202 protein-coding genes, 8 tRNA genes, 2 pseudogenes and 1 riboswitch (2 of these 213 running past the window's edge) are annotated in these 230,686 nt (G+C 69.7%); of the genes and pseudogenes, 116 read left to right on the forward strand and 96 right to left on the reverse strand.

Features of this window, described 5'->3' with window-relative positions:
• Both OG538_RS17340 and OG538_RS17345 read left to right on the forward strand, forming a co-directional pair.
• Positions 1-379 carry the 3' portion of an RNA polymerase sigma factor gene (locus OG538_RS17340; protein ID WP_406094576.1) on the forward strand. Its footprint begins 869 nt before the window's first position, so only the last 379 of its 1,248 coding nucleotides appear in the window; its start codon lies beyond the left edge, outside the window; it ends in the stop codon at positions 377-379.
• A 134-nt stretch (positions 380-513) separates the two neighbouring features.
• Positions 514-1,134 carry an HhH-GPD-type base excision DNA repair protein gene (locus OG538_RS17345; RefSeq protein WP_406094578.1) on the forward strand — a complete coding sequence of 207 codons (621 nt, stop codon included), beginning with the start codon at positions 514-516 and terminating at the stop codon, positions 1,132-1,134.
• A 36-nt stretch (positions 1,135-1,170) separates the two neighbouring features.
• On the opposite strand, the gene OG538_RS17350 is transcribed toward OG538_RS17345, so the two are convergent.
• Entirely contained in the window at positions 1,171-2,706 is a 1,536-nt protein-coding gene (locus OG538_RS17350; RefSeq protein WP_406100186.1) for a helicase HerA-like domain-containing protein, read from the reverse strand.
• A 226-nt stretch (positions 2,707-2,932) separates the two neighbouring features.
• On the opposite strand from OG538_RS17350, the gene OG538_RS17355 reads away from it, so the two are divergent.
• On the forward strand, positions 2,933-3,229 hold the full coding sequence (locus OG538_RS17355; protein WP_073736427.1) for a type II toxin-antitoxin system VapB family antitoxin: 297 nt from the start codon (positions 2,933-2,935) through the stop codon (positions 3,227-3,229).
• Between the two features lie 145 nt (positions 3,230-3,374).
• Positions 3,375-3,971 carry a LytR C-terminal domain-containing protein gene (locus OG538_RS17360; protein ID WP_406100188.1) on the forward strand — a complete coding sequence of 199 codons (597 nt, stop codon included), beginning with the start codon at positions 3,375-3,377 and terminating at the stop codon, positions 3,969-3,971.
• Positions 3,972-4,108: 137 nt separating this feature from the next.
• Here the strand turns inward: OG538_RS17360 and upp are convergent, their stop codons facing one another.
• Positions 4,109-4,744 (reverse strand): uracil phosphoribosyltransferase, encoded by a 636-nt coding sequence (gene upp / locus OG538_RS17365; protein WP_406094580.1) that lies wholly within the window; start codon positions 4,742-4,744, stop codon positions 4,109-4,111.
• Positions 4,745-4,847: 103 nt separating this feature from the next.
• Here upp and OG538_RS17370 point away from each other — a divergent pair, with 103 nt between their 5' ends.
• The 9 genes from OG538_RS17370 (at position 4,848) to OG538_RS17410 (ending at position 10,693) form a co-directional block, all read left to right on the forward strand.
• Complete coding sequence (locus tag OG538_RS17370) at positions 4,848-5,048, forward strand: hypothetical protein (protein WP_406094582.1); 201 nt, start codon at positions 4,848-4,850, stop codon at positions 5,046-5,048.
• A gap of 248 nt (positions 5,049-5,296) precedes the next feature.
• The gene (locus OG538_RS17375) at positions 5,297-5,854 is read left to right on the forward strand and encodes a hypothetical protein (RefSeq protein WP_406094584.1); all 558 of its coding nucleotides are present in this window, start codon (positions 5,297-5,299) and stop codon (positions 5,852-5,854) included.
• A gap of 93 nt (positions 5,855-5,947) precedes the next feature.
• Positions 5,948-6,376 (forward strand): tRNA adenosine(34) deaminase TadA, encoded by a 429-nt coding sequence (tadA, locus tag OG538_RS17380; protein ID WP_406100189.1) that lies wholly within the window; start codon positions 5,948-5,950, stop codon positions 6,374-6,376.
• 78 nt (positions 6,377-6,454) lie between these two features.
• A tRNA-Ser gene (locus OG538_RS17385) sits at positions 6,455-6,539 on the forward strand.
• 544 nt (positions 6,540-7,083) lie between these two features.
• Positions 7,084-7,248, forward strand: a complete 165-nt coding sequence (locus OG538_RS17390; RefSeq protein ID WP_187285206.1) for a hypothetical protein — start codon at positions 7,084-7,086, stop codon at positions 7,246-7,248.
• Positions 7,249-7,257: 9 nt separating this feature from the next.
• Positions 7,258-7,551 (forward strand): Dabb family protein, encoded by a 294-nt coding sequence (locus tag OG538_RS17395; protein ID WP_326737522.1) that lies wholly within the window; start codon positions 7,258-7,260, stop codon positions 7,549-7,551.
• 334 nt (positions 7,552-7,885) lie between these two features.
• Complete coding sequence (locus OG538_RS17400) at positions 7,886-8,710, forward strand: RNA polymerase sigma factor SigF (protein ID WP_406100190.1); 825 nt, start codon at positions 7,886-7,888, stop codon at positions 8,708-8,710.
• Positions 8,711-8,944: 234 nt separating this feature from the next.
• Complete coding sequence (locus tag OG538_RS17405) at positions 8,945-9,811, forward strand: RNA polymerase sigma factor SigF (protein WP_350988172.1); 867 nt, start codon at positions 8,945-8,947, stop codon at positions 9,809-9,811.
• A 57-nt stretch (positions 9,812-9,868) separates the two neighbouring features.
• Positions 9,869-10,693, forward strand: coding sequence for a hypothetical protein (locus tag OG538_RS17410; RefSeq protein ID WP_406094586.1), 825 nt, complete (start codon positions 9,869-9,871; stop codon positions 10,691-10,693).
• A 31-nt stretch (positions 10,694-10,724) separates the two neighbouring features.
• On the opposite strand, the gene OG538_RS17415 is transcribed toward OG538_RS17410, so the two are convergent.
• The gene (locus OG538_RS17415) at positions 10,725-10,937 is read right to left on the reverse strand and encodes a hypothetical protein (RefSeq protein WP_326737519.1); all 213 of its coding nucleotides are present in this window, start codon (positions 10,935-10,937) and stop codon (positions 10,725-10,727) included.
• Positions 10,938-11,428: 491 nt separating this feature from the next.
• On the opposite strand from OG538_RS17415, the gene OG538_RS17420 reads away from it, so the two are divergent.
• The 5 genes from OG538_RS17420 (at position 11,429) to OG538_RS17440 (ending at position 16,928) form a co-directional block, all read left to right on the forward strand.
• Positions 11,429-11,950: a MarR family winged helix-turn-helix transcriptional regulator gene (locus tag OG538_RS17420; RefSeq protein ID WP_406094588.1), complete on the forward strand. Its 522-nt coding sequence runs from the start codon at positions 11,429-11,431 to the stop codon at positions 11,948-11,950.
• A 23-nt stretch (positions 11,951-11,973) separates the two neighbouring features.
• Positions 11,974-14,466 (forward strand): MFS transporter, encoded by a 2,493-nt coding sequence (locus OG538_RS17425; RefSeq protein WP_406094590.1) that lies wholly within the window; start codon positions 11,974-11,976, stop codon positions 14,464-14,466.
• 210 nt (positions 14,467-14,676) lie between these two features.
• Entirely contained in the window at positions 14,677-15,495 is an 819-nt protein-coding gene (locus OG538_RS17430) for a YceI family protein (protein ID WP_406094592.1), read from the forward strand.
• A gap of 24 nt (positions 15,496-15,519) precedes the next feature.
• Positions 15,520-15,990, forward strand: a complete 471-nt coding sequence (locus OG538_RS17435) for a PPOX class F420-dependent oxidoreductase (RefSeq protein WP_406094594.1) — start codon at positions 15,520-15,522, stop codon at positions 15,988-15,990.
• A gap of 5 nt (positions 15,991-15,995) precedes the next feature.
• A complete protein-coding gene (locus OG538_RS17440) occupies positions 15,996-16,928 on the forward strand; it encodes an NAD(P)-dependent oxidoreductase (RefSeq protein ID WP_406094596.1) in 933 nt (310 codons plus the stop codon).
• Positions 16,929-16,936: 8 nt separating this feature from the next.
• Here the strand turns inward: OG538_RS17440 and OG538_RS17445 are convergent, their stop codons facing one another.
• The 3 genes from OG538_RS17445 to OG538_RS17455 all read right to left on the reverse strand — a co-directional run bounded on the left by OG538_RS17445 (position 16,937) and on the right by OG538_RS17455 (position 21,138).
• The gene (locus OG538_RS17445; protein WP_406093517.1) at positions 16,937-18,394 is read right to left on the reverse strand and encodes an NF041680 family putative transposase; all 1,458 of its coding nucleotides are present in this window, start codon (positions 18,392-18,394) and stop codon (positions 16,937-16,939) included.
• Between the two features lie 321 nt (positions 18,395-18,715).
• Positions 18,716-19,519: a TetR/AcrR family transcriptional regulator gene (locus tag OG538_RS17450; protein ID WP_406094598.1), complete on the reverse strand. Its 804-nt coding sequence runs from the start codon at positions 19,517-19,519 to the stop codon at positions 18,716-18,718.
• Between the two features lie 95 nt (positions 19,520-19,614).
• Positions 19,615-21,138 carry an MFS transporter gene (locus OG538_RS17455; protein WP_406094600.1) on the reverse strand — a complete coding sequence of 508 codons (1,524 nt, stop codon included), beginning with the start codon at positions 21,136-21,138 and terminating at the stop codon, positions 19,615-19,617.
• A gap of 138 nt (positions 21,139-21,276) precedes the next feature.
• Between OG538_RS17455 and OG538_RS17460 the strand changes: the two genes are divergently transcribed.
• Complete coding sequence (locus OG538_RS17460; RefSeq protein ID WP_406094602.1) at positions 21,277-22,140, forward strand: endonuclease/exonuclease/phosphatase family protein; 864 nt, start codon at positions 21,277-21,279, stop codon at positions 22,138-22,140.
• Positions 22,141-22,151: 11 nt separating this feature from the next.
• Here OG538_RS17460 and OG538_RS17465 read toward each other — a convergent pair whose 3' ends face one another.
• The 6 genes from OG538_RS17465 to OG538_RS17490 form a co-directional block, all read right to left on the reverse strand.
• On the reverse strand, positions 22,152-24,332 hold the full coding sequence (locus tag OG538_RS17465; RefSeq protein WP_406094604.1) for an ArnT family glycosyltransferase: 2,181 nt from the start codon (positions 24,330-24,332) through the stop codon (positions 22,152-22,154).
• Positions 24,329-25,675: a glycosyltransferase gene (locus tag OG538_RS17470; RefSeq protein ID WP_406094606.1), complete on the reverse strand. Its 1,347-nt coding sequence runs from the start codon at positions 25,673-25,675 to the stop codon at positions 24,329-24,331. Before OG538_RS17470 ends, OG538_RS17465 begins: the two co-directional genes overlap by 4 nt.
• A gap of 26 nt (positions 25,676-25,701) precedes the next feature.
• Complete coding sequence (locus OG538_RS17475; RefSeq protein WP_406094608.1) at positions 25,702-27,294, reverse strand: ATP-binding protein; 1,593 nt, start codon at positions 27,292-27,294, stop codon at positions 25,702-25,704.
• Entirely contained in the window at positions 27,287-28,027 is a 741-nt protein-coding gene (locus OG538_RS17480) for a response regulator transcription factor (protein ID WP_136329682.1), read from the reverse strand. Before OG538_RS17480 ends, OG538_RS17475 begins: the two co-directional genes overlap by 8 nt.
• A gap of 93 nt (positions 28,028-28,120) precedes the next feature.
• Entirely contained in the window at positions 28,121-28,996 is an 876-nt protein-coding gene (locus OG538_RS17485; protein WP_406094611.1) for an amidohydrolase family protein, read from the reverse strand.
• A 35-nt stretch (positions 28,997-29,031) separates the two neighbouring features.
• Complete coding sequence (locus tag OG538_RS17490; RefSeq protein WP_406094613.1) at positions 29,032-29,931, reverse strand: DUF2797 domain-containing protein; 900 nt, start codon at positions 29,929-29,931, stop codon at positions 29,032-29,034.
• A gap of 140 nt (positions 29,932-30,071) precedes the next feature.
• On the opposite strand from OG538_RS17490, the gene OG538_RS17495 reads away from it, so the two are divergent.
• From OG538_RS17495 to OG538_RS17510, 4 genes are all read left to right on the forward strand, one after another.
• Positions 30,072-31,469 (forward strand): FAD-binding oxidoreductase, encoded by a 1,398-nt coding sequence (locus OG538_RS17495; RefSeq protein ID WP_406094615.1) that lies wholly within the window; start codon positions 30,072-30,074, stop codon positions 31,467-31,469.
• 65 nt (positions 31,470-31,534) lie between these two features.
• The gene (locus tag OG538_RS17500; protein ID WP_406094616.1) at positions 31,535-32,527 is read left to right on the forward strand and encodes a tetratricopeptide repeat protein; all 993 of its coding nucleotides are present in this window, start codon (positions 31,535-31,537) and stop codon (positions 32,525-32,527) included.
• A gap of 115 nt (positions 32,528-32,642) precedes the next feature.
• Positions 32,643-33,587 carry an RNA polymerase sigma-70 factor gene (locus OG538_RS17505; RefSeq protein WP_406094618.1) on the forward strand — a complete coding sequence of 315 codons (945 nt, stop codon included), beginning with the start codon at positions 32,643-32,645 and terminating at the stop codon, positions 33,585-33,587.
• A gap of 93 nt (positions 33,588-33,680) precedes the next feature.
• On the forward strand, positions 33,681-34,907 hold the full coding sequence (locus OG538_RS17510; RefSeq protein WP_406094620.1) for an NAD(P)/FAD-dependent oxidoreductase: 1,227 nt from the start codon (positions 33,681-33,683) through the stop codon (positions 34,905-34,907).
• A 152-nt stretch (positions 34,908-35,059) separates the two neighbouring features.
• Here the strand turns inward: OG538_RS17510 and OG538_RS17515 are convergent, their stop codons facing one another.
• Both OG538_RS17515 and OG538_RS17520 read right to left on the reverse strand, forming a co-directional pair.
• On the reverse strand, positions 35,060-35,479 hold the full coding sequence (locus OG538_RS17515) for a hypothetical protein (RefSeq protein ID WP_406094621.1): 420 nt from the start codon (positions 35,477-35,479) through the stop codon (positions 35,060-35,062).
• 581 nt (positions 35,480-36,060) lie between these two features.
• Positions 36,061-36,477, reverse strand: a complete 417-nt coding sequence (locus OG538_RS17520) for a hypothetical protein (protein WP_406094623.1) — start codon at positions 36,475-36,477, stop codon at positions 36,061-36,063.
• A 697-nt stretch (positions 36,478-37,174) separates the two neighbouring features.
• On the opposite strand from OG538_RS17520, the gene OG538_RS17525 reads away from it, so the two are divergent.
• From OG538_RS17525 to OG538_RS17535, 3 genes and pseudogenes are all read left to right on the forward strand, one after another.
• On the forward strand, positions 37,175-37,357 hold the full coding sequence (locus tag OG538_RS17525; RefSeq protein WP_406094625.1) for a hypothetical protein: 183 nt from the start codon (positions 37,175-37,177) through the stop codon (positions 37,355-37,357).
• A gap of 5 nt (positions 37,358-37,362) precedes the next feature.
• Positions 37,363-37,734 (forward strand): annotated as a pseudogene (locus OG538_RS17530) (DUF2637 domain-containing protein); the annotation flags it as partial.
• A gap of 56 nt (positions 37,735-37,790) precedes the next feature.
• A pseudogene (locus tag OG538_RS17535) lies at positions 37,791-38,024 on the forward strand (site-specific integrase); the annotation flags it as partial.
• A 78-nt stretch (positions 38,025-38,102) separates the two neighbouring features.
• On the opposite strand, the gene OG538_RS17540 reads toward OG538_RS17535, so the two are convergent.
• A tRNA-Arg gene (locus tag OG538_RS17540) sits at positions 38,103-38,175 on the reverse strand.
• A gap of 219 nt (positions 38,176-38,394) precedes the next feature.
• Positions 38,395-38,485 (reverse strand) — tRNA-Ser (locus OG538_RS17545).
• 224 nt (positions 38,486-38,709) lie between these two features.
• On the opposite strand from OG538_RS17545, the gene OG538_RS17550 reads away from it, so the two are divergent.
• A complete protein-coding gene (locus tag OG538_RS17550; RefSeq protein WP_406094627.1) occupies positions 38,710-39,168 on the forward strand; it encodes an SSI family serine proteinase inhibitor in 459 nt (152 codons plus the stop codon).
• A 213-nt stretch (positions 39,169-39,381) separates the two neighbouring features.
• Entirely contained in the window at positions 39,382-43,656 is a 4,275-nt protein-coding gene (locus OG538_RS17555; protein WP_406094629.1) for a PAS domain-containing protein, read from the forward strand.
• A 92-nt stretch (positions 43,657-43,748) separates the two neighbouring features.
• Here the strand turns inward: OG538_RS17555 and OG538_RS17560 are convergent, their stop codons facing one another.
• The 8 genes from OG538_RS17560 to OG538_RS17595 form a co-directional block, all read right to left on the reverse strand.
• Positions 43,749-45,398 (reverse strand): long-chain fatty acid--CoA ligase, encoded by a 1,650-nt coding sequence (locus OG538_RS17560; protein ID WP_406094631.1) that lies wholly within the window; start codon positions 45,396-45,398, stop codon positions 43,749-43,751.
• Positions 45,399-45,596: 198 nt separating this feature from the next.
• Positions 45,597-46,292, reverse strand: a complete 696-nt coding sequence (locus tag OG538_RS17565) for a SigE family RNA polymerase sigma factor (RefSeq protein ID WP_406094633.1) — start codon at positions 46,290-46,292, stop codon at positions 45,597-45,599.
• A gap of 191 nt (positions 46,293-46,483) precedes the next feature.
• Complete coding sequence (locus OG538_RS17570) at positions 46,484-47,650, reverse strand: lipid-transfer protein (RefSeq protein ID WP_406094635.1); 1,167 nt, start codon at positions 47,648-47,650, stop codon at positions 46,484-46,486.
• The gene (locus OG538_RS17575; RefSeq protein ID WP_406094636.1) at positions 47,647-48,042 is read right to left on the reverse strand and encodes a MaoC family dehydratase; all 396 of its coding nucleotides are present in this window, start codon (positions 48,040-48,042) and stop codon (positions 47,647-47,649) included. The genes OG538_RS17570 and OG538_RS17575 overlap by 4 nt, the downstream gene beginning before the upstream one ends.
• Positions 48,039-49,217, reverse strand: a complete 1,179-nt coding sequence (locus tag OG538_RS17580) for an acyl-CoA dehydrogenase family protein (RefSeq protein ID WP_406094638.1) — start codon at positions 49,215-49,217, stop codon at positions 48,039-48,041. The genes OG538_RS17575 and OG538_RS17580 overlap by 4 nt, the downstream gene beginning before the upstream one ends.
• A 1-nt stretch (position 49,218) precedes the next feature.
• Entirely contained in the window at positions 49,219-50,190 is a 972-nt protein-coding gene (locus tag OG538_RS17585) for a bifunctional MaoC family dehydratase N-terminal/OB-fold nucleic acid binding domain-containing protein (protein ID WP_406094640.1), read from the reverse strand.
• On the reverse strand, positions 50,187-51,362 hold the full coding sequence (locus tag OG538_RS17590; RefSeq protein ID WP_406094642.1) for an acyl-CoA dehydrogenase family protein: 1,176 nt from the start codon (positions 51,360-51,362) through the stop codon (positions 50,187-50,189). The genes OG538_RS17585 and OG538_RS17590 overlap by 4 nt, the downstream gene beginning before the upstream one ends.
• 219 nt (positions 51,363-51,581) lie before the next feature.
• On the reverse strand, positions 51,582-51,893 hold the full coding sequence (locus OG538_RS17595; RefSeq protein WP_406094644.1) for a hypothetical protein: 312 nt from the start codon (positions 51,891-51,893) through the stop codon (positions 51,582-51,584).
• Positions 51,894-52,204: 311 nt separating this feature from the next.
• Between OG538_RS17595 and OG538_RS17600 the strand changes: the two genes are divergently transcribed.
• Positions 52,205-53,083, forward strand: a complete 879-nt coding sequence (locus OG538_RS17600; RefSeq protein WP_406094646.1) for a bifunctional DNA primase/polymerase — start codon at positions 52,205-52,207, stop codon at positions 53,081-53,083.
• Positions 53,084-53,313: 230 nt separating this feature from the next.
• On the opposite strand, the gene OG538_RS17605 is transcribed toward OG538_RS17600, so the two are convergent.
• Together OG538_RS17605 and OG538_RS17610 are read right to left on the reverse strand one after the other, a co-directional pair.
• Positions 53,314-53,400: transfer RNA gene (locus tag OG538_RS17605), tRNA-Ser, on the reverse strand.
• 53 nt (positions 53,401-53,453) lie between these two features.
• Complete coding sequence (locus OG538_RS17610) at positions 53,454-54,944, reverse strand: S1C family serine protease (RefSeq protein ID WP_406094648.1); 1,491 nt, start codon at positions 54,942-54,944, stop codon at positions 53,454-53,456.
• A gap of 189 nt (positions 54,945-55,133) precedes the next feature.
• Between OG538_RS17610 and OG538_RS17615 the strand changes: the two genes are divergently transcribed.
• From OG538_RS17615 to OG538_RS17625, 3 genes are all read left to right on the forward strand, one after another.
• Positions 55,134-55,979, forward strand: a complete 846-nt coding sequence (locus tag OG538_RS17615) for a glycerophosphodiester phosphodiesterase (RefSeq protein ID WP_406094650.1) — start codon at positions 55,134-55,136, stop codon at positions 55,977-55,979.
• Positions 55,980-56,321: 342 nt separating this feature from the next.
• Entirely contained in the window at positions 56,322-57,005 is a 684-nt protein-coding gene (locus OG538_RS17620; protein WP_406094652.1) for an ATP-binding protein, read from the forward strand.
• Positions 57,006-57,146: 141 nt separating this feature from the next.
• Entirely contained in the window at positions 57,147-58,112 is a 966-nt protein-coding gene (locus tag OG538_RS17625; protein WP_406094654.1) for a DUF5926 family protein, read from the forward strand.
• A gap of 715 nt (positions 58,113-58,827) precedes the next feature.
• Here the strand turns inward: OG538_RS17625 and OG538_RS17630 are convergent.
• A complete protein-coding gene (locus tag OG538_RS17630) occupies positions 58,828-59,547 on the reverse strand; it encodes a bifunctional DNA primase/polymerase (protein WP_406094656.1) in 720 nt (239 codons plus the stop codon).
• Positions 59,548-60,028: 481 nt separating this feature from the next.
• On the opposite strand from OG538_RS17630, the gene OG538_RS17635 reads away from it, so the two are divergent.
• Positions 60,029-61,516 carry a PP2C family protein-serine/threonine phosphatase gene (locus OG538_RS17635; RefSeq protein WP_406094658.1) on the forward strand — a complete coding sequence of 496 codons (1,488 nt, stop codon included), beginning with the start codon at positions 60,029-60,031 and terminating at the stop codon, positions 61,514-61,516.
• A 122-nt stretch (positions 61,517-61,638) separates the two neighbouring features.
• Positions 61,639-63,102: an aminopeptidase P family protein gene (locus OG538_RS17640; RefSeq protein WP_406094661.1), complete on the forward strand. Its 1,464-nt coding sequence runs from the start codon at positions 61,639-61,641 to the stop codon at positions 63,100-63,102.
• 44 nt (positions 63,103-63,146) lie between these two features.
• On the opposite strand, the gene OG538_RS17645 is transcribed toward OG538_RS17640, so the two are convergent.
• Positions 63,147-63,713: an ATP-binding protein gene (locus tag OG538_RS17645; RefSeq protein WP_406094663.1), complete on the reverse strand. Its 567-nt coding sequence runs from the start codon at positions 63,711-63,713 to the stop codon at positions 63,147-63,149.
• A 257-nt stretch (positions 63,714-63,970) separates the two neighbouring features.
• On the opposite strand from OG538_RS17645, the gene OG538_RS17650 reads away from it, so the two are divergent.
• From OG538_RS17650 to OG538_RS17690, 9 genes are all read left to right on the forward strand, one after another.
• Positions 63,971-64,774, forward strand: coding sequence for a hypothetical protein (locus OG538_RS17650; RefSeq protein WP_406094665.1), 804 nt, complete (start codon positions 63,971-63,973; stop codon positions 64,772-64,774).
• Between the two features lie 168 nt (positions 64,775-64,942).
• Entirely contained in the window at positions 64,943-65,680 is a 738-nt protein-coding gene (locus tag OG538_RS17655; protein WP_406094667.1) for a YcnI family protein, read from the forward strand.
• 49 nt (positions 65,681-65,729) lie between these two features.
• A complete protein-coding gene (locus OG538_RS17660) occupies positions 65,730-66,383 on the forward strand; it encodes an SCO family protein (protein WP_406094669.1) in 654 nt (217 codons plus the stop codon).
• Positions 66,380-66,829: a copper chaperone PCu(A)C gene (locus OG538_RS17665; RefSeq protein WP_406094671.1), complete on the forward strand. Its 450-nt coding sequence runs from the start codon at positions 66,380-66,382 to the stop codon at positions 66,827-66,829. The genes OG538_RS17660 and OG538_RS17665 overlap by 4 nt, the downstream gene beginning before the upstream one ends.
• A 14-nt stretch (positions 66,830-66,843) precedes the next feature.
• On the forward strand, positions 66,844-68,808 hold the full coding sequence (locus OG538_RS17670; protein ID WP_406094673.1) for a copper resistance CopC/CopD family protein: 1,965 nt from the start codon (positions 66,844-66,846) through the stop codon (positions 68,806-68,808).
• Positions 68,809-68,831: 23 nt separating this feature from the next.
• A complete protein-coding gene (gene efeB, locus OG538_RS17675) occupies positions 68,832-70,157 on the forward strand; it encodes an iron uptake transporter deferrochelatase/peroxidase subunit (protein ID WP_406100191.1) in 1,326 nt (441 codons plus the stop codon).
• Positions 70,158-70,360: 203 nt separating this feature from the next.
• Positions 70,361-71,296, forward strand: coding sequence for a prephenate dehydratase (gene pheA / locus OG538_RS17680; protein ID WP_406094675.1), 936 nt, complete (start codon positions 70,361-70,363; stop codon positions 71,294-71,296).
• A gap of 666 nt (positions 71,297-71,962) precedes the next feature.
• Positions 71,963-73,252, forward strand: coding sequence for a serine--tRNA ligase (gene serS, locus OG538_RS17685; protein WP_406094677.1), 1,290 nt, complete (start codon positions 71,963-71,965; stop codon positions 73,250-73,252).
• Positions 73,249-74,046 carry an HAD family hydrolase gene (locus OG538_RS17690; protein ID WP_406094679.1) on the forward strand — a complete coding sequence of 266 codons (798 nt, stop codon included), beginning with the start codon at positions 73,249-73,251 and terminating at the stop codon, positions 74,044-74,046. Before serS ends, OG538_RS17690 begins: the two co-directional genes overlap by 4 nt.
• A gap of 57 nt (positions 74,047-74,103) precedes the next feature.
• On the opposite strand, the gene OG538_RS17695 is transcribed toward OG538_RS17690, so the two are convergent.
• From OG538_RS17695 to OG538_RS17720, 6 genes are all read right to left on the reverse strand, one after another.
• Positions 74,104-74,191, reverse strand: a tRNA-Ser gene (locus OG538_RS17695).
• 263 nt (positions 74,192-74,454) lie between these two features.
• Positions 74,455-75,150: a hypothetical protein gene (locus OG538_RS17700; RefSeq protein ID WP_406100192.1), complete on the reverse strand. Its 696-nt coding sequence runs from the start codon at positions 75,148-75,150 to the stop codon at positions 74,455-74,457.
• A gap of 291 nt (positions 75,151-75,441) precedes the next feature.
• Positions 75,442-76,161 (reverse strand): ABC transporter permease, encoded by a 720-nt coding sequence (locus tag OG538_RS17705; protein ID WP_406094681.1) that lies wholly within the window; start codon positions 76,159-76,161, stop codon positions 75,442-75,444.
• A 28-nt stretch (positions 76,162-76,189) separates the two neighbouring features.
• On the reverse strand, positions 76,190-77,101 hold the full coding sequence (locus OG538_RS17710) for an ABC transporter ATP-binding protein (protein WP_406094683.1): 912 nt from the start codon (positions 77,099-77,101) through the stop codon (positions 76,190-76,192).
• Entirely contained in the window at positions 77,098-78,006 is a 909-nt protein-coding gene (locus OG538_RS17715; protein WP_406094685.1) for an ABC transporter permease, read from the reverse strand. The genes OG538_RS17710 and OG538_RS17715 overlap by 4 nt, the downstream gene beginning before the upstream one ends.
• A complete protein-coding gene (locus tag OG538_RS17720; protein ID WP_406094687.1) occupies positions 77,996-79,030 on the reverse strand; it encodes an ABC transporter ATP-binding protein in 1,035 nt (344 codons plus the stop codon). Before OG538_RS17720 ends, OG538_RS17715 begins: the two co-directional genes overlap by 11 nt.
• 254 nt (positions 79,031-79,284) lie before the next feature.
• Between OG538_RS17720 and OG538_RS17725 the strand changes: the two genes are divergently transcribed.
• The 4 genes from OG538_RS17725 (at position 79,285) to OG538_RS17740 (ending at position 83,574) form a co-directional block, all read left to right on the forward strand.
• Complete coding sequence (locus tag OG538_RS17725) at positions 79,285-80,136, forward strand: M24 family metallopeptidase (RefSeq protein ID WP_406094689.1); 852 nt, start codon at positions 79,285-79,287, stop codon at positions 80,134-80,136.
• On the forward strand, positions 80,133-81,914 hold the full coding sequence (locus OG538_RS17730) for an SDR family oxidoreductase (protein WP_406094691.1): 1,782 nt from the start codon (positions 80,133-80,135) through the stop codon (positions 81,912-81,914). The genes OG538_RS17725 and OG538_RS17730 overlap by 4 nt, the downstream gene beginning before the upstream one ends.
• A complete protein-coding gene (locus tag OG538_RS17735) occupies positions 81,911-82,861 on the forward strand; it encodes a MerR family transcriptional regulator (RefSeq protein WP_406094693.1) in 951 nt (316 codons plus the stop codon). Before OG538_RS17730 ends, OG538_RS17735 begins: the two co-directional genes overlap by 4 nt.
• A gap of 170 nt (positions 82,862-83,031) precedes the next feature.
• Positions 83,032-83,574: an RNA 2'-phosphotransferase gene (locus tag OG538_RS17740; protein ID WP_406094695.1), complete on the forward strand. Its 543-nt coding sequence runs from the start codon at positions 83,032-83,034 to the stop codon at positions 83,572-83,574.
• A 72-nt stretch (positions 83,575-83,646) separates the two neighbouring features.
• Here the strand turns inward: OG538_RS17740 and OG538_RS17745 are convergent, their stop codons facing one another.
• Positions 83,647-84,609, reverse strand: coding sequence for an LLM class flavin-dependent oxidoreductase (locus OG538_RS17745; RefSeq protein ID WP_406094697.1), 963 nt, complete (start codon positions 84,607-84,609; stop codon positions 83,647-83,649).
• Between the two features lie 194 nt (positions 84,610-84,803).
• Here OG538_RS17745 and OG538_RS17750 point away from each other — a divergent pair, with 194 nt between their 5' ends.
• Entirely contained in the window at positions 84,804-85,670 is an 867-nt protein-coding gene (locus OG538_RS17750; RefSeq protein ID WP_406094699.1) for a Cof-type HAD-IIB family hydrolase, read from the forward strand.
• Positions 85,671-85,698: 28 nt separating this feature from the next.
• Here OG538_RS17750 and OG538_RS17755 read toward each other — a convergent pair whose 3' ends face one another.
• From OG538_RS17755 to hisC, 5 genes are all read right to left on the reverse strand, one after another.
• On the reverse strand, positions 85,699-87,558 hold the full coding sequence (locus OG538_RS17755) for a GAF domain-containing sensor histidine kinase (protein WP_406094701.1): 1,860 nt from the start codon (positions 87,556-87,558) through the stop codon (positions 85,699-85,701).
• Between the two features lie 63 nt (positions 87,559-87,621).
• Positions 87,622-91,170: a thiol reductant ABC exporter subunit CydD gene (gene cydD, locus OG538_RS17760; protein ID WP_406094703.1), complete on the reverse strand. Its 3,549-nt coding sequence runs from the start codon at positions 91,168-91,170 to the stop codon at positions 87,622-87,624.
• Between the two features lie 46 nt (positions 91,171-91,216).
• A complete protein-coding gene (gene cydB, locus OG538_RS17765) occupies positions 91,217-92,218 on the reverse strand; it encodes a cytochrome d ubiquinol oxidase subunit II (RefSeq protein ID WP_406094705.1) in 1,002 nt (333 codons plus the stop codon).
• 19 nt (positions 92,219-92,237) lie between these two features.
• Positions 92,238-93,746 carry a cytochrome ubiquinol oxidase subunit I gene (locus OG538_RS17770; protein WP_406094707.1) on the reverse strand — a complete coding sequence of 503 codons (1,509 nt, stop codon included), beginning with the start codon at positions 93,744-93,746 and terminating at the stop codon, positions 92,238-92,240.
• A 280-nt stretch (positions 93,747-94,026) separates the two neighbouring features.
• On the reverse strand, positions 94,027-95,106 hold the full coding sequence (gene hisC, locus OG538_RS17775) for a histidinol-phosphate transaminase (RefSeq protein WP_406094709.1): 1,080 nt from the start codon (positions 95,104-95,106) through the stop codon (positions 94,027-94,029).
• Positions 95,107-95,477: 371 nt separating this feature from the next.
• Between hisC and OG538_RS17780 the strand changes: the two genes are divergently transcribed.
• The 3 genes from OG538_RS17780 to OG538_RS17790 all read left to right on the forward strand — a co-directional run bounded on the left by OG538_RS17780 (position 95,478) and on the right by OG538_RS17790 (position 98,822).
• Positions 95,478-96,587 carry a LacI family DNA-binding transcriptional regulator gene (locus OG538_RS17780; protein ID WP_406094711.1) on the forward strand — a complete coding sequence of 370 codons (1,110 nt, stop codon included), beginning with the start codon at positions 95,478-95,480 and terminating at the stop codon, positions 96,585-96,587.
• 173 nt (positions 96,588-96,760) lie between these two features.
• Positions 96,761-97,819 carry a metallophosphoesterase gene (locus OG538_RS17785; RefSeq protein WP_406094713.1) on the forward strand — a complete coding sequence of 353 codons (1,059 nt, stop codon included), beginning with the start codon at positions 96,761-96,763 and terminating at the stop codon, positions 97,817-97,819.
• A gap of 181 nt (positions 97,820-98,000) precedes the next feature.
• The gene (locus OG538_RS17790; protein ID WP_406094715.1) at positions 98,001-98,822 is read left to right on the forward strand and encodes a hypothetical protein; all 822 of its coding nucleotides are present in this window, start codon (positions 98,001-98,003) and stop codon (positions 98,820-98,822) included.
• Positions 98,823-98,873: 51 nt separating this feature from the next.
• Here OG538_RS17790 and thiC read toward each other — a convergent pair whose 3' ends face one another.
• The gene (gene thiC / locus OG538_RS17795) at positions 98,874-100,649 is read right to left on the reverse strand and encodes a phosphomethylpyrimidine synthase ThiC (protein ID WP_406094717.1); all 1,776 of its coding nucleotides are present in this window, start codon (positions 100,647-100,649) and stop codon (positions 98,874-98,876) included.
• Positions 100,642-100,775: riboswitch (TPP riboswitch) on the reverse strand. It overlaps the preceding gene by 8 nt.
• 70 nt (positions 100,776-100,845) lie before the next feature.
• Here thiC and OG538_RS17800 point away from each other — a divergent pair.
• Positions 100,846-102,177, forward strand: coding sequence for a YibE/F family protein (locus tag OG538_RS17800; RefSeq protein WP_406094718.1), 1,332 nt, complete (start codon positions 100,846-100,848; stop codon positions 102,175-102,177).
• Positions 102,178-102,257: 80 nt separating this feature from the next.
• Here the strand turns inward: OG538_RS17800 and OG538_RS17805 are convergent, their stop codons facing one another.
• The 4 genes from OG538_RS17805 to OG538_RS17820 all read right to left on the reverse strand — a co-directional run bounded on the left by OG538_RS17805 (position 102,258) and on the right by OG538_RS17820 (position 104,486).
• Positions 102,258-102,695 carry an SsgA family sporulation/cell division regulator gene (locus tag OG538_RS17805; RefSeq protein ID WP_114245561.1) on the reverse strand — a complete coding sequence of 146 codons (438 nt, stop codon included), beginning with the start codon at positions 102,693-102,695 and terminating at the stop codon, positions 102,258-102,260.
• A 101-nt stretch (positions 102,696-102,796) separates the two neighbouring features.
• Positions 102,797-103,567: an IclR family transcriptional regulator gene (locus OG538_RS17810; RefSeq protein ID WP_406094721.1), complete on the reverse strand. Its 771-nt coding sequence runs from the start codon at positions 103,565-103,567 to the stop codon at positions 102,797-102,799.
• A gap of 241 nt (positions 103,568-103,808) precedes the next feature.
• Entirely contained in the window at positions 103,809-104,021 is a 213-nt protein-coding gene (locus OG538_RS17815; RefSeq protein ID WP_406094723.1) for a DUF5326 family protein, read from the reverse strand.
• Between the two features lie 147 nt (positions 104,022-104,168).
• Positions 104,169-104,486 (reverse strand): cupin domain-containing protein, encoded by a 318-nt coding sequence (locus OG538_RS17820; RefSeq protein WP_350988316.1) that lies wholly within the window; start codon positions 104,484-104,486, stop codon positions 104,169-104,171.
• Between the two features lie 68 nt (positions 104,487-104,554).
• On the opposite strand from OG538_RS17820, the gene OG538_RS17825 reads away from it, so the two are divergent.
• The 5 genes from OG538_RS17825 (at position 104,555) to OG538_RS17845 (ending at position 109,024) form a co-directional block, all read left to right on the forward strand.
• Positions 104,555-104,932 carry a phage holin family protein gene (locus tag OG538_RS17825; RefSeq protein ID WP_219567033.1) on the forward strand — a complete coding sequence of 126 codons (378 nt, stop codon included), beginning with the start codon at positions 104,555-104,557 and terminating at the stop codon, positions 104,930-104,932.
• 67 nt (positions 104,933-104,999) lie between these two features.
• Positions 105,000-106,130: a cystathionine gamma-lyase gene (locus OG538_RS17830; protein ID WP_406094725.1), complete on the forward strand. Its 1,131-nt coding sequence runs from the start codon at positions 105,000-105,002 to the stop codon at positions 106,128-106,130.
• A 206-nt stretch (positions 106,131-106,336) separates the two neighbouring features.
• Positions 106,337-107,233 (forward strand): LysR family transcriptional regulator, encoded by an 897-nt coding sequence (locus OG538_RS17835; protein ID WP_406094727.1) that lies wholly within the window; start codon positions 106,337-106,339, stop codon positions 107,231-107,233.
• Positions 107,234-107,296: 63 nt separating this feature from the next.
• A complete protein-coding gene (locus tag OG538_RS17840; protein ID WP_148019625.1) occupies positions 107,297-107,776 on the forward strand; it encodes an NUDIX domain-containing protein in 480 nt (159 codons plus the stop codon).
• 342 nt (positions 107,777-108,118) lie between these two features.
• A complete protein-coding gene (locus OG538_RS17845; protein WP_406094729.1) occupies positions 108,119-109,024 on the forward strand; it encodes a GNAT family N-acetyltransferase in 906 nt (301 codons plus the stop codon).
• 185 nt (positions 109,025-109,209) lie between these two features.
• Here OG538_RS17845 and OG538_RS17850 read toward each other — a convergent pair whose 3' ends face one another.
• Complete coding sequence (locus OG538_RS17850; protein WP_406094731.1) at positions 109,210-109,635, reverse strand: heme-binding protein; 426 nt, start codon at positions 109,633-109,635, stop codon at positions 109,210-109,212.
• A gap of 48 nt (positions 109,636-109,683) precedes the next feature.
• Complete coding sequence (locus OG538_RS17855; RefSeq protein WP_406094733.1) at positions 109,684-110,898, reverse strand: MFS transporter; 1,215 nt, start codon at positions 110,896-110,898, stop codon at positions 109,684-109,686.
• A gap of 140 nt (positions 110,899-111,038) precedes the next feature.
• Here OG538_RS17855 and OG538_RS17860 point away from each other — a divergent pair, with 140 nt between their 5' ends.
• Genes OG538_RS17860 through OG538_RS17870 form a run of 3 tightly spaced genes read left to right on the forward strand, consistent with a single transcriptional unit; the run spans position 111,039 to position 113,178 of the window.
• Positions 111,039-111,497 (forward strand): MarR family winged helix-turn-helix transcriptional regulator, encoded by a 459-nt coding sequence (locus OG538_RS17860; protein ID WP_406094735.1) that lies wholly within the window; start codon positions 111,039-111,041, stop codon positions 111,495-111,497.
• Positions 111,498-111,534: 37 nt separating this feature from the next.
• Positions 111,535-111,987, forward strand: a complete 453-nt coding sequence (locus tag OG538_RS17865; RefSeq protein WP_406094737.1) for a GNAT family N-acetyltransferase — start codon at positions 111,535-111,537, stop codon at positions 111,985-111,987.
• 27 nt (positions 111,988-112,014) lie between these two features.
• Positions 112,015-113,178 carry a winged helix DNA-binding domain-containing protein gene (locus tag OG538_RS17870; protein ID WP_406094739.1) on the forward strand — a complete coding sequence of 388 codons (1,164 nt, stop codon included), beginning with the start codon at positions 112,015-112,017 and terminating at the stop codon, positions 113,176-113,178.
• A 53-nt stretch (positions 113,179-113,231) separates the two neighbouring features.
• On the opposite strand, the gene OG538_RS17875 is transcribed toward OG538_RS17870, so the two are convergent.
• Both OG538_RS17875 and dnaB read right to left on the reverse strand, forming a co-directional pair.
• Entirely contained in the window at positions 113,232-114,614 is a 1,383-nt protein-coding gene (locus tag OG538_RS17875; protein WP_406094741.1) for a serine hydrolase domain-containing protein, read from the reverse strand.
• 74 nt (positions 114,615-114,688) lie between these two features.
• A complete protein-coding gene (gene dnaB / locus OG538_RS17880; protein WP_406094743.1) occupies positions 114,689-116,167 on the reverse strand; it encodes a replicative DNA helicase in 1,479 nt (492 codons plus the stop codon).
• A gap of 459 nt (positions 116,168-116,626) precedes the next feature.
• On the opposite strand from dnaB, the gene OG538_RS17885 reads away from it, so the two are divergent.
• A complete protein-coding gene (locus tag OG538_RS17885; protein ID WP_406094745.1) occupies positions 116,627-117,964 on the forward strand; it encodes an MATE family efflux transporter in 1,338 nt (445 codons plus the stop codon).
• A gap of 106 nt (positions 117,965-118,070) precedes the next feature.
• Here the strand turns inward: OG538_RS17885 and rplI are convergent, their stop codons facing one another.
• From rplI to rpsF, 4 genes are all read right to left on the reverse strand, one after another.
• Positions 118,071-118,517 carry a 50S ribosomal protein L9 gene (gene rplI, locus OG538_RS17890; protein ID WP_406094747.1) on the reverse strand — a complete coding sequence of 149 codons (447 nt, stop codon included), beginning with the start codon at positions 118,515-118,517 and terminating at the stop codon, positions 118,071-118,073.
• A gap of 18 nt (positions 118,518-118,535) precedes the next feature.
• The gene (rpsR, locus tag OG538_RS17895) at positions 118,536-118,772 is read right to left on the reverse strand and encodes a 30S ribosomal protein S18 (protein ID WP_003967857.1); all 237 of its coding nucleotides are present in this window, start codon (positions 118,770-118,772) and stop codon (positions 118,536-118,538) included.
• Between the two features lie 43 nt (positions 118,773-118,815).
• Positions 118,816-119,439, reverse strand: a complete 624-nt coding sequence (locus tag OG538_RS17900) for a single-stranded DNA-binding protein (RefSeq protein WP_406094749.1) — start codon at positions 119,437-119,439, stop codon at positions 118,816-118,818.
• A 74-nt stretch (positions 119,440-119,513) separates the two neighbouring features.
• Positions 119,514-119,804, reverse strand: coding sequence for a 30S ribosomal protein S6 (rpsF, locus tag OG538_RS17905; protein WP_018101872.1), 291 nt, complete (start codon positions 119,802-119,804; stop codon positions 119,514-119,516).
• A 279-nt stretch (positions 119,805-120,083) separates the two neighbouring features.
• Here rpsF and OG538_RS17910 point away from each other — a divergent pair, with 279 nt between their 5' ends.
• The 3 genes from OG538_RS17910 (at position 120,084) to OG538_RS17920 (ending at position 122,872) form a co-directional block, all read left to right on the forward strand.
• Complete coding sequence (locus OG538_RS17910; RefSeq protein ID WP_406094751.1) at positions 120,084-120,404, forward strand: hypothetical protein; 321 nt, start codon at positions 120,084-120,086, stop codon at positions 120,402-120,404.
• A 186-nt stretch (positions 120,405-120,590) separates the two neighbouring features.
• Entirely contained in the window at positions 120,591-121,709 is a 1,119-nt protein-coding gene (locus OG538_RS17915) for a lipid II:glycine glycyltransferase FemX (RefSeq protein WP_406094753.1), read from the forward strand.
• Between the two features lie 131 nt (positions 121,710-121,840).
• Positions 121,841-122,872 carry an alanine racemase gene (locus OG538_RS17920; RefSeq protein ID WP_406094755.1) on the forward strand — a complete coding sequence of 344 codons (1,032 nt, stop codon included), beginning with the start codon at positions 121,841-121,843 and terminating at the stop codon, positions 122,870-122,872.
• 20 nt (positions 122,873-122,892) lie between these two features.
• Here the strand turns inward: OG538_RS17920 and OG538_RS17925 are convergent, their stop codons facing one another.
• Positions 122,893-124,389, reverse strand: coding sequence for a glycosyltransferase family 87 protein (locus tag OG538_RS17925; RefSeq protein WP_406094757.1), 1,497 nt, complete (start codon positions 124,387-124,389; stop codon positions 122,893-122,895).
• A gap of 135 nt (positions 124,390-124,524) precedes the next feature.
• Entirely contained in the window at positions 124,525-127,263 is a 2,739-nt protein-coding gene (locus tag OG538_RS17930) for a transglycosylase domain-containing protein (protein ID WP_406094759.1), read from the reverse strand.
• Between the two features lie 404 nt (positions 127,264-127,667).
• Between OG538_RS17930 and OG538_RS17935 the strand changes: the two genes are divergently transcribed.
• The 3 genes from OG538_RS17935 to OG538_RS17945 all read left to right on the forward strand — a co-directional run bounded on the left by OG538_RS17935 (position 127,668) and on the right by OG538_RS17945 (position 130,900).
• Positions 127,668-128,372, forward strand: coding sequence for a PadR family transcriptional regulator (locus OG538_RS17935; RefSeq protein ID WP_406094761.1), 705 nt, complete (start codon positions 127,668-127,670; stop codon positions 128,370-128,372).
• Positions 128,373-128,434: 62 nt separating this feature from the next.
• Positions 128,435-129,517, forward strand: coding sequence for an inositol-3-phosphate synthase (locus OG538_RS17940; RefSeq protein WP_385277598.1), 1,083 nt, complete (start codon positions 128,435-128,437; stop codon positions 129,515-129,517).
• Positions 129,518-129,640: 123 nt separating this feature from the next.
• Complete coding sequence (locus OG538_RS17945; protein ID WP_406094763.1) at positions 129,641-130,900, forward strand: MFS transporter; 1,260 nt, start codon at positions 129,641-129,643, stop codon at positions 130,898-130,900.
• Positions 130,901-130,995: 95 nt separating this feature from the next.
• On the opposite strand, the gene OG538_RS17950 is transcribed toward OG538_RS17945, so the two are convergent.
• A complete protein-coding gene (locus OG538_RS17950; protein WP_406094765.1) occupies positions 130,996-132,438 on the reverse strand; it encodes a CCA tRNA nucleotidyltransferase in 1,443 nt (480 codons plus the stop codon).
• A 181-nt stretch (positions 132,439-132,619) separates the two neighbouring features.
• On the opposite strand from OG538_RS17950, the gene OG538_RS17955 reads away from it, so the two are divergent.
• From OG538_RS17955 to trxA, 7 genes are all read left to right on the forward strand, one after another.
• Positions 132,620-134,917, forward strand: a complete 2,298-nt coding sequence (locus OG538_RS17955) for a DUF6049 family protein (RefSeq protein ID WP_406100193.1) — start codon at positions 132,620-132,622, stop codon at positions 134,915-134,917.
• A gap of 49 nt (positions 134,918-134,966) precedes the next feature.
• Positions 134,967-137,126 carry a murein biosynthesis integral membrane protein MurJ gene (murJ, locus tag OG538_RS17960; protein WP_406094767.1) on the forward strand — a complete coding sequence of 720 codons (2,160 nt, stop codon included), beginning with the start codon at positions 134,967-134,969 and terminating at the stop codon, positions 137,124-137,126.
• Positions 137,127-137,254: 128 nt separating this feature from the next.
• The gene (locus tag OG538_RS17965) at positions 137,255-138,970 is read left to right on the forward strand and encodes a protein kinase family protein (RefSeq protein ID WP_406094769.1); all 1,716 of its coding nucleotides are present in this window, start codon (positions 137,255-137,257) and stop codon (positions 138,968-138,970) included.
• A 76-nt stretch (positions 138,971-139,046) separates the two neighbouring features.
• Positions 139,047-139,751, forward strand: coding sequence for an RNA polymerase sigma factor SigM (gene sigM, locus OG538_RS17970; RefSeq protein ID WP_406094771.1), 705 nt, complete (start codon positions 139,047-139,049; stop codon positions 139,749-139,751).
• Complete coding sequence (locus tag OG538_RS17975) at positions 139,748-140,668, forward strand: anti-sigma factor family protein (RefSeq protein WP_406094773.1); 921 nt, start codon at positions 139,748-139,750, stop codon at positions 140,666-140,668. Before sigM ends, OG538_RS17975 begins: the two co-directional genes overlap by 4 nt.
• A gap of 133 nt (positions 140,669-140,801) precedes the next feature.
• Positions 140,802-141,764, forward strand: coding sequence for a thioredoxin-disulfide reductase (gene trxB, locus OG538_RS17980; RefSeq protein WP_406094775.1), 963 nt, complete (start codon positions 140,802-140,804; stop codon positions 141,762-141,764).
• Between the two features lie 42 nt (positions 141,765-141,806).
• Positions 141,807-142,136: a thioredoxin gene (gene trxA, locus OG538_RS17985; protein WP_219569130.1), complete on the forward strand. Its 330-nt coding sequence runs from the start codon at positions 141,807-141,809 to the stop codon at positions 142,134-142,136.
• An 86-nt stretch (positions 142,137-142,222) separates the two neighbouring features.
• Here trxA and OG538_RS17990 read toward each other — a convergent pair whose 3' ends face one another.
• The 9 genes from OG538_RS17990 to rpmH form a co-directional block, all read right to left on the reverse strand.
• Entirely contained in the window at positions 142,223-142,840 is a 618-nt protein-coding gene (locus tag OG538_RS17990; protein WP_406094777.1) for a GNAT family N-acetyltransferase, read from the reverse strand.
• Between the two features lie 226 nt (positions 142,841-143,066).
• Positions 143,067-144,209, reverse strand: coding sequence for a ParB/RepB/Spo0J family partition protein (locus OG538_RS17995; RefSeq protein WP_406094779.1), 1,143 nt, complete (start codon positions 144,207-144,209; stop codon positions 143,067-143,069).
• On the reverse strand, positions 144,206-145,282 hold the full coding sequence (locus OG538_RS18000) for a ParA family protein (protein ID WP_406100194.1): 1,077 nt from the start codon (positions 145,280-145,282) through the stop codon (positions 144,206-144,208). The genes OG538_RS17995 and OG538_RS18000 overlap by 4 nt, the downstream gene beginning before the upstream one ends.
• A gap of 223 nt (positions 145,283-145,505) precedes the next feature.
• Positions 145,506-146,222, reverse strand: coding sequence for a 16S rRNA (guanine(527)-N(7))-methyltransferase RsmG (rsmG, locus tag OG538_RS18005; RefSeq protein ID WP_406094781.1), 717 nt, complete (start codon positions 146,220-146,222; stop codon positions 145,506-145,508).
• 108 nt (positions 146,223-146,330) lie between these two features.
• Entirely contained in the window at positions 146,331-146,840 is a 510-nt protein-coding gene (locus OG538_RS18010; RefSeq protein ID WP_326737415.1) for a R3H domain-containing nucleic acid-binding protein, read from the reverse strand.
• Between the two features lie 14 nt (positions 146,841-146,854).
• Positions 146,855-148,117 (reverse strand): membrane protein insertase YidC, encoded by a 1,263-nt coding sequence (yidC, locus tag OG538_RS18015; protein ID WP_406094784.1) that lies wholly within the window; start codon positions 148,115-148,117, stop codon positions 146,855-146,857.
• Positions 148,118-148,120: 3 nt separating this feature from the next.
• Positions 148,121-148,480 carry a membrane protein insertion efficiency factor YidD gene (gene yidD / locus OG538_RS18020; protein WP_399303755.1) on the reverse strand — a complete coding sequence of 120 codons (360 nt, stop codon included), beginning with the start codon at positions 148,478-148,480 and terminating at the stop codon, positions 148,121-148,123.
• Positions 148,477-148,848: a ribonuclease P protein component gene (rnpA, locus tag OG538_RS18025; protein WP_406094786.1), complete on the reverse strand. Its 372-nt coding sequence runs from the start codon at positions 148,846-148,848 to the stop codon at positions 148,477-148,479. Before rnpA ends, yidD begins: the two co-directional genes overlap by 4 nt.
• A 21-nt stretch (positions 148,849-148,869) precedes the next feature.
• On the reverse strand, positions 148,870-149,007 hold the full coding sequence (gene rpmH, locus OG538_RS18030) for a 50S ribosomal protein L34 (protein ID WP_010985740.1): 138 nt from the start codon (positions 149,005-149,007) through the stop codon (positions 148,870-148,872).
• 380 nt (positions 149,008-149,387) lie between these two features.
• Between rpmH and dnaA the strand changes: the two genes are divergently transcribed.
• From dnaA to OG538_RS18075, 9 genes are all read left to right on the forward strand, one after another.
• Complete coding sequence (gene dnaA / locus OG538_RS18035) at positions 149,388-151,181, forward strand: chromosomal replication initiator protein DnaA (RefSeq protein WP_406094789.1); 1,794 nt, start codon at positions 149,388-149,390, stop codon at positions 151,179-151,181.
• A gap of 1,004 nt (positions 151,182-152,185) precedes the next feature.
• Complete coding sequence (gene dnaN, locus OG538_RS18040; protein WP_148022051.1) at positions 152,186-153,316, forward strand: DNA polymerase III subunit beta; 1,131 nt, start codon at positions 152,186-152,188, stop codon at positions 153,314-153,316.
• 147 nt (positions 153,317-153,463) lie between these two features.
• Positions 153,464-154,342, forward strand: coding sequence for a phosphogluconate dehydrogenase (NAD(+)-dependent, decarboxylating) (gene gnd, locus OG538_RS18045; RefSeq protein WP_406094791.1), 879 nt, complete (start codon positions 153,464-153,466; stop codon positions 154,340-154,342).
• 104 nt (positions 154,343-154,446) lie between these two features.
• Positions 154,447-155,577 (forward strand): DNA replication/repair protein RecF, encoded by a 1,131-nt coding sequence (recF, locus tag OG538_RS18050; protein WP_406094793.1) that lies wholly within the window; start codon positions 154,447-154,449, stop codon positions 155,575-155,577.
• A complete protein-coding gene (locus OG538_RS18055; RefSeq protein ID WP_406094795.1) occupies positions 155,574-156,152 on the forward strand; it encodes a DUF721 domain-containing protein in 579 nt (192 codons plus the stop codon). The genes recF and OG538_RS18055 overlap by 4 nt, the downstream gene beginning before the upstream one ends.
• A gap of 403 nt (positions 156,153-156,555) precedes the next feature.
• Complete coding sequence (gyrB, locus tag OG538_RS18060; RefSeq protein WP_406094797.1) at positions 156,556-158,643, forward strand: DNA topoisomerase (ATP-hydrolyzing) subunit B; 2,088 nt, start codon at positions 156,556-156,558, stop codon at positions 158,641-158,643.
• 62 nt (positions 158,644-158,705) lie between these two features.
• Entirely contained in the window at positions 158,706-161,369 is a 2,664-nt protein-coding gene (gene gyrA / locus OG538_RS18065; RefSeq protein WP_406094799.1) for a DNA gyrase subunit A, read from the forward strand.
• Between the two features lie 93 nt (positions 161,370-161,462).
• On the forward strand, positions 161,463-162,071 hold the full coding sequence (locus OG538_RS18070; RefSeq protein ID WP_406094801.1) for a DUF3566 domain-containing protein: 609 nt from the start codon (positions 161,463-161,465) through the stop codon (positions 162,069-162,071).
• Positions 162,072-162,148: 77 nt separating this feature from the next.
• Positions 162,149-162,222 (forward strand) — tRNA-Ile (locus tag OG538_RS18075).
• Positions 162,223-162,616: 394 nt separating this feature from the next.
• On the opposite strand, the gene OG538_RS18080 is transcribed toward OG538_RS18075, so the two are convergent.
• Entirely contained in the window at positions 162,617-162,991 is a 375-nt protein-coding gene (locus OG538_RS18080) for a DUF6344 domain-containing protein (protein WP_406094803.1), read from the reverse strand.
• Between the two features lie 329 nt (positions 162,992-163,320).
• Between OG538_RS18080 and OG538_RS18085 the strand changes: the two genes are divergently transcribed.
• From OG538_RS18085 to OG538_RS18095, 3 genes are all read left to right on the forward strand, one after another.
• Positions 163,321-163,455, forward strand: a complete 135-nt coding sequence (locus tag OG538_RS18085; RefSeq protein WP_003958712.1) for a DLW-39 family protein — start codon at positions 163,321-163,323, stop codon at positions 163,453-163,455.
• A gap of 193 nt (positions 163,456-163,648) precedes the next feature.
• On the forward strand, positions 163,649-165,556 hold the full coding sequence (locus OG538_RS18090) for a vWA domain-containing protein (RefSeq protein ID WP_406100195.1): 1,908 nt from the start codon (positions 163,649-163,651) through the stop codon (positions 165,554-165,556).
• Complete coding sequence (locus OG538_RS18095; protein ID WP_406094805.1) at positions 165,556-166,890, forward strand: hypothetical protein; 1,335 nt, start codon at positions 165,556-165,558, stop codon at positions 166,888-166,890. Before OG538_RS18090 ends, OG538_RS18095 begins: the two co-directional genes overlap by 1 nt.
• Before the next feature lie 36 nt (positions 166,891-166,926).
• On the opposite strand, the gene OG538_RS18100 is transcribed toward OG538_RS18095, so the two are convergent.
• Positions 166,927-168,297, reverse strand: coding sequence for a protein kinase domain-containing protein (locus OG538_RS18100; protein WP_406094807.1), 1,371 nt, complete (start codon positions 168,295-168,297; stop codon positions 166,927-166,929).
• A gap of 103 nt (positions 168,298-168,400) precedes the next feature.
• Positions 168,401-168,949: a helix-turn-helix domain-containing protein gene (locus OG538_RS18105; RefSeq protein ID WP_406094809.1), complete on the reverse strand. Its 549-nt coding sequence runs from the start codon at positions 168,947-168,949 to the stop codon at positions 168,401-168,403.
• 169 nt (positions 168,950-169,118) lie between these two features.
• Between OG538_RS18105 and OG538_RS18110 the strand changes: the two genes are divergently transcribed.
• Positions 169,119-169,191: transfer RNA gene (locus tag OG538_RS18110), tRNA-Ala, on the forward strand.
• 69 nt (positions 169,192-169,260) lie between these two features.
• On the opposite strand, the gene OG538_RS18115 is transcribed toward OG538_RS18110, so the two are convergent.
• Positions 169,261-169,986 carry a DUF5324 family protein gene (locus tag OG538_RS18115; RefSeq protein ID WP_406094811.1) on the reverse strand — a complete coding sequence of 242 codons (726 nt, stop codon included), beginning with the start codon at positions 169,984-169,986 and terminating at the stop codon, positions 169,261-169,263.
• A gap of 379 nt (positions 169,987-170,365) precedes the next feature.
• Here OG538_RS18115 and OG538_RS18120 point away from each other — a divergent pair, with 379 nt between their 5' ends.
• Entirely contained in the window at positions 170,366-170,893 is a 528-nt protein-coding gene (locus OG538_RS18120) for a peptidylprolyl isomerase (protein ID WP_406094813.1), read from the forward strand.
• A 154-nt stretch (positions 170,894-171,047) separates the two neighbouring features.
• Positions 171,048-171,947, forward strand: coding sequence for a rhomboid family intramembrane serine protease (locus tag OG538_RS18125; protein WP_406094815.1), 900 nt, complete (start codon positions 171,048-171,050; stop codon positions 171,945-171,947).
• A 321-nt stretch (positions 171,948-172,268) separates the two neighbouring features.
• On the opposite strand, the gene crgA is transcribed toward OG538_RS18125, so the two are convergent.
• Positions 172,269-172,523, reverse strand: coding sequence for a cell division protein CrgA (gene crgA / locus OG538_RS18130; RefSeq protein ID WP_018522107.1), 255 nt, complete (start codon positions 172,521-172,523; stop codon positions 172,269-172,271).
• 141 nt (positions 172,524-172,664) lie between these two features.
• On the opposite strand from crgA, the gene OG538_RS18135 reads away from it, so the two are divergent.
• Genes OG538_RS18135 through OG538_RS18160 form a run of 6 tightly spaced genes read left to right on the forward strand, consistent with a single transcriptional unit; the run spans position 172,665 to position 177,232 of the window.
• Positions 172,665-173,432: a DUF881 domain-containing protein gene (locus tag OG538_RS18135; RefSeq protein WP_406094817.1), complete on the forward strand. Its 768-nt coding sequence runs from the start codon at positions 172,665-172,667 to the stop codon at positions 173,430-173,432.
• A gap of 25 nt (positions 173,433-173,457) precedes the next feature.
• Positions 173,458-174,177 (forward strand): class E sortase, encoded by a 720-nt coding sequence (locus OG538_RS18140; protein ID WP_406094819.1) that lies wholly within the window; start codon positions 173,458-173,460, stop codon positions 174,175-174,177.
• Between the two features lie 56 nt (positions 174,178-174,233).
• On the forward strand, positions 174,234-174,422 hold the full coding sequence (locus OG538_RS18145) for a hypothetical protein (RefSeq protein WP_406094821.1): 189 nt from the start codon (positions 174,234-174,236) through the stop codon (positions 174,420-174,422).
• Positions 174,419-175,057: an aminodeoxychorismate/anthranilate synthase component II gene (locus tag OG538_RS18150; protein WP_406094823.1), complete on the forward strand. Its 639-nt coding sequence runs from the start codon at positions 174,419-174,421 to the stop codon at positions 175,055-175,057. Before OG538_RS18145 ends, OG538_RS18150 begins: the two co-directional genes overlap by 4 nt.
• Positions 175,054-176,469 carry a class E sortase gene (locus tag OG538_RS18155; protein ID WP_406094825.1) on the forward strand — a complete coding sequence of 472 codons (1,416 nt, stop codon included), beginning with the start codon at positions 175,054-175,056 and terminating at the stop codon, positions 176,467-176,469. The genes OG538_RS18150 and OG538_RS18155 overlap by 4 nt, the downstream gene beginning before the upstream one ends.
• Positions 176,470-176,503: 34 nt before the next feature.
• Positions 176,504-177,232 (forward strand): class E sortase, encoded by a 729-nt coding sequence (locus OG538_RS18160; RefSeq protein ID WP_406094827.1) that lies wholly within the window; start codon positions 176,504-176,506, stop codon positions 177,230-177,232.
• Positions 177,233-177,369: 137 nt separating this feature from the next.
• Here OG538_RS18160 and pknB read toward each other — a convergent pair whose 3' ends face one another.
• The 6 genes from pknB to OG538_RS18190 form a co-directional block, all read right to left on the reverse strand.
• A complete protein-coding gene (gene pknB / locus OG538_RS18165; RefSeq protein ID WP_406094829.1) occupies positions 177,370-179,358 on the reverse strand; it encodes a Stk1 family PASTA domain-containing Ser/Thr kinase in 1,989 nt (662 codons plus the stop codon).
• A gap of 167 nt (positions 179,359-179,525) precedes the next feature.
• Positions 179,526-180,986 (reverse strand): peptidoglycan D,D-transpeptidase FtsI family protein, encoded by a 1,461-nt coding sequence (locus OG538_RS18170; RefSeq protein ID WP_406094831.1) that lies wholly within the window; start codon positions 180,984-180,986, stop codon positions 179,526-179,528.
• Complete coding sequence (locus OG538_RS18175; protein WP_406094833.1) at positions 180,983-182,401, reverse strand: FtsW/RodA/SpoVE family cell cycle protein; 1,419 nt, start codon at positions 182,399-182,401, stop codon at positions 180,983-180,985. Before OG538_RS18175 ends, OG538_RS18170 begins: the two co-directional genes overlap by 4 nt.
• Positions 182,402-182,424: 23 nt before the next feature.
• Positions 182,425-183,918 carry a Stp1/IreP family PP2C-type Ser/Thr phosphatase gene (locus tag OG538_RS18180; RefSeq protein ID WP_406094835.1) on the reverse strand — a complete coding sequence of 498 codons (1,494 nt, stop codon included), beginning with the start codon at positions 183,916-183,918 and terminating at the stop codon, positions 182,425-182,427.
• Between the two features lie 129 nt (positions 183,919-184,047).
• Positions 184,048-184,563, reverse strand: a complete 516-nt coding sequence (locus OG538_RS18185; RefSeq protein WP_266780367.1) for an FHA domain-containing protein — start codon at positions 184,561-184,563, stop codon at positions 184,048-184,050.
• A gap of 10 nt (positions 184,564-184,573) precedes the next feature.
• Positions 184,574-185,461 (reverse strand): FhaA domain-containing protein, encoded by an 888-nt coding sequence (locus OG538_RS18190; protein WP_406094837.1) that lies wholly within the window; start codon positions 185,459-185,461, stop codon positions 184,574-184,576.
• A 314-nt stretch (positions 185,462-185,775) separates the two neighbouring features.
• On the opposite strand from OG538_RS18190, the gene OG538_RS18195 reads away from it, so the two are divergent.
• Positions 185,776-185,858, forward strand: a tRNA-Leu gene (locus OG538_RS18195).
• A 264-nt stretch (positions 185,859-186,122) separates the two neighbouring features.
• On the opposite strand, the gene OG538_RS18200 is transcribed toward OG538_RS18195, so the two are convergent.
• On the reverse strand, positions 186,123-186,734 hold the full coding sequence (locus OG538_RS18200) for an FMN-dependent NADH-azoreductase (RefSeq protein WP_406094839.1): 612 nt from the start codon (positions 186,732-186,734) through the stop codon (positions 186,123-186,125).
• Positions 186,735-186,857: 123 nt separating this feature from the next.
• On the opposite strand from OG538_RS18200, the gene OG538_RS18205 reads away from it, so the two are divergent.
• The 4 genes from OG538_RS18205 (at position 186,858) to OG538_RS18220 (ending at position 190,510) form a co-directional block, all read left to right on the forward strand.
• Entirely contained in the window at positions 186,858-187,205 is a 348-nt protein-coding gene (locus tag OG538_RS18205; protein ID WP_406094841.1) for a winged helix-turn-helix transcriptional regulator, read from the forward strand.
• A gap of 176 nt (positions 187,206-187,381) precedes the next feature.
• A complete protein-coding gene (locus OG538_RS18210; protein WP_406094843.1) occupies positions 187,382-188,833 on the forward strand; it encodes a DUF2252 domain-containing protein in 1,452 nt (483 codons plus the stop codon).
• A 438-nt stretch (positions 188,834-189,271) separates the two neighbouring features.
• Positions 189,272-190,087, forward strand: a complete 816-nt coding sequence (locus OG538_RS18215) for a J domain-containing protein (protein WP_406100196.1) — start codon at positions 189,272-189,274, stop codon at positions 190,085-190,087.
• 78 nt (positions 190,088-190,165) lie between these two features.
• A complete protein-coding gene (locus tag OG538_RS18220; RefSeq protein ID WP_406094845.1) occupies positions 190,166-190,510 on the forward strand; it encodes a rhodanese-like domain-containing protein in 345 nt (114 codons plus the stop codon).
• A gap of 165 nt (positions 190,511-190,675) precedes the next feature.
• Here the strand turns inward: OG538_RS18220 and OG538_RS18225 are convergent, their stop codons facing one another.
• The 6 genes from OG538_RS18225 to paaA form a co-directional block, all read right to left on the reverse strand.
• Positions 190,676-191,896 carry an acyl-CoA dehydrogenase family protein gene (locus OG538_RS18225; RefSeq protein ID WP_406094847.1) on the reverse strand — a complete coding sequence of 407 codons (1,221 nt, stop codon included), beginning with the start codon at positions 191,894-191,896 and terminating at the stop codon, positions 190,676-190,678.
• 145 nt (positions 191,897-192,041) lie between these two features.
• Positions 192,042-193,100 carry a 2Fe-2S iron-sulfur cluster-binding protein gene (locus OG538_RS18230; RefSeq protein WP_406094849.1) on the reverse strand — a complete coding sequence of 353 codons (1,059 nt, stop codon included), beginning with the start codon at positions 193,098-193,100 and terminating at the stop codon, positions 192,042-192,044.
• Complete coding sequence (gene paaD, locus OG538_RS18235; protein WP_406094851.1) at positions 193,101-193,607, reverse strand: 1,2-phenylacetyl-CoA epoxidase subunit PaaD; 507 nt, start codon at positions 193,605-193,607, stop codon at positions 193,101-193,103. It lies immediately after the preceding gene.
• Positions 193,601-194,302 carry a 1,2-phenylacetyl-CoA epoxidase subunit PaaC gene (gene paaC / locus OG538_RS18240; protein ID WP_406094853.1) on the reverse strand — a complete coding sequence of 234 codons (702 nt, stop codon included), beginning with the start codon at positions 194,300-194,302 and terminating at the stop codon, positions 193,601-193,603. The genes paaD and paaC overlap by 7 nt, the downstream gene beginning before the upstream one ends.
• On the reverse strand, positions 194,299-194,589 hold the full coding sequence (gene paaB, locus OG538_RS18245) for a 1,2-phenylacetyl-CoA epoxidase subunit PaaB (RefSeq protein WP_219572877.1): 291 nt from the start codon (positions 194,587-194,589) through the stop codon (positions 194,299-194,301). Before paaB ends, paaC begins: the two co-directional genes overlap by 4 nt.
• Positions 194,586-195,620, reverse strand: coding sequence for a 1,2-phenylacetyl-CoA epoxidase subunit PaaA (paaA, locus tag OG538_RS18250; RefSeq protein ID WP_406094855.1), 1,035 nt, complete (start codon positions 195,618-195,620; stop codon positions 194,586-194,588). The genes paaB and paaA overlap by 4 nt, the downstream gene beginning before the upstream one ends.
• A 114-nt stretch (positions 195,621-195,734) precedes the next feature.
• Between paaA and OG538_RS18255 the strand changes: the two genes are divergently transcribed.
• From OG538_RS18255 to OG538_RS18265, 3 genes are read left to right on the forward strand one after another with little or no spacing between them, the layout of a single operon-like run.
• Positions 195,735-196,709 carry a DUF5819 family protein gene (locus OG538_RS18255; protein ID WP_406094857.1) on the forward strand — a complete coding sequence of 325 codons (975 nt, stop codon included), beginning with the start codon at positions 195,735-195,737 and terminating at the stop codon, positions 196,707-196,709.
• Positions 196,706-197,959, forward strand: coding sequence for an HTTM domain-containing protein (locus OG538_RS18260; RefSeq protein WP_406094859.1), 1,254 nt, complete (start codon positions 196,706-196,708; stop codon positions 197,957-197,959). The genes OG538_RS18255 and OG538_RS18260 overlap by 4 nt, the downstream gene beginning before the upstream one ends.
• Positions 197,956-198,690, forward strand: a complete 735-nt coding sequence (locus OG538_RS18265) for a TrmH family RNA methyltransferase (RefSeq protein ID WP_406094861.1) — start codon at positions 197,956-197,958, stop codon at positions 198,688-198,690. Before OG538_RS18260 ends, OG538_RS18265 begins: the two co-directional genes overlap by 4 nt.
• Before the next feature lie 150 nt (positions 198,691-198,840).
• On the opposite strand, the gene paaN is transcribed toward OG538_RS18265, so the two are convergent.
• Positions 198,841-200,541 (reverse strand): phenylacetic acid degradation protein PaaN, encoded by a 1,701-nt coding sequence (gene paaN, locus OG538_RS18270; protein WP_406094863.1) that lies wholly within the window; start codon positions 200,539-200,541, stop codon positions 198,841-198,843.
• Between the two features lie 123 nt (positions 200,542-200,664).
• Here paaN and OG538_RS18275 point away from each other — a divergent pair, with 123 nt between their 5' ends.
• Positions 200,665-201,258 carry a TetR/AcrR family transcriptional regulator gene (locus tag OG538_RS18275; protein WP_406094865.1) on the forward strand — a complete coding sequence of 198 codons (594 nt, stop codon included), beginning with the start codon at positions 200,665-200,667 and terminating at the stop codon, positions 201,256-201,258.
• Positions 201,259-201,288: 30 nt separating this feature from the next.
• Here the strand turns inward: OG538_RS18275 and OG538_RS18280 are convergent, their stop codons facing one another.
• Entirely contained in the window at positions 201,289-201,795 is a 507-nt protein-coding gene (locus OG538_RS18280; protein WP_406100197.1) for an Lrp/AsnC family transcriptional regulator, read from the reverse strand.
• Between the two features lie 262 nt (positions 201,796-202,057).
• Here OG538_RS18280 and pdhA (OG538_RS18285) point away from each other — a divergent pair, with 262 nt between their 5' ends.
• From pdhA (OG538_RS18285) to OG538_RS18315, 7 genes are all read left to right on the forward strand, one after another.
• Positions 202,058-203,221: a pyruvate dehydrogenase (acetyl-transferring) E1 component subunit alpha gene (gene pdhA / locus OG538_RS18285; protein ID WP_406094867.1), complete on the forward strand. Its 1,164-nt coding sequence runs from the start codon at positions 202,058-202,060 to the stop codon at positions 203,219-203,221.
• Positions 203,218-204,249, forward strand: coding sequence for an alpha-ketoacid dehydrogenase subunit beta (locus tag OG538_RS18290; RefSeq protein WP_406094869.1), 1,032 nt, complete (start codon positions 203,218-203,220; stop codon positions 204,247-204,249). Before pdhA (OG538_RS18285) ends, OG538_RS18290 begins: the two co-directional genes overlap by 4 nt.
• Positions 204,249-205,679, forward strand: a complete 1,431-nt coding sequence (locus tag OG538_RS18295; protein ID WP_406094871.1) for a dihydrolipoamide acetyltransferase family protein — start codon at positions 204,249-204,251, stop codon at positions 205,677-205,679. Before OG538_RS18290 ends, OG538_RS18295 begins: the two co-directional genes overlap by 1 nt.
• A 274-nt stretch (positions 205,680-205,953) precedes the next feature.
• Positions 205,954-206,802, forward strand: a complete 849-nt coding sequence (locus OG538_RS18300; RefSeq protein WP_406094873.1) for an NTP transferase domain-containing protein — start codon at positions 205,954-205,956, stop codon at positions 206,800-206,802.
• On the forward strand, positions 206,799-208,553 hold the full coding sequence (locus tag OG538_RS18305; RefSeq protein WP_406094875.1) for a molybdopterin molybdotransferase MoeA: 1,755 nt from the start codon (positions 206,799-206,801) through the stop codon (positions 208,551-208,553). Before OG538_RS18300 ends, OG538_RS18305 begins: the two co-directional genes overlap by 4 nt.
• A gap of 20 nt (positions 208,554-208,573) precedes the next feature.
• Positions 208,574-209,647, forward strand: coding sequence for a potassium channel family protein (locus OG538_RS18310; protein WP_406100198.1), 1,074 nt, complete (start codon positions 208,574-208,576; stop codon positions 209,645-209,647).
• A gap of 164 nt (positions 209,648-209,811) precedes the next feature.
• On the forward strand, positions 209,812-210,801 hold the full coding sequence (locus OG538_RS18315) for an NAD(P)H-quinone oxidoreductase (protein ID WP_406094877.1): 990 nt from the start codon (positions 209,812-209,814) through the stop codon (positions 210,799-210,801).
• Between the two features lie 99 nt (positions 210,802-210,900).
• Here the strand turns inward: OG538_RS18315 and OG538_RS18320 are convergent, their stop codons facing one another.
• From OG538_RS18320 to OG538_RS18350, 7 genes are all read right to left on the reverse strand, one after another.
• On the reverse strand, positions 210,901-211,941 hold the full coding sequence (locus OG538_RS18320; protein WP_406100199.1) for an IS30 family transposase: 1,041 nt from the start codon (positions 211,939-211,941) through the stop codon (positions 210,901-210,903).
• 477 nt (positions 211,942-212,418) lie between these two features.
• Complete coding sequence (locus OG538_RS18325; protein WP_406094879.1) at positions 212,419-212,970, reverse strand: bacterial proteasome activator family protein; 552 nt, start codon at positions 212,968-212,970, stop codon at positions 212,419-212,421.
• 131 nt (positions 212,971-213,101) lie between these two features.
• Positions 213,102-215,945, reverse strand: coding sequence for an FtsX-like permease family protein (locus tag OG538_RS18330; protein WP_406094881.1), 2,844 nt, complete (start codon positions 215,943-215,945; stop codon positions 213,102-213,104).
• Positions 215,942-216,709 (reverse strand): ABC transporter ATP-binding protein, encoded by a 768-nt coding sequence (locus OG538_RS18335; protein WP_406094883.1) that lies wholly within the window; start codon positions 216,707-216,709, stop codon positions 215,942-215,944. Before OG538_RS18335 ends, OG538_RS18330 begins: the two co-directional genes overlap by 4 nt.
• A gap of 147 nt (positions 216,710-216,856) precedes the next feature.
• Positions 216,857-217,468 carry a PadR family transcriptional regulator gene (locus OG538_RS18340; RefSeq protein ID WP_406094885.1) on the reverse strand — a complete coding sequence of 204 codons (612 nt, stop codon included), beginning with the start codon at positions 217,466-217,468 and terminating at the stop codon, positions 216,857-216,859.
• Between the two features lie 84 nt (positions 217,469-217,552).
• On the reverse strand, positions 217,553-218,089 hold the full coding sequence (locus OG538_RS18345; protein WP_406094887.1) for a hypothetical protein: 537 nt from the start codon (positions 218,087-218,089) through the stop codon (positions 217,553-217,555).
• A gap of 575 nt (positions 218,090-218,664) precedes the next feature.
• A complete protein-coding gene (locus OG538_RS18350) occupies positions 218,665-220,320 on the reverse strand; it encodes a protein kinase domain-containing protein (protein WP_406094889.1) in 1,656 nt (551 codons plus the stop codon).
• Positions 220,321-220,638: 318 nt separating this feature from the next.
• On the opposite strand from OG538_RS18350, the gene OG538_RS18355 reads away from it, so the two are divergent.
• Entirely contained in the window at positions 220,639-222,285 is a 1,647-nt protein-coding gene (locus OG538_RS18355) for a protein kinase domain-containing protein (RefSeq protein WP_406094891.1), read from the forward strand.
• A 3-nt stretch (positions 222,286-222,288) separates the two neighbouring features.
• On the opposite strand, the gene OG538_RS18360 is transcribed toward OG538_RS18355, so the two are convergent.
• The 3 genes from OG538_RS18360 to OG538_RS18370 all read right to left on the reverse strand — a co-directional run bounded on the left by OG538_RS18360 (position 222,289) and on the right by OG538_RS18370 (position 224,560).
• A complete protein-coding gene (locus OG538_RS18360) occupies positions 222,289-223,284 on the reverse strand; it encodes a phosphotransferase (protein WP_406100200.1) in 996 nt (331 codons plus the stop codon).
• 63 nt (positions 223,285-223,347) lie between these two features.
• Entirely contained in the window at positions 223,348-223,776 is a 429-nt protein-coding gene (locus tag OG538_RS18365) for a pyridoxamine 5'-phosphate oxidase family protein (protein WP_406094893.1), read from the reverse strand.
• A gap of 124 nt (positions 223,777-223,900) precedes the next feature.
• Positions 223,901-224,560, reverse strand: a complete 660-nt coding sequence (locus OG538_RS18370) for a response regulator (RefSeq protein ID WP_406094895.1) — start codon at positions 224,558-224,560, stop codon at positions 223,901-223,903.
• Between the two features lie 339 nt (positions 224,561-224,899).
• On the opposite strand from OG538_RS18370, the gene pdhA (OG538_RS18375) reads away from it, so the two are divergent.
• From pdhA (OG538_RS18375) to OG538_RS18385, 3 genes are read left to right on the forward strand one after another with little or no spacing between them, the layout of a single operon-like run.
• The gene (gene pdhA / locus OG538_RS18375; protein ID WP_406094897.1) at positions 224,900-226,063 is read left to right on the forward strand and encodes a pyruvate dehydrogenase (acetyl-transferring) E1 component subunit alpha; all 1,164 of its coding nucleotides are present in this window, start codon (positions 224,900-224,902) and stop codon (positions 226,061-226,063) included.
• A 2-nt stretch (positions 226,064-226,065) separates the two neighbouring features.
• Positions 226,066-227,046, forward strand: coding sequence for an alpha-ketoacid dehydrogenase subunit beta (locus OG538_RS18380; RefSeq protein ID WP_406094899.1), 981 nt, complete (start codon positions 226,066-226,068; stop codon positions 227,044-227,046).
• A gap of 10 nt (positions 227,047-227,056) precedes the next feature.
• Entirely contained in the window at positions 227,057-228,475 is a 1,419-nt protein-coding gene (locus OG538_RS18385; protein ID WP_406094901.1) for a dihydrolipoamide acetyltransferase family protein, read from the forward strand.
• A gap of 307 nt (positions 228,476-228,782) precedes the next feature.
• On the opposite strand, the gene OG538_RS18390 is transcribed toward OG538_RS18385, so the two are convergent.
• Complete coding sequence (locus OG538_RS18390; protein ID WP_406094903.1) at positions 228,783-229,778, reverse strand: peptidoglycan-binding protein; 996 nt, start codon at positions 229,776-229,778, stop codon at positions 228,783-228,785.
• 258 nt (positions 229,779-230,036) lie between these two features.
• On the opposite strand from OG538_RS18390, the gene OG538_RS18395 reads away from it, so the two are divergent.
• A protein-coding gene (locus OG538_RS18395; RefSeq protein ID WP_406094905.1) for a glycoside hydrolase family 25 protein crosses the window boundary here: on the forward strand, positions 230,037-230,686 show its 5' portion. It continues 181 nt past the right edge of the window; the window shows 650 of its 831 coding nt (coding positions 1-650); the start codon lies at positions 230,037-230,039; its stop codon lies beyond the right edge, outside the window.

Below are 230,686 nucleotides of genomic sequence, written 5' to 3' on the forward strand. Positions count from 1 at the left end.
GCCCGCCGGGCCCTACCAGGTGCAGGCGGCCATCGCGGCGCTGCACGACGAGGCCGCCCGTGCCGACGACACCGACTGGCCGCAGATCCTGGCGCTGTACGACGTCCTCGTACGTATCGCCCCCGGCCCCATGGGCGAACTGAGCCGGGCCGTCGCCGTCGCCATGGTGCACGGGCCGCGGGCCGGGCTGGCCGAGATCGACGCACTCACGGACCGGCTGGCGGGCCACCACCGGCTGGACGCCGTCCGCGCCCACCTGCTGGAACGGGCCGGCGACACCGAAGGCGCCCGCGCCGCCTATCGTTCGGCAGCCTCCGCGACACTGAGCATCCCGGAGGCCCGGTACCTGTACGGACGCGCGGACCGCCTCGACGGCTGACGGGGCCGCGACGGGCCCCGACCCCGCCCTTCGCGCCCGGGAAGCAGCGGAGAACAGCGGCAAACGGCTGCAAACCACAGCACCGGCGGTGGTTTCACTGGCCGTCGCCGCCCCGGCTCGCAATCATCGGCTCCATGACCAACAGCAACAAGGGCCAGGACCTCACCCTCCGGATCGCTCAGCAGCCGGAGGCGGACGAGCTTCTCGCGCGCAGCCCGCTCGCCGCACTCGTGGGCATGCTGCTGGACCAGCAGGTGCCGATGGAGTGGGCGTTCTCCGGTCCGTACGCACTGGCGCAGCGGATGGGCGGGGCCGACCTGGACGCCCATGAGATCGCAACATACGACCCCGAGGCCTTCATCGAACTCTTCACCGACAAACCCGCTCTGCACCGCTATCCGGGGTCGATGGCCAAGCGCGTACAGCAGCTGTGCCAGTACCTGGTGGCGCAGTACGACGGCGAGGCGAGCATGGTGTGGAGCGAGGCCACCACGGGGGCGGAGCTGCGGAAACGGCTCAACGCCCTGCCCGGCTTCGGCACCCAGAAGGCGCAGATCTTCCTGGCGCTGCTGGGCAAGCAGTTCGGCGTCCGGCCGCCGGGCTGGCGGGAGGCCGCGGGGGCGTACGGGGAGGCGGACTCCCGCCGTTCGGTCGCCGACATCACCGGGCCCGAGTCACTCGCCGAGGTCCGCGCCTTCAAGCAGGAGGCCAAGCAGGCGGCGAAGGCCGCGAAGGCGGCCGCCAAGGCCAGGTGAGCCCGCCCCGGGCTCCGCGCCCCCCGGCGCTGCGCTCTACCGTCGGCGGCGGGCCGTCCCGAAGAGCGAGCGCGAGATCTCCCGGCCCAGCTGCGTCCCCGCGGACCGTGCCAGCGACTTGAACATGCCGCTGCCGACCACCTGCCGCACCAGCGAGGCGTCTTCACCGGGGCCTTCCGGGGAGGAACGCCGTGCGGACGGCTCGCCGGACGCGACCGCCTCGTCCACCGCGGCCCGGTCGGCGGCCTCGGCGGCGGACCGGTCTTCCGCATCCGGGGCCGCACTCAGCTTCTCGTACGCCGACTCCCTGTCCACAGCCTGCGCATAACGTCCGTACAGCGAGGAGCTCTTCACCGCCGCGTCCAGCTCCGCCGCCGGGCACGGGCCCATCAGCGACTGCGGGGCGCGCAGCCGGGTCGCGGCCACCGGCGTCGGCGCGCCCCGCTCGCTCAGCACGGTGATCACCGCCTCGCCGGTGCCGAGACCCGTCAGCAGCTCCTCCAGGTCGTACGGCGAGTGCGGGAAGGTCTTCACCGTCGCCCGGAGCGCCTTCGCGTCGTCCGGGGTGAAGGCCCGCAGCGCATGCTGCACCCGGTTGCCGAGCTGTCCCAGGACGTCGGCGGGGACATCGCGCGGCGTCTGCGTGACGAAGAAGATGCCCACGCCCTTGGACCGGATCAGCCGCACGGTCTGCGTGATCGACTCAAGGAACGCCGGGGAGGCCCCGTTGAACAGCAGATGCGCCTCGTCGAAGAAGAAGACGAGCTTGGGCCGGTCCGCATCGCCGACCTCCGGAAGGTCGTGGAAGAGGTCCGCGAGCAGCCACATCAGGAAGGTCGAGAAGAGCTGCGGTTTGTCCTGCACCGCGGCCAGTTCCAGCACGGAGACGAGGCCCCGCCCGTCGGGCGCCTGCCGCAGCAACTCGGCCGTGTCGAATTCCGGTTCGCCGAAGAAGTCGGCCGCACCCTGTTGTTCGAACGCGGTGACCGAGCGCAGGATCACCCCGGCCGTGGCCGTGGAGAGCCCGCCGATGCCCTTGAGTTCGGAGCAGCCGGTGTCCGAGACGAGGAAGGCGACCACCGACCGCAGGTCCTTGAGGTCCACCAGGTCGAGCCCCTTGGCATCGGCGTAGTGGAAGATCAGGCCGAGCGACTGCTCCTGCGTCCGGTTGAGCCGGAGCACCTTGGCGAGCAGGACGGGACCGAAGCTGGTGACGGTCGCCCGCAGCGGAATGCCGGGGCCGATGCCGCCCAGCGCGTAGAACTCGGTGGGGAAGGCGGTGGCCGTCCACTCCTGCCCGACCTGGCCGGCCCGTTCGGCGACCTTGTCGCCCTCGGCGCCCGGTGACGCGATCCCGGAGACGTCGCCCTTGATGTCGGCGAGGAAGACCGGCACCCCGTTCGCCGACAACTGCTCCGCGATCAGCTGGAGGGTCTTGGTCTTGCCGGTGCCCGTGGCCCCCGCGACGAGACCGTGCCGGTTGAGCATGCCGAGCGGGATGCGGATCTGTGCGCCGGGCAGGCACGCGCCGTCCCAGAGCAGCGCGCCGAGGTCGAGGGCGGGTCCCGCCATGTCGTATCCGGCCGCGATCTCCCGCGCCTGCGGCGGAAGTGCGCCGTCCACGCCGGTACCGCCGCTCGCACCACCCTGTGCGCGCCCGGCTGCGCCCCGGCCCGCGCTGTCGCTCTCGTTCACCACGGCCTCAATTCCGGAATGGACGCTTATATGCCTCCTCGGACAGCATCGCAGTCCGGCCCGTTGGCTGCGCCTGGAGGCTCTTGACCGGTAGGCTTTCCGTGTGATCTTCAAGCGCATCGGAAATGGGCAGCCCTATCCCGACCACGGCCGGGAAAGCACCCGGCAGTGGGCGGATGTCGCGCCGCGCCCGGTCCGCCTCGACCAGCTCGTGACCACCAAGGGCCAGCTGGACCTCGAAACGCTTCTGGCCGAGGACTCCACGTTCTACGGCGACCTGTTCGCGCACGTCGTGAAGTGGCAGGGCGACCTCTATCTGGAGGACGGACTGCACCGCGCGGTCCGCGCCGCGCTCCAGCAGCGCCAGGTGCTGCACGCCCGCGTGCTCGAACTCGGCTGAGCGCCTCCCGCCCGTTGCGTTCGACTCCGGCGGGGTTCGTTCGGGTGCTTTCGCACCCGGACGGGTGCGATCCGTCGATCATCAAATAGTCATCATCACCGGGTCGCACTACGCTGCGCCCATGAGCATGCTCACTCCCCCCGGCATGGGCGGAAAGTACCGCATCACGGGTGACAAGTACCCGCGCATGCGGCGTCCCCGCCGCCGCGGCAAACTCGTCCTCACGACCATCGCCTCCGTGGTCGCCCTCGGGCTGGCCGGATGGGGCACGCTGCAGCTCATCGATGTCTTCACGGGCGGCGACAAACAGGCCAGCGCCGCCGACCGCAAGGCGGACTGTCCGACCGCCAAGCCGTCCGCGCCCGCGAAGGTCCTGCCGAAGCCCGCGAAGATCACGGTCAACGTCTACAACGCGACCCCGCGCGGCGGACTGGCCAAGGCCGCGGCCGACGAGCTGAAGAAGCGCGGCTTCACCATCGGCAAGGTGGGCAACGCCACCGCCGCGTACGACAAGAAGGTCGCCGGGACCGCCCTGCTGCTGGGGGCTCCGGGCGCGGTCAACGGCACGTTCCCGGTGCTCGGCACGCAGCTGCCGGGCGCGGCGACGAAGACCGACGCGCGCAAGGGCACGGACATCGATCTGATCATCGGTACGAAGTTCAAGGCGTTCAGCACGCCGCAGGCGGCGGCCACCGCGCTGACCGCCCTGACCAAGCCGGCCCCGGCGCCTTCCTCCTGCTGAGGAACGGACGGGGGGCGCGGGGCGCCCGGCCGGCCCCCGGAACGCGACGGCCGGGGCGCTCACGAGGAGCGCCCCGGCCGTTCACCGTCCCGGCTTCGGATTCCTGACACCCGTTACCGGGGAGGGCTGGACAGCCCTCAGCCGGCGGTGCCGTACATGCGGTCCCCGGCGTCGCCGAGGCCCGGCACGATGTAGCCGTTCTCGTTGAGCCGCTCGTCGACCGACGCGGTGACCACGGTGACCGGCGTCCCCGCCAGCTCGCGCTCCATCACCTCGACGCCCTCGGGCGCCGCCAGCAGCACGACCGCGGTGACGTCGTCCGCGCCGCGCTTGATCAGCTCCTGAATGGCCGCGACCAGCGTGCCGCCGGTGGCGAGCATCGGGTCCAGAACGTACACCTGGCGGCCCGAGAGGTCCTCCGGCATGCGCGTCGCGTACGTGGAGGCCTGGAGCGTCTCCTCGTCGCGGATCATGCCCAGGAAGCCCACCTCGGCGGTCGGCAGCAGCCGCACCATGCCGTCGAGCATGCCGAGGCCGGCCCGCAGGATCGGCACGACCAGGGGCCGCGGGTACGACAGCTTCACGCCGGTGGTGGATGTCACCGGGGTCTCGATGTCGACCTGTTCGGTGCGCACATCGCGGGTGGCCTCGTACGCGAGCAGGGTGACCAGCTCGTCGGCGAGGCGCCGGAAGGTCGGGGAGTCGGTGCGCTTGTCGCGCAGGGTGGTGAGTTTGTGCGCGACCAGCGGGTGGTCGACGACGTGGATCCGCATGCCACCAACAGTAACCGCGCCTCCCGTACCCGTGCGCTGGCATCAACCGCACGTTCGGAGGGAAGGTGGGGGCATACGGACCCAGCCTTGGGGGTGACGAGCGATGCCGGACGGGGCGAGGCAGGAGCAGGACGCACCGGACACGCAGGACGCGCCGGAGACCGACGCGCAGCGGCGCAGGCGCCGCGCCCAGTTCCTCCGCGAGCTTCACGAGGCCAAGGCGCTCCGCGACCGGGTCCAGCCGCGCAGGGTCAAGGCCGCCAGAATGCGCCAGGCCATGCGGATGCGGACGTTCCGCTGGTAGCCGCCCAGCCGTCGGAGAAACGCCCAGGTGGCGGCGTCGGAGAGAACTGATGGCCGACGCAACGGCGGAACTGCTCTCGCGAGGCCCTCGTTTCTGCCACGATTCCGATGGGCGGGACGCAGGGCAGCCGGACCACCGGCCGGTCCCCCGCCGGACCGACACACCAGGGCCATTCGTTGGGTTCGGATCCCGCTTGCTGATCCGGTCCGATCCGAACGAGGGGCTCTCAGACCAGTGGGAGAGTCACGGTGTACTTCGCCGCACTGCTCGCGCGCACCGAAGACGGGTGGGAAGCGAGCGACACGGAGCTCGACGATGTGGAGACCCTGTCGGACCTGACGGACCTGGCCCGTGACGCCTCGGTGGACGAGGACACGGTGCTCGTCTTCATCGAGCAGGAGGACGCCTGGTTCGGCGTCGTCCGGGTGGACGGTGAGGAGGACCCGCGTATCTACGTCTCGAACGCCTCCGCCGCCGCCCGCTCCTCGTACGGGGAGATCCTCCTCACCGATGAACTGCTCGGCCGCGAACCCGGGGCCGAGGACTCGATTGCCGCCCTCGAAGAGCTCGTCGGCCTCGACGGTACGGAGGACGGGGAGCCGGAAGCGCCCGACAACGCCAACGACAACACCGACGATGACGACGCGCCGGACCCGGACGCCGTACCGGCGGGTCCGCTCGGTGACACCGGGGTGCTGTCCGACCTCGGGCTCCCCGAGGCGGAGCTGCTGATACTGCGGACGGACGCACTGGCGGAGATCGCCGACGCACTGGGAGCGGCCGAGGTCCTGGAGACCGTCCGCTAGGGTCCGCGGGTGACCGAACCACCGCACCCGCACGATGCGTCCGCAGCGCAGCACCCGCAGCACGACCCCGTACGGGACCCGTGGCGGGAGTCCATGCGCCGCGCCCTGGACGAGGCGGGCGAGGCGGCGGCGGCCGGCGATGTGCCGGTCGGCGCCGTCGTCCTCGCTCCGGACGGCACCGTGCTCGCCACGGGCCACAACGAACGTGAGGCGACCGGCGACCCGACCGCGCACGCCGAGATCCTCGCGCTGCGCCGGGCCGCCGCCGCACTGGGCGAGTGGCGGCTGTCGGGCTGCACCCTCGTCGTCACCCTGGAGCCCTGCACCATGTGCGCGGGCGCCCTGGTGCAGTCCCGCGTGGGCCGGGTCGTCTACGGCGCCCGGGACACGAAGGCCGGAGCGGCCGGCTCGCTCTGGGACGTCGTACGGGACCGCCGGCTCAACCACCGCCCCGAGGTGATCCACGGCGTCCTGGAGACGGCCTGCGCCTCCCTCCTGACGGCCTTCTTCCGCGACCGCTGACCTGGGTTCCCCGCGCGTTCGCGGGCGTGCCGGGAATCGGATTTCGACGGACGGCCGAGATGGTCTAAGCTCTCTCTCGGTAGCGTGTCCGAGCGGCCGAAGGAGCTCGCCTCGAAAGCGAGTGTGGGGAAACTCACCGAGGGTTCAAATCCCTCCGCTACCGCTCTTGTGAAGGGCCCGGCGCACAGCGTCGGGCCCTTCGAGTTTTCCGCCCGGGCCCTGTTCCGTCGGCGATGCTCCAGCGGGGACGGCAGTGGCCCGGGCCCGACGACGGTCGGACCCGGGGCCACTGGCGCGCTCAGGGGATTTCGTTCGGGCCGGACGCTGCGCGTCACGGCGGACCCGGCTAGCCCGGCTTGATCCGGACGAGGGGTTCGGGTCGGGGGAAGCGGCATCGGGGGGACAAGCCGCTCCCCCCGATGAGAACAGGCCCAACAAGCCCTCGCCGCGATCGGGGGGGAAGGCCGCGGCGAGAACCCCACAGAGGAGGTCCCGTTCCTCGCCCCCCGGATTCCTGCCAGGTGTCCGAGAGGCTCGTTCACCATCCTGCCGCTCCACAGAAGCCGCGTGGGCGGGCAAAGGACCCCGATCGCCGGGTCCTTGGTCCTTAAAGGCCGAATGAGTGATCGGAAACAGCAGGCCGATACGGCCATGTGTGCGGATAGACTCGCCCGACTGCGCAGGGATCGAAGGGGAGTCAGGGGCTGATGGTGCAAGCAAAGAAGATCGCTCTCTACTTGATAGTCGTCTTCGTGCTCTACACGATCATCACGTCTCCCGCCCGGGCCGCGGATCTCGTCCAGGTAGGGTTCGAGGGCGTTTCGGACGCCGCTCAGGGCGTCGGCGACTTCATGTCCGAGCTCGTGAAGTAGGAGTACCCGATGATCCGCCACCTGGTCCTGTTCAAGCTGAACGACGGCGTCGAGCGGGACGACCCGCGGGTCGTCGCGGGCGCCGAAGCCTTCCGGGGGCTGGCGGACAAGGTGCCCGGGCTGGAGTTCTGGGAGTGCGCCTGGAACATCACGGACCGGCCGATCGCGTACGACTTCGCCATCAACTCCGCGGTCGCCGACGAGGCCGCGCTGAAGAGCTACATCGAGCATCCGGCCCACCAGGCGGCTGCCGGGCAGTGGCGCGAATTCGCCACCTGGGTGATCGCCGACTACCCGTTCTGACGCCTTCGGCCCTGCGAGCCCCTCACCACGACGGTGAGGGGCTTTCTTTGTTTTTAAACCGGTTCGAGCTCAACACGGCGCTATGGGGTGCTTGCACATAGTGGACATGTCTTGTGATGCTATGACCGCTTTTGACGAACGAGTTGACCGAAGTTGACCGCAAAGGGGTGGCGTCATCGTGCCGGCCAGTACAGCGCCTCAAGTGCCTCCCCAGACCGTCCAGGTCGCCCAGCCGGCCCGGACGACACCGGCGGCACAGGCGCCCCCTGCGTCCCAGACGCCCCCAGCGATCCAGGCCCCCCAAGCCTCCCAGGCGCCCCCCGCGTCGCAGGCAGTGCAGGCGTCGCAGACGATCCAGACCGAGACACCCGACGACACCGTCACGCCCGCCAGGACGCGGGGCGCCGACACCAGGGCACTCACCCAGGTGCTCTTCGGCCGCCTCCAGGGTCTGGAGCCGGGCACCGCGGAGCACGGCCGCGTCCGGGCAGCACTGATCGAGGCGAACCTGCCCCTCGTGCGGTACGCAGCCGCCCGGTTCCGCAGCCGCAACGAGCCCATGGAGGATGTCGTCCAGGTCGGCACCATCGGCCTGATCAACGCCATCGACCGGTTCGACCCCGAGCGCGGGGTCCAGTTCCCCACCTTCGCGATGCCGACCGTCGTCGGTGAGATCAAGCGGTACTTCCGGGACAACGTGCGGACCGTCCACGTTCCGCGGCGACTGCACGAGCTCTGGGTCCAGGTCACCGGCGCCACCGAGGACCTGACGACCGCTCACGGCCGCTCCCCCACCACCGCCGAGATCGCCGAACGGCTGAAGATCTCCGAGGACGAGGTCCTGGCCTGCATCGAGGCCGGCCGCTCGTACCACGCGACCTCTCTCGAAGCAGCCCAGGAAGGCGACGGGCTGCCCGGCCTGCTGGACCGGCTCGGCTACGAGGACCCCGCGCTGGCCGGCGTCGAGCACCGCGACCTGGTCCGGCACCTGCTCGTACAACTGCCCGAACGCGAACAGCGGATCCTGATGCTCCGCTACTACAGCAACCTGACACAGTCCCAGATCAGCGCGGAACTGGGAGTCTCACAGATGCATGTGTCAAGGCTCCTGGCCCGAAGTTTTGCCCGACTTCGATCCGCAAACAGGATCGAGGCGTAACCGGATCGGGTAGACCGATCCCGGGGCGTTGACCGCGGACCAAAAGCCGCACACCCCTTGTTAACTGCGCAGACTCCCCCGGAACTTGTCGACAAGTCACTACAGCGTGTTGCCGACATGTGACATTCTGCGGGAACCGCGTTTGCCGCTGCCTCCCCTCCGGTATTCAGGTGGAGGCTGCGTTCCTCCGATGGTCGTGGCCACCGCGACCGTCCGCGACCTCAAGGGGGTGGCATGTCCGCAGAACAGGGCAGCTCGAAGGTGCTCACGCTCACCAAGAGCGCACCCGCACCCGTTGTGCTCACCAGCTCGCCGGAAGCCATCGACACCCGCACGCTGTCCCGCTCCCTGTTCCTGCGGCTCGCCGCACTGGGCCCCGCGCCGGGCCCGGACGGAACGGACACTCCGGAGCGCGCCTATGTGCGGGACACACTCATCGAGCTCAACCTGCCGCTGGTGCGTTACGCCGCGGCACGGTTCCGGAGCCGTAACGAACCCATGGAGGACATCGTCCAGGTCGGCACGATCGGCCTGATCAAGGCGATCGACCGGTTCGACTGCGAACGCGGCGTGGAGTTCCCGACGTTCGCGATGCCCACCGTCGTCGGCGAGATCAAGCGCTTCTTCCGCGACACCTCGTGGTCGGTGCGGGTGCCACGTCGGCTCCAGGAACTGCGGCTCGCTCTCACCAAGACCAGCGACGAGCTCGCCCAGAAGCTCGACCGCTCGCCGACCGTCCCGGAGCTGGCCAAGGCGCTCGGGGTCTCGGAGGAGGACGTCGTCGACGGCCTGGCTGTCGGCAACGCCTACACCGCCTCCTCGCTGGACTCGCCCTCCCCCGAGGACGACGGCGGCGAGGGCTCGCTGGCCGACCGGCTGGGGTACGAGGACGCGGCACTGGAGGGCGTCGAGTACCGCGAGTCGCTCAAGCCGCTGCTGGCCAAACTCCCGCCGCGCGAACGCCAGATCATCATGCTCCGGTTCTTCGCCAACATGACCCAGTCGCAGATCGGCGAGGAGGTCGGCATCTCGCAGATGCACGTCTCGCGGCTGCTGACCCGCACGCTCGCCCAGCTCAGGGAAGGGCTCATCGCCGACTGACCCGGAAGCCCGATCCCGAGGGTTCCGATTTGACGGCCCGTCAGACACACTGTCGCGATGCGACGTCAGACATGCGGCCGGCCCGGCCGCCGAGGCACAGCGATCGTCGCCTCGGCGGCCGTGCTGTGTCTGGGCGGGGCCCTCGCAGGTTGTGGGGACCGAGCGGGCGGCGACGGATACACGGCCGTCGGTGCGGCCTCGGCAGGCCCGGGGAGGGCGCCCTCGGGGGCGGTGGCACCTTCGGGCAAGGTCACGCTGGTCCCGCTGGACGGGGCCGGTGGTTCGAGCGGGAGCGGCCCTCGGGGCCCCTCGGGCGCCTCGCCCTCCCCCGGAACCCCGGATGCGGCGGACGGCGCCGGCGGCACGGGCACCGCGGGCGGCTCCGGCCCGGCCACGAGGCGTCCCGGCGCGTCCGGGAGCCCGGCAGGAACCTCGGCGGGGCCGGGCGGCACGGTGACGAGCGGCGCCCCGCCGGAGGGGTCCGGCCCGGGCTCGGCGGGCGGCTCCACAGGAACCGCGGGACCCTCGGGTCCCACGGGCCCCGCGTCCCCGCCCGGCTCCACCGCCCCCGCCGGGCCCCCCGTCGTCGAGGTCGGTGCCCCTGTGCGCGCGGCGGCGGACGAGCGCTGGTGCGAGAAGGTGACCGTGGAGTTCCGCAACAGTGGGGGCTCACCCGCGCGCTCGGGCACCGTCACCTTCGCCACGCACATCATCGGCGGGCTGGGGATCGACTGGGCGACCCGGGAATCGACAGCGCCGCTGCCCGTGCCGATCGGCGCGGGAGCGGCGCGGAAGATGACGTTCACCGTCTGTGTGGACGCCTGGCGGGTGCCCCTGGGCATGCATGTCGAGACCCGGGACGTGACCGCCGTCTGGAAGTGACGGGGGGACTACGCGACGGCCGGAGGGCCGGTCAGCCGAGGGCGAGCCAGGCGACCGCGCCGAGCACGACGATCACCGCGACCACGGCCGCGATCAGCCCGGTCCTCGGCCCGGAGGACACGGCGGCCGGCTGCTGCCGGCGCTGCGGCTCGCCCTCGTCGACGAAGGCGCGGAACATCTGGGTGTTGCCTGCCGGGTCGCTGTTGCCCTCGGGACCCTGCGGAGCGTGGGGATTGTGTGCCATGTCGCAGGACCCTAGCGAACTCGGCCGAACGGCCCAACCCCCGGGCGGTGAAGGCGCGAGGCCATAACCGGGGAACCGGTGAAGGACGCGTGGGGAAGGGGCCCGGACCGCTGCACGCCGCACCGGGCCCGCGACGACGAGTGCGACTCAATCCCCTTGTCTGTCGGGCCACTTGAGAATCGTCTCGCCCCGCCCCTCGCAGCACATCCGTATATATGCGCGAAGGGCGACCGCCCGCCCCCGCCGGAGGCCCCGGGGGCAGGCGGGAACGTCCCGGGTGCCGCGCCCGAGCACCCCCGCTGCCACCTCGGGAGTGGCACACGCCACAGCAGGCGCTCGCACACCGCACACGCTGCGGGTTTGACCCGTGGCCTACGCAGCCTTTTGCGTTCCTTTACTTCTGCAAGGGCCTTTTCGTTTGCCTGCAGCAACCAACGGCTTCTATGGTTGCCCTAAGCAACAAGATGACCGGTGAGATGTTTGGGGGTCGCGTGGCCGCGCGGAGTCAGTACGAAGAACTGGCCCGGCAGCTCAGCGCCGTCGGCGCCGTCAAACGGGGCCTGGCCCGCATACTGCCCGCCGAGTGCCCCGCAGGCTCGGCGGCCGTACTGGCCCTGCTGAGTCAGCACGGCGAGATACGGATCAGCAGACTGGCCGAGCTCCTCTCCGTCGACATGTCGGTGACCAGCCGACACGTCGCTCACGTGGCGGAACGCGGCTGGATCGAACGGTCGCCGGACCCCGCGGACAAGCGCTCCCGCATCCTGCGGCTGACTCCCGCGGGCAAGGGTGTGCTCAAGGATCTGAACTGCCGGACAACCGAAATGTTCGCGCACAACCTTCAGGATTGGTCCGACGACGAGGTCGGACAGCTCAACACGTTGCTGGCCCGGCTGCGCGACAGCTTCTCCTGTCGCGGCTCCGGCGGGTGCGCCCCCGGAAAGCACAGCGGCGACTGCCGCTCCCGGCCCACCGACGGCCACGACGGCTCGTACACCCGTACACCCGTGTAACAGAAGCAAAGAGAAGGATTTAAATGGCTACGACCACACCAACCGGTGTGCGGGGCGGCCACGCCAAGCACGGAGGGAACGAACCCTCCGCCGGCGTGCCGATGACACACCGGCAGATCATGGAAGCGCTCGCTGGGCTGATGCTCGGCATGTTCGTGGCGATCCTGTCGTCCACCGTCGTCACCAACGCCCTGCCGGAGATCATCTCCGACCTCGGCGGCGGCCAGAGCGCCTACACCTGGGTCGTCACGGCCTCACTGCTGGCCATGACGGCGACCACCCCCCTGTGGGGCAAGCTCTCCGACCTGTTCAGCAAGAAGCTGCTGGTCCAGATAGCGCTCGTCATCTACGTCGCGGGCTCGGTCGTCGCAGGTCTCTCGACCAGCAGCGGCATGCTGATCGTCTGCCGTGTGGTGCAGGGCATCGGCGTCGGCGGTCTCTCCGCCCTCGCCCAGATCGTGATGGCCGCGATGATCTCCCCGCGTGAGCGCGGCCGCTACAGCGGCTACCTCGGCGCGGTCTTCGCCGTCGCCACCGTCGGCGGCCCGCTGCTCGGCGGTGTCATCACCGACACCAGCTGGATGGGCTGGCGCTGGTGCTTCTACGTCGGCGTGCCGTTCGCGGCCGTCGCCCTCGTGGTGCTGCAGAAGACCCTGAAGCTCCCCGTCGTCAAGCGCGAGGTCAAGGTCGACTGGACCGGCGCCTTCTTCATCAGCTCCGCCGTCTCGGTGCTGCTCCTCTGGGTGACCTTCGCGGGCGACAAGTACGACTGGATGTCCTGGCAGACTGCCGCGATGCTCGCGGGTTCCGTGGTGCTCGGGCTGCTCTTCGTCTTCACCGAGTCCCGCGCCAGTGAGCCGATCATCCCGCTGCGGCTGTTCCGCAACCGGACCATCACGCTCGCCTCGCTCGCCTCGCTGTTCGTCGGTGTCGCGATGTTCGCCGGCACCGTCTTCTTCAGCCAGTACTTCCAGCTGGCACGCGGCAAGTCGCCGACGATGTCCGGTGTGATGACGATCCCGATGATCACGGGTCTGTTCCTCTCCTCGACCATCTCGGGCCAGGTCATCACCAAGACGGGCCGCTGGAAGGCATGGCTGGTCTCCGGTGGCTTCCTGGTCACGGCCGGCCTCGGACTGCTCGGCACCATCCGGTACGACACTGCCTACTGGCACATCGCGATCTTCATGTTCCTGATGGGTCTCGGCGTCGGCATGATGATGCAGAACCTCGTGCTCGCCACGCAGAACCAGGTCGACCCCAAGGACCTCGGTTCGGCCAGCTCCGTCGTCACCTTCTTCCGTTCGCTCGGTGGTGCGATCGGTGTCTCGGCACTGGGCGCCGTCATGGCGAACCGCGTCACGCACTACGTGAAGGACGGTCTGGCGGACCTCGGTCCCCAGGGCGCGGCCCTGGGTCACGGCGGTACCGGCGGCGGGGGCATCCCCGACCTGGACAAGCTGCCCGCCCCGTTCCGCACGGTCGTGGAGTCCGCCTACGGGCACGGCGTCGGTGACGTCTTCCTCTACGCCGCTCCGGCCGCGCTGATCGCCTTCCTGATCACGATCTTCATCAAGGAGGTCGCGCTGAAGACGAACGCGGCCAACGACGCGCCGGTCCCGGCCCAGGCCGTGGAACTCTCCGAGGCCCCGGACGGTACGGCCGCGCTGGTCTCCGAGGCAGCCGCCGGCATCACCGCCGTCGACACCCCGGTGGACGCTCCCGTAGCCGCTCCGCCGGCGACCGTGCAGGGCATCGCGATCCGCGGTGTGGTGCGCGGCGCCGAGGGCACGCCCGTCGACCGGGCCGCCGTCACCCTGATCTCGCTGGGCGGCCGGCAGCTGGGCATCTCGGTCGCCCAGTCCGACGGCAGCTACGTTCTGGACGCCCCGGGCGCCGGTTCGTACGTGCTGATCGCGTCGGCCGACGGCTTCCAGCCGCAGGCCTCCACCGTGGTCGTCGGCGACGAGCCGCTCGCGTACGACATCCTGCTCGCCGGTACGAGCGGCCTGGCCGGGGCCGTGCGGGCCGCCGAGGGCGGTGCGCCGGTCGAGGGCGCCATGGTCATCGTGACCGATGTGCGCGGCGACGTGCTGGCCACCGGCAAGTCCGGCGACGCGGGCGAGTTCACCTTCGGTGAGCTGGTCCCCGGCGCAGTGACCGTCGCCGTCAACGCGGCCGGCTTCCGTCCGCTGGCGCTGCCGGTGGAGATCGGCGGCCATGGCGTCACCCGGGTCGACGCGGCGCTGCAGTCCGGCGCGCTGGTGCAGGGCGTCGTGCGGGCCGGCTCCGGCCGGCGACCGCTGCCCGACGCCCGCGTCACGCTGGTCGACGCGGCCGGCAACGTGATCGCCACCGCGACGACCGGGGAGGACGGGGCGTACGCCTTCGCCGACCTGGACGCGGGCGAGTACTCGGTCATCGCGACCGGTTACCCGCCGGTGGCCGGCGCCCTGACCGTGGCCGGCCGCGGGGTCGACGGGCACGACATCGAGCTCGCCCACCCGGGCGAGTAACCCGTCCGGGAGAACCCGGATACGCAAGACCCCTGGCGGGATGGCACTTCGAGCGGAGAGTCTGTCCCGGCCGGCGGAAAAATGGGCCCCGGCGGTGGGGACGGCAGGCAGGGGACGGCCTGCCGTCCCCGCCCCGGGGCCCGACTCATCGAGTGACCCGTTCCGGGAGCGGATGGGCCATTGAGCAAGGACGCAAGGAGAGAAAACGGGATGGGACTTCGCGCACAGGTACGCACGCGGGACGGCTGGGCCGTCCAGCACGCGGTCGTGACGGTCACCGACATGACCGGTACGCAGGTGCTGCGGGCCGCCGCCGACGAGGACGGGACGGTGCGCACCGACACCCGGCTGTCCGCCGGCGCGTACACCGTGATCGTGACGGCGGTCGGGTACGCCCCCGCCGCCTCCACCGCCCTCGTCACGGCGAGCGGCCGGGTCGAGGCCGGCACGGTGGTGCTGGCCCGCCAGGGCGGCGTGGAGCTGCCGCCGCCGGGTGCCTGGTCGCTGGACCCGGCGCACTCCTCGGTGGCCGCGGTCGCGCAGCACCTGGGGATCTCCAGCGTGCACGGGCGGTTCACCGACTTCGGCGGCCGGATCGAGATCGCCGAGGACGTCCAGTTCTCCCGCGTGGACGCGGTCATCAATGCGGCGAGCATCGACACCGGCAACGGCATGCGGGACAAGCACCTGCGGTCGCCCGACTTCCTCGACACCGAGCGGTTCCCCGAGATCACCTACCGCTCCGCCGGGCTGACTCCGACCGGACCCGACCGCTGGACCGTGCACGGCGAGCTGTCGCTGCACGGCGTGGAGCGGCCGGTCGATCTGGACCTGAGCTACCTGGGCTCCGGCCCCGACCCGTGGGGCGGCGTGCGCGCGGCGTTCCGTGCCACGGCCGAGCTGCGCCGCGACGACTTCGCCATGAACTACAACCAGGTGGTCCAGGCGGGCATCTCGGCGATCGGCACGACGCTGCGGGTCAAGCTCGACATCCAGGCCGTGCAGGGCGATTCCCTGCCGGCTGCCTGACCGCACGGTCGTAGGGTCGGTTCCATGGCATCGAACATCGCGACCAACACCGCTGTGCAACTCGACGACTTGCTGGCCTTCGTACGGCCCCGGCACCGGGCGATCCTGCTGACCACCCGGGCCGACGGCCGCCCCCAGGGCTCGCCGCTCACCTGCGGCGTCGACGACGCGGGCCGGATCGTCGTCTCGACGTACCCCGAACGGGCCAAGACCCGCAACGCGAAGCGCGACGAGCGGGTGAGCGTGATCGTCCTGTCGGACGAGTGGAACGGACCCTGGGTGCAGATCGACGGCTCGGCCGAGGTGATCGACTCACCGGACTCGGTCGAGCCGCTCGTCGAGTACTTCCGGAACATCTCGGGGGAGCACCCCGACTGGGACGAGTACCGGGCGGCGATGGTGAAGCAGGGCAAGTCCATCATCAGGATCACCCCCGAGCGGTGGGGCCCGATCGCCACGGGCGGCTTCCCGGCCCACCTGGCCCCGGGCAGCTGACCGCGGTGACCCTCCCGATCCCCCGGCCCGAACGGCTCGCCCGGGCACGGCTGCTGGCCGGGCCCGAGGTCGGCTCCGCGGTGGCGGAGGCCCTGGCGAGGGCCACCGGTCGCCCCGTGGAGCGCGGCGGATCCGTCGAAGGCGGTCCCTATGTGTACGTGGGGGCCGCGCTGCCGGACGCCCTGCGCGGGGAAGGCCTGGTGTGGTTCCACAGCGTGAACGCCGGCACGGACGCCCTGCTGGGCGCCGGGCCGTGGCCGGACGGGGCGCTGCTCACCCGGACCGTGGGCCGGATGGGCGAGCGGATCGCGCAGTACGTGCTGGCCTGGGTGCTGGCCGAGTGCCAGTCCGTCCCGGAGTTCGCCGCGCAGCACGCCCGGGCCGAGTGGCGCCGCATCCCCTCGGAGCTCGCGGCCGGGCAGACGGCCGTGGTGCACGGCACGGGCCGGATCGGCTCGGCCGTCGCCGGGCTGCTCCGGGCGTGCGGCATCCGGACGGTGGGCGTGGTCCGCACCCCGCGCGAAGTGCCGCCCGGCTTCGACGCGGTGGCCGCGGCGGACGAAGCGGTGGCCGCCCGCTGGGTGATCGCCGCGCTTCCGCTGACCGGGGCGACGGCCGGGCACTTCGGGGCGGACCGGTTCGCGGGCATGGGCGGTGCCACCTTCGTCAACGTCGGGCGGGGCGCGACGGTGGACCTGGTGGCGCTGGAGGCGGCGCTGCGCGCGGGATCGGTGGGGCGCGCGGTGCTCGACGTGCTGCCCGACGAGCCGGCCGCGCCCGGCGACCCGTGCTGGCGGCTGCCGCGCACGGTGATCACCTCGCACTCCGCGGGCATCACGGCGGACGATGATGTCGTCACGGACTTCGCGGCGTGCCTGCGGGCACTCACGGGGGGACGGATTCCGCCCCTCGCCGTGGACCCGACGCGCGGCTACTAGCTTGATCTTTAACCTGTGCGGCGTGGACGTGGAGTCGTTGACTTTTTCGTTCGTCGCTTGGCGGAACCTGGTTTGCCGACTGTGTGCACGTCATAGCGGGCAGTGGGCTGGTCGTTCTTGCGGCCGGGTGGGCGTCCTGGACCGGGCCGGGCGGTTTTCGGTGCTCCGGCTGGGCAGGCGGCCTTCGTGCGGAGGTGCCGAAAGTCGCGGCGGACTCGGGCGGGGGTGAGTCTGTCGGGCGGGGCCGGCTTCTCCCACGGCCGTCGGAGGTCTGCCGCCAGTGGGCGTGCGAGCCGGAGCTGAGTGAACGCGGCGACGATCAGCCAGGTCCAGCGATCGGCGGCTTCGGGGCTGCGGATCTTCGGGCAGGTCCAGCCCAGGGTCTGTTTGAAGAGCCGGAAGGTGTGTTCGATGTCGAAGCGTCGCAGGAATGCCTGCCAGAGCAGGTCGACGTCGGCCGTTGTGGCGTCGGTGCCTGACCACCACAGCCAGACCGGCTTCGGTGTCGCGCCGCTGGGCAGGTGCTCGACCCGCAGCCGGATCACGGTGCCCTCGATGACCGGCAGGGCACCCAGCTCGGCGGTCCAGGCCGAGCGGTGGGTCAGTCTCGGGTGGAGCCGGTCCCAGGCCCGTGCGACGGCAGTGCCGTAAAGGCGTGTCGCAGTCACCGTCTGCGCGTCGGGGGCGCCCCAGGTGGCCGGGTCACCGAACACGAACTCGCCGCCGTGACGGGGCGGCCGCCCTCGGAGACGGGGCTCACGGGGTGGTACCGCGCGTCGAAGTACGCGGTCCGAGCGCATCCGGCCCAGCACCTGCACCGGCAGGTCCTTCAGCAGGAAGGCCAGACGTGGCACGTCGTATCCGGCGTCCACCACGATCAGGATCTCCGGGTCGCCGTCTTTCCACTGCCCGGCTGTGATGAGCCGTTCGATGAGCTCGCGCATCTGCCTGGCGGTGACGGTGGCAGCGTCGTCGCCCGGTGCCAGACGTAGTGCGTCCAGTGGTGCGGTCCAGGAACTGCGGCCCGTCTCAAGCGCGCAGATCACCGAGTACGGCCAGCCGGGAACTGGGATGTGCTGGTCCTTGCCCCGGCCGTAGGTATGGCACAGGATTCGCTGCGGTGAGGTGTGGGCGCTGGGCCGCAGCCAGCAGGTGAGGTCGGCGGCAAGGACGAGGCGGCCGTCCGACGCGCGCGGCAGCGGCATCGTGGCGAGGGCCCGTCGCAGCCGGGTGACATCGACCCGGCCTGCGGCCAGGGCGTCGTAGAGCCCGCCGTGTCCCCGCCGGTGTTCGCCGACCAATGACAGTTCCACCAGGGAACGGACCGGCCCGTCCGCGCACAACACCGCGTCCACGAGTTCGAACAGTCCATCCGCACGCCTGGTCAGACAGGAGTAGAACTCACCCCGGAAGCGTGACAGTCCCGCAATCGGATCCTGTCGGACGACGTGATGCGACAGACTCATCCCCACGGCCTTCGTGCTGAGCGTTGTGTGTTCCTTGGTCGGATCACATGCTCAGCCGAAGGCCGCCCGCATGTACCGCAGTTACCAGTCCGAGTGATCAAGTACGAGGACTCGTTCGGGCCCCGAGGTTAAAGATCAAGCTAGGGCCTGTTTCGAAAGGAGCGCCGTCCGCCCGGAGGGCGGGCTCGTCGGCGTCCGGTGCGTGCCATCGCAAGGCGGAGGGTCGCCCCGATACCGGGTGTATCGGGGCGATCCCGACAACGCGGCGAGCGTGCGCGCGTGCCAGGCGTCGCCGAGCAGGCGGGACTTTCGAAACACGCCCTACCGGGGGCCGGACTGCTCGGCCTCCGGGGACCGCTCCCGCTCGGCCCGCTCGCGCATCGCGTCGATGCCCGCGATCAGCAGGTCGAGCGCGAACGCGAAGTCCCTCTCGTGCATCTCGTGCACGGTGTCGGCACCCCGCGCCGCGATGAGATTCTGCGAGTTCTCCACGATCGGGCCCAGCTGCGGCTGCCCCTGGATGGCCGACATCGCCTGCTGGAAGTACTCGTCCTGGGTGAGCCCCGCCTCGGCGCTGCGCTGGGCGAACTGGCCCTCGACCGTGCCGAATCCGTACACGAACTGGAAGACCGCGGAGAGCGCGCCGGTCTGCTGTCGCAGTGGCAGACCGGTCGCGCGGATCACGTCCTGGATGGCGTACGCCATGAGCATCGCGTGCGGCCCCATGTTGAGGAACTTCCCGACGAGCGGGGACACCCAGACGTGCCGGACCAGCAGCTCCCGGTACGTGGTCGCCAGGGCGCGCAGCCGGGTCTCCCAGGGCGCGTCCTCCCGTGGCGGGGCGATCTCGCTGTAGACCGAGTCGAGGGCCAGTTCCAGCAGGTCGTCCTTGGTGTCGACGTACCAGTAGAGGGACATCGCCGTCACGTTCAGTTCGGCGGCGAGCCGGCGCATGGAGAACTTCGCGAGACCCTCGGCGTCCAGCAGCCGGACCGTGGCCGCGGTGATCCGGTCGCGGTCGAGCCCCGCCGGCTGGTCCGATTTACGGGCGCGCGAGGGTGGCCGGTGGTTCAGCCACACACTGGTCCGGGCAGGGTCCTTCGCGCGGTCGGCCGCGGACACCATGGCGCACTCCCTCGTCTTGCCGGCGGGACTGACCGGATGCCCCACCTCCGTGCCCCGAAAACGGAGCTGTACGGTCCGGTACGTCCCGCCTGATGCTATGCCGCTGCCGCGGCCGGGTCAGCCTCAGCCGATTCTCCTCGCTCCGCCCGGCGCAGCAGCACCGCGGCCAGCAAGCCGCCTGCGAGAACGGACACCGCTCCGGCCAGCATGCTGGTCTGGAGGCCCGAGGAGAACGCGTCCGTGATCTGCTGCCGCTCCCCGTCGCCGCCGGCGGCGGCCAGGGCGGCGGGCAGCGAGGCCGCGCCGACGGCCGACGGAACGAGCGCGGCGAACCGGGAGTTCAGGACCGCGCCGAGGACGGCGACCCCGAGGCCGTTGCCGCACTCGGCGAGGGTGCCGTTGACCCCGGCGCCGACGCCCGCCTTCTCCGGCGGGATCGCGCTCATGATCGCGTTGGCCATGGCGGGCATGGCGAGGGCGATGCCCGCGCCCATCACGATCAGACCGAGCAGCATCCCGCCGTAGCCGTCCCCGCCCGACAGGGCGATCGCGGCCAGTCCCGCGGCGAGGAGCCCCATCCCCGAGGCGATGGTGAGGGGCGTGCCGAGCTTGGGAACCAGCCGCGCGCCCAGGCCGGTGAGGTTGAGGGCGACGACGCTCAGCGCCAGCGGCGCCGTGCGCAGGCCTGCTTCCAGCGGGCCGTAACCGAGCACGAACTGGAGCTGCTGGGTGAGCAGGAACAGCGAGCCGCCCATCCCGAACGCGACCAGGATCGCGCCCGCGACCGCACCGATGAACCGCTGGTTGCGGAAGAAGTGCATGTCCAGCATCGGGTACGGGATGTGCAGCTCCCAGAGCACGAATCCGGTGAGCACGGCGGCCCCGGTGAAGGCGGTCAGCAGCACGCGCCCGGAGGTCCAGCCGTGCTCCGGCCCGGAAATGATCGCGTACACGACCGCGGCCATGCCGACGGTGGAGAGCAGGGCGCCGAGCAGGTCGGGGCGGTCCCCGCTCGGGTTCTTCGACTCCGGGACCAGCCGCGCCACGGCCACCAGACCGACCACGGCGACCGGGATGTTGATCAGGAAGATGGCACCCCACCAGAAGTGGTCGAGCATCACCCCGCCGATCAGCGGTCCGACGGCGAAGCCGAGCGAGCTGACGGTCGACCAGATGCCGATCGCCTTCACCCGCTCGGTCTCGTCGAAGATCTGGACGACGACGGCGAGGGTCGTGGTCATCAGCAGCGCACCGCCGACGCCCATGCCCGCCCGGGCGGCGATCAGCTGCCCGGACGACTGGGCGAGCCCTGCCACCAGCGAGCCGATCCCGAACAGGGCGAGTCCGGTGATCAGCATCTTCTTGCGGCCGTAGCGGTCGGCCGAACTGCCGGCGGTCAGCAGCAGCCCCGACTGGACGAGCGAGTAGGCGTTGATCATCCACTGCACATCGGCGGTGGAGGCGTCCAGCTCCCGGGTGAGTGAGGGGATCGCGACGTTGAGGACGGTGTTGTCGAGCAGCACGGTGAGCTGGGCGAGGCAGATGACGCCGAGGATCAGCCAGCGCTGCGGATGGCTCGGCGCCGAGAGGCGGTTCGATTCGGCGGAGGTCGCCGTCATACGGACTCCCAGGCGTTCGATCGGGTTCTTATACGGTGTACAGGCAATCGCTGTACACCGTATAGCCGTGCACGGGCCACATACAACCGACTTTCCGGATACGGTTCCGGTCGCTGATCCGACAAGGGCTGGAGTGGTATGTCACTGCGTCGTCGTACGGTGGAAGTCCTGCTGGCCGCGGGCCTGTTGGGGGCGGCGCTCGCGCCCCCCGCGGCGGCCGTCGGGCCCGGCCCGGGGCAGCTGGTGCCCCTGCGCGTGGCCACGTACAACATCCATGCGGGGGCCGGCATGGACAATGTCTTCGATCTTGAGCGGCAGGTGGCGGAGCTCCGGTCGCTGAACGCGGACGTGATCGGGCTGCAGGAGGTCGACGTCCACTGGGGCGACCGCAGTCAGGGGCGGGACCTGGCGGCCGAACTGGCTCAGCGGCTGGGCATGCAGGTGTCGTTCGCCCCGATCTACAGCCTCGACCCTGCGACTCCGGGCGCCCCGCGACGGGAGTTCGGCGTCGCGGTGCTCTCCCGGTACCGGATCGTGAGCGCCGAGAACCACGACATCACCCGCCTCTCCACCCAGGACCCGAACCCGGTCCCGGCGCTCGCGCCCGGCTTCGGCGAGGTCGTGGTGCGGGTGAAGGGGGTCCCCGTGCACGTGTACGCGACGCACCTCGACTACCGCGGCGACCCGTCCGTGCGCATCGCCCAGGTGGCGGACACCCGCCGGATCATGGCGGAGGACCAGGAGACGGAGCGGCGTCCCGTGCACCAGATCCTGCTCGGCGACTTCAACGCGGCCCCCTCCGCGCCGGAGCTCGCCCCGCTGTGGGAGTCGCTCGACGACATCGAGCCGGGCGGCCCCACCTACCCGGCGCTGAACCCGGTGCAGCGGATCGACTACGTGGCGGTCTCCAAGGGCACCGTGCGGGTACGCGACGCGGCGGTGGCCGAGACGCTCGCCTCGGACCACCGCCCTGTCGTCGCCGACCTGTTGCTGCGGCGCTGAGCCGCTGGACCTCAGCTGCTCTTCGGCTGGGTCAGGTCGTAGAACGTGGCGCTCCCGGCCGTGACCTCCTTGAAGTTCTTCTCCACCCAGGTGGAGATCTGCGACGAGGTGCCGCTGCCGCCGCCCATGCCGCCACCGCCGCCCGTGCCGCTGGAGATGAAGTAGTGGATCCGCCCGTCCTCGACGTACTCCTTGAACCGCGAGAGCGTCGGGGACGGGTCGCTCCCGTTGAAGCCGCCGATCGCCATCACCGGGTCGCCGGTGGCCAGCTGGTAACTGGCGGCGTTCTGCGAGCCGATGGCCGCGGCGGCCCAGGTGTAGTCGCCGGCCTTCGTCTCCAGGAGCTTCTTGGCCTCGGCGCCGACGGACGCGCCGTTGAGCAGTCCGCCCATGCCGCCGCCGTCTGTGCCGCCTTCGCCCATGCCGGGCACGCCCCCGGGCTGCTGCCCGTTCCGGGCGGTGCCCGGGCCGCCCTGGTTCTGTCCCTGGCCCTGGCTGGGCGGGGTGCCGGTCGGGGGCTGTCCCATGCCGCCGCCCTGTTGACTGCCCTGCTGGGTGCCCGTCCGGCTGCCCTGCCCGGGCGGCTGCATCCCGCCACCACCGCCGGCACCGCCACGGCCGCCCCCGCCGATCCCGCCGGACGACGGCCCTGCGGTGACGATCGATCCCTGGTGCCCGGTGTTCAGTGTGCTCACGGTGTACGCGGTGGGCCCGGCCAGTGACGCGGCGAAACCCAGACCCACGACGACCAGGACCGGTCGGCGTCCCAGCCGGGCCACGAACAGCAGGCCCAGCGCGGCGACGATCCCGGTGGCGAGCACGGCCGGCCGCAGCCACGGCAGGTAGTCCGGGGTCCGCCCCAGCAGCACGTACGACCAGTACGCCGTCACAGCCACCGTGACGCCCAGCGCGGCGCCCGCCCACCAGCGGGAGCGCTCCTCCCACAGCACCGTGGCGCCCATGCCGATCAGCGCCGCGAGGTAGGGGGCGAGGGCCACCGTGTAGTACTGGTGGAAGATCCCGGCCATGAAGCTGAACACGGCCGCCGTCATCAGCAGCGAGCTGCCCCAGGCGAGGAAGGCAGCCCGGGCCGTGTCCGTCCTCCCCCAGCCCTTGACGCCCGGGAGGTGCTCCCCTGCCCGCCAGGTCAGCCAGAGACCCGCCGCCAGCAGGATCAGTGCGGCGGGCAGCAGCCAGGAGATCTGGCTGCCGATCTCGGAGTTGAACATCCGCCCGATGCCGGTCTCGCCCCACTGACCGCCGGATCCGCCACCCGGGCCGCCGCCACCGCCGACGCTGCCGGTCTCCTCGCCGTTGATCCGGCCGAGCCCGTTGTAGCCGAAGGTCAGCTCCAGGAACGAGTTGTTCTGCGAGCCGCCGATGTACGGGCGGGAGGAGGCGGGCCACAGTTCGACGATCGCCACCCACCAGCCGCCGGCCACCACCATCGCCAGGGCCGACAGCCCCAGTTGACCGAACCGCCTGCGTACGGAGACCGGGGCGCACACCGCGTACAGCACGGCCAGCGTCGGCAGGATCAGAAAGGCCTGCAGTGTCTTGGACAGGAACGCCAGACCGACGGCGACGCCCGCCCAGACCAGCCACGTGGTGCGGCCGTGCTCCAGCGCGCGCAGCACGCAGTAGACGGTGACGGTCATCAGGAGCGCGAGCAGAGCGTCCGGGTTGTTGAACCGGAACATCAGCGCGGCGACGGGCGTGAGCGCGAACACCGCCATGGCGATCAGCCCCGCGGCGGCACTGAACCGGCGGCGTACGGAGGCGTGGAGCACCCCCGCCGTCGCCGCACCCATCAGCACCTGCGGGGCCAGGATCGCCCACGAGTGGAGGCCGAAGACCCGCACCGACAGGGCCATCGGCCACAGGGTGGCCGGGGGCTTGTCGACGGTGATGGCGTTGGCCGAGTCCAGCGAACCGAAGAAGAAGGCCTTCCAGCTCTGGCTGCCGGCCTGCACGGCCGCGGAGTAGAAGGAGTTGGCGTAGCCGGAGGCGCTGAGGTTCCACAGGTACGCCAGCGTGATGACGAGCAGCATGGCGAGGAAGGCCGGGCGGGCCCAGCGGGGGTCCTCGGGCCGGCCACGCCAGACGCGGTGCGGCAGTGAGCCGCCCGTCCGTCCGTGGCTCGGTGAGTCCGCCGTCCGGGGTGCGGCCGGGAGGTGGTCGAGCGTGGTCATCGGACGTTCCTCAGTTCGTGGTGGGTGTCGTCGGCCGGTACGGCGGCCGGGCGGGGCGCAGGGGCGTTCGACGGGCGGGCCGGGTCACCGCCCCGGTCGCGCTCCGGGAAGACCCAGGCGCGGAAGAGCAGGAACCGCAGCACCGTCGCCGCCAGGTTGGCCGCGATCAGCACGGCGAGCTCGGTACCGTGCGAGGGCGAACCCGACGCGGCACCGAGCGCGGCGAGCGAGCCGCTGGTCAGCGCCAGACCGATGGCGAAGACCACGAGGCCCTGCGCCTGGTGACGCACGGCTCCACCCCGGCCGCGTACGCCGAAGGTGAGCCTCCGGTTCGCCGCCGTGTTGGCGACGGCGGACACCAACAGCGCACCGCCGTTGGCGAGCTGCGGGCCGGCGCCCTGGCGGAAGAGCGAGTACAGCCCCAGGTAGAACAGCGTCGAGAGGGCTCCCACGACACAGAACCCGACCAGCTGCCGGGCCAGCCCGCCCGGCACCCCGCCGATCCCGCGGTCGCGCGGGTCGTCGCCGAAGGGACGCGCCAGCCGGTCCAGCGGCAGCGCGCCGACGGCCAGCGCGCGCCCCACCCGCCACACGCCCTTCAGGTCCTCGGCGGCGGTCCGCACGATGTGGACCGTCGAGTCGGGGTCGTCGACCCAGTCGACCGGCACCTCGTGGATGCGCAGCCCGGCCCGCTCGGCGAGCACCAGCATCTCGGTGTCGAAGAACCAGCCGGTGTCCTCCACCATCGGCAGCAGCCGCTGCGCGACCTCGCGCCGGATCGCCTTGAACCCGCACTGCGCGTCGCTGAACCGTGCGGCCAGCGACGAGCGCAGGATGATGTTGTAGGCCCGCGAGACGAACTCCCGCTTGGTCCCGCGGACCACCCTCGAACTGCGCGCCAGCCGCGAGCCGATGGCCAGGTCCGAGTGACCGGAGATCAGCGGCGCGACCAGCGGGAGCAGTGCGTTGAGGTCGGTGGACAGGTCCACGTCCATGTAGGCGAGGACCGGCGCGTCCGAGTGCGACCAGACGGTGCGCAGGGCCCGCCCACGGCCCTTCTCCTCCAGCCGGTACGAGCGCACTTCGGGCAGCGAGCAGGCGAGGCGCTGCGCCACCTCGGGGGTCCGGTCGGTGCTCGCGTTGTCCGCGACGGTGATCCGGAAGGCGTAGGGGAAGGTACGCGCGAGATGGTCGTGCAGCCGCAGCACGCACGGCTCCAGGTCCTTCTCCTCGTTGTAGACGGGTACCACCACATCGAGTACGGGGGCACCCGCCGCATCGTCCGCGCGGGCCAGGAGGTGGTCCCGGGCCGGCAAGGTGCTCCAAGGCGTGTCGGTTCGCATGACATCGACACTCGCCAACCGGGCTGTCACGCCCGTGTGGTGAGCCTGTGGTCCGCCTGTGAGTGGGATCCGGCCGGTCCGTGAGAAGCGGCGTCCGCCGGCAGATGTACGGCGAACACCGTGTCGCCCGGCACCGACCGCACCTCGACGACCCCGCCGTGCGCGACGACGACGGCCTGCACGATGGCGAGTCCGAGCCCGGTCGACCCGGCGTGCCGGGAGCGCGAGGCGTCCCCGCGTGCGAACCGCTCGAAGACGTGCGGCAGCAGCTCCGCGGGGATGCCCGGCCCGTTGTCCTGGACCTCCAGGGTCACCCAGGAGTGCCCGGCCTCCGCGCGCACCCGGGCCGTGACCGTGGAGCCCGGCGGGGTGTGCGTACGGGCGTTGGCCAGCAGATTGACCAGGACCTGCTGGATCCTGGTCGGATCGGCGCTCACGGTCGCGGGGGCCTCGGGAAGGTCCAGCCGCCAGTGATGGGTGGGCCCGGACTCGCCGGACCCGCCCCCGGAGGCGGCCCGGCCCGTGACGCGGACGTCGCTCACCGCGTCGATGACGAGCGGCGAGAGATCGGTGCTCTCGTACGAGAGCGGCCGGCCCGCGTCCAGCCGGGCGAGCAGCAGCAGATCCTCCACCATGCCCGTCATGCGCTGTGCCTCGGACTCGATCCGTCCGAGGGCGTGCCGGGTGTCGGGCCCGGCGTTCTCCCGGCCGCGCCGGGTGAGTTCGGCGTACCCGCGAATCGAGGCGAGCGGAGTGCGCAGCTCGTGGCTGGCGTCGGCGACGAACTGGCGTACCCGCATCTCGCTCTTCTGCCGGGCGTCCAGGGCCGAACCGACGTGGCCCAGCATCCTGTTGAGTGCGGCGCCGACCTGGCCGACCTCGGTGCGCGGGTCGGCCTCGGCGTCCGGCACCCGTTCGAGGAGGGCGACCTCGCCGCTGTGCAGCGGGAGTTCGGAGACGCGCGTGGCGGTGGCGGCCACCCGGCGCAGCGGCCGCAGGGCCACGCCGACCATGGCGGCACCCGCGATCCCGGCGGCGATGAGCCCGGCGCCGGTGACGCAGACCTCGACGAGGATCAGGGTGCTGAGGGCGCCGCTCACCTCCGAGGTCGGAATGCCGACCAGGACGGTCGTGCCGTCGCTCGCGGGGGTCGCCGCCCGCACCCGGTAACCCCCCAGCCCGGGCAGCTCGACGTCGTGCGCCTGACCGTCCGCGGGGACGTGGGCCGCCTCCAGTGCGGCCGCCTGCGCACCGGTCAGCGGCTCGGTGTTCTCCGAGGCGTCGAAGCCGCCCTGGGCAACCGCCGAATCGGCGACCTCGCCGTCCGCGGTGAGCGCGCCGAACGTCTTGAGCGGCTGGCCGCCGCCCATGCCGATGAAGCCGAGCGGGTCCTTGCCCCGGGGCCCGCCGGGCGCGGGTGCGCCCGGCACCCGGTCGGCCCGCATCGCGATGTCGCGCAGCTGGCCGTCCAGCTTCCCGTACATGTAGGTGTGGAAGGCGATGGCGGTGACCGTGCCGATCACGGCCGCGACGACCGCGATCAGCGACACCGCCGAGACGACGAGCCTGGTCCGCAGGGTCCACGGCCCCCTCCGCAACCGCTTCGCGCGACTACTCACCGGGCTTGATGAGATATCCCGCCCCGCGCCGGGTATGGATCATCGGCGTCCGGCCGGCGTCGATCTTCTTGCGCAGGTACGAGATGTAGAGCTCGACGACGTTGGCCTGACCGCCGAAGTCGTAGTTCCAGACCCGGTCCAGGATCTGCGCCTTGCTCAGCACCCGGCGCGGATTGCGCATCAGGAAGCGCAGCAGCTCGAACTCGGTCGCGGTGAGGTGGATGTTGGCGCCGCCCCGGCTCACCTCGTGACTGTCCTCGTCCAGCATCAGGTCACCGACGACGAGCGTCGACTCGCTGCGTACCGCTGCCGTGCCGGACCGCCTGATCAGGCCGCGCAGCCGGGCGACGACCTCCTCCAGGCTGAACGGCTTGGTGACGTAGTCGTCGCCGCCGGCCGTGAGCCCGGCGATCCGGTCCTCCACGGAGTCCCGGGCGGTCAGGAACAGCACGGGCACCTCCGAGAGCTCCCGGCGCAGCCTGCCGAGCACGGCGAGCCCGTCCGTGTCGGGCAGCATCACGTCGAGGATCACCGCGTCGGGCCGGAACTCGCGGGCCGTGCGCAGGGCGCCGGCCCCGTCCCCCGCGCTGCGGACCTCCCAGCCCTCGTAGCGGAGCGCCATGGAGAGCAGCTCCGCCAGCGGGGCCTCGTCGTCCACGACCAGCACCCGGACGGGGGTCCGGTCCGGCCTGAGCAGTTCGGTACGCCCCTGGGGCGAGGTCGTCGTCGTCATGCCCCCACCCTCGAAGACGCCCCTGAGAGAGTTCTTTCCCGATCCTGTGAATTCCCTGAGAAAAACGCACAGGCGGCCGCCGCCCCCGCCGTCTCAGCAGTCGAAGAGCTCCTTCGCGTTGTCGTGACAGACCGCTCTCAGCCAGTCGTCCCCGAGCCCCAGCCGTTCCAGGGCGTGCAACTGGTGGGCGTACGGATACGGGATGTTCGGGAAGTCCGTCCCCAGCAGGATCCGGTCCCCGAATGCCGCGAGCCGCCCGCGCTCGGCAGCCGGGAAGGGGGAGAAGCCCTCGGTGAAGTCGGTGAAAGCCATCGTCGTGTCGAGCCTCACCTCCGGGTACGTCTCCACGAGCGTCAGGAACTCCGCGTACTCCGGCATCCCCATGTGCGCCACGATCAGCCGCAGCCGGGGGTGCCGGGCGAGCAGCCGGCCGACCGGTCCCGGCCCGGTGTGCCTGCCGGGAGCCGGGCCGGACCCGCAGTGCATCACGACGGGGACCCCGGCCTCGGCGAGCAGCCCCCACACCGGCTCCAGCAGCGGATCGTTCGCGTCGTACCCCCCGACCTGAAGGTGCGACTTGAAGACCCGCGCCCCGGACTCGACGGCCTGCGTCACGTACTTCTCGACGCCCTCCTCCGGGAAGAAGGTCGCGGTGTGCAGACAGTCGGGCACCCGGCCCGCGAAGCCGGCCGCCCATTCGTTGAGCCAGGCCGCCATGCCCGCCCTGTGCGGGTAGAGCATCGAGGTGAACCGGAGCACGCCGAACGAGCGCAGCAGCGCGAGCCGTTCGTCCTCTTCGTGCCGGTAGGCGATCGGCCACTCCATGCCGGTCAGCGGCCCGACCGAGTCGAAGTACGCCCAGACCTTGCGCAGCACCTGTTCCGGCATGAAGTGCGTGTGGACGTCGATGATTCCGGGCAGCCCGAGCCGCTCCCAGAACCGCACCACGTCGTCGCGGTCGTCACTCATACGGCGCTCCCGTCCTTCGATGGCCTCCGACGATCTCAGAACAGCCCGCGCTGCGAAGCGCCGCCCCCGACCACGACGGTCGGCGCACTCACCCCCGCGCCCGCACAGGCCGCCGCCAGGTCCCAGCCGGTCATCAGGCGGGTGTCCACCACCACGATCCCGGGCCCGCCCGCGTCCAGGTGCAGATCCGGCCCGGCCGCGGCGAGCAGCCGCCCGGCGACCACGCCGCCGTCCACGAGCCCGGTCACCGCGCGCACCACGCCACCCGGCCCTCCGGTCCCGCCGGTCCCGTCGATCGCGAAGACGCCCGCGTGGTCGACCGCCTCGAACGGCAGCCGCTCCAGCGCCTCGGGCCACCCGCGCCCGTCGAGCGCCGCCGCCCGCCCGTACAGGTCCGCCACCTCGGCGGCCCGCACGGCGGGGTCCGGGAGCTCCGCCCGCACTGCCCGTTTGCGCGCGTACGAGATACGGTCCGGCACCCCGAGCGCGGCCCGCAACGCCTCTTCGGCCCGCCGCGCCGCCATCAACGGCCCCCGCCCCAGCCAGCTGAAGACCACCGCCCCCTGCTCCCGCAGCCGGGCCGCACCCCGCTCCTCGGCGGTGATCCCGACCTTCACCATCCCGGCCCCGAACCAGGCGAGATACACGCGGTACGTACGCGGGTCGTCGGGGATCGTGTCGGCGGCCACCGAATGCGCCCGGTCCAGCCGCCCGCACTCCGCGCACCGCGCGCCCGCGCTGCGCTCCGGCACCGGGGCAGCCAACGGACACGCGTTCCCCCGTGCGCCGACGCACGTCCGCTCCCCGACAGCCCGGAACCCGAGCTCGGTCCCGTACGCCAGAGCGCTGGCCCGCACATGCGGCCCCTTCCGCCACCCGAGCACGGGCCCGCCCCGCTCGTCGGGCCAGCGAAGGCCGGTGCACTGCCACCCCATGCGCGAACTCCCGGACTCCTGGACGTGGATACAGACGGATGCGAGCCCACCATGCTCCCACATCTGGCCCATCAATGTGACCTGCGTCACACTGGAAGGGGGGCTAGGTGCGCTACCAGGAACTTCCGAGGTGTTCGACCATGACCAGCATCGACGGCACTGCTCTCGACGGTCTCCGCACGACCTTGCGGGGGCCTGTCCTCACGCCGGGGGACACGGACTACGACGAGAGCCGCAGCCTCTACAACGCCATGATCGACCGGCGCCCGGCTGCCATCGCGCGGTGCACGGACGTGGCGGACGTGCGGGCCACCCTCGCCTTCGCCCAGGACGCGGGACTCGAACTGGCCGTACGCGGCGGCGGCCACAGCGGACCGGGCCTGTGCCTGGTCGAGGACGGGCTGACCCTCGACCTCTCGCCGATGCGCTGGGTGAGCGTCGACCCCGAGGCCGCAACGGCGCAGGTGGGCGGGGGTGCGCAGCTGGGTGATCTGGACCACGCCACGCACACCTTCGGTCTCGGCGTACCGGCCGGGATCATGTCGACCACGGGCGTGGGCGGCCTCACGCTGGGCGGCGGTCACGGCTATCTGACCCGCGCGTTCGGCCTCACCGTCGACAGCATGCTCTCCGCGGACGTCGTCCTGGCCGACGGCACCTTCGTCACCGCGTCCGCGACGGACCATCCCGAGCTGTTCTGGGCGCTGCGGGGCGGCGGCGGCAACTTCGGGGTGGTCACCTCGTTCACGTACCAGCTGCACCCGGTGGACACGGTCGGCGTCGGGGTGACCGTGTGGCCGGTCGACCGCACGGCCGAGGTACTGCGTTGGTACCGCGACTTCCTGCCCGCCGCCCCGGACGACGTGTACGGCTTCTTCGCGCTCCTGACCATCCCGCCGGGGCCCCCGTTCCCGGAGGAGATCCACGGCCAGAAGATGTGTGGCGTCGTCTGGTGCTACACGGGCGACCTGGCGGAGGGCAAGCTGGAGGAGGCCCTCGCGACGGTCAACGACCCCGCGCCACCGGCCTTCCACTTCACGAGCCCCATGCCCTACCCCGCCCTCCAGACCATGTTCGACGGCCTGATCCCCAAGGGCCTGCAGTGGTACTGGCGCGGTGACTTCTTCGACGCCATCTCCGACGCGGCCATCGAGGTCCACGCGAAGTACGGCCGCAACCTCCCCACCGGCCTGTCGACGATGCACCTGTACCCGGTGGACGGAGCCGCCCACCGGGTCGCCCCCGACGCGACCCCTTGGGCCTACCGGGACGCCGTGTGGTCCGGCGTCATCGCCGGCATCGACCCCGACCCCGCCAACGCGGAAGTGATCCGCCAGTGGTGCGTCGACTACTGGACCGAGCTGCACCCCCACTCGATGGGCGGCGCGTACGTCAACTTCCTCGGCGAGGCGGAGGCCCCGGATCGGGTGCGGTCGACCTACCGCGACACGTACGACCGTCTGGCCGCGGCCAAACGCACCTACGACCCGCACAACTTCTTCAGCGCCAACCAGAACATCACGCCTGCCGCGGCCTGAGAGGTTCGGGGCACCGGGGGCCGCTCACCTCTCACCGACGGTCCGGCCACGGATAACGTCCGGCCATGACGAAGCCGAAGCAGGATCAGTCCGTCGCTGCCGGCGTCGCCCTCGCCGGTGTCCTCGCGCACTGCGGCGAAAGTCCGGCCGGCGCCGTGAGATTCCTGGTCGGGGCGATAGCCTCCGCGCCGGCTGCCACGGAACCCTACGCCTGCCTCGCCGAGTTGTGGCGGGACCGGCGCCCCGAACTGACGGCGGTGCTCGAAGGGGACGGCTCCCTGAGCAGCGTGTTGGCGCAGGCGTACTTCTTCTTCCTCGAAGGGGAGATGGACGACGCGGCGATGGCCCTGGGTTCGGTCACGGGAGCGCGGCCCGACGTGCCGTGGGGTGCCGCGCCCTGGTTCGGCGATGCGCGTTTTCTCGGCACGGTGAGTGCCGAGGCCCTGGCCGAGGCGTGCCTGCGGGTGTTGGACCGCCCCCACGACCTGGACGACGAGCAGATGCGTGAGCGGTTCGCGCCCTGGTTCCACGCCATCGCCAGGGTCGCCGAACGCAGTCCCGTGCCGGAGTCGCTGGCCGCCATGGCCAGGCTGCCACGGGCCTGCGGCCGCTACGAACTGTCCCTGGCCCTGTGCGACCGCGCCGACGCCGTCGAGCGCGTCATGTGGACCGCGGTGGCCCGGGCAAGCACCTGGCGCTCCATGGGCGATCTGGGCCAGGCGGCCGCGGCCTTCGAGGACGCACTCGCCCTGGACCCCGGCAGCTGGTCCCTCTACCTGGACCTCGGCGACGTACGTGCCGAGCAGGGCGAGTTCGCCGCAGCTGCGAGCCTGGCCGAACAGGGTCTGCGGCACGAACCGCAGGAAGTCTCCCTGCGGGCCGCCGCGGCCGCCTACCGCACGCGTCTGTCCGGCTCGCCCGACGACCTGCGGGGACTGATCGCCTTGGCACCGGACCTGGCGAACACCTCCTACCGGGACCTGCTGATCGACTACGCGTGCGCGGGGCCGGGACTGCCCCCGGACCTCGTGGCCGAGGCCCGCGGCACCGGGAACTGAACACGCCGCCGCACGGGAGCCCGGCGAGGCGGAGCCGCAGAGGGCACCCACCGGACACCTCACCCTCACCCGCCACTCCCCGGCCGCGCGCACCGCGAGCGCTAGGATCCGGGCCATGCGCCTGACCGTGAAGGACGTGGAGCGGTTCGAAGCCTCCAGGCCGCGCCTGGAGGCCATCGGCTACCGCCTCCTCGGTTCCGCGAGCGAGGCCGAGGACGCCGTGCAGGACACTTTCCTGCGCTGGCAGGCCGCCGATGTGGACCGGATCGAGGTCCCCGAGGCCTGGCTGACGAAGGTCCTCACCAACCTGTGCCTCAACCAGCTCACGTCGGCCCGCGCCCGGCGCGAGACCTATGTGGGCCAGTGGCTCCCCGAGCCGCTGCTCGCCGGGGACCCGATGCTCGGCCCCGCCGACACCGTCGAGCAGCGCGACTCCGTCTCGTACGCGGTCCTCACCCTCATGGAGCGCCTCTCCCCCAACGAGCGGGCGGTGTACGTCCTGCGGGAGGCGTTCGGCTACCCGCACCGTGAGATCGCCGAGATCCTCGACATCACCGAGGCCGCCGCCCAGCAGATCTTCCACCGGGCCAGGAAGCACATCGCGGACGGCAGGACCCGCACCGAGATCGACGAGGCCGCCGCACGGCGGATCGTCGAGGAGTTCCTCGCGGCCGCGACCAGCGGCCGGACCGAGCCGCTCGTGCGGCTGCTCACCGAGGACGCCGTCTCGGTCGGCGACGGCGGCGGCAAGGTCCCCGCCCGCGCCAAGGCGTTCGAGGGCGCCCTCGCTGTCGCGAAGTTCCTGCGCGGCCTGTTCAAGCCCGGCAAGGCCAAGCGCGACATCGCCGGCGGCTCACCCGACGTCTACGTCGCGACGGCCAACGGCGCCCCCGCCGTCCTGGCGGTCATCGACGGCCGGGTCATCGGCGTCATGTGCCTGGAGATCACCCCCGACGGCATCGCGGCATTCCGGAACCAGGTCAACCCCGACAAGCTCGAACGCGCGACCCTGCGGTGGGCCGCCTCGGATCACGGAGACCCGCTGTTCAGCGCCTTCTGACCAATATGTGACGTGGCTCACATCTCTCACCTGTCAGGAAACGACGGGCTGCCCGGTTCAAGAGGCGAACCCGCGCGAGACAGGAGCAGGGAAATGCAGCAGCAGCACCGCATCATCGTCCTCGGAGCCGGATACTCGGGAGCCATCGCCGCCGGCCGCCTTGCCAAGCGGCTGCGCCGCGAAGACGTCTCCATCACCCTCGTCAACGCCGAATCCGACTTCGTCGAGCGTGTCCGGATGCATCAGTTGGCGGCCGGCCAGGAGCTGGCATCCAGGCCCTTCGGCAAGATGTTCGCGGGCACCGGCGTCGTACTGAAGTACGCGAAGGTCACCGCCGTCGACGCCGATCGCAAGCACGTCACGGTCGTGGACACGTCCGGCACGGAGGAACTGGCGTACGACACCCTCGTGTACGCCCTCGGCAGCGGCTGGAACAGCCAGGGCGTCCCGGGCACCGACGAGCACGCCCACGAGATCTCCGGCCGCCCCGGCGCACTCCGGCTGCGCGAACGCCTCGCCGGCCTGAACGCCGGACAGCACGTGCTCGTCATCGGTGGCGGCCTCACCGGGCTGGAGGCCGCGACCGAGTTCGCGGAGGCCCGCCCAGACCTCGACATCGCCCTCGCCTCCCGCGGTGGCCTCGGCGACACGCTCTCGCCCAAGGGCCGCGAGCACCTGCGGAAGGTCTTCGGCAAGCTCGGCATCACCGTCCACGAGCACACCGCCGTCACGGAAGTGACGGCCGACCACGTCACGACCGCGGACGGCACCTCCATCCCCGCCTCCGTCACCGTCTGGACCGCCGGCTTCGCCGTGCACCCGATCGCGGCGTCCACCACCCTGGAGGTCTCCGACACCGGCCGGATCGTGGTCGACGCGACCATGCGGTCGCACTCTCACCCGGACGTGTACGCCATCGGCGACGCGGCCCTGGTGGCGGGCCCCGGTGACAAGCCCCTGCGGATGTCCTGCGCCTCGGGCGTCCCCACCGCGTGGCAGGCCGCCGACGCCATCGCGGCACGCCTGTCGGGCACGAAGCTGCCGAAGACCCCGCTCCGCTACTTCAACCAGTGCATCTCGCTGGGCCGCAGGGAAGGGCTCATCCAGTACGTCACCGCCGACGACCGCGCCGTCCGCGCGGCCCTGACCGGCAAACTGGCCGCCGCCTACAAGGAACTGGTCTGCAAGGGTGCGGCCTGGGGCGTCGCCCACCCCACCCTCGGCGCTCCGGCCCGGCGCCGGCCGGTCGTCCGGCGCGCCCCCGTCCCCGTGACGGCGCCGGCCGCCGGAGCACCTGCCCCTGTCGCCGAGCGCAGCTGACCCGGGCCCGATCTCAGCAGGTGGCCGACATCGGTATCGCCACCGACGACGTGGACGGGCAGCGCGAGGGCCCCCAGGACTGTTCCTGAGGGCCCCGGGTCTGCCGCCCCCTCAGTCGCCTCCTCAGCCGTCTCCTCAGGCGACCGCCGACGTCAGGGTGCGGGACAGAGCGTCTTGCGCAGCCCGATGTTGATGTGGCTGCCGTCGTCATCGGTCAGCGTGACGCCGCCGTAGGAGAACCGCTGCGCGGCAGTGTGATCCGTGTTCGCGGCACCGCCGTCGAGGGCCGCGCACTGGTTGCGGGCGGCGTCGATGGCCTTGTCCTCGTCATGGGTGAGGTTGCCGTTGACGTCCCTGACGGCGGCAAGGACGGCGTCCCGCTCCGCGCCGGTGGGTGCAGGTGGCAGGCCGGTGTCCTGGGCGGTGCCACTGTCGTCCGCGCGACTCGTCCCTTCGGATGTGCTGCTCCTGGTGGGGCCGGCCTCGCTGTCGCTGCCGTCGTCGCTGCTGCAGCCGACGACGGTGAAGGCGAGTACGGCGGTGATGACCGCGGTGGTGGTGCGGATGCGCATGGTCCCCCCTGGCGTGATTCGATTAGGGACATGGTGGGGGGAGCGTGGCGCCGGGGCCGTAGCGGTGACGCAGTCATGACATCCTGCGGACGCGCTTGGAACGATCCCGTCCGCCTGACGGTCGCTGCCTGCTGGAAATTCGCCGCGCCGGCGCGCGAGGCGCTTCGGCACGATCAACACCCACGCCCCTCGACCCGACCGGCCGGCGCACTGACGGTGACTCGGCCACCCAAGGTCGGCCGCGAAGCGGAATGCGGTGGGTCAAGCCGCAGGGCGCCATCCTTCGGCCGAGGGTGGCGCCCCGCGGAAAAGGCCGACTGTGGGTTCTGGCCTCATCTTTATCAGGCCGATCACGGGGCCTCGGTGACGATGGTCAATAGGCCGTGCTCCCGGGCTGACCATCCGCTGGGATCCGACGCCAACCGCTGCTGTTCGGGGCTGTTGGTGTCAGGCGTTGGTGTCAGCCACCGTGGGCGGGCTTGTCAGGTTCGCCGGGGGTGCGGACGTGGACGGCTCTGGGTACGCCGCAGCCCCGGCGGGGTTTCGAATGCCCTGCCGGGGCTGCTCTACTGACTAACCCGTCAGGTGGTGGTGTACACCGGGGCGCTGCATCCCTCCGTGAAGACGGTGGGGCTGTCCCCACCGTTCCAGTGCCCGACGCATGCCCTGATCGAAAGGTCGTAGCCCTCGGGGTAGTTCTTGTTCGCGTAGCGGGTCTCGCCCCAGCCGGCGGTGTGGTACACGCGCCCTTGCCGTACGACGTCCCCGTAACCGTTGGTGACCTGCCACAGAGCAACTGCCGAGTAGCCGTCGGACTGCGTGTCGGTGATCACCCACCAGTCGCCCGTCTTCATGAAGCAGGCGACGGTGCGGTGGCTGCCATTGCCGGTGTACCAGCCACCTTCGGCACATACCTGGCTGTTGCCCTCGGGCATGGGCGAGGCGGTGGCGTGGTCTATCTCAACGGTGGCTGCGGATGCGTCGGTTGCAACGAGCATGAGCGTTGCAGCTCCCGCACCCAGGGCAGTAAGGACACGTCGTATTCGCACAGATCTCCTCATGTCATGCGCATGAATGAATCATGCTCCTGTGGGTTTATAGCAGGTAGACCATCGTGAGTCCCGCGCCACCGGGCGCCCGTGCCTGCGTTGATGCCGCTGCGCGCAGGCCGCGTACGGGGGGTAGCGTTCGGCAGCCAGAGCAGCGGGAGACGGTGTCCAGGAACCGCAGGGGCGGGGGCGCGTCCCCGCAGCGCTGGTCGGGCACCCGCCGTGGTGACCTCGATGCCTGCGGCAGGCGGTGGAGAGCCCCGATGAACGCGCTCGAGGCAATCGTTTTCCTGCTCGCCGACGACGGCTGGGACACCCTCGCCTACGCCCACCCGCACACCGCAGCGCCGCCACCGCGCGAGGCTCAGGCCGCGCATCTGCATTGGGTCGGCCTGCGCCGAGCCGAGATGGAGGTGCCGCGCCGCTACCTCACCGTCAGCCCGCAGCTGCGAGTGGCGCCTGCGGACGGACTTCAGACGGTGGCAGGCCACGGCGGACAGCTCCCCCGCTCTGCGCGCCTCGATCGGCCTCCTCAACGACCACGACCTGCGGATCAAACGGCTCGCCGAGAGGCCCGGCCTGCTCCTGATCGACTACTCCAGCCCCGCCCCTGAGGCGTACGGCATCGCCCAAGGTCGTCGAGGCTTTGGACGCCAAGGACCTGCCCACCTCCAGCGGGGAGCTGGGCATCTTGTTCATCGCCGCGTCCCTTGCCGACGCCGCCGCACGTATCCAGCTCGGCGATGCCGTCAGCGGCCTCGATACGACCAACCTCGCCCTGGTCCTGAAGGCCATCGCGGTGGCCGACGGCCGACCCGAAGCGCGGTGACCGTCATGACCTCGCGACTTCGGATCGATGCCGTCTTGGTCCAGGCCGTCATCGCCGGTGCCCTGTCCTTCGCCCACATGCACGACCTCGCCAACGCCGCCGGGCAGGACGGCTGGAAGGCCTGGGCCTACCCGATCTCGGTGGACCTGCTCCTGGTCGCCGCGTGGCGACGCCTGCGCAGCGAGGGTCCGTCCCGGCTGGCCTGGAGCTGGTTCCTGATCGCGCTGTTCGCCTCGCTGGGTGCCAACGTCGCGACCGCCGGATTCCTCGACCTCAGCCACCCGCCGGCCTGGCTGCGGTTCGGCATCGCGGGATGGCCCGCGCTCGCCTTCCTCGGCGGCACTCTCCTTGCCCACTCGCACTCCGCCGAGGAGCCGAAGCACAGGACCACCGGCCAGACCCTGCACCGCTACTCCACCAGCACCGAGCCCGGAGGATGTTCGCGCTCAGGGCTCGCCGGGCCGGCCTCCGGGTCATCCCGCTGCGGAACACCCGGCATACCTGCAGTTCGCCGCTGGTCGCTCTCAAGGTGCATCCGAAGATCGCTCAGCGGATTCTTCGGCACTCACAGATCGCCATGGCGATGGAGGTCTACGCCGAAGCGAGCGAGGAAGCGGTACAGGACGCGATCGGCCGGCTCTCCGACGCGGTGGGTGGCACCGGCTGACACGGTTGCTGTACTTCGTTGCTGTACGGACAACGCCAGAGGCCCTCAGGATTTCTCCTGAGGGCCTCCGGCCTGCTGTGCACTCGGCAGGATTCGAACCTGCAACCTTCTGATCCGTAGTCAGATGCTCTATCCGTTAAGCTACGAGTGCTTGTGCGTCCCGGGCTTTTTTCTGCCCCGTCGGCGTTGCGAGAACAACATTACATGACCTGCGCCGTGACGCGAAATCCATTAGCCGTACGGCTGCTGAGCTGCGAGAACACCGGTTCGAGACACCCCCGCACGGCCCCTTCGCGGCCCTGCCCCAGCCCCGCCCCAGCCCAGGAACGACCGAAGCCCCGGCCAGCGGCTCGGGGCTTCGGTGATCAAGCGGAGGCGGAGGGATTTGAACCCTCGATGGGCTTTAAGACCCAAACCGCATTAGCAGTGCGGCGCCATAGACCGGACTAGGCGACGCCTCCAGCACACCCCGCGCGAGCGCGGGTGGTGCGTGCAGATGATGTCACAGCTGAGCGCTGCGTCACCAATCGCTGCCTACGGTACTAGGCAGTCGGCCGCGAGGGCAAAGCGCCTGCGGTTGCGCAACGCCGTGGCGTGCGGAGCGTTAGTCATGGCGGGGCGCCCGCCCTCGCTTCTCTCCGTCGCCGGCCCGGTGCCGACGACACGCACGACCACAGGAGTCCGCATGATGCGTCGTCTCGCCCTCACCGCCGTCGTGTCGCTGGCCGCGCTGTCCGCCGCCGCCCCGTCGGCGACGGCCGTGGCCGGTCCTCTTCCGTTGCCGTTGCCGCTGCCCGTGCTGCAGAACGACGAACCGGGCACGCATCTCACCGTGGTCGTCTCGGGGTCGGGGAACCCGGAGGCCGACGGCACGTACGAGCTGGAATGCGATCCGGTGGGTGGCAGCCACCCCGCGGCGCAGCAGGCCTGCGACCGGCTGGCGCAGTTGCCGGGCGAGAGCACGGACCCGTTCGCTCCGGTGTCCCGGAACGCGATGTGCACGCAGCAGTTCGGTGGAGCGGCCACCGCCCGGATCACCGGAACGTGGCAGGGGCGAAGCGTCGACTCCACGTTCGAGCGAACCAACGGGTGCGAGATCGGGCGCTGGAACAACATGCGGCCGGTGCTCCCGAACGTCCGGTGAGCTGCGGCTGTACCCGCGCCAGGGCGACCGGCGGTGCACGTAATGGGCCAGAGTCGTACACCGTATGCACAGAACCTTGGTGAGAGCTCCCCCTCATCCGCCGTCCCTTGTGCCTCCCCAGCCTTTAGACTCCTCCAGTGACAGCCTGAGGCCCGAGGGGCAAGATGGGGCCCGCTGTCGGCAAGGTGCAGTAACCAGGGAGGAAGCGTCGTCGTGAGCAGCAGGCCATCTCGAGGCGCTGCTCGCCTCGCAGCCATACTCGACGCCCTTCCGGACGGGCTTCTGCTCGTCAACTGCAACGGTACGGTCGTCAACGCCAACACCATCGCCCTCGAAATGTTCGAGACGCCGGGCACCGCGCTCGTCGGTCGCGGACTGCTCGATCTGCTGCCGGAGTTCGACTCCAAGCTGATCCCGGGGTCGATGCGGAGGCCGGAGGCTGCGGACGAGCGGGGCCGGACCAAGCCCACGCGGATGACCGCGCGGCGCACCGACGGCAACGAGTACCCCGTCGAGGTGACGAGCGCCAGCCTGGAGGACGGGCAGGCGGCGTACACCGACGTCCAGAGCTCGTACAGCGGCAGCTATACGGGTGACGAGTTGCTGATGCTCGTCGTGCGCGACCTGTCGGGCACCGTCGACACCGAGGCCGAGCTGGCCCGATCCCAGCGCCAGACCGAGATGATCCTGCGGGCCGCGGCCGAGGGTGTCGTCGGCACCGACACGGACGGCCGGGTCGTCCTGGTGAACCCCGCCGCCGCGCAGATCCTGGGTTTCCGCGCCAGCGATCTGGGTGGCCAGGAGCTGCATCCGCTGATCCTGCACACGCGCGGCGAGGGCGAGCCGTTCCCGTACGAGGAATCGCCGCTGGCCGACACCCTCAAGTCGGGGCGCAAGCATCGGGTGCGCGGGCAGGTCCTGTGGTCCAAGAGCGGCGCGCAGGTGCCCGTGGACCTGACCACCGCGCCCGTGCGGGACGGCGACCAGCTCGTCGGCGCGGTCATGACGTTCACCGACCGCCGGCCGTACGAGGAGCTCGACAAGCAGCGCAGGTCCGAAGTCGCCGAGCTGACCGCGAGCCACACCGCGGAGGTCGCGGACCTCACCGAACAGCACACCGCCGAGGTGACACGCCTGGTGGAGGTGCACGCGGCCGAGCTCGCGGACCGCACCGAGCGGTACGCCTCCGAGCTGGAGGAGCAGACCGAGCGGCTGGCGGACCTGTCCGCCCGGCACAGCCAGCTGACCGCCGTGCTCGGCGAGTCGCTGCGCGGGCCGCTTGAGGAGTTGCGCGGTGAGCTGTCCACGCTCGCCGCCGACCCCGCGGGGCAGCTGTGGCCCGAGGCCAACCAGATCCTGCACCACCTCGCCGCGGGCTACGCGCGCATGACGACGCTGGTCGACAACGTCCTGAGCTACCAGCGTCTGGATGCCGGTTCCGAGGCGCTCGTCAAGGCGAACGTGCTGCTCGACGGTGTGGTGACCGCCGGTATCGACGCCGCCGTCGAGCTGATCGGCCCCGGCCGAGCCCAGTTCGCCGTGCACGCGCCGCCGATCGAGGCCGAGGTCGACGCGGGGCGGCTGGTGACCGCGCTGGCGCATCTGGTCGCGGACGTCGCCGGAGTCGACTCGACCGGTAAGGCCCGGCTGGTGCCGGGCGGCGGTTACGTCGACTCGACGGTCGTCGTGGCCGCGGCGCAGCGCGGTGATGTCGTACGGATCGAGGTGCGCGGCCCGTTCGCCGGGGGGGACCCGGTGCACGAGCCGATCGTGCGCGGGATCGTGCGCGCGCACGGCGGTGTGCTCCAGACGCACGAGATGCCGGGCATGAGCGGCAGCGCGTACGTGCTCGAAGTCCCGCTCGGCGCGGGTTCGGGGACCGTGATGCCGCCGATGCCCCCCGAGGTTGTCGAGGCCCCGCCGGTTCCGGAAGCCGCCGTGGCCCCTTCGATGCCTCCCGCGGCGTCCGCGGTGCCGCCGGTCCCTGTGGTCCCGGGCGAGTCCGGGGCACCCGGCGAGGTCGCGGTTCCCGAGGGCGGGAGGCGGGGGCGCCGGGCCCGCAGGTCCTCCACGGACGCGTTCCTGGACAGCCCCGTGGGCGGCAGCGACGACACGGGCGAGATCGGGGCTGCGGAGACCGAGGTTGCCGGCTCCGCGGCCGGCGGGCCCGGGGCGGCCGAGCCGACCGGGCGCCGGCGTGCGCGCCGGGAGGCGGGGGCGAATCCCGCCGTCGAGTCCAACGAAGCATCCGCGAGTGCGCCCGCGCCCGACGCGGCGGGCGCGCACGCACTCGCTCCGGCCCAGCAGGGCGGGGGCTCCGGGCGCAGGCGCGGCCGGCCCAGCCCGGCGGAGACCGGAGACCGGGCCGCTGCCGGGCAGCAGGGGCCGGGGCAGGCCCTCGCACTGCCCGCGGCCGCGACACCCGCGCCCTCGGAGGGTTCTGTCGTGACGGCCGCCGAGGGCGCCCAGGGGGCAGGTGGCCGCCCGCAGCGCGGGCAGACCGTCCCGCCGCAGGGTGTGCCGGCCGAGGCGTCGATGCCGGTGCCGGCGGGCGGGCACCGGACGCACCGGGGCGGCGGCGAGAACCAGCTGGCGCTTACGGCCGCCGGGAACACCGGCACCGCCGTCGAGGCCGCAGGTCCCACGGCCCTCCCCGGCCATGACGACACCGACCGGACGCACGGACAGCCGACGCCGGGACAGGCACCGGCACTTACTCCGGCTACCGCGCCGGGGCAGCAGCAGCCGGCCGGCCGGCGCGCCCGGCGCGCCCTGTCGGCCGCTCAGGACCGGGCCGCCCAGGCCGAGGCCGGCCCCCGCGTCCCCTTCGCGCTCCCGCCCGCGGATGCCGACCGGCTGCCGCCCACCGCCGGTGAGGCGGATGCCTCGCTGCCCGGGCGCCATGACGCGGTGTCCGGCGCGCCGGAGCACGACCACACCCCACCGCAGGCGCACCCGGTCCCGACGGGGCGACGCCGTGCCCGGTCCGCCGACGCACCCCGGCCCCCGCAGGAGGAACAGGCCGGCCCGTCCGATCAGCCCGCACCGCCCGTACAGCCCGGTGGCTGGGGAATGGACGACGCGTCGGGTCAGGGCCCCGCAGCCCCGGAGAGGCCCGAAGCCGGTCCCGGCCTGCCCGGGTCCGGCGTGACCACGCACACCACCGGTACGACCGCGGCCGGGCATGCCCGCGGCGCCGCTCCCGAGGGCGACGACGGTTCTGTGGGCCCGGTCGGCCCCGCAGACCTGACCGCGCACGAAGGAAGCCGTCCGCGAACGCTCTCGCCCGGACCGGATGCTCGGCGCCAGCCGCTCCCCGCCGAGGCGCCCATGCCGGGGTCGTCGGAGTCGACCCAGGGGCGTGCGTTCAGCGTGCGGACGCTGGGTCAGGGTGTGCCGTTCGCCCAGCACATCGCGCACCAGCAGAACCAGACGCTCGGGGGCGGGGCCGGCCGGCGCCGCAAACTCGCCGCACCGCCCGAGGGCGACCGCAACGAGCGCGCCGCCCTGCCGTCGGCAGCCACCGCGCCCCCCGCCACCGCACCGCAGCCGCCTGCCCCGCAGACCGGCCCCGGCGGCACGGGCGGCACCGTGCAGGGGCAGGGTTCGGGGCAGTTGCTCGCCGCTCCGGCGGCCGAAGGACGCGCGTACGCCATAGGGGCACCCGACGAGGGCGCCGTCGAGGGACCGGAGCCGCTGGACGGTCCCGGCGGGGCCGTCGAGGTCGCCAACCGCCCGTCCCCGCAGCCCGTCGACGACGAGCTGCCCCCGGAGCCGCTGGACAACCCGCGACGCCTCCTCGTCTGGCCGGCCCCCGACGTCTCCACCCAGCAGGCACTGAGCGACCGCGGTTACCGGCCGGTGATCGTGCACTCGCGCGAGGAGGTCGACGCGCAGATCGCGGCGTTCCCCGCCGCGCTCTTCGTTGACCCGCTGACCGGCCCCATCACCCGCAAGGCCCTGCAGTCGCTGCGCCAGGCGGCGGTGGCGGCCGAGGTGCCGGTCCTGGTGACGGCCGGTCTGGGACAGGCATCGCGGGAGGCGGCGTACGGCGCCGACCCCGCCGTGCTCCTGAAGGCCCTCGCCCCGCGCGACAGCGAACAGCATCCGCCCCGCGTCCTGCTCATCGAGGAGCACGAGGAGATCTCGCTCGCGATGACGCAGACGCTGGAGCGGCGGGGCATGCAGGTCGCCTGCGCGGCGACGGACAGCGAAGCGGTCGCGCTCGCCACCCGCATGCGGCCGAACCTGGTGGTGATGGACCTGATGCAGGTACGCCGCCGTCGCGCCGGGATCGTCGACTGGCTGCGCGCCAACGGCCAGCTGAACCGCACCCCGCTGGTCGTCTACACCTCGGCCGACATGAACCGCTCCGAGCTGCCGAAGCTGAGCTCGGGCGAGACGGTCCTCTTCCTGGCCGAACGCTCCACGAGCGACGAGGTGCAGTCCCGCATCGTCGACCTGCTCGCGAAGATCGGCACGAACTGACCGCCCACCGCGGACGGCCGGCACGGCACACGGATGAGGGCGGTACGGGAGTGATCCCGTACCGCCTCGTCATGTCCGGCGCATCGCTCGGCTCAGAGCTGGGTGATGTCCAGCTCGCCCGCCGCGTACTGCTTCCGGATGACCTTCTTGTCGAACTTCCCGACGCTCGTCTTCGGTACGGACGCGATGACCGACCAACGCTCCGGGAGCTGCCACTTGGCGATGCCTGACACGGCGAGGAACGTCTTCAGCGCCTCGTAGTCGGCGGTGGCGCCCTCCTTGAGGACGACGGTGGCGAGCGGACGCTCGCCCCACTTGTCGTCCGGGACGGCCACCACCGCGGCCTCGGCGACATCCGGGTGCGCCATCAGGGCGTTCTCCAGCTCGACGCTGGAGATCCATTCGCCACCGGACTTGATGACGTCCTTGGCCCGGTCCGTGAGCGTGAGGAACCCGTCGGGGCTGATCACACCGACATCGCCGGTCTTCAGCCAGCCGTCCTCGCTGAACTTGTCCTCGGGCCGCAGCGCCTCACCATCGGCGCCGCCGTAGTACGCACCGGCGATCCAGGCACCGCGCACCTCCAGCTCACCGGCGGACTCGCCGTCCCACGGCAGGTGCTCGCCCGCGGGGCCGACCAGCCGCGCCTCGACGCCGGCCGGGAAGCGGCCCTGCGTGATGCGGTACGGCCATTCCTGTTCCTCGGTCAGCCCGGCGGGCGGGTTGGCCATGGTGCCGAGCGGCGAGGTCTCCGTCATGCCCCAGGCGTGGCAGAGGCGGACGCCGAGCTTGTCGTACGCCTCCATGAGGGAGGGCGGACAGGCGGCGCCCCCGATGGTCACGTTGGCCATCGAGGTGAGGTCCCGGGGGTTGGCCGTGACCTCGGCCAGCAGCCCCTGCCAGATGGTGGGGACGGCGGCGGCGTGGCTAGGCCGCTCGCGCTCGATCATGTCGGCGAGCGGGGCGGGCTGCAGGAAGCGGTCCGGCATCAGCATGTTGACGCCGGACATGAACGTGGCGTGCGGCAGACCCCACGCGTTGACGTGGAACTGCGGAACGACCACCAGAGTGGTGTCCTTGTCCGTCAGGCCCATCGATTCGGACATGTTGACCTGCATGGAGTGCAGGTAGATCGAACGGTGGGAGTAGACCACGCCCTTGGGGTCCCCGGTGGTGCCGGACGTGTAGCACATGGCGGCGGCCTGGCGTTCGTCCAGCTCGGGCCAGTCGTAGCTGGTGGGACGCCCGGCGATCAGTTCCTCGTACTCGTGCACCCGCACCGCCGCGCCGTCCAGGACGGACCGGTCACCGGGCCCCGAGACGACCACGTGCTCCAGCGAGGTCAGCTGGGGGAGCAGCGGGGCGAGGAGCGGCAGCAGGGAGCCGTTGACGAGGACGACCTTGTCGTCGGCGTGCTTGACGATCCAGACCAGCTGCTCGGCGGGAAGCCGGAGGTTGAGCGTGTGGAGCACGGCGCCCATCGACGGGATCGCGAGGTACGCCTCCACGTGCTCAGCGTTGTTCCACATGAGGGTCGCGATGCGCTGGTCCCCGTCGACGCCGAGCTCGTCGTGCAGGGCGTGGGCGAGCTGGGTGGCCCGCCGGCCGATCTCGGCGAAGCTGCGCCGGTGCGGCTCGGGCTCTCCGGTCCAGGTCGTGACCTGCGACTTCCCGTGGATGGTCATCCCATGGGTCAGGATGCGGGTGACAGTCAGCGGTACGTCCTGCATGGTGCTGAGCACGGCGTCCTCCCGGTGGGCGCTACGCGGCAGTAAGGTTCCGCTGATTCTGCGCGCATACCGCGCGGTATGTCACTACTCCCGGGGGTACGAATCGGTGTCGTCCGGCAAATGACACCAGCCGGACAGGCCGGAGGGCGCATCGCGGCACGTCCGTGACTCGCGCCTGGCGAGCGGCCGCCGGTTCGAGCGACCGCCGGATCACCGGACGGGCGCCAGCTCCGGGTCCTGACGCAGCTTGCCGAGCGCCCGGGACACCGCGCTCTTGACCGTGCCGACGGACACCCCGAGGACCTCGGCCGTCTGGGCCTCGCTGAGGTCCTCGTAGTAGCGCAGGACGACCATGGCGCGCTGGCGGTCGGGAAGCTTCAGCACGGCACGCCACATGGCGTCGTGCAGCGTCTGCTGCTCGGCCGGATCGGGGCCGGGCACGGTCTCCTGCTCAGGCAGCTCGTCACAGGCGAACTCGTCGACCTTGCGCTTGCGCCACTGCGAGGTACGGGTGTTCAGCAAGGCCCTGCGGACATAGCCGTCGAGCGCCCGGTGGTCCTCGATCCGCTCCCAGGCGACGTACGTCTTGGTCAGCGCGGTCTGCAACAGGTCCTCGGCGTCGCTGGGATTCGCGGTGAGCGAGCGGGCAGCCCGCAGCAGCACCGGCCCGCGGGCCTTCACGAAGGACGTGAACGACGGATACGGGACGTACGGCGCACGCGCGCCGTACAGCGATCGCTCGGGGGCCGAGGTACGCGCGGGGGCCGAGGTACGCGCGGGGGCCGGGGTACGCGCGGCCGGGGTACGCGCGGTGGCGTGGGCGCGCGGGACGGCCTGGCTCCGTGGGGCGGCCTGGGCGGTGACAGCGGCTCCCCTGGAGGCGCCCGTGCAGACTGGCGTGGTCATGGCTCCACGCTAGGAGCGGGCGCCGCCGCGGGGATCGCCCCCAGGTCCCGAAACGGCGTCCGCCTCAGGGTGTAGGAACGGGACCGCCTCCACCTCCTGTAGGTGGAGGTGCCGTCCTCCCGAACTCAGGGTCGTCCCCGAGAGCCCGGCTCCGGCCCTCGGCCCGCCCTTCCCGGGCAGGGTCCGGCTGCTCACCGTGCCCGGCCCAGCAAGAGGCCCGAGGTCGGCACCCCCGTACCGGCCGTGACCAGGGAGGTGGCCGCACCGGGTATCTGGTTCACCGATGTCCCCCGGATCTGCCGGACCGCCTCCGCGATGCCGTTCATCCCGTGCAGGTAGGCCTCCCCCAGCTGTCCGCCATGGGTGTTCAGGGGAAGTGCGTCGGCGGCCACGAAGTCCGCGGCCTCACCCGGACCGCAGAAGCCGAACTCCTCCAGTTGCATCAGCACGAACGGGGTGAAGTGGTCGTACAGGACCGCCACGTCGATGTCGGCAGGGGCCATGCCCGAGTTGCGCCACAGCTGGCGGGCGACAACGCCCATCTCCGGCAGCCCGGTCAGATCGTCGCGGTAGAAGCTCGTCATCTGCTCCTGCGCCCGTCCGGCACCCTGGGCGGCCGCGACGATCACCGCGGGCGGCTGCCGCAGGTCCCGAGCCCGCTCCGCGCTGGTGACGACGATCGCCTGTCCGCCGTCGGTCTCCTGACAGCAGTCGAGCAGCCGCAGAGGTTCGACGATCCATCGGGAGGCGGCATGGTCGGCGAGGGTGATCGGCTTCCCGTAGAAGTACGCAGCCGGGTTGTTGGCGGCATGGCGCCGGTCGGTGACCGCGACATGGCCGAACGCCTCGGGTGTCAGCCCGTAGGTGTGCAGATAGCGCTGGGCCGCCATGGCCACCCAGGAGGCGGGCGTGAGCAGCCCGAAGGGCAGGTTCCAGCCGAGCGCGGTTCCCTCGGCCGTGGGTTCCCGCTGCTGCACCCCGGAGCCGAAGCGGCGCCCCGACCTCTCGTTGAACGCCCGGTAGCAGACCACGACGTCCGCCACTCCGCAGGCGACAGCAAGGGCCGCCTGCTGGACGGTGGCGCAGGCCGCGCCACCGCCGTAGTGGATGCGCGAGAAGAACGACAGCTCGCCGATGCCGGCCGCCTGCGCGACGGTTATCTCGGGGCTGGTGTCCATGGTGAAGGTGACCAGTCCGTCGACGTCGGCGGGTGCGAGCCCAGCGTCGTCGAGCGCGGCGTGCACGGCCTCGACGGCCAGTTTGAGCTCGCTGCGGCCCGAGTCCTTGGAGAACTCGGTGGCGCCGATGCCCGCCACCGCCGCCCTGCCGCCGAGCGAATCGGCTCTGCGTACGCTCATGCGGACCCCTCCGGAACACCGACGGTCACCGTGCCGGTCACGTGTCTGCCGATCCCGTTGACCCCGACGATCGACACCTCGGTCGTCCCGTCCTCTGCCACGGAGGTGACCGTGCCGCTCAACACCATGGTGTCGCCCGGGTAGTTCGGGGTGCCTAGCCTGATGGCGACCCTCCTGAGCACGGCCGTGGGACCGAACCGGTCGGTGACGTACCGCCCGACCAGGCCGTTGGTCGTCAGGATGTTCATGAAGATGTCCGGGGACCCCTTCTCCCGTGCCAGCTCCGCGTCGTGATGCACGTCCTGGTAGTCGCGGGAGGCGATCGCGCCCGCCACGATCAAGGTGCGGGTCACCGCGATCTCCAGCGGTGCGAGTTCCTCACCGGCCTTCACTTGGGTCCCTCCTTCACCAGTAGCTCGCCGAGTTCCTGAATCACACTCCCGCTGCCGCCGAGGTACGCGTCGAGTTGACGCCCCCAGAGGAAGTGGCGGTGCACGGGATGGTCGAGGTCGGCGCCCGTTCCGCCGTGCAGATGCTGCCCCGCGTGGACGACCCGCTTTCCGGCCTCGGACGCCCACCACGCCGCGGTCAGCGCCTGTTCCCTATACGTCAGCCCCTCGTCGTGCCGCCACGCCGCTTCGTACGCCGTGACGCGTATCGCCTCGGTGTCCATGTACGCGTCGGCGGCCCGCAGGAGCACCGCCTGGTTGGTGGAGAGAGGACGCCCGAACTGCTCGCGGGTGCCGGTGTGTTCCACCGCTCGGGCCAGTGAGCCGGCACACACCCCCGCCTGCACCCCGGCGAACGCCGTCCGCGCGGTAGCCAGCATCTGCGCGTACGCCCCCGATCCACCCAGCCGCTCCGCGGGCGCCCCGGCCAGCACCAGCCGCGCGGCCGCCCAGGGGGCCGTGGTCTCCACCGGTACGGTCACCACTCCGGGGTCCGCGGTCGGCACGATCCACAGGGTCCGGTCCGCGGCCGCGACCAGGACGTGGGTGGCGTCCCGCAGCCACGGCACCAGCGGGACGGTGCCGCTGAGGCGGTCGCCCGACTCCGCACGGACCGTGGCGCTCAGGCCTGTGCCCGTCTCCGGCAACCCCGCTCGGCCCAACCGGCCCCCCGACTCCGCACGGGCCATGGCGCTCAGGCCTGTGCCCGTCTCCGGCAACCCCGCTCGGCCCAACCGGCCCCCCGACTCCGCACGGACCGTCGCGTGGGCCGGGAAGGCCCCCGTTGCCACGGCCGTACCGTCCCGGAACGATGGCAGCAGGCGTCCGCGCTGTTCGTCCGTGCCGTGCTCGGCGACGGCGAGGAGCCCGTACACGCAGCTCGCCACGAAGGGCACCTGCGCGGTCGTCCGGCCCTGTTCCTCCGCCAGCAGCACCAGCCCGAGAAGTCCGGTCTCCTCGGCTGCTCCGGGCAGTCCGGCCGCGCAGAGTTCTTTCCAGAGCTCGGTGTCCGTCCCACTGCCGGCTGCGGCGAGACGGTCGTGCGTCGACAGGTCGCCGAAGATCCGGGCCGCCAGCCCTTGCGCCGCGGACTGTTCCTCGCTCGGCGTGAAGTCCATGTCAGCCCTCACTCCCCCGGAAGACCGGCAGAACCAACTCGGGGTCAGCCCGCAGGAATTCCAGCCGCACCGGCATGCCCACCCCCACCTTGTCGCACGGCACCCCGATGACGTTGCTGACCATGCGGACGCCCTCCGCGAGCTCGATCAGCGCCACCGCGTACGGCCCGCCCTCGCCGTTCTCGCTGAACGCGGGGAAGGGTGGGTGGTGCATCACGACATGACTGAAGACCGTGCCCTCGCCCGATGCTTCGACCGTGTCCCACGCGGGCGAGCCGCAGACGTTGCATCCCGGCAACCAGGGGAAGCGGAGGCTTCCGCACGCCGTGCAGCGCTGTATCAGCAGCCGGTGAGCGGCGACGCCCTCCCAGAATCCGGCGTTGTCACGGTTGACCACCGGCCTGGACCGCAGCGTGGCCCCCTTCGCCACCCCCGTACCCGCCCCTGTCCCCTCTCTCTTCGGCTTCGGCTTCGGGTTCGCGGGCGCGTACTTGAGTATGCGGAAGCGGTGTGTCCCGGCCGGTTCGCCTTGCGCCCGGACATCCATGCGCGTAGTGACGAAGTAGCCCGTCCCCAGCTTCGTCGTCTTGCGCTCCGACACCGCTTCGATCACCGCGTCGAAGGTGATCCGGTCCCCGGGTCGCAGAGGACGCAGGTACTCCTGCTCGCAGTCGGTCGCGACCACGGAGGTGTATCCGGCCTCGTCGAGGAGGCCGGACAGTTCGTCGTAGGCCCCGCTCCGGTCCGTGTGTCCCGACAGCCCGCCCATCGTCCATGCCTGGAGCATCGCCGGTGGGGCGACTGCGCCGGGCCCGCTGTAGGCAGGGTGCGTGTCGCCCATCGCCTCGCACCAGTGCCTGATCATCGCCTCGTTGACGAGGTCCTTGCCGACGCCCGCGGTCGCCGCCACCCGGCCCTCGTACGCCCTGAGCCGCTCGTACAACTCGTCCAGCACACCCTGTCCGGCCCTCACCTCTTCCCCCTCTTCATTCCGAGCCGCATCGTCGCGACGATCTCCCGCTGCACCTCGCTCACGCCGCCCCCGAAGGTGTTGATCTGTGCCGCCCTGTTCATCCGCTCCAGCTCCCCGTCCCCGAAGGAGCCGGGCGAATCGCCTCGGAGCATGCCGGCGTCGCCGGTGATCTCCTGGCACATGCGATACACCTCCACAGCGCTTTCGGTCCCCGCGAACTTCACGCCGCTCGCGTCTCCGGGAGCCAGCGCTCCCGCTCCCACGGCCCCCACCAGACGCCAGTTGAGCAGGCGCGTCGCCGCAAGCCGGGCGTGCGCCTCGGCCAGCCGGGAGCGGACCCACGGCTCGTCGGCCGGCCGCCGCCCCGTCACGGGGTCGGCGGTGCGGGCGAAGTCGAGCGCCGCTTCGTAGAAGTCCTCGGCCTGCATGCCGATCGCGGCGAGCGCCACCCGTTCATGGTTCAGCTGGTTGGTGATCAGCCCCCAGCCGCCGTTCTCAGCGCCCACCAGCGCGGATGCCGGTACCCGCACGCCGTCGTAATACGTGGCCGTTGTCGTGAGGCCGCCCACGGTCTCGATGGACGTCCAGGAGAAGCCTGGCGCGTCCGTCGGCACCAGGACGATCGAGATGCCCCGGTGCTTGGGCACGTCCGGATCCGTACGGCAGGCGAGCCAGATCCAGTCCGCGTTCTGCGCGTTGCTCGTGAAGATCTTCTGGCCGTCGATGACCCAGGAGTCACCGTCCCGTACGGCCCTGGTCCGCAGCGCGGCAAGGTCGGTCCCGGCCTCCGGCTCGCTGTACCCGATGGCGAAGACGAGCTCGCCGGCCAGGATGCGCGGCAGGAAGTACTCCTTCTGCGCCTCTGTCCCGTACTTCATGAGCGTGGGGCCGACGGTGTTGAGCGTAACCATGGAGACCGGGGCGCCCGCCCGGTAGGCCTCGTCGAAGAACACGAACTGCTCGTCCGCGCCGCGGCCCTGCCCCCCGTACTCGACGGGCCAGCCCAGACCGAGCAACCCGTCGGCCCCGATGCGACGCAGCAACCGCTTCTGCGCATCCTGATCCTGGTGGGCCGGCCCGGCGGGCCCGCCCCCTTCTGGCATCACCTCACGGAAGTAGACGCGTAGTTGGGCGCGCAGCTCCTGCTGGCGCTCGGTAGGGGCCAGATGCACGGCGACTGCCTCCCGGGAACGGGCACAAGACTCAAGGTTTCTGACTGTCCGTCAGATAACGCTCGACTGTCAAGGCACCGGACGGCCGCACCCACCCCGGTTCACCAACTGACCCCGAAGGCCGAACGGCCCGCGTCCGCCACCGCAGCGGCGGCACGCAGGCCGTCAATCCCCCCCGACCGCGGCCCGGCCCCCCGACCGGACCACGGCATCACCGGTTCACCAGAGCCTGGTGAAGTTCACCGCGAGGTTGTGGGTGGACTGATCGATGTCGGTGAACGCCGAGCCATTGACCTGGGCGGAGTTGCTCTGGTTCGACGCCCCGGAGCCGGTGGCCTGCTGTTGCGAGGTGGACGAATTGCCGAAGTTGTCCCCACCGATCCCGCTGCCGCTGATCGTGGCCACGCCCGCATTCGATCCGCCATTCGCGAATGCGCCGTTGTCGGCCTGGGCCACGCCACTGAAGAGCGCGGCAGCAAGAGGCAAGGCGGCAACAACGGCGAGGGCGCGAGCGGTACGGATGCTTGCCATGTCTATTCCTCCAGGAACCGAACGTAAGGGTGAATCCGGGCCGATTGGCCGACCGCCCCGGTGATCGTCACGACGTCGCAAGATCAAAGTTGCCCAGCATCACCCCACCGAACCGCCCATGCGATCCGATTCCCCCGCAAGCATGAGGAAGCGAAAGTAAACCCCAGATCCCGCAAACAACCAGGTCAACCCAGGTACACGCAGCACACTCGCACCCCGCGGGGGAAGAAGCGTTCCGCCACCTCCACCGGCCCTCACCCGCGAACCCTCCCCCTCTTCCCTTATTCGAACATTCGTACGAACATAGGACCATGGCCACCACCGACCGGCGAACCGCCACCCTGGCCCAGGCCCACGCGCTCTCCGCCGCCGAGCACGGGCTCCCCGTCATCCCACTGTCCGCCACGAAACTCCCCGCCCTGCGCTCCCCGCACCACGGCGAGAGCCGCCCCTCCGGCTGCCGGGGCGCCTGCGGCCGGCTCGGTCACGGCGTCCACGACGCCACCACGGACCCGACCGCCGTGCGCGCCCTCTTCGCCGCCGCCCCCTGGGCCACCGGCTACGGCATCGCCTGCGGCCGTGCCCCGCACCACCTCATCGGCGTCGACCTCGACATCGGCCCCGCCGGCCGGACCGACTCACTGGCGGCTCTGCAACACCTCGCCCTGCAGCACCTGTTCACCATCCCGCCGACCGTCACCGTGCTCACCCCCAGCGGCGGCCGCCACACCTGGCTCTCCGGCCCACCCGACGTGCCCGTACCGAACTCGGCCGGCCGCCTCGCGCCCGGCATCGACATCCGCGGCACCGGCGGCTACCTGGTCGGCCCAGGCTCGGTCACCGCGCACGGCACCTACCGCCTCGTACCCGGCACCGGCACCCTCCCGCCGGCGCCGTGCCCGAGCGCCCTCCTCCGCCTGCTGACACCCCCGGCCCGTCTCCGCCAACACGACGGCCGTACCGATCAGGGCCGCGGCCTCATCCAGTTCGTTCTGGCCGCGGGCGAGGGCCAGCGCAACACCCGGCTCTTCTGGGCTGCGTGCCGCGCCTACGAACACGGCTTCGGCGACACCGTGGCCGACGCCCTCACCCGGGCCGCCGTCCACACCGGCCTCCCCGAACACGAGGCCCGCGCCACCATCGCCTCCGCCGCCCGCCTCACCACCACCCGCTGCGAGCCTCCGAGCTGACGAGGTCCCGGGCATGCGCGAGGCGCTCTCTCGGCGCGTTCGATGACGGGCGGGATCCACGCGTCTCAGCCGTTTGCCCGGCGTCCGGCTCCTCCCGCCAAACCCAGGAAGCGGTCCATGCCCCTGCCGTGCCCGATCCGCCGGCGGCGAGCGGATCCACAGCATCGGGCCGGGCAGTGGACACGCGAACGGCCCCCGACCGAATTACCTGGTCAGGGGCCGTTCACCTGCGGTGGGTGTGGGATTTGAACCCACGGTGACATCGCTGCCACGACGGTTTTCAAGACCGTTCCCTTAGGCCGCTCGGGCAACCCACCCCGCATCAGCCGCCGGTGGGAACCGACTTCGACGCGGAGGACAGCCTAGCCGGTCAGCTGTCACCCTTGCGCTCGCCCAGGGTGACTTCCACCGTGGACGTCTTGCCGTCGCGCTTGTAGGTCAGCGTGACCTTGTCGCCCGGCTTGTGGGTCCAGATCTCACCGATCAGGGTCGGGCCGCTGTCGACGACGGTGTCGTTGAACTTCGTGATGACGTCACCCGCCTTCAGACCTGCACGGGCAGCGGGACCGTCCTTCGAGACCGCTTCCGTGCCACCCGCGCCCTGGTCCGAGATGACCGCACCACCGGTCTTCTCGTCCATCGTCACCGTGGCGCCGATGACCGGGTAGACGGGCTGACCGGTCTTGATCAGCTGCTGGGCGACGTTCTTCGCCTGGTTGATCGGGATCGCGAAGCCGAGGCCGATGGATCCGGCCTGGCTCTGGCCACTGCTGCCGGTCGACTGGATCGCCGAGTTGATGCCGATGACCGCGCCGCCGGCGCTCAGCAGCGGACCGCCCGAGTTGCCCGGGTTGATCGAGGCATCGGTCTGCAGCGCGCTCATGTACGAGTTGCTGCCGCCGGAGCCGTCACCGGAGGCCACCGGGCGGTTCTTCGCGCTGATGATGCCCGTGGTGACCGTGTTGGACAGGCCGAACGGGGCGCCGATCGCGATCGTCGAATCACCCACCGCCACCTGGTCCGAGTTGCCCAGCGGCAGCGGTGTGAGGCCCTGCGGCGGGTTCTTGAGCTTCAGCACGGCCACGTCGTAGCCCTGCGCCCGGCCGACCACCTCTGCGTCGTACTTCCTGCCGTTGGAGAACGTCGCCGTGAGCTGACCGCTGTCCGCCGCGGAGGCCACCACGTGGTTGTTCGTGAGGATGTGGCCTTCCTTGTCGTACACGAAGCCGGTGCCGGTACCGCCCTCGCCGTCACCACCCTGCGCGTCGATCGTGACCACGCTGGGGAGTGCCTTGGCCGCGACGCCCGCGACCGTGCCCGGGTCACGCTTGAGGTCCTGGGGATTGCCCGACGCGGCGACCGTGGTCGAACCGGAGGAGCCGGATCCGTTGTTGTCGGCGGCCCAGAAACCGAGGGCTCCGCCGACGCCGCCCGCGACGAGTGCCGCCACGACCACCGCGGCCACCAGGCCCCCCGCGCCCCGCTTGCGCGGCGCGTCGGGCGTCTGCAACTGACCGGGCGGGCCCCACGCCGGGCCGCCGCCCTGCGCCCCGTGCCCGTGAGCGTAGGCCGGGACCGCAGGCGGGGGCGGGGGCCAGCCGGCGTCGGCCGCGGGCTGCGGTGCGGGCGGGGGCGCGTACTGCGGCGCGGCCGCCGGGGCCGGGGCCGTAGGGGTGGTCGCCGGGTCCGGGGCGGGGGAGGCCGGCTGCTGCTGTGTGGCCGTCGCGTCCGGGTGCGGCGGGGCGGCAGGCGCGCTCTCGGGGACTCCCTGGGGAGCGTCGGCCGGCACTGGAGGTGCGGACGGAACGGACGGGCCGGCCTCGGCCGCGGTGCCCTCGTTGTCCTCGTTCTCTGTGCTCACAGCTCTTTACTCCTCGGTTCCACATCATGTTCGGCAAGAGATCCGCTGTGTACGTGTCTGGAGTCAGCTTTTCCCACAGCACGTCAGGCCACTGTAAGCAGGACCTGTGCATCTGTGCACGGCCCCTTACACCGGACAAAACGGTCTCGCGCTGCAAGGTGCGCGCACCCATGGTCTCCCGGTGACACCATGATGCGGGTGACCCAAGCACGGCAGCAGCGCCCCAGCCAGCATCCCATCCAGGTCATCGCACACAGGGGCGCGTCCGACGACGCCCCCGAGCACACCCTGGCCGCGTACCGGAAGGCGATCGAGGACGGCGCCGACGCCCTGGAGTGCGACGTACGACTCACCGCCGACGGCCATCTGGTCTGCGTGCACGACCGCCGGGTGAACCGCACCTCCAACGGCCGCGGTGCGGTTTCCACGCTGGAACTCAACGAACTCGCGGCCCTCGACTTCGGCTCGTGGAAGGACCACGACGAGGCGGAGTCCCCGGACTGGGATCCGGTGCCCGGAGAGCTCACTTCCGTACTCACGCTGGAGAGGCTCCTCGAGCTCGTCGTCGAGACGAGAGCCGCCGGCCGTCCGGTCCAGCTGGCGATCGAGACGAAGCACCCGACACGCTGGGCCGGCCAGGTCGAGGAGCGGCTGCTGCACCTGCTGAAGCGTTTCGAGCTCGACGTTCCGCCGTCCTACGCTCCCTCGCCGGTCCGCATCATGAGCTTCTCGGCGCGCTCACTGCACCGCATCCGGGACGCCGCACCCGAACTGCCCACCGTCTATCTGATGCAGTTCGTCTCGCCGCGGCTGCGTGACGGACGACTGCCGGCGGGGGCCCGCATCGCGGGGCCGGGGATGCGGATCGTACGCAGCCACCCGGGGTACATCGACCGCCTGCACCGCTCCGGTCATCGGGCACACGTCTGGACGGTCAACGATCCGGAGGACGTGGACCTCTGCGTCCGGCTCGGCGTCGAGGCCATCATCACCAACCGCCCGAAGCAGGTGCTGGCACAGCTGGGACGCTCCTAGGGCCTGTTTCGAAAGTAGCGCCGTCCGCTCGGAGGACGGGCTCGACTTTCGAAACACGCCCTCGGACCCTTTCGTTCGGATCAGCCGGCTCAGGGACCGGGGTCCGGTGCGGGCGGCTGCGAGGCGGCGGAGGGGCCACTGCGGAGCGTGGGCGACCGACGACGGCGCCGGAGGGCGCCCCCTGGCGAGCGAAGCCGAGACCTCGGGGGAGTGCGTGCCGGGCCCCACGAGCCGCATGGTCCGGACGAGAGGCCCAGGGCCCGTCCCCGGCGGGGCGGCAACCCCTCGGCATCGACTACAGGGAGTACACCGGCGCATTCGGGGCGTACTCGATCGTCACGAGTGCGTCACTCGCAGGCCATTGGCCGGTTTCCGGTCCAGCCCAGGGGGGCATCCACTCCGTGGCGTGGGGCAAAGGAGGTCTCGGGGGTGGCGTTGGTGGTGGCACAGGAAGTGCCCACGTCGTCGAGCATGGCCGTACCCCATGGCCCTGCGGGCGTGGGTCAGGCACGGCACCGGATGCGTGAGCAGTTGCGCAGCCATGGGGTGTCGGATGCGGTAGTCGACGATGCTGTATTGATCCTTTCCGAACTGCTCAGCAACGCCTGCCGGCACGGCAGGCCGCTGGGCCGGCACTCCGACGTGGGAGACGGCGACGTGCGCGCCGCCTGGCGCGTCGACAGAGCGGGCGGACTGACCGTCGAGGTGACGGACGGCGGCGGCCCTACCCGGCCGGTTCCGGCCACTCCGTCGGTGACCGCTCGTGGGGGCCGGGGCCTCAACATCATCAGCGCGCTCGCCGAGGAGTGGGGCGTGCGAGATGACTCGTCGGGCGAGGTCACGGTCTGGGTGCTGGTCAACGAGGGGCACGGCGTGGAGCGCGGCCGCCCCGAGGAAGGGCCGGACGCGCGGCGCAACGGGCGGGCCCCGGGCATGACAGGGCGGCCGGGCGGCAGCGCGGGAGCAACCGGCGCGACAGGCCTCGACGGGCTGGATTTCGCCGGGGCCTTCGACGACGTGGTCTGACCGGGGCGGCGCGCCGCGCCGGCGGTGCCGCACGTGGTGTCCCCGGGAAGCTGCCTGCCGGGCCGACTGTGCCCCGGGCGACGCACGGGCGGCTAGGCTCGCGGCCCAGACCGCACTGTCGCAATCGGGAGAAAGTCCACCATGGCGAAGAAGCGCCCTCAGACCAAAGCCGGGAAGCAGCAGCTCACGGACGGCGAGATTCCGGTGGTCGGGGCTCGCGAGCCCTGCCCGTGCGGTTCGGGCCGCCGGTACAAGGCCTGTCACGGCCGGGCGGCCGCCCAGGCCGTGGCCGAGCTGGTCCAGCGCCCCTTCGAAGGGCTGGCCGGCGAATGCGACTGGGTCGCGCTGCGCGAGCTGGTGCCCGCCGCCACGGTCGAACTGACGCTGAAGGGCGGACTGCCCGAGGGCGTGCCGTCGGTGACGCTCGCGACCGTCCTCCCGATGGCGTGGCCCGCACTGCGCCGCGACGACGGTTCGGTGCTGCTCGCTCTGCAGAACGACACCTCGTCGGGCGACCTCAGCCGCGACCTCGCCGACACCCTGCAGCGAGCGCTGGAGGCCGAGCCGGGCTCGCCCGTCGCCGCCAGGCGCGTACCGGCCGAAGGCCCGCGGCTCCAGGACCTCCTGGACGCCGACGCGCCGTTCACACCGGTCGTCCACCCGGGCTTCGAGTTCTGGGTACCGGACGCGGAGAACGCCACGGCCGAGGTGTCCGCATCCCTGGAGCGTGCCAACGACGCGGCGCTCCCGACCGTCCTCCTCTCCGGAGTGGACGCCGCCTACTGGTGCGAGACCCCGGAGAAGAACCACCTGCGCTGGGTCATGCCGCACCCCGAGGAGCAGCTTCTCGACGCGCTCGCCCGGCTGCACGCCGCCGGCGCCTCGTCGCTCGGCGAGGGGACCCGGCTGGTCGGTTCCTTCCGCGCACACGGCTTGATGGTCCCGGTCTGGGACCTGCCGAGCGCGATGGGTGCCGAGGAGTGCGAGAAGCCCGCCGCCGCGTTCGCGGAGCGGCTCGCGACGGCGCTCGCGTCGGACACACCGCTCACGGCCGAGGAGCGGCGGGCACGTGGCGGGCTCACCAACCGCCAAGTGACGCTCAGCTGACGGTGACCATCACCGGTGCCGTGCGGTGACGCCCGTCACAACTCACCGTACTCACAGGTAAATCGCTGTCCGAATACACGAGATCGAATTTGCGAACGGCAGATCTCTTGTTACCGTTCTAGAAGCCCGGTCGCTGGTGCATCCCCCGTCGCCAGCGATCGGGCATCCTCATGTCCGGGACCGGAGCGCACGGCGCACCGATCGGCGCACGTACCGCGCACACGCCCCGGTCACGCCCCCCAGCTTCTGCCTCTGTCGTCCTCCCGACGGCCTTGAGGCGACTTCCGCACGGCCCGGCGTCAACCCGCCACAGCGAGTGCCCTGTTGGACTCGACGTCGACAGCGACTGACGCACGATGGCCGGAGCGCTCGGTATCGGACAGAAGTCGCCGGGCACCTCTTTTCCGATTGCGCCGCGAAACAGCTCCCGAAGAGATCTTCGAGGACAGCTCGAACGTTTTCCGGAAAGCGCATCAGAAAGTCGGCCACGCGTGGGCTTTGCATCGGCAGACTTTGCATGACCGAAACGGTCCTCACGAAATGACCGAAACGATCCCCACCCCTCACGTCCCCCGGAAGGGAACGCGCCAGGGGGCCGACAGCGCTCGGTAATGAAGTCGGTCCGAGAACAGCTACGGATCAAGGGCGCAGGCGAACAGAAGCGACCCGGGTGAACGCCACCGCGCCGCGGACGCCGCCGCCGGGCAGCTCGTCGTCAATACGCGAGACGGCTTCCACCGTCCGGGGCACTGTTGCTCGCCTCGACCAACGCGTCCAGGACCGCCCCCACATCAGGCAGCCACGGCGACGCCACCGGCTGGACCGGCATTCCGCCACCGGGGGCCGGCCGAGCACTGTCCGGCGCCCGCTCCCAGCGCACCTGCCCCGTGCCGATCTCGGACGGCGGAAGGACGAGATATCCGCCCTCTCCATGGAACCGCAGCGAACTGGGCACCCAGTCCTGCGCGTGCAGCAGTTCACCAAGTCGTTCGAGGGTGTACGGAGCGACCAGCAGCAACCACCGGGTGGGCGTCGCCACCACGGGGCCCAGCCGCGTGCCCATCCGGTCGAGCTCGGCCAGCGCGCGGGCCCCCGCCACCGCCGGCAGGCTCAGTGCGCACGGCGCACGCCCACCCGTGGCCAGCAGGACCGGCGCGGCAGGCCGGTTCGTCCACCACCAGCGCACCATCCTGGCATCGGTCGTAGCGGCGAGCAGTCCGGGATCGAAGGGGTGCGCGCCAGGCACGGCGCAGTCGGGATCGGGACAGGCGCACCCGCGGCCGCGCTCACCGCGACTGTCGGCCGGCTGGAGGCCCACCCCTGGGAGCACGGGCCACTGCCATGCGGTCGCACAGGTCAGGGCCGCGTCGAGGCGGGCGGTCCCGCCCTTGCGTCCGAGTCGCATCCTGCGTCGCCTTCCGAGGATCTCGCGCATGAGCGCTCGTTCCTTTCCGTTGAACGCCGAGGGTCCACATCACACCACGCGCGCGTCACACCACGTGTGCGGATCTTCACTGTGTGTACATGCTCGTCTAGCCTGCGGTACGGGTTGGTCTTCGGTACCGAGCGTGAGCTGTGCTGAGCCGAATCGAGCCGGTTCCAGTCGAAATCATGGCGAGGTGCAGGGCGCCGACCGCCCCTGCCGTCCGTCGTACAGCCTCGCCACTCGGGGAGGGGGCGCGGCCGTCACAGGTGAGGACGTCCGGGCCCGCTGTCAGGTTCCGGAGGTGGTCGGTACCACCTCTGACCATCTACCGATTTACGTACCCAGCACGCCCGGAATGACGCTCCCCCTGGGACTTCACCCGGGGGCAACCCCCGGTCGAGCAGACCCAGTCGACCGCAAATGGACGTCGCAGGGTGCATTTTTTGGCCAAGTTACTTACCCCTTGGACACCACAAATCCCGTGGGGACAATGCTGGACATGGCCTTACTTGTGCGTGTACATGTGGATGCACTGATAGCGGCGCAGAATGACATGGGGGTTTGCGATGCTATTCGACGAAACAAACCAGTCGGAAAGCCGGCAACCATGAGCGCCCCACACCTGCCGAAAGTGGCTGGAATCGATCCCACAGTTCCGGTTTCGGCGCACACTGCCGGGCCTCTCTCCGAGGTGCCGGCTGCGCCCGGCGCCTTCATCCAGGACCGCCTGGCGGGCTGGGTCTCCGACCTCACCACGCTGCACGAGCTCACCGAACGGCTGGCCAGAACCAACACCCTCGACGACGCCCTGCACGAGCTGCTCGATGCCGGAGCCGCACTGGTCGGCGCCCGTCGCGGACTGATCGCCTTCGAACCGTCCGACCTCCGCGGCCCCGTCAGCACCATCGGCCTCGGGCTGGCCCACGCGGAGCTCGGCCAGATCGAGACGGTGCCGCGCAGCGCCACCTCGTACGGCCGCATCCTGGAGGGCCTGCCGAACGCCGACGGTCCGCTGACCACCCCTGATCTGCTCGGCGACACCAGCCTGGACCCCCGCAGGCGCGAGGTCGCCGCCCGGCTGGGCTACGCCGCCAGTTACGCGCTGCCGATCACCACCGAGCGGACCGGGCGGCTCGCCGCCGCGGTCTGGCTCTACGACGAACCCGCCGAGCCGCTGGAGCGTCAGCGTCATCTCGTCGGGCTGTACGCCGGGTACGCCGCCGAGCATCTTGCCCGGCTGCTGGAACTGGAGCGGGCCAGGACCGACGTCGCCACCATCGCCGAGGAACTGCTGCCCAGCCGGCTCCCCCGCGTGCCCGGCACGCAGTTGGCCGTACGCCATCACGCCGCACCGCAGGGCGGCAGCGACTGGTACGACGCGCTGGCCCTGCCGGAAGGCGCGCTCGGCCTCGCCGTGGGCTCGGTCGGCGGCTCGGGGCCGAGCGCCCTGGCCGCCATGGGACGGCTGCGCGCAGGCCTGCGGGCGTACGCGGTGATGGAGGGCGAGGATCCGGTCGCCGTCCTCTCCGATCTCGAACTCCTGATGCGCCTGACCGAACCGGCCCGCTCCGCGACCGCGCTCTTCGCCTACTGCGAGCCCGCCCGCCGCAAGATCCTGCTGGCCGGTGCCGGACACACCCCGCCACTGATCGTCGGGGACCGGCGCACCGAATACGTCGAGACCACCCTCTCCGCCCCGCTGAACATGCTGGCCTGCTGGGAGGCACCGAGCGTGGAGATCATCCCCGCGCCCGGCGAGACGGTCCTCCTGTACACCGACGGTCTGCTGCGCCGCGCGGGCGACTCGATGGACCGGGCCTTCTCCCGGCTCCACTCGGCTGCGGCTAGCGTCCCCAGGGCGCTGCGTCACGACGCCGGATCAATCGCCGACCACGTGGTGCGCACCGTGCTGCCCGACGGGATCGACCAGGGTGACAGCACCGAGGACGTGGTCCTGCTCGCGGCACGCTTCGACTGAGCGGCCTCGCACCCGCCGGTACCGTGGGGCCACCCTGTGTAAGAGGTCTTCCGGCCCTGGGCCCCCTTCCGTACGCCCGTACGATGGAGGGGGTCCAGTGTCGTATCAAGGAGAAACACGTCGTGTCTGAGGAGCTCACCCCGGAGAACCCGGAGACCGAAGAGACAGAACCGGTCAAGCAGCGGAAGAACGGCCTGTACCCGGGCGTCTCCGATGAGCTCGCCGCGAGCATGAAGTCCGGTTGGGCCGATACCGAGCTGCACGGCCTGGAGCCGATCGCCCAGGCCACGCACACGGCCGACCGCCGCGCCGCACTGTCGGCGCGCTTCCCCGGCGAGCGGCTGGTCATCCCGGCCGGCCGGCTGAAGACCCGGTCCAATGACACCGAGTACGCCTTCCGCGCCTCCACGGAGTACGCGTACCTCACCGGCGACCAGACCCAGGACGGCGTCCTCGTACTGGAGCCGAAGGGCGAAGGCCACGAGGCGACGGTCTACCTGCTGCCGCGCTCCGACCGGGAGAACGGCGAGTTCTGGCTCGACGGCCAGGGAGAGCTGTGGGTCGGCCGCCGTCACTCCCTGACCGAGGCCGAGACGCTGCTGGGCATCCCCGCGAAGGACGTCCGCAAGCTGCCCGCCGCGTTGTCCGAGGCCACCGGCCCGGTCCGTAACGTCCGCGGTCACGACGCCGGCATCGAGGCCGCGCTGGCCGACAAGGTCACCGCGGAGCGCGACGAGGAACTGCGGGTCTTCCTCTCCGAGGCCCGCCTGGTCAAGGACGCCTTCGAGATCGCCGAGCTGGAAAAGGCCTGCGACATCACCGCGCGCGGTTTCGAGGACGTCGTGAAGGTCCTCGACAAGGCCGAGGCGACGAGCGAGCGCTACATCGAGGGCACGTTCTTCCTCCGCGCCCGCATCGAGGGCAACGACATCGGCTACGGCTCGATCTGTGCTGCCGGCCCGCACGCCACCACCCTGCACTGGGTGCGCAACGACGGCGCGGTGCGCTCCGGCGAACTGCTGCTGCTCGACGCCGGCGTGGAGACCAACGAGCTCTACACCGCCGACGTGACCCGCACGCTCCCCATCAACGGGACGTTCACGCCGCTGCAGCGGAAGATCTACGACGCGGTCTACGAGGCACAGGAAGCCGGCATCGCCGCGGTGAAGCCCGGCGCCGACTACCGCGACTTCCACGACGCCGCGCAGCGTGTGCTCACCGAGAAGCTCGTCGAGTGGGGCCTGCTCGGCGACCTGTCCGTGGAAAAGGTCCTGGAGCTGGGTCTCCAGCGCCGCTGGACGCTTCACGGCACCGGTCACATGCTCGGCATGGACGTCCACGACTGTGCCGCCGCGCGGACCGAGTCCTACGTCAACGGCACGCTGGAACCCGGCGTGTGCCTCACCGTGGAGCCCGGTCTCTACTTCCAGGCCGACGACCTGACCGTTCCCGAGGAGTACCGCGGCATCGGCGTCCGGATCGAGGACGACATCCTCGTCACCGAGGACGGCAACCGGAACCTCTCGGACAAGCTGCCGCGGCAGGCCGACGAGGTCGAGGCGTGGATGGCCCGGCTCAAGGGCTGACCGTCGGCCACGCCCCACGCCCCACGCGCCACAGGGCGCCCTGCTCAGGACACCATGAGCAGGGCGCCCTCCCGCCATTTCAGGACCTTGTCGAAGCTCACCAACGCGCCGCCGTGCCCCGGCCGGTTGCCGAAGTGGACGTGATCGGCGAGCTCCTCGATCAGGCAGAGACCCCGCCCGTCCTCGGCGGTGAGCGGCGGGTGCTCCGCGTACTGCGGTGTGCAGTGCTGCTGCTTGGATTCGTACGGCTGCTCTGTCTCGTGCTGCTGTGCGGCGGTGCGAAGTGCGCGCCTGGCGGGAAAGCCCGGTCCGGAATCGGCGACTTCGATACGGCATTTCTCGCCGTCCAGATACGCGGTGACCCGGTACTGCCCACTGGCAGCACCGGCCGGCTCCTCCCAGGCGTCCCATGTTTCCGTGGCATCACCCGTGCCGCCTTGTGCTCCGCCGTGCTCGACGGCGTTGGCACAGGCCTCGCTCAGGGCGAGCGACAGGTCGAAGGAGATGTCCGGGTCCACGCCCGCTGATTCCATCGTGCCGAGCAGGAATCGACGGGCGAGCGGAACGCTCGCAGCTTCGCGCCGCAAATGGAGTGACCACCAGATGCTCATGCTCCAGCCTCCTGGCTGCGGCTCGACATACCGATACGTATTGCCGCCCTACACCGTTTGTAAGCACGGACGGGATGTGAGACCGCTCATTCGGCGGATACCCGCGCTCGCCGCACCTGTGCATCCCCGGCCCACAGGGCCGTTCTGCCCCGTCCGTAACCGGTCCGAACGGCCCGCCTCCCACCGATTCGGGTGGAAGACGACCTTCCGGACCTGCCGTACGTGAGCCGGGGGCGCAGTGGGATGATGTCTCGGCCATGACTACGTCTGTGGGACGCGTCGGAGCCGGTATGCGGCTTCTGAGGGCCGCGGTGTTCGCCGCGGTCTGTGTCGCGTTGTCCGCAGCCGGGCACGCCCTGGCCGCCTGCGCGACCGTCCCCTGGTGGACCCTGCTCGCCGGATTCCTCGGAGTCCTCGCGGTGGCGGCCCCCCTCGCCGGACGCGAACGCTCGATGCCGTCCATCGCCGCGGCCCTGGCCGGCGGACAGATCGTCCTGCACACGCTCTTCGGCGTGGGTACACACGCCGCCTCGCCCCGGGTTCCGGCCGGCGAGGACGCGCTGATCCGGTTCGCGGCGAGCCTCGTCTGCGGCGCCGGACCCGGCCAGTTGAACGCCGCCGACGCCCACCGCATCGTCACCACTGCGGGTATCGACCCGACTTCGGTGACCGCGCAGACCCATCAGCACCTGTCGACCGCCACCTCCGAAGGCTCGGCCGGCCTGGCCGGGATGCTCCCGGACCTTCCCATGGTGCTCGGCCATCTCCTGGCCGCACTGGCCGCCGGCTGGCTGCTGCGACGCGGCGAGATCGCCCTGTTCCGCCTCGCCCGGCTGTCGCTCCACGGCGCCCAGCAGGTGGCGGCCGGGGCCCGGCTGCGGGCATTGCGCGCCGCGCTCGTACTCGTGGCCGCCCTGCGCGCCGGCCTCCCCGGGGGACCGACGACCGGGCCTCGCACCCCCCGTACCGCTGTGGACGCACCGCCCCCGGCCACTGGGGATCCCTTGCAGCACATGGTGATCAGGCGCGGGCCGCCCCCCGTACTCACCCTCGCAGCCTGACGCGACGCCCTCCACGCGATGCCCGCGCGACCCACACCACGCACCCCTGCGGTGCCGGTACGGGTCTTCGTGCGCACGCCGCTCGTGAGGATGAGGTGTCGCGATCCCGTCGCGCGCCCGCGCGCCGGGAGCACCCTTCCTTCGTGCACCTGTGGAGTGATCCCTGCCATGAACGTTTCCCGCATCGCCCTCGCCGGCGGCGTCGCCGCGTCCACCGTGCTGATCCTGGCCGGTACGGCCTCCGCCCACGTCAGCGTCCAGCCGCAGGGCGACGCCGCCAAGGGCGGTTATACCGTCATCAACTTCAAGGTCCCCAACGAGCGCGACGACGCCTCGACGACGAAGCTCGAGGTCAACTTCCCGGCCGACCACCCGCTGGCGTCCGTCATGCCGCAGCCCGTGCCCGGCTGGGACATCAAGGTGACCACGAGCAAGCTGGCCAAGCCGCTGGACATGCACGGCAAGAAGATCAACGAGGCCGTCTCCAAGGTCACCTGGACCGCGGCCGGCAGCAAGATCGAGCCCGGCCGCTTCCAGCAGTTCCCGCTCTCGGTCGGCCAGCTCCCGGAGGACGCCGACCAGCTGGTCTTCAAGGCCATCCAGACGTACGACAACAAGGAGGTCGTGCGCTGGATCGAGGAGCAGAAGGACGGGGCCGAGGAGCCCGAGAGCCCTGCCCCGGTCCTCAAGCTGACGGCGGCCACCGAGGACGCGCACGGCGCCACCGCCGCCTCCGGCGCGGACTCCGCCGACAAGAACGCCACCCACGCGAAGGACGAGCAGACCACGGCTTCGCCTGCCTCCTCCAGTGACGACACGGCCCGGGTGCTCGGGGTCGTCGGCATCGTCATCGGTGTCGCGGGCGTCGCCTTCGGCGTCATGGCCGGTCGTCGCCGTACCGCCTGATCGCCCCCAAGCCCCACCGTTCCACCGACCCACCAGGAAACAGTGCTCCATGGTTAAGAAGTCCGTGCTGGCCGCGGCGCTCGTCGCCGCGGCCACGCTCACCCTGTCCTCCTGCGGCAGCAGTGACAACGACAGCAAGAAGCCGATTGCCGACATCCCGATGGAGGCGAAGACACAGGCCGCGACCGTGCTCGACCAGCCGTTCACCAAGCCGGATCTGGTCCTGACCGACACCCACGGCAAGAAGTACGACCTGCGGGAGAAGACCAAGGGCAAGCCGACGCTCATCTACTTCGGCTACACGAACTGCCCCGACGTCTGCCCGCTCATCATGAGCAACATCGCGATCGCCAAGAAGTCCCTTCCCGAGGCCGACCAGGAGAAGCTCCAGGTCGTCTTCGTCACCACCGACCCGGAGCGGGACACCCCGGCCTCACTGGGCACCTGGCTCAAGTCCCAGGACCCCTCCTTCATCGGTCTCACCGGTGACTTCCCGGCCATCCAGGCGGGCGCCCGGCAGATCGGTATCGGTATCGACGCACCGAAGAAGGAGAAGGACGGCACGATCGTCTCGATGCACGGCTCCCAGGTCATCGCCTTCTCGCCGAAGACCGACAAGGGCTACGTCCTGTACAGCGAGGACACCACGCCCGACGACTACACCAAGGACCTCCCCAAGATCGTCAAGGGGGAGAAGCCGTGAACCGCCGCACCACCCTCGCCGGCGTCCTGGCCCTCTCCACGGGTCTGACGCTGGCGGGGTGCTCGTCCTCGGACAGCGAACCGGAGTTGAAGGTCATAGGGGCCTTCATGCCGCAGCCCGTCAACGACATGGCCGCGGCCTTCCTCGTCGTGCGCAACGACGGTGGCGGCTCCGACCGGCTCACCTCGGTCACCAGTCCGCTCTCGGACGACGTCACGATCCACGAGACGAAGAACCAGGCCATGCGCATGGTGACGTCCTTCGACGTTCCCGCGGGCGGTGAGCTGGATCTGGAACGCGGTGGAAACCACATCATGTTCATGAAGCTCAAGCAGCAGCCCAAGCAGGGCGAGACGGTGTCCGTGGAACTGCACTTCGAGAAGGCAGGCCCCATCAAGGTCGATCTTCCCGTGAAGGAGACCACCCACAACCCGAAGAAGCAGTGAGGGACTGACACACCATGACAGCCACCGCCCCGCCCTTCGGGCCGCCCCCGTCCGCATCGGCTACGCGTCGGCCGCTCGCCGTCGCCGGACTCCTCGCCGCCCTGGTCGGCGTGGCGCTCGGTCTGCTGCTGGCCGTCGCGGGGCCCGCGTCGGCGCACGCCGCGCTCACGGGGAGCGATCCGCAGGACGGGGCGGTGGTCGACACCGCACCCAAACAAGTCACGCTGACCTTCTCCGAACAGGTCGCCATGGGGGAGGGCTCCATCCGGGTCCTGGACCCCGCCGGAAAACGCGCGGACACCGAAGACGCCCCGCTCGACCTGCACAGCGGGTCCACCGTGAAGTACGGCGTCTCCCTGCACACCGGGCTGCCCGACGGCACGTACACCGTCGCCTGGCAAGCCGTCTCCGCCGACAGCCACCCCGTATCCGGAGCCTTCACGTTCTCCATCGGTGCCCCGTCCGAGACCACGGTCGCCCTCCCGGACGACGAGGCCGGCGGCGGTCTCGTCGGCACGCTCTACGGCATCGCCCGTTACGCCTCGTACGGCGGCTTCATCGTGCTCGTCGGTGGCGCCGCGTTCGTCCTGGCCTGCTGGCAGCGCGGGGCGGGTTCCCGGCCGCTGCAACGCCTCGTCGTCCGCGGCTGGATGACCCTCACCGCGGCCACGATCGCCCTGCTGCTGCTGCGCAGCCCGTACACCGGTTCCGGGAAGCTCGGCGACGCCTTCGACCTCGACGGGCTGAAGGCGGTGCTGGACACCAAGCCCGGCGCCGCGCTCGTCTCGCGGCTGCTGCTGCTCGGTGCCAGTGCGCTGTTCATCGCGGTGCTGTTCGGGACGTACGCGAAGCGCGAGGACGAACGCGAGAAGAAGGACCTCACCTTCGGGCTCGCCATCGGCGGTGCGGTCATCGCCGCCGGGATCGCCGGCACGTGGGCCCTCGCCGAGCATGCGTCAACAGGTATCCAGCCAGGCATCGCCATGCCGGTCGACGTGCTCCACCTGCTGGCGGTCGCAGCCTGGCTGGGCGGCCTCACTGCCCTGCTGATCGCGCTGTACCGCACCCCCGACATCACCGCCGACGCGGTGCGCCGCTTCTCCCGGATCGCGTTCACCAGTGTGCTCGTCCTCACCGCGACCGGGATCTACCAGTCCTGGCGCCAGGTCGGTTCCTGGTCCGCACTGACCGGGACCGGATACGGGCAGCTGCTGCTCGTGAAGGTGGGGCTCGTCGCCGTCCTCGTCGGGGTCGCGGGCATCTCTCGCCGGTGGACCGGCCGGCTGGCGACGGGAGGGAACGCGAACGCGCCCACCGCGACCGTCACGGCCGGCACCGAAGGCCCGGAAGAGGAAGAGAAGGCCGCGGACACGGACATGCGGGAGGCGGCCGCCCCCGGGGATCCCGCGCGCGCCGCCCAGCTCGCACGCCAGCAGGCCGCCGTCGCAACCGCAGAGAAGAAGCGGATACGTGACGCCGACCCGGACCGGTCCGGCCTGCGCCGCTCGGTACTGGCCGAAGTCGGAGTCGCTGTGGCCCTGCTGGCGGTGACCACCGTCCTGACTTCGACCGAGCCCGGCCGCACCGAGGAGGAAGCGGCGCGCACGTCCGCACCTGCCGCCGCTCCGGTGGCCGACGGTCCCGTCAACCTCACCCTGCCGTTCGACACCGGCGGCAGGAACGGCAAGGGAACCGTCCGCATCGACCTGGACCCTGGACGCACCGGAGCCAATGTGGTGCACCTCTGGATCGACGACATCGACGGAAAGGCCATGGACGTCCCCGAGGTGAAGCTCGCGTTCACCCTGGAGTCCAAGGACATCGGGCCCCTCCCTGCCGTCCCCGTCCGGCTGACCGAGGGCCACTGGACCTCCACCGGTGTCCAGATCCCGATCGCCGGCAACTGGAACGTCGCGGTCACCGTGCGTACCTCGGACATCGACCAGATCACGGTCGACAAGAACGTGAAGATCGGCTGAGCAGGACCTTGAGCGGAAACAGGATGAACAGCGGCGGCACATCGAATGGTGCGGGCAGCAAGACCAAGCGCAACGGCGACGGCGGTACACCGACGACCGGCGCGATCTCGCGTCGGCGGCTGCTCGGCACCGCAGGAGCGGCCGGTGCCACCGGCCTCGTCCTGGGGGCAGCCGGCGGCGCCACCGGCTACGCCGCGACCCAGGACGAGGTCCCGGCCGCACTGACCTCGGTCGGCTCCACCGAGGTGATGTTTCACGGGAAACATCAACCGGGGATCACCACTCCGCTTCAGGCCCGCGGCCACCTCATCGCCTTCGACCTGGCCCCCGGGGCAGGGCGCAAGGAAGCGGCTGCCCTGATGCGCCGCTGGTCGGCTGCGGCACAGCGGCTGATGGCCGGCGAACCCACCACCGGCGGGGCGGCGGACGGTACGGGACACGACACCGGCATCGCGCTGGACGCCGGGCCGTCCTCCCTGACCGTCACCTTCGGCTTCGGCGCCACCTTCTTCGAACGCACGGGCCTGACGGCCCACCGTCCGCCCGGGCTCGACCCGTTGCCCCCGTTCTCCGCCGATCACCTCGATGTCGGCCGCTCCAATGGAGACCTCTGGGTGCAGATCGGCGCCGACGACGCGCTCGTTGCGTTCCACGCACTGCGAGCCGTGCAGAAGGAGGCCGGTTCGGCTGCCACCGTGCGCTGGCAGATGAACGGCTTCAACCGCACCCCCGGCGCCACCGCGAAGCCGATGACCGCCCGCAACCTCATGGGCCAGATCGACGGAACCGGCAACCCGAAGCCGGCCGACAGCGACTTCGACCGGCGCATTTTCGTGGCGGACGGTGGTCACGCCGCCTACGACTGGCTGGCGGGCGGCTCGTACGCGGTCGTCCGGCGGATCAGGATGCTGCTCGACGACTGGGAGAAGCTCCCGGTGGAGCGTCAGGAACGGGTCATCGGGCGGCGCAAGGCCGACGGCGCCCCGCTCAGCGGCGGCACCGAGACCACTGAGATGGACCTCGACAAAGCGGGCCCCGACGGGAAGCTGCTGATCCCGGACAACGCTCACGCCCGGATCTCCTCCCCCGAGCGCAACAGTGGCGCGGCCATGCTGCGGCGTCCGTTCTCGTACCACGACGGCGTCTCCTCGGACGGCACGCCGGACGCCGGTCTGCTGTTCATCTGCTGGCAGGCGGATCCGCTGCGCGGCTTCGTGCCCGTGCAACGCAAACTCGACCGGGGAGACGCCCTGTCTCCGTTCCTCCGCCACGAGGCGAGCGGACTGTTCGCCGTGCCGGGCGGTGCGGCGGAGGGGGAGTACGTGGGACAACGGCTCCTGGAGTCCTGAGCCGGTGCGGGGCGCCGAAGCGCCGGCCTCCGGAGGCCCGAGCGAGGGCGGATGGCGCGGCGGCCTCCCCGACCGCTGACCCACCGCCGAGCGGTGCCGCAGGTACGGAGGGTGCAACGACTCCCCGAGCGCTGATCCACCGCCCGGTGGTGGTGCGGCAACTACGGGGACGCCGTGCCATCCCGGCGCATTAGGGTGACGGTATGTCCGCCACGCGCTACGCCTATCTCGGCCCCGAGGGCACCTTCACCGAGGTCGCCCTCCGTACGCTCCCGGAAGCCGCCACCCGCGAACTCGCCCCGATGGTCTCCGTACCGGCGGCGCTGGACGCGGTGCGCAACGGTACGGCCGCCGCGGCGCTCGTACCGATCGAGAACTCCGTCGAGGGCGGCATCACCACCACGCTCGACCAGCTGACCAGCGGCGAACCGTTGATGATCTACCGCGAAGTGCTGCTCTCCATCACCTTCGCGCTGCTCGTGCGTCCCGGCACCAAGCTGTCCGACGTCAAGACGGTGACCGCCCACCCGGCCGCTCAGCCGCAGGTGCGCAACTGGATGGCGGCCCATCTCCCCCAGGCCGTCTGGGAGTCTGCGGCGTCCAACGCGGACGGCGCACGGCTCGTGCAGGAGGGGCGGTACGACGCCGCCTTCGCGGGTGAGTTCGCCGCGGCAACCTACGGCCTCGAACCGCTGGTGACCGAGATCCACGACGCGGAGAACGCCCAGACCCGCTTCGTGCTGGTGGGCCGTCCGGCCCGACCGGCGGCTCCGACCGGTGCGGACAAGACGTCCGTGGTCATCTGGCTCGGGGACGACCGCCCCGGCGCGCTGCTCGAACTGCTCCAGGAATTCGCGGTGCGCGGAGTGAACCTGATGTTGATCCAGTCCCGGCCGACGGGCGCGGGAATCGGCAACTACTGCTTCGCGGTGGATGCCGAAGGCCATATCTCCGACCGCCGGGTCGGCGAGGCCCTGATGGGCCTGAAGCGGATCTGCCCGAAGGTGCGCTTCCTCGGCTCCTATCCACGGGCCGGTGTGGAGCCGGCGGACGTACGGCCCTTGCGTGCGGGCACATCGGACGCGGCATTCGCCGAGGCCTCCGACTGGCTGGCCCGGAACCAGGACGGCCGGGCCTGAGGGCTGGGGCCCTCCGCACGACCCCTCACCCCCTCCCCATTCGGGCAATTCGGGCGCTCCGGCCGCTGCGGCCGAGGGCTGCCCTCTCCAGCCCTCAGGCCCGAAGCCTGCCCGCTCGACCGGTGCGATCAGCCGATTGTCGCCGCGGGAATAGTTATCCACAGGAGCGCGTCTCGACCTGGGGACAAGTCGACACCGTAATGCGACATGGTCGACAAATCATCCCAGCCCGCTCAGACCACCCACGGGCCAATGGGTCGTCTCTTGTCAGCTCAATTCCATTGATCAACTCTTTAGGGCGAGGAATTCCCACCCGAACGAGGGTGTGAAGGGGGTTTGAACCGTGAATCCACGAGCCGGCGTGCGGCTTTCGGAATGATCTCCTCCATGTCCACAGGTCTTCCTCACAGCCTGTGGATAACTTTGACCAACCACCCACTCCTGTGGACAAGCCGCGACCAACTCCCCTTCCAGGCAGGGTCGATGCGTCAAGACGCACAACCCTTCTGCCCCATTTAGGGGAATAGGGGATCTTTCCTGACGCGCCCCATCTGCATCCGTCGCGGATTCCCTCCCCAGCATTACCAATACCGGCAATTCGGGCAAAGTGACACGCTTGGCAATATCGGTTCGGACTACCGAAGCCGACACCGGTAGCCTGGAGGGGTGATTGACCTTCGCCTGCTTCGTGAGGACCCCGACCGTGTTCGCGCCTCCCAGCGCGCCCGTGGAGAGGACGTCGCCCTCGTCGACGCCCTGCTCTCCGCCGACGAACGGCGCAGGTCGTCCGGGGTCCGGTTCGACGAGCTCCGTTCCGAGCAGAAGTCGCTCGGCAAGCTCATCCCCAAGGCCTCCCCGGAGGAGCGCGCCGAACTCCTGAAGAAGGCCGAGCAACTCAAGGCCGACGTCAAGGCGGCCGACCTGACGCAGAACGAGGCCGACGAGGAGACCAGGAGCCTGCTGCTGCGGCTCGGCAACATCGTCCACACGGACGTTCCGGTCGGTGGCGAGGAGGACTTCGTCGTCCTCGAGACGCACGGCACCATCCGTGACTTCGGCGCCGAGGGCTTCGAACCCAAGGATCACCTGGAGCTCGGCGAGGCGCTCGGCGCGATCGACATGGAGCGCGGCGCCAAGGTGTCCGGGTCGCGCTTCTACTACCTGACGGGCGTCGGCGCGCTGCTGGAGCTCGCCCTCGTCAACGCCGCGATCGCCCAGGCCACCGAGGCCGGCTTCATCCCGATGCTCACCCCCGCGCTGGTCCGCCCGCGTGCCATGGAGGGCACCGGCTTCCTCGGCCAGGCCGCGGAGAACGTGTACCACCTGGAGAAGGACGACTACTACCTGGTCGGCACCTCCGAGGTACCCCTCGCCGCGTACCACATGGACGAGATCATCGACGCGGACAAGCTGCCCCTGCGCTATGCGGGCTTCTCGCCCTGCTTCCGCCGCGAGGCCGGCACGTACGGCAAGGACACCCGCGGCATCTTCCGGGTCCACCAGTTCGACAAGGTCGAGATGTTCTCGTATGTCGATCCGGCGGACGCCGAGGCCGAGCACCAGCGCCTCCTGGACTGGGAGAAGCAGTGGCTCACCGCGCTCGGCCTGCCCTTCCAGGTGATCGACGTCGCCACCGGCGACCTGGGCGCCTCCGCCTCCAGGAAGTTCGACTGCGAGGCGTGGATCCCGACCCAGGGCAAGTACCGCGAGCTGACCTCCGCCTCCAACTGCGACAGCTTCCAGGCACGCCGGCTGTCCGTCCGGATGCGTGACAACCGCGACGGCAAGAAGGTCCTCCAGCCGTTGTCCACGCTGAACGGCACGCTGTGCGCCGTGCCGCGCACCATCGTGGCGATCCTCGAGAACAACCAGCTGGCCGACGGTTCGGTGCGGGTGCCCGAGGTACTCCGTCCCTACCTGGGCGGCCGCGAGGTCCTGGAGCCGGTCGCCAAGTGACCTTTCCCTACAAGCTCGTCGCGACCGACCTCGACGGCACGCTGCTGCGTGACGACGACACGGTCTCCGGGCGCACACGCGAGGCACTGGCCGCGGTCACCGCGGCCGGTGCGGCGCACATCATCGTCACCGGCCGCGCCGTCCCGTGGACCCGGCACATCCTGGACGACCTGGGTTACGAGGGCCTCGCGGTCTGCGGTCAGGGGGCGCAGGTCTATCACGCGGGCGAGCGCAAGCTGCTGACGTCGCTCACACTGGACCGCCAGCTCGCCGGCCTCGCACTTTCCAAGGTCGAGGCCGAGGTCGGTCCGCTGGCACTGGCCGCGAGCCGCGACGGGCTCGACGGTGAAGTGCTGGTCGGCCCCGGCTACCGCGTGCAGGAGGGACCGCTTCCGGCCGTCCCTGTTCAGGACCCGGCCGAGATGTGGTCCGCCCCGCTCAACAAGGTCTACATACAGCACCCCGGTCTGGACGACGATGCGCTGGCGAAGGCCGCGCGGGCGGCGGTCGGGAATCTGGTGGACGTGGTCATGGCGGGTCCGGGCGTGGTGGAGATCCTGCCGCTGGGGCTCAGCAAGGCCACCGGTCTCTCGCTGGCCGCGCGTCGGCTGGGCGTGAAAGCGGCGGACACGATCGCCTTCGGTGACATGCCGAACGACATCCCGATGTTCGCCTGGGCACGTCACGGCGTGGCCATGGCCAACGCGCACGAGGATCTGAAGGCCGTGGCCCAAGAGATCACCGCGTCGAACGAGAGCGACGGGATCGCCGTCGTGCTGGAGCAGTTGCTCTAGCGGTCAGGGCCGGGTTCTGCCCCGGGCCGGGTTCCGTCCTGGGCCGGGTTCCTGAGGCGGAGGATGCGCGGATCGAACGCGCGCGGGGTTTTCGGCCCCGACGACGGCTTAGCAAGCCGCTGCCTTACCACTCGGCCAATCCTCCGGGAGGCGGCCACGCGCGCGATGCGCAGGGATGGCCGCCCGGGCGTGCTGCTGGGAGCGGCGTGGCGGGGCAGTCGCTCGACTACTCCGGTGCCGGCTCGGGCACGCCCTGCGGGGAGCTCGACGGACTCGGACTCTCGGTCATCGCCGCGCTCCTCTCCCGGTCTTCGGTGCCGTTCCCGGCGGGTGCCGTCTCACCTACTGTGCCGTGCCACCGGGGGCCGGTGCCACCCAATTACGGGTGGCACCGGCCCTCCGGCCTTCTCAGCGGCTCCTGTTACGGCGGCACAGGTCCTTGAGGTTGCGCGCGAGCTCGTCCATGCGACCGTCGAGCCGGCCGATGTCGTCGGCCACCTCGCCCAGTCGCACGCTCGTGGCGCCGACCACCTGATGCGTGACCTCCAGCCTCCGGTCGAGGCTGTCCAGCCGGTGCGACATCCGGCCGAGCACCGGGCCGAGTTCCTGCAGGGCGGTGCCGACACCGGCCAGACAGCTTTCGACCCGGGTGACGCGGTGTTCGAGCGAGGTGTACCCGGCGCGCAGGTCCTGCTCGGCGTCGAGGAGATACGTACGGACGCATCGCGCGATGTCGCTGTCCCGAAGAAGCATGGCGACGTTGAGGACGGTCCTGCGGGTGTAGAGGCGGAGCTGAGTCGCCACCTGTGGATAACTTTCCGCCCCTTCACCACCCCATAGCGACACCATGCCGCTATGGAAGGTTCGCAGGTCGGAGCCCCGGAGCACACGCAACCCGTTCTGTGCGAGCTCGTCCTGATGGCGGTCGGTCAGCCTCCTGACCACGCCTGTGGATACTTCGAAGTACCGAGCCACGTCCTCGGTGCGGACGTGAACTCCGTCCGGGAGCATGACAAGGCTCTTCACCTTGTCCAGGACATCGACGCGCCCCGTTAGTTCGATGCGCAAGGCGCGTGATTCGAGTAGGGCGACTTCCGTGGGCATGAGCATGCCTTCCGATCGTGATGCGACGGGGGACAGCCCTCTCCCCGGGCTTCAGGGGCGGAGGACGCTCACGGTTGCCACTCATTCAATGACCGACCGACGGGTGATTCCCCGCCGTGTCGGCTATCCCGATTTCACGAAAGCCACGACGCCACAGAATCCAGTTGCCTCCACGCACCGGGAACAACGAACCGATAACCGTACAGTTACGCGTAAGACTGTCCGGCATGCGACAACCCCCGTCCATGGGACGGGGGTTGTCGCACATCACGAGCCGTTCGCGCTCAACGCTTACTCCTCCCCGGCGAGCTTCAGCGTCCGCAGCTTCTGCCCGGCGTACCAGGTCGCCACCACGGTGACCGCGGCCAGCAGCACCGTCGCGAGCGGCAGCCCGACGTCGGAAGTGATCGCGCCACCTCCGCCGACCTTCTCGGCCAGCGCAAGGGACCACTGCTGCACGCTGAGCGTGCGCGCACCCGGTACGAGGCTGCCGAAGAGGGCCTCCCACACGAGCGCGTAGACGAGGCCGAAGACCACCGCGTGCCGGCTGACCGTGCCCAGCAGCAGGAACAGCGCGCTGTAGGCGATCGAGGCGACCAGCGCCGCGATCGTGTACGCCACCGCGATCTGCTGGCCGTTGCCGTTGAGGATCAGACCGGCAATCAGTGTCGGAACGGCCGAGAACACCATCGTCACCGCGATCGCCACGATCAGCTTGGTGAAGATGATCGTCGGCCGCTTCACCGGCTTGGCCAGCAGATAGACGATGGAGCCGTCGTCGATCTCGGGCCCGATGGCTCCCGTTCCGGCGATCACACCGATCAGCGGCACCATGGTGGCGATGGCGAATCCGCCCAGCACGTCCGAGGCCACCTGGTCGTCAGCCCCGGCGAACATCCGTACCGCCACCGCGATGACGATCAGAAGCGCGGGCAGGACGAACAGGATGGCGGCCCGGCGCCGGCCGAGCAGGGCCCGGTAGGTGAGCCGGGCGACTGTGGGGTCGTACATGACGTCACAGCTCCTTTCAGGCCACTACTCAGGCCGCTACGAGATAGGAAAAGACCGATTCGAGGGACTCGTCGGACGGCGAGACAGTCAGCAGCCGGATGCCCTGATCACGTGCCACCTTCGGCAGCAGTGTGGTGAAGCGCCCGAAATCGACGGCCTGGATGCGCAGCGCGTTCTCGCCGAGGTCGACCTCGATCCCGGCCGTCGACGGGTCGGCGATGAGCGCGGCGGCAAGCGCACGGTCGTCGCTGGACCGAACGAGATAGCGGTGCGGGCGGTCGGTCATCAGCCGACGGATCTTGCGGAAGTCCCCGGACGCGGCATGCCGCCCGGCCACGATCACCTCGATGTGCGAGGCGAGCTGCTCGACCTCTTCGAGGATGTGGGAGGAGAAGAGGACCGTGCGGCCCTCCGCCCCCATCCGTCGCAGCAGATCCATCAGCTGCATCCGCTGGCGCGGGTCCATTCCGTTGAACGGCTCGTCGAGCAGCAGCACGGACGGGTCGTGGACCAGCGCGGACGCCATCTTCACGCGCTGGCGCATGCCCTTGCTGTACGTCGAGATCTTGCGGTCCTGCGCGTACTCCATCTGGACCGTGGCCAGCGCGGCAGCCGCCTCGGCGTCGCCGAGACCGTGCAGTTCGGAGTTGGCCACGACGAACTCGCGACCGGTGAGGAAGTCGTACATCCCCTCGCGCTCCGGCACGATGCCGATCTGCCGGTATACGGCCTCGTTGCGCCAGATCGGCTTGCCGTCGAGCGTGACCGTGCCCGTCGACGGGGCGAGGAATCCGGCCATCATGTTGATCAGCGTGGACTTGCCGGCGCCGTTGGGGCCGAGCAGACCGGTCACCCCCGGACCCACGGTCATGCTCACGTCGTTGACGGCGACCACGTTGCCGAACCAGCGGGACGTGTGGTCGATCTCGATGGTGGTCACAGCCCGACCCTCCGGTAGCGGCGCATCAGTACGGCGTACGAGCCGGCAACGAGCGCGAGGACAACGATCAGATAGACCACACCGGCACCGGCCCCCGGGCCTTCTCCTCCGGGGAAGGCGGAGGTCGCTCCGAGGAACGCGGTCTGCACTCCGTCGATGAGCGTGATCGGCGAGAAGAGCCCCAGCCACGGAACTGCGCCGGTGGACCCTGTGGACCATGCGATGCCCTGGATGGTGCTGACCGCGCCGTACGTGATCGTCAGTACGGCGATCACCGCTGCGACACCGAAGCCGCGCCGCGGCGTGAGCGCGGCCATCACGAGGCCGAGTCCGGCGAAGAGTACGGACAGCAGCGCCACCGACACCATTCCCTGGGCGAACCATTTGGTCTGGTCGGCGAAGTCGAACTTCCCCAGCAGCGCACCCACGTAGAGGATGACGACGGGAGCGCCGGTGAGGACGAAGAGCGCGGAGACCATGGCCGCGAACTTCGCGAGGACGTAGTCGCTCCGCTCGATCGGCCGGGAGAAGTACAGCGGGACGCTCTTGAACCGGAGGTCCCGGGAGACCGACTGAGGTGCCTGCGCCGCGATGAACAGGCCAATGACGGCCTGGAGGTAGATCGCGAAGGAGGTGTACTTGATCGGCAGCTTCGTTGTGTTCGGAGTGGCGATGGCGACGGCCACGATGATCGCCGCGACCAGGCACATCACGCCGAACAGCAGCATGGGCAGCACCTTGGACTTGGCCGAGCGGCCGAGGCCGAAGGAACCGCGCAGGGACTGCGAGTAGAGCGATCGGCGGGCGTAGGCCCGGCCGAGACGCGGGCCGTCGTAGGCGCGGTAGCCGATGTTGTGGATCCGGGAGGTCTCGCTCCCGGTCGCGGCGCCGGTCTCAGTGCTCATCGCGACCGCTCCCCTTCTGCTGTACGGCCCCGGCTGCCACGGGCGCGGCCTGCGCCTCGGGGTGCGCTGCCGGTGCCACTTCGGTACGGAAGACCTCGGCGATGTGGTGACGGCGCTGTTCCATCCGGACAAGGCCGAGCCCGAGGCCGGCGACGCTGTCCCGGACGAGGTCGTACGTCTCCTCGCCGGTCGCCTCGATCAGCAGGATGTGGCCCGCCCCGGGCAGCCCCTCGGCGTCCAGCCCGTCGAGTCCCACCAGCTTGATCCCCGCGCCGGTGAGGACCTTGCGCACGGCGTCGGTCCCGTCGGGGTGGGTGTCGCTGTCGGTGACCTCGACCGCGAGGGTCGTGGTGGTCTGGGTGAAGTCGCTGGTGGAGCTGGACCGCAGCAACGATCCGCCGTCGATGACGACGACGTGGTCGCAGGTGCGTTCCAGCTCGCCCAGGAGGTGCGAGGTGACGAGGACCGAGATGCCGAAGTCCGTGTGGATCCGCCGGATCAGGCCGAGCATCTCGTCGCGGCCGACCGGGTCCAGGCCGTTGGTCGGCTCGTCGAGAAGGACCAGCTGCGGGTCATGGACCAGCGCCTGGGCCAGCTTCACCCGCTGCTTCATGCCGGTCGAGTAGCCGCCGATGGGCCGGTAGCGCTCCTCGTACAGCCCGACGTGCCGCAGGGTGTCCGCGGTACGTTCGCGGGCCGCGGTCGGCGGCAGACCGGACATCCGCGCCATGTGGACGACGAACTCGGTGGCCGAGACGTCGGGCGGCAAGCAGTCGTGTTCGGGCATGTAGCCCACCCGTTCCCGGATGGCGGCGCCGCTCGTCGAGACGTCGAGCCCGAGCACTGCGGCCCGGCCCTCGGTCGCGGGGGACAGACCCAGCAGGATCTTGATCAACGTGGACTTGCCGGCTCCGTTGGCGCCCACCAGCCCGGTCACACCGGGGCCGATGTCCAACGAGAGCCGGTCAAGCGCGGTCACCCGGGGGAACCGCTTGCTCAGGCTTTCGGTCGCAATGACAGTCACGTCATCGACGGTAGTGGCGTGGGCCACACCGGTCGTCAGACCTGACGGCTGGATTCCCGTCAGACTCCAGACGTACGGACCCGTAGGGGGACCCCTCGAAGGAGGACCCACCGCCGCGGGGCGCGGCCCGAGCGGTCGGCCGCGAAGTTGTCCACAGGCCCGGCACACCCCTTGACGCAGCCGCCGGACATTGTCACATTCATCAGTGTCACGTTACGGGCACGTACCGAGCACGGCAGGGAACGGACGGTGGCATGGCTTCACGCGTCAAAGACGAAAGGGCCCTGGAACTCGAGGGTTTCAGGCAAGCGCAACGTCTCGCGTACGCCTGCGCCGAAGCGGTCGCAGCCCGTCTGCAACCGGGAGTGACGGAGCGCGAGGCGGCCCGGATGCAGCGCGAGTGGCTGCGTGAGCGCGGGGTGCGCGACTGGTTGCATCTCCCGTTCGCCTGGTTCGGGGACCGCACGGCGTTCACCGGGTTCAAAGTGCCGCTGCAGTTCTTCCCGACCGGTCGGCCGTTGGAGCCCGGGATGCCGTTCATCCTCGACATGGCCCCCGTGTACAAGGGATTCACCGCCGACATCGGATACTCCGGCTGCCTCGGGCCCAACCCCCTGCACGACCGGCTGCTCGCCGATCTGGAGGTCCATCGCGGGCTGATCCTGCGCGAGGTGCGGGAGCGGCGCCCCTTGCGCGAGATCTACGAGGACGTCGAGCGGCTCATGGTCAGGCAGGGTTACGCCAACCGGCACCGCGCCTACCCGTTCGGGGTCCTCGCCCACAAGGTCGACCGAGTAGCCGAACGGGGTTGGTCGCCCCACGTGTTCGGGTTCGGCACGCAGTCGCTCAAGGGGCTGCTGAGCGATGCGATGCACGGGCACCGGGGCGGCTGGTCGCCGCTCTGGAGTCCGTACCGCTTCTCCGGCCATCCCCCACAGCCGGGCCTGTGGGCGGTCGAGCCACACCTCGGATTCCGGGGCACGGGTGTGAAGTTCGAGGAGATCCTGGTCGTCACCGATTCACGGGATCCGGAGCAGAGTGCCTTCTGGCTGGACGACGATCTGCCGCATGTGCGGAGCTGGACCGAGGAGAGGGTGGCGGCGTGAGTCTGCGAGACCTGCCGGGGGCGCGCGAGCGCCGGGTGGCCACGGGCGGCATCGACCTGTGTGTCGTCGAGCTGGGTGATGCGGCACAGCCCACGATCGTGCTGGTGCACGGCTATCCGGACAGCAAAGAGGTCTGGACGCAGGTCGCCAGGCTCCTCGCCCAGGAGTGGCATGTCGTGCTGTACGACGTGCGCGGCCACGGCAGCTCGACGCCGCCCGTGCCCCTGCGGGGCGGGTTCACGCTGGAGAAGCTGACCGATGACTTCCTGGCCGTCGTCGACGCGGTGAGCCCGGACCGGCCGGTGCACGTGGTGGGGCACGACTGGGGTTCGGTCCAGGCGTGGGAGTTCGCCACGGTCAGCCGCACCGAAGGCCGGATCGCTTCCTTCACCTCGATGTCCGGCCCGTCGCTGGACCACTTCGGGCACTGGATCAAGCAGCGGATGTCCCGGCCCACCCCGCGCCGGGTCGGCCAGCTGCTGGGCCAGGGCGCCAAGTCCTGGTACGTGTACCTGCTGCACACTCCGGTGCTGCCGGAGCTCGCCTGGCGGGGGCCGCTCGGCAAGCTGTGGCCCCGGATCCTGGAGCGGCTGGAGAGAGTGCCTCCCGGCGACTACCCGACGCCGTCCCTGGCCGACGATGCGGCGCACGGGGCCTGGCTCTACCGGGACAACGTCCGCTCCCGGCTGCGCAGGCCGCGCGCGGACGCGTTCGCTCACGTACCGGTTCAGCTGATCACCCCGACCGGTGACATATTCCTCTCGGAACAGCTCTACGACGGACTGGACGCCTGGGTACCGCAGTTGACGCGGCGCTCGCTGCCCGCCAAGCATTGGGTCCCGCGCACCAGGCCGGATCAGCTGGCCTCCTGGATCGGCGAGTTCGTGGCAGCCAACGAGGCGGCGGTGCAGGGCGGTCTTCCTGTGCGGGACACCGCGCCGAAGGGGGCGTACGCGGAACGGTTCGGCGGGCAGCTCGTCCTGGTGACCGGCGCAGCCGGCGGGATCGGGCGGGCGACGGCCTTCGCTTTCGCCGAAGCCGGCGCCCGCGTGGTGGCCGTGGACCGGGACGCGGAGGGGGCGGCCCGGACGGCGGAGCTGGCCCGGTTGATCGGCGCCCCTGCCGCCTGGGCCGAGACCGTCGATGTCAGCGACGAGCAGGCCATGGAGAAGCTGGCCGACAAGGTCGCCGCCGAGTACGGCATCGTCGACGTGCTGGTCAACAACGCCGGGATCGGGCTCTCCGGTTCCTTTCTGGAGACGACGACCGAGGACTGGAAGTCGGTCCTCGACGTGAACCTGTGGGGTGTCATCCACGGCTGCCGCCTCTTCGGTAAGCAGATGGCCGACCGCGGGCAGGGCGGCCATATCGTCAACACGGCCTCCGCTGCCGCGTATCAGCCGTCCCGCGCGCTGCCGGCGTACAGCACCTCGAAGGCTGCCGTGCTGATGCTCAGCGAGTGCCTGCGTGCCGAGCTCGCCGAGAAGTCGATCGGGGTCAGCGCGGTCTGCCCCGGAATCGTCAACACGAACATCACCGCGACCGCGCACTTCGCCGGGACGGACGCTGCGGAGGAGAGGCGGCTGCGCAAACGGACGAGCAGGATCTACGGGATACGCAACTACCCGCCGGAGAAGGTCGCCGAAGCGATCCTCGCTGCGGTCGTGCGCAACCGGGCCGTCGTGCCGGTGACGCCCGAATCCCACGCCGTCCGGTTCCTGTCGCGGATCAGTCCGGGAGTGCTGCGCGGGATCGCCCGTCTGAAGCCGCCCCTGTGAGCCTCACCGAACCGTCGGCGGGCGACCGGAAGGCCGCCGAGTACCGGATCGAGGACCTCGCGCATGCCAGCGGTGCCACGGTCCGCACCATCCGCGCCTATCAGGACCGCGGACTGCTTCCGGCCCCCGAGCGGAGGGGGCGGGCCAATGTGTACCGGGACACTCACCTCGCCCGACTTCGGCAGATCGCGGACCTGCTGGACCGGGGCTACACCCTGGCCAGCATCAAGGAGTTGCTGGAAGCCTGGGCCGATGGACGAGGGCTCGGCGGTGTGCTGGGACTCGTCGCCGAGGTTCACGGGCCATGGACGGACGAGCGGGCGGACCGCATCACCCGCGCGGAGCTCACCGTGAAGTTCGGTGGGCGTCCCGACGACGAGGCGGTCGCCGAAGCGGTGGAGCTCGGAGTACTCGAACGAATCCCGGGGCGCGAGGACGAGTTCCTGGTGCCCAGCCCTCAAGAGCTCATGGTGGCAGCGGAGTTGCATGCCGCCGGCGTACCACTGAGCGCGATTTCCGCACACCTGAGGGAGCTTCGCGGTCAGGTCGAGCAGATAGCCTGCCGCTTCCTGGAGTTCACGACGGAGCACGTTTTCGCCCGATATCTCGGTCACCGCCCGCCGACCGATGAGGATGCGGCCGAGGCTGCCTCTCTGGTCCGTCTGCTTCGTCCGCTGGCGCAGCAGACGGTGGATGCCGAACTCGCGCGTGCCATGCGCATGTTCGCCACCCGGCATCTGGAGCACCACCTCACCGCAGCAGGGGTGCCCGCCTCTCAGACCGCGCCGCCGGGGCGGGCCTCCGTCGTCCTGCCCGCCTCCACAATCAGCGCGGTAGAGCTTCTGGTTGGACCGGACAACCTCGCTGCGTTCATTGCGGCTGCCGCCGAACGAGAGGTACAGAAAAGAACATTGGACGCCTACGCCTCATCGCACCCTAATAAATAGATAATTGCCCAAATGGGGCAAATCAATGACCACTTGTCCACAGAATCGCCAAATCGCTTGTGGATAACTTGAGTTGACTGTGGATCAAACCTCGCGACGCAAAATTGCTGATGTCTGCCGGAACTCAAATCCGGGTGCGCCGGCCAGTACGTCACGGGCACTCTGTCGGGATGGATGAAAGACGCACCGTCAAGGTGTCCAAGTACCTTTCGAAACACCTCCGGCATCAGCCCGAACGGATCGGTCTCACGCTGGACGCCAACGGTTGGGTGGCGATCGACGAGCTGTTGCGCGCCGCCGCCCTCCACCACTTCCCCCTCACCCGCGCCGAGCTCGACCACGTCGTCGCGGCCAACGACAAGCAGCGTTTCGCCGTCGCGGGCGACCTCATCCGGGCAAGCCAGGGACATACCGTCGACGTGGACCTGGACCTGCCCCCGGCCGAGCCGCCCGCGTACCTCTATCACGGCACGGTCGGCCGGTCCCTGGACGCGATCCGCGGTGAGGGGCTTCGTCCGATGAACCGCACCCACGTCCACCTTTCACCCGACCGCGAGACGGCGACCCGGGTCGGGGCCCGGCGCGGCCGCCCCGTCGTCCTGTCGGTGGCCGCAGGTGCCATGCACCGGGCGGGGCACGTCTTCTTCGTCAGCGCCAACGGGGTCTGGCTCACCGCCGCCGTGCCCCCGGAATTCCTGCGGCTACCGGGCTGAGCCAGCCACCGCACCGCACCGCACCGCACCGCACCGGCCAGCGTGCGACCGGGCGCCGTACCGGCGCGATCGCTATCCCGCGAGCTGAGCCAGGCCCTGCGTCACGATCCGCTCGAAGAGCTTCTCGTCAGAGACGGCGGCGGAGAAGGCGGGGCTGCCGTCGGGTACCGGTGCGTGGATCACGATCTCGGTGAAGCCGAGCTCCGCATGCCTGCCCGCGAAGTCCACGAACGCGTCCACGGATTCGAACGGCCCGCCCCTGTTTCCCGTGAGGTCCGGATTGAACTCCGGGGTGAACCCCGTGAGCAGGATCTTGCCGAGCGCGTCGACGTCCCTGTCGCTCTCGGCGCAGGCCTTGCCCAGCCTGGCGACCTGACCACGGATGGCGTCGAGTGACTCCGCCGCGCTGCCCGTCTCGTACAGCTTCGGGTCGCCGGTGGTCACCCACGCCTGTCCGTACCGCGCGGCGAGCCTGAGCCCGCGCGGACCGGTCGCGGCCACGGCGAACGGCAGACGGGGCTCCTGAGCGCAGCCCGGAAGATTCCGCGCCTCAGTGGCCGCGTAGAACTCGCCCTCGGACGTCAGCCCGGCCGGCTCACGGAGCAGCCCGTCCAGCAACGGCACGAACTCACCGAACCGGTCGGCCCGTTCACGCGGGGTCCATGGCTGCTCGCCGCCACGAAGAAGCGTGGTCGCGTCGAAGCCGTTGCCCCCGGCCCCGATGCCCAGCGTGATGCGGCCACCCGAGATGTCGTCGAGCGAGATCAGTTCCTTGGCCAGGGTGACCGGGTGCCGGAAGTTCGGCGAGGTCACCAGTGTTCCCAGCCGCAGACGTGACGTGGCACAGGCGGCCGCCGTCAGAGTCGGCAGCGCACCGAACCACGACCGGTCCCGGAAGGCGCGCCAAGCCAGGTGGTCGTAGGTGTACGCGGCATGCAGACCCAGCTCCTCGGCGCGCTGCCACTGCGAGCGCCCACCCTCGTTCCAGCGGCGGACGGGCAGGATGACGGTGCTGAGGCGCAGAGTGGTGCTCATGGCCCCGAGTTTACGGTGGCCACCCGGCCCCACCCCTCTTCCGGCCGGCTTCTTCGCAGGGGGCTGCGGCACGCGCCGCGGGACTTGAAATCCAACGACATATGCCAGAGGAACGTTCCCCAGTTCAGGGGCGTACGCACTCAAATGTGCGCCCCTGCGCACGCCCGTGCACGCTCGTGCGCGAGAATGGACCGGTGACCTCAGCTATCGAACAGCCCGTTTCTGCCGCTCCCCGGCTGATCGCCACCGACCTGGACGGCACTCTCCTGCGCGACGACAAGACCGTCTCGGACCGCACGGTCGCGGCGCTCGCCGCTGCCGAGGAGGCCGGAATCGAGGTCTTCTTCGTCACCGGCCGTCCCGCCCGCTGGATGGATGTCGTCAGCGATCATGTGCACGGTCACGGCCTGGCGATCTGCGCCAACGGCGCCGCCGTCGCCGACCTGCACGCGGGCGGCAGGCTGCTGAAGGTGCGGGCCCTGGAGCGGCCGACGGCCCTCGATGTCGTGCACACGCTGCGTGCGGCCGCCCCCGGCACCTCGTTCGCCGTCGAGCTGGCCACCGGTATCCACTACGAACCGGCGTACCCGCCGTTCCACCTCGACCCCGGCGCGACCGTGGCCGTCGCCGAGAAGCTGCTCCGCGAGGAGACGCCCGGTGCCGGCGCCCCGGTCCTGAAGCTTCTGGCCCACCATGGCGAACTGGCCCCGGACGACTTCCTCGCCTTGGCACGCGGGGCCGCCGGTGACCGGGCGTCCTTCACCCGGTCCAGCCCCACCGCACTCCTGGAGATCAGCGGACCCGGTGTCTCCAAGGCCAGCACGCTGGAGCTGTGCTGCGCCGAGCGCGGCATCTCCTCCGCGGAGGTCGTCGCCTTCGGCGACATGCCGAACGACGTGGAGATGCTGAGCTGGGCAGGCACGTCCTACGCGATGGGCAACGCACACCCGGCCGCTCTGTCAGCCGCCTCCGGCCGTACGGTCACCAACAACGAGGACGGCGTCGCGGTCGTCATCGAGCGGATCATCGCCGACCGGGCCCGCCCTCGCATCGAACGCTGAGCGGCCTGCTCCCACCTGTCCCCCGCGGTCAGAGCGGCGCCTGCCACACCACCTTCGTGCCGCCGCCGTTCTCCCCGATTCCAGGCCCGAACCAACTGGCGCCGCCGAGTGATTCCGCCCGGCGGGCCAGGTTCCACAGTCCACTGCGTCGACCGCCCGCCGGGATGCCCACCCCGTCGTCGGCCACCGAGAGCCGCACCGCATCGCGCCCGTCGGGGAGTTTCGCGGTCGCGTCGACGACCACGTCGATCCGTGTCGCATCGGCGTGCCGGAAGGCGTTGGACAGCGCCTCCCGGAGCGCCGCGATCAGGTTCTTCCCGGTCTGCTCTCCGACCAGGGAGTCGACCGGCCCGAGGAAGCGGTGGGACGGCTTGAAGCCCAGCGGGACCGCCGCCATGTTGATCTCGCGCAGCACTCGGGTGCGGAGCCCGGAGGGCGCCTCGGCCGGCTCCTGCTGCAGAGCGAAGATCGCAGTACGGATCTCCTGAATGGTCACGTCCAGTTCATCGACCGCCCTGCCCACCCCTGTCTGCACCTCCGGCACGTCCGACCGGCGCTGCGCGCTCTCCAGCATCATCCCGGTGGCGAACAGCCGCTGGATGACCAGGTCGTGCAGGTCGCGGGCGATGCGGTCGCGGTCCTCGTAGACCGCGAGCCGCTCCCGGTCACGCTGCGCCTCGGCCATCATGAGCGCCAGGGCGGCCTGCGAGGCGAACTGGGTGGCGAGGGTCCGCTCGGTCTCCGTGAACGGCCGCCCTCCCTTGGCGCGCGGTGTGGCGAGAGCGCCGAGCACCCTGCCCCCGCTGTGCAGCGGGAGCATCATGCTCGGGCCGAACTGCTCCGCGATCCTGGTGATCATGCGGGAGTCGGTGGCGGAGTCGTCGATGAAGACCGCCTCGCCGTTCAACAGCCTGGTCACCACGGGGCTGTGCGCCGGAATGATCACTCCGAGCGAGGCTGACGGGTCGGCCGCGGAGACGGCAACGATCTCAAGCCCCCCGTCCTCGGCCGGCAGCAGCACGATGCCGGCCGCGGATCCGGCGAGACGGCGGGCCTGTTCGGCAACGACGGAGAGCGCGTCGTCGGCATCCCCGCCGGACAGCAGGGCCGTGGTCACGGCCACCGAACCGTCGATCCACCGCTCGCGCTGCATGGCCGCTTCGTACAGCCGCGCGTTGCCGATGGCGATGCCGGCCTCGGTGGCCAGCACGCGGACCATGTGCAGGTCATAGTCGTTGAACTCGCCGCCATCGGTCTTTTCGGCCAGATACAGGTTGCCGAAGATCTCGCCCTGGACGCGGATCGGGACCCCGAGGAACGTGCGCATCGGTGGATGGCCCGGAGGGAAGCCGGCGAATCTCGGGGCGGACGTCAGGTCGGCCATCCGCAAGGGGCGCGGGTCGTGGATGAGGGCGCCGAGCAGCCCCTTGTGCCCGTCCGGCCGACGCCCGATGCGGCGCGCCACGGCCTCGGAGACTCCGTATGTGACGAAGTCGGACAGGCCCTCGCCCTCCTCGTCCACGACGCCGATGGCCGCATAACGCGCGTGCGCCAGCTCGGCAGCCGTCTCGCAGATCCGGTCGAGCGTGGAGTGGAGTTCGAGGCCCGTGCCCACCGACCGCATGGCCTCCAGCAGCCGCGGTACGCGGGCGGTGAGCTCGGTGGACAGTCCCTGCAGGCTACGGGTCGCCTCCGTCGCGGCAGCGAGATGGTCCGTCGGGCCTGTCGAGTCGTGAGTGCCTCGCGGATCGAGCGGGCCTCGCGGATCTGCAGAGCCTGTAGGGCCGGCCGGATCGAGCGAATCCTTTGAGTCCGACGGTTTCAGCGGTTGATCCGAGCGGTGCGGGTCCTTCGGATGCTGCGGGTGGTTCGGGTCCTGCTCTGACATACCCAGAGCGTATTTAGTCCCTTTTGCCAGGGAAAGTCGAGAGCTGGAGCCCAACAGAACATCTCAGGCATGAGCGCCCACCGGCTCGCCGGATCCGACCGTGGTCTCCCGTTCGCGCTTCAGCATCCGGCGCAGCGGCCCGTCCACCGCAGCCAGGGCGTCGTAGGGGCCTCGCTGTACGACCGCACCCGCTTCCAGCACCACCACCTCGTCGACGGCATCCAGCCCCTCAAGACGGTGGGTGATCAGTACGGTCGTACGCCCCCGCGTGGCGGCCAGCAGGTCCAGGGTCAGTGCGTCGGCCGTCACCAGGTCGAGGTGCTCGGCCGGCTCGTCCAGGACCAGCACGGGGAAGTCCGCGAGCAGCGCCCGGGCCAGCGCGAGCCGCTGCCGCTGACCGCCGGAGAGGCGCGCCCCGTGCTCGCCGACGAGCGTGTCCAGACCTTCCGGCAGCGCCTGTGCCCAGTCGAGCAGCCGGGCGCGGGCGAGGGCGTCGCACAGTTCCCCGTCCGTCGCCCCGGGACGGGCCAGCCGCAGGTTCTCCCGGATGGAACTGTCGAAGATGTGGGCGTCCTGGGCACAGAGGCCGACGAACCGACGGACCGTGTCCCCGTCCAGCGCGGACGCGTCCACCCCGCCGATCCGGTACGTCCCCGTCTGCGCGTCCAGGAAGCGGAGCAGGACCTGGGCCAGCGTGGTCTTCCCGGAACCGGACGTGCCCACGACCGCGACGCGCCGGCCTGCCTCCAGCGTGAGGTCGATGGAGTCCAGCGCATCGTGTCCGGTCCCCGCATATCGGGCGGACAGGCCGCGGAGCTCCAGTGGGAAGGGCGATGCGGGAGCCTCGGCGGGTACGACGGGTTCCCGCACCGGCGCAGGGGCGTCCAGCACCTCGAACACCCGCTCCGCGCTCCGCCTGACCCGCTGGCGGTACTGCACGGCCAGGGGCAGGCCGGTCACGGCTTCGAAGGCGGCCAGCGGGGTGAGGACGACGACGGCGAGTGTCACTCCGGCCAGCCGCCCGTCGGCGACGGCCGGAAGGGCGACGAGGGCGGTAGCCACCACGGTGAGTCCGGCGATCAGGGCTCCGAGACCGCCGCCGAGCGCGGTGGCGGCCGCCGCCCGGGCGGCGATCCGAGTCAGCGCTCCGTCGGCGTCGCGGGTCCGGTCCAGGCGCCCAGGAAGTGCGCCCGCGACGGTCAACTCGGCAGTTCCGCCGAGGAGGTCGGTGACCCGGGTGGCCAGATCGGCCCTTGCGGGTGCCAGCCTGCGCTCCGCGCGGCGGGCGCAGGCTCCGCTGACGAGCGGGACCCCGACCCCGGCCAGCAGGAGGCCGGCGGCCAGCACCAGCCCCGCCTCCGGCAGCAGCCAGCCGGTGAAGCCGGCGGCTCCCGCCCCCACGACGACCGCGGTCCCGGCGGGCAGCAGCCACCGCAGCCAGTAGTCCTGGAGGGCGTCCACATCGGCGACGAGCCGCGAGAGCAGGTCCCCCCGCCGGGTCCGGCGCAGGCCGGCGGGCGCGATGCGCTCCAGGCTGCGGTAGACGGCGACGCGGAGCTCGGCCAGCATCCGGAGCACGGCGTCGTGCGCGACGAGGCGCTCGGCGTAGCGGAAGACCGCCCGCCCGATCCCGAAGGCGCGGGTCGCCGTCACCGCCACCATCAGGTAGAGCACCGGGGGCTGTTCGGAGGCACGGGAGATCAGCCATCCGGAAACGGCCATGAGGCCGACGGCCGAACCGGTCGCCAGACTCCCCAGCACCAGGGCCAGCAGCAGCCTGCCACGCTGTGCGCCGGCAGCCTCCCTCACCCGGGTGAGCACATGCCCAGTGACCGTCGTGTCCCGTGAGCCCCTGGGCCCACTCGGCGGCTCGGTCGCTGTCGGAGCCGCCACCGGCTGCGGCGCCCCAGCGGCTGTCTGTACCCCCACCGGCTCCGGCGTCACGGCCGACGCCACGTGTGGCACCCGCTCGGCCACTTCGGCAGGCGTCAGCGTCACCACCCGGTCCGCCACCGCCAGAAGCGCCGGCCGGTGGACCACCAGCAGGACGGTCCGGCCCACCGCAAGCCGTCGCACCGCCTCGACGATGCCCGCCTCCGTCTCGCCGTCCAGGCTCGCGGTCGGCTCGTCGAGCAGCAGCACCGGCCGGTCTGCGAGGAACGCCCGGGCGAGCGCGAGCCGCTGGCGCTGGCCCGCGGAAAGGCCCGCACCGTCCTCGCCGAGGAGCGTGCGGGCACCCTCGGGCAGCGCGGCCACGAAGTCGTACGCCCCGGCGTCCCGCAGCGCGGCCATCACCGCACTGTCGTCCGCACCCGGCCTGGCCAGCCGGACGTTCTCCGCGACCGTGCCCGCGAAGAGGTGCGGGCGCTGCGGCACCCAGGCCACCCGCTCGCGCCAGCGCTCGGGGGAGAGGTCCGCCAGATCGGTTCCGCCGACCCGCACCCGACCCTCGTCGGGTTCCACGAATCCCATCACCACGTTCAGCAGAGTGGATTTGCCGACGCCACTCGGTCCGACCAGCGCGACGGTCTCCCCTTCGTCCACCACCAGCGAGGCCTTGGCGAGCGAGGGTTCTGACCGACCGGCGTGCCGGACGGTCACTTCTTCCAGCTCCAGCCGCAGCGAGCCGGGGACATCCTGCGTACCGCCGCTGCGCGGCTCGGTCTCCAGGACTGCGAAGATCTCCTCCGCGGCCGAGAGCCCCTCGGCGGCCGCGTGGTACTGCGCGCCTACCTGCCGGATCGGCAGGTAGGCCTCGGGCGCGAGGATCAGCACTACCAGCCCGGTGTAGAGGTCGAGCTCACCATGCACGAGGCGCATGCCGATGGTGACGGCGACGAGTGCCACCGACAGCGTCGCCAGGAGTTCCAGGGCGAAGGACGACAGGAACGCGATCCGCAGGGTCCGCAGAGTGGCCTGTCGGTACTGCGAGGTGATCGTGCGGATGGACTCGGCCTGGGCCTTGGCCCGGCCGAAGACCTTCAGCGTCGGCAGCCCCGCCACCACATCGAGGAAGTGCCCGGAGAGCCGCGAGAGCAGTCGCCACTGCCGGTCCATCCGCGACTGGGTGGCCCAGCCGATCAGAATCATGAAGAGCGGGATCAGCGGCAGCGTGACGACGATGATCGCGGCCGAGATCCAGTCCTCGGTGACGACCCGGGCCAGCACCGCCACGGGTACCACCACCGCGAGTCCGAGCTGCGGGAGGTAGCGCGCGAAGTAGTCGTCGAGCGCGTCGATCCCCCGAGTGGCGAGAGCCACGAGAGAACCCGTGCGCTGCCCACTCAGCCAGTCAGGGCCCAGCTCCGCTGCCCGGGCGAGAAGGCGCCCCCGCAGCTCGGACTTGACCGCCGCCCCGGCCCGGTAGGCGGCCAGCTCGGTGAGCCAGGCGACCAGGGCCCGGCCGAGTGTGACCGCGGCAAGCAGAAGGAGCGGCGTACGCAGACCCGCACCGGTGAGACCGTCCTCGAAGCCGCCCACCACCACCTCGGCGACGAGCATGGCCTGCGCGATGACCAGCGCCGCCCCGGCCAGCCCGAGGACCACCACCGCCACCAGGAACAGGCGGGTGCCGCGAGCGTGACGGAGCAGACGTGGATCGATCGGTTTCACGTGAAACACCCCATGGGGCTCGGCGCGGTCAAGGCACTCACTGCGTTCAGTGCGCGTCGGCGATGTGCTGCGTACCGATCCGCTTGCGGAACACCCAGTACGTCCAGCCCTGGTAGAGCAGAACGACCGGCGTGGCGATCCCCGCGCACCAGGTCATGATCTTCAGCGTGTACGGGCTGGACGAGGCGTTGGTGACTGTGAGGCTCCAGGCGTCGTTCAGCGAGGACGGCATGACATTCGGGAAGAGCGTCAGGAACAACATGGCGACCGCGGCCGCGATGGTCACCCCGGAGAAGGCGAAGGACCAGCCCTCGCGCCCCGCCGCAATGGCTCCGATCGCTGCGACCAGAGCCACCGCGGCGACGATCATCGCGATCAGGCTCCAGCCGTTCCCGGAGTCGATCTGGGTCCAGATCAGGAACCCCAGAGCGAGAATCGCAGTGATCGCTCCCAGCTTCAGCGCCAGCCTGCGCGCCCGGGCGCGGATGTCGCCGACCGTCTTGAGCCCGGCGAACACCGCTCCGTGGAAGGTGAAGAGGGTGAGCGTGACCAGTCCGCCGAGGATCGCGTACGGATTGAGCAGGTCCCAGAAGTTGCCCACGTACTCCATGTCCGCGTCGATCTTCACTCCGCGGACGATGTTTCCGAAGGCCACCCCCCACAGCAGGGCAGGGATCAGCGAGGTCCAGAAGATCGCGTGCTCCCAGTTGGTCTGCCACTTCGCCTCGGGCCGCTTCGCCCGGTATTCGAAGGCCACACCCCGCACGATCAGGCAGAGCAGGATGATCAGCAGGGGCAGGTAGAAGCCCGAGAACAGCGTGGCGTACCACTCGGGGAACGCGGCGAAGGTCGCTCCGCCGGCGCTGAGCAGCCAGACCTCGTTGCCGTCCCAGACGGGCCCGATCGTATTGATCAGGACCCGTCGTTCCTTCCGGTCCCGCGCCAGCAGCTTGGTCAGGACACCGATCCCGAAGTCGAATCCCTCCAGGAAGAAGTAGCCGGTCCAGAGAACGGCGATGAGCACGAACCAGACGTCGTGGAGTTCCATCTCTCTGCTCCCTGTGCTCTCAGTAGGAGAAGGCCATGGGCCGGTCGGCGTCGTCGTGGTCGCCGCCGATCCTGGTGGGCGGGTTGAGGTCGGCTTCGGTGAGTTCCGGCGGTCCGGCCTTGATGTACTTCACGAGCAGCCTGACCTCGATGACGGCGAGCACCGCGTACAGCACCGTGAAGAGGATCATCGAGGTGAGCACCTCGCCCTGCGAGACACCGGGGGAGACCGCGTCACGCGTCTGCAGGACGCCGTAGACGACCCAGGGCTGACGGCCCATCTCGGTGAAGATCCAGCCCCAGGAGTTGGCGATCAGGGGGAAGAGCAGGGTCCACAGCGCGACGATCCAGTAGCACTTGGCAAGCTTCGGGCTCAGTGCCTTGTTCTTGAACAGGACCAGATGGGGCACCTCGTCCTCACCGGTCCGCATCCCCGGCGGCAGCATGAACTTCTTCCGGGTCAGCCACAGCCCGAGGATTCCGAGGCCGAAGGACGCCATGCCGAAGCCGATCATCCACCGGAAGCTCCAGAAGGCAACGGGGATGTTGGGCCGGTAGTCGCCGGGCCCGAAGCGTTCCTGCTCGGCCTTGTTGATGTCGTTGATGCCGGGGACGTACGAGTTGAAGTCGTCGTCGGCGAGGAAGGACAGTACTCCGGGGACCGAGATCTCGACGGAGTTGTGCCCCTTGCTGACGTCTCCGTACGCGAAGATCGAGAAGGGCGCGGAGTTCTGCCCGTCCCACAGCGCCTCGGCCGCCGCCATCTTCATCGGCTGCTGTTTGAACATCACCTTGCCGAGCTGGTCACCGCTGACGGCGGTGAGAAGGCCCGAGATCACGATGGTGATCAGCCCCAGTCGCAGCGACGTCCGCATCACCGGAATGTGCTTCTTGCGCGCCAGGTGGAAGGCGGCGATGCCGACCATGAACGCGCCGCCGACCAGGAAGGCCGCCGTGATGGTGTGGAAGAACTGGGCGAGCGCGGTGTTCTGCGTGAGCACGTGCCAGAAGTCGGTGAGCTCGGCGCGTCCGCGTTCCTTGTTGATGCGGTAGCCGACCGGGTGCTGCATCCAGGAGTTGGCGGCCAGGATGAAGTACGCGGAGAGGATGGTGCCGATCGAGACCATCCAGATGCAGGCGAGGTGGATCTTCTTCGGCAACTTGTCCCAGCCGAAGATCCACAGCCCGATGAAGGTGGACTCGAAGAAGAACGCGATGAGCGCCTCGAACGCGAGCGGGGCGCCGAAGATGTCGCCGACGAACCGCGAGTAGTCGGACCAGTTCATCCCGAACTGGAACTCCTGGACGATGCCCGTGACGACACCCATGGCGATATTGATCAGGAAGAGCTTTCCCCAGAACTTGGTGGCCCTGAGGTACTTCTCCTTGTTGGTCCGCACCCAGGCGGTCTGCAGGCCGGCGGTGAGCGCGGCGAGAGAGATCGTCAGGGGAACGAAGAGGAAGTGGTAGACGGTGGTCGTTCCGAACTGCCATCGCGCCAGGGTCTCCGGCGCCAGAGCCAGCTCCACGTCGTCTTCTCCTTACGTCGCCGCCGTTACACCGGCAGTTTGTCCTTTGAATCCCACCGATCACGGGAGGAATCAGGACGCGCTTGTGAACGCGTTCACATTCACAAGCAATTATGGCGCACACGCTTTCGGAAGGTAAGACCGGGGGCACCCCTCGGGGACGTAGCGATCATTCCCCCCGAAGCAGACATCCCCCGGGCCGCGCACCCGCCCACCCACGCAAACGGCCCCGTCCCTCGCGAACGAGGTACGGGGCCGGTCGGCCCGGACGATGCCTGCCCTACAACTCCTTGCGGTACGACTCCGTCACCTTCAGGAAGAGGTCGTTCGCCTCGTCCTCACCGATCGAGACCCGCACGCCCTCGCCCGCGAACGGCCTGACCACCACCCCCGCCTTCTCGCAGACCGTGGCGAAGTCGGTGGTGCGGTCCCCCAGCCGCAGCCAGACGAAGTTCGCCTGGGACTCGGGCACCGTCCAGCCCTGCCGCACCAGAGTCTCGTGCACCCGCTGCCGCTCGCAGACCAAGGAACCCACCCGGCCCAGGAGTTCGTCCTCGGCACGCAGCGAGGCCACCGCCGCGTCCTGGGCGAGCTGGCTGACACCGAACGGCACCGCCGTCTTGCGCAACGCGGCCGCCACCGGCTCATGGGCCACGGCGAAGCCGACCCGCAGCCCGGCCAGACCGTAGGCCTTGGAGAACGTCCGCAGCACGGCCACATTGGGGCGGTCCCGGTAGATCTCGATGCCGTCGGGGACCTCGGGGTCGCGGATGAACTCCTTGTACGCCTCGTCGAGCACCACGAGCACGTCGCCCGGCACCCGGTCCAGGAACCGCTCCAGCTCCGCCCTGCGGACCACGGTGCCGGTGGGGTTGTTCGGGTTGCAGACGAAGATCATCCGGGTCCGGTCGGTGATCGCGTCCGCCATCGCGTCAAGATCGTGCACCTCGCCGTCGGTCAGCGGCACCTTCACCGACGTCGCACCGCTGACCTGGGTGATGATCGGGTACGCCTCGAACGAACGCCAGGCGTAGATGACCTCGTCGCCCGGGCCCGAGGTCGCCTGCAGCAACTGCTGAGCCACCCCGACCGAACCGGTACCGGTGGCCAGATGAGAGAGCGGCACACCGAAACGGTCGGACAGCTCGTTCATCAGGGCGGTGCAGGCCATGTCCGGGTACCGGTTGAAGTGCGCGGCCGCGGCCAGGGCGGACTCCATCACCCCCGGCAGCGGCGGATACGGATTCTCGTTGGAGGACAGCTTGAACGCGGCCGGTCCGTCCGCCGCGGCCGGCTTGCCCGGCACGTAGGCGGGGACGCCGTCCAGCTCGGCGCGCAGTTTGGGGCTCGTCTCGCTCACCGCAGGTCCTCCTCGACCGTCTGTACACATCAATACTGCTCACCTTATGAGGATTGGACGCTGCTGCGAATGGCAGGACCGCGGATTCGCCGGGTGGGCCCCGGAATGAGGGGGAGCGCCCGCCGCCCTGGCGTGCGCTGGTGGCTCACTCCGTGGCGCGCGTCCCCCGAAGAGGTGAGTTGAGACCTCTTCGAGACATGTACCTATCGGCAGGCTCATCCGGCCCGCCACGTGACACATGATGGTTGACCCCCATAACCCCCTTGTTTGCCAAGGCTATTGAGGCTTGATGACCTTGCAGAAACGTGCCTCTCAGCAGGTGAATATGCGGTCGGGCCAAGTGCCCGCCCGAGCCCTACTATCGGCTCGCCATGACAGCAGCAGGGAAGCACCAGGTGAGCCGGACGGAGACCCCCCGGCGGGGTCGGCAGGGACGAGCAGGAATCCGGGACGTGGCCGCCGCCGCCGGGGTCTCCATCACGACCGTCTCCGACGCGCTCAACGGCAAGGGCAGGCTCCCGGACGCCACCCGCAGCCATGTCCGCGAGGTCGCCGAGCGCCTGGGCTACCGCCCTTCCGCCGCGGCCCGAACGCTCCGTACCGGCAAGTCGGGCCTGATCGGCCTGACCGTGACGACCTACGGGGATGAACCTTTCACCTTCACCGAATTCGCGTACTTCGCCGAGATGGCCAGAGCCGCCACCTCGGCCGCGCTCGCCCGCGGCTACGCCCTCGTCATCCTTCCCGCCACCTCTCGCCACGACGTCTGGTCGAACGTCGCGCTCGACGGCACCGTCGTCATCGACCCCTCCGACCAGGACCCGGTGGTCACCGAGCTGGTACGCCAGGGGCTGCCCGTCGTCTCCGACGGCCGGCCCGCCGGGACCCTCCCGGTCACCGCCTGGGTCGACAATGACCACCGGGCCGCCGTTCTCGACCTCCTCGACCACCTCGCCGCCGCCGGCGCCCGCCGCATCGGGCTGCTCACCGGCACCACCACCGACACCTACACCCGGCTGTCCACCACCGCGTACCTCCACTGGTGCGAGCGCGTCGGCCAGGATCCGGTGTACGAGTCCTATCCCGCCCACGACCCGTGCGCCGGCGCGGTGGCAGCCGACCGCCTGCTGGCCCGCCCGGACCGTCCTGACGCCGTCTACGGGCTCTTCGACCCCAACGGCACGGATCTCCTGGCGGCCGCCCGCCGGTACGGCCTGCGTGTCCCGGAGGACCTGCTGCTGGTCTGCTGCAGCGAGTCCACCGTGTACGCGACGACCGAGCCGCCCATCACCACGCTCTCGCTCAAACCACGCCGCATCGGTACGGCGGTCGTCCAGCTGCTCATCGACGCCATCGAAGGCGTCGACCAGGACGGACCGGTGGAACAGGTCATACCGACGGAACTCATCGTCCGGACCTCCTCGCAACGCCGTCCGCCACGCACCACGGTCAGCGCACCGCGCTCCCCGGCAGGGGATTGATCAGACTAATAGGGACTAATCGATCGATGAACCTGGCGTGCGCGCGGATTCACCACCCCTGGTGCGTCACAGAGCACGATCCTCATTCCTATGATGGGCGCACGACACCGCGGACCACCCCGACCAGCAGGGCCCGTCAGGTGTACGGCGGCGCGACGGTGGTGGAGGGGTCGATGACACAGGGGGCCGGTCAGGAACCCGTGGTGCGGACGGCGACGTTGCGCGACTTCCGCGTACCGCCCTATGCGCAGTCCCCTGCGCCGCCGGCCCCGTCGCACCCGGGCAGCGCCTTCCCGGGGGGCGAGCCGCCGGAGGGGTACACCCCGACCGCGCGCGACCTCCCCGTGATCAGCCGCGAGGACACCGTCCAGGTACGGTCGGTGCCCGACCCGCGGCCGGCCCAGGAACCGGATCTGGGACCGCTGTACGTCGTCGGCGACGTCCACGGCTATCTGGACGAGCTCCTGGCCGCTCTCACCGAACAGGACCTGATCGACTCCGAGGGCAACTGGTCCGCGGGCAACGCGCGACTCTGGTTCCTCGGCGACTTCACCGACCGGGGACCCGACGGAATCGGCGTCATCGACCTCGTGATGCGGCTGTCCGCCGAGGCCGCGGCCGCCGGTGGCTACTGCAAGGCCCTGATGGGCAACCACGAGCTGCTGCTCATCGGCGCCAAGCGGTTCGGGGACACCCCGGTCAACTCCGGCGCCGGCACCGCCACCTTCCAGGCCGCCTGGCTGCTCAACGGTGGCCAGAAGACGGACATGGAGCGGCTCCAGGACGTCCACCTCCAGTGGATGTCCCGGCTCGACGCCGTCGTCGAGGAGGACGGCCATCTCCTGATGCACTCGGACACGACGGCGTACCTCGACTACGGCTCCACCATCGAGGACGTCAACGACACGGTGCACGCCATTCTCACGCGGAACGACGCCGATGAGTGCTGGGACCTCTTCCGCAAGTTGACCAAGCGGTTCGCCTTCCGCGACGACTCGGGTCCGCAGGCCGTGCAGGAGCTGATGGCGGCCTACGGCGGCCGACGCGTCGTCCATGGTCACAGCCCCATTCCCTACCTTCTGGGCGAGGTCGGCTCCGAGGACGGCGAGGACCGGTCGGGGCCGCTGGTGGACGGACCGCACGTGTACGCGGACGGGCTCGCCATCGCCATGGACGGCGGAGTGACCATGGCCGGAAAGCTACTGGTCGTCCAACTCCCGCTGCATGACTGACGTTCTCCGGGGAAGACGCATCCCGACCTGAACACGCGGACCACTGGGCCTATTTCCGGAAACCCCCTGTCACCCCGTGCCGTGGGCGCTCTACCATCGGCGTATCAGTAGCAGGCTCTCCTCCGTTTCCGCCCGACTGCCCGGCTAGAACGGGCACGCAGGCCCTACGGAGCATCGGGGGATGCACATGAACAGCGCTCCGCACCTGCTGACCGAGGACCGGCCCGAGTACGAGCGGATCCTCGACGACGCACTGCGTCACGCCCATGAACGACCGGATCTGGCCGCTGTCGGAGAACGGCTCAACCCGGTGCAGTTGCGCACCATGGCGATGGCCGCCACGGCGCTGATCACGGCGGCTGCGGCCACCGAGTACGAGCACTACGTGAAGGCTCGCGAGGAGATCCGCGCTGCGGCCGCCCGGGACGAGGGCGGTGAACCCGACACGGGCCAGTCCGGCGCCCACCAGTCGGGCGCCGGCATAGGAGCCGTCATCACCGTGCTGGCCCCGATGCTGGCAGGTACGGCCGCGGTGATCTTCCTGCTCATCGGCTACATCCTCAAGGCGCTCGACCCGCCTCCCTCGTTCGCGGACACCATGGTGGGCGCGGGCTGGTTCTTCACGGCGGCCACGGCGGCCGCGATCCTCGTCGCCGCGGTCGGTCTTCTCCTCACCGCTCTGCGCAACGGCTCGACCTCGCCGGCCGACGAGGAGCAGGGTGAGGAGCTGCCGGAGGACGTGGCCCGCGCCAGGGAGGCCTGGCGGCACGCCCTGCTGGAACGCGGGATCCTGCCGTTCCTGAGGGACGCACTCGCCGACCCGGGGGCCGCCCCCGCCGCGCGCATCCCGCACCGCTCGGCCAACCGCATCCCGAAGATCGGCTACAGCAGGCCGGACTTCTCCAGCCCGGACGACGGCCCGGCCGCCGCGCCCCGCCCGACGTTCACCAGTCCGGACTTCACCAGTCCCGACTTCGGGGGACCCGAACACGAGCTGGACTGACGGGTTCAGGGGCTCGGGAGGCCCGTCGCAGGGCCTCCCGAGCTCCGGGACCTACTCCGCGATGGGCAGATAGACCCGGTTGCCCGCCTCCGCGAACTCCTTGGACTTCTCCGCCATCCCCGCCTCGATCTCCGCCTGTGAACCGCCGTGCTCGCGCCGGATGTCCTGGGAGATCTTCATCGAGCAGAACTTCGGGCCGCACATCGAGCAGAAGTGCGCCGTCTTCGCCGGTTCGGCCGGCAGCGTCTCGTCATGGAACTCCCGTGCGGTGTCCGGGTCGAGGGCCAGATTGAACTGGTCCTCCCATCGGAACTCGAACCGGGCGTCCGACAGCGCGTCGTCCCACTCCTGCGCCCCCGGGTGGCCCTTGGCCAGGTCAGCCGCATGGGCCGCGATCTTGTAGGTGATGACCCCGGTCTTCACGTCGTCCCGGTCAGGAAGACCGAGGTGCTCCTTGGGCGTCACGTAGCAGAGCATCGCCGTACCCCACCAGGCGATCATCGCCGCACCGATGCCCGAGGTGATGTGGTCGTACGCCGGCGCCACATCGGTCGTCAGGGGGCCGAGGGTGTAGAACGGCGCCTCCTCGCAGATCTCCTGCTGGAGGTCGATGTTCTCCTTGATCTTGTGCATCGGAACGTGTCCGGGACCCTCGATCATGGTCTGGACCCCGAACCGCTTGGCGACCGCGTTCAGCTCGCCGAGCGTACGCAGCTCCGCGAACTGGGCCTCGTCGTTGGCGTCCGCGATCGACCCGGGCCGCAGCCCGTCGCCCAGGGAGTACGTCACGTCGTACGAGGCAAGGATCTCGCAGAGCTCCTCGAAGTTCTCGTAGAGGAACGACTCCGTGTGGTGCGCGAGGCACCACGCCGCCATGATCGAGCCGCCCCGGGAGACGATGCCGGTCTTGCGGCGCGCCGTCAGCGGCACGTACGGCAGGCGCACGCCGGCGTGAACCGTCATGTAGTCGACGCCCTGCTCGGCCTGCTCGATGACGGTGTCCTTGTAGATCTCCCAGGTCAGCTCCTCCGCCCTGCCGTCCACCTTCTCGAGTGCCTGGTAGAGCGGCACGGTGCCGATCGGCACCGGGGAGTTGCGAAGAACCCACTCACGGGTGGTGTGAATGTTGCGGCCGGTGGACAGATCCATGACCGTGTCGGCGCCCCACTTGGTCGCCCAGGTCATCTTGTCCACCTCCTCCTCGATGGAGGACGAGACCGCGGAGTTGCCGATGTTGGCGTTCACCTTCACCAGGAACCGCTTGCCGATGATCATCGGCTCGATCTCCGGGTGGTTGACGTTGGCCGGCAGAACGGCCCGGCCCGCGGCGATCTCTTCGCGCACGGTCTCGGGCTCGACGTTCTCCCGGATCGCCACGTACTCCATCTCCGGGGTCACCTCGCCCCGCCGGGCGTACGCGAGCTGGGTGACGGGGCGCCCGTCCCGGCTGCGCCGGGGCTGTCGGGGACGGCCGGGGAAGACGGCGTCCAGATTGCGCAGCCCACCGCGCGGTGACGTGTGCTTCAGCCCGTCGTCCTCCGGGCGTGCGGGACGGCCCGTGTACTCCTCGGTGTCGCCGCGGGCGATGATCCAGTTCTCCCGCAACGGCGCCAGTCCCCGGCGGACGTCCGTCTCGGTCGAGGGATCGGTGTACGGCCCCGACGTGTCGTACAGCGTCACGTCCTTGCCGTTGGTGAGGTGCACCTGACGGACCGGCACCCGGAGGTCCGGGCGTGAGCCCTGGACGTACCCCTTGTGCCATCCGATGGACTTTCCGGCCTCGTCGTTCTCATTCGAGGCAGGCGTGCGCGTGTCCGATGTGGTCATGAGACCTACTCCCTACGCCGGCATTACCCGGTAACAGGTTCGGCGGTCGGCGCAGCGAGTCCCGTACGGACGTACGGAGATCAGCGCCCTCTCAGCCCGGTGCTCCGAGCTCCCGCGTGTGCAAAGGTGCCACCACGCTAGCGCCCTCATCGGCCGACTGAACAGAGGGCCCTTCCGTAGTTGCGATGATCGGCCGGTGACGTCCCCTCATAGCGACTTCGAAACACAGGCCCATCAGCACGCGCACACGCACAGCCACGGGCCCGCCGCTCCCGTCTCCGGCCATCTGCGCAAGGTGATCGCCGCCGTGCTGATTCCGTTCGCGGCCGCGGTCGTCGTCGGGCTCGTGGTCCTCTGGCCCGGTGGTGCGCCGGCGCACGAGCGCACCGGTGTCGGCTTCGACCGGCAGACCCAACAGGGCAAGGTGGTGAACATCGACAGAGTCGACTGCAAGGACGTGAACGCCTCCCAGCTGCCCCTCAGCGTTGAGACCGCACCGCCCACGGGCGAGCGGGCCGAAGGGGCCGCCCTCTGCAAGAAGGCCACCGTCGAGATCACGAGCGGGCAGGACAAGGGCCGGAAGTTCGTCGAGGTCGTCCAGCCCGACGCGCCCCGGCAACTACGGGACGGGCAGGGGGTGGTCGTCGCCTACGCCCCCGACGCGCCCCATGACCTCCAGTACTCCGTCACCGATGTGAACCGGAAGTTCCCGTTGATGCTGCTGGCCGGGATCTTCGCGCTGGTCGTGGTCGTCGTGGGCAGAATGCGCGGGGTAATGGCCCTGGTGGCACTCGCCCTGTCGTTCGCCATCCTGACCCTGTTCATCCTTCCGGGGATTCTGCAGGGCTCGAACCCGCTGGTCGTGGCAGTCGTGGGGGCAAGCGCCATCATGCTGATCGCCCTCTACATCTGCCATGGACTGACAGCCCGCACCTCCGTCGCCGTCATCGGCACCCTGATCTCGCTGCTGCTGATCGGGCTCCTCGGCTCGCTCTTCGTCGGCTGGGCGACTCTGAGCGGGAACACCGACGACAACACCGGCCTCATCCACGGCCTGTATCCGCACATCGACATGAGCGGACTGCTGCTGGCCGGCGTCATCATCGGTTCCCTGGGGGTGCTCGACGATGTGACGGTCACCCAGACCTCGGCGGTCTGGGAACTGCACCAGGCGGACCCGACGATGAGCGCGAAGGATCTCTACCGGGCAGGCATCAGGATCGGGCGCGACCACATCGCCTCAGTGGTCAACACCCTGGTGCTCGCGTATGCGGGCGCCGCGCTTCCACTGCTGCTGCTGTTCTCGATCGCCCAGAGCGGCGTGGGGACGGTGGCCAACAGCGAACTGGTGGCGGAGGAAATCGTGCGCACACTGATCGGCTCGATCGGACTGGTCGCCTCGGTACCTGTGACCACCGCGCTCGCGGCACTGGTCGTCTCCGCGGACCGCACCGGACTCGCCGCAGATTCCGGAGCTCCGGCATCCGCGCGAAGCGGCAGGGGGCACCGCCGCCGGACGAGGTCCTGAGTGCCCGGACACGGAGAGCGATTCACCCGTTCGGCAGGTGTGCTGTTCGACCGGCATACAGGCCATGGGCACCGCCTTCGTCAGCCGGCGTTCTGCTCCTCGGCCAGAATCCGTCCCAGTGCCTCTTCCAAATTGCCCTCGAAATCACCCAGCGTGCACTCCTGGCCGAGCGGCACGAGCTTGTCCGTCCGGTCGAGGAATGCCACCAGGGGTGCCGTGCCGGCCCTGAACAGCGCACGGTCGGCGCCCACCTGGAGCCGGATGTGGACGTCGGAGAGGCCTTCGGGCTCCGTGGGCCCGATGTGCACATCGCCGTCACCACTGGGGCTGTTGAGACCGTCGAGCAGCAGCTCACGGCCGAAAGCCCAGGTGACGGGGGCGTCGCCGGGCAGATGGAAGGTCATCCGGATCGCGTACGGATCGCACACTTCGTACCGGAGCTCCACCGGGATACGGAAAGAGAGCTCCTCGGAGACGAGGAAGCTCATCATGACCTCAGCTTGAACCGACTCGCGCATCGTTCAACCCCGCAGTAGATGAATCTGGCCAGGAATGATCCCCCATGGCCCTATTGACGCCATCGTGGTGCACCCGATAGCAGATCACAAGGAGTGATTTTTCAGATACTGATAGAGAACACGAACGAACGCAAGAGGCTGGCCACTTCGGAACGTAGTCGTTCGACTGCGGGGAGCAACCGTTCTTCCTGGTCAAGGGGGACCGAAATGGCCATTGCGGCAGCCGTGAATCCGGCCGTGATCGGGATGGCCGCGCAGACCGTTCCCAGGGCGTACTCCTGTCGTTCGATGACAGGTTCCGTACGCTCGATCGACCGCAGTCGCTCAAGGAGTGCCGGCCGATCGCGCACGGAGTGACAGGTCAGCGGGCGCACGGGATGCCGGTCCACGTGATCCTCGCGAGCCTGCTCGTCAAGCTGGCTCAGCAGACACTGACCGATCGCGTGGGCATGGCCCGTCTCGCCGAAGGCCGCCCATTCCTCCACTGCCGGCGTGGCCGGGGTATCCGCGACCGCGACGAGTTCGATCTCACCGTCGCGGTAGACGGCGCAGTACACCGGGGCGCCGATGATGTCCCGCCACCGCCCCAGGGACTGGGTCATTCGGCTGCGACGATTCTGCAGTGCGCCATCGTCCACCAGCCGCTCGGCGGCGGCGCCGAAGAGGAAGACACCGTTCTCCCGGCGCAGATATCCCTCGTGGGTCAATGTGCGCAGCAGGTGGTAGGCGGTGGGAAGGGGGAGTCCGGCCTCCCGTGCGAGCTGCTTGGCCGGCGCCCCGTCACGGTGGGTACCCACAGCCTCCAGGAGCCGCAGCGCCCGCTGCACCGATCCGATCAACGTCGGAACAGCGGTACTCGATGCCGTGGTCAACGGTCACCCCCAGGCATGGTGACGGGCGATCAGCCCGCCTGTGGGGGCCGCCCCCACAGATCTGCCGCAGGCCTGGGGTCCAGAAGGCCGGATGCCATACAAACCACCGGTCAGGGTGGCAACTGACGGTGTTTTCCCAGGTGGTGGCAGCGGACAGCCACTGTATCGGGAGCATCCGGGCCGGGTGCCGTTTCGCCTTCCGCTTAGCTCAGCTGGGCTAATCGCCCGGCCGGTCGTGCGGTTACCAGTCGCTTCGCGAGGAGGAGGACGACATGAACTTCCGTACGACGAAGACGAGCCCGCCGACCAGGATGACGACGAGCAGGACCTTGAACAGCAGCCAGATCACAAAACCGACGATGCTGGCGATCAGTCCACCGAACACGACGATCGCGATGACGGGCACCGCGATCCACTTCACCCACCAGGGCATCCCCTCGAATATCTCCCGCACCGCCATCGTCCCTACCTCGTCTCTGTGAGTACCTGCTTCGATGCTAGAGGCGCAGGGGCGGCCTGCGGGGCTCCGGAGCCCTTGAACTCCCCTGATCGATCCCCTAGGGATCCCCGAGGTGCGGCTCGGCCCACGGGGAGAAGCGGCTCAGCCCTCGGGTGGCGAGAAGACCACCATCACTCGCAGGTCCTCCGTGATGTGGTGGAACTTGTGGGCGGTGCCGGCCGGTACATATACGACACTCCCTCTGCCCACCTGCGTCGTTTCCATGCCCACGGTGATCGAAGCGCGCCCGCTGACGACGAAGTAGACCTCGTCCTGGTTGTGCGGCTGCTGCGGGTCGAGCTCGCCCGCGTCCAGGGCGTACAGACCGACAGACATGTTCCGTTCGCGGACGAACTGGAGGTAGGCGCCGTCGTTGGCGGCCCGTTCCGCCTCCAGTTCGTCCAGTCTGAATGCCTTCATGTCCCGTCCGCCCCTTGCCTCTGTCCAGCCGGTGTCCGCCACCGATCATGTCTGCCACGATCAGACACATGAAGAATTTCGTAGTCAAGACGATCGCCAACGCGGGTGCGCTGGCCGTAGCCATCTGGCTGCTCCACGACATCACGCTGACCGGCGGCAGCACCGGCCGCAAAATACTGACCCTGATCGTGGTCGCGCTGATCTTCGGCCTGGTCAACTTCCTGGTGAAGCCGGTGGTGAAGCTGCTCACACTCCCGCTCTTCATCCTCACACTGGGGCTGATCACCCTGGTGGTCAATGCCCTGATGCTGCTGCTGACCTCATGGCTGGCCGACGTGCTGAATCTGAGCTTCCATGTCGACGGCTTCTGGACCGCCGTCCTCGGTGGGCTGATCATTTCGATCGTCTCCTGGGCGCTGAACGTCGTCCTGCCCGACGAGGACTGAAGCCCTGGTCACCTGAAACAGTGAGGCTGGACCGGCGACAGACCGGGGAGAGAAGCGAGGAAACGGAATGAGCACCATGGGCGACGGAACCCGGGCGGTACGTGCGGGTCTGCCGGAACCGCAGCAGTACGAGCCCACTCTCCCGGGCCCGGTCTTTGCCGCACACTTCCATCTGTCCGGCGAGCCGACCGGACCGTATACCTACGGTCGTGACACCAACCCGACCTGGACCCATCTGGAACGGGCCATCGGCGAACTCGAAGCGCCGGGCGAAAACGTCGAGACCACCGTCTTCGCCTCCGGCATGGCGGCGATCTCGGCGGTCCTGCTGTCCCACGTGCGCACCGGCGATGTCGTCGTGCTGCCCGACGACGGCTACCAGGCTCTTCCTCTGGTACGTGCGCAGCTTGAGGCGTACGGCGTGAAGGTGCGCACCGCCCCGACCGGCGGCGACGCGCAGCTGGCCCTCCTCAAGGGGGCCCGGCTCCTGTGGATCGAGACCCCGTCCAACCCCGGGCTCGATGTCTGTGACGTGCGTCGGCTCGTCGAGGCGGCGCACGCGGGCGGCACTCTGGTGGCCGTCGACAACACCCTCGCCACTCCGCTCGGCCAGCGTCCGCTGGAGCTCGGCGCCGACTTCTCGGTGGCCAGCGACACCAAGGGCATGACAGGCCACGGCGACATCCTGCTGGGTCATGTGACCTGCCGCGATTCCGAGCTGGCAGCGGGGGTGCGTCGCTGGCGCAAGGTGGTCGGCGCGATCCCTGGACCCATGGAGGCCTGGCTCGCTCACCGCTCCCTGGCCACGCTGGAACTGCGGATCGAACGGCAGTGTGCGAACGCCCTCGTCCTTGCCGAGGCCCTCGCCAGGAATCCGGACGTCAGCGGATTGCGCTACCCCGGCCTGCCCACCGACCCCTCATACCCGAACGCCGTGCGGCAGATGCGGCGATTCGGCTCCGTCGTGTCCTTCGTACTCGCGGATCGGGGAACCGCCGAGCGCTTCCTCTCGGCGCTGCGTCTCGCCGAGGACGCCACCAGTTTCGGAGGTGTACGTTCCACCGCTGAGCGCCGGGCCCGCTGGGGTGGCGACGCCGTGCCGGAAGGCTTCATCCGCTTCTCCGTCGGAGCGGAGAACGCCGCCGACCTGGTGGCCGACGTCGAACGTGCACTGGCCGAGGCCGTCAGGGGGGGCTGAGCCCCCATGCCTTACGGTACGGACGGTCCGAGCCTCCCCCCTCGTGGCTCGGACCGTCCCGGTTCTCCGTCTTCTCCTCGCGAAGAACCGCCTCGACAAGGCTAGTTGACTCTGAGTCAGTGTCCAATCACAGTAGCGACAGCGGCCTATCGACATATTTATAGATGTCCGGGTCCGACGGGTCGACCTGGTGAGAGGGGACGGACATGGACCTGGCCCTGTTGCGCACCTTCGTCGCCGTGCACCGCGCCGGTTCGTTCACCCGGGCCGCCGCGCTTCTCGGCCTCTCCCAGCCCGCCGTTACCTCGCAGATCAGGACCTTGGAACGGCAACTGGGCCGTCCGCTCTTCCTCCGCCGGGCCCGCGGGGTGACACCCACGACCATCGGCGATGAACTCGCGCATCGGGCTGCGCCCCACCTGGACGCCCTGATCGAGATCGCCGAGACCGAGCTCGACGAGGAGTCGGGCGTACGGACGCTTCATCTGGCGGGACCACCGGAGTTCACCTCACTGCGGGCTCTGCCTGCCCTCACCCCGCTCATCGCCCAGGGGCTCGCGTTGCGCAGCTCGTTCTCTGCCGACACCGATGAGACCCTCGACGGTCTTGCCGCCGGCCACCACGACCTGGCAATCGTGACGGGCCGGCCGCGCGGCGGTCTGCTCACCGCCGCCCCGCTCTGCGACGAGGAACACGTCCTGGTGGCAGCGCCTCGGTGGGCCGGGCGTCTGGGACCCGGGACGCTCCGGCGCAACGGCCCGGTGGTCCTGGAGCAGCTCCCGGTGGTCGAGGTGCACGAGAGTCTGCCTCTCGTCTCCCGCTACTGGTCGACGGTCTTCGACAGCCGCCCCGCGGCCGCCGCGGCCGTCATCACACCAGATCTGCGAGCGGTCCTGGAATGCACGGCAGCAGGGGCGGGACTCGCCGTGTTGCCCCGCTATCTGTGCGAGGGCGCACTGGATCGAGGAGAGGTAGTGACGCTCCTCGATCCACCGGTGCCGCCGCTGCGGACGTACTTCCTGGCCGCACGGACCGGCACGCTCGCACTGCCGCACCTCGCACGGGCACACGAGACACTGCTGCGCGCCGCCGCCGACTGGTGACCGCAGGACGGGCCGGCAACCGCCAGGTGTTTCAGAACCGGTTCTGCGGGCCACTCTCTTGCCATGACCGAACGCCCGGTGGTCAAGCGCACCGCACGCGCCGTCCTGCTCGACGGCAACGACCTGATCCTCATCAAGCGCACCAAGCCGGGGGTGGATCCGTATTGGCTCACGCCCGGCGGCGGGGTCGAGCCCGAGGACGCAACCGTCGTCGACGCCCTGCATCGCGAGTTGGACGAGGAACTCGGCGCCAAGATCACTGATGTGGTGCCCTGCTTCGTCGACACCGTGGAGCACATCGAGGGCGGTGGCGTGAAGGGCGTCAAGGTCCAGCACTTCTTCGTCTGCCGACTCGAATCCATGGACCTGTCCCTGCGCCACGGACCCGAGATCGACGACCCCTGCGGAGAGTACGACGTCGTACGGGTGCCCTTCAGCCGGGTCGGAATCGCTGCCGTGCACCTCGTACCACTGTCGCTGCGGCACTACCTGGACGGCAACATCGAGGGTGTCCGGGCGATGCACGCGCCCGACCTGGGCTGACCATGAGGGCCTTTCGCCTCACGACGGCCCACTCCCGGGCCGGTGGGCCGGGGCCGGTGGGCCGGGGCCGGTGGGCCGGGGCCGGTGGGCCGGCCTCACGCCCGGGCAGTCCCGGCCGGCCGGCCTTCACGCCCGGAGCCGGTACGGGCCCGCTGCACCGTGTTTCACGTGAAACCACTCAAGCGCCGTGTCCACAGAGGCCGGGTGTCGTCGGATCGCTGTCAGGAACGGTTCTCGACGTCATGCTCAGACTGCCGGATGGACGCGGTCGGCGTCAGCAGATCTCGGCCAGATCAGTTAAAGCGGTGGACGGGCGATCACCGCGTCGGACAGCCTGACCTCATGCCCAGCTCCTTGCCCCGCCCACTCGCCGGACTACCCGTCCGGCGTCTCACCCGGGACGATCTGGTCCCCTGCGCCGACCTCAGCGAGGACCGCGGCTGGCCGCGTGATGAGCACCGGTGGGGACTGCTCCTCACTGCGGGGACGGCCTACGGTATCGACGACCCCGAGAGCAAAGGCCTGATGGCGACCTGTGTAGTGACGTCATACGGTCCGGACCTGGCCACCGTCGGCATGCTCCTGGTCGCCGGACGCTACAGCCGCCAGGGAGTAGCACGCCACCTGATGCATCAGGTGATCGAATCGGCCGGGGGCACTCCCCTCAGCCTCCATGCGACACCGGCAGGCCGCCCGCTCTACGAGGAGCTCGGGTTCAGCGCAGTGGGCAGGACCCAGCGAGTGGGCGGCACCTTTCGGCCGCCCACACAGCCGGGGAGCCATGGGACGAGGGTTACCGGTCAGACAGGTGAGGCGGGCCTGACGGTCCGCCCGGCGACAGCCGGGGACCTGCCAGCCATGCTCCGCTTGGACGCGGAGGTCCTCGGCCTCGATCGGATGCATCTCCTGGCCCGTCTCCCCGCCTTCGCCGACCACCTGCGCGTGGCGGAGGACGACGGGAAGCTCGTCGGGTACGCCGCACTGTGGCCCAGCTCGGAAAGCCATGTGATCGGGCCGCTGATCGCGCGGGACACCGTCACGGCGAAACTGCTCGTGGTCTCGCTCGCCGGGTCGACGGGCCGCCCACTGCGCGCGGACATCGACGCCCGTCATGAGGAGCTGCTGGCCTGGCTCGGAGCGTGCGGTCTGGAGCCGAGCTCGTCGACCACGGTCATGAGCCTCGGTGATCCGCCCCTGCTGGGGGACTGGACACGGCGTTTCGCACCGCTGAGCGTGGCGACGGGCTGACGCCCGTCGCGGTCTCCGTCCGAGGCGTCAGGTCCCGTGCCCGACGCCGATTGCAGCTCCGGCTCCGCCCACCGCGACCGGCACTCGATGAACCCGCGGATGTCAGTCCCCATGAACGGAAAGCCTCCGGCCCCATGGGGACTGACACCACCGAATTACCTGCGCGCGCAGGGGTGGGTGAGACCTCAGGCGAGGCGGGCGACGGCGGTGGTCGCGAATCCGTGGTCCTGCTCAGGCGCGCCCCCTCCCACCCCGACGGCGCCGATCAGCCGACCGTCGCGATGGACCGGGACGCCACCTGCGATGAAGAGCAGCGGCCGGTCCAGTGCGGTCGGCAGGGTGTGGAAGAGCCCGCCGGGCTGGACTGCATCGACGAGGTCCGCCGTGGGGGCGTCCAGCTGAAGGGCCGTGTACGCCTTGCGGGTGCTGGTCTCGCCGGCGATGAGAACGGCCCGGTCGTCGCGGCGGAAGGCCAGCAGGTGACCCCCCGCGTCCAGGACGGTGACGGCCGTCGCGACGCCAGCGGCCTCGGCGGCCGTACGGGCGACCTCTACCAGCGCCTCCGCATCCTGCGTGGTCAGCGGGGCTACAGCGGCGGTGAGCGTACTCATGGGGGGCTCCTAGAGGTGGTGCGGTGACGGGTGTGGGGATACGGAGTGTCAGTGCCGGGCGGCCGCGGGGGCGGCGGCCGGCTCCGGGGCGTGAGTGGCCACGAGGCGGCTCCGAGTGGTGGTACGGCGCTCAAGGGTGCTGGAGACGACGGCGAGCACCAGGGCGGAGGCGGCGAGCGCCGCGCCGACCCAGTTGGGAGCGGTGTAGCCGAGGCCGGCGGCAATGACCATGCCACCGAGCCAGGCCGACAGTGCGTTACCGAGGTTGAACGCACCGATGTTCACCGCTGAGGCGAGTGTCGGAGCACCGGCTGCCTGGTCGAGCACCCGCTTCTGCAGCGGGGGTACGGTCGCAAAGCCCAGGCCGCCGATCAGGAAGATGGTGACGGCCGCCGCGATCTTGTCGTGTGCGGTCAGCGTGAAGAGCGAGAGGACGACGGCGAGGCCGCCCAGCGACACGTACAGCATGGGCATCAGACGGCGGTCGGCGAACTTGCCACCGAGCAGATTGCCCCCGACCATGCCGAGGCCGAAGAGGACCAGCAGCCATGTGACGGACGAGGGCGAGTAACCGGCGATCTCGGTCATCATCGGGGTGATGTACGTGATCGCAGCGAAGACGCCGCCGAATCCCAGCACGGTCATGGCCATGGCGAGCAGGACCTGCACATTACGGAACGCCGCGAGCTCGTGGCGGAGCCGGACGCCCTGGGGGCGGGGCTGGTCGGGAACCAGCCTGGCCACACCGAGCAGACCGATGACGCCGAGGCCGGCGACGACGAAGAACGTGCTCCGCCATCCGACGCTCTGACCGATGTAGGTGCCCAGCGGCACCCCGACCACGTTGGCGACGGTGAGGCCCGTGAACATCATGGCGATCGCGCCGGCCTTCTTGTGCGGGGCGACGAGATCGGCTGCCACCACGGATCCGATACCGAAGAAGGCGCCGTGGGCGAGCGAGGCAATCACCCGTCCCGCGAGCATCACTCCGAAGACGGGAGCCGTCGCGGAGACCACGTTGCCGACAACGAACAGGGCCATCAGGATCATCAGCATGCGTTTGCGGCTGACCCTGGTACCCAGAAGGGTCATCAGTGGGGCTCCGATGACGACGCCCAGCGCATACCCGGTGACGAGGAAGCCTGCGGTCGGGATCGACACCTGAAAGTCCGCAGCCACCTCGGGGAGCAGCCCCATGATCACGAACTCGGTCGTTCCGATACCGAATGCCCCGATGGCGAGGGCGAGGAGCGCGAGCGGCATGGGTTTCACCTTCCCTGAAGATTGCGTCTGCGCCTTACAAGCGTCCACAATAATTGCAGACGCCGATTAATTGCAAGCGCGGGCTATTGCGGTCGTCGCCTATCCTGGACGCAAGCAGCTCCGGCACGGAGGAGAGACCCATGACAGCGACGGACCCGGCACTGACCGCCCTTTCCCAGGGCTGGTGCGCGCTCTCCCTGCTCCACGGGAAGATCGAGGCGCATATCGAGCGGGCTCTGCAGGCCGGGCACAGCCTCAGCGTGCGGGAGTACTCCCTGCTGGACGTCCTGAGCCGACAGCACAACGGGACCGGTGGGCACCTTCAGATGAAGCAGGTGGCCGACGCCGTCGTACTCAGCCAGAGCGCCACCACCCGTCTGGTCACCCGTCTCGAGGACCGGGGCCTGCTGACCCGGTATCTCTGCGACACCGACCGAAGGGGCATCTACACCGATGTCACTGAAGCGGGCCTCAATCTGCTTTCCGAGGCTCGGCCGACCAACGACACCGCCCTGCGGGCCGCGCTCGACGAGGCCGCCGAGAACCCCGAACTGGCCCCGCTCGTCAGGGCGGTCGAGGACCTGAAGGTTCCGGCATAGGGGTCCGACCCCGGGGTCGCGGCGTAGGCTGCCGATCATGAGCGATCTGGAAATCCGTCCCGCGGTCGTCGGTGATCTCTCCGAGATCGTGGCCATGCTCGCCGACGATCCACTGGGCGCCCTGCGCGAGTCACCGGACGACCTCGCCCCCTACCTCGTGGCGCTCCGGCGGCTGGCCGACGATCCCCATCAGCATGTGATGGTCGCCGTACGCGCGAACCGCATCGTCGGGACGCTCCAACTGACCGTGATCCCCGGCCTCTCCAGGCGCGGCTCGACCAGATCGGTGATCGAGGGTGTCCGCGTCCACGCGGACGAGCGCGGCAGCGGTCTCGGTACGCAGCTGATCCAGTGGGCCGTGGATGAATCGCGCCGGCAGGACTGCCAGTTGGTCCAGCTGACATCCGACGCGACCCGGGGCGACGCGCACCGCTTCTACGAACGGCTCGGCTTTGTGGCCAGCCACGTGGGCTTCAAGCTCGCCCTCTGACCCCAACCGCCATCCAAAGGGTCGACTGTGCACCTCATCAGCGACGAGCAGCGCCGCATCAGGATCGGCCGCCGTCATCTCCTCGCCCCCTCGGTACGGTCGGATTCCCCCGTCACCGTGGCCGATGCCGTCGTCGCTCTGCACGCCACCGACGCCGCCACCGTCTTCGTGTCGGTCTGCGCGCGGCTCCGGGTGCCCGATGTCGACGCCGTGGAGAAGCACCTCTACGAAGACGTCTCGCTGGTCAGGCTGCTCTCCATGCGCAACACGCTCTTCGTCGTGTCGGACGAGATGGCCCCACGGGTCGAGGCTTCGAATGCGCGCGCCGTCGCCGCCAAGGAGCGCCGGACCCTGCTGAAACACCTGGCGGAGGACGGCAACGGGCTGGACGCACAATGGCTGGCCAACGCCGAGAAGTCCGTCTCCACGGCCTTGGACACCCGTGGTTCCGCCACGGGCAGCGAGCTTTCCGCCGCCGTGCCGGCACTCCGCACCAAGATCACAGTCTTTCCCGGCAGGAAGCAGGAGACGGTGCAGGGCGTGGCCTCACGGATCATCCGCGTGCTGGCCGCCGAAGGACGGATCCGCCGGGACCGGCCGCGAGGAACGTGGACCTCCAGCCAGTTCCGCTGGACAACGTCCGCGCCCCGGCCCGCGCAGGAAAGCGACCAGGCACGGGCCGAGCTGGCCCTGCGCTGGCTCCGCTCCTACGGCCCCGCCTCCGAGGGTGACCTCAAGTGGTGGACGGGCTGGGGGCTCGGCCAGGTCCGCAAGGCACTGGCCGCCACTGGAGCGGAGGAGGTACGGCTCGACAACGGCGCGACGGGCTGGGTCGCTCCGCAGGACTGCGAACCCGATCCGGCACCCGAGCCCTGGGCCGCCCTGCTGCCCGCGCTCGACCCGAGCGCCATGGGGTGGGCGGAGCGCGGATTCCATCTGCCGCCGGAGTACCGGGCAGCGCTGCTCGATCGCTCCGGCAACATCGGTCCCACCGTGTGGTGGAACGGGCGGATCGTGGGCGGCTGGGCTGTGCGCGGCGGTGGCGAGCCTGTCTGGCGCCTCCTGGCCGACGTAGGCCGGGATGCCTCCGTCGCCATCGAGACGGAGGCATCCCGGCTGGCCGGCTGGCTGGGCGAAGCGCGGGTCACTCCACGCTTCCGCACGCCGCTGGAGAGGGAGTTGACGGCCTGAACTGCACCTCGTGCCGTTTCACGTGAAACGGCACGCTCAATGCCGCAGACCGCTCAACTCCCCAGGCCGCGCCATCCGTCCGCGTCCACGCCACCTGGAACGGCGGCTGAGGGATCGTACGGCTCACGCGTGAAGACGAATGACCCGAGATCCAGATGGTTCACGCTGCCGTCGTCGTTTCGAACCACCCGCAGGATCTCCCCCGCGTAATAGCCGTCCAGCCCGATCCAGGTGCCGTCGGCACAAGCGGTGAAACGGGTACCGCGGCCCTTGCCGTTCAGGGTCTGCAGTTCGAGCCCGCGACCGGGGGTCAGCCGCAAGATGTTCGCACGCGTACCCCAGTACCAAGGACCGGTCAGCGCCAGGAGTTCCGCATCCACCTCGGGCAGTGGCCGCCACGGCTCCGGGATGCGAGGCTCCGACTCTGCGACGATTTCCACGAGCTCGGCCGCCACCTCACCGATGAGCACGCCTGACGTGACGTTGGCGAACGCGACAGCGGCCACATCGTCCTCGACACTGAACCAGAGTGCCGCCAGAAAGCCGGGAAGCGACCCCGTGTGCCCAATGAGCGTGCGGCCCTTCCTCCGGATCACCTGCAGGCCCAGGCCGTAATAGCCGCCCCAGTCCCCCGGCTCGGGGGGTGCCGCCGGCTCCCGCATCTCTGCCACGGACGCGGCGGAGAGCACCCGGTCATCACCCTCGGCGAGGAAGGCGGCGAAACGGAGGAGGTCAGCCGTGGTGGACCAGAGCTGACCAGCCGGCGCCATCAGCCCCAGGTCCTCCACCGGCTCGGGCAGCAGGACGTCCGCCCATGGATGGACAGCCCAGCCGCCGGCATGCGGGGCTTGCGCCTGCGGGCTCGTCCGGTGCATGCCCAGCGGCTCCAGGATCTCGCTCCGCAGCATCTCGGCCCACGAGACTCCGCGTACCGCTTCGACCAGCGCGCCGAGCAGGGTGTAGCCCGGGTTGGAGTAGTGATGCCGACGGCCGGGCGGATGCATCCTGCTCTGATCGCCGAGCACGTCCACCAGGCCTGGACGCAGGCTGCCGGGCGTCCGCTCCCACCAGGGTGCGGGTGACTCGGCGCCGAGGCCCGCGCTGTGACCGAGCAGCTGATGAATGGTGACGTCACCGGCGCTCGTACCGGGCACGTGCTTCTCCAGAGGATCGGCCAGATCCAGCAGGCCTTCGTCCCGTAGACGCAGGACCAGCACGGCCGTGAACGTCTTCGTGAGGGAACCGATCCTGAACTGTGTGTCCGCATCCGGGGCATGGCCGTCGACACACGTGCGCGAGCCGTCCCAGACAACCCGACGCTGCCGCTGTACGGCAGCGGTCATAGAAGGTGAACGCCCTTCGGCCTGGGCGGTGGCAATGCGGTGCAACAGGGAGCGCTGCGTACTCGGGAGCAACTGTTCAGCAGGAGAAGTCATCGTCAACAACTACCTCCCGAACTGGCGTGTGGCGACTTCATTTACCGCAGCCGCGCGCCCCGCACTCACCCCGATCAGGTCTGCGCCATGTCCACAAATCGCGAGTAGTGCCCCTGGAAGGCGACAGTGATCGTGGCCGTCGGACCGTTACGGTGCTTGGCCACGATCAGGTCGGCCTCGCCTGCCCGCGGTGACTCCTTCTCGTAAGCGTCCTCGCGGTGCAACAGGATCACCATGTCGGCGTCCTGCTCGATCGATCCGGATTCACGGAGGTCGGAGACCATCGGCTTCTTGTCCGTGCGCTGTTCCGGTCCACGGTTCAGCTGGGAGAGCGCGATGACCGGCAGCTGGAGTTCCTTGGCCAGCAGCTTGAGGTTTCGGGACATGTCCGAGACCTCCTGCTGACGGCTCTCGGCGCGCTTCGCGCCACCGGACTGCATCAGCTGCAGATAGTCGATGACCACCAGCTTGAGGTCGTTCCGCTGCTTGAGGCGACGGCACTTGGCCCGGATCTCCATCATGGAGAGGTTCGGGGAGTCGTCGATGTAGAGCGGGGCCGCGGAGACGTCAGGCATCCGCCGTGCGAGCCGCGTCCAGTCCTCGTCCGTCATGGTGCCCGACCGCATGTGATGGAGCGCCACCCGCGCCTCGGCGGACAGCAGACGCATCGCGATCTCGTTCCGCCCCATTTCGAGGGAGAAGATCACACTGGGCAGGTTGCTCTTGATCGAACAGGCCCGGGCGAAGTCCAGGGCGAGCGTGGACTTACCCATGGCGGGCCGGGCCGCGATGACGACCATCTGGCCCGGGTGGAGTCCGTTGGTCAGGGCGTCGAGGTCGGTGAACCCGGTCGGAACACCGGTCATCTCACCGCTACGTGAGCCGATCGCCTCGATCTCGTCGAGCGCGCCCTCCATGATGTCGCCGAGCGGCAGGTAGTCCTCACTGGTCCGCTGCTCGGTGACGGCGTAGATCTCGGCCTGGGCGGAGTTGACGATGTCGTCGACATCGCCATCGGCCGCGTATCCCATCTGCGTGATCTTCGTGCCGGCCTCGACGAGGCGCCGCAGGACGGCACGCTCGTGAACGATCTCCGCGTAGTACGAAGCGTTGGCCGCGGTCGGCACCGACTGGACCAGGGTGTGCAGATACGGAGCTCCGCCCACCTTGGTGATCTCGCCGCGCTTGACCAGTTCGGCCGCAACCGTGATCGGGTCGGCCGGCTCGCCCTTGGCATACAGGTCGAGGATCGCCTGATAGACGGTCTCGTGCGCGGGACGATAGAAGTCGTGGCCTTTGATGATCTCCACGACGTCGGCGATGGCGTCCTTGGACAGGAGCATGCCACCGAGGACGGACTGTTCGGCATCAAGGTCCTGGGGCGGGACCCGCTCGAACCCGGAGGAGCCGCCCTCCCAACTGCTGCTCTCCCGGCCTCGGTCGTGCTGCTCACCGCGGTCCTTGCCCTCGCCCCGTCGCTGGCGGGAAACAGGCAGACGGTCGCTGGGACCGGTGTCGGCCCAGGGGTCGTCCAAAGGCTCGGGAATGCTCATCCGGCCACCTCCTCCCGTCCGCTCCGCGGACCTAGCCGTGCCACTCTTTCTTACGGCACGGCACCGACAATCAGGACGCCCGACTCCGGTTCCGGTGTGTCGGGTTCTGTGGGTTTCCAGGGCCGAAACAAGGTGGGGGCGCCGGACCACGGTAGGCGGCTCGGAAGCGTCAGCCAATCTGGTTATCCACAGGGCATGTGGACGACGGACCAGATGCTGTGGAGAACTCCGCAGAACCTGTGCACGGACCGGGGGACAGCGCTGTGGACAAACTCATAGCGACACCACAGGTACCACCCTGACCTGCACTTTCTCCATCCACTGGCTGTGGGGGAGAAAAACTTTCCGAGTCGGCCCAAGATCGCGACAACCGGCACATGCCAGAACGTCACGCCGCTTCGGATGTAAGGATCGTTAGCCACTTGCATCTATTACCTGTGGAAGATTAGATTGGCTGCCATGATCCAGGCACCGGCGACCCCGCCGTCCCGTCGTCGGCGGCATGACCGCGAGATCATCGCGCTCGCCGTCCCCGCCTTCGGCGCGCTTGTGGCCGAGCCTCTTTTCGTGATGGTCGACAGTGCCATCGTCGGCCATCTCGGGACTCCACAGCTGGCCGGTCTCGCCGTTGCCGCAGCCTTGCTGACGACAGCCGTGAGCATCTTCGTCTTCCTCGCCTACGCCACCACCGCAGCTGTCGCCCGGCGGGTCGGCGCCGGCGATCTGGCCTCCGCGATCCGCCAGGGCATGGACGGCATCTGGCTGGCGATCCTGCTCGGCATCGCCGTCATCGCGCTGACTCTCCCCCTGGCTCCTTGGCTCGTCGAGGTGTTCGGCGCCTCCGACACGGCAGCGCCTCATGCCACCACCTATCTTCGGATCTCCAGCCTCGGAATCCCTGCGATGCTCGTGGTGCTGGCTGCGACCGGGGTGCTCCGAGGCCTGCAGAACACCCGCACCCCGCTCTACGTCGCCATCGGCGGATTCGCTGTGAACGCTGCCCTCAACGCAGGCCTCGTCTACGGCGCCGGGCTCGGCATCGCGGGATCGGCCTGGGGCACCGTGATCGCCCAGATCGGCATGGCACTCGCCTATCTCGTGGTCGTGGTCCGCGGCGCCCGGCGCCACGGCGCCTCACTGCGCCCTGACGCCGCAGGCATTAGGGCCAGCGCCCAGGCAGGCGTGCCCCTCCTGGTCCGAACGCTGTCACTCCGCGCCGTCCTGCTCATCGCCACAGCTGTCGCCGCCCGCTTGGGCGACACAGACATCGCCGCGCACCAGATCGTTCTCTCGCTGTGGAGCCTCATGGCCTTCGCGCTGGATGCCATCGCCATCGCAGGGCAGGCCATCATCGGACGCTACCTGGGCGCGGCCGACACTGCTGGCGCGCGCGAGGCATGCCGCCGCATGGTGCAGTGGGGCGTCTTCTCCGGCATGGTGTTCGGAGTCCTGATCGTCCTCGCACGCCCCTTGTTCGTCCCACTCTTCACCAGTGATCCCTCCGTGCAGGACACCCTGCTCCCGGCCCTGCTGGTGGTGGCGCTGACCCAGCCGGTCGCCGGTGTCGTCTTCGTCCTGGACGGCGTCCTGATGGGTGCTGGAGACGGGCCCTATCTGGCCTGGGCCATGCTCATCACCCTGGCTGTCTTCGCCCCGGCGGCCCTGTTGGTGCCCGTTCTGGGCGGCGGCCTGACGGCGCTGTGGTGTGCGATGGCTCTCATGATGCTTGTTCGCCTGGCAACGCTCTGGCTTCGCACCCGTTCCGGCACATGGATGGTCACTGGCGCCACCCGCTGAGCCGACTGCAACGGTCTGTTTCACGTGAAACAGGCCACCCCGGCAACGGCGAAGGGCCGCACCCAGGGGGTGCGGCCCTTCACTGTTCTGCTGAGGCGCGGCCCAGTCAGGCAGCAACGACCTCGATGCCGAGCTTCGCAGCGACCTCGGGGTGCAGACGCACGGACACCTGGTATCCGCCGAGCGTCTTGATCGGCGAGCCGAGCTCGACGCGACGCTTGTCCACATCCGGGCCACCGGCAGCCTTGATCGCCGAAGCGATGTCGGCCGGGGTGACGGAGCCGAAGAGACGGCCGGCGTCGCCGGAGCGAACGGCCAGACGGACCTTCACGGCCTCGAGCTTGGACTTGATCTCGTTGGCCTGCTCGATCGTGGCGATCTCGTGGATCTTGCGGGCGCGGCGGATCTGCGCCACGTCCTTCTCGCCACCCTTGGTCCAGCGAATGGCAAAGCCACGCGGAACCAGGTAGTTACGGGCGTACCCGTCCTTGACGTCAACGACGTCGCCCGCAGCACCGAGGCCGGAGACCTCGTGGGTGAGGATGATCTTCATGATTCGGTCACCCTTCCCTTATCGCGCGGTGGACGTGTAGGGCAGCAGCGCCATCTCACGGCTGTTCTTGACAGCCGTGGCGACGTCACGCTGGTGCTGCGTGCAGTTGCCGGTGACGCGGCGGGCACGGATCTTGCCGCGGTCGGAAATGAACTTCCGCAGCATGTTCGTGTCCTTGTAGTCCACGTACTGGGTCTTGTCCTTGCAGAACGCGCAGACCTTCTTCTTAGGCTTGCGCACAGGCGGCTTCGCCATGGTGTTTCTCCTGTGTGATCAAGAAGTGGGGGTACGAGCTGCCCTAGAAGGGCGGCTCGTCCGAGTAGCCGCCGCCAGAACCGCCGGAGCCGCCGGAGCTTCCGCCCCAACCGCCTCCGCCGCTCTGCTGGCCCCCGCCCTGCTGGCCGCCGGCCGGCGCGCTCGTGGCCCACGGGTCGTCGGCGGGAGCACCGCCACCACCCTGCTGACCGCCAGAACCGGGACCGCCGCCCCAGTTACCGCCACCCTGCTGGCCGCCGCCGTATCCACCCTGGCCGCCTTGGCCGCCCTGACCACCACGACCGGTGGTCTTGGTGACCTTGGCAGTGGCGCTCTTGAGACTGGGGCCGACTTCCTCGACGTCCAGCTCGTAGACCGTGCGCTTGACGCCCTCGCGGTCTTCGTACGACCGCTGCTTCAGCCGGCCCTGCACGACAACGCGCATGCCTCGCGTGAGCGACTCGGCGACGTTCTCCGCCGCCTGACGCCAGACCGAGCAGGTGAGGAACAGGCCTTCGCCGTCCTTCCACTCATTGGTCTGCCGGTCGAAGATGCGGGGAGTGGACGCGACGCGGAACTTCGCGACCGCCGCACCGGACGGGGTGAAGCGCAGCTCGGGGTCGTCGACGAGATTGCCGACGACCGTGATGACGGTCTCGCCTGCCATGGATGAACCTCTCGGCGGGGATTGCTTCTGGCTGCTTGCTGCTACTCGAACCCGATGACCACTGAGCTAAAAGCTCAGTGGATCTCGGGACGGAGGACCTTGGTCCGGAGGACCGACTCGTTCAGGTTCATCTGGCGGTCGAGCTCCTTGACGACCGCAGGCTCGGCCTGCAGGTCGATGACCGAGTAGATGCCCTCGGGCTTCTTCTTGATCTCGTAAGCGAGCCGACGACGGCCCCAGGTGTCGACCTTCTCAACCTTTCCTTCGCCCTCACGGACGACGGAGAGGAAGTTCTCGATCAGCGGGGAGACTGCTCGCTCCTCGAGATCGGGGTCGAGGATGACCATCACCTCGTAGTGACGCATGTGGAACCCACCTCCTTTGGACTCAGCGGCCACGGTCGTTCCGTGGCAGGAGGGTCGTGATGCGTAAGCAACAGTGTCTCCGAGTAAAACAGCCGCCACTGACAACGCCCTCCGTCGAGGAGGGGCCGACTGTGCTGGCCTGGGCAGACACCGGTGCAGACCGTACAGACTACCTGTAGACCGGCTTCCGGTTGAAATCCGGTGGTCAGGAGACGCAATCTGTACACATCGGGTGTGAGCGGCGCCACGATGCGCCGCCTTTCGGCCAGGAGGTACTCCATGGCACAAGCAATGCGATCCCGCTCCCGCTCCTCCGTCTCCCTCTTCGCGACGGACGGCAGGCCCCATCCGCTCCAGGACGTCCTGGTGGCGGTGACGGTGGTACTCGGCGCTCTCGCCTTCGTGACGGCGATGTTCCACAGCCTGCATCTGATCAGCTCGTGGGCCGGGCTCATCGGGATCCTCACGGGCGCGTACGGGCAGTACATCTCCGTGACCACCCGGGAAAGGTTCCCCCTCATCCTCGGCATGGGTGCATCCGCCATCGGATTCTTCCTGGGCATGGCCCACGGCGGACTCTTCGGCGGCGTGATCAGCTGACCGCGGCGCAGCAGCGGCCCGGAGCCTGCGGGGCGGCCCCGTCCACGGACGGGGCCGCCCCCGTTGCCGTATCGGGACCGCTCGGAACGACGGGGCCAGACAGCGGGCTTCCCGGTCACAGTAGGCTTCGGCGCGAGAGCCGGAGCCCCTGACCGATGGGGACACACCTGCCGAGGAGCGCCCCGCATGAGCCTGACCCTGAGGACCATCAGCCGAGAGCAGCATCTGGCGTACATCCAGAGTCTGCCCGCGGCCAGTCACATGCAGGTCCCGGCATGGGCGGATGTGAAGGCCGAGTGGCGCTCGGAGAGTCTGGGCTGGTTCGACAAGGGCGGCCAGCTGGTCGGCGCCGGTCTGGTGCTCTACCGACAGCTGCCCAAGATCAAGCGGTACCTCGCGTATCTGCCCGAGGGCCCGGTCATCAACTGGTACGCCCCCAACCTGAACGACTGGCTGCAGCCCATGCTGGCGCACCTGAAGCAGCAGGGCGCCTTCTCCGTGAAGATGGGCCCGCCCGTCGTCATCCGTCGCTGGGACGCCGCCGCCATCAAGGGCGGCATCCAGGACCCGGACGTGAAGCGCCTGCGCGACGTCGAGGCCACCCACATCGAGCCCCGTGCCTTCGAGGTCGCCGACCGGCTGCGGAAGATGGGCTGGCAGCAGGGCGAGGACGGCGGCGCCGGATTCGGTGACGTACAGCCCCGCTACATCTTCCAGGTCCCGCTGGCCAACCGCTCCCTCGAAGACGTCCACAAGGGCTTCAACCAGCTCTGGCGCCGCAACATCAAGAAGGCCGAGAAGGCCGGCGTCGAGGTCGTCCAGGGCAGCTACGCGGAGCTCGCCGAGTGGCAGCGGCTGTACGAGATCACGGCGGAGCGCGACCACTTCCGGCCCCGTCCGCTCGGCTACTTCCAGCGCATGTGGACGGCCCTCAACAACGAGGACCCCAACCGGATGCGGCTCTACTTCGCCCGTCACGAGGGCGAGAACGTCGCGGCCGCGACCATGCTGATCGTGGGCGGGCACGTCTGGTACTCGTACGGCGCCTCGGCCAACCACAAGCGCGAGGTGCGTCCCTCGAACGCGATGCAGTGGCGGATGCTGCGCGATGCGTACGCGATGGGCGCCACCGTCTACGACCTGCGCGGCATCTCCGACTCGCTGGACGAGACCGATCACCTCTTCGGCCTGATCCAGTTCAAGGTGGGCACCGGCGGCCAGGCAGCAGAGTACCTCGGCGAGTGGGACTTCCCGCTCAACAAGCTGCTGCACAAGGCCCTCGACCTCTACATGTCACGTCGCTGATCCGCCGCGCAAGGCTGACGAAACCGGCTTTATTCGTTTCAATGGGCTCTTCCGGAAGTTCCTGAGCAGGCGCTTCCGGAAGCACCGCACACCGACACCACCGCAGCCACCAGAAAGGTTCCGGACCGGCCATGGCGCTCTCCCTGTACGTCGACACCGCGCGCTGGCGGGCGCACCAGAAATCCGTGCTCGACCAGTTCCCCGGCCTCGTACCGGTCTGCAAGGGCAACGGGTACGGCTTCGGCCACGAGCGGCTGGCCGACGAGGCGATCCGCTTCGGCTCCGACATCCTCGCGGTCGGAACCACCTACGAAGCGGCCCGCATCAAGGACTGGTTCAGCGGTGATCTGCTGGTGCTCACGCCGTTCCGGCGCGGCGAGGAACCGGTGCCGCTCCCCGACCGGGTCATCCGCTCCGTCTCGTCCGTGGACGGCGTGCACGCTCTGGTGGGCGCCCGTGTCGTCATCGAATGCATGAGCTCGATGAAGCGCCACGGCGTCAAGGAGGAGGAGCTCGGGCATCTGCACGCCGCCATCGAGGACGTACGTCTAGAGGGTTTCGCCCTGCATCTGCCGCTGGACCGCACCGACGGCTCGGACGCGGTCGAAGAGGTCATCGCCTGGATGGACCGTCTCCGGGCGGCCCGGCTGCCGCTGCACACGATGTTCGTGAGCCATCTGCGTGCCGAGGAACTGGGACGCCTGCAGCAGCAGTTTCCGCAGACCCGGTTCCGCGCCCGCATCGGTACCCGGCTGTGGCTCGGCGACCACGAGGCCACGGAGTACCGGGGCGCGGTGCTCGACGTCACACGTGTCGTCAAGGGCGACCGGTTCGGCTACCGGCAGCAGAAGGCCGCATCCGACGGCTGGCTCGTCGTCGTCGCCGGGGGCACGTCGCACGGCGTGGGCCTGGAGGCGCCCAAGGCTCTCCACGGCGTGATGCCGCGCGCCAAGGGTGTTGCCCGGGCGGGGCTGGCCACCGTCAACCGCAATCTGTCGCCTTTCGTGTGGGCCGGCAAGCAGCGCTGGTTCGCCGAGCCGCCGCACATGCAGGTGTCGATCCTGTTCGTGCCCTCGGACGCCGAGGAGCCGCGGGTGGGCGACGAGCTGGTGGCTCATCTGCGTCACACGACCACACAGTTCGACCGGCTCGTCGACCGCTGAGACTCCGGGCCGCCGGCCGCTCAGTCGGCGGCCGGTGTGCCCGCCGTGCCCCACTCCACCCGCGGTCCCGTCTCGGCAAGTGCGACACGGCGCGGAGGATGCCCCGCCGCCCGACCCAGTACGAAGACGTCGTCGGCACCGTCGAGCACTCCGCCCGACGGATCGTCCGAGCCGTCACGCCGCACCACGTCCCGCTCAGGCATCAGGATGTCCCGTACGACCACGGCGCAGAGGTAGAGCGTGCCCAGCAGGTGCAGCACGATCGCCAGTTGGTAGCCCTCCGTCGGCAGGCCCTGGTGCTTGTCCCCACTCGTCGTGTACGCGAGGTACATCCAGATCCCCAGGAAGTACATGACCTCGCACGCCTGCCAGATCAGGAAGTCCCGCCAGCGCGGCCTGGCCAGCGCGGCAAGGGGGATCAGCCACAGCACGTACTGCGGTGAGTAGACCTTGTTGACGAGGATGAACACCGCGACGACCAGGAAGGCGAGCTGGGCGAATCGCGGCCTGCGCGGCGCGGTCAGCGTCAGCGCCCCGATCACCGCGCACAGGGCGATCGTCGCCAGCGTGGAGACGGTGTTGACCGTGGAGACGTCGATGGCTTTGCCGGTGCGCTGTGTGATGACCAGCCAGAAGGAACCGAAGTCGATCGAGCGCTCCTGACTGAAGGTGTAGAACTTCTTCCACCCCTCGGGCGCGAACACCATCACCGGCAGATTGACCACCAGCCAGGAGGCGGCGGCACCGAGCGTCGCCACCCCGAACTCCCTCCACTTCCCCGCCCGCCAGCACAGCACGAAGACCGGGCCCAACAGGAACACGGGGTAGAGCTTGGCGGCCGTGGCCAGCCCGATCAGGATGCCGAAAGCAAGGATGCGGCTCCGGGACCACATGAGCATCGCCGCGGCCGTCAGGGCGACTGCCAGCAGGTCCCAGTTGATCGTGGCCGTGAGCGCGAACGCGGGCGCCAGCGCCATCAGGAGGCCGTCCCAGGGCCGGCGACGGTTCGTGCGTGCGACACACACGGCGATGACGGCGGTGCAGATCATCAGCATGCCCGCGTTGACAAGCCAGTAGGCCTGTTCCTGCTGCTGAATGGAACCGCCCGGGGTGAGCCAGGCAGCGATCTGCATGAACACGCCTGTGAGGACCGGGTACTCCAGGAACTGCATGTCGCCGGGCAGCCTGTCGAAGTACGGCACCAGGCCCTCGGCGAAGCCCCGTCCTGCGTAGAGGTGCGGGATGTCGGAGTAGCAGGCGTGGGTGTACTGGGAGCCCGCCCCCCTGAACCACGCCCAGTTGTAGCAGGGCAGTTTCTGCACCATGCCGAGTGCGAACATCCCGATCGCCACCAGCGCGACCGCGCCCACGGGAGTGAGAGCGGTGCTGCCGAGACGCGTCCAGCGCCCCGACCTCCCGCCGATCAGCTCGCTGCCGGCCGCGGCGATCTCGTCCTGGTGCGTGGGCCGTACGACGGACCGTTCCTGGTGCACGCTCGAATCCTCTGCGCTTGGCATGCCGCACATCCTGCCGTACCGGACTGTGGAATCGAGGAGGGCCGCCGCACCCTTTGGTGCCGCGGCCCTCATCACACTGCTCGGCTCCCCCCGGCCCGCCCTGGCGGGCGCGCGGGATGAGCTGTCTGCCGGGCGCTACCCGGCCGGGCCACCGAAGACGTTGCCGTTCCCGTTCCCGTTGCCCCCTGTGGTGGGAGAGGGGCTGGTGCCCCCGGAGCTTGTACCGTCCGTGGTCCCGGTGGTGGTCCCGCCGTCCGTGCCGCCCGTGCCGCCGTCAGTCGTCCCGGTGTCGGTGCCGCCGTTGGTCCATCCGCCGGAATTTCCGCCACCGTTGTTCTGGCAGTTCACGTCCCACGTTCCGCAGCTCTCGGTCGGATCCGGGGTCGGAACCTCAGTAGCGGTCGGCGACGGCGTGATGGTCTCCGTCGGAGTCGGAGTCGGAGTCGGCGTAGGAGTGGGCGTAGGAGTGGGCTTGGGGCTGGCGCCACCGCCGTAGACCGTCTCACCGATCGACTCCGGCTTCGGGAAGGTGACCTTGGGCTGGCCCTCCATCGCATCGGCCATGTAGTCATGCCAGATCCGGGCGGGGAACGACGCGCCGTGGATCTTCGTCTCGCCGCCGGTGCCGTACATCTTCTCGAACCGACGGTTCTTGTGACTGTCGTCGTCATCCATCCGGTACATGCTGATCGCTGTCGACAACTGCGGGGTGTAGCCCACGAACCAGGCGGACAGGTTGTCGTCCGTCGTACCGGTCTTGCCGGCGACGTCCCGTCCGGGGAGCCTGGCAGGTGTGCCGGTCCCCTTCTCGACGACGTTCTTGAGCACGTCCGTCACGTTGTCGGCAATGACGTTGGAGAAGGCGCTCTTGGCAACCACCTTGTGCTGGTAGGCCACCTCGCCGCGCTTCTTCACCTCGGTCACCGAGAAGGGCTCACGCTGCTGGCCGCTGGCCGCGAACGTGGCGTATGCGCCCGCCATGCTGGTCGTGCTGGGCGAGGAGGTGCCGATGGAGAACGACGGAACGCTCGCGTTCGCCATGTACTTGTCGTCCTTCAAGCCGGCCGCGATGGCCGCGTCCTTCACCTTGTCGGTACCGACGTCCATACCCAGCTGTACGTAAGGCGAGTTGGCGGACACACGCATCGCCTCACGAAGAGTGATGTTGCCCTTCGACTCATGGCCGTCGTTGGCCTGGAGCCACTCGTTGCCCTTCTCGTCGGTCCAGATCTCGCCGTTGTACTTCCTGATCTTGAGCCTGTCGTTGCCGTTGTAAATGCTCTTCGGCGAGACCTTCGTCCGCTCCGCCTCACCCTGTTCGGAGCTGCCGGACGGATCCCGCTTGCCGTACTCCATCGCCGCAGCCAGCACGAACGGCTTGAAGGTGGAGCCGACCGCGGCACCGGTGGGATCAGCGTTGCTGGTGTAGTGCTTCGTGGCGTCCTGGCCACCGTAGATCGCCTCGATAGCACCGGTCTTCGGATCCACCGACGTGCCGCCGAACTGGACGTGGGTGTCCTTGGTCGGGCGCTTCTTGACGTCGATCTTCTCGTCGTAGACCTTCTTGACGGCCTTGTTCAGCTGCTCGACCTTCTTCTCGTCGAAGGTCGTGTGGATCTCGTAACCGCCCTGATCGAGCTGATCGCGGGTGATGTCGGTGTTGGCGGTGATGTACGACTTGGCCGTGGAGACGAGGTAGCCGATCTGGCCGCCCAGCTGGGCGTTCTTCTTCGGCTTCTGGGGCATCGGGAACTTCGTGTACTTGTCGCGTTCCGACTGCTCCATCCTGCCGTCCTTCACCTCTTCGTCGAGGATCCAGCGCCAGCGCTTCTCGGCCCGCTCTCTGTTCTTCTCCGCGGTCGCCTCCACCGAGTCGACCTCCGGGGCACCCGCAGGGTCGTAGTAGCTGGCCCCCTTGAGGAGGGTCGCCAGGAAGGCGCACTGGCTCGGGTTCAGGTCCTTGGCGTCCTTGCCGTAGTACGTACGTGCCGCCGCCTGGATTCCAGAGGCACCTCGTCCGTAGTACGAGACGTTGAGGTACCCCGCCATGATGTCCTTCTTGTCCATCTCGCTGCCGACCTTCAGCGTGATGAAGAGTTCCTGGAACTTACGGCTCAGGCTCTGCTCCTGCGACAGCTGCGAGTTCTTCACGTACTGCTGGGTGATCGTCGAGCCGCCCTGGGTCTGGCCGCCCTTGGCCATGTTGAACACGGCTCGGGCAATGCCCATCGGGTCGATGCCGTGGTCGGTGTCGAAGGTCTTGTTCTCGGCTGAGATGACGGCGTTGCGCATCGCTTCCGGAATCTGCGCGTAGTCGATGATCTGGCGGTTGACCTCACCGCCGGTGGCCACCATCTGCGTGCCGTCTTTCCAGAAGTAGACGTTGTTCTCCGCCTTCGCGGCCGCCTGGACCTTGGGCTGGGCGACCATCGCGTACGCGAGACCGGCGAGCCCCATCAGAAGGCCGAGGAAGCCGATGCAGAGGCCGGAGACCAGCTTCCACGAGGGCATCCAGCGCCGCAGGCCCTGCCTGCCGGAGCGGGGGTAGTCGATGAAGCGTTTCTTGGCCGGGCGCTGGCTGCCGCGTCCCCGGCCGCGGCCGGGGCCCTCCTGCCCACCGTCCCCGCCTCCGCGACGCCGGCCACCCCCGCCGCCGTCGGCACCACCGCGGCCACCGCCGCCACGCTGGGCAGCGCGTCTGGCAGCGGCGCGCCCGCCGTACGGAGTCTCTTCCCCGGACGAACCGGAGGGTGACTCGGAAGTTACTCCGCGTGACGGTGCGGCGCGGCGTCCGGGGGACTGCTGGGCGGCTCGTCTGGCCGCGGCACGCCCGCCACCTTGCGGTTGCGGCATCTTGCGACGGTGCTCGCTCATCGAACGACTACTCCTCGGGCAGGCGAGAGCGCCTGGAAGCGGCAGTTGAGATCCGGTGTCCCCCCGAATTACGGACCAGCCCCGCGAGGGGCTCATCCGCAGTGCATCCGGTTAGTCCGCGAAGACTGACGTACTCGGACGTCACACGGTTCCCGGTGGTCTGCATGCCGCACAGACTACGCACGGTCAAAACCCCCCCGCGGCCGAACTTCACCCCAAATTACGCAAGTCGGTTGCTACGAATTGGCGATGTGACGCCGCTCACTAAGGCCCCCCTTGTCGCAGCCCCGAGTCCGATCTATCGTGCTGATGTATCGAGTCGATACATCAGCTCGGTACATCGACTCGGTACATCGGCTCGGCACAGGGCCACGCGAGAGCATTCGGAGAAGGAGGAGGCGAGGTTGAGCAGGCGCTCAGGCATCCTCGAGTTCGCCGTCCTCGGACTGCTCCGCGAGTCCCCGATGCACGGCTACGAGCTCCGTAAGCGCCTCAACACCTCGTTGGGGATCTTCCGAGCTTTCAGCTATGGAACCCTCTACCCCTGCCTCAAGACGCTGGTCGCCACCGGCTGGTTGATCGAGGAGCCGGGAAATGCTCCGGCAGACGTCCTGCCGGGCGCCGGGCGTGCGGTCGCCCCCGCCTCTTCACTGGCAGGGCGCCGCGCGAAGATCGTCTACCGGCTGACGGCAGAAGGTAAGGAACACTTCGAGGAGCTGCTCTCGCACACCGGCCCCGACTCCTGGGAGGACGAGCACTTCGCTGCTCGTTTCGCCTTCTTCGGGCAGACGGAGCACGACGTGCGGATGCGGGTGCTGGAAGGCCGTCGCAGCCGGCTGGAGGAGCGTCTCGAGAAGATGAGCGCCTCTCTGGCCCGCACCCGCGAGCGCCTCGACGACTACACACTTGAGCTGCAGCGACACGGCATGGAGTCCGTGGAGCGCGAAGTGCGCTGGCTGAACGAGCTCATCGAGAGCGAGCGGTCGGGACGGGATCAGCGACGATCCTCGCCCGAGGGCTCAGCTCAGCAGAACACCGCAGGAGAGTCGGACGGCCTGCCCCGGCGGGGTAACAACCCGCCGGATCCGTCCGACGACACCGCCAAGTGAGTCCTCCGCAGATCCGCGGGGGCCTCATCAGGAACATCCATTACACACAGGGAGCAACCGGAATGGGTTCGGTTCGCGTAGCCATCGTCGGCGTGGGCAACTGCGCCGCCTCGCTGGTCCAGGGCGTCGAGTACTACAAGGACGCCGATCCGGCCGGCAAGGTGCCCGGTCTGATGCACGTCCAGTTCGGCGAGTACCACGTGCGGGACGTCGAGTTCGTCGCCGCCTTCGACGTCGACGCGAAGAAGGTCGGCCTCGACCTCTCGGACGCCATCGGCGCCAGCGAGAACAACACCATCAAGCTCTGCGACGTGCCGAACGCCGGCGTCACCGTCCAGCGCGGCCACACCCACGACGGGCTCGGCAAGTACTACCGCGAGACCATTGAGGAGTCGGCCGAGGCCCCGGTCGACATCGTCCAGATCCTCAAGGACCGCAAGGTCGACGTTCTCGTCTGCTACCTGCCGGTCGGTTCCGAGGTCGCTGCGAAGTTCTACGCGCAGTGCGCCATCGACGCCAAGGTCGCGTTCGTCAACGCCCTCCCGGTCTTCATCGCCGGCACCAAGGAGTGGGCGGACAAGTTCACCGAGGCCGGTGTCCCGATCGTCGGCGACGACATCAAGTCGCAGGTCGGCGCCACCATCACGCACCGCGTCATGGCGAAGCTGTTCGAGGACCGGGGTGTCGTCCTGGACCGCACGATGCAGCTGAACGTCGGCGGCAACATGGACTTCAAGAACATGCTCGAGCGTGAGCGCCTTGAGTCCAAGAAGATCTCCAAGACGCAGGCCGTCACCTCGCAGATCCGTGACCGCGAGCTCGGTGCGGACAACGTCCACATCGGCCCGTCGGACTACGTGGCCTGGCTGGACGACCGCAAGTGGGCGTACGTGCGCCTTGAGGGCCGCGCCTTCGGTGACGTTCCGCTCAACCTGGAGTACAAGCTCGAGGTCTGGGACTCCCCGAACTCGGCCGGTGTCATCATCGACGCCGTCCGCGCTGCGAAGATCGCCAAGGACCGCGGCATCGGCGGCCCGATCCTCTCCGCGTCCTCGTACTTCATGAAGTCCCCGCCGGTCCAGTACTTCGACGACGAGGCCCGCGAGAACGTCGAGAAGTTCATCCGTGGTGAGGTCTCCAACTGACCCACCTGAAACGGTGCGTCGGCGCGGTGTGGTGAGGAGCGGCAACGCTCCTCGACTCCCGCACCGTTGAGGGTCCCCGGGCAATCCGCCCGGGGACCCTCAACGTATGTGACCCTTGCTTCCATGCCCGTCGTGCGTGACCTGCGCGTACTCCTGCGCCTTCGGAACTTCCGCCGCCTGCTGGCCGTGCGGATCCTGTCCCAGTCGGCCGACGGCGTCTATCAGGTGGCCCTCGCGGCGCATGTCGTCTTCTCCCCGGAGAAGCAGGCGTCCGCCGGTGCCATCGCCTCTGCGATGGCGGTACTCCTGCTGCCCTACTCGCTCATCGGCCCGTTCGCCGGTGTACTGCTGGACCGCTGGCCGCGTCGGCAGGTCTTCCTCTACGGCAATCTGCTGCGCGCCACCCTCGCCTGCTGTACCGCTCTGCTGATCCTCGGCTCGGCCCCCGACTGGCTCTTCTACGCCTCGGCGCTCTGCGTCACGGCGGTCAATCGCTTCGTCCTGGCCGGCCTCTCCGCCGCGCTCCCACGCGTCGTCGCCCCGGATCTGCTGGTGCTGGCCAACTCACTGTCGCCGACCGCGGGCACGTTGGCGGCCACCGCGGGCGGTGGTCTCGCCTTTGCCGTACGGCTGATCATCGCGGACTCCGATGCCGCGGTGGTGCTCCTGGGCGCAGGGCTCTATCTGGCTTCGGCGCTGGCGTCCCTCAGTCTCGCTTCCAACCTGCTGGGGCCGGACCGGAGTGGGAGCCACCTCCGCCTGCGGACGGCTCTGACCACTACCGCGCGCGGCCTTCGTCATGGGGTGCGCCATCTGGCGGAGCGTAAGAGCGCATCCCTGGCGCTGGCCGCCATGACCGTGATCCGCTTCTGCTACGGGGCGTTGACGATCATGGTCCTGATGCTGTGCCGCTACGCGTGGACCGACAACGAGTCCGACGGACTGGCGCTGCTCGGCCTGGCGGTGGGGGTGTCCGGTGCGGGGTTCTTCGCGGCGGCCGTACTGACCCCATGGGCTGCAGGGCGACTGGGCACGTTTCGCTGGATGGTGGTGTGCGCGGCGGCGGCAGCTGTCCTTGTACCCGCGCTGGGGCTCTGGTTCAGACCCCTGCCCATGCTCATCGCGGCGTTCGTCCTAGGGCTGGTCACTCAGGGAGCGAAGATCGCGACGGACACGGTGGTACAGACGGCCGTGGACGACTCGTTCCGCGGTCGGATCTTCTCGCTCTATGACGTGCTGTTCAACGTGGCCTTCGTCAGCGCCGCAGGCGCCTCCGCGCTACTCCTGCCTGCTGACGGAAGGTCGACAACAGTGGTGATCGGAGTGGCCCTGCTCTACGCCACGGTGGCCGTGATGCTGTTGCGATGGAACAGGAACGACTGACGGCGCTGTTTCACGTGAAACAGCGCCGGTCCGCTGCGGGTCATGTTTCACGTGAAACATGACCCACCCCCTCGGGCAGAGTGGCCATCGCGGCCTCAGCTCTGCGCCGCCCACCACTTCTTGAGCTCGGCCACAGCAGCGTCATGCTCCATCGGCCCGTTCTCCAGGCGAAGCTCAAGCAGGAATGCGTAAGCCTTGCCGATCACCGGACCGGGGCCGACGTCCAGGATGCGCATGATCTCGTTACCGTCCAGGTCCGGTCGGATCGACTCCAGTTCCTCCTGGTCCCGCAACTGGGCAATGCGCTCTTCCAGCCCGTCGTAGGTCCGCGACAGGGCACTGGCCTTGCGCTTGTTCCGCGTGGTGCAGTCCGAACGAGTCAGCTTGTGGAGCCGCTCCAGCAGGGGGCCGGCATCGCGTACGTAGCGACGGACCGCGGAGTCGGTCCACTCTCCGTCGCCGTATCCGTGGAAGCGCAGATGCAGTTCCACCAGCTTCGCAACGTCCTTGACCATCTCGTTGGAGTACTTGAGCTCGGTCAGTCGCTTCTTGACCATCTTGGCGCCCACCACCTCGTGGTGATGGAACGAGACCCGCCCGTCCTTCTCGAACCGCCGAGTCCTGGGCTTGCCGATGTCGTGGAGCAGGGCCGCGAGACGCAGAACGAGGTCCGGGCCGTCCTCCTCCAGGTCGATCGCCTGCTCCAAGACGGTCAGGGAGTGCTCGTACACGTCCTTGTGACGGTGATGCTCGTCACTTTCCAGCCTGAGCGCAGGAAGCTCGGGAAGGACCTGCTCCGCCAGTCCTGTGTCGACGAGAAGTGCCAGCCCCTTCCGGGGATGCGAGGAGAGCAGGAGCTTGTTGAGTTCTTCCCTCACCCTCTCTGCCGAGACGATCTCGATCCGGCCCGCCATTTCCGTCATCGCTGCGACGACGTCGGGAGCGACCTCGAAATCCAGCTGCGCGGCAAACCGCGCAGCGCGCAGCATGCGCAGCGGGTCATCCGAAAAGGAGTCCTCAGGCGTCCCCGGGGTGCGAAGCACACGCTCCGCCAGGTCATCGAGACCGCCGTGCGGATCGACGAACTCCTTCTGCGGGAGCGCGACCGCCATGGCATTTACCGTGAAATCGCGGCGGACGAGATCTTCCTCGATGGAATCACCGTAGGAAACCTCAGGCTTTCGCGAGGTCCTGTCGTACGCCTCGGACCGGTATGTGGTGACTTCGATCTGGTAGCCGTCCTTCTGGGCGCCCACTGTGCCGAAGGCGATCCCGACCTCCCACACCGAGTCCGCCCAGGGCCTGACGATCTTCAGCACGTCCTCGGGGCGCGCGTCGGTCGTGAAGTCCAGATCGTTCCCCAGGCGGCCGAGGAGCGCGTCCCGGACCGAGCCGCCGACCAGGGCAAGACTGAATCCGGCATCCTGGAATCGGCGGGCGAGGTCGTCGGCGACCGGGGACACCCGCAGCAGTTCGCTGACTGCGCGGAGCTGCACCTGGGTCAGGGCGCTGGAGTTGTCTTCATTGGCGTTCGGCACAACAGAAAAGGGTACGTGCCCGGACCGGCCCGGGCGTCATGGTTTCCGCTCGCCCTGCGAGACTCTCCCGATCATGTGGCTGACTCCCCGGCACTTGGTCACGGCGCACATCGTTACCATGCGGGGACGCAGCAACGGACAACGAGTGACAGCAGCTGACGACGACGAGGGACGGGTACGCGTGGCCGAGGCGGCAGACATCCAGGGGATGAGTCCCTCTCCTGCCCGCCGGTGGCTCCGGCGCACAGCCACCGCGCTCGCCGGGGCTCCGCTCGTCGCTGCCCTGCTGGCCGGGGTCGCCGTCCCGCAGGCGCAGGCGGGTGGAACGAGCAAGGCTCCGCCCGAGACCAGCACCGTCTCGGTCTCCCTGGACACCGTGACACCGAGCGCCCCTGTGAAGGGGGACACGCTCACCGTCTCCGGCACCGTGACCAACAGGGGCAAGGCGGCCGTCACCGACGCGCAGGTAGATCTGCGTGTGGGTCCGAAGCTGTACGGCAGGACCTCGATCGACGCGGCGGCTCAGCGCACCGGCTACGTCCCCGGGACGGATCCCTACCCCCTCGGGGGCAAGTACACGGTCAAGATCGCGAAGCTGGCTTCGGGTATCAGCCAGGACTTCACTCTGTCCGTGCCAGTCAGCAAGCTGGACCTCGGCGATGACGGCGTCTACCAACTGGGCGTCTCGTTGTCGGGCCGGACAGCTCTTGCTCAGTACGACCACGTGCTGGGCATCAAGCGGACGTTTCTGCCCTGGCAGAACAAGGACAGTGACTCGAAGTCCGGCATCAGCTACCTCTGGCCGCTGATCGCTCCGGCGCATCTCACCGCAGAGACCGGCTCCGACGAGCAGCAGACTCCGGTGTTCGCCGATGACGACCTGGCCGCGGAGATCGCGCCGGGCGGCCGCCTTGAGCGCATGGTGTCGCTCGGCAGCCAGCTGCCCGTGACCTGGGTCATCGACCCGGATCTGCTTGCCAGTGTCGATGCCATGACCAAGAGCTATCGCGTCAAGTCGGGTGACACCACGGTCGCCGGAACGAACCAGGCGGTGGCCAAGAAGTGGCTCAGCTCGCTGGAAGCGGCCGTGGCCGAGGGCAAGGTCGTCGCCCTGCCCTTCGGTGATCCCGACCTGGCCTCCATCGCGCACCGCGGCAAGAACGTCTCGGGCACGCTCAGCCACCTCCAGACGGCCAGCGAGGTCGCCGGGATGACCGTGGAGACGATCCTCCACATGAAGCCGTCGACCGATTTCGCCTGGCCCGTCGACGGTGCGATCGACCCGTCCATCGTGGACGTCGCCACCTCCACCGGGGCCCACAACGTGATCGCCCGCAGCGACAGCCTTCAGGAGACCGCCGGCCTGCCCTACACGCCGACCGCTGCGAGGCCCATCGGTGGCGGCACCACCGCGGTGGTCTCCGACGCCCGTCTCTCCACGGCCTTCCAGGGCGACATGTCGAAGGCCGGGGACTCCACGCCCGCCGTGCAGAAGTTCCTGGCCCTCACGCTCGCCCTGTCCGAGCAGGACACGGACAAGGACCGAAGCATCGTCGTGGCGCCCCAGCGGATGCCCACCATCGCCCAGGCCCAGACGATGGCCCGCGCGCTTCACACCCTCGACGACGGGCGCTGGACGCAGTCCCAGACCCTGATGCAGGCCGCGGCGGCGAAGCCCGACGCAGAGGCGACCACCACGGTCCCCCGGACCTCCCAGTACCCCAAGAGGCTGCGCAGCCAGGAGCTGCCCACACAGGCCTTCCAGGACATCAAATCCACCCAGGCCTCCCTCGACGACTTCCAGGTCATCCTCACGCAGCCCGACCGGGTGGTGACCCCCTTCGGGAACGCGGTCAACCGCTCCATGTCGACATCGTGGCGGGGCAAGCCGCTGGAGGCCCAGCGGTACCGGGACTCGGTACGCACATACCTCCAGGGCCTCATCAGCGAGGTCCAGCTCATCTCGAAGTCGGATGTCACGCTTTCCGGCCGCAGCGCCACGATTCCCGTGACCGTGCAGAACCGACTGCTGCAGGACGTCAAGCACCTGGTGCTCAGGCTGAAGTCGGAGAATGCGACGCGCCTTGAGCTGAACAACGGCGGAGCAGTGGCGGAGCAGCCGATCCAGATCGGCGCCGGCCACAGCCAGTCCGTGAAGTTCGACGCCGCGGCCAATATCAACGGCCAGGTACAGATGACCGCTCAGCTCTACACGGAGGACGGCAGGCCGTACGGCGCGGAGATGGCGTTCACCGTGAAGGTGTCCGAGCTCACGCCGACCGTGCTGCTCGTGATCGCCGGAGGGCTTCTGCTCCTGGTTCTCGCCGGCATCCGGATGTATGCACATCGCAAGCGCGCCAACGCGGGCGGCGCGGCGGGCGACGACGGCAGTGAACCCGAGCAGCCGAGTGACCCGGCGCCGGACACCGGTCCCGAAAGCACGAAGCCGTCGGGCACGGGTGAGAAAGTGGACCGTTGAGCGATGTCTGTCGTGGCCGGTCGGCCGGGGACGATGAGGTGGGGTTTCGATGAACGCGCCGTACGACGGTGACCGCGGTCAGGGTACGGGCGGAGCTGGGTCTTCCGGCGGGCCTCCGGTGCCGCCCGGGCCGGAGCAGATGCCCCCGCCCCCCGACCCCTACCTTCAGGCGGCGTACGACTACGACCCCTATCGGTCCCAGGATCTCTCCGCTCAGGACCCGGTGAGCGAGGCGCTGTACGACCGCGCCGCGCATCCGCCGCCGCCTCCTGGCTACTACCAGCAGCCGCAGCCGCTCTACCAGCAGCCGCCTGCCGCCCAGTACCCACCCGACCCCCGGATCTGGGCGCAGACCCCGCCCCCCGAGCCGGACGGCCCGTCCCGCCACCTGCCGTACGGGGACGACGCCGCGACCACCCAGTTCGTGGGCGTGGACGACCTCGTCACGCAGGCATCGACGAACCCCCAGGAGCCGGACGCGTTCGCCCACCTCTTCCGGGACCAGGAGGGCCCTGCCGGGTCTCCGGCTCCGGACCGGCCCGAGCCGGCCCCGGCCCCCTCGCCGCCGAAGTCCGGCGGTGGCCGGGCATCCGGTCTGCTGAAGTCCAGCGCGATCATGGCCGCCGGCACCCTCGTCTCGCGGCTCACCGGCTTCGTCCGCAGTCTGGTGATCACCGCGGCCCTCGGCGCAGCCCTGCTCGGCGACAGCTTCACCATCGCGTACACGCTGCCGACGATGATCTACATCCTCACCGTCGGCGGAGGCCTCAACTCCGTCTTCGTCCCCCAGCTCGTCCGCTCGATGAAGGACGACGAGGACGGCGGTGAGGCTTATGCGAACCGGCTGCTGACCCTGGTGATGGTCGCGCTGGGCCTGATCGTCGCCCTCGCGGTCTTCGCCGCGCCCTTCCTCATCCGTCTGATGTCGTCGACGATCTCCAACGACCCGGCGGCCAACAACGTGGCCACCACCTTCGCGCGGTACTGCCTGCCCACCATCTTCTTCATGGGTGTGCACGTGGTCATGGGCCAGATCCTCAACGCTCGTGGGAAGTTCGGCGCGATGATGTGGACCCCGGTCCTCAACAACATCGTCATGATCTTCACGTTCGGCCTGTTCATCTGGGTCTACGGCACCTCGCACGAGTCCCACATGGGCGTCCAGACGATCCCGCCGGAGGGCGTCCGTCTGCTGGGTGTAGGAACCCTGCTCGGTTTGGTCGTCCAGGCCCTGGCCATGATCCCGTATCTGCGTGAGGCCGGATTCCGCTTCCGTCCGCGCTTCGACTGGCGGGGCCACGGGCTCGGCAAGACGGTCAAGCTGGCCAAGTGGACGGTGCTGTTCGTCTTCGCCAACCAGGCCGGTGTGCTGGTCGTCACCCAGCTCGCGACCTCCGCCGGCAAGGCGTCGGGCCAGAACGGGGCGGGCTTCCTCGCGTACTCCAACGCGCAGCTGATCTGGGGCATGCCGCAGGCGATCATCACTGTCTCGGTCATGGCCGCCCTGCTGCCGCGCATCTCCCGCGCCGCCCACGACAACGACCCGGGCGCGGTCCGCGACGACATCTCGCAGGGACTACGCAACTCGGCGGTGGCCATCGTGCCGGTCGCCTTCGCGTTCCTCGCCCTGGGCGTACCGATGTGCACCCTGCTCTACGCCTCCAGCGGGCCCGAAGCCGCTCGCTCCATGGGCTTCATCCTGATGGCCTTCGGCCTCGGTCTGATCCCCTACTCCGTGCAGTACGTGGTGCTGCGAGGGTTCTACGCGTACGAGGACACCCGGACGCCCTTCTACAACACCGTCATCGTCGCCCTGGTCAATGCGGCCGCCTCGGCCGTCTGCTACGTCGTGCTGCCCGCCCAGTGGGCCGTGGTCGGCATGGCCGCCTCGTACGGGCTCGCCTACGCCGTCGGCGTCGGTATCGCCTGGCGGCGGCTGCGCAACCGCCTCGGCGGCGATCTGGACGGCGCCCACGTCGTACGCACCTACGCTCGGCTGTGTCTCGCCGCACTCCCCGCCACCGTCCTCGGCGGGGCTGTGGGATTCGGCCTGCTCCACGCGCTCGGCGACGGCGCCTTCAGCTCGCTCGTCGCATTGGTCTGCGGCGGGGCCATGCTGCTGGGAGTGTTCTTCGTCGCGGCGAAGCGCATGCGGATCGAGGAGATCAACGGCATGGTCGGCATGATTCGCGGACGACTCGGCCGCTGAGGATCATCGGCCCGCACAACCATCACCGGTATCTGCGTGTCGTGCATAGGGCCGGAGTGTGGGCACAATTGGCGTGACTGTGCGGGGCTGGCTGGCATCGCCCAACGGATGGGGAGGCAGGAACGACGGTGGCGGAACGTAGCACGGCCGCCGTCGACGTGGCAGACAACAGTGGTGACGAACCGCTGGCCGCGAAGGCGGACGAGGCCACGAGCGACGGTACGGCGGAAGCCCAGGACTCAACGGGCTCAGGCCCTCAGGACGCGGAGAGCGAGCCGAGTAGCTCCGAGACCACCATCTCGACCCCTGATCTGCACAGCGGTCACAAGCTTGCCGGGCGCTACCGGCTCGAAGAATGCGTCACCCGTCTGGACGGGTTCAGCAGCTGGCGCGCTGTCGACGAGAAACTGCGCCGCGCGGTGGGCGTACACCTCCTGCCTGCGGACCATCCGCGGGCCCGCTCCGTGCTGGCCGCGGCCCGTTCCTCCGCCCTGCTCGGCGACCCCCGCTTCGTGCAGGTCCTCGACGCGGTGGAAGAGAACGATCTCGTCTACGTCGTCCACGAATGGCTCCCGGACGCCACCGAGCTGACCGCCCTCCTCGGCGCGGGACCGATGGAAGCTCACGACGCCTACCAGCTCGTCAGCCAGATCTCCCAGGCCATGGCGGCCGCCCACCGCGAGGGCCTGGCGCATCTACGGCTGACGCCTGGAGCGGTGCTGCGCAGCTCCTCGGGTCAATACCGCATCCGTGGCCTCGCGGTGAACGCCGCGCTGCGGGGAATCACCTCCGACGGACCACAGCGCGCCGACACCGAGGCGATCGGCGCCCTTCTCTACGCCGCGCTGACCCAGCGCTGGCCTTACGAGAACGATGCCTACGGCCTCACCGGGCTTCCCAAGGGTGTGGGGCTGATCGCGCCGGACCAGGTGCGGGCCGGAGTCCACCGCGGTCTCTCCGAGATCGCCATGCGGGCGCTCGCCAATGACGGGGCCACTGCTTCCCGTCAGGAACAGCCGTGCACCACCCCGGACGAGCTCGCCAAAGCCGTTGCGGCGATGCCGCGCATCCGCCCCCCCGAGCCCACGTTCACCGCGCCGCCCGAGTACCAGCGGACGACGTACCAGCAGGGCACCTACGGCCGGCCGGCCGGCCCCGGCCCCGGCATCACCCAGCCCGTCGCAGTACCTCCCGCGCCGCTCCAGAGCCGTACCGGGAAGGCCCTCAAGTGGGCGGTTTCGGCGCTACTCATCGCGGCTCTGGGTCTCGGCAGCTGGCAGCTCGCGGAGACGCTCCTCGACCGCGACAAGAGCTCGGACGACCCGGGAACCACACAGACCAACCCGGAGAACGGCGACAAACCGAAACCCCGGCCTGCCGGTCCGCTGAAGATCGCCGGTGCCGCGGAGTTCATGCCCAGCGGCTCAGGCATCAGTCAGGGCGACGCACCGAACACCGTCGACGGCGAGCCGGACACCTCATGGATCACTCCGCGCTACCTGGGCTTCCCGAATTTCGGCAACATCGCACCCCGCAAGGACGGCAGCGGGATAGTCGTTGACCTGGGCAGCGTGCAGGACGTCTCGGGTATCGATGTCACCATGTACCGCAGCGGACAGAAGGCAGAGGTTCTGGCGGCAGACGAGAGCGCTTCCGCGCCTTCGTCCCTCTCGGACTTCCCGCAGCACCTCACCCAGCTGGGGACGGCAGGCAGCACTCTCAAGGAAACCCTCGCCAAGCCAGTGCGGACCCGCTACGTCCTGATTCACATCACGGAGCTTCCACAGGACGACACCGGCGGCGGGTATCGCGGAGGAATTTCGGAGATCTCTGTTCTCGGCTGATCAGCCCTCCCCCTTCCCGCCCCAACCGTGATAGACAGACTGACCTTGATTCGGAGAGAGGGAGGGGGAGGGGGAGGTGGCCGCCGAGCCGTCCGGACAACTCAGCGACTCAGACCTCCTCGCTCGCCACGTAGCCGGTGAACCGGACGCCTTCGGTGAGCTCGTACGGCGTCATCGCGACCGGCTGTGGGCCGTGGCGCTGCGAACCTTGGGTGACCGCGAGGAAGCGGCTGATGCCGTGCAGGACGCCTTGATCTCCGCCTTCCGCGCCGCTCACACGTTCCGCGGGCAGTCGGCCGTCACCACCTGGCTGCACCGCATCACGGTCAATGCCTGTCTCGACCGGGTCCGTAAGGCCTCTTCCCGTAAGACCGCACCGGTCGACGACCCTGAGCGCTTCGATCAACTCCTGGAGCCGCACGAGTCCGCTGAGGCGCCTGCCGAACGGCAGGACCTTCAGCGCGAGCTGCTCGATGCGCTGGCCACCCTCCCTGCCGAACAACGCGCTGCGCTCGTCCTCGTTGACATGCAGGGGTATCCGGTAGCGGAGGCTGCCCTGATCCTTGAAGTGCCGGTCGGTACCGTGAAGAGCCGCTGCGCGCGGGGACGCGCGCGGCTGGCCCCTCAGCTCACCCATCTCCGCAGCGGCGGGAAAGACAGCGAGGGGTCGAGGGCGGAAGGGAACCGGACGCCGAGAGCATCCGTCCCATCGGCGGCGAGCCCAATAGATGCGGGCACGAGCGATCCAGCGGCAGCGAAGGGCGGAGGTGGACGCGCATGACATCGACAACCGACACGACCCAGCACCCGGACGTCTCCGAGATCTCCGACCTCACCGAGGGCCTGCTCTCCCCGTCCCGCGCGGCCGACGTCAAGCGACACATGGCCGGGTGTGAACTCTGCACCGACGTGCACACCTCGCTGGAGGAGATCCGCGAGCTGCTCGGCGCGCTCCCCGCCCCGGAGCCCATGCCCTCCGACATCGCAGATCGCATGGACGCCGCACTCGCGGAGGAAGCCCGCTCCTCCCACGGAGCGCGGGAAACCGCGATCAATGTTTCACGTGAAACGACATGTGCTGGGGCTGCCTCGGAAGTCGCGGACCGCCCGGTCGGGCACTCACGTGCTGCGACGGGCCCCGGCCGTCGCCCAGCACGGCGGCGTCGGCGCACTGCGGTGCTCGGCGCCGCCCTCGGAGCGGCCGTGGTCGGCGTGAGCATCTTCCTGCTGCAGAACGTCCAGCTTTCCCAGGGCAGTAGCGACGCCACCGCTCTGGACAGTGGTTCCGCCCAGGCGAAAACCGAGTCGCACGCGTTCTCGCAGTCCACGCTGGAAGACCGGGTCAACAGCCTGCTGGGCTCTCGCACCGACGCTGCCAGCCCGCAGGACTCCAGTAGTCAGGAACAGGACCCGTCCGCTGACACGAAGTCCTCGCCGCAATCCGCATCACCCCAAGCCCCGCTCCGGGCGCCGACCGTAGCGGTCCCTTCCTGCGTGAAGCAGGGCATAGGCCGGAGCACGGCAGCCCTGGCCATGGAGCGCGGGACCTACGAAGGCACTGATGCCTTCCTCGTCGTCCTGCCGCACCCCTCGGACACCACCAGGGTCCAGGCCTACGTCGTCGACGCCGCATGTGTCGGCGCCGAGCCCGCAGCCAAGGGGAAGCTCCTGCTGACGCACGCCTACGCACGCCCCTGAAAGCCAGGCGGATGCCGCCCGGGCACGTCGGGAATGCATCCCCCGTAGGATCCGTTGGGTGGGGTGAGAGTCGTTGAACCGACCCCCGGTAGGCGTGGACAGTAGGCAGTCTGCAGAGACGAGGAAGAAACCCGTGAGCGACGTGCGTAATGTGATCATCATCGGCTCCGGCCCAGCGGGCTACACAGCCGCCCTGTACACCGCGCGCGCCTCGCTGAAGCCGCTGGTGTTCGAGGGTGCTGTCACCGCCGGTGGCGCTCTGATGAACACCACCGACGTGGAGAACTTCCCCGGTTTCCAGGACGGAATCATGGGCCCGGAGCTCATGGACAACATGCGCGCCCAGGCCGAGCGCTTCGGGGCTGAGCTCATCCCTGACGACGTGATCTCCGTGGACCTCACCGGTGACATCAAGACGGTCACTGACACCGCCGGCACGGTTCACCGCGCCAAGGCCGTCATCGTCACCACGGGCTCGCAGCACCGCAAGCTTGGTCTGCCCAACGAGGACGCCCTCTCCGGACGTGGCGTCTCCTGGTGTGCGACCTGCGATGGCTTCTTCTTCAAGGACCAGGACATCGCCGTGGTCGGGGGTGGCGACACCGCGATGGAAGAGGCCACGTTCCTCTCTCGCTTCGCCAAGTCCGTCACCATCGTCCACCGCCGCGACTCCCTGCGTGCCTCCAAGACCATGCAGGACCGCGCGTTCGCGGACCCGAAGATCAAGTTCGCCTGGGACAGCGAGGTCGCCGGTGTCAACGGCGACCAGAAGCTCTCCGGTCTGACCCTGCGCAACACGAAGACCGGTGAGACCTCCGAGCTCGCCGTGACCGGCCTGTTCATCGCCGTCGGCCACGACCCGCGCACCGAGCTCTTCAAGGGCCAGCTCGACCTTGACGACGAGGGCTACCTCAAGGTGGCCGCCCCCTCGACGCGCACCAACCTCACCGGTGTCTTCGGCGCCGGAGACGTCGTCGACCACACCTACCGGCAGGCCATCACTGCTGCCGGCACCGGATGCTCCGCCGCTCTCGACGCCGAGCGCTTTCTGGCCGCGCTCGCCGACGACGAGAAGTCCGCTGCAGTCACCGTCTGATCCACGCTTCACCCCACACCCCGCGAAGTTAAGGAGGCCGCCGTGGCCGGCGCCCTGAAGAACGTGACCGACGACTCCTTCGACGAGGTCGTCCTGAAGAGTGACAAGCCCGTGCTGGTGGACTTCTGGGCTGCCTGGTGCGGCCCGTGCCGTCAGATCGCCCCCTCCCTGGAGGCCATCGCGGCCGAGCACGGCGAGATTGAGATCGTCAAGCTCAACATCGACGAGAACCCGGCCACTGCTGCGAAGTACGGCGTCATGTCCATCCCGACGCTGAACGTCTACCAGGGTGGCGAGGTCGCCAAGACCATCGTTGGCGCCAAGCCGAAGGCCGCGATCCTGCGCGATCTCGAAGGCTTCATCACCGAGTAGGTCCGTAGAACAGTAGTCCCGTTGTTTCACGTGAAACGGGCCCATCCCTCAGGGGATGGGCCCGTTTCGCTTTCGCTGCACATCGCTCACAGCGGACGCAGCACCGGTTCCTTCTGCACAGCTCCCAGAAGTCGGTCCAACGCCATCTCGACGTCTTCCTTCCACGAAAGCGTCGTACGCAGCTCCAGCCTCAGCCGCGGGTGCACGGGGTGGGGCCGAACCGTCTTGAAGCCCACGGCCAGCAAGTGATCCGCAGGCAGCACACAAGCGGGTTGCTTCCAGCGAGCATCCCCGAAGGCCTCGATTGCCTTGAACCCGCGACGGAGCAGGTCCTTGGCAACCGTCTGCACCATCACCCGGCCCAGCCCTTGGCCTCGGTAGCCCGGGAGAATCAGGGCGGTCATCAGCTGAACCGCATCGGGGGAGACCGGACTCGTCGGGAAGGCCGTTGCTCTCGGCACATAGGCGGGCGGAGCGTAGAGGACGAAGCCGACCGGCACGTCGTCGACGTAGACCACTCGGCCACAGGACCCCCACTCCAGAAGAACGGCGGAGATCCAGGCCTCCTTCTCCTCCTCTGCAGTCCCGCCCTTGACCGCAGCGTCACCACGCACCGGATCGAGCTCCCAGAACACACACGAGCGGCAGCGTTGGGGGAGATCCGACAGGTTGTCCAGCGTGAGCGGTACGAGCCGACGCCCCATGAAGGTCGTTCCTCACTTCCCTCACCCGCCGCGTCGCACGACGGCCGGTGCCCTCCGTTCACGGAGATGGGCAAATGGATATGCGCTACCAGAACGCATCGTATCGACCAAGGAATCAAGCCGACACCGTGAGAGAGCAAAGAGCCGACCGCCTCCCCCAGAAGCAAAAGGCGGGCTGCCCTCCGTGACCCACCGGAAAACAACCCGCCACTCACCACGCAGGACGTCAGCCTTCGTCGTTCCCAGCCGTCTTCTCCGAGGCCGCCGTCTTCTCCGAAGAGGCCGCCTCCTCCTCCGAAGGAGCGTGGTCCAGAACACGGCCCTCACCCGGCGCGAGACTGCCGAGGATGCGGTCCAGATCCTCCATCGAGGCAAACTCGACCACGATCTTCCCCTTCTTCTGCCCGAGGTCGACCTTCACCCTGGTCTCGAACCGGTCGGACAGCCGGGACGCCAGATCGGACAGCGCCGGCGACAGCCGACCGCCCGCCCGTGGGCCCTTGGACTTTGCGGCGGTCGTGGGCCTGGAGCTCATGAGCGTCACGATCTCCTCGACCGCACGCACCGAAAGCCCCTCGGCCACGATGCGATGGGCGAGCTTGTCCTGCTCCTCGGAGTCATCCACCGACAGCAGGGCCCGCGCATGTCCAGCCGAAAGCACCCCGGCCGCGACCCTGCGCTGCACCGGCGGCGACAGCCGCAGCAGGCGCAGGGTGTTGGACACCTGCGGGCGCGAGCGCCCGATCCGGTCGGCCAGCTGGTCGTGGGTGCACTTGAAGTCCTTGAGCAACTGGTCGTACGCAGCCGCCTCTTCCAGGGGGTTCAGCTGCGCCCGGTGCAGGTTCTCCAGAAGCGCGTCCAGGAGCAGCTTCTCGTCATCCGTCGCCCGGACGATCGCTGGGATCTGCTTCAGGTCCGCCTTACGGCAGGCCCTCCAGCGCCGCTCACCCATGATGAGCTCAAAGCGCCCCGGCCCCGTCTTGCGGACAACGACAGGCTGAAGAAGGCCAACCTCCTTGATGGAGGTGACGAGCTCGGCGAGTGCGTCCTCGTCGAACACTTCGCGGGGCTGACGAGGGTTCGGCGTGATCGAGTCGATCGGCAGCTCGGCGAAGTACGCCCCAGCGACCTCCGCCGGCTCACTGGTTCCGTCGGACATCGAGAGGGGAGCGCTCGGCTCCGGCACCACAGGGCTCCCCGAGCCCAGGGTGGTCACCTTGGATACCGCCACGCCACGCTCGGACGTCAGGACCGGCATCGCGCCGGACGCGGAGGTACCCGTCCCTGGGGACGGCACCTGCTTCTCCTGCGGAGCGGCGGGGATCAGGGCACCGAGCCCTCGCCCCAAACCTCTACGACGCTCACTCACTGGATCCCCTCCGAAGTATTCTGCTGGCTGTTCCGCACGCCCGTCTGGGCATGCTGGGCCTCGTATTGGACCCCGACCCCGCGCAACGCGATCTCACGGGCTGCTTCGAGGTACGAGAGCGACCCGCTCGAACCGGGGTCATAGGTCAGCACGGTCTGCCCATAACTCGGCGCTTCCGAGATCCGCACCGAACGGGGAATGCTGGTCCGCAGCACCTCCTTACCGAAGTGGCTGCGCACCTCTTCCGCGACCTGCGACGCAAGCCTGGTGCGGCCGTCGTACATGGTGAGCAGGATCGTCGACACATGGAGATCAGGGTTGAGATGCCCCCGCACCAGGTCGACGTTGCGCAGCAGCTGACCCAGCCCTTCCAGCGCGTAGTACTCGCACTGAATAGGGATCAGCACCTCCGCGCCGGCCACCAGGGCGTTGACCGTCAGCAGGCCGAGCGAGGGCGGGCAGTCGATCAGGATGTAGTCGAGCGGCTGCTCGTAGGCCTGAATCGCCCTCTGTAGTCGGCTCTCCCGCGCCACCAGCGATACCAGCTCGATCTCCGCACCGGCGAGATCGATGGTCGCGGGGGCGCAGAAGAGACCTTCGACGTCCGGAACGGGCTGAACCACGTCGGAGAGCGGCCTGCTCTCCACCAGGACGTCATAGATCGAAGGAACTTCGGCATGGTGGTCGATACCCAGAGCCGTAGAGGCGTTCCCCTGCGGATCGAGGTCAACCACCAGAACGCGCGCGCCATGGAGCGCAAGAGAGGCGGCGAGGTTGACCGTCGACGTGGTTTTACCCACCCCGCCCTTCTGGTTGGCCACCACCATGACCCGCGTCTGGTCAGGCCGCGGCAGGCCCTCGCCGGCACGGCCGAGGGCCTCCACCGCCAGCTGGGCCGCACGACCGATGGGTGTGTCATCCATCGGCGGTGGTGTTTCACGTGAAACACCGTCCCCCGCCGATTCGGTTCGGGGACCGGGGACCGGATCGGTCATCGGTCCCGCGATGTTGGCGTCGGACCGCAAGGATTCACTCTCCTCGACTTCAGGCTCGCAATGAGCAGAGCCTGCCATGCTTTCGGGGTCGCGAACCAGCGAGGCCCGCTCTTCTGTGGATGAATCCACTTCTGTGGACAACTCCGTAGCCCTAACGGGCCTGCGATGGCGAGGGGTGGCGGCCGCACGACCGCGGCCGATGATTCCATGCAGCAGAGAGCGACGTTTCACGTGAAACACGATGCCCCTGCAGCGTAGCTACAGGGGCACGACACTCCGCGCGGGGTAGGTACAGCTGCGCTCAGCGACGACGACGTGTCCGGCTGACCCTCGCGGCCTTGGCACGCTTTGCGGCGAACCTCACACCGCCAGGACTCTCACCGACCACCACCCGCACCACCGTGGACATCGGATCGACGACGCCTTCACCCACGTGAAGCACCTCGGTCTCCACGACCCCGAGCTTACTGAGGGCCGCTCGCGCGCCGTTGATCTCCTCTTCGGCAGTATCACCCTTGAGCGCCAGCATCTCCCCGTACGGGCGGAGCAGGGGCACTCCCCAGCCCGCCAGGCGATCCAGCGGGGCCACTGCTCGGGCCGTCACCACATGAACCGGCGGGAGCGTGCCCAGGACCTCCTCGGCCCGGCCACGGACGACCGTCACGTGGTCCAGCCCCAGAAGCTCGACGACCTCCTGGAGGAAGTTCGTCCGCCGCAGCAGCGGCTCAAGCAGGGTGATCTTCAGGTCCGGCCGCACCAGCGCCAACGGAATCCCCGGAAGGCCGGCACCCGAACCCACATCGCAGACCGTGACGCCCTCGGGAACGACCTCGGAGAGAACAGCACAGTTCAGCAGGTGCCTCTCCCACAGGCGCGGTACCTCCCGCGGGCCGATCAGCCCTCGCTTGACCCCCGCATCGGCCAGCAGTTCCGCGTACCGGACGGCCTCGGGAAAGCACTCACCGAAAACCTCCCGGGCCTCGTCGGGCGCCTGGGGAAGCGCTACTTCCTCCGTCACGGGAACCGTCCTTCCATACCGCAGCACCGCACCATGGGTGGCTGACTAACAGGCTGACAAAGATCGGCCCCGCCTGCGAACAGACGGGGCCGACAGGAGAGGGGCCGGTCAGGCCGGAAGGACGACGACGAAGCGCTGCGGCTCCTCGCCCTCCGACTCGCTGCGCAGGCCCGCGGCCGCAACCGCGTCGTGCACGACCTTGCGCTCGAACGGCGTCATCGGGTCGAGCTTCACCGGCTCGCCGGTGTTCTTGACCTCGTCCGCGGCCTTGGCACCCAGCTCGGCGAGCTCCGTGCGCTTCTTGGCCCGGAAACCGCCGATGTCCAGCATCAGACGGCTCCGGTCACCGGTCTCCCGGTGCACGGCCAGCCGCGTCAGCTCCTGGAGTGCCTCCAGCACCTCACCGTCGCGACCCACGAGCTTCTGCAGTTCACGTGCCGAATCACTGATGATCGAGACCGCGGCCCGGTCCGCCTCGACGTCCATGTCGATGTCGCCGTCCAGGTCGGCGATGTCGAGCAGGCCCTCAAGGTAGTCCGCTGCGATCTCCCCTTCCTGCTCAAGACGGGTCAAGGTGTCGCTGCCCTCAGCGGCCGTGGAGGTGGTGCCTTCCGTCACGGATGGACTCCTTCTTACTTCTTGGACGGGTGCTTGGGCCTCTGCGGGCCCTTGCGCTGTCCGGACTTGGCTTGGCGTGAGGAGCCGGACGCGGGCTTGCCCGCCGGCTTGGACTTCTCGTCCTGCGGTTCGCTCTTCTGCAGGGAGGTCTTGGACTCGGACTCGGTGGAATCGCTGTCCTTGGCCGCGCCCGGATGGGCTGCGGTGGTCTGGCGCTTCGCCTTCGTCTGGCGCTTGGGCTGCTGACGCCGCTGTGCGGCTCCGCCCTCGGCCTCGGCCACGGCGGTGTCGCTCTTGACCACCGTGCCGTCCTCCTGCGGCGCCAGGCCGAGCTTCGCCAGTCCCGTGACGAACTTCCGCTCGATGTCGTTGCGGTCCGGCCCCTTGGACACGATCCGCTTGACCGTGTTGCGCCGGGTCCGGCCCCGCACCTCACCGTGCGTGGTGACGCTCTTCAGAAGGCGCCCGAGGTACTGCTCCTGCGCCTTGCTGCCCGGGGTCGGGTTCTGGTTGATCACGTACATCTGCTGACCCATGGTCCAGACGTTCGTGGTCAGCCAGTAGACGAGGACACCGACGGGGAAGTTGATACCCATGACAGCGAAGATCAGCGGGAAGATGTACATGAGCATCTTCTGCTGCTGCATGTACGGAGTCTTGACCGTCAGGTCGACGTTCTTCGTCATCAGCTGGCGCTGCGTGAAGAACTGCGAGGCCGACATCATCACGATCATGACCGCGGTGACGACCCGGACGTCGGTCAGCGAGGCGCCGAGCGCCTCGACCTTCTCCGCACTGTCCATGAACTTGGCAGCGAGCGGAGCGCCGAAGATGTGGGCCTGACGCGCGCTGTCCAGCAGCGACTGATCGATGACACCGATCTTCTTGTTCGACGCGATGGCCGAGAGCACGTGGTACAGGGCGAAGAAGAACGGCGACTGCGCGATGATCGGAAGGCACGAGGAGAGCGGGTTGGTACCCGTCTCCTTGTACAGCTTCATCATCTCTTCGGACTGACGCTGCTTGTCGCTCTTGTAGCGCTCCTGGATCGCCTTCATCTTCGGCTGGAGCACCTGCATGTTCCGCGTCGACTTGATCTGCTTGACGAACAGCGGGATCAGACAGATACGGATCAGCACCACGAGGGACACGATGGAAAGACCCCAGGCCCATCCCGTGTCAGGGCCGAAGATCGCCCCGTACAACTTGTGGAACTGGACGATGACCCAGGAAACAGGCCACGTGATGAAGCTGAACAGACTGGCAATCGTGTCCACTAATCAGGCTCCTTGAGCATTGGGCGAAGTCTCTGCGGCCGAGCTCGGGAGATCGGTGGCCGACCTCCCGGGAGGCACATCAGCGGCGGAGTCCCCGCCCTTGCTGCCGCGTATGGCACTACGCAGCAGCTCGTGCCAACGCGGACGTTTGCGTGGTGGAACGTGATCCACGCCACCGGGTGACCACGGATTGCATCTCAGGATGCGCCAGGCCGTCAGCGCAGTTCCCTTGATCGCTCCGTGCCGGTCGATCGCCGTATATCCATAGTGGGAACACGACGGGTAGTAACGGCAGACAGGCCCGAGAAGTGGGCTGATCGTCCACTGGTACAGCTTGATGAGAGCCAGCAGCGGGTACTTCATCGCACGCCCCCTCCCAGGAGCCGTTGCAACGCGGCATCCAGGTCTCGGGCCAGCTGTTCATGGTCGGCGTCACCCGAACCGGGCAACGCGCGTACGACAACCAGGCTACCGGGGGGCAGCAGGGCAAGCCGTTCTCGGACCAGATGGCGAAGCTTTCGCTTCACCGCTGTGCGGACGACCGCGCCACCCACTGCTTTGCTGACAACGAAACCCGCACGCGGCGGGGGAGCAGTCTCCCCCGGCACGTGCGGGTCCGTTGAACCGCTGCGTAGATGGACGACGAGTAGAGGGCGACCGGCCCTGCGTCCTCGCCGTACCGCGGTCGCGAAGTCCTCGCGCCGCCTCAGCCGATTCTCGGTAGGCAGCACGTCATGACGACCTGTACGCGATCAGGCGGACAGGCTGGCGCGGCCCTTGCCACGGCGGGACGCGAGAATCGCGCGGCCGGCACGGGTCCGCATACGCAGTCGGAAGCCGTGGGTCTTCGCGCGACGACGGTTGTTCGGCTGGAAGGTGCGCTTGCTCACTCGGGGGCTCCAGTAATGATCGTGTATTGGCGGGACATCGCCTGGCTGTCACCGTGCGCCCACGAGAGACTCGCGTAAACGCCCTAGTTGCACCGCTTCACAATCACAGATCGTGATCTTTGCCCATCGGAGGCAGGCGGCAGCAGCCATCGACAACTCGACCTGGTCACGGTACGCGCGGCTACGCCATCCGGTCAAACCGACCCTGTCGGGCCCCCCATTGTGCACAGCCTGTGGACAACGACTTGAACCGCACGGGTCGGCCCGCCTACCGTGGCTGAACCCCGGTTCTTTTTCTTCCCGCCTGCCGGTCCTCACCCATCCCGACCCATACGTCCCGAGAACCACACATTCGTGGGACCAGCGAGAGAGCGTGCCTTGTGGCTGACGTACCTGCCGATCTTGCCGCAGTGTGGCCACGAGTGCTGGAGCAACTCCTCGGGGAGGGCCAGCAGGGCATCGAGCCGAAGGACAAGCAGTGGATCGAGCGATGCCAGCCGCTCGCCCTGGTTGCCGACACCGCCCTGCTCGCCGTCCCCAATGAATGGGGCAAGCGCGTCCTGGAGGGCCGGCTCGCCCCGCTCATCAGCGAGACGCTGAGCCGCGAGTGCGGCAGGCCGATCCGGATCGCGATCACGGTCGACGACTCCGCGGGCGAGCCGCCGAACCCACCGGCGCCCCCGATGCACCAGTCCCAGCAGCCGCAGCAGCACCGCTACCAGGGACCTCAGCACGACGAGCGGCAGCACAACGACAGCTACGACGGCTACGGCCACCGCCCCACGGACGACGGCATGCCGACGGCCCGGCCCGCGTACCCCGACTACCAGCAGCAGCGCCCCGAACCCGGCGCCTGGCCGCGCACTCAGGAGGACCTCTCCTGGCAGCAGCCCCGGCTCGGCGGGTTCCAGGACCGCGACCCGTCCGCCGAGCAGTGGCGCGAGCCGTACGGGGGCGGCCGCTCCCAGCAGCACGACTACCGTCCGCAGCCGCCCGAGCGCCAGGGGTACGAGCCCCAGCGTCCCGAGCGTCACGACATGCAGGAGCCCCAGCGCCGCCAGGGCGGCGGCACGGGGCGGCCCGGCGGCGGCGCCGGGCCGATGAGCGCACAGCCCGCGCCGGCGGCGGGCCCCGGCGAACCGCACGCCCGGCTGAACCCGAAGTACCTCTTCGACACCTTCGTCATCGGGGCGTCGAACCGGTTCGCGCACGCCGCGGCCGTCGCCGTCGCCGAAGCGCCCGCGAAGGCGTACAACCCGCTCTTCATCTACGGGGAGTCGGGGCTCGGCAAGACCCACCTGCTGCATGCCATCGGGCACTACGCCCGCAGCCTCTATCCCGGCACCCGGGTGCGGTACGTGAGCTCGGAGGAGTTCACCAACGAGTTCATCAACTCGATCCGCGACGGCAAGGGCGACACCTTCCGCAAGCGGTACCGCGATGTCGACATCCTGCTGGTCGACGACATCCAGTTCCTGGCGAGCAAGGAGTCGACGCAGGAGGAGTTCTTCCACACCTTCAACACGCTCCACAACGCGAACAAGCAGATCGTGCTGTCCTCGGACCGGCCGCCCAAGCAGCTGGTGACCCTGGAGGACCGGCTGCGGAATCGTTTCGAGTGGGGTCTGACCACTGATGTGCAGCCTCCGGAGCTGGAGACGCGCATCGCGATCCTGCGGAAAAAGGCAGTACAGGAGCAGCTCAACGCCCCGCCGGAGGTGCTGGAGTTCATCGCCTCCCGTATCTCCCGCAACATCCGTGAGCTGGAGGGCGCTCTCATCCGGGTCACGGCCTTCGCCAGCCTGAACCGTCAGCCGGTGGACCTCGGGCTGACCGAGATCGTGCTGAAGGACCTCATCCCGGGTGGCGAGGACTCGGCTCCGGAGATCACGGCGACGGCCATCATGGCGGCGACCGCCGACTACTTCGGTCTGACGGTGGAGGACCTCTGCGGATCCTCCCGCAGCCGGGTGCTCGTGACGGCACGCCAGATCGCCATGTATCTGTGCCGTGAACTGACCGACCTGTCCCTGCCCAAGATCGGTGCGCAGTTCGGCGGCCGGGACCATACGACGGTGATGCACGCCGATCGCAAGATCCGCGCGCTGATGGCTGAGCGACGCTCCATCTACAACCAGGTCACCGAACTCACCAACCGCATCAAGAACGGCTGACGGGCCACCACCTCGTCACCGGCACGCGCCGGAGCACACCGGAAGGGCGCTCCGCGGACTCGCCAGGAGTCCGCGGAGCGCCCTTCTTCGTCGGTCGACGTCTGTTGCGGCACCTGTCGCGCTTCGCTGGAACAGGCCCTCCGGGGACCCCGCGTCGTCCCCTTCTGTGGTCTGTGAGCGCTTCGCGAGGGGTGGGGAGCGGGTCGCGCAGCACTGTCGGCCGCGCGCGCTGTTCGAATACCCGCTGCGGAAGGGCAGTTCTCCACAGATCTGGGGAGAATTCTCCCTCCACAGCCTGGGGATCCAAAAGTTGTCCATACTGCTTCCACAGGCGCGGCAGCCGATACCTCATCAGGCCAGCTCAGAGGCCTGGGGATTTGTGGTCAACAATGATCCACAGGCTGTGGACAAGTTTTTCGTCCACAGGGGGTCCGCGAGGTTGTCCACCGTCGGCCCACAGGTCCACGGCTGTTGTCCCCAGGAGAGGCGGGCTTCTCCACACCGCTGTCCACTGTTCGGCAACGTGACACCCGCATTCACCGCCCCGAGTGAAAGGCGTCACACCAAGTCGGTCGGTTGGGCTGTGGGGAACGTGGGTAAAGCTGGGGACAGCCCTGGGGAGAAACCCCCCTGCCCTGTGCATCGGGTGTGCACAACTTTCGGGTGTCCACAGAAACACCGGGTTGTCCACCGGTGCCACCCACAGGGTCGGTGGACAAAAAACTGGGCCTGACCTGCGAAAACGACGTTATCCACCGTTTCCACAGGCCCTACTACTACTGCCACCTATAGTTAGCCCGGAATCCGCTTCGAAGTGGGGCCTGTGCACAACTCGGCGCCGGAGCTCTCGGAGCCTCTTGTCGCGACTTGACCCCGAGCAGCACCGAGTGTCGGTGCCGTACGTCAGACTGGTCCCCGGCGTCCTCCCCCCGGCATCGGTGGAGCGACCCGACCAGACGACGAAGGCCAGCAGGGCGAGCGAGCAACAGCAGGAGGCGGTTCCGGTGAAGATCCGGGTGGAGCGCGATGTACTCGCGGAGGCTGTGGCCTGGGTGGCCCGTAGCCTCCCGGCCCGTCCGCCGGCGCCCGTTCTTGCGGGCCTTCTGCTGAAGGCTGAGGACGGAGCCCTCAGCTTCTCGAGCTTCGACTACGAGGTCTCGGCCCGGGTCTCGGTGGACGCCGAGATCGAGGAGGACGGCACGGTGCTCGTCTCCGGCCGGCTCCTCGCAGACATCTGCCGCGCCCTGCCCAACCGGCCGGTGGAGATTTCCACAGACGGTGTACGGGCGACGGTGGCCTGTGGCTCGTCGCGATTCACACTCCACACCCTTCCTGTGGAGGAGTACCCGGCACTGCCGCAGATGCCGACCGCGACCGGCACGGTGCCCGGTGAGGTCTTCGCCTCGGCGGCCGCCCAGGTCGCCATCGCCGCGGGCCGCGACGACACGCTGCCCGTGCTCACCGGTGTGCGCATCGAGATCGAGGGCGACACCGTCACCCTCGCCTCCACGGACCGCTACCGCTTCGCGGTCCGCGAGTTCCTCTGGAAGCCGGAGAACGCCGACGCCTCCGCCGTCGCGCTGGTGCCCGCCAAGACGCTGCTGGACACCGCCAAGGCGCTGACCAGCGGTGACACGGTGACGCTGGCGCTGTCGGGCTCCGGGGCCGGTGAGGGCCTCATCGGGTTCGAGGGCGCGGGGCGGCGTACGACCACCCGCCTGCTCGAAGGCGATCTGCCGAAGTACCGCACGCTCTTCCCGACCGAGTTCAACTCCGTCGCGGTCATCGAGACGGCCCCCTTCGTCGAGGCCGTCAAGCGCGTGGCTCTGGTGGCCGAGCGGAACACACCGGTGCGGCTCAGCTTCGAGCAGGGCGTCCTGATCCTGGAAGCGGGTTCCAGCGACGACGCACAGGCTGTGGAGCGCGTCGACTCCGTGCTGGAGGGCGACGACATCTCGATCGCCTTCAACCCGACCTTCCTGCTCGACGGCCTCAGCGCCATCGACTCGCCGGTCGCCCAGCTCTCCTTCACGACCTCCACCAAGCCCGCCCTGCTCAGCGGCCGGCCGGCCGTGGACGCCGAGGCGGACGACGCGTACAAGTACCTGATCATGCCGGTCCGCCTCTCCGGCTGATCCGGTCACCGGTCCTGCCGACGCCCGCGAGATCGCGGCAGGACCCGACGGGCATGTTCAGCGCCGAGCATGCCCGGCGTCCTGTCCCCTGCCGGGCGTAGGCTCGGACCCTGGGTACGAATCGGCACAACGCTTAAGGAATCTCTGATGGAGCTCGGTCTCGTCGGCCTCGGCAAGATGGGCGGCAACATGCGCGAGCGCATCCGCCGCGCAGGTCACACCGTCATCGGTTACGACCGCAACCCGGACGTCGCCGATGTCCACAGCCTCGAAGAGCTTGTGGGCAAGCTGAAGGGCCCCCGCGTCGTGTGGGTCATGGTCCCGGCCGGTGCCGCGACGCAGTCCACCATCGACGAGCTGGCAGAGCTGCTCTCTCCGGGTGACATCGTCGTGGACGGCGGGAACTCCCGCTGGACGGACGACGAGAAGCACGCGGTCGAGCTGGGCATCAAGGGCATCGGCTTCGTCGACTGCGGCGTCTCCGGCGGCGTCTGGGGCCTGGAGAACGGCTACGCGCTGATGTACGGCGGCGACGTCGAGCACGTCGCGAAGGTCCAGCCGGTCTTCGATGCCCTGAAGCCCGAGGGCGAGTTCGGTTCCGTCCACGCGGGCAAGGTCGGCGCCGGCCACTTCGCGAAGATGGTTCACAACGGCATCGAGTACGCCATGATGCAGGCCTACGCCGAGGGCTGGGAGCTCCTGGAGAAGGTCGATTCCGTCACCGACGTGCGCGAGGTCTTCCGCTCCTGGCAGGAGGGCACGGTCATCCGTTCCTGGCTGCTCGACCTGGCGGTCAACGCCCTGGACGACGACGAGCACCTGGAGCAGCTCCGTGGCTTCGCCGCCGACTCCGGCGAGGGCCGCTGGACCGTGGAGGCGGCCATCGACAACGCCGTGCCGCTGCCCGCGATCACCGCGTCGCTCTTCGCTCGCTTCGGCTCGCGCCAGGACGACTCCCCGCAGATGAAGATGATCGCCGCGCTGCGCAACCAGTTCGGTGGCCACGCGGTCGAGAACAAGAAGTAACGGTCGCGAACGAGAAGTAGTCGCAACGAGGAGCGCGCCGGACCCGAAGGCCCGGCCCGCACCACGAAGCACGGAGCAGGAAGCCGGGAAGGTCGGCGCACACCATGCATGTCACGCATCTGTCGCTGGCCGACTTCCGCTCGTACGCCCGGGTCGAGGTGCCTCTCGACCCGGGCGTCACCGCGTTCGTGGGGGCCAATGGCCAGGGCAAGACCAATCTCGTCGAGGCCGTCGGCTACCTCGCGACGCTCGGCAGCCATCGCGTCTCGTCCGATGCCCCCCTGGTGCGCATGGGCGCTGACCGGGCGGTCATCAGGGCGGCCGTCACCCAGGGCGAGCGGTCGCAGCTGGTCGAGCTGGAGCTGAATCCGGGTAAGGCCAACCGCGCGCGGATCAATAGATCGTCGCAGGTCAGACCACGTGACGTGCTGGGAATAGTGCGCACGGTGCTGTTCGCGCCCGAGGACCTGGCACTGGTGAAGGGCGACCCCGGCGAGCGCCGGCGGTTCCTCGACGAGCTGGTCACGGCGCGTGCGCCGCGGATGGCAGGAGTGCGCTCGGACTACGAGCGGGTATTGAAACAGCGCAACACGCTGCTGAAGTCCGCGGCGATGGCGCGCAGGCACGGCGGACGGTCCATGGACCTGTCGACGCTCGACGTGTGGGACCAGCATCTGGGCCGGGTGGGCGCAGAGCTGCTCGCGCAGCGGCTGGACCTGATCGCGACACTCCAGCCCCTCGCCGACAAGGCGTACGCGGATGTGGCACCAGGTGGCGGTCCGGTGACGCTGGAGTACCGGAGTTCGGTGGGTGCGGACGTGGAGCCCGCGCGTACGCGTGAGGAGCTGTACGCGCAGCTGATCGCCGCTCTCGCCGAGGTGCGCAAGCAGGAGATCGAGCGGGGCGTGACGCTGGTCGGCCCGCACCGTGACGACCTGGTGCTCGGCCTGCGCGGAATGCCGGCCAAGGGCTACGCGAGCCATGGGGAGTCGTGGTCGTACGCGCTGGCCCTGCGGCTGGCCTCGTACGATCTGCTGCGGACCGAGGGCAACGAACCGGTGCTGGTGCTGGACGACGTCTTCGCCGAGCTGGACGCCCGTCGGCGTGAGCGGCTGGCCGAGCTGGTGGCCCCGGGTGAGCAGGTGCTGGTGACGGCGGCGGTGGACGACGACGTTCCCGGCGTCCTGGCAGGAACGCGGTACGCGGTGGCCGCCGGCGACGTGGAGCGGCTGTGAACAGCAACGGAGACGGCGCGGGACCGGCGAAGCCGTCCGGGGCGGCCGAGGACCCGGCGAAGAAGCCGGAGCTCTCGGGGGTCGACCTGGCGCGGGTGGCCCTGCACGCGGCGAAGGAGCAGGCGCGGGCGCGCGGTGCGGCCGCCCAGCAGAAGAAGCAGGCGAGAAGGGGCGGCGGGCTGCGCTCGGGCGCGCGTGCCGACGGCCGGGACCCGCTGCCGCTGGGGGCCGCTATCAACCGCCTGATCAGCGAGCGCGGCTGGGAGACGCCGGCCGCGGTGGGCGGCGTGATGGGCCGCTGGCCGCAGATCGTGGGCGACGATCTGGCCAATCACTGCGTGCCGTTGCGTTATGACGAAGATCCCGATGAGCGGGTGCTGACGGTGCAGTGCGACTCCACGGCGTGGGCGACGCAGCTGAGGCTGCTGGCACCGCAGCTCGTGGCCCGGCTGAACGCGGATCTGGGGCACGGCACTGTCCGGTTGATCAAGGTGCTGGGCCCGGGGGGTCCGCAGCGCAGATACGGCCCGCTGCGCGCCCCGGGAAGCACCGGCCCGGGCGACACCTACGGCTGACCAGCCCTGACCTGGACTTTCTCTCGTACCGCGCGTCGCTCTTGGTGCTGCGCGGGCAAGGACCGGGGCGGCGTATGCCCGGCTTGTCTTCGATGGCCCCCGTACCCCTCTTGTATGGGTCTGTGGTGATGGGAACCCTCCGGCCCGGAGCAGGCGTCCCTCACCGTAGCGGGAGGCTGACAGGCCGAAGCGCTCAATGCCCGTGTGAGCCTCTTGAGGCCCCTTCCCGGATATGGGGAGTCGTCAGGCGCTCATTCAGGGCGGCACATGCGGACTCAGGTACCGGCAAACCCCCATTCGGGTCGGCGCTACCGGTAGACTGATGGACAATCCCGCGTCCTTGCGGGATTCGTCGATACAAGCCGAACGACGCAGCCGCTCCCGCCTGTCCGGAGAACGGCCTGTGCTGTGCCAGAAAGGGCGCTTCGTGGCCGATTCCGGCAACCCCAACGAGAACATTCCGTCCACCCCCGGTGAGAGCAGCGTCGCTCCCGCCTCGGGCGAGGTGAAAGCCTCGTACGACGCCAGCGCGATCACCGTGCTCGAGGGTCTGGACGCGGTCCGCAAGCGACCTGGCATGTACATCGGCTCGACCGGTGAGCGCGGTCTCCACCACCTCGTGCAAGAGGTTGTCGACAACTCGGTCGACGAGGCCATGGCCGGGCACGCGGACGCCATCGACGTCACGATCCTCGCCGACGGCGGGGTGCGCGTCATCGACAACGGCCGTGGCATCCCGGTCGGCATCGTGCCGTCCGAAGGCAAGCCGGCCGTCGAGGTCGTGCTCACCGTCCTGCACGCGGGCGGAAAGTTCGGCGGCGGCGGTTACGCCGTCTCCGGTGGTCTGCACGGCGTCGGCGTGTCCGTCGTCAACGCCCTGTCCACGCGGGTGGCCGTCGAGGTCAGGACGGACGGCTACCGATGGACCCAGGACTACAAGTTCGGCGTCCCGACCGCCCCGCTGGCCCGTAACGAGGCCACCGAGGAGACGGGCACCTCCGTCACCTTCTGGGCCGACGGCGACATCTTCGAGACGACCGAGTACTCCTTCGAGACGCTCTCGCGCCGCTTCCAGGAGATGGCCTTCCTCAACAAGGGCCTCACCCTCAAGCTCACCGACGAGCGTGAGTCGGCCAAGGCGACGGTCGGCGCGGACAGCGCCGAGGCGGTCGAGGTTCCCGAGGAGGAGCCGGCCCGGACGGTCACGTACCACTACGAAAACGGCATCGTCGACTTCGTGAAGTACCTGAACTCCCGCAAGGGCGATGTCATCCACCAGTCGGTGATCGACATCGAGGCCGAGGACAAGGACCGTCTCCTCTCGGCCGAGATCGCCATGCAGTGGAACACGCAGTACAGCGAGGGTGTCTACTCCTTCGCCAACGCGATCCACACGCATGAGGGCGGTACGCACGAGGAGGGCTTCCGGGCCGCGCTGACCTCGCTGGTCAACCGGTACGCGCGAGACAAGAAGCTGCTGCGCGAGAAGGACGACAACCTCACTGGTGAGGACGTCCGCGAGGGTCTGACGGCGATCATCTCGGTGAAGCTCGGCGAGCCGCAGTTCGAGGGCCAGACGAAGACCAAGCTGGGCAACACGGAGGCCAAGACCTTCGTGCAGAAGGTCGTCCACGAGCAGCTGACGGACTGGTTCGACCGGAACCCGAACGAGGCAGCCGACATCATCCGCAAGGGCATCGCCGCCTCGACCGCCCGTGTGGCGGCCCGCAAGGCGCGTGACCTGACCCGCCGCAAGGGGCTCCTGGAGAGCGCCTCGCTGCCGGGCAAGCTGAGCGACTGCCAGTCCAACGACCCGACGAAGTGCGAGATCTTCATCGTCGAGGGTGACTCCGCCGGTGGTTCGGCGAAGTCGGGCCGTAACCCGATGTACCAGGCCATCCTGCCGATCCGCGGCAAGATCCTGAACGTCGAGAAGGCCCGCATCGACAAGATCCTGCAGAACACCGAGGTCCAGGCGCTGATCTCGGCCTTCGGCACCGGGGTCCACGAGGACTTCGACATCGAGAAGCTCCGCTATCACAAGATCATTCTGATGGCGGACGCCGACGTCGACGGTCAGCACATCAACACCCTGCTGCTGACGTTCCTCTTCCGCTTCATGCGACCGCTGGTCGAGGCCGGGCACGTCTACCTCTCGCGCCCGCCGCTCTACAAGATCAAGTGGGGCCGGGACGACTTCGAGTACGCGTACTCGGACCGCGAGCGGGACGCCCTCGTCGCCCTCGGCAAGCAGAACGGCAAGCGGATCAAGGAAGACTCGATCCAGCGCTTCAAGGGTCTCGGCGAGATGAACGCCGAGGAGCTGCGCGTCACCACGATGGACGTCGACCACCGTGTGCTCGGCCAGGTCACGCTCGACGACGCGGCGCAGGCCGACGACCTGTTCTCGGTGCTGATGGGTGAGGACGTCGAGGCACGGCGCTCGTTCATCCAGCGCAACGCCAAGGACGTCCGCTTCCTCGACATCTGAGTCGGCCGTACAGGGAGGGCCCGGGCCCTCCAAGCCGCAGCGCGAAAGGACTTTGACCAGCAATGGCCGACGAGAACACCCCTACCCCCGTGACGCCCGAAGAGGTCCCGCCCGTCGAGGGCGTGGGCATGCGTGTCGAGCCCGTCGGGCTCGAGACGGAGATGCAGCGCTCCTACCTCGACTACGCGATGTCCGTCATCGTGTCGCGTGCCCTGCCCGACGTGCGGGACGGCCTCAAGCCCGTTCACCGCCGCGTGCTGTACGCGATGTACGACGGCGGCTACCGGCCCGAGAAGGGCTTCTACAAGTGCGCCCGTGTCGTCGGTGACGTCATGGGTACGTACCACCCGCACGGCGACTCCTCGATCTACGACGCCCTGGTGCGCCTGGCGCAGCACTGGTCGATGCGCATGCCGCTGGTGGACTCCAACGGCAACTTCGGCTCTCCGGGCAACGACCCGGCCGCCGCCATGCGGTACACCGAGTGCAAGATGATGCCGCTGTCCATGGAGATGGTCCGGGACATCGACGAGGAGACCGTCGATTTCAAGGACAACTACGACGGCCGCAACCAGGAGCCGGTGGTTCTGCCGGCACGCTTCCCGAACCTGCTGATCAACGGTTCGGCGGGCATCGCGGTCGGTATGGCGACCAACATCCCGCCGCACAACCTCCGTGAGGTCGCGTCCGGCGCCCAGTGGTACCTGGAGCACCCGGAGGCCTCGCAGGAGGAGCTTCTGGACGCCCTGCTCGAGCGGATCAAGGGTCCGGACTTCCCGACGGGTGCGCTCGTCGTGGGGCGCAAGGGCATCGAGGAGGCGTACCGGACCGGCCGCGGCTCGATCACGATGCGGGCGGTCGTGGCGGTCGAGGAGATCCAGGGACGTCAGTGCCTGGTCGTCACGGAGCTTCCGTACCAGACCAACCCCGACAACCTCGCGCAGAAGATCGCCGACCTGGTGAAGGACGGCAAGGTCGGCGGCATCGCGGACGTCCGTGACGAGACCTCGTCGCGTACGGGCCAGCGCCTGGTCGTCGTGCTGAAGCGGGACGCGGTCGCCAAGGTCGTACTGAACAACCTGTACAAGCACACCGATCTGCAGACCAACTTCGGTGCCAACATGCTGGCGCTGGTGGACGGGGTGCCGCGCACCCTGTCGATCGACGCGTTCATCCGCCACTGGGTGACGCACCAGATCGAGGTCATCGTCCGGCGTACGAGGTTCCGGCTGCGCAAGGCCGAGGAGCGCGCGCACATCCTGCGTGGCCTGCTCAAGGCCCTGGACGCCATCGACGAGGTCATCGCCCTCATCCGGCGCAGCAACACCGTCGAGATCGCGCGCGAGGGCCTGATGGGCCTGCTGGAGATCGACGAGATCCAGGCGAACGCGATCCTGGAGATGCAGCTGCGCCGCCTGGCCGCGCTGGAGCACCAGAAGATCACCGCCGAGCACGACGAGCTCCAGGCGAAGATCAACGAGTACAACGCGATCCTCGCCTCGCCGGAGCGGCAGCGGCAGATCGTCAGCGAGGAGCTGGCGGCGATCGTGGACAAGTTCGGCGACGACCGGCGCTCCAAGCTCGTGCCCTTCGACGGCGACATGTCCATCGAGGACCTGATCGCCGAGGAGGACATCGTCGTCACGATCTCCCGCGGCGGCTACGTGAAGCGCACGAAGACGGACGACTACCGCTCGCAGAAGCGCGGCGGTAAGGGCGTGCGCGGCACGAAGCTCAAGTCGGACGACATCGTCGACCACTTCTTCGTGTCGACGACGCACCACTGGCTGCTGTTCTTCACCAACAAGGGCCGGGTCTACCGGGCGAAGGCCTACGAGCTCCCGGACGCCGGCCGCGACGCCCGTGGTCAGCACGTGGCGAACCTGCTGGCCTTCCAGCCGGACGAGCAGATCGCCCAGATCCTGGCGATCCGCGACTACGACGCCGCGCCGTATCTGATCCTGGCCACCAAGGGCGGCCTGGTGAAGAAGACCGCGCTGAAGGACTACGACTCGCCGCGCTCCGGTGGTGTCATCGCCATCAACCTGCGCGAGACGGCCGACGGATCGGACGACGAGCTGATCGGCGCGGAGCTGGTGTCGTCCGAGGACGACCTGCTGCTCATCAGCAGGAAGGCCCAGTCGATCAGGTTCACTGCGACGGACGAGGCGCTCCGCCCGATGGGCCGCGCCACTTCGGGTGTCAAGGGCATGAGTTTCCGCGAGGGAGACGAACTGCTCTCGATGAATGTCGTCAGGCCCGGTACTTTCGTGTTCACTGCCACTGACGGCGGGTACGCGAAGCGGACCCCTGTCGACGAGTACCGCGTCCAGGGTCGCGGTGGCCTGGGTATCAAGGCCGCCAAGATCGTGGAGGACCGGGGCTCACTGGTCGGTGCGCTGGTGGTCGAGGAGACGGACGAGATCCTCGCCATCACGCTCGGCGGTGGTGTGATTCGTACGCGAGTCAATGAAGTCAGGGAGACGGGCCGTGACACCATGGGCGTCCAACTGATCAATCTGGGCAAGCGAGATGCCGTCGTCGGTATCGCGCGCAACGCCGAGGCAGGTCGCGAGGCCGAAGAGGTCGACGGGACCGACGACGCCGAAGGCGAGACGACCGAGGCAGTGACAGCGGAGGCCACCACGGCCGACGCGGCTGTCGAGAGCACGGTCGACGGCACAGTCGAGGGCAACACGTCCTCGACCGGGGAGCACGAGGAGTAGAGCGTGAGTGGAGCCACGGGCGCCGGTTCGGCCGCTTCCGAAGCCGGCAAGAACGGCGCCCGTGGCCCTGCCACGGACTCCCAAGGGGGCACTGTGACGGATACCCGGGGCCCTCAGCCCCAGTACGAGGGTTACGCGACCGGGCCGCTGCCCGGTGAGCGGGAACCCGCACCGGGCCAGGCGGGCCCGTACCACCCGCCGCAGGCCTACCCCTCGCCCCCGGGCGGGACACAGGGTGGGCGGCCCCACGGGGGGCGGCAGGGCGCCGTGCCGGGTGCAGGGACGGCGCAGGCGACCCGCAGACCGCGGACGGGTGCGCGAACGACTCCGCGCACCCGTAAGGCGCGTCTGCGCGTGGCCAAGGCCGATCCGTGGTCGGTGATGAAGGTCAGCTTCCTGCTGTCCATCGCGCTCGGCATCTGCACGGTCGTCGCGTCGGCGGTGCTGTGGATGGTCATGGACGCGATGGGCGTCTTCGAGACCGTCGGCGGCACCATCAGCGAGGCGACCGGTTCCAACGAGGGCAACGGCTTCGACCTGCAGTCGTTCCTGTCGCTGCCGCGGGTGCTGATCTTCACCTCGGTCATCGCGGTGATCGACGTGGTGCTGGCGACCGCGCTGGCGACGCTGGGTGCCTTCATCTACAACCTGTCGGCCGGCTTCGTGGGCGGTGTCGAGCTCACGCTGGCCGAGGACGAGTAGCGACGCAGGTATCGATTTTGGGACTGGCCCCGACGTGCGCTAATCTTCTTCACGTCAGCGCGACACAAAAGCGCGGCGGGGCTATAGCTCAGTTGGTTAGAGCGCATCCCTGATAAGGATGAGGCCACAGGTTCAAATCCTGTTAGCCCCACAACACGAAGGCCCTCACCACTGCGGTGAGGGCCTTCGTCGTGTGCGGCGGTACGTGTTCGGGGCGCTGCCCGGAAGCCGATGTGTCCTGCGAGGGTGCTGGTCGCGGCCGTGGGGGACGGGGCGCCCCCCTGTGCATGGACTGCCGGGCGGGGTGCCGGCCGTCGTCGCGTGCGGTCCGGCCGGGCGGGGCGACGGCTCGGGTTCGCGCTGTACGTCCTGGCAGGCACTGTCGTCCGGTGTGGGGTGCCTGTGGCGACGGTGGAGCGGCACCCCGGGTGGTGCGGGACCGTGCGTGCGCGTCAGGGCGCGGCGCCCCGCCGGTGTGCGGGCATGAAGAAGGCCCCTGCCGGGGATTCCGGTCCAGGGGCCTCGCGGGGTCATGCGCTGTGCGCTCAGGGTGGCAGGGGGGCGCCGTCCCGGGCCTGTGCGTTGCCGAGGGCGGTGCGGGTCCCGTGTGCGGCGCGGGCGGTGTCAACGGTGTCGGGGGCGAGCTGCCGGGTGGCGGGAGAGGAACCGTGTGCCTCGGCGCGGATGCGCTGCTTCATGGTGGGCGGCAGCGCCCGGTCACGCGGAAGGGTCCATCGCACCGACGGGGCGGTCGGAGTTGCAGCGGTCGTGACCCTGTGCTCGTGGGTCGTGGCCGTCGGCTCCGTGACCGTGGATTCCGTGGCCGCCGCGGCGGAGCTCGCGAGGCCCAGCGAGGCGAGGAGTGCGAAGAAGGCGGTGATGAAGGCGGTCCAGATGCTCTTGGCCTTGAAGGTGCTCATGGCCCCTCACTTTCAGGTGGTCCGGTTTGCTTACCTTTCCGATGATGTGGATCCGGCCCGCGATTTCGTGGAGCGACGCCACCGATATGCCGTTCTTCAGATGAACACCACTCGTATGGTGCAACCGGTCCTGAGATGCGGCGTCCCGGCCGGATTCGAAGGGTGTCCCGGAGGCTGTCGGGGAGCGGGGGAAGCCGATGCACAATCTTCCGACGATCGCTCTTCCACAGGCGCCAGTTGGGTTGCGGGGAGGTCACCGGTCGATATCGGCCGATGTGTATAGTCGGGCAGCAGAACTCCCCAATGCCAAGGAAAGACGAGGTCGCGCGGTGAAGAAGCTTCTCCTGGTCGCACTGGCTGCCATCGGCGGGCTCCTCGTGTACCGCCAGATCCAGGCGGATCGCGCCGAGCAGGATCTGTGGACGGAGGCGACTGACTCCGTGCCCGCAGGTTCGGGTGTGTGAGGCAGAACAAGCCTGTCGCGGGCCCCGGTCGCAGATGCGGCCGGGGCTTCGTGCTGTTGCGGGACCGTGACGCCTGTGCTCTTGAGTTCACCTAAGCAAATCAATAGGTTGCTTGAGCAAAGAAGCCGGGCTATCGGTCGAGGGGGCACACGTGAGGGCACGCAACCACCGCCGCACCGCACAGGTGGGGACAATGATCGGCGGGGTGCTGTTCGCCCTGGTGACCGGCGCACTGCCGGCCCTGGCGGGGCCGCCGGCCGCCGTGGACGTACCTGACGCGGTCCGGTCCGGAGGAAACGACAGCCTGGTCATGGTGCTCGACTCGTCCGGCTCCATGGGAGACGACGACGGCACGGGGCGTACCCGGATGGAGAGCGCTCGCGAGGCCGTCGGCACGGTCGTGGACGGCCTCCCCGACGGCTATCCCACCGGTCTGCGCGTGTACGGCGCCGACCGTCCGCAGGGCTGCACGGACACCCGCCTCGTGCGCCCGGTGCACAAGCTCGACCGAGCGGCGATGAAGCAGGCCGTCGCGGCCGTACGTCCGCGGGGGGACACCCCCATCGGCCTGTCCCTCAGGAAGGCGGCACAGGACCTGCCGCGACCCGTGGGTGGTGCCATCGGTACGCGCACGATCCTGCTGATCTCCGACGGTGAGGACAACTGCGGTACGCCGCAGCCCTGTGAGGTCGCCGCGCAACTCGGCAAGGAGGGGGTCGGGCTGCGGATCGACACCGTCGGCTTCCAGGTGAAGGGCGCGGCCCGCAAACAGCTGGAGTGCATCGCGGACGCGGGCAACGGCCGCTACTACGACGCACCGGACGCCGAGGCCCTGGCCCGTCAGCTCCAGCGTGCTGCCCAGCTCTCCGCCGACGGCTACCGCCTCCGGGGCGAGCGCGTGACGGGAGCGGCCACCGCCGACCGGGCGCCCGTACTCGTGCCCGGTCAGTATCTGGACACCATCGGGCCGGGCGAGAAGCGCTACTACGCGGTCGACCTGGACGCGGTCTCCACGGTGGACCTCGCGGCGACGGCGGTGCCGCAACCCGGGGCGGCCGTGGACACGTTCGACGCACTGAGCACCCGGCTCGAGTACGACGCGTACGGCTCCTGCGGGACGCACACCGCGCGCTTCCTGCAGAAGGAGGGGGCGGTCCCGCTGACTTCGGCGGTGGCCCGGATCCGCTCGAAGGAGGGCACCCGCACCTGCGACCGGGCGGGCCGGTACCGGCTGGTGGTGGAGCGGGAGAGCAAGAAGGGCTCCGACGCGGCGCGTTGGCCCCTGGAGCTGGTGTACGGGGTCGAGGCCCCGCTGGCGACGGGCGTGACGCCCGCCCAGTCGCAGACGGAGTACGGCCCGGGCGGCAAGGAGGCCGCACTGCCCGCGGGTGATCCCCGTGAGGTGCACGGCGGCACCGGGTTCAACGACGCCGAGACGATCGGGCAGGGCGTGTGGCGCGACCGGATCCTTCCGTCCCAGACGCTCTGGTACAGAGTTCCGGCGGGCTGGGGCCAGCAGGTGCGCTACGACGTGGAGTTCGCCAACGAGCCCACGGTGGACCGCACCACCGTCACGTACTCCTACGGAGCGACCCAGCTCTACACGCCGGCGCGCTACCCGCTCACGGGGGGCGGTGAGTTCCAGCAGAGCAGGATGTACAGCGGACGTCCGTCGGCGGTGGCGATGGGCGGGGTTCCGGTCGCCTGGACCAATCGCTACGAGAACCGGACCGATGTCCAGCCGGTGCACGCCGGGGGTGCCTTCTACATCTCGGTGACGCTGGGCGCGCAGGCCGCGGAGATCGCGGAGAATCCGCAGATCGGTCTGGTGCTGCGGGTGTCGGTGCTCGGCGACGAGCGGGCCGGTCCGGAGCACGGCGCCCCCGCGGCGGCGAAGAAGTCCTCCGGGGGAGCCGCACAGGATGCGGACAAGAAGGGCGATTCGATCGCGTCCGCAGACAGCGGTGGTGCGGGAGGGGCAGGATGGACCGGCATCGCGGCTGCTGCCGGGGCGGCCGTCATGGCCGTGCTGGTCGCCGTGTTCGTATATGTACGCAGCCGCCGCGGGGCAGCCGCGCGGACGACGAGGGGAAGCTCGTGATGAGGCAGCGCAGCAGGGGCCGGGGGGCGCTGGCCGCGGTCGCGGCGATGTGCGCGGTGGCGGCGCTGCCGGGACAGGCGTACGCGTCCGGCGACGTCGCTCCGTACACCTTCGACCCGGAGGCGAAGGCGGTGAGCGGCGCGGAGGTGAACACCGACGCGACGGAGCTCACGGCCGGATCGGTGTACAGGAGCACGATCAAGGTCGGTCAGAAGCTGTACTACCGCCTGAACCTGGACGCGACGACGAACGCGTACGTCTCGGCCGTCGCCGTGCCCAAGGGCGGCGGCAAGGTCGCCTACGGGGACGGCATCACGGTCAGCATCAGGGACAGTTCGGACCTGCAGTGCAGCTCCGAGGACGCCAATTTCGAGTCCGCGGAGTACCCGCGTCCGATCGCCGCCTACGCCTACCGGGTCGTCAAGAAGGACAGCAGCAGCTGCCAGGGCCCCGGTACGTACAACGTCCTGGTCGAGCGGGAGAGCAAGGAGACCTCGGGGCCGGAGGACTGGGAGCTGGAACTGCGCTACGACTCCGAGCCGCAGCTCGCCGATGACGCCGCGATGCCGACCGAGGCCCCGGAGGACTGGCCGTCCGCCTCGCCCGCCCCGCCCACACCGGCCACCGACAACCGCAGGCACGGCGGCGCCGGTTACTACGACGCCACGAGCCTGGAGACGGGCGAGTGGAAGGACAGCATCACGCCGGGGCAGACCCTCTTCTACCGCGTCCCGGTGGACTGGGGGCAGCAGATCTTCGCCACGGCCGGCCTCGGCAACAGCACCGCTTCCGACGAGTACATCGGCAGCGCCCTCGCGATGTCCCTGGACAACCCGGCCCACGGCCATGTCGACGACGCGACGTCCATGTCGTACTCGGGCAAGCCGACCTCCTTCTCCCTGGACCCGGTGCCGCCGGTCGCGTACCGGAACAGGTTCGACCCCAGCAGCAGCGTCAGCGCCATGCGCTTCGCGGGCTGGTACTACCTGTCCGTCACGCTGAGCCCGGAACTCGCCAAGGCCTACGGCGACAAGCCGTTGCCGCTGACGCTGTCCGTCAAGGTCGACGGCAAGGCCGGGAAGACGCCGTACGCGGGCGACGCCGGGATCTTCGCGGTCACGGAGGACGACAAGGACCTGGCCCGGAGCGGCCAGAGCGGCCCGCAGGCGGCCGAGAGCAAGAGCGACACCATGAAGCTGGTCGGAGCGGCCGGGATCGGCGCGGGCTCCGTGCTGGTCGTGGCGCTCGGCGTGTGGACGCTGCTCGCGCGGCGTCGTGCGACCGTCGCCGGCGGACAGCCCCCGTTCTCCGGGCCACCGCCCCGGACCTGGTAGCCGGGAAGCGGGCCCCGGCCGGGGCCCGCTTCCCGCTCAGGCCTGGGTCAGCGCCCAGATGCCCACGGCGAAGCAGATCAGCGCCACCAGCAGGACCGGGACCGCCACCTTCGGGGGCGGTCCCGGACGCGTCTGCGGCGCCTGCGCGGCGGGGGAAGGGACCGGCGAGGGCGTGGGGGCGGCCTGCGGGTGCTGGGCGGTGTAGGCGCGGGTGGGCGGCTGTTGGTGCTGCACCGCGGCGGTGGGGGCGTGCGAGGGATTCTGTACGGCGGCGGGGAAAGGCGCCGTCGTGTGCGTGGCCGGGTGTGGAGTGACGGGTTGCGCTGCCGAGGGGAAGGGGGCAGGCGCGGGGGCGGCACGCTGCGGGGGCGGCGGGAGGTGGAAGCTGCCCGTCTCGGACATGGCGGCCGGGGGCTGTGCGTACGACTGCGGGCCGGGGGCCTGCTGCCCCGCCACCTGCTGTCCCGGGGGCTGCTGTCCTGAGGTCTGCTGTCCTGAGGTCTGGGGTGCCTGGGGCTGCGGGGGCTGCGCGGGGCCCGCGGGGCCGAATCCGGCGGGCAGCGGGCCGATCTGGTCGAAGACCTCCACCGGCTCCTCGTCGGTCCCGGGCTCGGGCAGCATCTCCACGGCGGCCGTCAGGGCCTTGCGCGCACCCGTGGCGGTACGGAAGCGGGCCTGCGGGTCGGGCTGCAGGAGCCCCGCGAGGACCTGCCAGAGCGGCTCGGGGATGCCCTCCGGGGCACTGGGGGTCCCGTACGAGGCGAAGTGCTCCACGAGCGCCTGGGAGTCGGGCTTCTTGCCCTGCAGCAGATACAGGGCGACGAGGCCGACCGCGAAGAGGTCAGCGGGGAAGTCCGGCTCCGCGCCCATCATCTGCTCGGGTGCGAAGTAGCCCGGGGTCCCCACCACGTAGTTCGTCTCGGTGAGCCGGGGCTCGCCCTTGCGCATGGAGATGCCGAAGTCGGACAGCCGCAGATGCGGCCGGCCGGTACCGGTGGCCTCCATCAGGATGTTGGCGGGCTTGATGTCCCGGTGCACTACCCCCTCGGCGTGCACCGTGGACAAGCCGGAGAGCAGCTGGTCGAGCAGTGTGCAGACGAACCTCGGGGGCAACGGGCCGTAGTCACCGATGACATGGGCCAGCGAACCGCCGCTGACCAGGTCCATGGTGAACAGGACCTTGTCGTCGTCCGCCGCCCAGCTCGCCGGGGCGAGCACGTGCGGATGCTCGATCCGCAGCGCCTGTTCCCGCACGAAGCGCAGCAGCGTGTGCGCGTCGCTCTGCTGGAGGACCTTGGCCGCCACATAACGGCGGCGGCGGTGGTCCCAGGCACGCCAGACAGCACCGACCCCACCACGTCCGATCGGATCGATCAGTTCGTACCGACCAGCGAAGACCTCACCCATTGCGCTGCGCCCGCTCCCCGTTCCTGTCTCGGTCCGCGCACCCTTGTGCCTGCGCCCGGACCCGGATGCTCCGGTTGCCGGGCGGGTGCCCGGTCTGTCTCGCCTAGTTCTGGTGCCCCTCGTAGTGCGCCACCGCGTCCGCGGTGCGCCCAGCGCCGTACACCCTGAGGAACTCTGCCAGTTCCGGGTGGGTCGGGGCGAGGGAGTCGGCGGCATCGATGATGTCACCGGCGGCCGCGACGGACCGGAGCAGTGACTGGATCTCGCGGACCACGCGGCGCACCGTGGGGGCGCCACCGTGCGTCGTGGTCTGGCCGGTGCCGGTGAGCACGGAGCCTCCCTGGGACTTCTTGATCTCTTCCATGCGGTCGGTCGCCTCTCCCGCACTGACGCTGCCGTCCGCCACCTGGCTCGCCAGCTCCTGGAGCGCCTGGACACGCTGGACGACCGCGGGGTTGCCGATCTTCGCCCGCTGGCCGCTCATGAGCTGGGAGAGCATGGGTGCGGACAGCCCGAGCACCGCGGCGAGCCGGGCCTGATTCAGGCCGAGATCATCTATCAGCCGACGGAAGAGCGCGCCCAGGGGCTCCCCGTACCAGCTGCGCTGAAGATCCCTGGCTCTGGCCGTTGCCTCTTGCTGCGCTGCATCCATGGCGTCTCCCCTTCGCTGCGGCTTCGCTGCTGCGAACCTCGACGAGCATCTTACGGAGAGTGGTCGCCGACCGGGAGCCCCATCTTTTTGGAGGATTCGGGGGGTCACCCGGTACTCTGGTCTGCGGCGGTGGCTCACGACGCCCGACGTCGGGTGCTGCCTGCTTTTCGGGGCCTTAGCTCAGTTGGTAGAGCGCTGCCTTTGCAAGGCAGATGTCAGGAGTTCGAATCTCCTAGGCTCCACGCAAAAAGACCCCCTGGCCTGTGTGTTCACAGGTCAGGGGGTCTTTTGTGTTCTCTTTCGTTCCCTGGTCAGGGGCGGTCCTCAGGGTCCTGTCCGTCCGGGGCGTCCAGTCCCTCCGCCTCCGCGTCGGACTGCTTGGCCTGGACCTCGGGGTCCAGGAGCGTCCGGTCGCTGCCGTCGACAGAGGCCAACGGGTCGCGGTCGTCGACCTCGGTGGGGGCAGGGGGCTCGACCAGCCAGTCGGGGTTGGCCTGCTTGTCCCACCACCGCCAAGCGGCGTAGGCGGCGCCCGCCAGGAGGCCGGCCACGGCCAGGCCCTTGAACGCACGGCCGCACTTGGCCCGCCGTTCGTGCTTCCGGGTCAGCTTCCTGATCTCCTTCGGCGTGACCTGCCCGCGCAGTGCGGCCAGTGCGGCAGCGCTGCGGGCCGTTGCCTCCTCGGCCATGGGCTGCGCGGTGGCGATGGCGTGTTCGACGCGGGGGACGGTGTAGTCCGCGGCGCTCCGGGCGGCCTGGCGAGTACGCAGCGCGGCGCGCTGAGCAGCCTCGTCGACCTTGGGGGGCACGTGTGCGAGGGCGAGTTCGAGACGTGGTGCGAGGTGTGCGTCGTACTGGACACGGGCCTGTTGGGCTGCCTTCGACACCTTCGGCGCGAGCAGTGTGCGGGCCTCGTGCGCATAGTGAGCGGCCTGTTCCTTGGCCGAGTCGGCGTAGGGCGCCACCACTACCGCGGCGTGCTGCACGCTGTCCCTCGCCGAGTCGGTTGCGGCGCGCACGCTGTCGATGCGGGTCACGGGATCCTCCTCCTTGGTGGCGGGTAGATACTCCGCCTTTCCACCCAGTTCGAGATCATGCCTGCAGGGGACCTGTGCGGCACGCGGGGCGGGCATCCGGGTCATTCAGGCCATCAAGGATGCCTCGGGGCAAGCGGGTGCAAGGGGAGCCTGCCGACGACAATGCCACGGTTCGGGGCGCCACGCGCCGTTCGTCACGCACTTGGCCGCATGTGTTCCCGGGCCGCCCCGGACGGTCGGCAGGGAAGCCGCAGGCGGGCGGCCCGAGGAGGGGGCGCAAAGGTGCAACTGGCGGTGTGCCGCAGTCGGGCCGGGCGCCGGGTGGGGTCGTCCGTGCGAGGATCGGTGGACGTCAGCGCAGACTTACGGAAGGCAGATCGTGGCCGAGCAGCTTTACGCCACCTTGAAGACCAATCAGGGCGACATCGAGATCCGGCTTCTGCCGAACCACGCGCCCAAGACGGTCAAGAACTTCGTCGAGCTCGCCACCGGTGAGCGCGAGTGGACGCACCCCGCGACCGGGGCCAAGTCCACGGACAGGCTCTACGACGGCACCGTCTTCCACCGGGTCATCAGCGGCTTCATGATCCAGGGCGGCGATCCGCTGGGCAACGGCACCGGTGGTCCCGGGTACGAGTTCGGTGACGAGTTCCACCCCGACCTCGCCTTCACCAAGCCGTACCTGCTGGCCATGGCCAACGCGGGCCCGGGCACCAATGGCTCGCAGTTCTTCGTGACGGTGTCGCCGACCGCCTGGCTGACCGGCAAGCACACCATCTTCGGTGAGGTGGTGGACCCGGCGAGCCAGAAGGTGGTGGACGCCATCGCGGCCACCCCGACCAACGGCCGCACCGACCGCCCGGTGCAGGACGTGGTCATCGACTCGGTCGTCATCGAGAAGCGCTGATCGCCCGGCGTCACCGCCCGGTCACTCTCCGGTTCTCCCGTCGGGAACCAACCGCCCTGCCCGTCCGTACTTGATAAGAGAGCGGACGCGCAGGGCGGAGCCGTGGGCACTGACGCCACGACCAGGACCGAGGGGACCGGGAATGATGGGACCGATGGACCAGCAGCCGCCGGGCGGCCAGGACCCGACCCCGCCCGTCGACGGTCCGGTCAGCTGTTACCGCCACCCGGGCCGTGAGACGGCGATCCGCTGCACCCGCTGCAACCGCCCGATCTGCCCCGACTGCATGGTCAGCGCCTCGGTCGGTTTCCAGTGCCCGGACTGCGTGCGCCAGGGGTCCGGTACGGGACACAGCCCGGCCGCCCGTCAGCCGCGTACGCTCGCCGGCGGCAGGATCGCGGCCGATCCCCGGCTGGTCACCAAGATCCTGCTGGGGATCAACCTCGCCCTGTTCGTCGCGGTGCTGGCGGACAAGGCGCTGCTCGACGAGCTGGTGTTGCTGGGGCGGGCCAATTTCTACTACGGCGGTCCGCCCGAGGGTGTCGCCGAGGGGCAGTGGTACCGGCTGGTGACGTCGATGTTCCTGCACCAGGAGGTGTGGCACATCGCCTTCAACATGATGGGGCTGTGGTGGCTCGGCGGCCCGCTGGAGGCCGTGCTCGGCCGCGCCCGCTATCTCGCGCTCTATCTGCTCTCCGGGCTGGCGGGCGGGGCCCTCACCTACTGGCTGGCCGCGCCCAACCAGCCTTCGCTGGGCGCCTCGGGAGCGATCTTCGGCCTGTTGGGCGCCACCGTGGTGCTGATGCGCCGGCTGAACTACGACATGCGCCCCGTCTTCATGATCCTGGCGATCAACCTGGTCATCACCTTCAACCCCTGGGGCGGAATCGCCTGGCAGGCACATGTCGGAGGGCTCATCGCCGGCGCGCTGATCGCGATCGCCATGGTGCACGCTCCGCGCGAGCGGCGGAATCTCGTGCAGTACGGCACCTGTGCCGCGCTCCTGGTCGTGGTGATCCTGATCGTGGCCGCCAGAACGGCCTCGTTGACCTGAGGGGCGGGCGCCACGTAGCCGAAGGTCCGATATGGACCGTATGTGATCGAAGTTGTCCACAGCATGCATGTCGTGTTGTGCATCACGGTGGAGAAAACTGCGCCCCTTGTCCCTGAGCTGGGTTTTTCCAGCTAGGACAAGGGGCGTGCCGCCCGCATCGAGGGGCGGCTGCGGTCGTACCGGCGTCAACGTCCGAGGAGTTATCCACAGATCGTCCGACCTTTTCCCCCGCCTGTGGATAACGCTGTGGGTAACTCAGGGCAAGGGTTGCGGGGCAGGTGCCCGCTGTGGTCCTACGCGGTCGTCCGAGTTACTCCGAAGCTACTTCCACTGGGTCGAGACGCCGAAGCCACCGGCAATGAAGCCGAAGCCGACGACGATGTTCCAGTTCCCCAGCGACTTGATCGGCAGGTCGCCGTCGGTCACATAGAAAACGACGATCCAGGCCAGACCGATCAGGAACAGCGCCAGCATCACCGGCGCCACCCAACTGCGGTTGGTCAGCTTTATGTTGGTTGCCTGCTTCGCCGGAGGGGGCGTGAAGTCGGCCTTCTTGCGGATACGTGACTTCGGCACGAGGAACTCTCCTGTCGATGCGCTGCGTGACCGCGCAGGGAACTGTGGCTGGCGCCGGGGCTGGGCGCGAGGGGGAATGCTGCCTCCCCCGGGCGTCCGTTAGCGTAGTGCTTCCGTGGCGCCGAAGGAGATAAGGGTACGTTGAGCAATTCTGCCGACTCTCCCCCAGGGCCGGTCCGGCGCTCGTTCCGGCATCCGGCCAAAGTGCTCACGGCTGCCGTTTTCGCCCTGGCCGGCCTCATCTTCGTCACCAGCGCCAATACCGCCAAGGGCACCAATATCCGTACGGACTCCTCGCTGCTGAAACTCTCCGACCTCATTCAGCAACGCAGTGACAAGAACGCCCTTCTGGACGAGTCCGCCGCTTCCGTGCGCGGGGAGATCGACACCCTCGCCCAGCGCGACGACGGCAGCACCAAGGCGGAGGACGCCAAGCTCAAGGCACTGGAACGTGCCGCCGGCACGGCGAAGCTCTCGGGCCGGGCCGTATCCGTCACGCTCGACGACGCCCCGCCGAACGCCACCGCGAGTCCCGGCTACCCCGATCCGCAACCCAATGACCTGGTCATTCACCAGCAGGACCTGCAAGCAGTGGTGAACGCCCTGTGGCAGGGCGGTGCCCGCGGCATCAAGGTCATGGACCAGCGGCTGATCTCCACCAGCGCGGTGCGCTGCGTCGGCAACACCCTGATCCTCCAGGGCCGGGTCTACTCGCCGCCGTACAAGATCACCGCCGTCGGCGATCCCGGAAGGCTGGAGCAGGCGCTCGACGCCTCCCCGGCGATCCAGAACTACCTGCTGTACGTGAAGGCGTACGGGCTCGGCTGGAAAGTCGACGAGCACGGGGCGGTGACTCTCCCCGGCTACTCGGGCACAGTGGATCTCCACTATGCGGAGCCGGTGAAGTAGCGAGCAGCTGCGGGGAGGCCGACCGGTGTCGGTGCGACTGATCGTCAGGACGTTCAGCGAGCTGTGTATCACCGCGGGTGCCCTGATCATCCTCTTTGTGGTCTACGTCCTGTTCTGGACCGGGGTGAAGGCCGCAGGTGCGACCGAGGGGCAGATAGACGAGCTGCAGAACCAATGGGCGCACGGGGCGGTGACCGCACCCGCACCCGCACCGTCCGGTCCGAAACAGTCCGGTCCGAAGCCGTCCGCCTCGGCGCCGGCGCCGAAGGCGTACCGCGACGGGAAGCCGTTCGCGATGCTCTACATACCCCGCTTCGGGAAGGACTGGGAGTGGCCTGTCCTGGAGAACACGAAGGTCAGGACGCTGCAGAAGGGGCTCGGGCACTACCGGGGCACCGCCGCGGCGGGCGCGACCGGCAACTTCGCCGTGGCGGGGCACCGGCGCACCTACGGTGATCCCTTCAAGGACTTCCCGAAGCTGCGCCCCGGGGACGCGGTGGTCCTGACGGACGGGACCACGTGGTTCACGTACCGCATCGACAGGAAGCCCTACCGGACCGTGCCCAGCGATGTCGGGGTCATCGATCCGGTACCCCGCAAGTCCGGCTTCGAGGGGCCCGGCCGCTATCTGACACTGACCACGTGCGATCCCGAATGGGGCAGCAGCCACCGGCTGATCGCCTGGGCGCACCTGGACGCGACCCAGCCCGTGACCGACGGCAGGCCCGCGGCTTTCCACAGCTGACCCACGGCGATGCTCCGGCCCTTTAGTCTGGTCCCGTACCGAATGGAGGGGTCAGCATGTACGGCTGGATCTGGCGGCATCTGCCGGGCAACGCGTGGGTGCGCGGGGTCATTTCGCTCGTGCTCGCCCTGGCGGTTGTCTATGTCCTGTTCCAGTACGTCTTCCCGTGGGCGGAGCCACTGCTCCCGTTCGGCGACGTGACGGTGGACGGCGACGGCGCGAGCGCGATGGGGGCCGGCCGATGAGCGCCCGCATCCTGGTCGTCGACAACTACGACAGCTTCGTCTTCAACCTCGTCCAGTACCTCTACCAGCTGGGCGCCGAGTGCGAAGTGCTCCGCAACGACGAGGTGACCACGGCCCACGCCCAGGACGGGTTCGACGGCGTCCTGCTCTCGCCCGGGCCCGGCACCCCCGAACACGCGGGCGTCTGCATCGACATGGTGCGGCACTGCGCGACGACCGGCGTCCCGGTCTTCGGCGTCTGCCTGGGGATGCAGTCGATGGCGGTGGCGTACGGCGGTGTGGTGGACCGTGCCCCCGAGCTGCTGCACGGCAAGACGTCCCCGGTGCTCCACGAGGGCAGGGGCGTCTTCGCCGGTCTGCCCTCGCCCTTCACCGCGACCCGCTACCACTCACTCGCCGCCGAGCCGGACACGGTCCCCGAGGAGCTGGAGGTCACCGCACGGACGGCCGACGGCATCATCATGGGGCTGCGCCACCGGGAACTTCCGGTCGAGGGCGTGCAGTTCCATCCGGAGTCGGTGCTCACCGAGCACGGCCATCTGATGCTGGCCAACTGGCTGGCGCGGTGCGGTGACACCGGAGCCGTCGAGAGGTCGGCGGGACTCGCGCCGGTGGTGGGCAAGGCCGCGGCGTGACGCCACCCCGCCACGGATCCGACGCCGGACAGGACGGCCCGTACCCACCTGGTGCGTACGAGGCCGCAGGCGCGTTCGAGGCGGCGGTTGACGACCTGGCGGACCCGTTGAACGACCCGCTGCCGGGGCGTCACGCATCGCCGTGGTTCCAGGCGGAATCCGCCCCCGCGGCGCAGGCGGTCACGGACGGCGGCGTGACGGGAGACCACGGCGTCGGGACCGCGTCGACGCAGGCGCCACACGGGCCACAGGCGGCCCAGGACCCCCCACGGGAGTGGTACGACCCCGAGGGCTACGAACGGGACTGGTACGGCCGCCAGGAGCCTCCGCAGGCGTCGCAGCCCCGGCAGGCGTTGCAGGCACCGCAGACGGCGGCAGGGCCCATGGCCCCGGTCGCGGAACCGCTCCGCCCCTCGGACGAGACCGTCGCGCTGCGGACGGCGGACACGCGGCGCATAGTCGTCGCCGATCAGGCCATGACGGTGTCCCTGCCGGTGACGGCCCCCCGCCCCGAAAGGGAGCACTCGGGGGACGCCGACGAACCGGGCGCCGACGAGCAGCGCGCCGACAGCCCGGCCACCGGCGGGCGGGCCGAGCGGCGCCGTGCGGCGAAGGGGCGGGGCCGCAGGCGCGGCGACGGTCAGTCGGAGTCCGCGTCCGCGGGGGCCGGCGGCGCGGACGGCGCTCCGCCGAAGCCGATGTCGCGCGTCGAGGCGCGGCGGGCGGCCAAGGCGGCGAAGGACAGCCCCGCGGTCGTCGTCAGCCGGGTGGTCGGTGAGCTCTTCATCTCGCTGGGCGTGCTGATGCTGCTGTTCGTCACTTACCAGCTGTGGTGGACGAACGTGCGTGCCGACCAGATCGCCGGCAAGGAGACGCACAAGATCCAGGACGACTGGGCCAAGGGCAAACGCAGCCCCGGCGCTTTCGCGCCGGGTGAGGGCTTCGCCATCATCCACATCCCCAAACTCGACGTGGTCACGCCGATCGCCGAGGGCATCAGCAAGGAGAAGGTCCTCGACCGGGGGATGGTCGGGCACTACGGCGAGGAACCGCTGCGTACGGCGATGCCCTCGGACAAGCAGGGCAACTTCGCGCTGGCCGGCCACCGCAACACACACGGCGAACCCTTCCGCTACGTCAACCGGCTGAGCCCCGGCGACCCGATCGTGGTGGAGACGCAGGACGCCTACTACACGTACGAGATGACGAGTGTCCTTCCCCAGACCTCGCCGTCCAACGTCTCGGTCATCGGGGCGGTGCCCCCGCAGTCGGGGTTCAAGAAGCCGGGCCGCTACATCACCCTGACGACCTGTACGCCCGAATTCACGAGTACGTACCGTTTGATCGTCTGGGGCAAGATGGTCGACGAACGGCCGCGCAGCAAGGGAAAGCCCGACGCGCTCCTGGACTGAGCGGGCCGAACGACATCACGACAGGGACGGTGCGGTGGCAGCGAGGACCGAGGACGAAGAGCAGACCGGCGAGTCCGCGCCCCCGGTGCGGCCCAGGGGCCGCCATCCCGTCGCGTCCGCAGTCAGTGTCTTCGGTGAACTCCTGATCACCGCAGGCCTGGTGCTGGGCCTCTTCGTCGTCTACTCCCTCTGGTGGACGAACGTCCTCGCCGACCGCGAGGCCGCCAAACAGGGCCACACCGTCCGCGACCGCTGGGCCGACGGCCCGGGTGCGCTGGACACCAAGGACGGCATCGGGTTCCTGCACGTCCCCTCGATGAAGAACGGCGAGGTGCTCGTCAAGAAGGGCACCGACACCGAGAACCTCAACGACGGCATCGCCGGCTACTACACCGATCCGGTGAAATCGGCTCTTCCCTCGGACAAGAAGGGCAACTTCACCCTGGCCGCCCACCGCGACGGCCACGGGGCGAAGTTCCACAACATCGACAAGGTGCGGACCGGGGACGCGATCGTCTTCGAGACCAAGGACACCTGGTACGTCTACAAGGTCTTCAAGGAGCTTCCCGAGACGTCGAAGTACAACGTCGAGGTGCTCCAGGCGGTCCCGAAGGGCTCGGGTGCGAAGAAGGCCGGCCGCTACATCACCCTGACGACGTGCACGCCCGTCTTCACGTCGAAGTACCGCTACATCGTGTGGGGCGAACTGGTGCGGACGGAGAAGGTCGACCGCGACCGTACGAAGCCGGCGGAGCTGCGCTGAGCGGCGCACCGACGGACAACAGGGCCCCGGTCACCGTTGAGGTGACCGGGGCCCTGTGCTTGTGCCGGGACTGCGAGGGCGTGTTTCGAAAGTCCCGCCTGCCCTCCGGGCGGACGGCGCTACTTTCGAAACAGGCCCTAGTGGCCGTTGTTCCCGCCGAGGAGGCCGTTCCCGTTCCCGCCCATGGTGGTGAGTGTGATGACGGTGGTGGCCGGATCGGCCTGGGTGTTCGGCTGCGGGTCGATGTTGACGACGGTGGCGTTGTCGTCCGGCGAGCTGCCCTCGGCGAACTGGATCTGCGTGAAGCCGGCCTGGGCCAGGAGTTGCTTGGCCTCGGACACCTTCTTCGTCCTGACCTCCGGGACGGGGACCGTCGCAGGCTGCGGCGGGCCCTTGGACACCTTGAGGATGATCGCGGTGTCCTTGCCCACCTTCTGGTTGGCCTCCGGGGTCTGGCCGACGACCTCGCCCGCGGGCTTCTCGTTGTCGACCTCGGACTTGCCGATGTTCGTGAAGCCGTTTCCGGTGAGCTGAGCGACCGCGTCGTCGTACGTGCGACCGGTCACCGGCGGGACCGAGATCAGCTTCTCCGTGGCGACCGAGAGCTTCACCTCGGAATTCTTCTCGGCCTTCTCGTTGCCCTTCGGGGACTGCTCCACGACGGTGCCCGGTTCCGCGTCGGCGGTCTCGACCGAGTTGACCGTGACCGTGAAGCCCTTCTCCTCAAGCTGCTTGCGGGCGCTCTCCTCGGACTTCTCCGTGACGTCCGGCACCTCGACCTTCGGAGCACCGCTGGAGACGAAGACCGTGATGGTGTCGCCTTCCGAGACCGTCTGGTCCTTTGTCGGCGTCTGCCGGCAGATCTTGCCCGCCGGCTGCTCCTCGCACTCCTCCTTGGGACCCTGCTTGAGGACGGTGCTGGTGTTCTCCGCGAGCAGCCGCGCTTCCTTGACGGTCGAGCCGACCATGTTCGGCGCCTTGAACGTGCCGTCGCCGCTGTCGCCGTCGCCGCCGAAGACGGCCTTGCCGATGAGGACCGCGCCGATCAGCACCAGGATGCCCGCGATCACGAGCAGGATCGTCGAGGTGTTGCTCTTCTTCTGGCGGCGGCGGTCGGGGCGGTCGTCGTAGCCGTAGCCACCGTCGTCCGGGTTGACCGGCGGCAGCATCGACGTCGGGGCGCCGTTCTGGTCCGTGGCCCGCAGGGCGGTGGTCGGCTGGTCGTTGTCGTAACCGCCGTAGCCGCCGTAACCCGCCGCGCCCATCGCCGCCGTCGCCGCGACCGGCTGACCGTCGAGGCAGGCCTCGATGTCGGCGCGCATCTCGTCGGCCGACTGGTAGCGGTAGTCGGGGTCCTTGGTGAGGGCCTTCAACACGATCGCGTCCATCTCGGGCGTGATCTCGGGGTCGAAGTTGCTGGGCGGCTGAGGCTCTTCCCGTACGTGCTGGTAGGCCACCGCGACGGGTGAGTCACCGACGAACGGCGGCCTGACGGCCAGCAGCTCGTAGAGCAGACAGCCGGTGGAGTACAGGTCGGAGCGCGCGTCCACCTGTTCGCCCTTGGCCTGCTCCGGGGAGAGGTACTGGGCGGTGCCGATGACGGCCGCGGTCTGGGTCATCGTCATGCCGGAGTCACCCATGGCGCGGGCGATACCGAAGTCCATGACCTTGACCTGGCCGGTGCGCGTCAGCATGACGTTCGCCGGCTTGATGTCGCGGTGGACGATCTGGGCGCGGTGCGAGTACTCCAGCGCCTGGAGGATCCCGACAGTCATCTCGAGGGTGCGCTCGGGCAGAAGTCTGCGACCGGAGTGCAGAAGCTCCCTGAGCGTGGACCCGTCGACGTACTCCATGACGATGTACGGGATCGAGACCCCGTCCACGTAGTCCTCACCGGTGTCGTAGACCGCGACGATCGCCGGATGGTTGAGCGAGGCGGCGGACTGGGCCTCACGGCGGAACCGGGCCTGGAAGGACGGGTCGCGGGCGAGGTCCGCCCGGAGCGTCTTCACAGCTACGGTGCGGCCGAGCCGGGTGTCGTGAGCGAGGTAGACCTCGGCCATGCCACCACGGCCGAGCACCGAGCCCAGCTCGTACCGGCCGCCGAGGCGACGCGGCTCTTCCATAACTGTTCCAGCCCTCTCCGTCAGTCCTGACCGCACCGGTGTGCGGTCCGGCGGTGTGCTGTTCGCGCATACGCTACCGGCCGCGCACTACCTGATCAGCCCGCAGGCGATACCTGATATCCGACCGGTATCCGCCGGGGCGGATTTGCGGCCAGGTGTGAGTGGTGTCACTTCTCGCTGTCGATGACTGCCTTCATGACCGCCCTCGCGACGGGGGCGGCCAGGCCACCACCGGAGATGTCGTCACGGCTGGCCTTGCCGTCCTCGACGACCACGGCGACGGCGACGGGGGAGCCGCTGTCGGTCTTGGCGTACGAGATGAACCAGGCGTACGGCTTCTCGCTGTTGTTGAGGCCGTGCTGTGCGGTGCCCGTCTTGCCGCCGACGGTGACGCCCTGGATCTTGGCGTTCTGCCCCGTGCCGTTCTGGACGACGGTCTCCATCATCTGCTGGAGCTTCTGGGCGTTCTCCCCCGAGAGGGGCTGGCTGAGCTGCTCCGGCTCGTGGGTGTAGATGTCGTCCAGGCTGGGCGCCTGCCGCTTGGCGACCATGTACGGCTGCATCAGCTTGCCGTCGTTGGCGACCGCGGCGGCCACCATGGCCATCTGGAGCGGGGTGGCGCGGTTGGACGCCTGGCCGATGCCCGCCATGGCGTTCTGGGGACGGTTGTCCTTGGGGTAGATGCTCGCGGTGGCGCGGACCGGGGTGAAGACGTCCTTGTTGAAGCCGAACTTGTCGGCTTCGTCGATCATCTTCTGGTTGCCTAGGTCATCGCTGATCTTGCCGAAGACGGTGTTGCAGGACCACCGCAGGGCTTCCCGGAGCGAGGCGTTCTCGCAGGGGATGCTGCCTTCGTTCTCCAGGTTTCCGGTGGTCAGCGGAAGGCGGTAGGGCAGCGGCGACTTCGTGGCCGCGTCGATGTCGGTGTAGAGCCCGTTCTCCAGGGCGGCGGCCGCGGTGACGACCTTGAAGGTCGAGCCGGGCGGGTAGGTCTCGCGCAATGCCCGGTTGAGCATCGGCTTGTCCTTGTCCTTCTGGAGCTTCTGCCAGGCCTCGGAGTCCTTGTCGGAGTTGCCCGCGAAGGTGGAGGGGTCGTACGACGGCGTGCTGGCCAGGGCCAGGATGGCGCCGGTCTGAGGGTCGAGGGCGGCGACGGCGCCCTTCTTGTTGCCGAGTCCCTCGAAGGCCGCCTTCTGGGCGGCGCTGTTCAGGGTGGTGACGACGTTGCCGCCCTGCTTCTTGTCACCCGTGAACATCGACATGGTGCGGTTGAAGAAGAGCTGGTCGTCGTTGCCGGTGAGGATGCCGTCCTCGAGCTTCTCGAGCTGCGAGGCGTCGAAGGCCTGCGAGGAGTAGCCGGTGACGGGGGCCCACATGGGGCCGTTCTCCCAGATCCGCTTGTACTTGAAGTCGCCGCTCTTGGTCTCGACGGACCCGGTGACGGACTTGCCGCCATCCACGATGATGTTGCCGCGCTCGTGCGCGTACCGCTCGATGCGGACGCGGCGGTTCTCGTCGCGGGTGTTGAGTTCGTCGGCCTTCACGTACTGGAGGTAGTTGGTCCGTGCGAGCAGGGCGAAGATGAGGACGCCGCAGAAGATCGCGATCCGGCGCAGGGGCTTGTTCACGGTCGGACCACCTGGGTCATCTCGGCGTCGGAGGACGGGGCGGGGGCCGGTGCGGGGCGGCGGGCGGTGTCGCTGATCCGGATCAGGACCCCGATCAGCGCCCAGTTGGCGATCACGGACGACCCGCCGGCCGCGAGGAACGGCATCGTCATACCGGTCAACGGGATGAGGCCCATGACACCGCCGGCGACGACGAAGACCTGGATGGCGAAGGCGCCGGAGAGCCCGATCGCGAGGAGCTTGCCGAAGGGGTCGCGCGCGGCGAGGGCCGTGCGGACACCGCGCTCGACGATGAGGCCGTAGATCAGCAGGACGGCCATCATTCCCGCCAGCCCGAGCTCCTCACCGACGGTGGAGAGGATGAAGTCGGCGTTGGCGGCGAAGCCGATCAGGTCGGAGTGGCCCTGACCCCAGCCGGTACCCAGGGTCCCGCCGGACCCGAACGACATGATGGCGTTGGAGATCTGCTCGCAGGCGCCGCTCACGTCGGTGGAGTAGCAGGCGAAGGGGTCCTGCCAGGCGTTCACACGTGACTGCACGTGGGGCTCGAAGGTGGCCACACCCACGGCGCCGGCTGCCGACATCAGGAGACCGAAGACGATCCAGCTGGTTCGCTCCGTGGCGACGTACAGCATGATCACGAAGAGGCCGAAGAACAGCAGGGACGTACCGAGGTCGGTCTCGAAGACCAGGATCAGGATCGACAGTGCCCAGATGACGAGGATCGGGCCGAGGTCTCGTCCACGCGGCAGGTACAGGCCCATGAAACGACGGCTGGCCAACGCCAGGGCATCACGTTTCACCATCAGGTAGCCGGAGAAGAAGATCGCGATGATGATCTTCGCGAACTCGCCCGGCTGGATGGAGAAGGGGCCCAGGCTGACCCAGATCTTCGCGCCGTTCACCGCGGGGAAGAACATCGGCATGATCAGCAGGACCAGCGCCGCCACCATGGAGATGTAGGTGTACCGCTGCAGGATGCGGTGGTCCTTGAGGATCATCAGCACCGCGACCAGCAGCGCTACGCCGATCGCCGAGTACATCAGCTGCTTGGGGGCGTCGGGTGTGAACTTGCCCCAACGGGACTCAGCCCGGTCGATCAGTCGTTGCGACTGGTCCAGCCGCCAGATCAGCACCAGGCCCAGCCCGTTGAGCAGCGTGGCCAGGGGCAGCAGCAGCGGATCCGCGTACGGGGCGAACTTGCGCACCACGAGGTGGGCCACACCGCCGAGCAGGATGAGGCCGAGGCTGTATCCGAACATGCCGGAAGGCAGCGAGCCGTCGATGGCGAGGCCCACGTTGGCGTAGGCGAACACCGAGATGGCGATGGCGAAGACCATCATCATCAGTTCGGTGTTGCGTCGGCTCGGTGCGTCGATCGCGCCGATGGTGGTCGTGTTGGTGACAACGCTCATGGTGCTGAAGGCCCCCTACGGCTTTACTGCTTACCGCACTGCGGGACCAGCTTCTTCTCTTCCTCCGAGAGGCTGGGACCGGGAGTGGGAGTCGCTGAAGTCTGCTTGGTCTTGGTGCCGGACGTGGTGGACGTCTTGGTGGCGTCCGTGTCCGTACCACTGGCCTGGCCCTCGTCGCTGGGGGCGTTCTTCTCGGCCGCGCGGCGCTGAGCGTCCTTCTTGCAGGCGGTGGCCTGGGTGGCGAGCTCGACGATCTTCTTGCGGGCGTCGGTCAGGTTGCCCTCGGCGATCGTCGCCTCGACCCGCTTGCGCTGGTACGGCGGGAGGTACTTGAGTTCGATCTCGGGGTGGTCCTTCTCGACCTTCGAGAGTGAGACCCATGCGAGGTCCTGGCTGATGCCCCGGTACAGCGCGACGTTGTCGTTGTTCGCGCCGACGAAGTACTGGGTCTGGGTCCAGCGGTAGCCCCCGTACACACCGCCGCCGATGACGGCCAGGGCGAGCACGATGTACAGGGACCGCTTGAGCCACTTGCGGCCGCCGGGCTTCACGAAGTCGTCGTCCGAGTAGGACCCGAAGGCCCCGTCCGGCATTCCGTCGTAGCCGACGTCGTCACCGCTGCCGGGAGGGCCGAAGCCACCCGCGGGCGGCGGGACGGGACGGCCGAGACCGGCCGCGCGTCCGGCGGGGGTCTGCATGGCGCCGCCGTCGTTCAGCTGGGCGGCCTGGTTCTCCGCGACGGCTCCGACGATGACCGGGGTGTCGTTGAGCTGACCGGCCAGGCTGTCGTTGCTGTCGACGTCGAGGACATCGGCGACGATGCAGGTGATGTTGTCCGGACCGCCACCGCGCAGGGCGAGCTGGATCAGGTCCTGGATGGTCTCCTGGGGGCCCTGGTAACTGGCGAGCGTCTCCTCCATCGTCTGGTGGGAGACGACGCCGGAAAGCCCGTCGGAGCAGATCAGGTATCGGTCGCCCGCCCGGACCTCACGGATGGAGAGATCGGGTTCGACGTGGTCGCCACTGCCCAGCGCGCGCATCAGCAGGGAGCGCTGCGGGTGGGTGGTGGCCTCCTCCTCCGTGATCCGGCCCTCGTCGACCAGTCGCTGGACCCAGGTGTGGTCCTGCGTGATCTGCGTCAGGACGCCGTCCCGCAGCAGGTAGGCGCGCGAGTCGCCGACGTGTACGAGGCCGAGGCGCTGACCCGTCCACAGGAGTGCGGTGAGCGTGGTGCCCATGCCCTCCAGCTGGGGGTCCTCCTCGACCATCATGCGCAGCTGGTCGTTGGCCCGTTGGACCGCCGTACCGAGCGAGGTGAGGATGTCGGAACCGGGCACGTCGTCATCCAGCTGGACGAGCGTGGAGATCACCTCGGAGCTGGCGACCTCACCGGCTGCCTGGCCACCCATGCCGTCAGCGATGGCGAGAAGACGCGGGCCGGCATAGCCGGAGTCCTCGTTGCCTTCGCGGATCATGCCCTTGTGCGATCCGGCGGCGAAGCGCAGGGAAAGACTCATGCGCACCTCGCCCGTCGGTTCGGGGTACAACCGGTCTCGAGCCACACTGCCCACCCTCCGGTCGGGAGCCTGGCCGGGTCCGATGCCCGGGCCGCTGCGGCTCGCTCGCTCCGCTCGCTCATTGTCGTACTACTTCCGCAGCTCGATGACGGTCTTGCCGATCCGGATCGGCGCGCCCAGCGGAACAGGCGTCGGCGTGGTGAGACGGGTCCGGTCCAGATACGTGCCGTTGGTGGACCCGAGATCCTCGACGATCCACTGACCGTCACGGTCGGGGTAGATCCTGGCATGCCTGCTGGACGCGTAGTCGTCGTCCAGCACGATCGTTGAATCATGGGCCCGGCCCAGCGTGATGGTCTGGCCCTGGAGCGCCACCGTGGTTCCGGTGAGCGTGCCCTCGGACACGACCAGCTTTGTCGGTGCCCCCCGGCGCTGGCGGCCGGGCTGCTGGCGCTGCTGCGGCGGTGCCGCAGCAGTCTGGCGTGCCTGTGGAGGCCGCGCGTCAGCAGCAGTGCGGCGTGAGCCGCGCTGCGTGACGCGCGTTCCGAACAGGTCACTTCGAATGACCTGGACGGCCACGATCACGAACAGCCACAGAACAGCCAGGAATCCTAGCCGCATGACCGTAAGGGTCAGCTCTGACATTGCCCCCGCTTCACCCTTCGGCTTGCCGGTAAACGATGGTGGTGCTGCCCACGACGATCCGCGAGCCGTCGCGGAGCGTAGCGCGGGTTGTGTGCTGCCCGTCTACCACGATGCCGTTGGTAGACCCGAGATCCTGGATCGTCGAGGGCGTCCCGGTCCTGATCTCACAGTGCCGGCGGGAGACGCCGGGGTCGTCGATCCGCACGTCGGCGTCGGTGCTGCGTCCCATCACGAGCGTCGGCCGGGAGATCTGGTGGCGGGTGCCGTTGATCTCGATCCAGCGTCGCACCTGCGCGTTCGGCAGGGGTGTGGGGGTAGCCGGGGGACGCCGGTCGGATCCCTGAGCTCCACCGTGCCTGGCGCCCGGCGGCGGGGCCGCGGGCATGGGCGGGGCGGAGCTCGGCGGGTAACCGTAACCGCCGGGGGCCTGGGGGCGCCCGTGTCCGGGGCGGGCAGGCGGTGCGGCCTGCTGTCCCGGGTGGCTCTGGAAGCCCTGCTGGCCGGGCTGGTCGGGCTGTGACGAACTCGACGCCAGGGTGCGGCTCCGCACCCGGTAGAGGCCGGTGTCGAGGTCGTCCGCCTTCTCCAGATGGACCTTGATCGGTCCCATGAAGGTGTACCGCTGCTGCTTGGCGTAGTCCCTGACCAGCCCGGAGAGCTCGTCGCCCAGCTGGCCGGAGTACGGGCTGAGGCGCTCGTAGTCCGGGGCGCTGAGCTCGACGATGAAGTCGTTGGGGACGACGGTCCGCTCGCGGTTCCAGATGGTGGCGTTGTTGTCGCACTCCCGCTGGAGGGCGCCGGCGATCTCGACCGGCTGGACCTCGGACTTGAAGACCTTGGCGAAGGTGCCGTTCACCAGACCTTCGAGACGCTGCTCGAAACGCTTCATGACTCCCATGGGGCACCTCCTCCGGTGTCGTCGTCCCTGTACTGCTTACTGATCGTATCCACGCGTCGGGAAATCGGCTGGTTCCCCTTGTCTGCACTGTGGATGAGTGTCCCCCCTCACACGGATCGTAGAGGCGGCCTCCAGACAGTGTCCCGCACCTTGGGTGCACTCAGAAGGAGTGGGGGGCGGCGGCTCCGGGTTCCCGGTTCCCTTCGGACGTTCGGCGAAACAAACGGATGTGAATCCACCCTGTCCAGCGTGCTAATCTTCCGTTTGTCGCCAGGCGCTCACCGAACAAGTGAGAGTCTGGAAACACCACTCATGCGCGAGTGGCGGAACGGCAGACGCGCTGGCTTCAGGTGCCAGTGTCCTTAGGGACGTGGGGGTTCAAATCCCCCCTCGCGCACAAGAAGGAAGCCCCACAGGCCAATGGTCTGTGGGGCTTCTTCAGTTCGTGGCCGGGCAGGTGCCTGGGTGGCTTGGTTTCACGTGAAACGTCCGGTTCCGGTCCTCGGACGGGAGTGGGGAAGCCGGAGCCGACGCGTGGGAAGGGCCGGGGTCCATGGACCCCGGCCCTTCCGTCTTCCCGCCCTGCCCCTCGGCCGGCCGGCCGGCCCGGAACCGGCCCTGAACTCGGCCTTGAGGCGGCCCTGGGCCGTCTCGGACGGTCTCAGGCGGCGAGCCGGGAAGCGAGGGCCTTGGCCTTCTCCGAGGCGTCGCTGAGCGCCTTGGCGCGGGAGGAGTCGGCGAGGGGGATGAGTTCGGCCATCTGCGGGTTGCTGTGGGCCAGGGTGAGCTCCGGAACGATGAAGTCGACCTCGGCGGCGAACATGGACGTCAGCAGCTTCTCCAGATAGTTCTGCACGAACTCGGCGTCCTCGCGCGGCGTGCCCGCGGCATACGAGCCCCCGCGACTGGCGACGACGGTGATGGGGGTGCCGGCCACCGGGCTGTCGGGGCCGACGTTGTGGCCGACGACGATCACGTGGTCGAGCCAGGCCTTGAGGGTCGACGGAATCGTGAAGTTGTACATCGGGGCGCCGATCAGGACCGCGTCCGCGGCGGCGAGTTCCGCTGCGAGCTCGCCGCGCAGCGGGTGTGCGACGCCGGCTGCGGCGGCCTCGGCATTCAGGTGCGGCAGGGGCTCGGCGGCGAGATCACGGTAGATGACCTTCCCGTCGGGGTGCTGCTCGCGCCAGGTCTCCACGAAGGCTGCCGTGACCTCGCGTGACGCGGAGCCCTGGGGGAAGACGGCGGAATCGAGGTGCAGGAGGGTGGCCATGACGGTCTCCACGGTTCGGTGAGAAGTGGGCCGGTGCGCGACCCAAACTTTCGTACGTACCTAGTAATAACATAGGGACTTACAAAAAGTAAGCCGCTCACGTCCACGCAGTACTCTGGACGGATGGCGGATCACAGCGAGCAAACGTGCAGGCGGGTGGACGTCGGCATCAGCCGCGTCTTCGAGCTGTTCGGTAAGCGCTGGACCGGGCCGATCGTCTCCGTACTGATGCAGCAGCCGGTGCACTTCGCCGACCTGAGGCGGGCTATCCCGGGCATCAGCGAGCGCATGCTCTCGGACCGGCTGACCGAACTGGGGGCGGCGGGGTTGGTGGTCCGCGAGGTCGACGAGGGGCCGCCCTTGCGGGTGTCGTACCGCCTGACGCAGGCCGGGGCCGCCATGGAACCCGCGCTCAAGGAACTGGGGAACTGGGCGGAAGCCCATCTGAGGGACGACCTCGGCGGCTGTTAGACCTCCTCGTGTGTCCGGCCGGATGGGTCCGGGCGACCGCCCGTGGGCCCGGTCGGTTCCTGGCGGATCAGGGTGCGAGATCGGTGGGCAGCGGTACCGTCTGCGGCAGTTGATGCGGGACCGGGACGCCGGACGCCGAACGCGGCGCCGGGTGCGGTCGGGGGAGGCTGCGCGCCATGGGTGACATCGAAGCGACCGTGCCGGTACAGCGGGCCGTCAGGGACGGCCGGCGGATTCCCGTCGTGCCCGGGTTCGCGCGCCGCACGAACGCGGAGGACCGGCGTGAGCCGTCATCGCCGAAAGAGTCCGGCAAGGCGCTGCGCCGGAGTGTGCCCCGTTCCTCGCACTCCTCTCTCGTTCTGCCTGCGGGACGGCCCGACGCGGTGCGGGCGGTCGAGGAGTCGAACCAGGGCCGAGTGCCGGGTCTCACCCCGATACGGGTGGGGCGGATGGCCGCCACACCCTTCGCCTTCCTGCGGGGTTCCGCGGGCCTGATGGCCCACGACCTCGTGGGGACACCGGTCACCGGGGTGGCCGCTCAGCTCTGCGGCGACGCGCACGCGGCGAATTTCGGGCTGTACGGCGACGCGCGGGGCCGTCTGGTCATCGATCTGAACGACTTCGACGAGACAGTGGCCGGTCCCTGGGAGTGGGATCTCAAGCGTCTCGCCACCTCGCTGGTGCTCGCGGGCCGCGAGGCCGGTGCGGACGAGGACACATGCCGCAGGGGGGCGTACGACACCGTGGGCGCGTACCGGCGGACGATGCGACTGCTGGCGCGGCTGCCCGCGCTCGACGCGTGGAATGCCATCGCCGACGAGGAACTGGTCTCGCACACGGACGCGCGGGATCTGCTGGGCACCCTGGAGCGGGTGTCGGAGAAGGCACGCAACAACACCAGTGCCCGCTTCGCCGCGAAGTCCACGGAGGACTGTGAGGACGGCGGGCGCCGGTTCGTCGACGCGCCGCCGGTACTGCGCCGGGTGCCGGACGCGGAGGCCGCGGCCGTGGCTGCGGGGCTGGGCGAGTATCTGGGCACTGTCTCGGAGGACCGGGTGCCGCTGCTGGCCCGGTACGCGATCCACGATGTGGCGTTCCGGGTGGTCGGCACGGGGAGCGTGGGAACCCGGTCGTACGTGGTGCTGCTCCTGGATCACCGGGGTGAGCCACTGGTCCTGCAGGTGAAGGAGGCCAGGACCTCGGTGCTGGCGCCGTATCTGCCGGCCGTGGGCTTCGAGGTGCCGGAGGTGGGTCACGAGGGGCGCCGGGTGGTGCTCGGGCAGAAGCGGATGCAGGTCGTCAGCGACATCCTGTTGGGGTGGGCGACCGTGGAGGGCAGGCCCTTCCAGGTGCGGCAGTTCCGGAACCGGAAGGGCAGCGTCGACCCTGCCGCACTCGCCGCCGACGAGGTCGACGACTACGGCCGCATGACCGGTGCGCTGCTGGCGCGGGCTCATGCTCACAGCGCCGACCCGCGGCTGATCGCGGGGTACTGCGGCAAGAACGATGAGCTGGACGAGGCGGTGGCGGCGTTCGCCGTGACGTATGCGGACCGTACCGAGGCGGACCATGCGGAGCTGGTGCAGGCCATCGGCGCGGGGCGGATAGCGGCTGAGCAGGGGGTGTGAGGCGGAGTCGGGGCAGGGTGGGACGCGCGGCGCGGCGGGGCGCGAGGGGGGTGGGGTCCACCCTTGAGCGGGGGTGTGACGCCCTGTGAGCGAAGGGCCTGAGGCTGAATGTGCCGGGGTGTGGCGCTCGATGCGGGGGAGCGGGATGCCCGCTGTGCCGACCGCGCGTCCTCGGCACGCGTGTCATGGCCATACGCTGGACGAGTGACCCACGAAGCCGCCGGGGTGCCGACCACCCGGAACGACGATGCCCGGCAGGACGACGCTCTGCAGGACGAGCAGCCCGGCTCCCCTGCCCAGGCGCCTGCGGGAGGCCCTACCGGGGCCGCTCGGACCGCCGAGTCCACCGAGTCCGCCGAGTCCGCCGAGTCCGCCGGGGGCGGAGTGGCAGACCAGTCCGCCGGGGGCGGAGTGGCAGACCAGTCCGCCGGGGGCGGAGTGGCAGACGATGCGGCTGGGGCCGGTGAGACCACCGAGCAGCCGCGTCCCGAAGCGCGGCTGGCGCATGCCGTGCGGGTGGCCGAGCAGGCACTGATCGAGTTCGAGATCGCGGTGGAGACATTCCGGGTCGAGGTCGAGAATTTCTCCCGGCTGCACCACCAGAGGCTGGGCCCGATGTACGCACGGCTCGACGAGCTCGACGCGCAGATCGCGGAGGCGCGGGCCGCCAGGACGGGTGATCCCGAGGATCTGCGCAAGGCGCAGGATGCCCGGTCGATCGTGATGCCCATGCCGGGGGTCGACGAGCTGTTCCACGACTGGATCGACTCCGACGGGCTGTCCCCCGAGGCGGCGGCCATGCTGACCGAGCAGCCGGTCCGGCCGCCGAAGCGGGTCCGGCCGACCGACGAAGCGCGGAAGCTGTACCGCGAGCTGGCGCGAAAGGCCCATCCGGATCTCGCTCAGGACGAGACCGAGCGGGCCCGCCGGGACGAGTTCATCACCCGCGTCAACGCCGCATACGGGCGCGGGGACGAGGCACTGCTCAAGGAGTTGGCCCAGGAGTGGGCGGCCGGCCCGGTGCTGCCCGAGGCGGAGCTCAGCGAGGCCGACGAGCTCTACGCCCGGCTGAACTGGCTGACCCAGCGCAAAGAACTGCTGACCGTGCTCGCCCAGGAGTTGGAGGAGAGTGCGATCGGCGCGATGCTGCGGATGGCGCCGGACGATCCGGATCATCTGCTGGAAGAGATCGCCGAGCAGCTCCTGGGCGAGGTCTCGCAGCGTGAGACCGAGCTGGCGGGTCTGGTGGAGTAGCGTTTCAGATGTCTGTTTCCGGGGGCTGTCGCTGTTTCCGGTGACTCCGGTGCGCGTTTACGAGAGAAGGCATGACCCATGAATTTCGCCCCGCTTCCCGCGGTCGATGTCGCGGCGGTGCCGGCGGACGGCTTCGTGCTGGACGTCCGGGAGGACGACGAATGGGCGGCCGGGCACGTCGACGGCGCCCTGCACATCCCGATGAGCGACTTCGTGGGCCGGTTCGGTGAGCTGACCGAGGCGGTCGAGGACGGACGGCGCGTGCATGTGATGTGCCGGGTCGGCGGCCGGTCCGCCCAGGTCACCCAGTACCTGGTGCAGCAGGGCATCGATGCCGTGAACATCGACGGCGGGATGCTCGCCTGGGACGGCGCGGGACGCGCGATGGTCACCGACAGCGGGTCCCCCGCCTTCGTCGCCTGACCCCACCGGCCGGTCGATTCCGGGCTTGGGCGATCCTGCCGTGGGCTCATCCCGGACTCGGTGCCCGCCTCGGGTTGGCCCCGCCCTCGGGTCGTTTCCCCTCGGGCCGTTCCCGCCCGCGGGCCGTTCCCGCCGTGGGCCGCTCTCGGCTGCCCACCGGTGGTGTCAGTCGAGGGGGTGTGCGGCCAGCAGGTCGCCCAGGGCCTCCTCATGCGCCGCCGCCGGACCGAGCGAGAGCTCGATCTGCTTCGCCCAGGCGTGGAAGCGGTGCAAGGGGTAGTCGGTGTCCGCGCCGAAGCCGCCGTGCAGGTGCTGTGCCGTCTGCACGACCCGGCGGACCCCGTCGGATGCCCAGATCTTCGCCACCGCGACATCGCCTGCGGGTGGGAGCGCGCCGGTCCCGCCGGCGGCGATCCGCCAGGCTGCCTGCCAGAGGGTCACTTCCATGGCCCGCAGGTCGATGTAGCGGTCCGCTGCCTGCACAGCGACGGCCTGGAAGGTCGCGACGGGGAAGCCGAACTGTTCGCGCTTGCCGGTGTACTGACTCGTCATGGCCAGTACGGCCTCACCGAGGCCCAGCGCGAGTGCGCACGTTCCGGTGGTGAGTACAGAGCGCAGCCACTCCCAGGCGTCGGGGGCGTGGATCAACCGGCGGGCCTCGATCCGCACCGTGTCCAGCCTCACCTCGCCGTAGCGTTCACCGTTGGTGGAGACCTGCTCGGCGATGGTGACACCGTCGTCGTCGCGACGGACCAGGGCCAGCACCGCGCGACCGTCCCCGACGTGGGTGGGCAGGGCGATCCAGTCCGCGGTCTGTGCCCATGGCACCCCCGACTGAACGCCGTCGAGGACCCAGGACGCTCCGGTGCCGGTGCCGGTGTCGGTGCCTGTGCCGATACCGGTGCCTGTGCCGCTTTTGTTGCTGCCGTCGCGGGCGCCGTCGCCTGCGCCGTCCAGACGTGCGGTGACGGCGAGTTCGGCCGGGTCGTGGCCGGTGCGGCCGTTGGCGCCGACCGTGAGGACCAGGTCCCCTCGGCCGACGTCTGGCAGTAGTTCGGCCGCCATGCCCTGATCGCCGTAACGCTGGAGCGCCATCGCGACCGCGCACGTCTCCAGCAGCGGAACCCTCGCCAGAACCTTCGCGGACTCGCGCAGCACCAAGCAGAGCGCGACCAGGTCGAGGCCCGCCCCGCCGTGCTGCGGGGCCAGCACCAGGCTCAGCAGGTCGCCGGCGGCGAGAGCGGTCCACAGCGGCCGGTCGATGTCCTCGGCCACTGCGCCCGGGACGAGCGCAGGGCTGGGCACCGTATCGGGGGCGACGCCCGAGAAGACCCCTCGCGCCGCCTCGGTGGCTGCCTGCTGTTCCTCGGTGAAGGTGAAGTCCACTGTCCTGGCCTCCCGCGAACCGCTGCGCCCGTAACCGGACCTGACGGATCGTCAAGATAGAACAGGTTCTACAAGAAGGGAACAGCCGAGGTGGGGCGCCGAGTGCGTTTGCTCAGGACGCCGACCTCGCGTCGGGCTGCCACGGTCAGCGGTCGAAGTCCAGCTCCACCTCCCCCGTCACCGGGTGGGACTGGCAGGCCAGCACGTACCCCGCGCCCGTCTCCTCCGGCTCCAGCGCGAAGTTGCGTTCCATCCGCACCTCGCCCGAGACCAGGAAGGCCCGGCAGGTCCCGCAGACCCCGCCCTTGCAGGCGTACGGCGCGTCGCTACGGCTGCGCAGCACTGTCTCCAGCAGCGACTCGCCCTCCTGTACCGGCCACGTACCCGAGCGGCCGTCCAGGGTCGCCGTGAGTGTGCTGTGCGCGGGGGTCTCGACCCGCGGCCGGGTGGAGGGCTCCGAGCTTTCCTCGACGTGGAAGATCTCCTGGTGGACGCGAGCCCGGTCGACGCCCAGACCGTGCAGCGCTTCTTCGGAGGCCCGGACCAGGCCGAGCGGACCGCACAGGTACCAGCCCTCGACGTCGGTCACCGGAAGCAACGCCGGCAGCAGGCCGGCGAGCCGCTCGTGATCGAGCCGGCCGGAGGGGAGGCCCGCCTGCTGTTCCTCCCGGGAGAGCACGGTGACCAGCTGGAACCGGTCCGGGTAGCGGTCCTTGAGGTCGGCGACCTCGTCCAGGAACATCGTCGACGCGGCGGTCCGGTCGCTCCGGATGAGGCAGAACGAGGCGTTGGGCTCCCGGGCCAGCAGGGTCGCCGCGATGGACAGCACCGGGGTGATCCCGCTTCCGCCGACGATCGCTGCGAACCGGCCGGCGCGCGGTGCGAGCACGAAGCGACCCATCGGGGGCATAGCCTCCACCTGGTCGCCGACCGTCAGCTCCTTGAGGGCATACGTGGAGAACGCGCCGCCGTCGACGAGCCGGATGCCGACGCGGAGCGCCGGTTCCTCCGGCTGCACGGTGGCCGGCGCGCAGATCGAGTACGAGCGCCGGATCTCCTCGCCGCCGAGGGCGTAGCGAACATTGAGATGCTGGCCCGGCTTGTGGCGGAAGGTCTCGCGAAGGTGCGGCGGCACGGCGAAGGTGACGGCCACCGAATCCTCCGTGAGCCGCTCGATCGCGCTGACCCGGAGCGGATGGAACATCTACAACTCCTTGAAATGATCGAACGGTTCACGGCACGACACGCAACGGCGCAGCGCCTTGCAGGCCGTCGACGAGAAGCGGCTCAGCAGTTCCGTATCGGTCGAGCCGCAGTGTGGACAGCGCACCGACAGGGCGAGGGGGACGGGCCCTGTTGAGGGGCCCGCGGCATCATGCGGTCGAGGCGGCGCGATGCCGAACTCGGCGAGCTTGCGCCGGCCTTCCGCGCTGATGTCGTCCGTGGACCAGGCCGGGGAGAGGACCGTGACCACGGAGACCTCGGCCATGCCACGGTCGTGCAGCACCCGCTCGATGTCCGTGGACATGGCTTCTATCGCCGGGCAGCCGGTGTACGTCGGGGTGAGCCGTACCGTGACGCGGCCCGGCGCGAGCACCTCCACGCCGCGGAGCACACCCAGCTCCTCCAGGGTCAGGACGGGCAGCTCCGGGTCCGGGACGGCGCCCGCCAGGCTGCGCAGCTCCTCCTCCAGGGTCGTCCAGGTCACCATGACGCCCCCGGGTGGCTGCGATGCAGATGCTGCATCTCGGCGACCATCCGGCCGAACGGCTCCGTGTGGATGCCCTGTCGGCCCGCGCCGGCCGTCCAGGCTCCGGTCTGCGGTCCGGTCGGCACGGTCAGCGTCGCCCGCTCGAGCACCGTGGTGACGGCGTCCAGCCAACGGCTGTGCAGTGCCTGCCAGTCCACATCCACGCCTTCGACGGGCTGGAACAACTCGCCGGTGTAGCGCCACAGGGCATCCACCCCGCGCTGCATGCGTTCGTGGCTCTCGGCCGTGCCGTCACCGAGGCGCAGCGTCCACTGCTCGGCGTGGTCCCGGTGGTAGGCGACCTCCTTGACGGCCTTGGCCGCCAGCCCGGCGAATTCGCCGTCCCCCGTGGCCAACTGCTCGTACAGGCCGTGCTGGTGGATCGAGAAGTAGAGCTGTCGGGCGATGGTGTGGGCGAAGTCGCCGTTGGGCTGCTCGACCAGCTGGACGTTGCGGAAGGCGCGTTCCTCGCGCAGATACGCCAACTCGTCCTCATCTCCGGACAGGGAGAGCAGGACCCGGGCCTGGCCCAGCAGGTCCAGGGCGATGTTGGCCAGGGCCACTTCCTCCTCCAGCACGGGGGCGTGGCCCGCCCACTCCCCCAGCCGGTGCGACAGCACCAGGGCGTCGTCGCCGAGTGCGAGAGCCGCGGTCACAGGTGCTTCACCCCGTCCGGGATCGCGTAGAACGTCGGGTGCCGGTAGGGCTTGTCCCCTGCCGGTTCGAAGAACGTGTCCTTCTCGTCGGGAGAGGACGCCGTGATCTGGCTGGACGGCACGACCCAGAGGGAGACGCCCTCGGAACGGCGCGTGTACAGGTCGCGCGCGTTGCGCAGGGCCATTTCGGCGTCCGGGGCGTGCAGGCTGCCGGCATGGGTGTGGGAGAGCCCACGCCGTGAGCGCACGAACACCTCCCACAGCGGCCAGTCGGTCGAGCTGCTCATGCTGTCGCCTCCCCGTTCGGTACTTCCGTGTTCCGTACATCCGTGTTCGCCACATCGGTGTGCTTCTGTGCGTATGCGGCGGCTGCGTCACGGACCCAGGTGCCTTCCTCGTGTGCCCGGCGGCGCTGGGTGAGGCGCTCTTCGTTGCACGGCCCGTTGCCCTTCAGGACTTCCTGGAACTCCGTCCAGTCGATCGGCCCGAAGTCGTGCTGACCGCGCTCCTCGTTCCACCGGAGGTCCGGATCGGGGAGGGTGAGACCCAGGGCCTCGGCCTGCGGGACGCAGATGTCCACGAAGCGCTGACGCAGCTCGTCGTTGGAATGCCGCTTGATCTTCCATGTCATCGACTGCGCCGAATGCGACGAGGCGTCGTCCGGGGGGCCGAACATCATCAGGGACGGCCACCACCACCGGTTCACGGCGTCCTGGGCCATCTCGTGCTGCGCCGGCGTCCCGTGACTGAGGGCGAGCAGCAACTCGTAACCCTGGCGCTGATGGAAGGACTCCTCCTTGCAGATGCGGACCATGGCCCGTGCGTAGGGGCCGTAGGAGCAGCGGCAGAGAGGGACCTGGTTGGTGATCGCGGCGCCGTCCACGAGCCAGCCGATGGCGCCGACGTCCGCCCAGGTCAGGGTCGGGTAATTGAAGATCGATGAATACCGCTGACGACCGGCGTGCAGCTTGTCGAGCAACTCCTCGCGGCTCGTGCCCAGGGTCTCCGCCGCGCTGTACAGATACAGCCCGTGGCCTGCCTCGTCCTGCACCTTGGCCATCAGGATGGCTTTGCGGCGCAGGGAGGGGGCGCGGGTGATCCAGTTCGCCTCCGGCTGCATGCCGATGATCTCGGAGTGGGCGTGCTGGGCCATTTGCCTGACCAGCGAGGCGCGATAGGCGTCGGGCATCCAGTCGCGTGGCTCGATGCGCTCGTCGGCCGCCACCGAGGCGTCGAAGGCCGCCTCCAAGGCCCCGTCCGCCCCATCGGTACTGCCTGCTGCCGCCTGCGCTGTCTGGCCCGCAGTCACTGCCGCCATCCCGGACTCCCTACCGACCGATCGTTCGGTTCAATGCCTTCAATGGTGAGTCTGCGGCCCGTAGGGTGTCAACCCTGTGGATAACTGACCGGGATCGACGGGGATCGGGGCGGGATGGATTCGTACGACGACAAGGGCGTCGGCGGGGGTGTCGGTGAGAGTGTCAGCGGCGGGGGCGGGGGTACGGCCGACGTTGCTGCGCGGACGGTTCCGGAGCCCCGCGCCAATCCGGACACCCGCGCTGATACGGGCCCGGACACTGATCGGGGCTCCCGTGCCGAGCAGGATTCCGGTGCCGAGCAGGGCTCCCGTGCCGAGCAGGATTCCGGTGCCGAGCAGGGCTCCCGTGCGGAGCGCGGCTCGCCTGTTGACTCCGCTTCGCACGGCCTCTCAGGCCTCGGTGTCGATCCGGGTCGCACCGGCCACGGGCCGCGCGTCGGGATGGCCGGGCTCTCGTTCCCGTACCAGGTCGTGGCCGCTGTGGCGCTGGCGGTGATCGGGGTGATCGCCTGCGTCCAGCTGGCCATGGTCTTCCTGCACGTAGCCCCCTCCAACACGCTGACCAAACAGCACGGCGCGGCAGTCGACCAGTGGGTCTACCCCGAGTTCGAACAGAACTGGAAGCTCTTCGCCCCTAATCCCCTGCAGCAGAACATCGCCGTGCATGTGCGTGCCGAGATATCCGGTCCCGCCAAGCGCCGGACCACCCCCTGGATGAGCCTCTCCGGTGAGGACGGCAAGGCGATACACGGCAATCTGCTGCCCAGCCACGTGCAGCAGAACGAGCTTCGCCGGGGCTGGGACTTCTACATCGGCTCGCACGACAGCGAGAACCGGGCCACCGGCCTGCGCGGCAGACTTTCCGAGCAGTACATTCGGCGCATCGTGATGCTGCGCCTCGGCGAGCATGACTACGGCGGCGACATTCTGAGGATCCAGATCCGGTCCGAGGCCCGTTCCGTGGCCGCTCCGGCTTGGAGCGGCGAGAAGATCAGCACCAAGCCGTCCTACCGGGTGCTGCCCTGGTGGACCGTCACCGCGGCCGATCTCCCCAAGGGTTCGGCCGCCTCCGAGGAGGCGGACCAGTGAGCACACGGATCTCCAACCGCACGCTCGACCGCGGTATCCAGCGCATCACGGCCTCGTCCCTGGGGCCCTACCAGAGCGCCGTCATCCGGATCGGCTTCTCCGCCACGTATCTCCTGTTCCTGCTGCGCGAGATTCCGCACCGTCACGAGATGTACGGCCCCGACTCCCCGTGGCGCTGGGACATGGCGCAGCAGCTCATCTCCGGCAACCAGGCCTTCACCACGCTGATGTGGTCGGACAGCGGCCTCTGGTTCGAGGTCGTGTACGCGCTGGCGCTGGCCGCCGCCGCGCTGCTGATGGTGGGCTGGCACACCCGTGCCATGTCCGTGCTGTTCATGGCCGGTGTGCTCTCGCTGCAGAACCGCAGCATCTTCATGGGCGACGGCGGCGACAACGTCATCCACCTCATGGCGATCTACCTGGTGCTGACCCGATGCGGACAGGTCTGGTCCCTGGATGCGCGCCGTGCCCGGCGCGCTGCCGGCGGAGACCCGCGCGCAGGCGGTGTAGCCGGTCCGCTGCTGTGGGTGGCGTTCGGAGCAGTGCTCCTCGGGGCCACGGTGACGGACAACCTGGGGGGGACCGTCTGGCTTCCCGTCCTCTTCTGGATCCTGTGGATCGGGCATGGCGTCTGGTGGGCCGTGAACCGACACGAGCCGCTCAGCGAGGCGCGCACCCTGCTCGACGTCATCGCCAACCTCGCTCACAACGCCACGCTCGTCGTGATCATGGCCGAGGTCTGCCTGATCTACTCGACGGCGGGTTGGTACAAGATCCAGGGCTCGCGATGGCAGGACGGCACGGCGCTGTACTACCCGCTCAACCTCGACTACTTCACGCCCTGGCCCGGCCTCTCGGACTTTCTGGCGTCGAGCGGTGTGATGGTGATGGTGCTGACGTACGCCACGGTCGTCGTGCAGGTCGCTTTCCCCTTCACCCTGTTCAACCGGCGCGTCAAGAACGTGCTGCTCGGTGCCATGATCTGCGAGCACCTCGGTATCGCGCTGCTGCTGGGGCTTCCCTTCTTCTCGATGGCCATGATCGCCGCGGACGCCGTCTTCCTGCCGACCGTCTTTCTGGTGTGGCTCGAAGGAAAGGCGGTGCTCGGGAGGGATGTGCTGTTCCGGCGGCGCGGTGAGGTGCCGGGGCCGCGGGACGGCGAGGGCGCCGGTGCGGGTGCGGAACCCGGTGCCGAGGACCGGGAGCCGCGGAAGCACCACGAAGACGGTGGCCATACGCTCGTCGGGTGAGCAGCGAGACAGGCAGTACAGGCAGTACAGGGAGCGCCGACGCCGCGGACGGGGCGGCCGACCCGTCCGCGGCGTCGGCGACGGGCGAGCCGGCGCAGTACGACGAGGGGTTCGGGACGGAGATCGGCGTGGGGCCGCATCCGCTTCCCTGGCCCGTGGGCGAGCGGTACGACCCCGAGCTGCTCGCCCACGGAGACCGGCGCAACGTGGGCGATGCGTACCGCTACTGGACCCGGGAGGCGATCGTCGCCGATCTCGATCTGAGGCGGCACGACTTTCATGTGGCGGTGGAGAACTGGGGCCACGACTTCAATATCGGCTCGGTCGTGCGCACCGCGAACGCCTTCCTCGCCAAAGAGGTGCACATCGTGGGCCGGCGGCGCTGGAACCGTCGGGGGGCGATGGTCACCGACCGCTACCAGCATGTACGCCACCACGCGGACACCGCCGAGCTGACCGCCTGGGCCGCGGCCGAAGGGCTTCCGATCATCGGCATCGACAATCTGCCGGGCGCGGTGCCCCTGGAGCGGACCGAGCTGCCACGGCGGTGTGTGCTGCTCTTCGGGCAGGAGGGGCCCGGGCTGACCGAGGAAGCCCGCAAGCATGCCTCGATGGTGTGCTCGATCGCGCAGTTCGGTTCTACGCGGTCGATCAACGCGGGAGCGGCGGCGGCGATCGCGATGCATGCGTGGGTGCAGCGGTATGCGGACATCCCGGGGGACGGCGCGTAGCGGGCGGTGCGGGCGGGGATGGGGGGCGTGCGGTAAGCCCTGTCCCCTGCCCGCCCCCGCCCCTCCCGTGAGCGGGGCGCCGGCCCGGCCCCCGCTCCGCAAACGCCCGAGGGGCTGGGGCGGGGGCCGGGCCTGCTGGAGTGCTTCTGCTCAGCGCTGGCGGCGAACTTCCAGGGTGCGGAAGCGGTTGGCCACGAAAGCGCCGTCGCACAGCGCCACGTTGGCCGCCGGGTTGCCTCCCGAGCCGTGGAAGTCGGAGAACGCCGCCGTCTGGTTGACGTACACCCCGCCGGTCAGATTCAGCGACAGCTGAGCCGACTCGTCCAGACAGACGTCCTCCACGGCGCGCTCCACCTCCGGCGAGGTGGTGTAGGCGCCGACCGTCATCGCTCCCTTGTCGCGGATGGTCCGGCGAAGGAGGTCCAGCGCGTCCGCCGTCGAGTCGACCGCGACCGCGAACGAGACCGGGCCGAAGCACTCCGACAGGTAGGGAGACTCCTCGTCCGGCTTGCTGCCGTCGAGCTTGACGATCAGCGGGGTACGGACGACCGCCTCGGGGAAGTCCGGGTTGGTCACTGCCCGCGAGGGCAGCGCTACCTCGCCCAGCTGCGCGGCTGACTCCAGGCGGCCCCTCACCTGGGGATTGACCAGAGCACCGAGCAGACCGTTCGCCCGGGCGTCGTCACCCAGGAGTCCGGTGACGGCGGCGGCGATGTCGGTGACCACGTCGTCGTACGACTTGTCGCCGACGTCCGTCGTGATGCCGTCGCGGGGGATCAGGAGGTTCTGCGGGGTGGTGCACATCTGGCCGCTGTAGAGGGAGAGCGAGAACGCCAGGTTGGCCAGCATGCCGCGGTAGTCGTCCGTGGCGTCGAGGACGATCGTGTTGACCCCGGCCTTCTCCGTGTACACCTGCGCCTGGCGGGCGTTGGTCTCCAGCCAGTCACCGAATTCGGTGGAACCGGTGTAATCGATGATCTTGATCTCCGGACGGACCGCCAGGGTCTTGGCGATGCCCTCGCCCGGCCGCTCGGCGACCAGCGCGACCAGGTTCGGGTCGAAGCCGGCTTCGGTGAGCACCTCGCGCGCCAGCTGAACGGTGAGGGCCAGCGGGAGCACCGCCCGAGGGTGCGGCTTGACCAGGACCGGATTGCCGGTGGCGAGGGAGGCGAAGAGGCCCGGGTAGCCGTTCCACGTGGGGAAGGTGTTGCAGCCGATGAGCAGCGAGATCCCGCGTCCGGCCGCGGTGAACGTCTTGTGCAGGTCGAGCGGGTCACGCTTGCCCTGCGGCTTGGACCAGTCGGCGGCCCGGGGCGCGCGCATCTGCTCCTCGTACGCATACGCCACCGCCTCCAGGGCGCGGTCCTGGGCGTGCGGGCCGCCGGCCTGGAACGCCATCATGAACGCCTGCCCGCTGGTGTGCATCACCGCGTGGGCGAACTCGTGGGTGCGGGCGCTGATCCGCGCCAGGATCTCCAGACAGACCAGGGCCCTGGTCTCCGGGCCGGCCTCGCGCCAGGCCGGGATGCCCGCCCGCATCGCGGGGAGCAGCACGTCGAGGTCGGCGTGCGGATACTCGACGGCAAGCTCGGGGCCGTACGGAGAGACCTCGCCGCCCGTCCAGCCGTCGGTCCCCGGCTGGTCCAGGTCGAGACGGGTGTGCAGCACGGCGTCGAAGGCGGCCTTGCCCTCGGCGGCGCCCAGGCTGCCGGGCGCGCCGCCCTCGCCGTAGGCCTTCGGGTGCTCGGGATGCGGCGACCAGTAGGCACGCGTGCCGATCGCGTCGAGGGCCCGGTCGAGCGTGGGGCGGTGCTTCTCGGACAGCTGGTGCGGGGAGAGCTCGGCGGCCATGACGGACCAACTCCTCATCGAGCTGGGCAGGGACGGGCGGACAGAGTTAGAGTAACCGAACGATCGGTCGGGACAAGGGGGCCCACGAAACCTGTGGACAACTGGTAGGGGAGGATCGCGGGCATGACCACGGCCAAGCGGGACACGTACACCCCGGAGACTCTCCTCGCCGTTGCCGTCCGTGTATTCAACGAGCGCGGCTACGACGGCACGTCGATGGAGCACCTGTCGAAGGCTGCCGGTATCTCGAAGTCGTCCATCTACCACCATGTCGCCGGCAAGGAGGAACTGCTGCGGCGTGCGGTGAGCCGGGCGCTGGACGGCCTCTTCGGGATCCTCGACGAACCGGGCGCGACGAGGGGCCGTGCGATCGAGCGCGTCGAGTACGTCACGCGACGCACCGTCGAGGTGCTGATAGCCGAACTGCCCTACGTCACGCTGCTGCTGCGCGTGCGGGGCAACACGAAGACCGAGCGCTGGGCCCTGGAGCGGCGGCGGGAGTTCGACCAGCGCGTGGCCGATCTGCTCAAGGCGGCGGTCGCGGACGGTGATCTCCGCTCCGACGTGGACATACGGCTTGCCACGCGGCTGCTCTTCGGGATGGTCAACTCGCTCGTGGAGTGGTTCCGGCCGCTGTCGGACGGCGGCGCGGAGGGGGAGCGGCTCGCCGACACCGTCGTACAGCTGGCCTTCGAAGGGATGAAGTCCAGCCGCTGATCCGTCGCCCTCCGCCTGTGGTGCCCCGGTTCAGGCGAGTTCCGTGGGTCGGTCGGATCCCGGAGCCAGGTCCGTCTCCTCGAACACCAGCAGGGTGCGCGTGGAAAGCACTTCCGGAATCGCCTGGATTCTCGTCAGGACCAGCTCTCGCAGCGACCGGTTGTCCGGGGTGTGCACCAGCAGCAGGACGTCGAAATCGCCGCTGACCAGCGCGATGTGCGTGGCGCCGGGCAACGCCTGGAGCTGTTCCCGCACGGTGCGCCAGGAATTCTGCACGATCTTGAGCGTGATGTACGCGGAGGCCCCCTGCCCCGCCCGCTCATGGTTCACCCGCGCACTGAAGCCGCGGATCACGCCGTCCTCGATGAGCCGGTTGATCCGCGCGTACGCGTTGGCCCGCGATACGTGGACGCGGTCGGCCACCGACCGTATCGAGGCGCGGCCGTCCGTCTGGAGCAGTCGGAGGATGGCGCCGTCGATGGCGTCGAGCGGGCGCGCCGGGGGAATCCGCCCCGGCTCCTCGCCCCCAGCGGCCATTTGTTCAGCTGCCATGTTCCCGTGCCTCCCCGTCCTGGACGACCTGTGCCCATCCCAGGCTGTGGAGAACCGTTTGTCCACAGGCTGACGGTGCCTGTAGCCAAATTGCGCTCGCGACCGAACAATCGGTAGGTGAGGCGCACCACATTCGCGCCTTGCACGGCTTTCGTTATTTCGACATATATCAACACCCCTCGGCACCGGGCACCCCCGATGCCGCCGGATGTCGTTCGATACCCCTCGACGCCAGGAGGTGCTTGTCATGACGGTCCAAGAGCTGCCCGGCGCGGCCGCCTACCGGCCCACGCCGCCCCCGGCCTGGAAGCCGCTCACCGATCCCGCGCCCCTGCTCCCGGACTCCGAGCCGTACCGCGTGCTCGGTACGGACGCCGCGGCCGACGCAGACCCCGAGCTGCTGCGGCGGCTCTACGCCGAGCTCGTGCGCGGCCGGCGGTACAACGCGCAGGCGACCGCCCTCACCAAGCAGGGCCGACTCGCCGTCTATCCGTCGAGCACCGGGCAGGAGGCCTGCGAGATCGCGGCGGCCCTGGTGCTGGAGGAGCGGGACTGGCTCTTCCCCAGCTACCGCGACACGCTCGCGGCCGTGGCTCGGGGCCTGGACCCCGTCGAGGCCCTGACCCTGCTGCGCGGGGACCGGCACACCGGATACGACCCGCGCGAGCACCGCATCGCGCCCCTGTGCACTCCCCTCGCCACCCAGCTGCCGCACGCCGTGGGCCTGGCCCATGCGGCGAGGCTCAAGGGGGACGACGTGGTGGCGCTCGCCATGGTCGGTGACGGCGGCACCAGCGAGGGCGACTTCCACGAGGCACTGAACTTCGCCGCCGTCTGGCGGGCACCGGTCGTCTTCCTCGTGCAGAACAACGGCTTCGCCATCTCCGTGCCCCTGGCCAAGCAGACCGCGGCACCTTCCCTGGCGCACAAGGCCGTGGGGTACGGGATGCCCGGCCGACTCGTCGACGGCAACGACGCGGCCGCCGTTCACCAGGTGCTCTCCGAGGCCGTGACGCGGGCCAGGAGCGGCGGTGGCCCGACGCTCGTGGAGGCCGTCACCTACCGGATGGACGCGCACACGAACGCGGACGACGCCACGCGCTACCGCGGCGACAGCGAGGTCGAGGCTTGGCGGGCCCACGACCCGGTCCAGCTCCTGGAGCGCGAGCTGACCGGACGCGGCCTGCTCGGCGACGACGGGATCGAGGAGGCGCGCGCGGCGGCGGAGCAGATGGCGGCACAGCTGCGGGAGCGGATGAACGCGGACCCGGTGCTCGATCCGATGGACCTCTTCGCCCACGTCTACGCGGAGCAGACGACACAACTGCGCGAGCAGGCGGCCCGTCTGCGGGTCGAGCTGGACGCGGAGCACGACGAGCACGGCACGGACGACAGGGGTGCAGGGCGATGACCACCGCAGCGGCCACGGCCCGGGAGCGGACGGCGAAGGCCAAGCCCGCCACCATGGCGCAGGCACTCGGGCGCGCGCTGCGCGACTCGATGGCCGAGGATCCTTCCGTGCACGTCCTCGGGGAGGACGTCGGGACGCTCGGCGGGGTCTTCAGGATCACCGACGGCCTGGCGAAGGAGTTCGGCGACGAGCGGTGCACCGACACCCCCCTGGCTGAGGCCGGCATCCTCGGGGCGGCTGTCGGCATGGCGATGTACGGGCTCAGGCCCGTGGTGGAGATGCAGTTCGACGCCTTCGCCTATCCGGCGTTCGAGCAGCTCATCAGCCATGTCGCCAAGATGAGGAACCGGACAGGGGGCGCGATGCCCTTGCCGATCACGGTCCGGGTCCCCTACGGCGGTGGGATCGGCGGAGTCGAGCACCACAGCGACTCCTCGGAGGCGTACTACATGGCGACCCCGGGTCTCCACGTCGTCACTCCCGCCACGGTCGAGGACGCGTACGGGCTGCTGAGGGCCTCGATCGCGTCCGACGACCCGGTGGTCTTCCTGGAGCCCAAACGGCTCTACTGGTCGAAGGCCGACTGGTCGCCGCAGGCGCCGGCCGCGGTCGAACCCATCGGGCGGGCGGTCGTGCGCCGCCCCGGACGCAGCGCGACGCTGATCACGTACGGACCGTCGCTCCCGGTCTGCATGGAGGCCGCGCAAGCAGCCGTCGAGGAGGGCTGGGATCTCGAAGTCGTCGACCTGCGTTCGCTGGTGCCGTTCGACGACGAGACCGTCGCCGCATCCGTACGGCGCACAGGCCGAGCGGTCGTCGTCCACGAGTCCACCGGCTTCGGCGGACCTGGCGGCGAGATCGCCGCCCGGATCACCGAGCGCTGTTTCCACCACTTGGAGGCGCCGGTGCTGCGCGTCGCCGGTTTCGACATCCCGTATCCGCCGCCGATGCAGGAACGCCACCACCTGCCGGGCGTCGACCGGGTGCTCGACGCCGTCGCTCGACTGCAGTGGGAGACGGAGAACTGATGCCTCAGGTACTGGAATTCAAGCTCCCGGACCTCGGCGAGGGACTGACCGAGGCGGAGATCGTCCGCTGGCTGGTGGAGGTCGGCGATGTCGTCGCCATCGATCAGCCGGTCGTCGAGGTCGAGACCGCCAAGGCGATGGTGGAGGTGCCCTGCCCGTACGGGGGCGTGGTGACCGCACGGTTCGGCGACGAAGGGACTGAACTCCCCGTCGGGGCGCCGCTGCTGACGGTCGCCGTAGGGTCTGTGGAACCCTCGGAGACGGTGAACGGTTCCGACTCCGGTACGGGACCGGGTTCTGGAGCGCCTGCTGAGGCGGAGCCGTCCGGATCCGGGAACGTGTTGGTGGGGTACGGGACCGGGGCACCGCCCGTGCGGCGTCGGCGGGTCCGGCCGGAGGGCCTTTCGGTTCCAGCCGTGGCCCCCGCAGCCGCTGCCGCCCCCGTTGCCACTGCCGCCCCCGCTGTCCCCGTCGTCACCACTGCCCCCGTGGCCCCCGCTGTCGCCGTTGCCCCCGGACCGGTCGCCGTGGTCTCCCCGCTGGTGCGCAAGCTTGCGCGGCAGCACGACCTCGATCTGCGGCAACTCGCGGGATCCGGGCCGGACGGGCTGATTCTGCGGGCCGACGTCGAGTCCGCCATCCGGTCGGCGACGTCGGCGCCTGCCGCCACTCCGGCCGTCACACCGGGGGCGCGGTCCGCGGTGACGGCCGAGCCTTCGGCACGTCCCGCCGGTGAGCGGATTCCGTTGCGCGGTGTGCGGGGCGCTGTTGCCGACAAGCTGGCGCGCAGCCGGCGCGAGATTCCCGACGCGACGTGCTGGGTGGACGCCGATGCCACCGAGCTGATGGCGGCCAGGGCGGCGATGAACGGTGTCGGTGGTCCCGGTGCCGGTCCCAAGGTGTCGGTGCTCGCCCTGCTTGCCCGCATCTGCACGGCGGCCCTTGCCCGGTATCCCGAGCTCAACTCCATGGTGGACGCCGAGGCGCGGGAGATCGTCCGGTTGCCCGAGGTCCATCTCGGGTTCGCGGCACAGACCGAGCGCGGCCTGGTCGTCCCGGTGGTCCGCGACGCTCAGACGCGCAACGCGGAGTCGATCGGGGCGGAGATCGCCCGGCTGACCGAGGCGGCGAGGGCGGGGACGCTGAAGCCCGCGGAGCTGACCGGCGGCACGTTCACGCTCAACAACTACGGAGTGTTCGGGGTCGACGGATCGACTCCGATCATCAACCACCCGGAGGCGGCGATGCTCGGTGTCGGCCGGATCGTCCCCAAGCCGTGGGTGCACGAGGGCGAGCTGGCCGTGCGACGGGTCGTTCAGCTCTCGCTGACCTTCGACCACCGGGTGTGCGACGGCGGGACGGCGGGAGGCTTCCTGCGCTACGTGGCCGACTGCGTGGAACAGCCGGCGGTGCTGCTGCGGACGCTGTAGGGCGGCGGCGGTGTTCGGGGTCCTTCCGGCCCTACTCGTCCCGCTGCCCGTCCCTGCCTGTTGTGCTCCTCGTCCCGGACCCCGTTCCGCTCTCCACTCCGCTCCCCGTGCCGCTCCCCGCCCTGTTCACTGTTCCGCTCCGCGTTCCGCGCCGCGTGGATCCACAACCGTCGATCCACAACCGTTGATCCACAACCGTTGATCCACGACCGTTGATCCACGGGAACGTGGACGGGGAGGGCCCACCGGACGGTCGGGCACGCATACTCGGGGCATGACCGCGTATGACGCCATCGTTCTCGCCGGAGGGGCCGCCAAGCGCCTCGGCGGTGCCGACAAGCCCGGAGTCCGGGTCGGAGGCCGCGCGCTGCTCGACCGGGTGCTCGGCGCCTGCGCCGGTGCCGGGGCCACCGTGGTGGTGGGGGGACGGCGGCCCACTGCGCGTGCGGTGACCTGGACGCGCGAAGAGCCCCAGGGCGGGGGCCCGTTGGCAGCGCTCGGCGCCGGGGTGCGGCATACGGCGGCGGAGTGCGTGCTCGTGCTCTCCGCCGATCTGCCGTTCCTGGGAGCGGACACGGTCGGCTCGCTGCTGGAGGCGGCAGGCGACGGGGACGTCGAGGGCGCTGTCTGCACCGACCGGGACGGCCGGGACCAGCCTCTGGTCGCCGTCTACCGCGCTGAGCCGTTGCGCCGTGAACTGGCGCTCATCGCCACCGAGCACGGCAGCCTGGCGGGTCTGCCCCTGCGGTTGCTCACCCACGAACTGAAACTTTCCAGGGTGGTGGCGGACCCGCTCGCCTCGTTCGACTGCGACACCTGGGAGGACATCGCTTCGGCCCGGGCCCGGATCAGGGAGCATGGGACCGTGCTGGACGAATGGATCACCGCAGTCAAGAACGAACTGGGCATCGAACTCGACGTCGACACCGACGTCCTCCTCGACCTTGCCCGCGATGCCGCCCACGGCGTCGCCCGCCCCGCCGCGCCCCTGACGACCTTCCTGGTCGGCTACGCGGCGGCGAAGGCGAGCGGTGACGGTGGCGGTCCGGAGGCAGTGGCCGAGGCCGCCCGGAAGGCGGCCGCGCTCGCCCTCCGATGGGCGGACGAGGCCGAGACGCCATGACGGGCCCCAGCGGCAGGCCTCAGGGGCCGTCGGTATCGGACGGGCTCCCACCCGCGTCGGACGGGCTTCCGACGCCCACGCATCGGCACAGCCCTGCCGACGCCGCTGCCGACGCCACCGCCCCTGCCCCCGCCGACATCCACACCCGTGCAGACGCCGCCCCCACCCCCACCCCTGCCCCCACCTCCGACGCCGACTCCGACGAGGAGCGGGCCGTGGCCCAGGCCCTCGCTCTGGTCGGCCGCCAGGCGCCCTCGGGGGCCAATCGGGGAGTGGAGCCGGCGGAGGCCCGGGGCTCCGGCCCGCGGGCCTCCGACCGGTCACGGGACCGCCCCCAGCACGTGGACCCGGCCCGTGCCGACGCAGCCGTCTCCGAGCGCCGCGCGGACACCACCACCTCTCCCCACCCCACCGAGGGCGCTCCCGCCTCCGGCCGAGTCCGTCCCGACCCCCACGGCGGGCCGCATACCCGCGTCACCCCCTGGGGCGAGGCCCGCGCCATTGCCGCCAGGGCCGGGCGCGTGGCTCTTCCGCGTACCGTGCGCCTCTCCCTCGATCAGGCGCTCGGGCAGGTGCTCGCCGAACCGCTCGCCGCTCTCACCGATCTGCCGTCCTTCGACACCTCCGCCATGGACGGCTGGGCCGTCTCGGGTCCGGGGCCCTGGACGATCCGGGGCAACGAGGGGATCCTCGCCGGCCATGCCACACCCACCCCGCTCCCCGACGGCGATGCCATCCGGATCGCCACAGGCGCCCGCATCCCGGCGGACGTCACCGCGGTCATCCGCAGCGAACACGCCCACGCCGACGAGTCCAAGGGGATGCTGCACGCCCAGCGTCAGGTGAGTCCCGGGCAGGACATCAGGCCGCGCGGTCAGGAATGCCGCTCGGGTGACCAACTCCTGCCGGCCGGAACGCTGGTGACGCCTGTCGTCCTCGGGCTGGCCGCAGCCGCCGGATACGACGAGCTGCCGATCCGGCCCCGCCCGCGCGTCGACGTCCTCGTCCTGGGCGACGAACTGCTCACCACCGGCCTTCCGCACGACGGCCTGATCCGCGACGCCCTCGGCCCGATGATCGGTCCCTGGCTGCGCGCGCTGGGCGCCCAGGTCTCCGCACCGCGTCGTCTGGGCGACGACGCGGAGGCCCTTCAGCAGGCACTCACCGGATCCGGGGCCGACCTGATCGTCACCACCGGAGGTACGGCCGCCGGGCCCGTCGACCACGTGCACCCCGTCCTTGCCCGGATCGGTGCCGAACTGCTCGTCGACGGGGTAGCTGTGCGCCCCGGCCACCCCATGCTGCTGGCCCGGCTCGGAGCGGGAGGCCCCTATCTCGTCGGGCTGCCCGGCAACCCGCTGGCCGCGGTCTCCGGGCTGCTCACCCTGGCCGAGCCGCTGCTCGGAGGGATGGCGGGCCGGACCCCCGAGAGCCCCTACCGGGTGGCTGTACGCGACGAGGTGCACGGCCACCCGCACGACACCCGCCTGGTCCCCGTGGTCCATCGCACAGCAGGCGCCCCGGGGACGGCCTCCGGTTCCGCAACTGGCCATGACAGCACGGGAACCGGGGAGGGTGCGGATCACGTCGTACCGCTGCACTACAACGGTCCTGCCATGCTCCGCGGCGTTGCCGCCGCGGACGGGCTGGCCGTCGTGGAGCCGGGCGGGGTACGGTCCGGCACCGAGGTGGAGATCCTCGATCTACCGTGGGCCTCGGCGACGCCGTGGACTGAAGGGTGTTTCACGTGAAACTTCCCGGCCATGACGCGATGGCCAGGCGCGCCGACGAACATGTCGTCCCCACCCGGGTGATGCTCCCGCGCAGGGTCGTCGACGGACCGGCCCGCCAGGTCGCCAAGCGGCTGTTGATGGCTCTGGTGGTGCTCGCCGTCACGGTGTTGATCGTCTGGCTCGACAGCGACGGCTACCACGATGCGTCCGACGACAGGGTCGACCTCCTGGACGCGTTGTACTACGCGACGGTCACCCTCTCCACCACCGGGTACGGCGACATCACCCCGTACAGCGACAGCGCCCGGCTCGTGAACGTGCTGCTGGTGACACCGCTGCGCGTGCTCTTCCTCATCATCCTGGTCGGCACCACCCTTGAGGTCCTCACGGAACGGACCCGCGAGGACTTCCGGCTGAAGCGTTGGAGAACCAACTTGCGTGACCACACCGTCGTCGTCGGCTTCGGCACGAAGGGCCGTTCGGCCATCCAGACCCTCTGCGCCACCGGGTTGCCGAAGGACCAGATCGTCATCGTCGACCCGGCGTCCAAGGTGATAGAGATCGCCAACGCCGAGGGTTTCACCGGGGTGCTCGGGGATGCCACCCGCAGCGATGTGCTGCTGAGGGCGGAGATCCAGAAGGCACGTCAGATCATCATCGCCACCCAGCGGGACGACACGGCGGTGCTGGTCGCACTCACCGCACGTCAGCTGAACCGCGGCGCGAAGATCGTCGCCGCGGTGCGCGAGGAGGAGAACGCGCCGCTGCTCCGGCAGTCCGGCGCCGATGCCGTCATCACCAGCGCCAGCGCGGCGGGCCGGCTGCTCGGTCTCTCCGTCCTCAGCCCCAGTGCGGGCACCGTGATGGAGGACCTGATCCAGCAGGGCAGCGGGCTCGATCTCGTCGAACGGCCGGTGATAAAGGCGGAGGTGGGCAAGCACGTCCGGGAGACCGATGACCTCGTGGTCAGCGTTCTGCGCGGGCACCGGCTTCTGGGGTACGACGATCCGGCAGCCAGTCCGCTCCAGCTGACGGACCGGCTGATCACCATCGTGCGCGCCTCCAACGAACCGCCCCTGAACCACACTCCGCAGGCCGCCCCGCGCGCCTGAGCGACGCTCACGTCCGACCGGTTGCGCCATGCCCGCGGGGTGCGATCCGCGGAACGTCCGACGGCCCACCCCACCCCCCTCGGGACGGGGTGATCCGTCGAACGTTCCGCGCCGCACCACCGCGCATCGTGGCCGCCCACCCGCCACGGAGTAGCCTCGCGGCCATGCATGCGATCACGATCCCCGAACCCGGTGGCCCCGAGGCGCTCGTGTGGGCCGAAGTTCCGGACCCCGTACCCGGCGAGGGCGAGGTCCTCGTCGATGTCGTGTCCAGTGCGGTCAACCGGGCCGACGTACTTCAGCGGCAGGGCTTCTACAACCCGCCCCCCGGCGCGTCCCCCTACCCGGGCCTTGAATGTGCGGGCCGCGTGTCCGCCATCGGCCCCGGCGTCGTCGGCTGGTCGGTCGGCGACGAGGTGTGCGCGCTCCTCGCGGGCGGCGGCTACGCGGAGAAGGTCGCCGTCCCCGCCGGGCAGCTGCTCCCCGTTCCGGACGGGCTGGACCTCACGCTTGCCGCGGCCTTGCCCGAGGTGACGGCCACCGTCTGGTCCAACGTGTTCATGGTGGCCCATCTGCGGCCCACCGAGACGTTGTTGGTGCACGGTGGGTCCAGCGGCATCGGCACGATGGCGATCCAGCTGGCCAAGGCGATCGGTGCCCAGGTTGCCGTGACCGCCGGTGGTCCGGAGAAGCTGGCCCGTTGCGCGGAGCTCGGCGCCGACATCCTGATCGACTACCGGGAGCAGGACTTCGTCGAGGAGCTCCGCAAGGCGACGGACGGGGCGGGCGCGGACGTCATTCTCGACATCGTCGGTGCGAAGTATCTCGACCGGAACGTGCAGGCACTCGCCGTCAACGGGCGGCTCGCGATCATCGGTCTGCAGGGCGGGGCCAAGGGCGAACTGAACCTCGGCGCGCTGCTGAACAAGCGGGCCGCCGTCACAGCGACTTCGCTGCGCGGACGCCCGCTCGCCGAGAAGGCGGCCATCGTCGCCGCCGTCCGCGAACACGTCTGGCCGCTGATCGCCGACGGCATCGTCCGGCCCGTGGTGGACCGTACGTTGCCGATGCAGGAGGCGGCCGAGGCCCACCGGGTGATGGAGTCCAGCACCCACGTCGGCAAGGTCCTCCTGCAGGCGCCCGCGACGGCCTGACCAGGACACGCCCTCCCGCAGGGCGCTCAGGCACACGAAGGGCCCGGCACACGACTTCTCGTGCTTGGGTTCCAGTGGTCGTTGCAACACCGCCTGGTCTTAGGTGGTGAGTAGATCACGTAGACGCTCGGCTGGGTTTGCCCAGCCGAGCGTCTTGCGTGGGCGGCCGTTGAGTTCCTGGGCGACGTGTTCGAGGTCTTCGGGGCTGTGGACGCTCAGGTCGGTGCCTTTGGGGAAGTACTGGCGCAGGAGTCCGTTGGTGTTCTCGTTGGAGCCGCGTTGCCAGGGCGAGGCAGGGTCGCAGAAGTAGACGGGCATGCCGGTGGCCATGCTGAACTGCTTGTGGCGTGCCATCTCGCTGCCCTGGTCCCAGGTGAGAGAGCCGCGTAGGTGTGCGGGCAGGGTCTGGACGGTGCGCACCAGGCCGTCACGGACGGTCTCGGCGTCGTGGGCTCCGCCGGGCAGGTGGACCAGCATGGTGTAGCGGGTGGTCCGCTCGACCAGGGTCGCGATCGCGGAGCGACTGTTCGCGCCGATGATCAGGTCGCCTTCCCAGTGACCGGGCACCGCCCGGTCTTCGATATCGGCAGGGCGTTCGCTGATCATCACCATCGGGTCGGTGAATCGCGGCGTGCGTGCGGCGGGGTCGCGGTGGGGCTTGCGGCGGGTGCGGCCGCTGCGTATCGCGGCCTGCACTTCCCGCTTCAGGCCGCCACGGGCCTGGAAATACAGTGCCTGGTAGATCGTTTCCACGCTCACCCGCATGCTCCGGTCCTCGGGATGCTCCTGGAGCAAAGCGTGGCAGATCTGCTCGGGTGACCACCGTCTGCGCAGCCCGTCCTGGACGAAGGAGCGCAACCCGCTCTCGCGCAGCAGCTTGCGGCCCTTGGGCCGGGGCCTGCGTGCGGCCGCCGCCCGGTGGGCCGCATAGGGCTGGTATCCGCCGGGGCCGGAGTTGGCGTCGATCTCCCGCTTGATCGTGCTGGCCGCCCGTCCCAAAGCGCGTCCGATCGCCCGCAACGAGTGACCCGGCGCCCGAAGGTCGCGGATCTGCTCGCGCTCGGTCAGCCTCAGATACCTCGGATGCAGTTGCTTCTCCAGGGCCGCCAGAGCCGCCGATGCCGTGATCACAGAGCCCATCGTGACGGTTCCCGCCGCGTAGTCGACACGGCGCCCATCGGCGTAGGTCCGTGTCAGGGCGCTCTTCCTGACGCCCTGGTCCCAGTCCCTGGCCGTGCGCTCGTTGACCCCGACCCGCCTGGCCGCCACGGACTGAGGAACACCCCTGGCCCTCAGCCGCTCGTACTCGTCGCGCCGCGGATGCCGTCGCGGCAGGCGCACCGACCCACGACCGGCTTTCCGGGCCCACCCGAACGCCGTGTTCTGGTTGACGCCCAGCTCGGCCGCCACTGCCGTCACGCTCCCCACGACATCCAGCCGAACAAGGAAACGCTTTCTCAACCCCGCAAGATCAACCCGCTCAACGCCCACGGTCCCCGCAACTCCCACAGATCGAGGGTGTTGCGAGGACCGTTAGAACCCAAGCACGACTTCTCGTGTGCCGGGCCCTTCGCGCAGGATCGGTGGATCGGTGGGTACGGGTCCGGCCGGCCGGGACTACAGGTACGGGCCGGAGCGGATCGCCCCGTGCAGGTCCGCGCCGCCGCCGTCCTCCTCCTCGTGACCGCTGCCGGGAGGCAGGGCACGGCGCATCTGCTCCAGCTGCGCCCTGGCCGCCATCTGCTGGGCGAACAACGCGGTCTGGATGCCGTGGAAGAGGCCCTCCAGCCAGCCGACCAACTGGGCCTGCGCGATCCGGAGTTCCGCCTCGGAGGGAACCGACTCCTCGGTGAACGGCAGCGAGAGCCGCTCCAGCTCCTCCACCAGCTCCGGTGCGAGGCCGTCCTCCAGCTCCTTGACCGAGCTGGCGTGGATCTCCTTCAGGCGCACTCGGCTCGCCTCGTCGAGGGGAGCCGCCCTGACCTCCTCCAGGAGTTGCTTGATCATGCTGCCGATGCGCATGACCTTCGCAGGCTGCTCGACCATCTCCGTCACCGGGACCTCCCGCGACTCGTCGTCAGTGCCACCGCCGCCGATCGCCATTCCGTCCTGCCCCACCACGAGGACCTGGGGGTGCTCCTGCGACCGTTCATTCCTCGGCATCTCCATGCCGCCCATTGTCTCGCACACGTGCCGTACAACACTGTGGTGCCCCCGGAAACGGATGATCCACCGTTTCCGGGGGCACCGGATGAGCGTCGAAGCCGCCGGTCAGGCCGCCGGCGCTGCCTTCCTCCGGTTCACCCGGCGCGCCGGGCCAGGGTCAGCCGGGACCGGGTGAACGCCGCGGCCAGCAGCCCGGCCAGCAGCGGAACGACCACGGCGAGCAACCCGATGGTCGCCCACGGCAGCACGATCGGTGTGAAGGCGGACTCCATGGGTTCCTCCCGCATCGCGTCCATCGAGTTGCGCAGATCGACCAGGCGCAGGGCCACCGCGGGCACCAGGCCCGCCGCCGTGCCCAGGAGGACCCCGGTGAGCGCCACCACCACGCACTGGAAGCCCGAAAGAGTCCGCCGTACCCGTGGGGGCGCACCGACCGCACTCAGCGTGGTGAGGTCGGCTTCCGCGTCCGCCTTGGCGAGACCGGTGGTGATGGCTGCCGCGCCCAGGGTCACGACACCCGCGAACAGCGTGAGGATCAGCAGAATGGTGCTCTGCCGGTCGCCGGGAAGGCTTTCGGTCTGGAGCCAGAGCCCGCCGCCGACCTGGTCGATGGCGGCCGAGACGCGTTGCTGCTCGGCGTCCGAGGGCGGGTGCGGGACGGCGTACACACTGCCGTTCAGCGCGGTGTGCAGGCCGAGCCGCTCGGCGGTCCGCTGGGGGAGGACCATGCGGATGCCGGGGGTGGACGCGTATGCGGCGTCCGCCACGTACACCTTCAGACGGTCGGTGGACCTGCGGGCCGGCCCCGGGTGGAGCTTGCGGTTCTTCCGGTCCTTGGCGTTGTACGTGTGGACGGCCTTGAGCGTGATCTCGCCGTTCTTCGCGTACGCCTGGTTCAGCAGGACGGGCGTGCCGGCCTTCAGCGCCGCGGCGGCCGCGGGGTCGTCGAGCTTCGCATAGGTGCGGAGCAGTTCGGGGCCGCCCACCACGATGTTGTTCGCCTCCGAGCTGAAACTGCCCGAGGAGATGTACTCGTCCGTGCAGGCGGGGGAGCGCATCATCGTCCGGTGCTCCTCCGCGGAGAGCCGTGCGGCGAGCTCCTTCGCGCCCTTCGTGTTCAGCGGGCACGTGTGGCCCTTGCCGGTGGGCTTGACCAGCTCCATGCTGCCGCAGCTGTTCTCGTCCTCGTAGTAGACGTTGCAGTCGCTGCCCGCCCACACCCGGGAGAAGTCGGCGTGACCGCCGGTCACGGCCATGTTCCGCTCGACGGACGCCCGGGCCAGCGGGAGCCGCTCGGCAGCCTTGTCGTCGTTGGCCGACAGGACCATCGTCCCCTTGGCCAGCATGGGCCTGTAGTCCTGGTCGGACTCGGCCAGACTGCTGGACATGTACGTCGCGATGGCCACCGAGCCCGCGACGGCCGCCATCACGGCGGCGACCGCCGGAGCGGTACGGCCGCGGTTGCGGGCGGCATCACGCAGCGCCATCCGCGGGGAGAGCGGCAGTCTGCGGCCGAGCCGGCCCAGCAGGCCGACGATCACCGGAATGCAGGCGAGCAGTCCGAGCTCAGCGACGACCGAGCCGCCGGCGACCAGCGTTGACTTGCCCCTGGTGCCGCCGAAGGCGGCGACGGCGACGCCGAGGGCCAGCACGCAGGCGCCGACGGTGGGCAGCACCCGGGAGCTGCGGCGCACACCGCGCCGTCCGGTGAGTGATTCCAGTACGGACTGCCGGGCGGCCACGATCGCCGGGGCGAACGCGGCAAGGAGCCCGGTGACCAGACCGAGCGCGGCGATGACGAGGAGCTCCGCCGGCTTGAGGAGCAGGGAGCCGAAGCGCTGACCTGCCCAGCCCTCGATCAACGGCCGGAACACCATCGTGAGCAGCAGCCCGGCCGCGACACCGGTCACCGCCCCGATGGCGCCCAGCACCAGACCGCCGGAGAGCACCACGGCCCGTACATGGCGCCGGTCGCCGCCGCAGGTGCCCACGAGTCCGAGCTGACGCCGCGAGCGGCGCGCACCGACGGCGAAGGCCGGTCCGGCGAGCAGGACGATCTCCAGGAGGGCCATGGCGACCACGGTGACGAGGGCCGCGCTCGCCTCGCCGGAGTCGTCCGAGTAGGAGTAGGTCATCGACCGCGCCATGGGGATCTCGGAGTCCGGCGGCGGGTCCAGGACCACCTGGCGGGACACGACGAGGGCGCCGGTCCTGTTGGCCGCGAGCACGTCGCCCCAGCCGATGCCGGCCGGGCCGGCCCCCTTGACCAGCCACTCGGTCGAGCCGGTGTTGGGCGGCAGTATCTTCTTGTCGCGGTCCGCGACGGCCTGCCACGGGGCGATGACGGCCCCCGGATCTGCGTACAGCTTCTGCGACTTCAGATCGTCGGGCTGCTCGACCACACCGGTGATGGTGTACGTCCGGCCGGTGTTGTTCACGGTGGTGCGGGAGCCGATGTGCAGCCCGGACGAGTCCAGGAACGGCTTGGTGGCCGCCATCTCACCGGTGCCGCGCGGGAACTCGCCGTCGACCAGGTCGATCTTGCCGCGGGCCAACGGGTCCGAGGTGCGGAACTCCACGATCTCGGTGCTGGTGAGCCCGTACTCGGTCGTGACGCTCGCTGGTACGGACTGGATGGTGATTGCCCGCGCACCCTCGGGGAGAGCGGTGCGCATGTCGACCGGCGGGACATCCCCCTCGGGCGGCTCGTCGCCGGCGATGTCGTACGAGTTCCCGTCGGGCATCTGCTGGAGCGGGCCCATGCCCGGGTCGCTGAACAGCGCGTCGGCCGCACCCATGCGGGCCGTCAGCTGCTCGGCCTCGGTGGAGTCGACGCTGCGGTACGTGACGTCGGCGGCCGTGACCCCGAGCACCGGCAACGCGATCATCGCGACCACCAGGGCACTGCGGCCCTTCGCCCGCATGGCGTCGCGGCGGGCTATCCGGAGGGCGGCGCGCCATCCCGAGAAGAGGCTCACTCGGCGCTCCCGGCGGCCAGCAGCGAGTCGGCGCCCGCGGTCAGTGTCTGGTCGACGATCGAGCCGTCCCGCAGGAAGACCACGCGGTCCGCCCAGGCGGCGTACCGCGGTTCGTGCGTCACCATCACCCCGGCGGCGCCCTGGTCGCAGCGGTTGCGCAGCAGCGCGAGGACGGCCTCGCCCGTCTCGGAGTCGAGGGCCCCGGTGGGTTCGTCGGCGAGGACCAGGCGCCGGTCCCCCACCAGAGCGCGGGCGATGGCGACGCGCTGCTGCTGGCCGCCGGACATCTCGTCCGGGAAGCGGTCGGCGACGTCCAGGAGGTTCATCTCCTCCAGCGCGGCCCGCGCCTCCTTGCGGGCCTTGCGGACCGAGACGCCGTCGAGTTCGCGCGGAAGGGCGATGTTCTCCGCGGCGGTCAGGGCGGGGATCAGGTTGTAGTCCTGGAAGACGTAGCCGACGCTGCGGCGGCGCAGGGCGGCGATGCCCTTGCGCCCGAGCGTGGAGATGTCCTGGCCCTCGATGATGATCTGGCCGCCGGTCGCGGTGTCGAGACCGCCGGCCAGGGTCAGCAGGGTGGACTTGCCCGAGCCGGACGGGCCCATCACGGCGACGAGCTCGCCGGGGTGCACCGCCAGGTTGATCCCGCGCAGGGCGTGCACCTCGGCGATGCCGGTGCCATGGGTGCGGGTGAGGTCGCGGAGTTCGAGCACCGGAGCGTCCACCGGCAGGGGCGGAGCGGCCGGAGACGGGACGTGCAGGGACATGACGGTGGGTTCCCCCTCGGAACAGGTCTGTGGTCGGCGTCCGGCGAGCGGCCGGGGCCGTGGCTGAGCGGGTGTGGGAGGCCGGCTGAGCGGTGTGGAGGCCGGCTCGGTGGTGTGCAGGTCGGCTCCGTGATGTCGGACGACGGCTCAGCGGCGGGTGCGGGGCCGGGAGGCGGGGCGGCCCGTGGTGCGCGGTGCTGTGGTCGCGTCGGGTTCCGTGGCGGCGGCCTCGGCGAGACGGACCAGCCGGGACTCGCAGTGATCCAGCCAGCGGGCCTCGGCCTCGGCCTGGAAGATCAGCTGTTCCAGTACGAGCAGCCAGGCGACCTCGTCGCGGTTGGCGGGCACGTCGGTGAGTGCCTGCGCCTTGAGGCGGGTGTAGTCCTGCATCGCCTTCACCGTGTGGTGGCGCTGGGCCTGGATGACGGCCCGGATGTCCACGCCCGGGGCGCCGACGGCCATGGCGAGCTTGATGGCCAGCTCGTCCCGCGGCGGGCTGCTGCGGTCGACAGGCGTCTCGAACCAGGAGCGCAGCTCGGTGCGTCCGTCGTCGCTGATCGAGTAGAGGGCGTGTCCCTGGTCGTCCTCGCCGTCCTGGACGACCAGGCCGTCGCGCTCCAGTCTGCTCAGCGTCGTGTACACCTGCCCGACGTTGAGCGGCCAGGTGGAGCCGGTTCGCGACTCGAATTCGGTGCGGAGCTGGGAGCCGTACCGAGGCCCCCGCTCCAGCAGGGCCAGCAGCCCATGACGGATCGACATACTGAGTATGTATACCGAGTATGTTGGTAAACGCAAGTCCCGGCAGAGGCGACTGCGGCGCTGGGTCCCTCTGTCGTGCGGCGCTCAGCCGGAGCGGCGCATGCGGAGGGCGAGGAACCCGAGACCCATGCCGACCAGGGCGATTCCCGCGCCGAGCGACATCTGTTGGACCTGCTCGACGGCCGGTCCCTCAAGGGCCTGCCGCGACATCCGGCCGGTTCCGGTGTGAGCCCTCGGATCCAAGGTGATGGCCGGTACGGCGGCGGACTCCGTCGCCTCCGCTTCCTCCGCGGCCTCGTCGAGGGCATCGGCCCGGGCGATCTCGGCGGGCGTCAGCGTCCTCCCGGGCCGCGGCCGCCCCTCCCCCGCGGGCCGTCCGGCCCACGGCGACCCGGCGCTGTGCGGGCGCGGGGATTCGGCGCTCGGCGAAGGGGGCGTGGAGGGGGCGGACGGGGAAGCGGAGGGCGAGGCGGAGGCCGGCTTCGGTGGCGCGGGATGCGCGGGCGCGACCGCCGGGCTGACGGCGGCGCCGGGGCGCGAAGCGGAAGGGCCGACGGACGACGGGACGGACGAGGACGCGACGGACGAGGACGCGACGGACGGCGGTGCCGACGAGGGCACGACGGACGGCAGCGCGACGGGCGGCGACGCAGTGGACGACGGCGCGACGGGCGGCGACGCAGTGGACGACGGCGCGAAGGGGGGTGAGCCGGATGGAAGGGGTGCCCGCGGCGTCAAGGACGCGCCGGCCGTCGCCGGGCTCCGGGCGGACGTGAGCTCCCCGGCATGTGCCTCCCCAGCCGTCATGGCCCCCAGTGCTGCGGCTGCCGTCAACGCCAGGCAGGCCACGCACCTTGAGGGCCGTGAGGCACGGTGTCCTGAAGCCATGAGGTCAGCGTCACATGTGACGGTATGTCCGGCATCTCCGGTGGTGCGGAAGGATGGCCGCGCGACGGACACCGCGTCCACGTCCCGCATGACCCGACGGACACCGCGTCCGCGTCCCGCGCGACGGGGCGGACACCGCCCGCACAGCAGACGTGACATGGCGAAAGCTCCGCCCTCACAGCACCCGCGAGGTAGCGAGAACACCGCCCGCACAGCAGGCGCGACGCGGCGGTCGACCGGCCCCCACAGCGGGCGTGACGCGACCGGCCCCGCTCAACACGGCAGGCAACGGCCCTGAGGCCGTGCTCCTAAGCGGGGTCGCCCGTCGCGATGCGCAGCTCGAAGTGGGCGCCCGTCTTGGGCACGGCGGTCCCCGAGGTGGGGAACTGGTCGATGACCTGGTCCTCCGCGTAGGCGTTGCCGGGGACCTTGATCTGCTTGATGGTCCAGCCGGCCGCGTCCGCGCATGCGCGCACCGAGAGGATGTCCTTGTAGAGGAAGCTCGGGGCGTCGACCTTGTTCGGGTCGTCGTCGTCCTCGTACGCCTCCGTGCACTTGTCGGTGTCCATCGTCCGGTTCCGCTCCGGATCCTTGTGATCACTGGCCGGGGACTCGCTCGACGAGGCCTCGGTGCCGCCCTTGCCCGGGTCGTCGTCCTTCAGCGCGAGCGCCGTGATCAGGCCGCCGATCGCGATCAGGGCGACCACGATCGAACCCACGATCACCGGCATGTTCCGCTTGGAGCCGCCGCCCGAGGACGTGGCGTGCGTCTGCGGCGAGATCGAGTACGGCGGCGGGGTCTGCCGCTGCATCGGCGACATGGCCGCCGGCGACTGGTACGCCGGAGCCGACTGCGGGTAGCCGTAACTCGGCGCGGGGGTGGGTGCCGGCGTCGGCACGCCGTACGGTCCGGGCTGCTGCTGCGACTGGTACGGGCCCGGCTGATACGGCGTCTGGACGTTCTGCGGGGCGGGGGCGGACTGGTCGACCGGCGGGAAGACGGCCGAGCCGACACCCGAGCCGCTGTTCGCCGGGGCGCCCGCACCACTGATGATCGCGGGGGCGCCCGTCTGACCGCTCGCGCTCAGCACCCGCGCGATCTCGTCCTGCATCGCGGCGGCGCTCGGGAAGCGCTCGTTCGGATTCTTCTTCAGGGCGCGGGCGACGAGGGCGTCCATCGCCGGGGTGAGCGACCGGTTGATGGTGGACGGGGCGACCGGCTCCTCCTGCACATGCGCGTACGCGATGGCGAGCGGGGAGTCCGCGTCGAAGGGGATGCGGCCGGTCAGCAGCTGGAACAGCATGATGCCGACCGAGTACAGGTCGGAGCGGGCGTCCACACCGCGGCCGAGGGCCTGTTCGGGGGAGAGGTACTGCGGGGTGCCGACGACCATGCCCGTCTGGGTCATCGACGTGACGCCCGACTGCATGGCGCGGGCGATGCCGAAGTCCATGACCTTCACGATGCCGCGCTTGGTCACCATCACGTTGCCGGGCTTGATGTCGCGGTGGACCAGACCCATCTCGTGGCTGGTGTCCAGGGCGGCCAGCACGTCGGCCGTCACCTTGAGTGCCTTGTCGGCGGGCATCGCACCGTAGTTACGGATGTCCGCCTGGAGGACGGAGCCGAGCGGCTGCCCCTCGACGTACTCCATGACGATGTACGGCATCAGGGCGCCGCCGAGTTCGTCCTCGCCGGTGTCGAAGACGGAAACGATGTTGGTGTGCTGCAGCTTGGCGACCGCCTGAGCCTCACGACGGAACCGCTCGCGGAACGACTGCTCGCGGCCGAGCTCCGTGTGGAGCGTCTTGATCGCGACCTGCCGGTCGAGGGCGGAGTCGTACGCCAGATATACGGAGGCCATCCCGCCTTCGCCCAGCAGGTCACGCAGCTGGTAACGGCCGCCGGCGACCGAACCGCCCGCATAGCGACCCTGGGCACCCTGTGCACCGTCCTGGCTCATGACTTGCTTCCCCCTAGGGCGCGCGACCGCGCGAAGATCCGTATTACTGGCCAAGTCTGCCCGAGGGGTACGACACGTCAAGCCAGGTGCCCGTTCCGTGACCCTACGCACTGGAAGCGTCTCGGAAGCGTTACAGGATCCGGATGGAATTTGCGTGGTGGGCGCGCCAGCCGGTTGGATGACCCGTCCCTCTCGGAAACGGCGTGTCCGGCGGAGGCTGTAGCGTGACGTGGCAATGCAGCAAGGGCCTTTCGAGCGAAAGACCCCACACACCGTGAGAACCCGCGGACGCGCGGACAGAAACGACGGCGAGGACTGATGGCACCCGAACCCGAAGCAAACGGCGGCGGAGTTCCGGATGGCACCGATTCCTGGGGCATCGGCGGTGTCGTCGGCGACGGACGCTACCGGCTGACCGGCCGCCTGGGCCGGGGCGGAATGGCCGAGGTCTTCGCGGCCGAGGACGTGCGGCTGGGACGTACCGTCGCGGTGAAACTGCTGCGCTCGGATCTTGCCGAGGACCCGGTCTCCAAGGCCCGGTTCACGCGCGAGGCGCAGTCGGTCGCCGGTCTCAACCACCATGCGGTCGTGGCGGTGTACGACTCCGGCGAGGACACCGTGGCCGGCCAGACCGTCCCGTACATCGTGATGGAGCTCGTCGAGGGCCGGACCATCCGTGACCTTCTGCTCAACGCCGAGGCCCCGCCCCCGGAGCAGGCGCTGATCATCGTCTCCGGGGTGCTGGAGGCACTGGCCTACTCGCACCAGCACGGGATCGTGCACCGCGACATCAAGCCGGCCAACGTGATCATCACGCACTCCGGTGCGGTCAAGGTGATGGACTTCGGCATCGCCCGTGCGCTGCACGGCGCCCAGTCGACGATGACCCAGACCGGCATGGTCATGGGGACACCGCAGTACCTCTCCCCCGAGCAGGCGCTGGGCAAGGCCGTCGATCACCGTTCCGACCTGTATGCCACCGGCTGTCTGCTGTACGAACTCCTCGCACTGCGGCCCCCGTTCACCGGCGAGACGCCGCTCTCGGTGGTGTACCAGCACGTCCAGGACATTCCGGTACCGCCGTCGGAGATCTCGCCCGGGGTGCCGCCGGAACTCGACGGGCTCGTCATGCGCTCGCTCGCGAAGGACCCGGACGACCGGTTCCAGAGCGCGGAGGAGATGCGCGGACTGGTCCAGTACAGCCTGCAGATGCTCCAGGTGCAGGGCGGTCACACCGGTACGTGGAACACCGGCCCGGTCGTGCTGAACGACGGCCCGGGGACCCCGCCCCGGGGCATGACCGGCTCCACCCGGGCAATGGGCTACCAGCAGTTCGGCGACACCTCGCAGGGCCCGATCCTGCCGCCGATGAACCCGGACGACGGCGGATACGACGGAGGCAGCACCCGGCAGGGCGGCAGCGGCCGCGGCAAGCTGTGGCTGTTCATCGTGCTCGCGCTGATCGCGATCGGCGCGGGCGTCGCCATCGCGGTCAACGCCGCGCAGGGGGGCGGCGAGAAGCCCAAGACGCCTGCCACCTCGACGTCCAGCTCGCCCACTCCGAAGGAGACGTCGGCCTCGCCGACCGACGAGCAGACGACGCAGGACACCGAGCAGCCGGGCAATTCCACCGGTGACCAGCAGGAGACGCCGGAGCAGCCCTCGTACACCCCGTCGTACACCCCGAGCGAGACGGCCGAACCGACGCCCTCGGACACGAAGCCGACCGAGACGACCACGTCGGGCACGGCCGACGGCGGGACGGGCACGGCCGACGGCGGGACGGGCACGGCCGACGGCGGTACGGGGACCGCTGACGGCGGTGCGGGGACGGCCGACGGCGGTGCGGGCACCGCTGACGGCGGAACGGGCACCACCGAGGGCGCGAACGCCGGTGCGGATGCCGGCGCAGCCGCCGGGAACACCGCCGCCGGAGCCACCGAGGGCACCGGCACGACGCCGTGACGCTCACCCCGTGAAGGCGTCGCGTACCGCCTCGTACTCACGGGTCCACCAGACCGCCAGGGCCGACACCGCAGGGAACTGCGGGTCGGCCCTGCGGTCGTTCAGGCAGTAGCGCCAGTGCAGTATCCAGAAGTCGTTGAGCCGCTCCCACCACACCCGGTGCACCGCCGCGTCCAGTTCGTCCGCCCCCGCACCGGTCGCCCGCCGGTAGGCGCGCGCGTACGCCCGCACCTTTGCCAGCTCCAGCTCCCCGGCGGGCTGCACGAAGAAGATCGCCGCGGCCCGTACCGCCTCTTCCGCGCGCGGCTGCACCCCCAGCCGGTCCCAGTCGAGGATCGCCACCGGGTCGGCGCCCCGGTAGAGCACGTTCAGCGGGTGGAAATCACCGTGCACCCAGCCGGTCGCCGGGCCGTCCGGGGCGGGCGGGCGGCGGTCCGCGTGCTGTTCCAGCAGGGTGCGCCGCTCCAGGAGCCGGTGCTCGGCCAGTTCGTCGAAGGAGTCCCGGGGCCGGCGGCCGCGCGCCGCGGCCAGCAGCCGGTCGATGACCGCGAAGGTGTCGGCGGGGTCGGGGCTGGCGTGGCCGGACCGCCCCCCGGCCCCGGCCCCCGCGCCCGCCCCCATCACCTGTTCGAGACCTGTGTGTACGGCTCCGAGCAGCGCCCCGAGACGTAACGACTGGGCGAGGGTGAGCTGGGCGCCTGCCCGGTGCAGCCCCTCGACCCAGGGGTGCAGGGCGTAGCAGCGGCCGCCGATCTCGGTGACGGTGTCCCCGTCGCTGTCCACGACGGGCGGTGCGACGGGCACTCCGAGTGACTGGAGCCGCTGGGTGGCCCGGTGCTGGCGGACGATCGTGGCGCGGTCGCCGGTGGAGTCGTCCAGGTGGTGCTTGAGGAAGTAGGAGCCGCGAGTGGTGGACACCCGGTAACCGTGATTGAGCAGGCCTTGGTCGAGGGGCTCGCAGGCGAGCGGCTCGCCGGCGTCCGGGTAGCGGCGCAGCACTTCGCCGACCGGGGGAACAGGCGGGAAGGTTACAGATGAGCGCGGCACTCGACAGATGTTAGATCACGCTGCGTTGTGGATCCGCGGAGTTGCGTGGAAGTCCAGACTGTGCACAGTGACGAAGTGCGGTTCGAGCCGGAGGTAGGCCGGGAGGAAGGGCTCACCGTTGACCTCGATCGGTGCGGGGCCGAAGAGCTCGCGCTGGGCGCAGGTCGGCTCGACGATCCGCGCGGGCCCGGTGAACTGCACGGACCACAGGTCGCGGCTGCCGGCCGAGGTGGCGGCGTTGTAGTTGTCCGCCCCGTACGCCACGACCGCGCCGTCGCAGGCGTGGTGGTAGCCGAGGCCGCTGTGCATGCGCAGGACGACGCGGCCGTCGGTGACGATGTGGCGGGCCACCGTCAGGATCGGGAGGGCGCGCATACTCGTCGCCAGCCGGCCGTAGGGGACGCGGCCGAGCAACTGGATGGCGTGGAGTTCCTCGGAGGACATGCCCTCCACTGTCCGACACCGCGGGGGCGGGCAGAAGAGGCCGCGGCCCCGGGTGCCACGGGACCAAAGTCCCGAAAGCAGCCGGAGGCCGCGGCCCCGGCCCTTCCCGGGCGTGCCGTACCGCTCAGCGCTTCTCGGCCTGGAGCCGCGCCACGTACGCGGCGGCCTGCGAGCGCCGTTCCATGCCCAGCTTGGAGAGCAGGCTGGAGACGTAGTTCTTGATCGTCTTCTCGGCGAGGTGGAGCCGCTCGCCGATGACCCGGTTCGTCAGCCCCTCGCCGATCAGATCCAGGATCTTGCGCTCCTGGTCGGTGAGGCCCGCGAGTTTGTCCTCGCCGCGGCCCTTCTTCCCGTCACGCAGGCGCTCCAGGACCCGCGCCGTGGCCACGGGGTCGAGCAGCGATTTCCCGGCCGCCACGTCCCGTACCGCACTCAGCAGTTCATTGCCCCGGATCGCCTTGAGCACATAACCGGAGGCGCCCGCCATGATCGCGTCGAAAAGTGCCTCGTCGTCGGCGTACGAGGTCAGCATCAGACAGTTGATGGACTCGTCCTGGGAGCGGATCTCGCGGCAGACCTCCACTCCGCTGCCGTCCGGCAGGCGTACGTCGAGAACGGCCACATCGGGCCGGGTCGCGGGAATCCGTACCAGCGCGTCCGCGGCCGTACCGGCCTCGCCGACCACTTCGATGTCGTCCTCGGACGACAGCAACTCATGGACTCCGCGGCGGACTACCTCATGGTCGTCCAGCAGAAAAACGGTGATTTTTCCTTCTTTGCGCACAAACGCAGTCTCACACACTCCCCTCTTCCCTGCCGCTGTCCGGCGGGATAACGTGCCGTTGTTCCGGCGGCCTGCAAGGCTGTTACCAGTGCTGTGACCAGCGAGAGTTCCCGAATTCTTCGATTTACTTGGATATCCAAGCAAAATCGCAGGTCAGGAAGGTTTTCGCAGTTAAGCGAAGCACTGGGTAACGTGCCTAAGACAGGGCGCTCGCCGGGGCACCTGTCACGCCTGTTCCCGGACCGAGCGGCACCCACCCCGTGCACGGGTACGGACACAGGCGAGCCGCACTGGTCTCCCGGCAGACCCCGGGGGCCGGACCGACGGAGGAGCACGCACGTGACCGTGGAGAGCACTGCTGCCGCGCGTAAACCGCGACGCAGCAGCAAGCGGACCAGCGCCGCGAAGACGCCCGCGAAGACGCCACAGAGTTCCGGACCCGAACTCGTACAGCTGCTGACGCCCGAGGGCGAGCGCGTCGAGCACCCGGACTACTCGATCGACCTGACCGCGGAGGAGCTGCGCGGTCTGTACCGGGACATGGTCCTGACCCGGCGCTTCGACGCCGAGGCCACCGCGCTGCAGCGTCAGGGCGAGCTGGGCCTGTGGGCCTCGCTGCTGGGCCAGGAGGCGGCGCAGATCGGTTCCGGCCGGGCCCTGCGCGACGACGACTACGTCTTCCCGACCTACCGCGAGCACGGCGTCGCCTGGTGCCGCGGCGTCGACCCGACCAACCTGCTCGGGATGTTCCGCGGTGTGAACCACGGCGGCTGGGACCCGAACAGCAACAACTTCCACCTGTACACGATCGTCATCGGCTCGCAGACCCTGCACGCCACCGGCTACGCCATGGGCGTCGCCAAGGACGGCGCGGACTCGGCCGTGATCGCGTACTTCGGTGACGGCGCCTCCAGCCAGGGCGACGTCGCCGAGGCGTTCACCTTCTCCGCGGTCTACAACGCCCCCGTCGTGTTCTTCTGCCAGAACAACCAGTGGGCGATCTCCGAGCCGACCGAGAGGCAGACCCGGGTGCCGCTCTACCAGCGCGCCCAGGGCTTCGGCTTCCCCGGCGTCCGGGTCGACGGCAACGACGTCCTGGCCTGCCTGGCCGTCACCAAGTCCGCCCTGGAGCGGGCCCGGCGCGGCGAGGGCCCCACCCTCGTCGAGGCGTTCACTTACCGGATGGGTGCGCACACCACCTCCGACGACCCGACGAAGTACCGGGCCGACGAGGAGCGCGTCTCCTGGGAGGCCAAGGACCCGATCCTGCGCCTGCGGACCTACCTGGAGAACGAGGGCGCCGCCGACGAGGCGTTCTTCACCGCTCTCGACGAGGAGAGCGAGACCCTCGGCAAGCGGGTGCGCGAAGCGGTACGGGCCATGCCCGAGCCGGACCGGCTGGCCATTTTCGACCACGCCTACGCCGACGGGAGCGCACTCGTCGACGAGGAGCGCGCCCAGTTCGCCGCCTACCAGGCATCGTTCGCCGAGGAGGGCAAGTAGCCATGGCCGTGGAAAAGATGTCCATCGCGAAGGCGCTCAACGAGTCGCTGCGCAAGGCCCTCGACACCGACCCCAAGGTCCTCATCATGGGTGAGGACGTCGGCAAGCTGGGCGGGGTCTTCCGGATCACCGACGGACTCCAGAAGGACTTCGGCGAGGACCGGGTGATCGACACCCCGCTCGCCGAGTCCGGCATCGTGGGCACGGCGATCGGTCTCGCGCTGCGCGGATACCGGCCGATCGTGGAGATCCAGTTCGACGGCTTCGTCTTCCCCGCGTACGACCAGATCGTCACGCAGCTCGCGAAGATGCACGCCCGCTCGCTCGGCACGATCAAGCTGCCGGTCGTCGTGCGGATTCCGTACGGCGGCGGCATCGGCGCCGTGGAGCACCACAGCGAGTCGCCCGAGGCACTGTTCGCGCACGTCTCGGGCCTGAAGGTCGTCTCGCCGTCCAACGCGTCCGACGCGTACTGGATGATGCAGCAGGCCGTGCAGAGCGACGACCCGATCATCTTCTTCGAGCCGAAGCGCCGCTACTGGGACAAGGGTGAGCTCGACACCGAGTCCATCCCGGGCGGGCTGCACCGGGCGGCCGTGGCCCGCACGGGCACCGACCTCACGCTCGTCGCCTACGGCCCGATGGTGAAGGTCTGCCTGGAGGCCGCCGCGGCTGCCCAGGAGGAGGGGAAGTCGGTCGAGGTCGTGGACCTGCGCTCGATGTCCCCGATCGACTTCGACGCCATCCAGGCCTCGGTCGAGAAGACCGGCCGGCTGGTCGTGGTCCACGAGGCGCCGGTGTTCTACGGCTCCGGCGCGGAGATCGCCGCTCGCATCACGGAGCGCTGCTTCTACCACCTGGAGGCACCCGTGCTGAGGGTCGGCGGCTACCACGTCCCGTATCCGCCTGCCCGGCTGGAGGACGAGTACCTGCCGGGTCTCGACCGTGTGCTCGACGCCGTCGACCGCTCGCTGGCGTACTGAGGACGGGGACGTGACAACGATGACCGACACTTCCAACGCAGTTCGCTTCCGTGAGTTCAAGATGCCCGACGTGGGCGAGGGACTGACCGAGGCCGAGATCCTCAAGTGGTACGTCCAGCCGGGCGACACCGTCACCGACGGCCAGGTCGTCTGCGAGGTCGAGACGGCGAAGGCGGCGGTGGAGCTGCCCATCCCGTTCGACGGAGTGGTGCACGAGCTGCGCTTCCCCGAGGGCACGACCGTCGACGTCGGCCAGGTGATCATCACGGTGGACGTGGCGCCGGGTTCCGGCGACGACGCCCCCGCCGCGGCCGAGCCCGTGGCCGCCGCGGCGCCGGAGACCGAGGCCGAGCCGGAGGCGCCCAAGGGCCGCCAGCCCGTGCTGGTGGGATACGGCGTGGCCGAGTCCTCCACGAAGCGGCGCGCCCGCAAGGGCACGGAGGCGGCCCCGGCCGCCGCGTCCGCCGCGATCCAGGGCGAGATGAACGGGCACGGCCCCGCCGCCGTCCCCGAGGCCCGGCCGCTCGCCAAGCCGCCGGTCCGCAAGCTGGCCAAGGACCTGGGCATCGACCTGGCGACGGTCACCCCGACCGGCGAGGGCGGCATCATCACCCGCGAGGACGTGCACGCGGCGGCGACGCCGGCGCCCGCCCCCGCACCGGTGCAGACGGAGGCCCCGGCTCCGGCCGCGGCTCAGGTCGTGGCCGCCGCCCCGGTTGCGGCCGGTGCGCGGGAGACACGTATCCCCGTCAAGGGGGTACGGAAGGCCATCGCTCAGGCGATGGTCGGCAGCGCGTTCACCGCGCCGCACGTCACCGAGTTCGTGACCGTCGACGTGACGCGCACGATGAAGCTCGTGGCGGAGCTCAAGGAGGACAAGGACATGGCCGGGGTGCGGGTCAACCCGCTCCTGGTCATCGCCAAGGCCCTCCTGGTCGCGATCAAGCGGAACCCCGAGGTCAACGCCGCCTGGGACGAGGCGAACCAGGAGATCGTGCAGAAGCACTACGTCAACCTGGGCATCGCCGCCGCCACCCCGCGCGGACTGATCGTCCCGAACATCAAGGACGCGCACGAGCAGACGCTGCCGCAGCTCGCAGCGTCCCTGGGTGAGCTGGTCTCCACGGCCCGCGAGGGCAAGACGTCCCCCGCCGCGATGGCGGGCGGCACGGTGACCATCACCAACGTCGGCGTCTTCGGCGTCGACACGGGCACGCCGATCCTGAACTCGGGCGAGTCCGCGATCCTCGCGGTCGGCGCGATCAAGCTCCAGCCGTGGGTGCACAAGGGCAAGGTGAAGCCCCGTCAGGTGACCACGCTGGCCCTGTCGTTCGACCACCGTCTGGTCGACGGCGAGCTGGGGTCGAAGGTCCTGGCGGACGTCGCCGCGATCCTGGAGCAGCCGAAGCGGCTGATCACCTGGGGGTAGTGACCCCGGTCGTACGTGTATGAGGTGGGCCCGCGAGACGTTCGCGCGGGCCCATCGTCATGTCCGGTGGACGGGGGCGAGTGCGGGTGAAGGGGGCGGCCTCGTCGACGGAGTGCGGCAGACTACCGCCGCCCCGGCCCCGCTGCCGTAGCGGAGACAAGACGCGAACTGTCTCGTCGCCCGACTGATCCGAGGACTCCGCGCGCTGCCTGTCGCAGCCGGCCGAGGAGTTCGCCACCCGCATGATCGCCGGGGCGCTGGAGCAGGCGAACGGTATCTGAGGGGCCCGAAGCGCGGAATCCCCGGGCTATTTGTGCAGGCTGGGGCCCTGGGCGTGGACCAGCTCCCGCCAGGTGTCCTCGTCGGCCACGCCTGTGGCGGGCAGGCCGTGGGAGGACTGGAACTGCTTCAGGGACCGCATCGTCGAGGGGGTGTACGTCCCGGTGTTGTCGGTCGGCACCCCGGCGCGGTGGAGGAGGTACTGCACGGCGGTGACGGCGTCCGTCTCGGTGGTGCCGGAGTCGACCTGGATGATTAACAGTCTCCAGGTGTCCGGGCCCACCTTGCCGTCCGGGCTCAGCCCGTGGGCAGTTTGGAACTGGGTGACGGCGGCGGCAGTGGCGGGGCCGTAGTCGGCGTCGACCTTCACCGTGTACGTGTGGGCGCGCAGCAGCAGCTGCACCGTACGGGCGCCCCAGACGACGTGGCGCTTGCTGATGATCGGCCAGTCCGACGCCTTCGCCGTCCCGGTGGCGCCGGTGGCCGCTTTGGCGTCGTCGTCGCCGGGTGCCGGGGCCGCCCACCACACAAGCCCCCCGGCCACCAGGAGGAACAGCGTGGTGATGGCCAGCCCGGGCAGGGCGGCGGGGAGACGGATCCAGGGGCGGCGGGAGCGCGGGGGCGCGGGCGTCTCGGTGGTGGAGGCAGTGGCTTCGGTGGCGCCCGTGTCGGGTGTGGGGGCGGAGGGTTCCGTGTCCGACGGGCGGGCGGTCGTCGGGCGCTTGCGGCCGGGGGCGGCTTCGGCCGCCGCGTCGGCCAGGGCACAAGCCCGCCCTAGATCGGCCGCCGGGGCGCGCAGGACCTCGTGCAGACGCTCGACGATCCTGCGCGGTGCGTTGGAGGCGTGCGACGGATTCAGATAGCGCGAGAGTGTGGTCTGGTCGATCCCGAGCCGTTTGGCGAGCGACTGCTGGGTGGGTTTGTCGCGGCCGTCCCGTGCCGACGCCTCCCACCAGGACCTCAGGAGTTCGGCGAGGGTCCGTCCAGGCTGGGGCCCGTGGCCGGACCCCGTGGTCTCCGTCATGCGCCTCTCCGAAGCTTCCGTGTGCATAGCCGCAGGTCAACGCCGTGCATGAGGAGCATGCCTAGGCGCATCGACGCGCGGGACGCAGAGCGTAGTGAAAGCCGCGGTCCGTGCGTCACAGTTGAGGAGCGGCCGGCCCGAGAGCCCCGCGACCTCCACCCCGTTCCAGCCCCTTCGCAGGGGTGCTCCGGCCTGCGTGTTTCGCGGTCGAGAACGGACTGCGGGGCCCGTTCACCTCAAGGACAAGGAGTTCCACGTATGCATCCGACATCACCCGGACGAGTGCGTGCCGCACTGGCCGGAGCGGTCGTGGGAGCGTCACTGCTGACGCTCGGCGGCACCGCCCCGGCAGCCCAGGCCGCGCCGCCCTCGTCGTACCGGGTCACCGGTGTGGACACCAGCCACTACAACCACGAGCAGAGCGGGGGGAAGGGCACCGCGATCGACTGGAAGCGGGTGGCGGGCGGCCACAGCTTCGCTTTCCTCAAGGCCACCCAGGGCGTTTCGGGCAAGGACGGCTGGTTCGCCCGTGATTACGCCGCCGTCTCCAGGACCTCGCTGCTGCGCGCGCCCTACCACTTCTTCGATCCCCGGAACACGACCGACGGCACGGCACAGGCCCGTCACTTCGCCACGACCGTCCGGGCCGCCGGCTACCGGGGCGGCGGGACGGGCGAACTGCCGCCGGTCCTCGATGTGGAGAAGCTGCCCGCCAAGGGCGGCGGCGAAGTCTGCCCGAAGGTGCTGCGCTCCGAGCAGATCAGGGCGTTCCTGAACGAGGTGAAGAAGGAGTTCGGGGTCACCCCGATCGTTTACACCCGCGCGTCCTTCGTGAAGGAGTGCATGCGCGGCAAGGGCGAGGTGTTTGCCGGACATCCGCTCTGGGTCGCCCGGTACGGCAGCGGCGC

It is taken from the genome of Streptomyces sp. NBC_01013 (assembly GCF_045162765.1).
Classification (GTDB): Bacteria; Actinomycetota; Actinomycetes; order Streptomycetales; family Streptomycetaceae; genus Streptomyces.

Excerpts from the sequence above, each read along its gene's own strand:
- OG538_RS17515 (WP_406094621.1), bottom strand. The coding sequence starts at position 35,479 with ATGCGCATCCGCACCACCACCGCGGTCATCACCGCCGTACTCGCCTTC.
- pknB (WP_406094829.1), bottom strand. The coding sequence starts at position 179,358 with ATGGAAGAGCCGCGTCGCCTCGGCGGCCGGTACGAGCTGGGCTCGGTG.
- OG538_RS18200 (WP_406094839.1), bottom strand. The coding sequence starts at position 186,734 with ATGGCCACCCTCCTGCACCTCGATTCCGCCGTCTTCCCCCAGGGCTCC.
- OG538_RS18340 (WP_406094885.1), bottom strand. The coding sequence starts at position 217,468 with ATGTCGATCCGTCATGGGCTGCTGGCCCTGCTGGAGCGGGGGCCTCGG.
- OG538_RS17975 (WP_406094773.1), top strand. The coding sequence starts at position 139,748 with ATGACATCGACAACCGACACGACCCAGCACCCGGACGTCTCCGAGATC.
- OG538_RS17755 (WP_406094701.1), bottom strand. The coding sequence starts at position 87,558 with ATGTCAGAGCAGGACCCGAACCACCCGCAGCATCCGAAGGACCCGCAC.
- recF (WP_406094793.1), top strand. The coding sequence starts at position 154,447 with ATGCATGTCACGCATCTGTCGCTGGCCGACTTCCGCTCGTACGCCCGG.
- OG538_RS18100 (WP_406094807.1), bottom strand. The coding sequence starts at position 168,297 with ATGGGTGAGGTCTTCGCTGGTCGGTACGAACTGATCGATCCGATCGGA.
- OG538_RS17715 (WP_406094685.1), bottom strand. The coding sequence starts at position 78,006 with ATGAGCACTGAGACCGGCGCCGCGACCGGGAGCGAGACCTCCCGGATC.
- OG538_RS18185 (WP_266780367.1), bottom strand. The coding sequence starts at position 184,563 with ATGTCAGAGCTGACCCTTACGGTCATGCGGCTAGGATTCCTGGCTGTT.
- murJ (WP_406094767.1), top strand. The coding sequence starts at position 134,967 with ATGAACGCGCCGTACGACGGTGACCGCGGTCAGGGTACGGGCGGAGCT.
- OG538_RS17510 (WP_406094620.1), top strand. The coding sequence starts at position 33,681 with ATGCAGCAGCAGCACCGCATCATCGTCCTCGGAGCCGGATACTCGGGA.
- OG538_RS17600 (WP_406094646.1), top strand. The coding sequence starts at position 52,205 with ATGGCCACCACCGACCGGCGAACCGCCACCCTGGCCCAGGCCCACGCG.
- OG538_RS17900 (WP_406094749.1), bottom strand. The coding sequence starts at position 119,439 with ATGGCAGGCGAGACCGTCATCACGGTCGTCGGCAATCTCGTCGACGAC.
- OG538_RS17945 (WP_406094763.1), top strand. The coding sequence starts at position 129,641 with ATGCCCGTCGTGCGTGACCTGCGCGTACTCCTGCGCCTTCGGAACTTC.
- OG538_RS17390 (WP_187285206.1), top strand. The coding sequence starts at position 7,084 with ATGGTGCAAGCAAAGAAGATCGCTCTCTACTTGATAGTCGTCTTCGTG.
- OG538_RS17745 (WP_406094697.1), bottom strand. The coding sequence starts at position 84,609 with ATGAGCACCACTCTGCGCCTCAGCACCGTCATCCTGCCCGTCCGCCGC.
- OG538_RS17500 (WP_406094616.1), top strand. The coding sequence starts at position 31,535 with ATGACGAAGCCGAAGCAGGATCAGTCCGTCGCTGCCGGCGTCGCCCTC.
- OG538_RS17805 (WP_114245561.1), bottom strand. The coding sequence starts at position 102,695 with ATGCGCGAGTCGGTTCAAGCTGAGGTCATGATGAGCTTCCTCGTCTCC.
- OG538_RS18305 (WP_406094875.1), top strand. The coding sequence starts at position 206,799 with ATGACGGGCCCCAGCGGCAGGCCTCAGGGGCCGTCGGTATCGGACGGG.
- OG538_RS17920 (WP_406094755.1), top strand. The coding sequence starts at position 121,841 with ATGGCGCTCTCCCTGTACGTCGACACCGCGCGCTGGCGGGCGCACCAG.
- rplI (WP_406094747.1), bottom strand. The coding sequence starts at position 118,517 with ATGAAGATCATCCTCACCCACGAGGTCTCCGGCCTCGGTGCTGCGGGC.
- OG538_RS17625 (WP_406094654.1), top strand. The coding sequence starts at position 57,147 with ATGGCGAAGAAGCGCCCTCAGACCAAAGCCGGGAAGCAGCAGCTCACG.
- OG538_RS17790 (WP_406094715.1), top strand. The coding sequence starts at position 98,001 with ATGCACATGAACAGCGCTCCGCACCTGCTGACCGAGGACCGGCCCGAG.
- OG538_RS17480 (WP_136329682.1), bottom strand. The coding sequence starts at position 28,027 with ATGACGACGACGACCTCGCCCCAGGGGCGTACCGAACTGCTCAGGCCG.
- OG538_RS17840 (WP_148019625.1), top strand. The coding sequence starts at position 107,297 with ATGACCGAACGCCCGGTGGTCAAGCGCACCGCACGCGCCGTCCTGCTC.
- OG538_RS18365 (WP_406094893.1), bottom strand. The coding sequence starts at position 223,776 with ATGTCCTCCGAGGAACTCCACGCCATCCAGTTGCTCGGCCGCGTCCCC.
- OG538_RS17845 (WP_406094729.1), top strand. The coding sequence starts at position 108,119 with ATGCCCAGCTCCTTGCCCCGCCCACTCGCCGGACTACCCGTCCGGCGT.
- OG538_RS18210 (WP_406094843.1), top strand. The coding sequence starts at position 187,382 with ATGGGTGACATCGAAGCGACCGTGCCGGTACAGCGGGCCGTCAGGGAC.
- OG538_RS18205 (WP_406094841.1), top strand. The coding sequence starts at position 186,858 with ATGGCGGATCACAGCGAGCAAACGTGCAGGCGGGTGGACGTCGGCATC.
- OG538_RS17395 (WP_326737522.1), top strand. The coding sequence starts at position 7,258 with ATGATCCGCCACCTGGTCCTGTTCAAGCTGAACGACGGCGTCGAGCGG.
- OG538_RS18175 (WP_406094833.1), bottom strand. The coding sequence starts at position 182,401 with ATGAGCGTTGTCACCAACACGACCACCATCGGCGCGATCGACGCACCG.
- OG538_RS17655 (WP_406094667.1), top strand. The coding sequence starts at position 64,943 with ATGAACGTTTCCCGCATCGCCCTCGCCGGCGGCGTCGCCGCGTCCACC.
- OG538_RS17485 (WP_406094611.1), bottom strand. The coding sequence starts at position 28,996 with ATGAGTGACGACCGCGACGACGTGGTGCGGTTCTGGGAGCGGCTCGGG.
- OG538_RS17660 (WP_406094669.1), top strand. The coding sequence starts at position 65,730 with ATGGTTAAGAAGTCCGTGCTGGCCGCGGCGCTCGTCGCCGCGGCCACG.
- OG538_RS17740 (WP_406094695.1), top strand. The coding sequence starts at position 83,032 with ATGGATGAAAGACGCACCGTCAAGGTGTCCAAGTACCTTTCGAAACAC.
- OG538_RS17940 (WP_385277598.1), top strand. The coding sequence starts at position 128,435 with ATGGGTTCGGTTCGCGTAGCCATCGTCGGCGTGGGCAACTGCGCCGCC.
- rpsR (WP_003967857.1), bottom strand. The coding sequence starts at position 118,772 with ATGGCGAAGCCGCCTGTGCGCAAGCCTAAGAAGAAGGTCTGCGCGTTC.
- OG538_RS18320 (WP_406100199.1), bottom strand. The coding sequence starts at position 211,941 with ATGGGCTCTGTGATCACGGCATCGGCGGCTCTGGCGGCCCTGGAGAAG.
- OG538_RS17595 (WP_406094644.1), bottom strand. The coding sequence starts at position 51,893 with ATGGCAAGCATCCGTACCGCTCGCGCCCTCGCCGTTGTTGCCGCCTTG.
- tadA (WP_406100189.1), top strand. The coding sequence starts at position 5,948 with ATGCGCCGCGCCCTGGACGAGGCGGGCGAGGCGGCGGCGGCCGGCGAT.
- OG538_RS17820 (WP_350988316.1), bottom strand. The coding sequence starts at position 104,486 with ATGAAGGCATTCAGACTGGACGAACTGGAGGCGGAACGGGCCGCCAAC.
- OG538_RS17885 (WP_406094745.1), top strand. The coding sequence starts at position 116,627 with ATGATCCAGGCACCGGCGACCCCGCCGTCCCGTCGTCGGCGGCATGAC.
- OG538_RS17925 (WP_406094757.1), bottom strand. The coding sequence starts at position 124,389 with ATGCCAAGCGCAGAGGATTCGAGCGTGCACCAGGAACGGTCCGTCGTA.
- OG538_RS17670 (WP_406094673.1), top strand. The coding sequence starts at position 66,844 with ATGACAGCCACCGCCCCGCCCTTCGGGCCGCCCCCGTCCGCATCGGCT.
- OG538_RS18125 (WP_406094815.1), top strand. The coding sequence starts at position 171,048 with ATGGACCAGCAGCCGCCGGGCGGCCAGGACCCGACCCCGCCCGTCGAC.
- OG538_RS17465 (WP_406094604.1), bottom strand. The coding sequence starts at position 24,332 with ATGACCACGCTCGACCACCTCCCGGCCGCACCCCGGACGGCGGACTCA.
- OG538_RS17405 (WP_350988172.1), top strand. The coding sequence starts at position 8,945 with ATGTCCGCAGAACAGGGCAGCTCGAAGGTGCTCACGCTCACCAAGAGC.
- OG538_RS17505 (WP_406094618.1), top strand. The coding sequence starts at position 32,643 with ATGCGCCTGACCGTGAAGGACGTGGAGCGGTTCGAAGCCTCCAGGCCG.
- OG538_RS17495 (WP_406094615.1), top strand. The coding sequence starts at position 30,072 with ATGACCAGCATCGACGGCACTGCTCTCGACGGTCTCCGCACGACCTTG.
- OG538_RS18150 (WP_406094823.1), top strand. The coding sequence starts at position 174,419 with ATGAGCGCCCGCATCCTGGTCGTCGACAACTACGACAGCTTCGTCTTC.
- gyrA (WP_406094799.1), top strand. The coding sequence starts at position 158,706 with ATGGCCGACGAGAACACCCCTACCCCCGTGACGCCCGAAGAGGTCCCG.
- thiC (WP_406094717.1), bottom strand. The coding sequence starts at position 100,649 with ATGACCACATCGGACACGCGCACGCCTGCCTCGAATGAGAACGACGAG.
- OG538_RS17520 (WP_406094623.1), bottom strand. The coding sequence starts at position 36,477 with ATGCTCGTTGCAACCGACGCATCCGCAGCCACCGTTGAGATAGACCAC.
- OG538_RS18290 (WP_406094869.1), top strand. The coding sequence starts at position 203,218 with ATGACCACCGCAGCGGCCACGGCCCGGGAGCGGACGGCGAAGGCCAAG.
- OG538_RS18325 (WP_406094879.1), bottom strand. The coding sequence starts at position 212,970 with ATGGAGATGCCGAGGAATGAACGGTCGCAGGAGCACCCCCAGGTCCTC.
- OG538_RS18280 (WP_406100197.1), bottom strand. The coding sequence starts at position 201,795 with ATGGCCGCTGGGGGCGAGGAGCCGGGGCGGATTCCCCCGGCGCGCCCG.
- OG538_RS18355 (WP_406094891.1), top strand. The coding sequence starts at position 220,639 with ATGGCACCCGAACCCGAAGCAAACGGCGGCGGAGTTCCGGATGGCACC.
- OG538_RS18230 (WP_406094849.1), bottom strand. The coding sequence starts at position 193,100 with ATGTTCCATCCGCTCCGGGTCAGCGCGATCGAGCGGCTCACGGAGGAT.
- pdhA (WP_406094867.1), top strand. The coding sequence starts at position 202,058 with ATGACGGTCCAAGAGCTGCCCGGCGCGGCCGCCTACCGGCCCACGCCG.
- OG538_RS17650 (WP_406094665.1), top strand. The coding sequence starts at position 63,971 with ATGACTACGTCTGTGGGACGCGTCGGAGCCGGTATGCGGCTTCTGAGG.
- OG538_RS18190 (WP_406094837.1), bottom strand. The coding sequence starts at position 185,461 with ATGGGAGTCATGAAGCGTTTCGAGCAGCGTCTCGAAGGTCTGGTGAAC.
- OG538_RS17635 (WP_406094658.1), top strand. The coding sequence starts at position 60,029 with ATGCTGGACATGGCCTTACTTGTGCGTGTACATGTGGATGCACTGATA.
- OG538_RS18145 (WP_406094821.1), top strand. The coding sequence starts at position 174,234 with ATGTACGGCTGGATCTGGCGGCATCTGCCGGGCAACGCGTGGGTGCGC.
- cydB (WP_406094705.1), bottom strand. The coding sequence starts at position 92,218 with ATGGAACTCCACGACGTCTGGTTCGTGCTCATCGCCGTTCTCTGGACC.
- OG538_RS17370 (WP_406094582.1), top strand. The coding sequence starts at position 4,848 with ATGCCGGACGGGGCGAGGCAGGAGCAGGACGCACCGGACACGCAGGAC.
- OG538_RS17360 (WP_406100188.1), top strand. The coding sequence starts at position 3,375 with ATGGGCGGAAAGTACCGCATCACGGGTGACAAGTACCCGCGCATGCGG.
- OG538_RS17825 (WP_219567033.1), top strand. The coding sequence starts at position 104,555 with ATGAAGAATTTCGTAGTCAAGACGATCGCCAACGCGGGTGCGCTGGCC.
- efeB (WP_406100191.1), top strand. The coding sequence starts at position 68,832 with ATGAACAGCGGCGGCACATCGAATGGTGCGGGCAGCAAGACCAAGCGC.
- OG538_RS18380 (WP_406094899.1), top strand. The coding sequence starts at position 226,066 with ATGGCCGTGGAAAAGATGTCCATCGCGAAGGCGCTCAACGAGTCGCTG.
- OG538_RS17700 (WP_406100192.1), bottom strand. The coding sequence starts at position 75,150 with ATGCCCACGGAAGTCGCCCTACTCGAATCACGCGCCTTGCGCATCGAA.
- OG538_RS17450 (WP_406094598.1), bottom strand. The coding sequence starts at position 19,519 with ATGGTGTCCGCGGCCGACCGCGCGAAGGACCCTGCCCGGACCAGTGTG.
- OG538_RS18105 (WP_406094809.1), bottom strand. The coding sequence starts at position 168,949 with ATGGATGCAGCGCAGCAAGAGGCAACGGCCAGAGCCAGGGATCTTCAG.
- OG538_RS18335 (WP_406094883.1), bottom strand. The coding sequence starts at position 216,709 with ATGTCCCTGCACGTCCCGTCTCCGGCCGCTCCGCCCCTGCCGGTGGAC.
- paaB (WP_219572877.1), bottom strand. The coding sequence starts at position 194,589 with ATGAGCAGCTCGACCGACTGGCCGCTGTGGGAGGTGTTCGTGCGCTCA.
- OG538_RS17490 (WP_406094613.1), bottom strand. The coding sequence starts at position 29,931 with ATGGGGTGGCAGTGCACCGGCCTTCGCTGGCCCGACGAGCGGGGCGGG.
- OG538_RS18275 (WP_406094865.1), top strand. The coding sequence starts at position 200,665 with ATGACCACGGCCAAGCGGGACACGTACACCCCGGAGACTCTCCTCGCC.
- paaN (WP_406094863.1), bottom strand. The coding sequence starts at position 200,541 with ATGGCCGCCGAGCTCTCCCCGCACCAGCTGTCCGAGAAGCACCGCCCC.
- OG538_RS17850 (WP_406094731.1), bottom strand. The coding sequence starts at position 109,635 with ATGAGTACGCTCACCGCCGCTGTAGCCCCGCTGACCACGCAGGATGCG.
- OG538_RS17875 (WP_406094741.1), bottom strand. The coding sequence starts at position 114,614 with ATGACTTCTCCTGCTGAACAGTTGCTCCCGAGTACGCAGCGCTCCCTG.
- upp (WP_406094580.1), bottom strand. The coding sequence starts at position 4,744 with ATGCGGATCCACGTCGTCGACCACCCGCTGGTCGCGCACAAACTCACC.
- OG538_RS18095 (WP_406094805.1), top strand. The coding sequence starts at position 165,556 with ATGAGGCAGCGCAGCAGGGGCCGGGGGGCGCTGGCCGCGGTCGCGGCG.
- OG538_RS17410 (WP_406094586.1), top strand. The coding sequence starts at position 9,869 with ATGCGACGTCAGACATGCGGCCGGCCCGGCCGCCGAGGCACAGCGATC.
- OG538_RS18300 (WP_406094873.1), top strand. The coding sequence starts at position 205,954 with ATGACCGCGTATGACGCCATCGTTCTCGCCGGAGGGGCCGCCAAGCGC.
- pheA (WP_406094675.1), top strand. The coding sequence starts at position 70,361 with ATGTCCGCCACGCGCTACGCCTATCTCGGCCCCGAGGGCACCTTCACC.
- OG538_RS17460 (WP_406094602.1), top strand. The coding sequence starts at position 21,277 with ATGTCACTGCGTCGTCGTACGGTGGAAGTCCTGCTGGCCGCGGGCCTG.
- OG538_RS17865 (WP_406094737.1), top strand. The coding sequence starts at position 111,535 with ATGAGCGATCTGGAAATCCGTCCCGCGGTCGTCGGTGATCTCTCCGAG.
- OG538_RS17470 (WP_406094606.1), bottom strand. The coding sequence starts at position 25,675 with ATGCGAACCGACACGCCTTGGAGCACCTTGCCGGCCCGGGACCACCTC.
- paaD (WP_406094851.1), bottom strand. The coding sequence starts at position 193,607 with ATGGTGACCTGGACGACCCTGGAGGAGGAGCTGCGCAGCCTGGCGGGC.
- OG538_RS18080 (WP_406094803.1), bottom strand. The coding sequence starts at position 162,991 with ATGAGCACCTTCAAGGCCAAGAGCATCTGGACCGCCTTCATCACCGCC.
- OG538_RS18180 (WP_406094835.1), bottom strand. The coding sequence starts at position 183,918 with ATGAGTCTTTCCCTGCGCTTCGCCGCCGGATCGCACAAGGGCATGATC.
- OG538_RS17425 (WP_406094590.1), top strand. The coding sequence starts at position 11,974 with ATGGCTACGACCACACCAACCGGTGTGCGGGGCGGCCACGCCAAGCAC.
- OG538_RS17855 (WP_406094733.1), bottom strand. The coding sequence starts at position 110,898 with ATGCCGCTCGCGCTCCTCGCCCTCGCCATCGGGGCATTCGGTATCGGA.
- OG538_RS18310 (WP_406100198.1), top strand. The coding sequence starts at position 208,574 with ATGGCCAGGCGCGCCGACGAACATGTCGTCCCCACCCGGGTGATGCTC.
- OG538_RS17830 (WP_406094725.1), top strand. The coding sequence starts at position 105,000 with ATGAGCACCATGGGCGACGGAACCCGGGCGGTACGTGCGGGTCTGCCG.
- OG538_RS17445 (WP_406093517.1), bottom strand. The coding sequence starts at position 18,394 with ATGAGTCTGTCGCATCACGTCGTCCGACAGGATCCGATTGCGGGACTG.
- OG538_RS17580 (WP_406094638.1), bottom strand. The coding sequence starts at position 49,217 with ATGGACTTCACGCCGAGCGAGGAACAGTCCGCGGCGCAAGGGCTGGCG.
- yidD (WP_399303755.1), bottom strand. The coding sequence starts at position 148,480 with ATGAAGTACCCGCTGCTGGCTCTCATCAAGCTGTACCAGTGGACGATC.
- OG538_RS17930 (WP_406094759.1), bottom strand. The coding sequence starts at position 127,263 with ATGAGCGAGCACCGTCGCAAGATGCCGCAACCGCAAGGTGGCGGGCGT.
- OG538_RS17430 (WP_406094592.1), top strand. The coding sequence starts at position 14,677 with ATGGGACTTCGCGCACAGGTACGCACGCGGGACGGCTGGGCCGTCCAG.
- OG538_RS17725 (WP_406094689.1), top strand. The coding sequence starts at position 79,285 with ATGGCTTCACGCGTCAAAGACGAAAGGGCCCTGGAACTCGAGGGTTTC.
- gnd (WP_406094791.1), top strand. The coding sequence starts at position 153,464 with ATGGAGCTCGGTCTCGTCGGCCTCGGCAAGATGGGCGGCAACATGCGC.
- OG538_RS18220 (WP_406094845.1), top strand. The coding sequence starts at position 190,166 with ATGAATTTCGCCCCGCTTCCCGCGGTCGATGTCGCGGCGGTGCCGGCG.
- OG538_RS17990 (WP_406094777.1), bottom strand. The coding sequence starts at position 142,840 with ATGGGGCGTCGGCTCGTACCGCTCACGCTGGACAACCTGTCGGATCTC.
- OG538_RS17615 (WP_406094650.1), top strand. The coding sequence starts at position 55,134 with ATGATGCGGGTGACCCAAGCACGGCAGCAGCGCCCCAGCCAGCATCCC.
- OG538_RS17570 (WP_406094635.1), bottom strand. The coding sequence starts at position 47,650 with ATGAGCGTACGCAGAGCCGATTCGCTCGGCGGCAGGGCGGCGGTGGCG.
- OG538_RS18315 (WP_406094877.1), top strand. The coding sequence starts at position 209,812 with ATGCATGCGATCACGATCCCCGAACCCGGTGGCCCCGAGGCGCTCGTG.
- rpsF (WP_018101872.1), bottom strand. The coding sequence starts at position 119,804 with ATGCGTCACTACGAGGTGATGGTCATCCTCGACCCCGATCTCGAGGAG.
- paaA (WP_406094855.1), bottom strand. The coding sequence starts at position 195,620 with ATGGCGGCAGTGACTGCGGGCCAGACAGCGCAGGCGGCAGCAGGCAGT.
- OG538_RS17860 (WP_406094735.1), top strand. The coding sequence starts at position 111,039 with ATGACAGCGACGGACCCGGCACTGACCGCCCTTTCCCAGGGCTGGTGC.
- OG538_RS17435 (WP_406094594.1), top strand. The coding sequence starts at position 15,520 with ATGGCATCGAACATCGCGACCAACACCGCTGTGCAACTCGACGACTTG.
- OG538_RS17910 (WP_406094751.1), top strand. The coding sequence starts at position 120,084 with ATGGCACAAGCAATGCGATCCCGCTCCCGCTCCTCCGTCTCCCTCTTC.
- OG538_RS18255 (WP_406094857.1), top strand. The coding sequence starts at position 195,735 with ATGGATTCGTACGACGACAAGGGCGTCGGCGGGGGTGTCGGTGAGAGT.
- OG538_RS17785 (WP_406094713.1), top strand. The coding sequence starts at position 96,761 with ATGACACAGGGGGCCGGTCAGGAACCCGTGGTGCGGACGGCGACGTTG.
- OG538_RS18350 (WP_406094889.1), bottom strand. The coding sequence starts at position 220,320 with ATGAGCCAGGACGGTGCACAGGGTGCCCAGGGTCGCTATGCGGGCGGT.
- OG538_RS17645 (WP_406094663.1), bottom strand. The coding sequence starts at position 63,713 with ATGAGCATCTGGTGGTCACTCCATTTGCGGCGCGAAGCTGCGAGCGTT.
- OG538_RS17835 (WP_406094727.1), top strand. The coding sequence starts at position 106,337 with ATGGACCTGGCCCTGTTGCGCACCTTCGTCGCCGTGCACCGCGCCGGT.
- OG538_RS17455 (WP_406094600.1), bottom strand. The coding sequence starts at position 21,138 with ATGACGGCGACCTCCGCCGAATCGAACCGCCTCTCGGCGCCGAGCCAT.
- OG538_RS17345 (WP_406094578.1), top strand. The coding sequence starts at position 514 with ATGACCAACAGCAACAAGGGCCAGGACCTCACCCTCCGGATCGCTCAG.
- OG538_RS18090 (WP_406100195.1), top strand. The coding sequence starts at position 163,649 with ATGATCGGCGGGGTGCTGTTCGCCCTGGTGACCGGCGCACTGCCGGCC.
- OG538_RS17550 (WP_406094627.1), top strand. The coding sequence starts at position 38,710 with ATGATGCGTCGTCTCGCCCTCACCGCCGTCGTGTCGCTGGCCGCGCTG.
- OG538_RS17630 (WP_406094656.1), bottom strand. The coding sequence starts at position 59,547 with ATGCGCGAGATCCTCGGAAGGCGACGCAGGATGCGACTCGGACGCAAG.
- OG538_RS18000 (WP_406100194.1), bottom strand. The coding sequence starts at position 145,282 with ATGGCAGGCTCTGCTCATTGCGAGCCTGAAGTCGAGGAGAGTGAATCC.
- OG538_RS17705 (WP_406094681.1), bottom strand. The coding sequence starts at position 76,161 with ATGTACGACCCCACAGTCGCCCGGCTCACCTACCGGGCCCTGCTCGGC.
- OG538_RS17415 (WP_326737519.1), bottom strand. The coding sequence starts at position 10,937 with ATGGCACACAATCCCCACGCTCCGCAGGGTCCCGAGGGCAACAGCGAC.
- OG538_RS17350 (WP_406100186.1), bottom strand. The coding sequence starts at position 2,706 with ATGGCGGGACCCGCCCTCGACCTCGGCGCGCTGCTCTGGGACGGCGCG.
- OG538_RS17565 (WP_406094633.1), bottom strand. The coding sequence starts at position 46,292 with ATGACCACGCCAGTCTGCACGGGCGCCTCCAGGGGAGCCGCTGTCACC.
- OG538_RS18390 (WP_406094903.1), bottom strand. The coding sequence starts at position 229,778 with ATGACGGAGACCACGGGGTCCGGCCACGGGCCCCAGCCTGGACGGACC.
- dnaB (WP_406094743.1), bottom strand. The coding sequence starts at position 116,167 with ATGAGCATTCCCGAGCCTTTGGACGACCCCTGGGCCGACACCGGTCCC.
- OG538_RS18295 (WP_406094871.1), top strand. The coding sequence starts at position 204,249 with ATGCCTCAGGTACTGGAATTCAAGCTCCCGGACCTCGGCGAGGGACTG.
- OG538_RS17915 (WP_406094753.1), top strand. The coding sequence starts at position 120,591 with ATGAGCCTGACCCTGAGGACCATCAGCCGAGAGCAGCATCTGGCGTAC.
- OG538_RS17780 (WP_406094711.1), top strand. The coding sequence starts at position 95,478 with ATGACAGCAGCAGGGAAGCACCAGGTGAGCCGGACGGAGACCCCCCGG.